Genomic DNA, 227,875 nt, shown 5'->3' with positions numbered 1-227,875 from the left:
TCCCAGGGTCACCTAGTTAGCTGGCCCTTTCTCCCAACGATCCACTTATCGACCGAGATTTACTCTCTTTTTAATTTTATGGCCGAGAGCACAGACAAACCGGGAACGGGCCGGCACGCAAAACGCATTGCCACCGTGCTTGTCACCCAGCCCAAGCCGACGAACGACGTCAATCCTTACTTTGCCATCGCGGACAAGTACGGCATCAAAGTTGATTTTCGGGAGTTCATTCAGGTTGATCCGGTTTCCTATAAAGACTTCCGTAAGGAGAAGGTCAACATCTCGGAGCACACGGCGATTATTTTTACGAGCCGCAATGCTGTTGACCACTTCTTCCGCATCTGCCAAGAAGCCAAGCTGGAAATGCCGGCTGAGATGAAGTATTTCTGTATTTCAGAGCAGACCGCTAACTACCTGCAGAAGTATATTGTGCTGCGTAAACGGAAGCTGTTTGTTGGTCAACGAACAGCGGCCGATCTGTTTGAAGTTATCAAAAAGCATAAAACGGAGAAATTCCTTTACCCGTGCTCTGATATCCGCAAAGATGATATCCCGGAGTTCATGCGAGCCAATAATCTCAAGTTCACGGAAGCGGTTATCTATCATACTGTGGCCAGTGATCTGTCGGATCTCACCGATGTGAAATACGACTGCATTGCTTTTTTTAGTCCTTCTGGCATTAGCTCACTATTCATCAATTTTCCTGACTTCCAGCAGAATGGAACGCGGATAGCTGCTTTTGGCCCTACTACGGCTAAGGCAGTCCGGGACGCTGGTTTAGAGCTGGATATCGAGGCTCCTCACCCTAATGCTCCATCCATGACGGGAGCAATTGAGGCTTATATCCGCTATCATCACGGGGCTGATGCCACCCGGGACAAGAAACCCAATGGTAAGCAAAACGCCTGATTGTAGCAATGGGCCCTTCAGCCGCAAAAGGCTGTACATTAGGGCTTAGAGAGAGTGTTTGTTGCAGATGCTTTTTTCCATACATTTGGATACACTTGCGTTTCCCACCCTACCGGGCTGCACACTCTATATCAATCGCTTTTATGAAGGGGACGTTATCTGCCATTCTGTTAGTATTGGTCGCTGCCGGCTCGGCAGCTGCTCAGCAACAGCCCCAGTTCAGTCACTATGGCTTCAATGGAATGTACCTCAACCCCGCTTACGCGGGCATTAAAGGTCAGGGCGATGTTACCCTCATAGGGCGTTATCAGTACGCCGGCTACGGCGCTTCTTTCGATACCGGCGGCTCGCCTAAAACAGTGGTAATATCTGGTTCCGTACCCCTAGCGGCTATTGGCGGGGGACTAGGGTTTCACATTTTTCAGGACGAAATAGCTGTTCTGAAGACGACAAATCTGCAACTCTCTTATTCCAAGCATATTAAAGTTGGTGCCGGTAAGCTAGGCCTGGGAGTACAGGGGGTAATGAATCGTTTTGGTGAGGGCAGCCACCGGGCGCTTGACCCTAACGACCCGAAAGTACCGGTGCCAAGTTCGGACACTAAGTTCGACATTGGCGGAGGAGCATGGTATGAATCAGACAAGCTGTATGCCGGCTTGAGCGTCAACAATCTGCTGCGCTCAGAATACACTTTTAAAAGTGAGTCTATCGGCACCCCTAGTACGGCCCGCATCCTGGCTGAAAACCACGCTTACTTCACTGCGGGCTATAATATTGAGGCCTCTTCTGCACTGATTGTTACGCCCACCGTGATAGCCAAGCTGGTATTGCCCGGCAAATTTGGCGACAGCAATAAGATAAGCTTAAAGAACAACTCCTATGAGGTAGGGGCCCGGGCCACCTTGAACGATAAGTTTTGGGGCGGTGTAGGGTATCGCTACGATGAATCATTTACCGGTATGCTAGGCATGAGTTTTGCAAAAGATAATGCTTTACGGTTTGGTTATGCTTTGGACCTTATTGCATTTAACCAAGCTGCCCGTGCACCTAGCTCGCACGAGATTATGCTCTCCTACCGCTTGCCAAAACCAGGGCTTGCCATTCGTCCAGCTATCCGCACACCCCGGTATAGCTTCTGATTTTACCCTTGGCGCGGAATGTTTCGACGCCCTGATTACGTGCCGGCTGGATTTGTGGGGTTCATGTACTAAGCAGTCGCCTTTCTTCGTTCAACCGGGAACTCGTCTCATTCGTAGACAGTTGGGCGGTATTGAACGATAGGTTTGCGGACGAACGTAAGATTCACTAGATTTGCAGGCCCATCAAATTGTAATCTTCGGGTATCGCCGCCCGAACAGTCTTTTTCTCTTGACATGAACAAGTTACTCGTATTGCCTCTCTTCGCTCTTTCGGCGCTGTTCCTGGGAGGCTGTGGTTTTGGAAAAGGACCTCAGGGCGACCTGGTTGGGGCGCAGGACCGCCCCGAGTTTAATCCGCAGGAAGTTCCTTATGGAATGGTTCCCTGCCCAGGCGGGACCTTCCACATGGGCCAGACGGATCAGGATATTTCGGCCTCAATGGTCAACATGAACAAGCAGGTGACCATCGCCGGCTTCTACATGGACGAAACCGAAATCACCAACAATGAATACCGCCAGTTTATGAATGCCATCCGGCAGGATTCGATTGATGTCCTCGGCGAAGAGTACGTCATGACGGAGCTGTATCCGGATACCACGGTGTGGGTTAGAGACTTTACTTATCATATGGGCGACCCGCTGATGGAGTATTACTACACCCATCCGGCTTTCGATGACTATCCAGTGGTTGGCGTGGATTGGTTTGCGGCCAAGTATTTCTGCAACTGGCGCACCAAAAACAAGAATGGCGCCAATGAGGAAGCCGGCTTGGCGCCCACCCCAAACTTCCGCTTGCCTTCCGAGGCAGAGTGGGAATATGCTGCCCGCGGTGGTCGAAATCTGGCTACTTATCCTTGGGGCGGCCCTTACCTGCGTAACTCAAAAGGCTGCATGCTGGCGAACTTCAAGCCGGGCCGGGGCGACTACGCCAGTGATGGCTACGCATATACCGCTCCGGTTGGCGCATTCTTCCCCAACGACTTTGGCCTGTATGACATGTCCGGTAACGTATCGGAATGGTGCGATGATGCTTACATGGAGGCTTCGGTGCCGGTAGTGTGGGACATGAACCCAACCAACCCAGATGATAACGAGCCACGCAAAGTAGTACGCGGTGGTTCGTGGAAAGATATTTCCTACTTTCTGGAAACCGGTTCCCGCAATTTTGAATACCAGGATTCCGCCCGGTCCTACATCGGCTTCCGTACGGCTATGATCCAAATTGGCGAGGGTACCAATACCGCCCTTAATTAGGGGAGCCTAGCTTCAGTTTCCTTATTAATTCCTTGCTTCTTCCTCTTCCAATTCAATTCTTTCAATTCAAGTAAAATGGCAGCAAAAGGCGGTAGCTTCCTGTATGACGTGCTTATGCCCAAGGTCTATGGCATGGGTGCAGCAGTCGTAATCGTAGGGGCATTGTTCAAGATTCAGCACTGGGATTATGCTAGTGAGATGCTTATCGTCGGTCTTGGTACCGAAGCTATCATCTTTTTTCTAAGCGCGTTTCAGCCAAGTCCTAAAGAAACAGATTGGTCTCTGGTTTATCCGGAATTGAATGAAGGCTACGACCCTTCACTGGGCAACAATAGCTTAGCCGCCAACAACAGCCAGGGCCTGACCCGTAAGCTGGACGACATGCTGAAGGATGCCAACGTGACTCCGGAAGCAATTGCTTCGTTGGGCCAGGGCCTGAACCGCCTGACCACTACCACCCAGCAGCTTTCGTCGCTGGGCGATGCTACCAACGCTACGGAGGAGTACACCACCAAAGTTCGTTCGGCTGCTCAGTCGCTGGAGCGGATTAACGAAGCATACGCGCAGACCGCCCAGGCTATCGGGGCCATGTCTGATGCTACGGCTGATGCCCGCGAGTACCATCTGCAGGTGCAGAACGTGACCAAAAACTTGGGTGCGCTGAATGCAGTGTACGAAATGGAATTGCAGGATGCCAACACGCACCTGAAGTCCATGAACAAGTTCTACGGTACGCTGAGCCAGGCTATGGAAAACCTGACCGAAGCAGGCAAGGAAACCGACCAGTTCAAGCAGGAGGTAACGCAGCTGACCAGCAACTTAGGTTCGCTCAACCGCGTGTACGGCAATATGCTGAACGCCATGCGCGCTACCAGCTAGAGCTGGGGGCAAGTGCACGGAACGTTTCTGTCCAATAATTTTATCGACTAGGAAAGAATACCATGGCGGGAGGAAAAGAGACTCCACGGCAAAAAATGATCGGCATGATGTACCTGGTACTGACGGCCCTTCTTGCCCTACAAGTAAATTCAGCGATTCTGCTCAAATTCAAGTTCCTCGACGACAGCCTTTCCTCTATCAACGATAAGGTTTCAAAGTCGAATGATGGAACAGTAAAGGGCATTCAGGCGCAGGTTGAGAAAAATCGCAACCAGGCCTCTGATCTTGTCGTGCTGAAGCAAAGCGAGGAAATCCGCAAGACCACCCAGGAGGTGATTGCTTATCTGGGCACGGTGCGCGAAAAACTTATGGTTGCCACGGAGAACAAAGGCAAGAACGAGTTTAAAAACATGAGTGCCGAAGATAAGGTAGCAACTACCATGTTGGGCGGTAAGCGTGATGGGGCAGCTTATGAGATGAAGAATAAGCTGAACACTTATTCAACCTACATCCAAAAGTTCGTTCCGGGAGCCGCTCCTTTAGCGCTTGACGCCAAGGAAGACCCCATGGTAGTAGATAAGGAGCAACGCAACAAGAATTTTGCGGAGCTTAACTTTGAAAACACTCCGGTAGTAGCTGCTTTGGCTACTTTGGCCCAGAAGGAAGCCGAAGTGCTCAAGTACGAGGCTGATGCTTTGGCCGCGCAGTCGGCTAAAGTGGGCGGTAACATCATTGTCTTCGATAAAGTAGGCGCTTTCGCCAGTGCGGAGTCGAATACAGTAGCCGCTGGCACAAAGTATAAAGCCGAGCTGTTCCTGACGGCCTCCGCTACCGGGTTGAAGCCGACCATGACGTTGAATGGTGGTCCTTTATCAGTAGGTCCGGATGGCAAAGGCAAAGTAGAATTCACGGCCCGCCCGGGTTCTTTCGATGCTGCCGGCAACGCCAAGGCGCAGTGGACCGGCACCATCCGCTTCAAGCAGAACGGCCGCGATACCACCTTCAAAGTAACTACGCCTTACACGGTGACTAAACCAGTGATGCAGATTCAGTCGGCATCGGTGCAGGCGCTTTACTTCAAGTGCGGCAACAAGCTCAGCGTACAGGTCCCGGCTTTGGGGGCCCAGTACAAGCCTAGCTTTGGGGCTTCCGGGGCTTCAGTTATCCAGGGTTCCAAGCTGGGTGACGTAACCCTGGTGCCGAATTCGCGGGAGGTTACGCTGAACGTAAGCAGTGGTGGTAACGCCATCGGCTCGCAGACTTTCCAGGTTCGTCCGATTCCCAAGCCCGAGATTCAGTGCTGGGTTGGGGGCCGTCCGGCCAACGAAAAGCAGGGTACGCCGATTACGGCCGTGCGGAACATGAGCCTGAAGGCTATTCCGGATGCGGGCTTCGCGACCTTCCTGCCCGACGATGCCCGCTACCGCGTTACGCGTTACGAAATCACGCTGGTCCGCGGCAAGCGTCCGGCTATGCCAACGAGAACCATCAACGGTCCGGAGGCCAACTTGAGCGACGTTGTAAACTCGGGCCGTGAAGGTGACCGGCTGTACATTGAAGTGAAAGAAGTAAAGCGTCTGAACTTCCAGGATCAGCAGGAAGAAGTAAAAGTGTCGAAGCAGTTCAATATTCCGCTTATCTAAGCGTTACGCTGCTGAACTAACCGGTGCGCCTTTTTGATTACTAGGGTATGAAAAATTTCCTTTCCTTCGCCGCCTTCACGGCTGGTCTGCTGCTGTCGGTGTCGGCTTCAGCTCAGGAACAAGCTACTACCGCGAGCAGCAACGGCTCGTACCGTCCGATTCCAAATTCGGACATTATGTTCCGCAAGACCATCTGGCGGGCAGTGGATCTGCGCGAGAAGCAGAACAAGCCGATGTTCTCCGAAGGCAAGGAAATCAGCCGGGTAATTCTTGATGCGGTAAAGCGCGGGGAGCTGCAGGCCTACAAAAATGACTCGCTTACTACGACTTACACGCCAAGTGAAGTATCGGCTAATATGTCGTATGCCGAAGCCAGCGCGGGTCTGAGCGAAGAGGAAAAGGCTGCGGGCTTTAGTGATGATGCCGCTGGTGACGACTGGGGGGCTCCTAAAAAGACCGTCAAAGGCAAGAAGGTAGCGGCGGCGCCTAAAAAGCCGGTCGCGCCCCCAAGCTATGAGTATCGTCCCAAAGACATCTATCAGATGGAGTTGAAGGAAGATATGATCTTCGACAAGAAACGGTCGAGAATGTATCATGACATCAAAGCCGTTACGCTGCTGGTTCCTTCGACGCTGGGTGCAAACACCGCCGGCATTGAAAAGACCATCGGGTGCTTCAAGTACAGCGACCTGGTGCGGGTGTTCCGGGCCAATCCGGATAAAGCCATCTGGTTCAACTCCCAGAATGACGCCCAGCACAAGAACCTCGCTGATGCTTTCGAGCTGTGGCTGTTCAATTCGTATATCGTAAAGGTTTCCAACCCGAACGACTCCCGTCTGGACGAAATCTACGGTGGTCAGCAGCAGGGTATTCTGGCTTCGCAGCAGGCCGCTTCCGACCTGATTGAGTACGAGTATAACCTCTGGAGCTTCTAAACCACGGATTCGCCCGGATTTTTCGGATTACGCGGATGTTGTAGTTGCCTGCCAAGTACCTAAAAAGCCCCTGCCATTGCGGTAGGGGCTTTTTGCTGGCCTGTAAATTCCCGGCTTACTCGACGGACGGGCTGGCTGTCGTTTCTTGCTGGCTGAAGTAATCGAGCAGGATACGCGCTTTGGCCTTGCCCACTTCTCCGATAAGCTGGGCCTCAGTAAGCTCCCTTATCTTTTTCACGGATTTGAACTTGGAAAGCAGCTTGTCGGCCGTAACGGGGCCGAGGCCTTTGACGTCGGTCAGCTCGGTTTTGAGCGTGGCCGCGTCGCGGCGGCTGCGGTGGAAGGTGATGCCGAAGCGGTGAACCTCGTCGCGCATGCGCTGGAACAGGCGGAGTGATTCACTCTTCTTGTCGATGTAGAGCGGCAACGGGTCGTTGGGCACGTAGATTTCTTCCAGCCGCTTGGCAATGCCGATGATGGCCATCTGGCCCCACAGGTTCAGATCCTTGATAGCCTTAACCGCCATGCTCAGCTGACCTTTGCCACCGTCGACAATAATGAGCTGGGGCAACGACGCGCCTTCGTCTACCAGCCGCCGGTAGCGGCGCGTGACCACCTCGTACATCGAGTCGAAGTCGTTGGGGCCGACCACGGTTTTGATGTGGTAGTGGCGGTAGTCCCGCTTGCTGGGCTTGGCGTTGCGGAAGCACACCATGGCGGCCACGGGGTTGTCGCCCTGGAAGTTGGAGTTGTCGAAGCACTCGATATGCTTAGGCAGCTCCGTCAGGCGCAAATCACGCTTGATGCCTTCCATGATGCGCACCTCGTTCACATCTTTGGACCGGTCGTTCATGCTTTCCTTTTCCTTGCGCAGGTACAGCACGTTTTTGATGGAAAGCTCCAGCAGCTTGCGCTTATCGCCAATCTGCGGCACCACGACCGTGACGCCCGGCAGCGGCAGCTCTAACCCTTCGGTGTTCACCAGGATTTCCCGGGACTGACTCTCGAACTCCGTCCGCATCTGCATAATCATCGGCGTCAGAATCTCAACGTCGGTTTCGTCGAGCTTCTTCTGGACCTCGATGGACTGCGTGAGAATGATGGAGCCGCTCATCACCTTCAGGTAGGTGATGAAGGCGCTTTTCTCATTGGAGGCAATGCTGAATACGTCGATGTTAGACAGCGTGGCATTCACCACCGTGGACTTGGCCTGGAAATCGTCGAGCCGGTCGAGCTTCTGCTTGAGGCTGTGGGCCAGCTCATACTGCTGATCCTGGGCCGCGGCCATCATCCGTTCCCGGAAGTAGGCTTTGGGTACGGTGAGGTTGCCGCTGAGAATGTTGCGGATCTGCAGGATGTACTGATTGTAGGTTTCCTCCTCCTGGTGCCCTTCGCAGGGCCCTTTGCAGTTGCCCAGGTGATACTCCAGGCACACCTTGAACTTACCGGCCGCCACATTCTCGGGGGTGAGGTTGTAGGTGCAGGTGCGGAGCGGATACAGGGCCCGGATCAGCTCGAGCACGATGTTCATGGCCGTCAGGTTGGCGTAGGGGCCGTAGTAGCGCGAGCCGTCGTTGAGCTTGTTGCGCGTGGGCAGCAGGCGCGGAAACCGCTCGTTGGTGATGCACAGGTACGGGTAGGTCTTGCCGTCTTTCAGCAGGATATTGTACTTGGGCTGGTGCTGCTTGATGAGGTTATTCTCGAGCAGGAACGCATCAGACTCACTGTCGACAATGGTGAATTCGATGCGCCGGATGTTCCTGACCAGCTGCTGGGTTTTCTTGTTGTGGTCCTGCTTGGTGAAGTAGCTGCTCACCCGCTTGCGGATATCAATAGCCTTCCCGACGTAGATAATGCCTTCGTCGTCGAAGAACTTATAGATGCCAGGCTGGTGGGGCAGCTGGCGGATTTGCTCTTGTAGCTGGGCATTGGCTGCCATAAATCGCTGATTTACGCTGATTGAAGTGATTCCGCTGATTGGATTTAGGCCACAAAACAGCCCGAAAGCAGGTCATTGGTAGAAGCCTGCGGAAATACGCAGAAAGAAAGCGCGCAGGTACGCGGAGGGTAAAGTACGACGCTTAAGACAACAAAAAACGTGGCCGGTTAGTCCCGGCCACGTCCTTCAAAAATCAGTGAAATCAATCTGATCAGCGGAAATCAGCGATTCAGAAATGCGGCCGGCTAGTCCCGGCCCCGTCCTTCAAAAATCAGTGACATCACCCTAATCAGCGGAAATCAGCGATTTAGATATCCTGATCATCCAGATCCGGCAGCTCTGCCTGGTTCAGCTTCTGGTCGTAGGGAATCGTGTCGCGCTGACCGCCGTAGTAGCGGCTGCAGTCGACTTCTATGCTCAGTGGCTGAGTTGGTTTGGGGAAGGGCGCGGTACTGATGCCGATGCTTTTGTCGGCGTACACTTTGCGCATGAAGACGCCGTAGATGGGCAAGGCCATGCGGGCGCCCTGGCCGTAAGCCCCGGTGCGGAAGTGAATGCTGCGGTCTTCGCCGCCCACCCACATGCCGCACACCAGATCGGGGGTGATGCCCATGAACCAGGCGTCGGAGTAGTTGCTGGTGGTGCCGGTTTTGGCGCCGATTTCATACGGAAACTTGAAGCCGGTTTTCAGGATCACCGACGTGCCGCCGGGTTCGGTGGTAGACGCCTGCAGCATATAGGTCATGAGGTAGGCGGTTTCTTCGCTCAGGGCCTCGCGGGTCTGGGGCACGAATTCCCGGAGCACGTTGCCGTTCTTATCCTCGATGCGCGTCACCATCATCGGGGCCGTCCAGACGCCCTTGTTCACGAAAGTGCCGTAGGCTCCGCACAACTCGTACATGCTCACGTCGCTGGAGCCAAAGCCGACGGCCGGTACGGCTTCGATAGGGGAGGTGATGCCGAGGCGCTTGGCGTAGGAAACCACGGTTTCGGGGCCAATCTTCTGCACCACCCACGCCGTGATGGAGTTCATGGAGCGGGCCAGGGCCTGGCGCAGCGTGAAGGTGCGGCCGGTGAAGCTCCCTTCGAAGTTGCGGGGGGTGTACGACGCCCGGCCCGCTACCGCCGGGAAGGTCGTGGCCACGTCGGGGCGCTGGTAGCAGGGCGAATAGCCCTGGTCGATGGCGGCCGTGTAGACGATAGGCTTGAAGGTGGAGCCGGGCTGACGCTTACCCTGCTTCACGTGGTCGTACTTGAAGTACTTGTAGTTGGTGCCGCCCACCCAGGCCTTAATCTGGCCGTTGAGCGGATTCATGGCCATGAAGCCCGCCTGCAGGTAGCGCTTGTAGTAAGCCAGTGAATCGAGGGGCGACATCAGTACTTCCTTCTCGCCTTTCCACGAGAAAACCGTCATCTTATACTTCTTGCGCAGATAGAAGTTGATGGAGTCCTTATTGCCGTCGAAGCGGTTATTCAGCGACTTGTAGCGTTCCGTGCGCCGGATGGAGGTGGCAATGAAATTGGGAATGACTTTGCCGTTCTCGTCGCGCCAGGGCTGCTGCCCTTTCCAATGAGCATCGAACCACTTCTGCTGGAGCTTCATGTGCTCAGCCACGGCCGATTCAGCGTATTTCTGCATCCGCGAGTCAATCGTGGTGTAGATTTTCAGGCCGTCGGCGTAGAGGTCGTGGTCGGTTTCCCGGGCCCATTCCTTCAGCATCTTGCTCACCTCGACCCGGAAGTAGGGGGCAATGCCTTCGTTCTGATTCTCCACGCTGTAGTCGAGCTTAATCGGCTTGATCGTATCGGCCCGCAGAGCCGCCTCATCGAGGTAGCCGTACTTGTTCATCTGCAGCAGCACCCAGTTGCGGCGCAGGCGGGAGCGGGCCGGGTTGAAGCGGGGGCTGAACCGCGAAGGCGCGTTGAGGACGCCCACCAGCGTGGCGGCTTCAGCCACGGTCAGCTGCTTCGGCTTCTTGTTGAAGAAGGTTTTGGAAGCCGTGTTGATACCGAAGGCGTTGGAGCCGTAGTCGTTGGTGTTGAGATACATGCGCAGGATTTCGCGCTTGGTGTAGTTGCGCTCCAGCCGCACGGCCAGAATCCACTCCTTGGTTTTCGTGACGAGCATCCGTACGCCGGGCACGTCGTTCAGGGTGCCGTCGTTCAGGTCGCCGCGGGTGCGGAACAGCACTTTGGCCAGCTGCTGGGTGAGCGTGGAGCCACCACCACTGCTGCCCCCCGTGAGCAGTCCGGCGGCTACCCGGCCCGTGGCCTTGGCGTCGATGCCGGAATGCTGCTCGAACCGGGAATCCTCGGTGGCAATCAGGGCATCAACCAAATGCTGGGGCAGGTCTTCGTACTCGGCCGGGGTACGGTTTTCGTGGAAGTACTTGCCCATGAGCGCTCCATCGGTGGAATAGATTTCCGAGGCCAGCTCACTCTTGGGGTTTTCGAGGGTTTTGAGGTTGGGCATCCGCCCGAAAAGCCCCAGGAAGTTGACACTAACGGCCAGCACGTACAGCACGAAGCCCAGTACTCCGGCGCCGAAAAGCACCCACAGCGTGCGGATGAAAGCCGTGAAGCGGCCCGGTCGCTGAGGTTTACGGGACGATACTTTGTTCTTGGTGGCAGGGTAAGCCATGGATTCAATTCTGAATTCTGAATTCTGAACTCTGAATTATGGCTTGAACTGAGCCCGCAGCACAGAACAATTCATAATTCAGAATTCACAATTCAGAATTATTTAGAGTAGGTCTTTTGGTAGAAGCGCTGATACTCCTCCACATCCTTGCTTTGAAGCAACAGGGGGAGGTTGTCAATACCAATTATCAGCGTTTGGTAACCCGCGCCCCGCAGACGACTGAGCGGCGACTGGGGGCCGCGCAGCTTCAGAGCATAGCTCTGCGCCACCTTCGCGCCCGGCAAAGACTGCACCACGACCAGCTCCAGGCTGTCGGTCAGCCCGGACTGCTGAACCTGCAGATTGCTGGCCTTGAAGAACCGACCGTTGTAAGCAGTCAGCAAGGCGGGCAGATCCTTGAGGGGCGCTGCTCCTTTGGGGAAGGCAAGTACCACGGCGTGCCCGGCAGTCAGATTGGTGGAGTACGCGGTACCCCGCTTAACCGGCTCCAGGGGCACCGGATCCGGTACTGCCGGGCTTGTCCCGGTTGCCGGGGTGGGGGCGGGAGGCGTTGGAGCTGCTGGCGCAGGCGGGACCACGGTTTTACCCGCCCCGGGGCCGGCCCCGGCAGCTTTAGGAGCCAGCGTAGCCCCCCGCCGCACCGGCGTAGCCGGAACGGGAGCCGCCGGGAGCTGGGCGGCCGGCGTTAAAGCCAGGGGTGCCGGGGCTACCAGGCTGGCCGGCGACTCGTGCTCACCGTAGAAAATGCGCATCCGGTTGTCAACCTCACCAGGGCGAAAAATGGACACCACGGGCTTATCGGTCGACGCCAGCGCCCCGGTAATCTGGCCTTCCTCGTAGCGCTTATAGCTGCCCAGCAAAGCCTGGGCCTGACTCCGCAGCGGGCTTTCGGGGTAGTCCTGCTGGAATTTGTCTACCGCCGCCCGCGCCGCCACGGGTGGCTGGGTGCGGATGATAAGCAAGGTGCTCAGAAACGAAGTCCGGTCGGTCAAATCATTCACCGGGTACTGCTGCCTGGCCCGGGCCAGCACCGCCCGGGCTTTGGTGAATTCCTGCTTCTTGTAGAACGTGAAAGCCGAATCCAGCCGGATGCTCACCTGGGCGTTGGCCACTGAGGTGCGCCGGAGGTATTCCGGGTCGGCCACCAGCCGCGCATACGATGAGTTCGGGTATTCCTGGCGCAGCTTCCGGGCGTAGGCTTCTCCTTTCGGGTCGTTTTGCTCCTTGTAGAGCAGGTACAGGCTGTAGTAGGTTTCGGGGGAATAAACCCCGGCCGGGAAGCGCGCCACGAGCTTCTCGTACGTTTCGGTGGCCCGCGCCGACTCCCGCAGCTGCTGGTTATAAATGGCGCCCAAGGCAAACAGTGCCTCTTCTACCTGCTTCTCCGACGCCTTCAGCTGGGGCTCGGTCAGCGGCAGATTCCGGCGGTAGCCGGCAACCAGGCCCCGTACCTGAGCCGCCGGATCAGCCGCGGCCGCGCCGGCCCCGGCACTACCACCGGGCGGGTTGACGCTGGTGCTGCCCGCGCCGGCAATGGAAACCGGGACGTTGCCCCCCTGGCTTGTAACGGCGGAAGCACTGGCCTGGCTCGTGATGCGCCAGTTGTCCTGCAGCTGCCGGTCGCCCCATTTCCGGATAAAGTCGCCCCGGGCCGCGGCCAGCGACGTCGGGTTGTCGAAATACCAGAGCGCCCCGGTGCTGCTGTTGGCAGCCGCCAGCGGATCGAAGTTAGCCGTGCCAAAAGCGGAAGTAGCGTTGTTGCTGGCCGTTTCCAGCTGCTGGGCCTGCCGGGCCGCGAGGGTAGCCTGCCGCTCAACTTCCTTCCGGCGGGCTACCAGCTCCGCCGTAGCATATTCGGTCAGGCGGCTGCGCAGCGCCACCGTATCCAGCCGGACCAGGGCCTGGAGGCTATCCTGAGTATCGATGGTGGTAAGCTGCTTGGCGAAATCCTTCAGCACCAGGCTGCGCTCCGCAGTAGCGGCGTACTCCGGGGCTTCCCGGGGCATATTCTGCACGGTGCTGTCGTAGTAAGCCGCGGCCAGCCGGTATTTCTGCAGGTTCTCGTAGTAGATGCGGCCGGCCAGCAGGTAGGTGTACGACTTCTGCGCCTTGTTGGTAGTCGTAACCCGGGCCGACTGCCGCAGCAGCGCCAGTGAGTTGTCGTAGCGCTGCTGCCGATAGGCGAGCCGCGCCATCTCGTAGTAGATCTTGTCGCGGTACTCTTTGTTTTTGGTGTCTTTCAGCAGCTTGGCAAAATACTTATCCAGCCGGGCTTTGTCGGTAGTGTTCAGGTCCGAAACCTGGCCCAGCATCAGCTTGGCGAAGAAATCCAGCTCGTAAGGCGGGTTATGCTTCAGAATCTGGTTGAGCTGGGCATAGGCTTCCTTATCCTGATTGGTAGCCTGATACAGCTGCGCCAGAATGTAGCGGGTGCGCGACAGCTCGTTCTTGGGCGTGATATAAGGCAGGGCCCGGGTCAGATTCTCGATGGCCTTGGGCTGGTCACCGGTTTGGAGGTAATACTCCGCGCGGGTCAGGAAAAGCTCGCGGGCATTCTGCCCGGTGCCCTGCTCCTTGTCGAGCAGATCCGACACGGCGGCCGCGTTTTCCAGCTCTTTGGTGGCCAGAAACGTGCGCATCAGCCAGATGAGGGCCTCGTGCTTGGCGTTCGGGTCTTTGCTGGTGGTGTTTACGTACTTAAACGTCTTGCCCGCATCCTCAAACTCCTTCTTATAGTAGCGCGCCTGACCGATGAGCAGGTAGCTGTTGTCGGTCCATTCACTACCCGGGCGGTGCTGAATCGGCAGCGAAGCCTTCTTGATGATGTCGTCGAGGTCGGCCGTTACGCGGGCCACGGTGGCATCGTCCAGGGTGGGGAAGAGGGGCAGCACGCGGTTGTAGTCGTTCACGCGGGCCGCATACAGGGTAGCTTCGGTGGCCGCCAGCTTCTCGCGGGCCAGAAAGAAGCCATTGTCGCGGGCGACTATATTCTCGTAGCCATGCCCGATGATGGACTTTCGCTCCGAAGAGCAGGCCCCGACCACAACTGCCAGGAGCAGCCCGGCCGGTAGGGAAAGCAGGCGGAAAAGCGGATACTTCGTCAAGGCAGAATAATAGTCAGGCTCCCAAGTTGCAAACTTCAAACGCGGGCGTACCGTGGTTTCGTTCGTTCCGGCGGCGCGGGCGTTCTACAACGTAGCACGTTGGGTAAAATTACAGTTTTTCCCCGCCCCGTCCGGCGCAGGCGGTAAGCGGCCCGGTAAACGGTGCCCGTTACCAGGCCGGTTTTCCCCGGGCCCAACCGGCTTCTTTCCCCGAAAGCGGAGGGCAAGCGTAGGCTACTGCGCCGAAAATCAATACTTTCGCACCCCCAAACTGCCCAATGCCATGTCTGCCGACGTTCCGCCACCCAATAAGTCCGACGATGCCGACCGGATGCGGGCCTTTGCCAGGTACTCCGGGCTGGGCTTTCAGATGCTGGCCATCATTGGCCTCTGCACCTGGGGCGGGCTGAAGCTGGACGAGTATTTCCAGACCGAAAACCCCTGGTACACCATCGGGCTGATGGTGTCTGGGCTGGTGGCCGCCACGTATCAGGTCATTCGGTCACTTTCCCGTAACGAATAATAACAGCGCAGTGCTTTTCCTTCGCAACTTCTTTTTCTTCTGTCTGCTCGTCTGGGCGGTGATGTACGGTCTGCAGCAGCAGTTTGGCGCAGCCGTTATCCACCCGCTGGCGTACTCCGTGCTGGGCTTCTTCGCCGGGCTCACCGCCATTACCTATTGGCTGACCGCCCGGCTGTTGAAAGCCAACCCCGATGGGTTCATGGTCGCCTTTTTCGGGGGCATGGTCGTGCGGCTGCTGTTGTCGGTAGGGTTGGTGCTGGTCTACCTGTATAAAGGCGGCGCGAAGGAAGGCCCCGGCACCTGGACCTTCCTGGGAAGCTTCTTCCTGTTGTATTTCTTATTTGCCGGGTTTGAAATCTGGAGCATCCTGAGTAACTTGCGCCCGTTTTCAAAACCGGGTGAAAGCCCCGAATAAGGGTTTTGCGGGCAAAATTCTAATCCCCACTGAATGAAGCGTTTACTGATAGCTCTCTTTTGCATTCTTTCGCTTCCTGCGTTTGCCGCCGAGCCGACGGCCACGCAGGCCGAAGCAACCGACAAGGAAGCCTTCAGCCCCGGAGAGATGATCCTCCACCACATCAGCGACTCGCACGAATGGCACTTCGCCACCTTCGGCGACGAAGAGCACGGCAGCCACCTCACCATTCCGCTGCCCGTTATTGCCTACCAGCCGGCCCAGGGCCTGAGCGTTTTCTCGTCTTCTAACCTGGCCCACGGCCAGGCTTACAATGGCCTGAAGCTGGAGCATGAGCACCTGATGGCCGAAGACGGCGGCAAGGTATACGACTTCTCGATTACCAAGAACGTGGCTTCGCTGCTGCTGAGCGCCGCGATTCTGCTGCTCGTGTTTACGGCCGTAGCCCGCGGCTACCGCACCAACCACGGCCGGGCTCCCCGCGGCATCCAGTCGTTCTTCGAGCCGATCATCACGTTCATCCGCGATGAAGTAGCCAAGAAGTCCATCGGGCCGAAGTACGAGCGCTACATGCCGTACCTGCTCACCGTCTTCTTCTTTATCTGGTTCAACAACCTGCTGGGTCTGATGCCGGGTGCGGCCAACCTCACCGGCAACATTGCCGTGACGATGACGCTGGCCCTGCTGACGTTGATCATCACCCTGGCCAGCTCCAATAAGAACTACTGGGCCCACATCTTCGCTACGCCCGGCGTGCCCAAGCCGCTGCTGATCATCATGATTCCGGTAGAGCTGATCGGCGTGGTGGTGAAGCCCTTCTCGCTTATGATCCGACTGTTTGCCAACATCACGGCCGGTCACATCGTAGTGCTGAGCTTTATCAGCCTGATCTTCATCTTCAAAAGTATCTTCATCAGCCCCGTGACGCTGGCCTTCGGCCTGTTCATCAACGTGCTGGAACTGCTGGTGGCCATTCTGCAGGCTTACATCTTCACCCTGCTCACCGCCATGTACATCGGCGGCGCGGTAGAAGACCACCACGATGCCGACTACCAGATGGGCGGCGGCGACGGAGCCGACGATGCCCACGTAGCCCGCGCTGCTCACTAAGCTTTTCTTCCCCCGATTTTTTCGTTTTTCACTTCCCTCTAATTTTTGTTGTATGCTTCTTTCTCTGTTGTTGCAGGTTGCGAATTCTGTTGGTCTGGCTGTAATGGGTGCCGGTATTGGTGCTGGTCTGGTGGCTTTGGGCGTTGGCCTGGGCATCGGCCGTATCGGTGGTAGCGCTATGGAGGCCATCGGCCGCCAGCCAGAAGCTTCCGGCAAAATTCAAACCGCTATGCTGATCGTAGCGGCTCTGATCGAAGGTCTGGGCTTGTTCGCGGTCGTAGTCTGCCTGCTGATTTCGTTTAACCTCTAGAGCTAGGGGCACTGCCTGAGCAGCCCGCTGCGCGTCGCTTCGGCGCACGGCGCGGCGGGCTGACTTGGCTTTTTTGGGTTGCTGGAGGGGCGCGTACGCCGCCTTTCTTTCTCCTCGATATCCACCCTCCTACCTGAGTATATGGAACTGATAACCCCCAATATTGGCCTGATCTTCTGGCAGCTGGTGATTTTCCTCATCGTGCTGTTCCTGCTGGCCAAGTTTGCCTGGAAACCTATTCTCAGCTCCCTCAAAGAGCGTGAGGATTCCATCGAAAGCGCCCTGCGCATGGCCGACCAGGCTAAGCTGGACATGCAGGAGCTGAAAGCCGGCAACGAAAAGCTGCTGACCGAAGCCCGCATAGAGCGCGACAAGATGATGCAGGAAGCTTCCCAGATGGCCAACCAGCTTATTGAGATGGCCAAAAATAAAGCCACCGAAGAAGGCAGCCGCCTGATCATGCAGGCCCGCGAAGCCATTCAGAACGAAAAGAATGCCGCGCTGACCGAGGTGAAAAACACGGCCGCCAAGCTTTCCATCGACATTGCCGAGCGCATCCTGCGCCGGGAGCTGGCTGATACCAACTCCCAACAGCAGCTCGTCGATTCGTATCTGAAGGAAGTAAAATTGAACTAGTTGTTATCAGTTGCCAGTTGCCGGTTGCCAGTTGCCAGTTGATTTGTAATCAGCAGTTACTTGGAGTCTGGCAACTGGCAACTGGCAACTCGCAACTGAAAACCAATGTCTGAACAACGAGTTGCCTCCCGCTATGCCAAGTCCCTGCTGGATCTGGCCGAGGAGCGTGGGACGCTGGAGCAAGTGAAGGAAGACATGGACCTGTTCCGCAAAACGCTGGACCAGAACCGTGACCTGCGCCTGCTGTTGCGCAACCCCATCGTGAAGCACGATAAAAAGCTGGCTATTCTCAAGGCAATCTTTAGTGGTAAAGTGTCGGAGCTGACGGAGAAGTTTTTCTCCATCGTGACCCAGCACAACCGCGAAAATACCCTGGAATGGGTAGCTACCGAGTTTCAGAGCCAGTACGATTTACGGCGGGGCATGCAGGTCGCCCAGGTGACTACCGCCACCCCGCTCGCTCCCGAGCTGCGCGAAGAACTCAACAAAGTGGTGCGCCGCCAGTCGGGCCTCGAGAACGTAACCCTGCACGAATCGGTTGATGAGTCGCTCATCGGCGGCTTCATCCTGCGCGTGGGCGACCGTCAGCTCGACGAATCGGTGCGCAACAGCTTGCGCAAGCTGCGCAACACCTTCAAAGAGAACCCCTACCAACCCCATCTATAAACAATACCATGGCAGACGTACGTCCGGATGAAGTATCCGCCATCCTGCGGGAGCAGCTGTCCAACTTTAAGACCGAAGCCGAACTCGAAGAGGTTGGTACGGTACTTCAGGTTGGCGACGGTGTAGCCCGCATCTACGGTCTGGGCAATGCCCAGGCGGGGGAGCTGATTGAATTTGAAAATGGCCTGCAGGCCCTGGTGCTGAACCTGGAGGAAGACAACGTAGGGGCCGTAATGCTCGGTGACTACAGCGAAATCCGCGAGGGCGCCACGGTGAAGCGGACCAACAAGATTGCTTCCATCAAAGTCGGCGAAGGCATTATTGGCCGCGTGGTCAACACGCTCGGTCAGCCCATCGACGGCCGCGGCCCGATTGCCGGCGACACCTACGAGATGCCCCTGGAGCGCAAAGCCCCCGGTGTAATCTTCCGCCAGCCGGTAACCGAGCCCATGCAGACCGGTATCAAGGCTATCGACGCCATGATTCCAATCGGCCGGGGCCAGCGTGAGCTGATCATCGGCGACCGTCAGACGGGTAAGTCGACGGTAGCGCTTGACGCTATTCTGAACCAGCGCGAGTTCTTCGAGCGCGGCGAGCCGGTTTTCTGCATCTACGTAGCCGTAGGCCAGAAAGCCTCCACCGTAGCCCAGATCGTGCAGTCGCTGACCAAGGGCGGCGCCATGGATTACACGGTAGTTGTGGCCGCCACCGCCGGCGACCCGGCTCCGATGCAGTTCTTTGCTCCCTTCACCGGTGCCGCCATCGGCGAATTCTTCCGCGATACGGGTCGTCCCGCTCTCGTCGTCTACGACGACTTGTCGAAGCAGGCCGTGGCCTACCGCGAGGTGTCGCTGCTGCTGCGTCGTCCTCCCGGACGTGAGGCTTACCCTGGCGACGTTTTCTACCTGCACAGCCGTCTGTTGGAGCGGGCCGCGAAGATCAACGCGTCCGATACGATTGCGGCCGACATGAACGATTTGCCCGACAGCATTCGGCACATGGTGAAAGGCGGTGGCTCGCTGACGGCGCTGCCGATTATCGAAACCCAGGCCGGGGACGTTTCGGCGTACATCCCAACCAACGTAATTTCGATTACCGACGGGCAGATCTTCCTTGAAACCAACCTCTTTAACTCCGGTGTGCGTCCCGCTATCAACGTGGGTATCTCGGTATCGCGCGTGGGGGGCAACGCCCAGATCAAGTCGATGAAGAAAGTGGCCGGTACGCTGAAGCTCGACCAGGCCCAGTTCCGCGAGCTGGAAGCCTTCGCCAAGTTCGGCTCCGACCTCGACGCCTCGACCAAGCTCACCATTGAGCGCGGCCGTCGCAACCTCGAAATCCTGAAGCAGCCCCAGTTCTCGCCCGTGAAGGTGGAAGACCAGGTCGCCATCATCTACGCCTCCACCAACGGTCTGCTCGACCTGGTGCCGGTGAACAAGGTGCGGGAGTTCGAAACCGAGTTCCGCCAGGTGATGCAGTCGCGCCACCCCGAGGTGCTCAAGTCGCTGAAAGCCGGTAAGCTCGACGACGAGATTACGGGTGCCATCCGTCAGGTCGCCAAAGATCTGTCGGCGGTATACGCCAACAAGTAATTAATAATTAAGAATTAGTAATTAAGAATTGAGGGTTGCGGTCCGGCTGGTTTTCGTCCGACGGCAATTTTTAATTCTTAATTATTAATTACTAATTCCCAACGGAATGGCAAGCTTAAAAGAAGTCCGCAACCGCATTGTATCGGTGCAGAGTACGCAGCAGATCACCAAGGCCATGAAGATGGTGGCGGCGGCCAAGCTGCGGCGCGCCCAGGACAACATCATGCGCATGCGTCCCTACGCCCAGCGGCTCAACAGCATTCTGAGCAACCTGACCGCGCAGGTAGGGGAGGAGATGGAGAGTGATTACACCGCTCAGCGCGAAGTGCGCCGCGTGCTGATCATTGCCATTACTTCCGACCGCGGCCTGGCGGGGGCTTTCAACAGCAACATCTTCAAGGCGGTGAATGCTTTGATTGCCCAGCGCTACGCCGCTCAGGCAGCCGCCGGCAACCTTACGGTGCTGGCTATCGGTAAGCGTGCCCACGAGTATTTCTCGAAGCGCGGTCCGATTCTGGGCAACTACACCCACGTATTCGGGCAGCTGTCGTTTGAAACCGTGCGCGAAGCGGCGGAGCAGGCGATGGAAGGTTTCCGGACCGGCCAGTACGACGAGGTGACCATGGTCTACAACGAGTTCAAGAACGTGGCCACCCAGGTGGTGCAAACCGAGCAGCTGTTGCCCTTGGTACCCGCCGCCGCGCCCGCGACGAGTACGGCTACGTCGAATGTGGACTATATCTTTGAGCCCTCGAAAGAGGAAATCGTGCAGACCCTGATTCCGCAGTCGCTGAAGGTGCAGCTTTACAAGGCCGTACTGGAAAGCAACGCTTCGGAGCACGGGGCCCGCATGACGGCCATGGACAAAGCCACCGAAAATGCCGGGGAGCTGCTCAAGTCGCTCAAGCTAACCTACAACCGCACGCGTCAGGCGGCCATCACCACCGAGATTCTCGAAATCGTGGGTGGGGCCGAGGCCCTGGCCGCCAGCCGGTAGAGGAAGTTTTAGAAGTATGAGAAGGCCCGTCTCCGCCAGGAGGCGGGCCTTTTTTAATGAGCCTTCGGGACCACTGAGTATTATGCCGTGCTTTGCATCATGGGCTGCTTTCCTCTATTCGCTGCCCTGCAGCTCTACTTATCAAACTCCTTACCTCTTATGATGATCCATTCTGTACTCCTGAATTATTGGCCTGGCCGTAAGCCGTGCGCCCGGCGTCTGGGGCCGCTGCTGCTCCTGTGGCTGCTCGGGGCCGCCGCCCACGCCCAGGCACCGACCTGGCAGGCGGCCGTGAGCATGAGCCAGAGCGGCCTTGACTACTCCGCCGTTAAGGCCACGGCTACCGATGCCGGCGGCAATGTGTACCTGGCCGGGCATTTCACGGGTACTGTCAGCTTCGGCACCCTGGCGCTGACCAGCGTCGGCAGCGAAGACATTTTCGTAGCCAAATGGAACCCGGTTGCCAACATCTTCGTGTGGGCGCAGCGGGCCGGCGGGTCGGGCTACGATGCAGTGGGGGCGCTGGTCGTAAGCGGCACGAGCGTGTACGTGGCGGGCAGATTTAGTGGGGCCACCGCCGAATTTGGCGCCAGCACCCTTACCAACACCAGCCCCAACAGCTCCGATGCCTTTGTGGTGAAGCTGGAGGATCAGGGCTTCCGCAGCAGCTTTGTGTGGGCCCAAAGCGCCGGGGGCGCCAACAGCGAATCCGTGACGGCCATGGCCGTGAGTGGAAGTAACCTGTACGTGACAGGGAGCTTCGACAGCACTGGCGCCAAGTTTGGCACCACCTCCCTGTCGCCCGTCGGTGGCGTCTATTCGGACCTGTTCGTGGCCAAGCTGACCGATGCGGGCAGCAGCGGCCGCTTCGCGTGGGCTGAGCGGGCCGGCGGCATCGGGCAGGAGTTGGCCCGGTCCGTGGCCGTGCACGGCACCAGCGTATTCGTGGCCGGGGAATACCGCAGCCCGACGGCGGCCTTTGGCAGCACTACCCTGATCAACAGCAGCGCCAACAACAACGATACCGACGTGTTTGTGACCAAGCTTACCGATGCCGGCAGCAGCGCCGGCTTCACGTGGACCCGGAGTGCCGGCGGCCGGGGCCAGGACGGGGCCACTGCCATTGCCGTAGACGGTACGAGCGTGTACGTAGCCGGCTCCTTCAATAGCGCCCAGGCGGGCTTTGGCGGCCTTACGCTGACCAACGCCGGTTTCGGCTACAATGCCTTTGTGGTCAAGCTTACGGATGCCGGCTCCGCCGCCGGCTTTACCTGGGCGCAGCCCGTGGGCAATGGCCAGCACCCCGCAGTGGCCCAGGCCCTGGCCGTTACCGGCACGGGACTGTACGTGGCCGGCAACTTCTGGGGGTCCACCAGGTTCGGCCCGACTACGCTGCCCGGGCTGGGCAGCGCCGACGTGTTCGTCGCCAAGCTGCTCGACGCCGGCAGCACGGGGAGCTTCGCCTGGGCCCGGCAGGGCGGGGGCTGGGACCACGACTACGCCTACACCCTGACGGTGAGTGGATCAAACGTGTACGTGGGCGGGGAGTACTACAGCCCCACGGCGGATTTCGGCACGCAGACCATTGCCAATCCGACGCGCCACACCGCCTTTTTAGCCTACCTGGATGAGTTGAGCCCGCTCGCCGCCGGCCCGCCGGCAGGGTGGCAAGGAGTGAGCCTGTTTCCCAACCCGGCCCGAGGCCGCACCACCCTGCGGCTGCCGCCTGTAGCAGGTGAACTCACCGCCACGCTCACGGTGCTGGACAACCTGGGCCGCTTGGTACGCACCCAGCCGGTAAGCTGGCCCGCCGCGGGCACTACGGCGGCCGTGGAGCTGACGGGGCTCCCGCCGGGGCTGTATCAGCTACGGGTGTACGCCGGCAGCCGGCAGGTGAGCCGTCGGCTGGTCGTGGAGTAGAAGGGTGAAATTCACATAGGCCCGCTTCCACAAGGAGGCGGGCCTTTTTTGGGTAGAGAGGCGACCCTTCGCGTCTCGGCTTTAAACGATGACAGCCGGGCATAAAGACGCGTATTCGCGTCTCCATCGTTGGACGACAATCGTCCGGACGGCGCGGCCAAGTGAGACGCGAATCCGCGTCTCAACAATCGTTCAGCCGGGGTGCTACCGAAGCTTGCTGTAGGCCCGCCGGGCCAGCTCTTTGCTCGGCTGCGGAATTTCGGGCGCCTGCGCCAGCAACTCCCGCAGTCGCTCGGGCGTCAGGTCGGTGAAATCCTTGATGACCAGCAGCGGGGCCTGGAAGTCGGCGGGCTTGAGCGAGGAGGCCACGGCTACTACGCGCATACCGGCCCGGTAGGCGGCCTGCTCCCCCAGCACGGCATCCTCAAACACGAGGCAGTGCTCGGGCGGCACGCCCAGCTTCCGGGCGGCGGCGGCGAAGGTGTCGCCGTGCGGCTTGCCCTGGGCCACGTCGTCTTTGCCGATGATGACGTCGAAGTACTGCCGCAGCCCGAGGTGGTCGAGGATGTAGGAGATGGTTTCCGCGCCGGAGCCGGTGCCCAGGGCCAGGCGGAACCCGGCCGCCCGGGCGGCTTGCAGAAACGCGGTGAGGCCGGCGGTTTCGCGGCGGTGCTTCCAGTAGAGCGTGCGGTACAGGAATTCGCGCTGGGTGGCGTACTCCTCCAGCTTCTTCTTCGGGACGGGGCTCGTGAAAACGGTTTTGAGAATGTTCGAGGCCGGCATCCCGTTCAGGCGCCGGAGCAGCCGGGCCGCGTTGGTGGTCAGGCCCAGGTCGCGGAACAGCAGCTGAAAGGCCCGGGCCTGGTAGCGGGTATTGTCGATGACGACGCCGTCAAGGTCGAAGATCAGGGCGTGGGGGAAGGGCGGTGTGGACATAGGAGGGAAGAATTAAACAGCCCGTCATGCCGAGCATGTGGCGCATCGAGCCAGGGGCCGAGGCATCTCGCGTGCTGATGGTGAGTCGCCAACCCTATTACGTCTGTCATCCTGAGCAAAGCGAAGGACCTTCCTCTTCCGGCCCTGTAAAGCTTTTTTCAACGAGTCAACCCAATGCCGTTGCAGGGTGGGACGCCGCTCAATTAACAGGGTTGTGAGCTAAAGCAGGAAGGTCCTTCGTTTTACTCAGGATGACAGACGATTTTAAAGGAGTAGCCTCAAAATGGCAGTCCGCGAGATGATTCGGCGGTGCCTCTGCATGACGTGCTGTAAGCGTCAGGGTTGCCGCCCCGGCTATTTTAGCTGCCGGCACCCTAATTCCGGACGCGGGCTGTTACCTTTGCAGTCGCCCTGGGAAGTATTGCTTTTGCAAGCAGAGAACCAAGGGTAGAAAGCCAGTTCTCCTCAGCTGAGGAGGAAAACTGGTTTTTTAGCTTTGGTGAGGCAGTATCCTGTCTGTTCCTGACCTTAATGTCGCTACTGATTTGAAGAAGAGCCTGTTCCTGCTGCTGGCCGCCGCGCTGGCCGCGCCCGTTTTTGGGCAGAAGAAAGCCGCGCCGCTGAGCCGCCCCAGGCTGGTGGTGGGCATCGTGGTAGACCAGATGCGCTACGACTACCTCTACCGCTACTGGAATAAGTATGGCACCGGTGGTTTCCGGCGGCTGCTGGGCGAAGGCTTCAGCTACGAAAACACCCACTACAACTTCGTGCCCACCTACACCGGGCCGGGCCACGCCAGCATTTACACCGGCACCACTCCGTCGATGCACGGCATCGTAGGCAACAACTGGTTTGTGCGCGAAGAAGGTAAGGGCACCTACGTGACGGAGGACAAAACCGTGCAGGCCGTGGGCGGTACGGCCGCGGCGGGGCAGATGTCGCCGCGCCATATGCTCACCACTACCATCACCGACGAGCTGCGGCTGGCCTCAAACTTCCAGAGCAAGGTAATCGGGGTGTGCATCAAGGACCGGGGCTCTATTCTGCCCGCCGGCCACGCCGCCAACGCCGCCTACTGGTACGACGGCTCCAACGGCGCCTTCATCAGCAGCACCTACTACCAGCCCGCCCTGCCCGAGTGGGTGACGCGCTTCAACGGCGAGCAGCGCGCCGCCCGCTACCTCGACCAGCCCTGGGAAACGCTGCTGCCCATCGGCCAGTACACCGAAAGCACGGCCGACGACGTGCCCTGGGAAGCTACGTTCAAGGGCGAGGCCCAGCCGGTATTCCCCCACAACCTGCCCGCCCTGAGCGCCGGGGCCCCGGCGGCCGTGCAGGGCGCGCTGAAAGCCGAGGGCGAAAAGGCTCCCGTGGCCACGCCCCGCAACCTGGACCTGATCCGGTCCACGCCCTTCGGCAACTCCCTCACCCTCGACTTTGCCCTCGAAGCCGTGCGGGCCGAGCAGCTGGGCCAGCGCGGCCAGACCGACTTCCTGGCCCTGAGCTTTTCCTCCACCGACTACATAGGCCACCAGTTCGGCACCACGGCCATCGAAACCGAGGACACTTACCTGCGCCTCGACCAGGATATTGCCCGCCTGCTGACTTACCTCGACAAAACCGTGGGCAAGGGCCAGACGCTGGTGTTCCTGTCGGCCGACCACGGCGCGGCCAGCTCCCCGAACTTTATGCGCGAGCACAAGCTGCCCGCCGGCTCGGTGGGCCCGGCCCTGATGCGCGACTCTATTCAGCAGGCGCTGACGAAGCGGCACGGTCCCGGCCAGTGGGTGCTGGCCTACGAGAATCAGCAGGTATACCTCAACCGCCCCCTCATTGCCCGGCAGAAGCTGAATCTGCGCACGGTGCAGGATGAGGTGGTGGACATTGCCGTGGCCCTCAGCGGCGTGAACCGCGCCATCGCGGCCGACGATCTGCAGAAGTCGCACTGGGAAAGCGGGATGCTGATGTACCTGGAAAACGGCTTCTTCCCCAACCGCAGCGGCGACGTGATGGTGGTGCTGCAGCCCGGCTGGCTCGAATCGTACACGTATCCGGTGAGTAAGGGCACCACCCACGGCTCTTTGAACAACTACGACACCCACGTGCCCCTCCTTTTCTGGGGTTGGCACGTAAAGCACGGCGAATCCAGCGTGGTGGCCAAAATTACGGATGTGGCCGCCACCCTGGCGCGCCTGCTCCACCTGCAGGAACCCAACGGCTGCACCGGCACGCCGCTGCTGGAAGTGCTCAAATAGCTGGTTTTTGGGTATTGGTTTTTTGTTTTTGGAGCAGACGCGACAGTGTCTGGCCTCTGATTCCCAAAAAACCAATACCCAAAAACCAAAAACCAAAAACCAACTCAAATAACGAATAATGGCTCATTTTAACCCCTGGCACGATGTAGAGCGCGGCGAAAACGCTCCGGCCATCGTCAATGGCATCATCGAAATTCCCAAAGGCAGCAAAGGCAAGTACGAGCTGGATAAGGACAGCGGCATGCTCAAGCTGGACCGCGTGCTGTTCTCGGCCGTGCACTACCCGGCCGCCTACGGCTTCATCCCCCAGACCTACTGCGACGACAAAGATCCACTCGATATTCTCGTTATCTGCTCCGTCGACATCGTGCCCATGTGCCTGGTCGATGCCAAGGTAATCGGGGTGATGCAGATGATTGACGGCGACGAGGAAGACGATAAAATCATTGCCGTGGCCGCCAACGACATTTCGGTGAACCACTACAACGACATCTCCGACCTGCCCCCGCACACGCTGCTGGAAATGCGCCGCTTTTTCGAAGACTACAAAGCCCTGGAGCACAAGCAGGTGACCGTGGAGCAGTTCCTGGGCCGCGAAGATGCCTACCGGATCATCGAGGACAGCATCACGCTCTATCACGAGACGTTCGCGAAGGATGCCGACGGCGCTACCGTGACCGTGGAAAGCCTGAAAGCGTAAGTGAACGATGTCGAGACGCGACACTTCGCATCCCGGCGTTGAACGGTGCCGGGGGAACGGCGCGAACGAGGAGACGCGAAGTAGCACGTCTCTACCTCGTTATGATAACCTTAAAACCCTGAAACCAGCTTGGTTTCGGGGTTTTTTCGTCAGGCCGAACCGGCCGGGTCGGATACAACCACGACCCCGGAGAAATGGAGCTGCCGGCGCTGATGCTGGGCCGGTACCTGACCTCGGGGCATTTTGGGGAAGCCACCTTTGAGAACTGGTAAAGCAAGTTCCTGTCCATCGTGACCATAGTGGGGCTGTCCGTTTTCCTGCGGCAGCAGGGCTCGCCCCAGTCCAAGCCCGTGAATGCGCCCCACGCCGAAACCGGCAAATAGGCCCGGGGCCTTACCTTCGTCCACCGGCGCTCCTCGTCCTCGTGGCCCGCTGCCTGCCGTTCGGAACCATGCGCGAGTTTAGCGACCAGCCGCCGTTGGCTACTTCTTTTCTGCCTCCCGTGTTTCGGCGCGGGCTCGATGCCGTGCTCTACAGCAGCCTGCTGGTAGCGGCGGCGGCCACGGGCCTGACCTGGGCGACCTTTCTGTTCTGGCAGGACCAGATTCCGGTCCGTCTCGGCGCTTTGGTGTTCACGGCTACGCTGTTTCTCTACAACATCGACAGCGTGCTGCCCTACAAACACCGGCAGCAGGCCGTGCTGTCGGCGCGTAAGCGGTGGATGCTGCGGCACCGGCGGGCCTTATTGCTGCTGGCCCTGAGTAGCCTGGCCGGGGCGCTGGGGCTGTTCTGGGCGGATGGCTGGCAGCCGCTGACGTTGTTTCTCGCGCACCTGACCGCCATATCCCTGCTCTATTCCACTCCGGTAGTGCGCCGGCACGGCCGCTGGTGGGCGCTGCGCGACCTGCCCCTGCTCAAGATTTTCCTGATTGCCTACGTCTGGTCGGCCGTCACGGTGTGGGTGCCGGCGCTGCACCTGGGCAAAGCACTCCGCGAGCCGGCAGTAGGGGTACTGTTTGCCCGGCGGTTTTTCTTTATCCTGAACCTGGCGCTGATCTTCGACATCCGCGACTTTACCAAGGACCGACTCAGTGGTACCCGCACGTTTCCGGGCCTGTTCGGACTGCGGGCCACGAAGTGGCTGGGGCTGGCTTTTCTCGTGGTTTCGGCCCTGCTGCTGCCGCCGGGCGTGTCGGCACCCCACGTGCTGGTGCTCACGGTGCCCACGCTGCTGGCGGGCGTCATCATCTGGTTCGCCGAGGAAACCCGGCCCGACTACTACTTCGCCCTGCTGGCCGACGGGCTGATGCTGGTGCAGTTCCTGGTGGCGTATTGGGTTGCGTAAGCCAGCGGCTAGCAGAAGCACGGCTGGCAGAAGTCTGAAGCCGCCACCGGCGGCGCGACTTCCCGCCCCAGGCCCGCGGCAAGTCTCCAGACTTGCGGAACCGGGGCTGTTGCGTCAGCTGTCAAAAGTCGCGCCGCCGGTGGCGGCTTCAGACCCCAGGCCCGCGGCAAGTCTCCCGACTGGCGGAATATCCCCCGCAATTTCTTATCCGGCATCCAGTAGTCGGCAGCTAGACCGGCTTCTGTTCAGCTGCGCTTCAGCGGCCGTCAGTCTGGAGACTGACCTCGTGTTCGAGGCGGGAAGTCGCGCCGCCGGTGGCGGCTTCAGACTTCTGCCAGTGCGCTACCTGTCAGCCGCTGTAGCTGCCGCTAGAATGTTTCGGGCGCGGTCAGCTCCTGAAAAGCGGGGCCCAGGTAATCAATAAGGTCGCCGGCCACCAGACTGGCTTCCCCGGTTTTCTGGGCGGCCAGGTCGCCGGCGCGGCCGTGGGCGTACATGCCCAGCAGGGCCGCATCGAGGGGCGACAGGTGCTGGGCCCGCAGGGCGGTGAGGACGCCGGTGAGCACGTCGCCGCTGCCGCCGGTGGCCATGCCGGGGTTGCCGGTGGGGTTGAAGTAAAGCGCCCCGACCGGCGTGCCCAGGCAGGAGTAGGCTCCTTTCAGAATCACGTAGCACCTATGTTTTTGGCAGAAGGCGCGCAGCAGCTCCAGGCGATGGTAGTCGTCGCGGGCGGGGCCGGCGAGGCGCTCGAACTCTTTGGGGTGGGGCGTCAGCAGCGAGTCGGGGGGGAGCAGGGCCAGCAACCCGGGGTTGGCGCCCAGCAGGTTCAGCGCGTCGGCGTCCAGCACCAGCGGCACCTTTGCTTCGCGCAACAGCTTTGCCAGCATCTGCTTCGTTGCTGCTTCCTGGCCCAGGCCGGGGCCGATGCCAATAGCGGAATAAGACTTCAAATCGGGCAGCTCCGTCACGAAATCGGCGGTCGGGTCGGCGAGGACCATGGCCTCCGGCGCGGCGGTTTGCAAAATGGCGTAGCCTATGGCCGGCCCGCGCACCGTGAGCAGGCCCACTCCGCTGCGCAGGCAGGCGCGGGCCGCCAGCACGGCCGCGCCTGTTTTTCCGACGCTACCGGCCAGCAGCAGCGCATGGCCATAGGTACCCTTATGGGCGAAGGTGGCCCGGCGCGGCAGCTTACCGGCCAGCAGCGGGGCGTCTACGAGGTGCATTTCGCTGGCCACCTGCGCCATGAAATGCGGACTGAGCCCAATGGGCAGCACGTGCCAGCGGCCCACGAAGCCGACGTTCTGCGGCAGCAGAAAAGCCAGCTTGGGCCGCTCAAAGCTAACCGTGTGCCGGGCCCGCACCACCGGGCTGCCCGCCGGCTGGGACGCATCGGCCAGCAATCCGGAAGGAATATCCAGCGCAATGACCCGCGCCCGGGCCTGATTGAGGTGCTGCACTACCGCCGCGGCGGCGTCCGTCAGCGGGCGGGTCAGGCCCGTGCCAAACAGGGCATCGACTACCAGGGCCCCGGGCACAATAACGGGTAGCGCCGCCGGGTCTAATTCCGTCACCGGCAAGAGGGGCAAACGCTGGCGGTTCAGGCTGAAATCAGCGGAGTATTTGGCGGCGACCAGGCTATATACGCGCACCAGGTAGCCGCGCTGGTGCAGCAACCGGGCGGCCGCCAGCCCGTCGCCGCCATTGTTGCCGGGGCCGCAGAACACCAGGATTCCGCCGGCTTCGGTCGGGGTCTGGCGGGCCGTAAGCCAGTCGGTGAAGGCGGTGGCGGCGCGCTCCATCAGCGCGGCCGAGGTGATGCCCTGTTCCTGGAGGGTGGCCAGGTCGGCCTGGCGGGTCTGGGCGGCGGTGAGAAGCTTCATAGCGGAAGGATACTGGGACAGGCAGGAATACCTGGTTTGGCCGCACTTCCAACGGGAGGGGCAGGTGGGAGACAATAAAAATTGGGTTTTTGGGGTCCCGTTAGGCGCTCTTTGTTCTTACCACTTGCGCTTACTGATGTCCGGAAAGATACTTTTTCTACCCGGCTCCTTGTGCTGGGTACCAACCCAAAGCCCGAACCGGCAGCCCTGGTCAGCAACGACGTGTCGGTGGATGCGATGGTGTACCACCCGCGCACCACGTACCGGGGCGGCCGCCCGGACTGGGTGTTCAGCCCCGGCCGCCGACCCGTAGCCGTGGCCAGGCCGGCATCCGTGGGCTACCCGTGCCTGATTCTGGCCTATGCCGCCGCGGAGGACCTGACCCGGGCCGTGCCCGTGGATGTAGTGGAGCTACAAAGCCCGCAGGACCAGAAGGCGCTGGCGCTGCCCAGGGGCAACTATACCGTGGTGGCGAAAGACCACACCGGCAATACCCGGACGTGGACGGTGAAAAACTAGCCCGCCGCGGGGAGCGGACCGGCAGTTCCTAAAACTTCCCGTCGGGCCCCCGCGTTTGCAAGGGAACCCCTGACTTTAAACCCCAACTATATGCAAACCTGGAACGACGTAATCCGGCTGGCTAACCACGGCAGCCCGGCCCCCGAGCGGCGGGTGGAAAAAACCGATGCCGAGTGGAAAGCCCAGCTCACGGCCGAGCAGTACCACGTTACGCGGCAGCACGGTACCGAGCGGGCCTTCACGGGCGAGTACTGCGAGGCGCACGAAGCCGGCCTCTACGCCTGCGTGTGCTGCGGCACCCCGCTTTACGACTCGCGCACCAAGTTCGAGAGTGGTACGGGCTGGCCCAGCTTCACCCAGCCGGTGCAGGACAACGCCATCCGGTACAAGAAAGACGTCAGCTTCGGCATGACCCGGGTGGAAGCGCTGTGCAACACCTGCGACGCCCACCAGGGCCACGTCTTCCCCGACGGTCCGGCCCCAAGCGGGCTGCGGCTGTGCATCAACTCGGCCGCCGTGAAGCTGGTGGCGGAAGCCAAGGAAACCGTTTATTAGACTGGCCGGGGCAGGTAGCTGCTTGTCCCGATAAGTATTTGAGCGGCGGCCGGACCTGTTCCGGCCGCCGTTTTTATGCCCGGATTACCCACCCGTTTCGTGGCGTCCTGGGTTAAGCGCGGCTAAGCCGCTCCCTTCGACCCGGCGGCCGGCTCTTCGGATCTGAGAATTCTCGCTTACCTGCTTTTATGAAACACTTTACCCTGAAATACTTTACGCTATTGGCTTGCTGGTTCAGCTTGCTGACGCTCCCGGTTCAGGCCCAAACCAATATGCAAACCCCGCAGCCCCTCAGCTCGCTGGAAACTGTTGGCATCCCGCGGCCGGAAACGCTGGTGCCGATGGGCCGGCGCGCGGCTACCGTGGCCCAGCTGCAGCAGCGTCTGCGGCAACGCTACATAGCCGGTACTAACAGCTGGCAGAATGAAACCCGCCATGTATACTCCCAGTACGGCACCTTCAACCTGTATGGCTTCCTAAGGAGCGAACTGTGGATTGATGCCGCGTGGCGGGGGTTCAGTGAAAATCTTCGGCACTACAACGCCAGCGCGCAACTCGTGTCCGATACGCTTTTGGTGCTTGCCCGGCCACCGGCCGAGCAGCGTGTTTGGGCGTACGGCTATACGTATACCAATAGTCGGTTGACCCAAGTCAACGGGTTCTTTAATCAAGGTAATCCAACCTGGCACCTAAGCCAACGGACAACCCTGAGCTATAACGCTGCCGGGCAGTTGACACAATTCCTGGCGGTAAGCATTTCGCAGAGCGGGGTATCTGAACTGTATGAACAGGCTTTCTACACCTATAACAGCCAGGGGCAGCTGGAAATCTTCGATTATCAGCGGGTAGATGCCACTGGTGCCTGGCAGCCCGGCAGCAAAATATTTTACACCTACAATCCGCAGGGCAACGTTCAGCAAACCCGCAGTCAGCATATTGCCACTAGCAGCGGCCTGCTTCAGAATTTCCAACGGGAGACCTACCAGTACGCCGCGGCCGGGAAGCTGGCTACAAAGCAGATTGAGGAATGGAACGGCAGCGCCTGGCGTACCTGGGGGCAGAACCTGTACACCTATGACGCGCAGGGCAACGTGCTGTCAGACTACGGGCAGGACTGGACCGGCACCAGCTTCCAGGATGGCTACCGCGACCTGTATACCTACGCCCAGATAACCAGTGTGCGGCCAACGGCCACTCCCCGGGTTGCTTTGACGGTGTCGCCCAATCCGGTGCAGGGCCAGGCCGTGCTGCACTATGAGCTGCCGGCCTCGGCTACCGCGGGAACAGTTGATATCCTGGATGCTACCGGGCGCTGGGTAGCTACAGCGAAATTGCTGGCTGGTCGCGCCCCGGAAATACGCTTGCCTACCACCGCGTTGCCGCCCGGACTTTAGATGGTGCGCCTGCGGGCCGGTAAGCTGACGGGGCAGACCCGCCTGGTGATTCCGTAAGCCGGTAAACGCTAAAGCAGCTTTCGAGTCAGTGTACAGAAAGATTGTAGGGGCGGGGCTGGCCCCCGCCCGCCTTTCGCGCCGCGGCAACGATGGTCGGGCAACGACGGCCGGGGGCCAGCCCCGCCCCTACCTGTTTAAACCGGTACACCGGCTTGTAAACAGCTACTAATCCGGTCAAACCGCCGTCGACCCTGGGCCGGCGGCAGTTTTTGCTGGGGCGGTTGCCGAAAAACTGCCGACTTTCGCACCCCCGCCCGCGGCGGTGCGTTTTAGGCTTTGAGCCTGCCGCCTGGTTCTGCCCCGGCCGGCCTTTTCGTAAATTTGCTGGCTTTCCTGTTCCACCCTTACTTCCCACCCGTCATGTCTTTGCTCTTCACTGATTTTGCTTCGTGGCAGGCCCACTGCGCCGCCACCGGCGAGCCGCTTTACCAGCCCGTGCTGGACTACGAAATCGAGCAGAAAGGCCGCACCGAAGCCGAAATCTGGACCGGCCTGCAGCGCGCCTACGACGTGATGCGCGACGCCGTGCACACCGGCCTGACCGAGGACATGACCTCCCGCTCGGGCATGATAAACAACGGGGCCAAGAAGATTGCGGCCTCGCCCATCACGGTTTTGTCGCCGGAGTTCAAAAGCCTGATTGTGCGGGCGCTGGGCGCCAAGGAGGTCAACTCGTGCATGGGCCGGGTGGTGGCCGCGCCCACGGCCGGGGCCTCGGGCATCCTGCCCGGCGTGCTGGTCACGCTCCAGGACTTACATAAGCTCGACGACCACAAGATTCTGGAAGGGCTGTTGGTAGCGGCCGGTATTGCCCTCATCATCGAGCAGAATGCTTCCCTGGCCGGGGCCGTAGGCGGCTGCCAGGCCGAAACCGGCAGCGCGGCCGCCATGGGCTCGGGCGCCATCGTGTACTGCCTGGGCGGCGACGTGGACCTGACCTTCGCGGCGGTGGCCATTACCATTCAGTGCATGCTGGGCCTGATCTGCGACCCGGTGGCGGGACTGGTGGAAGTGCCCTGCGTGGTGCGCAACGCTTCGGCCGCCGCTATTGCCTTCAGCTCGGCCCAGATTGCCATTGCCGGCGTCAACCCCGTCATTCCCGTGGATCAGTGCGTGGCGGCGCTGGGCGAAGTAGGGCAAAGCATGGAAACCCGCTACAAGGAAACCGCCCTCGGTGGCCTGGCCAACACCACCCGCGGCCGCGAAATCGAGAAGATGGTGCTGGTGCAGGACGTGAACATCCTGCCCGACGAAGACTAGCGGCTGCGCCTTCCGTTTATAGGTCACTTGTAACGCGCAGCTGCACTTCGCAGCGCATTGCTGACGGTGGCTTCGCAATCGGGCAGCCAGTCGCGAAGTACAACTTCGCGTTACCCCGGGCTACTGGGTCCGGCGGTTGTTGCCGATGGCCTTCAGATCCGGCGACATGGTGAGCTTGGCCAGGTACTGAATGGCATTGGCATAGCGGGCGCGCAACGCCTGATACTCGTCCCAGGCGGCTGCCCGCTCCTCTTTCAGGAGTACGCCGGCCTGCTCCAGCTGGTCGTGGGTCTGAAAAAAGTCCCGGCGCGTGGGGTCCTCCACCGGGTCCGCCTCAGTTATCAGATTGTTAGGCTCCGCGTGGGCGCGGTCCTCAAAATAGCGGCTGATACGGTTGATGGCAATGCAGCCGGCTTTAAAGCACAGCTCCATCTGCTGGTCGCGCGGCTGCTCCACGGAGCTGATGACGACGGCGGCGGCGTCGAGGATGATGCTGGCGGCCGTAACCCAGGAGCGCCCCGGCTGCGGGGAGCGAAAAAACGACAGGATCGGCAGGGAGGTGTGCGTTTCCTCAATTTCCACGAACCACTCTTCCCACTGTTCCCACTGGGGGCCGTCGTCGGCCAGGGAGCCGGTGCGGTTCAGCCAGATGATAAGCTCGGTGGCGGTGTGGTTGGTGCCGCAGCGCAGCTCCAGCCGGGCCACCACCAGCTCGCGCCGGGTGAAGGCCTGGTACATGGTAGGCAGGTAGGAAATCAGCAGCGTAATCAGCAGCAGCCCAAACGTGGCTTCCGAATAGGAGGCAATGCTCCCGGGCAAAGTAGCCGCCTTCACCGACCCCAGCGTGAGCACCGAGTTGCTGCTCAGAACGTAGCTGGTGACCAGGCTGCCCTCGCCCAGGGCCCACAGAATGCCGGTGTAGCCAATGGACAACAGGATAAGCCACACTACGGGCAGCATAACGAGCCCTATCGGCGCGTACATCGACATGACCCGGTCGCGCTGAGCGTAGGTTTTTTTGGAAGCGGCCAGCGCGCTGAACAGGTGCCGGATGCCCATAAACACCCAGTTATTGATCAGCACCGACTCGTTGCGGGGGAGCACGAACGAGCGGATGGCGGCCAGAACGGTGCTGAACACCAGAAATACGCCGACCCCAAAGGCCAGCACGCGCAATAATACGTCGAGCATAGGGGCAAGCTGATTCGCTGGCAGAATGCCCGGCGTCGTCTTTTAACTGCAATCCGACGGAATGGTTGGCATGCCGGCCACCGGCCACCTCCCTCAAATCACCCCTGCTGGCGGTCGTTGGCCGGGCTATCGGCCGCCAGCGAGTAGTGCAGCCGTTGCCGGCGGTCGGCCACTACGGCGGTGTAACGGGCCTGTAGCGCCGGGGGCAAAAACGACCGGTCAATCAGGCCCTGGATTTTAGCCTCGTGCTGCCCGATGTCGGCCAGCAGCTTTTTCACCCGGGAAAGGGGCAGCCCCAGGCGGCGGCCCAGTTCCCGGAAGTCGTCGTAAGCCAGAAAGGCGTTGGCCGCGAAGCTGGGGGTTTCGTGGTCATCTGCGAATAAGTCCAGCGCCAAGCCGTTGCCGTCATTCACATGCAAGGCCGTATTGAGCAGGTCGTAAGCAGGGGTGAGCTGGTATTCTCCGTTGGGTAACCGGTAGCGCGAAAAATTCTTCATGTGCGCATCGCCGTTTGAGATAAGGTAATTGAACAGCGTTAGCCGGAAAAACTCATCCAAAGCTAAGGGTACAGTTGTAACGGCGCGTTTGATTATATCACTTATATACTCGTGGCTGGTTTCATACTTGAAATTTACTCCATGAGTAGCTTTGCTACGATTATCGGCTTGGGCAAAGTCTTCCTGGGCAAGCCGCCCGGCTGCCGTTACATCAAACCGGCGCGTAATGTAAGCGCCGGTTTGGGTGTCGGCGAAGTGCAGATAGGCATTGGCTGCTGTGCGCAGCCCGAAAATCTGATGGGCAATCTGCATAGTCAGATGCTCGTTGGCGGGCACGGCTTCTGGGTGCTTGATGTCGAAACCACGCGGCGGCGGCTTCAGAATAAATTCCAGCGGCCCACGCGCGCCACTAATTTCCAGCTGGTTATTGCTCAGCAGCAACGAGACTTTGAACTGCACGCCGGAAATCGAAATGCGCTTAATTGTTTCGACCGTGGCCTGCTCGGGCTGATGGGGAACATCATTCAGGGAGAACGATAAAACCGGCGCTACTTTGCCGCCCTCAAACAGCAACACCCGGCACTTGGCGCAAAACTGCGGTTTGGTGGATTTCGTTTCCCGCAGACATCCCGGGCACTTACTCATGATTTGGCAATTCTCGCACCGTTACAGCCCCTATCGTCTGGGTATGGGCCGTGAGCAGCAGGCGGGAAAAATCGTCTTCTGCATCCAACCGGAGCTGCCGGGTCTGCAATGATTTATTGCTGCCTTCAGCTAGCAAACCAGCGAAGAAGGGAAACAGAAAGTTAGCAACGTAGGTCTGGCGCGTTTTAGGTAGACTCAGGCTAATAGCCGGTGCGGTGGACCGGAAATAATTGTCGTCGTAACGAAACGTGTATTTCGTGGCCTCTTGGGTTAGCAGGCCGATGCGCTGCCCGTTATCCAGCACTTCAGCTCGTCTTGTTTTCATATAGTGGTACGCGTGCCGATGGTGAATTCCAGTCCCAACACATACAGCACCCGCAATACCGCCTGAATTCCGGCATTAGTCTGGCCAGCTTCCAGCTGTTTCAGACTACGTATTGATACTTCAGCTAACTCAGCAACCTGGGTTTGGGTCATGCCAAGCTCATAGCGCCGAATAGCGAGAGTTGCCCCAAGCACTTCGGAAGATCTGATAGTCAACGGTAGTGAGTCTGTTTTGCTCATGTATAAAGTGCGATATAATGCACTAATAGGATCTTTGGCGTCTTTAACATGAAGTAAATATACCTATTGTATTGTAAGGGGCAGTATAGTGCCCCTCAATACTTGCGCCCATAAAGTAGCTACTCCCGCGCCTTCCACAGCTGCCGGAACGACTTTGAGGCCGTTTGCAGCGCGTCGCGGCGTTTGCTCCAGCCCACTTCGCCCAGCAGGCGGCTGAGCACCCAGTTTTTGCCCGCCACCGGCGCTGCATCCCACATCCAGCGGTGCTTCATGCTATACTGCCACACCCCCACCGCCAGGCGCTCCTCCTTCTCTGTGAAACCTTCCTGCACGGCCTGCTGACGGTTTTTGAGCAGCAGGTTGTGAATGTTGATCTTCACCGGGCACACCGACGTGCAGGCTCCGCACAACGACGACGCGTAGCTCAGATGCTTGTTGTCGGCCATGCCGCTCAGGTGGGGCGAAATCACCGAGCCGATGGGGCCCGAGTACGTCGTTTCATAAGTGTGGCCCCCGATGTTCTTGTACACCGGGCACACGTTCAGGCAGGCCCCGCAACGGATGCAGTGCAGGGCTTCGCGCTTGTCGGGCTGGGCCAGCAGGGTAGTGCGGCCGTTGTCGAGCAGCACCACGTACATTTCGTCGGGACCGTCTTTTTCCAGGGGCTGGCGCGGGCCGGTGTAGATGGTGTTGTAGACCGTGACCTGCTGGCCGGTGCCGCTGGTGCTGAGCAAAGGCCAGAACAGATCCAGGTCCTGGACGCTGGGAATCACCTTTTCGATGCCCACGATGGCAATGTGGGTTTGGGGGAACGTAGCCGACAGGCGGGCGTTGCCCTCGTTTTCGGTCACGGCTACCCCGCCGATGTCGGCCAGCAGGAAGTTGCCGCCCGTGATGCCGACTTCCGCCGTCGTGTACTTGCCGCGCAGCAGGTGGCGGGCTGTGAGCACCAGCTCCTGGGCGTCGTCGGTGGGCTTGATGTGGAGGTGCTTGACGAAGATGGCGCTAATGTCCTGCTTGCTCAGGTGCATGGCCGGCGTCACGATATGGTAGGGCCGCTCGCCGTTGAGCTGCACGATGAACTCGCCCAGGTCCGTCTCCACCGATTCGATGCCGTTTTTGCCGAGGTATTCGTTCAGGTGGATTTCCTCGGTGGTCATGCTCTTGGCCTTCACCACGGTGCGGGCGTGCTTGCGCTGCATGATTTTGCCGATTTCCGCCAGGGCCTCCTGGGTGTCGCGGGCCCAGATCACCTTGCCGCCGCGGGCCGTGAAGTTGCGCTCAAACTCCAGCAGGTACTTGTCCAGCTCGTTGACGGCTTTGGCCTTCAAGTAGGAGGCCCGCTCCCGCGCCAGCTCGTGGTCGTGGTACCAGCCCAGGCCGGTCTGCACGGCCACGTTGTACTTACCGATGTTGAAGCGAATCTTGCGCCGATGCTCCAGGTCAAAGGCTTTGGAATCGGAATCGGTCAGGAACTGGGCGGCTTTGGTCGTCATGGCAGTAGGAGGTTAGCGGCGCGAAAGAACAACAAAAATAAAGGCGGGAAGGCCGGCCGCAGGTTAACTTACTTTGCCGGCCTTCCCGCCCTGGTTGTTTTCGCCTGGCGTATCGCTAGGGCTTGGTCGCGTCCAGCGCCACGCGGTTATCGCGGTTCGCCAGTTCCCAGGCGGTGTGGAAAATCAGCCGGGTACGCTTTTCCAGGGGCTCAAACTCAATCTTGTCCACGTCGTCGGTGGCCTTATGGTAGTCGGCGTGCAAGCCGCTGGTGAAAAAGGCGACCGGGATTTTGTGCTTGGCAAAGTTGTAGTGGTCGGAGCGGTAGTAGAGCTGCTCGGGGTCGTCGTCGGCGTTGTAGGCGTAGTCGAGGGTGAGGTGCCCATACTTGGTGTTGGCGGCTTCGTTGATGGTGTGCAGCTCCCAGGAAAGCTTGTCAGAGCCCACCACGTACACGAAATCAGGCTTGCCGGCGTGGGTTTTGTCGGTGCGGCCCACCATGTCGATGTTCAGATTAGCCACGGTCGTGGCCAGCGGCAGCACCGGATGGCCGGTGTAGTACTGCGAGCCAAACAGGCCTTCCTCTTCGCCCGTCGTCAGCAGAAACAGGATGCTGCGGCGGGGGCCGTGGCCGTCTTTTTTGGCCTGGGAAAATGCCTGGGCAATTTCCAGCACGGCCGTCGTGCCCGAGCCATCGTCATCGGCTCCGTTGTAGATCGTGTCGTGCTTCACGCCCAGGTGGTCGTAGTGGGCCGACACGACCAGTACTTCGGCCTTCCTGTCGGTGCCTTCCAGGAAGCCCAGCACGTTCTCAGTGGTGAGCTTTTCCTGGCGCTGGGGGAGAAAAACGGTAAAAGCGGGGGGGTGAAAGGTTACCGGCACCGGCCCTTTCTTCTTGCCAATCGCGCCCACGTAGCCCCGCAGGTTCGCCTCCGTCGTGCCCGCCAGCTGCTGCCCCAGCTCCGGCGAAACCAGGTACACGCCAATGCCCGAGGGCGCTTCTTCCCGTTCCGGGTCGGCGACTTCCGCGCCGGGGTCGGAGAGGGCAAAAGCGGGCTCACTCAGGGCCGGGGCCAGCCGGGCGGCCTGAGCCTGAAAATCGGGCGTGGAGCCGAAGGTGAGGAAGAAAATGCTGCGCGCCCCTTTCTGTTTGGCCGTCATGATTTTCTTCACGCCCGATTCCCACTCGCCGCCTTCTTTGGTCCCCGTCAGCAGGTTGCGGCCCCGGGCGTCCTGGGGTTCGCCCATCAGCACCAGCACATCCTTGCCTTGCACGTCCAGCCCCGTGTAGTCGGAGTAGTTGGCCTGATCGATACCAAACCCGGCGAAGACGGGCTGGCCGACGGTTGCGGCCGGGAAAGGCGACAGGAGGGGGCCGTAGCTGAAGAAATCGTGCAGCCAGGTGTACTTCTGCCCGTTCACCTGCAGATAGCCGCCTGCCACGGCCGTGCCCCGCTCCACCTGGAAGGGCTGCTGGTAGGGGTTGTCGCTGCCCCGTACCGGACCCTGTAATCCCAGCGCGGCCATTTGCTTGGTCAGGTAGTCGGCGGCCAACTTCTGCCCGGCCTGCCCCGTTTCACGACCCTGAAATTCGTCCGAAGCCAGGGTAGTAAGATGCCGCCGCAGATCGGCTTGCTGAATGGTTGCCGCGTAGGTAGCGGCCGGGTCGGCGGGGGCTGCTGGCGCCGGGGCCCGGGAAGCCGTGCTGGCTTTGGCGGCCACTCTGACCGATGCCTGCTGGGCCTGGACTGCAATAGAGCCGAACAAAGCCAGCAGGCTACCCAGAATACGATGTTTCATAGCGGAAGGCAGGAGCTGATGGAAACGGGCTAAAACGCTGACGCCCGGCATGGAGGTAATCTAACGGAACGCAGCCGAAAAGGGGGGTACATCCGGTGGGCAAGCAAAAGGCGCGAAGCCCGGCCGGGAGTATTCCCGGCGGACTTCGCGCCTCAAGGGCTGGGGTTTTTTTCCTCCGTAGCGAGTCCGGAGACTTGCCGCGGGCGTTCGGCGGCAAGTCACGCCTGCGGCTTCAGACTTCCGCCAGCAACTTTCCGCCTTCCGCCAGCAAACGCCCGCGACCAGCTGACTACTTTTTGTTGGAATCCACCACGATGCGGTTGTCGCGGTTGGCCAGCTCCCAGGCGGTGTAGAACACCAGCCGGGCCCGCTTTTCCATCTGCGGAAACTCGATTTTCGACACTTCATCACCCGCGCCGTGGTAGTCGTCGTGCACGCCGTTGAAGTAGAAGGCCACCGGAATGTTGTGCTTGGCGAAGTTGTAGTGGTCGGAGCGGTAGTAGAAGCGGTTCGGGTCCTCGGGGTCGTTGAAGCGGTAGTCGAGGCCGATGTTGGTGTACTTCGTGTTGGCCGCTTCGTTGATGCCGTGCAGCTCCGACGAGAGCTTGTCCGAGCCGATAACGTAGATGTAGTCGCCCTTGCCTTCGTGGTCCTTGTCGGTGCGGCCCACCATGTCGATGTTGAGGTCGGCGATGGTGGCTTCGAGGGGAAACACCGGATGATCGGTGTAGTACTCCGAGCCCAGCAGGCCCTTTTCCTCGCCCGTCACGGTCAGAAACAGGATGCTGCGGCGCGGACCGTGGCCCTCCTTCTTGGCCTGGGCAAACGCCTGCGCCAGCTCCAGAACCGATACCGTACCCGAGCCGTCGTCGTCGGCGCCGTTGTTGACCTCGCCGTCGATGATGCCGATGTGGTCGTAGTGGGCCGACACGACCAGCACCTCGGCCTTTTTGTCGGAGCCTTCCAGAAAGCCCATCACGTTTTCGGTGGTGAAGCTCTCCTTTTTCTTGGGGGCCTTAATGGCTACGGCGGCGGGCTTGAAGGCCGCGGCGGGCTTTGAGGTTTTGCCTACGGTCTCCTTGTACTTGGTCAGACCAGCGGCGGTGGTGCCCAGCATGCGGGCCCCCAGTGCCGGCGATACGTAGAAAGCCAGCCGGCTGGGCTCCTTGCTGTCGGCAAAGCGCATGCTGGGCCGGCCGATGTAGGGAGCCATACGGGCGCTGGTCTTCTCGAAGTTAGCGGCGTCGGGGCTCACGAAGAACACGGTGCGGGCGCCCTGCTCGGCCGCCTTGGCTGTTTTGGCGCGCACGTCGGTGCCCCATTTGGTAGGCTTGCCGTCCTTGCTGAGCAGGGGTTTCCCGGCAGCGTCGGTCGGCTCGCCGAGCAGGATGATAATGTCTTTACCCTTCACGTCCTGGCCGGCGTAATCGGAGTAGCCGTCCTGCTCGATACCGTAGCCCACGAACACGGGCTTGATGGTGGTTTCGGTCTGGAAAGGGGACGTGCCGCTACCGTAGAAGTCGGTGAGCCACTGGTAGGTCTGGCCACCTGCTTTTATCGTGGCATCGCCGGCCCAGGTGCTGCGCTCCATGGTGAAGTGCTGCACGTAGGGGTTGTCGGAGTTCGGCACCGGCCCGGTCAGGCCTAGGTCAGCAAACTGCTTGGCCAGGTAGTCGGCGGCCATTTTCTGGCCCTTTTCACCGGTTTCGCGGCCCTCGTAGGCGTCCGACGCCAGGATGGTGAGGTGCTTCCGCAGATCGTCCTGGGTGATGGTGCTGCCGTAGTTGGCAGCCCAGTCCAGCTCGATAGGCGCTTGTTTGGTTGGCTGGGGCGCAGACTCAGTAGCCGCAGGGGCGGCGCTCGACTTCTCCGTCCTGCCGCGCTTGACTTTGATTTTGGTTTTCTCGGGCGCCTGCTGGGCCACTGCTGAAGTAGCGCAGGTAGCGGCCAGCAACAGCGCGTAAAACGTGTTTTTCTGCATGAGGTAAAAGTAGGTGGGGGGAGGAATGCCGATAAAGACGCGCGTCGCGCCAAAAGCTGCACGCACCAATTTCCTGGCGCGCAGAGCTGCCGTCAGGATTGGATAATCAATACGGTGGCGTAGGCGGCCACGCCTTCCTTCCGCCCCACGAAGCCCAGCTTTTCGGTAGTGGTGGCCTTGATGGAAATATCGTCGGCCGGAATGCCCATCACCCCGGCCAGCACGCGCTGCATCTCGGCAATGTGGGGGTTTACTTTAGGGGCTTCCAGGCAGATGGTCGAGTCGATGTTGGCGATGGTGTAGTTCCGCTCGCGGAGCAGGCCCATCACCTCGGCCAGCAGGCGCTTGCTGTCGATGCCCTTGTACTGCGGGTCGGTATCGGGGAAGTGGAAGCCGATGTCGCGCAGGTTGGCCGCGCCCAGCAGCGCGTCGCAGATAACGTGAATGAGCACATCAGCATCGGAATGGCCGAGGGCGCCGTGGGTGTGCGGCAGTTGGATGCCGCCGAGCCAGAAGGGGAGGCCCTCGCGGAGCTGATGCACGTCGTAGCCGAAGCCAACGCGGATTTTCATACGATCAGGAAGAAATGGTAGCAGACAGGAATGGCCGCCAAGGTACAACGAAGCGCCGGCACTGGACTCTGATGAGAGTTGGCAGCACTGCAGCACTGGCGGAAGTCTGAAGCCGGACGCAGTCCGGCGTGACTTCCCGCCCCGAGCCCGCAGTCAGTCTCCAGACTGACGAAAGCGCACAGCCCCTGCAGGAAAGAGCCGCGGCGGTTTCCGCAAGTCTGGAGACTTGCCCCGTTTGTTCGACGGCAAGTCACGCCTGCGGCTTCAGACTGGCGTCAGACTGGCGTCAGGGCGGCCGCCTGCGGCTTCAGACTGGCGTCAGGGCCACGCCAGTTCCGATCCGCAAAAAATAGTGGTTCGCTAATAAAGTAACGGGCGGAGTTGCGCGTCAACCCAGGCAGGCCGCCAACCGATCCGGGAATACTCAGCAAAAAGTTAATGGAAACTTTGGAGTCGTTAAAAGTTTCCGTTGTATCTTTGGCCCGCAATCATGGAAATAAAGGATCGGATTTTACTGGCGGCCATCGGGCTATTCACGCGCAACGGCATCCGGAGCGTGTCGATGGACGACATTGCCACGCAGCTGGGCATCTCCAAAAAGACGCTCTACAAATGGTTCGAGAACAAGGACCAGATTGTACACGGCGTGATGCAGCAGCACCTGAGCCAGACCCAGGGCGAGTGCGACGCCCTGGTGGGGCAGTCCGATTCGGCGGTGGGCGAGCTGTTCAGAATGGTGGACTGGACGAAAAGCCAGTTTGCCGACATGCACCCCAGCATCTTTCACGACCTGCAGAAGTACCACCCCGTTTCCTGGCAGCTCTGGCTCGGGCACAAAAACCAGTACATCCTGGCCCAGATCGTGGACAACCTGCGCCGGGGCATGGCGGAAGGCCTCTACCGCGCCGACCTCGACGTGGACGTGCTGGCCCGCCTGCGCCTGGCCGAGATTGAGCTGGCCTTCGACCCGCAGGTTTTCCCGCCCAAGCAGTTCGACCCCCAGCGGGTGGCCGTGGTGACGCTGGAGCACTTCATGCTGGGCGTGGCCACCCTCAAAGGCCACAAGCTGATCAATAAATACCGCCACGTGACGGAAGAGGAATAACTGCTTCGATACCCCAAGACGACACTCTGCTTTGTTACTTATGAAGAACACTCTCCGCGTTTTGCTGCTGGCCGCCGGGCCGGGCCTGCTGGCCCCCGCCGGGGCCGTGCTGGCGCAGATGCCCGCCCCGCGCCCGGTTCTGGCCAGCCCCTCCGCCAACGGCCCGCTGGCGCTGTCGTTGTCGCAGGCCATCGACTACGCCGTGAAGAACAAGCCCACGCTGCTGGCCACGCGCCTGGGTGAGCAGACGGCCAAGGCCAAGGTGGGCGAAATCCGCTCCGCGGGCCTGCCCCAGGTGAACGTCGCCGCCAACCTGGCCAACAACTTCAAGCTGCAGCAAAGCCTGGTGAGCTTCCCGGTGCAGCAAACAGTGCTCACCTCGTCCGACGTGAATGCGGCGACTTCCGGGGAGCGGCAGGTGCTGACCACGCAGTCGTTGGCGCTGCCGCCCCAGCCTTTCGCGTTCGGGCTGCAGCACGTGGGCAATGCCAGTGCTTCGGTTTCGCAGCTGCTGTTCGACGGCTCGTACCTGATCGGGCTGAAGGCGGCCAAGGTGTACGAGGCGCTGGCCACGAAGCAAACCCAGCAGGCCGAAATCGAGGTGGTGGAACAGGTGAGCAAGGCGTACTACAGTACGCTGGTGGCCCGCGCCCGTCTGAGTCTGCTGGCCCGCAACGTGCAGCGCCTCGACACCGTGCTCTACCAGACCAACGCCGTGTTCAAGGCCGGTTTTGCCGAGAAGATCGACGTGGACCGCCTGCGCGTGCAGCTCAACAACCTGAAGGTAGAGCAGCAGAAAGCGCAGCGCCTGACCGAGCTGAGCGTGGCGCTGCTGAAGTTTCAGATGGGAATTCCGCAGCAGCAATACGTGCAGCTGACCGACTCGCTCGGCGCGGCCGTGGTCGATGCCGGCGCGTTGCGGCTCCGCCTGGGCGGGGCCAATCAGGCTACCGGCGGCGGCGTCACCGGCCTGGGGGCCGTGCCGACAGCTCCCGTTCCGGTGGGTACTACGCCCGACCAGAGCCGGCAGGACCAGCAGACGGCCCTGGCCGGGGCCCGCCCGGGCCAGGCCGCCGCGACGTTCAACTACAACAACCGCATTGAGTTTTCGGCTTTGGAAAGCCAGCAGGCCCTGGCGGGCCTCGACCTGGCCAACCGCCGCGCCGGCGCTTATCCGCGGCTGCTGGCTACGGCGGCCTATGGTTTTTTGGGCTCCAGCAACCGGTTTGGGGAGCTGTTTGCCTTCCGCGGGCCTGACTCGCGCAGCAGCGGCGGCTTTCCCGATCAGAACTGGTTTGGCTTCGGCAACGTGGGCCTGAGCCTGCAGGTGCCGGTATTCGACGGCTTCCGCCGCCGCTACCAGGTGCAGCAGGCCCGCCTGGCCCAGCAAACCGTAGAGCGGGGTTTTGAAACCCTGCGCCAGAGCATTGACCTGCAGGATGCGCAAAGCCGGGCCAGCCTCGTCAACGCCCTCGACGTGCTCGACAACCAGAAAGCCAACCTCGACCTGGCCGCCGACGTGGCCCGCGTGTCGCGCATCAAGTTTCAGGAAGGTGTAGGCTCAAACCTGGAAGTGGTATCGGCCGAAACCGATCTGCGCGAAGCCCAGACCAACTACTACGCCGCCATCTACGACGTGCTGGTCGCTAAAGTCGACCGCGACAAAGCCACGGGTGAACTCTATAGCCAAGTCAAAAAATGAGGAGCTAGGAGTTAGGAGCGAGAAGTCAGGAGCCACCAAAGCGCTTTCCCGACTTCCGGCTCCGGCTCCGGCCTTCTGAATCCCAGCTTCTAACTCCTTCCAATGAAATACGCTACTTCCACTTCCACCGCAATTCTGGCCCTGGCGCTGCTGGCGGCCTGCGGGCAGAAAGACCCCAAGGCCGAGTTGGCCGAGCTGAAAGCGGAACAAGCCGCCAGTCAGGCCCGCATTGCCGAGCTGGAAACCCAGTCCGGGGCTAAAACCGGCGCAGCTAAGGCCGCCGAAGCTGCCGCCAAGGCCGTGGCCGTGTCGGTGATTAACGTAGCGCCCGAAAGCTTTAAGAGCTACCTCGAGGTGCAGGGCCGCGTCGACTTCGACCAGAACGCCACCGTAGCCGCCCGCTCCGCGGGTACCATTACCTCGATCCGGGTGCAGCGCGGCGACCGGGTGCGCAAAGGGCAGGTCCTGGCGACCATCGATGGCAGCATCCTCGACGCCGGCATTGCCGAGCTGCGCACCCGCATGGATCTGGCGCGGGTGATTTACGAAAAGCAGGACCGGCTCTGGAAGCAGGAAATCGGCACCGAGATTCAGTACCTGCAGGCGAAGAACAACTACCAGGCTCTGCAGCGCAACCTGACCACCCTGAACCGTCAGCGCGAGCTCTACAGCGTGGTGTCGCCTTTCAGTGGTACCGTAGACGAGGTGCTGCCCAAGCAGGGCGAGGTAACGGCTCCCGGGGCGCCCATCGTGCGCCTGACGGGCGGCTCGGGCGGCAAGATTCTGGCCGACATCTCCGAAGCCTACGCCAGCCGCATCAAAGCCGGCGACCGGGCACTGGTGAGTTTGCCGGACCTGGGCCAGGAGGAAATTCCGGCTACCGTGCGCACCGTGAGCCGCACCATCAACCAGACCAGCCGCACCTTTATTGCCGAGGTGCGCCTGAGTGGCAGCAAAAGCGTGCAGCTCAGCCCCAACATGGTGGCTACGGTCCGCATTCAGAACTACGACCGCCCGAACGCCACGGTGCTGCCCGTAGACCTGGTGCAGAAGGACGAACAGAACTCCTACGTGCTGGTTGTGGAGCAGAAAGGGGGCCAGAAGGTCGCCGCGAAGCGCATCATCCAAACCGGCAATACCTACAACGGCCGGGTGGAAATCACCCAGGGCCTGAAGACCAACGACCAGGTGATTTCGGCCGGCTATCAGAATCTGAACGAGGGCCAGGTGGTTAGTCTGTAGTCGCCTCACCCCCTAGCCCCCTCTCCGAATAGGAGAGGGGGGACTAGTTCTAGCTCTAGTCTGCTACAAAAGCCTGTCCACTGCTTTTCACTATCAGCCAAGCCTCCTAACAGCCCTAAACTCATATTAGCTCTATGCCAGAGCTGGAACTGGTTCCCCCTCTCCTTTTTGGAGAGGGGGCTAGGGGGTGAGGCGAACGGCAGGCAAACCGCACTACATCATGCAGGACGTCGAAAAAGAATTTAAACCGACCAGCTGGTCCATCGACAACAAGACCAGCATCTACATCCTTACGCTCATCATCGCCATTGCCGGCACGTTCACCTACCTGAAGCTGCAGAAGGAGAACTTCCCCGACATCGTGGTGCCGCGCATTATTGTGGCCACCATCTACCCGGGTATTTCGCCGGCCGATATGGAGAACCTCGTCACGCGTCAGATCGAGAAAGAGCTGAAAAGCGTGAACGGGGTGAAGAAAATCAACTCCACTTCCAACCAGGACTACTCGGTGATTGATGTCGAGTTCAACACCAACGTGGAGGTGCAGTACGCCAAGCAGCTGGTGAAGGACGCCGTGGATAAGGCCCGCAATGAGCTGCCCAATGACCTGCCTTCGCCGCCCAGCGTGCAGGAAGTGAGCTTCTCGGAGTTCCCCATCATGACTATCAACCTGTCGGGCAACCTGTCGACCACCCAGCTCAAGAAGTTCGCCGACGATTTCCAGGACAAGATTGAGGCCCTGCCCGAAATCAGCCGGGTCGATATCGTGGGTGCGCTCGATCAGCAGGTGAACGTGGATGTGGACCTGTATAAGCTGCAGGCCGCGCGCCTGAGCTTCAACGACGTGAGCCGGGCCATTCAGAGCGAGAACCTCACCATTTCGGGGGGCTCGGTGGAAGTAGGCAGCCAGAAGCGCGCCGTGCGCGTGGCCGGGCAGTACGCCAAGGCCACCGACATTGCCGACATCCAGCTCAAGAACATGAACGGGGCCGCCATTCGCCTCGGCGACATTGCCGCGGTGACCGACGGCTTCAAGGACCGCGAATCCTATGCCCGCCTCGACGGCAAGCCTTCCATTGCGCTGAACGTGATTAAGCGCTCGGGCGAAAACCTGATCGACGCGTCCGACAAGATTCAGGAAATCGTGAAGACCACCCAGCCCACGCTGCCCGGCGAGCTGAAAATCACCCTCACCGGCGATACGTCCAACGACACCCGCGTCACGCTGCACGACCTGATCAACACCATCGTCATCGGCTTTATTCTGGTGACGCTGATTCTGATGTTCTTCATGGGGACTACCAACGCGCTGTTCGTGGCCCTGTCGGTACCGCTGTCGATGTTCCTGGCCTTCCTGTTTATGCCCACGCTGGGCTTTTCGCTGAACATGATCGTGCTCTTCAGCTTCCTGCTGGCTTTGGGTATTGTGGTCGACGACGCCATTGTGGTGATTGAAAACACCCACCGCATCCTGCACGACCACCCCGAGCTGAGCACGGCCCAGGCCGCCAAGTTCGCGGCCGGCGAGGTATTCGTGCCCGTGCTGGCCGGTACGCTCACCACGGTGGCGCCGTTTATTCCGCTGGCCTTCTGGCCCGGCATCATCGGCGAGTTTATGTTCTACCTGCCCATCACGCTCATCGTCACGCTGCTCTCGTCGCTGGTAATTGCCTTCATCATCAACCCGGTGTTTGCGGTGAGCTTTATGGACCGGGAAGAGCACAACAGCCCCGAGGAGCTGCGCAAGCCGCGCTGGACGCCGGGCTTCCGCCGCGTGCTGTTCATTCTGCTCGGCATTGCCGCCGCGGGCTACGCCTTTGGCTCACTGTTCGTCGGCAACCTGTTTCTGTTCCTGGCGTTGTTCGCTACGCTCGACCAGTTCGTGCTCTACCGCCTGATTGCCGGCTTCCAGACCAAGGTGCTGCCGCGCTTCCAGAATGCGTATGCCAATGTGGTAAGCTGGGCCGTGCACGGTACCAAGTGGCGGCAGGTCGGCATCATGACCGGCATGTTTGCCCTGCTCATCTTCGGCTTCGTGGCCGTAGCCATTCGCAAGCCGCAGGTGGAGTTCTTCCCCCAGGGCGACCCTAAGTTTATCTACACCTACCTGCGCATGCCGGTCGGCACCAAGGTCGCCATCACCGACTCTATCACCCGCGTGCTGGAGCAGCGCATCAACACCGTTATCGGCCGCAACAACCCCGACGTGGAATCCATTATCGCCAACGTCGGCATCGGGGCCGATGATCCGCAGGACGCGGCCCGCACGGCCCAGTCGCACCTGGGTAAGGTGTCGGTGGCCTTCAAGGAGTTCAGCGAGCGGACCGGCCCGTTGACGAACACCTACAAGGACAAGATCCGCGAGGCCGTAAAAGGCATTCCCGGGGCGGAGGTAGCCGTAGATCAGGAGCAGAACGGCCCGCCCCAGGGCAAGGCTGTGGCCATTGAGGTGAGCGGCGACGATTACCAGCAGCTGGCCAGGCTCTCGAAGAAAGTGGAGCGCTACGTCGATTCGCTGCAAATCGCGGGCATCGAAGACCTGCGGACCGACCTGGTGGACCGCAACCCCGAAATTGCCGTCAACATCGACCGGGCCCGGGCCAACCGCGAAGGGCTGAGCACGGCCCAGATCGGGCTGGAAGTGCGGACGGCCATCTTCGGCTCGGAAGCCAGTAAGTTTAAAACCCCCGACGACGAGTACCCGATTCAGGTGCGCTACGCCCAGCCTTACCGCGACGACGTGGACGCCATCATGAACTCGCGGCTCACCTTCCGCGATGGGTCGGGGCAGATGCGGCAGGTACCCATCTCGTCGGTGGCCAGCGTGGAGTACGGCAACACCTTCGGCGGCATCAAGCGCCAGGACCTGAAAAAGGTTATCACCGTGTCCTCGAACGTGCTCAGCGGCTTCACGGCGCCTGATGTAGTCGCCCAGATCGACCAGGCGCTGAAGGCCTATCCGACGCCGCCCGGCTACTCCATCAAGATGGGGGGTGCTTCGGAAGACCAGCAGGAAACCCAGGACTTTCTCGGCGTGGCCGGCCTGCTCAGCATCGGCCTGATCTTCATGATCCTGGTCACGCAGTTCAACTCCGTGAGCAAGACCATCATCATCCTCACCGAAATCCTCTTCTCCGTGACGGGCGTGTGCCTCGGCCTGGCCGCTACGGGCATGAAGATAAGTATTGTGATGACCGGCGTAGGGGTAGTGGCGCTGGCGGGTATCGTCGTTAAAAATGGTATCCTGCTCGTGGAATTCACCGACATGCTGCGCTCTCAGGGCGTGCCGTTGCGCGAGGCCCTCGTGCAGGCCGGCCGCACCCGCCTCAATCCCGTGATTCTGACGGCTACGGCCGCCATCCTGGGCCTGATTCCGCTGGCCATCGGCCTCAACATCGACTTCTACACCCTGTTTGAGAGCTTCGATGCCAACTTCTTCGTCGGGGGCGAGTCGGTGGTATTCTGGGGGCCGCTGGCCTGGACCATCATCTTCGGCCTGGCCTTCGCTACGCTTATCACCTTGGTGGTGGTGCCGGTAATGTACCTGATCAACGAGCTGGTCCGCGAAAAAATCACCGGCCGCCCGGCCGATCAACCCTTATCGACGAACCACGTGCCCGCTGACGCGGAGGAAAAACGGGCTGCCATGCCACCGGTGCTGGCCGAGTTCTGATTTTTTCCCGGCGGCTTGCAACCATCCGGCCCGACAATAGCCTCATCTGCCCGAACGGGCACAGGAGCGAGTCAGGACCCGGGTACGCGCCACAATTTCTTTTTCATTTCTGTCGTTTCCTTGTATGATTTCCTCAACGACTTCCGCCCCTAAATCCATTGCGCAGCAAGTTGTGCGTATTATCAGCAAGCGCAAGGCCATCAAGCCGGCCCGCCTGCGTGCCGGTAGCAGCCTGAGCCGCGAGTTCGGCTTCGATACCCTCGACGTGGTAGACATCATTCTGGAGCTGGAGCGCAGCTTCCATATCACTATTCCCGACGAAGTGCCGTTGAGCACGGTAGGGGATTTTGTAAACTATGTTTCTACGCATACCCCCGAGGCGGTTCACATTCAGGCCGCGTAGTACCACCATCCTGATCTGAAAACACCAAAAGGCCCGCAACGAAAGTTGCGGGCCTTTTTATATGCGTCTGAAGCGGAAGCTTAGCGAACGTTGCCGCCGGTATCGGCCGCGCCGTCGTGGCGGGCGCGGCTGCTGTCGGTGGTGTTGGCGGCCACATCAGCGTGGGGCTTCACGTCGGTGTTAGGGGCCGGATCGGTGCTGCTGGTGCGGCTGGGGTTCGGGTTGCTGCTGTTGGGCGAAACAATACCCGAATCGGTGTCCGACAATGGTTTCGCCGTCGCGGGCAGGTCGGTGGTGCTTGCGTGCTTGGCCGACTCCGTGGTTTCGGTGGCTTCGGGCCTGGCTATGGGGTTGGCCGCGGCCGGGGCCGTGGTTTTGGCGCTGCTGCCTGGGCTGCTGCCGGCCGGGGAAGCTGCCGGGGCATCGGCCGGGTCAGGGCTGCTGACTACCGTGACGTGCGTCTTTTCCCACTCCGCGAATTTTTCCAGCTCATCTTTTACCGTAGAGGAGAACCAGGCGACCAGCGCAATATCGTCGAGCAGGCCCAGCACCGGAATGAAGTCCGAAATCAGGTCGATGGGGCTCAGGAAATAGAGTACGACGGCAATGGCCGCCAGAATAGTGGGGGTTGGCAGCCCGGTGTACTCGCCCGCCACCGACGAGCGAATCAGGCGGAACAGCGTCTGCATGGTCTCCCAGGCTTCGTGCGCCAGACTGCCGACGTCCTTCTTGTCGCTGGCTTTCTGGTAAGCGTCCGTCAGCAGCTGCTTGAGGCGGGTCGGCTTCTTGATGTACTCTTCCGCGCGGCCGAGAAATTTTTTGAATATAACCGAGGCGGCTATATTCTCACCTTTAGGGTTTTGGGTATCCATAGGTAGGAAAGGAATTGAAATGGTAAGCCCGGACGCCCGGACGATAAGGCCGCGGGCTGCCTGTGCTATACTGTTTCGGCGTAAAATGGTTTTACCCTATACTTCTACGGCCCGGACGCAAAAAAGCCCCATCCGCTGGAATGAGGCTTCCCGTAAATAAAGGTCGGCGGCCGGTTAGTTGGCTTCAACGCGCCCGGCGGCGTAGAAGTTGCGGTGATAGTAGGGTTGGTTCAGCGAGCTGACCATCACGCCCCCGTTGCAGGCCGAATGAGCAAACTTGCCATCCTGCAGATAGATGCCAACGTGGTAGATGGGCTGGCCCGGACCACGGCGGAAGAATACCAGGTCGCCGCTGTGCATTTCGGTTTTGGCTACGTGCTTCACGTTCTGGAACATGGAGCGGGAGCTGCGCTGCAGCGTGATACCATACACTTCCTTGAACACGCGGGTTACGAAGCCGGAGCAGTCGGTGCCTTTTTTGGAATTGTTGCCGTAGCTGTAGGGAGTGCCGATCCAGTCGGTCACGGTACGAAGCAGGTTCTGATCCTCGGTGAAGGCGAGCTTGAGGCCGAGGGTCTGCGAGTAGTAGTGGTAAGCCAGCGAATCGCGGGTCGTGGGCATGGTGGCGGGCTTGTCTTCGTCACCGCTGAAGGCGGCGAGGAACGAAGCCTCAGCGACTACGGGAGTCGCGGTTTGGAAAGCAGGGAAAGCGGCAGGAGTATGCTCAAAGAAAAAAGAGAGGGCCAGCGAGGAAGCGGTGAGGCAATACAGAAGGCTGTTTTTCATTGTCCGTCGTAGGGTGGCAGAATCGGTTTCCGGGGTCGGCCGGAGGGCCGGAGCGTACTGAATTAGTCGATAGGTTGACGTTACCCTGGGTGCAAAAAAAGACTGCGTACCAGCAGTGAATCAGGCTGAAAAAAGATGGATTCTTCCCCGGCCGTTGATCAAAGCTAAGTCCGGTAGCGCGAAGAGTCCTAATTTTACCCCCCAAAGAGGCTAAAATTCTTTCTATAAGTCAAAACAATGGTAGAAAATTTACGGTCAAGCTTGCAACCACTCCCGGATCAGTGTCGTATATGGCCAGCTTGTTTCCCGCGCTTATGAAGCCGCCCCGGATCATCGAAAATTCTCCTCTGGCCCGCCTGGCCCGGCTTAAGCTGCAGGCCGGCAGCGTAGCTATGGTGCTGGGCAACAGCATTCACCTGAGCGGGGCTACCCGGGAGCAGTTTCTGCGCGACCCGCACTGGGTGGCCCACGAGATGGAACACATCCGCCAGTTTGAGCAGCATGGTTACCTGGGCTTCCTGACCCGGTACCTGCTGGGCTGGGTCCGGCACGGCTATTATAACATTCCGTTTGAGGTAGCCGCCCGCGAAGCCGCGGAGCGGGACGCCCTGCTTTACGCTCCCGATGGCGTGCTGCCCGACCCCGGCCTGCGCCATCCTACGCCCAAGGCGAAGTAGCAGCGCTACCGGTCACTATAAGCCAAGCATGGCAGTCTGTCCGGAGGGTTGCCCGAATTATGGGCACCCCGGAGCGTATGCCATTGCAATGGCCGGAGTGGCGCGGCCGGAAGCGCGGAATGGCTCCCGGCCGCGCTTCCGGCCGGCGGGCTTACAGCGCCGCCAGCCGCCCGCCATCTACGGCGAGGGTAGAGCCGTTGATGAAATTGGCTTCGGCCGAGGCCAGAAAGCAGATGGCTGCCGCCAGGTCCTCAGGGGTGCCCACCTGGCCGGTGATTTTTTCCTTGCCGCTCTTCACGTTCGGGTTGCCCCAGAGCATGGGGGTATCCACGGCCCCGGGCGCGACGGCATTGATGCGGGCCTGGGTGTAGGGAATTTCAAGGCTCAGCCCGCGTACGAAGGCTTCCATCGCGCCTTTACTGGCGGCGTAGGAAACCACGTTGGGCGTGGTCTGGTGGGCGTGGACCGAGCTGACCGTGACGATGGCCCCGCCTTTCATATGCGGCAGGCACAACTGGCAGAGCCGGAAAAATGCCCGCACGTTCACCGTCATCAGCAAGTCCCACTCCTTGGGGTCGAGCTTGAGAATGGGCTCATACGTCATCATGGCCGCGTTGTTGATGAGCACGTCGAGACGCTGCCACTTTTCCAGCGTGCGGGCTACGGCCTGCCGCAGCTGGGCATCCTTGCCCACGTCGGTCCGGATAAACAGCGCTTCGCCGCCCGCGGCCTTTATCTCCCGCACCACTTCGCGCCCTTTCTTTATATTGCGACCCATCACCACCACGCGGCCCCCTTCGCGGCCCAGGCGCACGGCTACTGCCCGGCCAATACCCGACGTAGCCCCCGTGACGAGGCACACTTTATCCTGAAAACGCTGGCTCATAGCTGCATAGAAATGGCGAAAAAAACAGTTGCCGCTTCCCGGTTCCGGAAGCGGCAACTGCAGTGGGTCTACAACAACGCACCCCGGCTTTAGTTAGGCGACTCGAACAGCTTGCGCATCCCGGCCGCTACCACCCCATCGGGAATTACGTTGCTCAGCATCGCCTGTACTTTGTTGGTAACGCCCGAAATGACCCGCATCTCGCCCTTCATCAGGGCTTCGTAGCCATCCCGGGCCACGTCTTTGGGGTCGGCCAGGTCGCCCTGAGCGGCGCGGGTGTCCTCGGCTCCGGCCCGCTCGAAGAAGTTGGTATCAGTGGCGCCGGGGCAGAGCGTGGTAACGGTGACGCCGAAATCCTGCAGCTCGTTGTACAGCGCCTCGGAAAAGCTCAGCACAAACGACTTGGTAGCCGAGTACACGGCCATATTCGGCGACGGCGTGTAGGCGGCCGTGGAGCCCAGCTGCAGAATCCGGCCTTTGCCGCGCTGCACCATATCCCGGCCAAACAAGGCCGTCATCTCCACTAAGGCCAGAATGTTGGTCTGAATCACGGCTACGTTGCGGGCCACGTCGGAATCGAGAAAGGGGCCATACTCGCCGAATCCGGCGTCGTTGACCAGAATATCGACCTGCATTCCCTTCGCTTTTACTGCTTCGTAAACGTGCCGGGCCCCGTCGGGCTGGCTCAGGTCCTGGGTAATCAGCGTGGCGTCGAGATGATGCACGGTGCGCAGATGGTCAGCGAACTTACGCAGACCATCGGCATCCTGATCTACCAGAATCAGCTGGTAGTGGTCTTTGGCAAACAGATGAGCCAGCTCCTGGCCGATACCGCTGGCGGCCCCCGTAATCAGGGCAACAGAAAGATTTGGATCCTGGGACATAGCGAGGGTTGGGGAAGGATGATGAACGTGAGGTCTGCTCTATCGTACTAGCCCGCCGCCGTAAATGTTGCGCCGGGGTTTACGTAAAAAATCATACTCATTCGTAACCCCAGCCTATTGCTTTACGAATAGGGGAGACACCCGGCAGATTTGCCGTGGTCTTTCTCTTTGTCTTACTAACCACGTATTTGCCATGGAAAACAAGCCAAACCAGCCCACTTCGGGGGCCAGCTCTTCGCAATCTACTGGTCCCAATAAAACCTCGTCGGCTTCCAATCCCCAGGCTGGCAGCACCGCTCAGCCAAGCCAGACCGACCGCACCAAATCGCCTTCTTCCGCCTCGGCTAATCCTCAGGCCGCTACCGATACTTCCGCTGATTCCGCAACCCGCACCAGTGGTTCAACCCAACGCAATCCGGACCAGTCGCAGGACCGCACGGCCCAGGGCTCGAAGGATGCAAGCGGCAACCAGCTCCAGTCCTGGATGAACGTGTCGTCGTGGCTTGATGGAGCCAACCAGATTCCCCAGTCGGTAAAAGAGCTCGGCACCAAGGCTACGGACCAGTTCAATAAGCTGAGCCCAACGCAAAAAGTAATTGGTGGGGCCCTGCTGGTCAGCGGCCTGAGCTGGCTGGCTCTGCGGTCGAAAAACCAACCCAAGAGCAGTAAGCCCGAGTATCGCGCCAAAACGGACTACCGCAGCAGCCGCCCGTACGGAGCCGGCGTAACCAGCGACCAGCAATTCCAGGGCCCATACGGCGATGCCCCCACGCGGGGCATTTCCGACAGCTCGGCCAGGTCGTCGGCCGATTCCCGCAACGCCAGCTCCGACCCGGGCTCCCGCAGTGGGAGCAGCCGTACCGATTCAGCGGGCATTTCCGGCTACGGGGAAGATGACTACAGCGGCAGCCTGTAAGGCTTGCCTTTGGTAAACGAAAAGACCGACTGCTGACAGCAGTCGGTCTTTTCGTTTACCAAAGGCAAGCCGCTGATCTGCCCTGGCCCGGGAAGCGCGGCGGGTACGACTTTTGATCGGAGGTCACGCTTTGCCGGTCGGGGTCAGCTTATGCCCGCTCTTATTTGGTGGGCTGCCAGGTGAAGCTCAGCCCCATGCCGCCCGCGGCTCCGGGCTGCCACATGGGCGAGAAGCTGGTCCCCTCCGGCAGGCGGGGCTTGCGGCCCCAGCGGTTGCGGTGCGACAGGTAAGCCAGGTGGGCCGACAGAATACCAATACCCGCGCCGGCAAATACATCCGACTGCCAGTGCTTGGTATTGATCATGCGCAGTGCCGCCACACTCGTAGCAATAGTATAGGCCCCGACTCCGTACCATTGGCTTTTATCCCGGAACTCGGTGTGTACGATGCTGGCGGCCAGAAAGGCCTGGGCCGTGTGACCCGAGGGAAACGAAAGGTTATCGGAGCCGTCAGGACGGGTTTCGCGGGTCAGGTGTTTTACGGCATACACCGTAGAGAGCATCAGAAGCTCGCTTTTTAGAATTACCAGGCCCATATTGAGCCGGTCGTCGCGCGACTCAACGCCCGCCAGTGCCACGGCCCCCAGCTCGAGGTAGGGAGCAATAATCAGGAAGTTGTCGATTTTGGTGCGGTAGGTTGGAAACAGGCGGTGGATGTCGCGGTTGGCGTTCTGATTGGTGTAGAACCCGCCGCCATCAAACGTATAAGCGCCATACCCGATCAATAGGGCCGGCACGATGCTGGCCCGCACCAGCTTGCCTTTGTACCAGGGTTTGGACGCTGCCGGCGCAAGCTGAACGGGTTTCTCAAACTTGTGCAGCGTGTCGGCGGGAGCTACCACCTGGGCCGTAGCCGGGGAGAAAGAGGTGGTCCAAAGCGTCACCGCCGCCAGAAAAGAAAGAAAAGAAGTACGCATCGGAAAAGAAGGTAAAGGGCCGTGCTGGTAGACGAGCGGTAAGAATACGCTGTGATTCTGGGGATAACCTGAAGTTGATTTAGAAAAGTGCCGTGCCCAGGGGACCACCAAGCTGTCCAGTAGTTCAATTTTTTGTCGATTGTCATCCTTCATCGGGCGTACGCTTACGAAGGACCTCCCTTACTCTACCCCAAAAAAAACTGAGGGCCTAAAAACGGGGTAGTCCGACCTTTGGGGTTTCAACACTCCCAAACCCATTCCGCCCCGTGAAGCATTACTTCGGTACCAAAATTACCACTCTTTTGCGGCACCTAAAGCGGTTTGGCGAATGGAGTGGCTGCCGGTCCGGCGGCTACCCGCCGTCGGGCCGGTCGTCGCTTGCGCAATGCCGCCTAACCGCTCTACCCGTAGTCCGCAACCTGGCGCGTCAAAAGTTTGTCGCTCAGTTTAGTAGTGTCCTGCGCAAGAGCCGCCACGTGCAGTTTGGCGAAATGGCCCACCACCTGAACGATGTCGTTAAATGGGCGTCCAACGAGACGCGGATGCAGAATTTCTTCCGCGAAACCGACCTCAGCTATTTGATTGGGCAGTGGTCTACTTTAAGATGATATTGCGGTTATGGTTGTCGGTGACAATTTTAATTCGGTCCGCGGGCGTTTTCAGGTCCTTACTGAACGAACAACTTTTGCGCACCAGTACCCCAGTGCAGTGTCCCCCCGATCATCGAGCCCACGTACAGCCAGTGGAGTAAGGGTTGAGTAGCCATTTCAAGCGGGGTAGTTGAATGAAAAAAGCAAATAGTTACCGTACCCTCACTGCGGGTTGGGGCTTTGAGTTATAGCTGCATAGCCTCCAGCGGCTGCGGGCGGCGGCCCATGACGGCAATGTCGTGCACGCCGCGCTGCCCTAGCCCGGCCACGAGGGCTTTGCCAATGCCGACGCTGCCCCCGGTAAGGAGTACCCTCTTCTCCTGCAGGTCCATGGTGTCCTTTTTGCCGTTCTGACCTAACCCCCGGGGCCCGGAGCAAGCAACGGCCCCTGCGCCATACCGAAGCCTACCTTGGCAACTTTTGACGAACCGCCGGACCACTCCACCCCCTCATTCCTTCCTTATATGACTCCCACGCCCATTACCCTGACCGACAAGTTCGCCCAGTTTCAGGACCTCTGGAACCCTCGCATCATCGGCGAGTTGAACGACCAGCACATCAAGATTGCCAAGGTGAACGGCGAATTCATCTGGCACAGCCACGCCGGGGAGGACGAGCTGTTTATGGTGGTGCAGGGCAAGCTGCTGATGGATTTTCGGGACCGCACGGAAGAAGTGCACCCGGGGCAGCTGCTGGTGGTGCCGCGCGGCACCGAGCACCGGCCCCGCACCGAAGCCGAAACCTGGATTCTGATGATAGAGCCCAAAACCACGGTCAACACCGGCAACGTGGCGAGTGAGCGTACGCGCCGGGACCTGGAAGTGCTGTAAGGACCCAGGCGGAGCTGCCCAACGCTTGCTTCCCGTCTGGTCCTGGGCCCGGCTTTTCCTGCCGTATCGCCCGCCCGCCGAACGTTATGGGTCGGGCGAACCGGGCGGCCTGCCATCGCACCACAGAATCCGGCCGGTGCTGGTCGACCGGAACCCGACTCGGCCAGGGGCGTATGCTGCGGGATATCCCGACTTGCAGCCCCACGCCCTATGCCCCACCCGAACCCCGAAAAGCAGCAGCTCCAGCACGAGCGCTACCAGCTGCTGCAGCAGCTCACCGACTGGCTGGAAACGCCCATGCTGGTGCTGGGCTTTGGCTGGCTGCTGCTGCTGGGCGTGGAGCTCCTCTGGGGCCTTACCCCGGCGCTGGAGCTGCTGGGGACCTGCATCTGGGTGATTTTCATCCTGGATTTCCTGGTCAAGTTAATCCTGGCCCCGCGCAAGCTCTCGTTTCTCCAGCAGAATATCATCACGCTGATTTCGCTGCTGGTGCCGGCCCTGCGCCTGTTTCGGCTGGCGCGCGTGTTTCGCGCCGCCCGGGCCGTGCGCGGCCTGCGGCTGGTGAAAGTAGTAGGCTCGCTGAACCGGGGCATGAAGGCGCTGGCCGCCAGCTTCGGGCGGCGCGGCGTGGGCTACGTGCTGGGCCTAACGGGCGTGGTGATGCTGCTGGGGGCGGCCGGCATGTATGCCTTCGAGAAAGACGTGCCCAACGGCCTGCGCACCTACCCCGAAGCCCTGTGGTGGACGGCCATGCTACTCACCAGTCTGGGCAGCGAGTATTGGCCCCGCACCATCGAAGGCCGGGCCCTGTGCTTTCTGCTGGCGCTCTACGGCTTTGCCGTATTTGGTTATTTTACGGCCACGCTGGCCACATTCTTCATGGGCCGCGACGCCGAAAACCCGCAGGCCGAAGTGGCCGGGGCCGCGGCCGTAGCGGCCCTGCACGAGGAAGTGCGCCAACTGCGTGCCGAGCTCCGGCCAACGCCCTGGCCCGCCGACCCCGCGGCCCCGCCCAAGCCGGACTAGCCAGGTTTCACAACGGGCGTAGCTTAACCTTTGCCGGTAGCCGGGGGTATAAACGGCGTTACTCTTTCCGCCTGCCGCCTGCCGCCAGGGCACGGCCGCGTAAACTGGCCTCGGCCGGGCTGCTCCTGCGCCGGGGGGGGGCCGGCGAAGCTCTTCTTTTGTTCCCGCTTACCCCCCCGCTATGGATTTTTCCCTTGCCTGGCAGAAGCTCAACCAGATTGGCCGCGACCTGATGCTGGCCCTGCCCAACATCGTCTTCGGCCTGGTGGTGCTGGTGGGATTTATGCTGCTGGCCCGCGGCGTCCGCGCGCTGGTGCAGCGCGTCACGCGCAGCAAAAAGAACAATCATAATCTCTCCGTGCTCCTGAGCCGCCTGGCCTACGTGGCCATGCTCGTCCTGGGCGTGCTGGTGACGGTCACCATCGTCCTGCCGGGCTTTACGCCCGCGAGTCTGGTCAGCGCGTTGGGCGTGGGCGGCATCGCCATTGGGTTTGCCTTCAAGGATATCTTTCAGAACTTCCTGGCCGGCATCCTGCTCCTGCTCACGGAGCCCTTTAAGATTGGCGACCAGATCAGGTATAAGGACTTCGAGGGTACCGTGGAAGACATCCAGACCCGGGCCACGGCCATCAAAACCTACGACGGCCGGCGCGTCATCATCCCCAACGCCGAGCTGTTCACCAACGCCGTGACCGTGAACACGGCCTACGACAAGCGCCGCCTGCAGTACGACGTGGGCATCGGCTACGGCGACGACATTGCCCGGGCCCGGGAGCTGATGCTCGAAGCCATGCGGGAGGTGGAGGGGGTGCTCAGCGACCCGGCCCCGGAAGCGCTGGTGATGGACCTGGCCGAAAGCTCGGTCAACATCCGGGCCCGGTGGTGGGTCGACCCGCCCCGGCAGGCCGACGTGCTCGACGCCCAGGACAAGGTGCTCGAAGCCATCAAGAACAAGCTTAGCGTGAATGGCATCGACCTACCCTTCCCCACCCGGCAGATCCTGTTTCACGACCAGACCGAAGCCTCCGACGGCAACCGGCGGCAGCAGCGCGAAGGCTGGCCCGCCGGCCCGGGTGACGTGCCCCCGGCCCGGGCGGAGGTGGTTCGTTCCTCATCCTCTCAGCAAGGGGAACCAAGCGCCTAGCCCCCACGCCCCCAGGCCGGCAGCCCCGTTCAGCTCCCGGCTCCCCGCACGTGGCGCCCCTCCAAAGCGGTTTCCAAGTTGGTGTATGCTGTTTTTAGGGGAATTAAAAATGAAGAATTAAAAGTCTGACGGTAGTATTTTTAATTCTAGTCATTCAGCCCCGGCAGCAGCTCCTCCAGCCGCTGGCGCACTTGTTCCCGCTCATAGTCCGTGGGCAGAGTCCGCCGGGCGGCTTCGGCAATCAGGTCGGCTTGCTGACGTAGGGCCTGGCGGCGCTCCGCCGCGTGGGTACGCTGGCCGATGGTAGCCAGGGCGGTGAGCAGGCGCAGGTACACGGCCGCGTTGCCGTCGGCGCTGAGGCGAATCTGGTCAAAGGCGGTGGCCACGTATTTCTCAAACGTCGGACGCACGGCAATGATGCGCACCCGGTCCGGGTCGGCGCGTAAGGGCCCTTCGAAGCGGCGGTCGGCCAGCTGCGCGAGCAAGGCGCCCAGGTGGTCGATGCCGATGATGGCCGTGGTGGTGTCGTTGATGCCCGGCGAGAGAGCCTTCAGGGCAATGTCTACCAGCTGGCGCAGGCCAAAGCCCGCGTCCTGCTCGATGGTGCGCTGGCTGCCCAGGCGAAAGCAGTCGTTGACCTGCGCCGTGAGCTCCTCGCTTAGCGCCCCGGCGGTTCCCTCGTAGCGGGCCACGCTCACCAGCGCCGCGCCGCGGGCTACGAAGCTGCCAATGCCGTGCTCCATGCGCACCACGCCCGCCAGCTGCCGGGCCAGCCGGAGCAGTGCTTCCTCGTCCAGGCTTTGCACGTAGCCGGTGGCCCGGGCCGGCACCGGTCGCCAGCGGAATTCCCCGGCCTGGGTAAGCAGGTCCTGCGCCTGTTCTGGGTCGGCTTCCTCCCCCAGCTGGTTGGGAAACAGCCGGCCGATGGCCGCCTGCGTTTCCTCGGTGGCGTGGCGGATGATGCTGGACGCCTGAATGGCGGTGGCCATGTGGTGGATAAAGAATATCAGCACCCCGATGCTGACCAGGGCCAGCACCAGCCCCATGAGCACGGCCAGGGAAGGAATAAAACGCCCCTCGTCGCCGCCGCGGATGGTGCGCAGCACAATCAGGCAATACACAAAAATGCTGACGAAAAAGCCCAGCACCACCTGGTTGGCCCGGTCGCGCATGAAGTTGCGCAGCACCCGCGAGGTATACTGGCTCGATACCTGCGCCAGCGTGCTCAGGGTCAGGGAGAAAATCAGGGCGGCTACCGTGACCATGGAGCTGCCAATGGCCGTGAGCATGCCCCGGGCGCCGTCCGCGCCCGCGCCGAACAGCAGCGGGTATTCCGCTAGCCAATCGTGGCTCATTCCGGCGTCGAGAAACACCAGGGCGAAGGCCAGCGCAATGGCCCCGGCCACCATTAGCGTGGGTACAAACCACAGGCTGGCGTTGACGTTCTGCCATAGGGCGCGGAGTTGGTTCATGTCTTGGTAGGTACTGCCGGGCTCGGCGTAAAGTTGTGTTTTCTCCGGGCCGGGCCGCGGCGGGTCGGCCTGGGTTGGAACTGTCCGTTCGTCGGCGCGTACGCTGCTTATGCCCGATACTCCTTTGTTTGCTTCCCGGAAATGTTCCTATTGCCAGCAGTGGTCGACGTGGCAGCAGCGCTCCGACGACCGCTGCGAACACTGCGGCGAGCTGCTGGACCCGCAGGCCCACCGAAGCGCCCTGGCCCGCGAAGAAGTCGAGAAACAGCAGACCCCGTCGGTCATACTCATCGGGATCAAGCCGGATGACGGAGCCGTGGTCCGCTTTTTTAAAACCATTATTCGGGGTGGTTAGCTTGCTTTCGCGGCCATTCTGGCGTTTATCGTTTGGGTGGTAACGGTGCTGGTTGGCTGATGCGGGGCTGGCCTGAGTTTCGCCGGCCCTTGTTCGTGGGCGCAGTCCTGCTTTTTGGCGGGCAGCAGTTCCTGCGCTATGTCCTTGCCGTGCCCGGGCCGGCGCTGCTCACGGCCTACCTGGGGGATTTGACCAGTATGCCCATTATCCTGACTCTGGCCCTCTTTGCCCAGCGGCGCCTGGTGGCGCATTCGCGCACCTTCGTCTTCCCCGATTCCTGGCTGCTGCTGGCGTGGCTCTCCGTGGCGGCGTGGTTTGAAGTCCTGCTGTCCGTTTTCTCGGCCCGGGCCGTCGCCGACCCCTTCGACGTAGGGGCGTACGCGCTGGGCACCCTGGCGTTTCGCCACTGGCTCAACCGGGCGGGCGAAGAAACGGGACGGCAATAAGACGGCGAAGCGCGACTAGTGCTCCGCATCGTCCGGGGCCTCACCGGTGCTCAGGCCCAGCTTTTTGACCAGTGGCCCGATGCTCAACCCCTGCACGATGATGCTGAAGATGACTACCACGTAGGTGACGCCCACAATCAGGTCGCGGGGCATGGACTCGGGCAACGACAAGGCCAGGGCCACGGAGATGCCGCCCCGCAGCCCGCCCCAGGTCAGCACCCGCAGCGTCTGCCGGTCGAAGGGATAAAAGCGCCTGAGTAGCACCAGCGGTACCCCCACCGACACCCAGCGGGCCACCAGCGTCAGCACAATGGCCACCAACCCCACCAGCAGGGTGGTGCGGCTGATGTCGAGCACGAGCATCTCCAGGCCGATGAGCACGAAGAGTACCGCGTTGAGAATCTCATCCAGGATTTCCCAGAACTTGTCGAGGTACTCGCGCGTGACGTCCGACATGCCCAGCTGCCGGCCCTTGCTGCCCACAATCAGGCCCGCCACCACAATGGCCAACGGCCCCGAGGTGTGCAGGGTGGTGGCCAGCGCCGTGCCGCCCATCACCAGGGCCAGAGTTATCATCACTTCTACCTGGTAGTTATCGATGGTGCGCAGGGCCCGGTACGCCACGTAGCCCAGCACCGCGCCCAGCCCGATGCCGCCCACCGCTTCTACCAGAAACAGGCGTCCGATAACCGCGGGCGTGGCCTGCCCGGCCCCAAACTGCGCAATCTGAAACAGGCTGATGAACACCACCACGGCAATGCCGTCGTTGAAGAGCGACTCGCCCACAATGCGGATTTCCAATGACTTATCGATGCGGGCCGCCTTGAGAATGCCCAGCACGGCAATCGGGTCGGTGGGGGAGATGAGCACGCCAAACAGCAGGCAATAGATGTAGTCGATGGGCTGCCCGAACAGGGGCAGCAGGTAGTAGAACGCGGTGCCAATCAGGAAGGTAGAGAGCAGAATGCCGACCGTGGCCATGGTCCCGATGGCCAGTCCCTGCCGGCCCAGGGCGCCCACATCCACGTGTAGAGCGCCGGCAAAGAGCAGAAAGCTCAGCATCACCTCCATGAGCACGGCGTGGAAATCGATGCCCCGTACCAGCTGCCCGGCTTTCAGCACCCAGTCCACGCCCAGCTTGCCCAACCCGATGGCCGCCAGCGACGAAACAAGCGCCAGGACCATCAGCCCGATGACGCCCGGCAGCTTCAGCAGCCGGTGGTTGACGTAGCCAAATACGGCGGCTATGACGATGAGCAGGGCCAGGGTGTTGTACAATTCCATCAAGAGGCGGGTAGGGGTGAAATCTGGTAGACGCAAATTCGACGGGCTTGGTTGGAGCTGCGGGGAATGACCTTGCCAGCCTGCCTGGATAAGGCGAACCGGCTTATTTCCCCGCTTATGGGGTCCATCGTGGGCATCGGCTTCGGGGCGGCCACAGTGGAGGTGGACCTGGTGCGGCGGGACCCGAAAAACCTGCTCATCGCGGCCGGCATCAGCCTAGTGGTGTCGACCCTGTACTTCCGGCGCCGCTCACCGACGCGGGCTCCGAGCTGCTGGCCCGCACCCGGCCCACCGCCTGAGACGTGCTCGTTGCCCTGCTAGGCGGGGCGGCCGGCGCCGTGGGCCTCACCCGCCACTCGCGCGGCAACACTATTCCCGGCGTGGCCACGGCCCTGATGCCGCCGCTGTGCACGGCCGGCTACGGGCTGCCCACGGCCCCCATGCTCCTGCGAAAAGTACGGGTTGAGCACCCCTCCATACGCCAGTTAGGTCTGGGCCGTCTGGTTCGACCGGCGGCTGATTCGCTCCGAGCCGATACCACGGTGGTCGTATCCATGCGAACCAGCCGTCCGCTGCCGGCCCAGGAGCGGCAGTGCCTGCGCCAGTGGCTCCCCCTCCGGGCCGGAGGTAAGCGCGCCGTGGAGCTGTTGCTCAATCCGGCACCCGGGAAGTAAACGAGTCCGAACGCAAAAAACCCGGAAAACCCTTTCTGCTACAGGAGAAAGGACTTTCCGGGTTTTTCGGTAGTGTATACGTGAGCCTCTTATTGAGACCCAACCACTACCGCTGGAAACGACGGAAAGAATCTGTTTATCAGTTGTTTAGCCTGTTTGAAGCAGCGGCAAAATTTTCAGAGGGGGCGTAAAAGGGGGCGTCAGCATCTAAAACCCACTTCTGCAGCAGCAGTAAACTACCGGAGTAGAAAACTACGAAGAATTACGCATACCGGGCAACAGCGTGCTTAAAGTGCGCTTTTCTCCGCACCAGCTACGGCTGTTACCCTACGAAACCTCAATCATCGGCCCGCGCAGCTCCACCGAGCCCCGCGCACTGTTATCCAGAAACCGCATGACTTCCTGGTAATTGTGGCCCAGCGCTTCAATGGCTTCCCGCAGCTTCTCATTGGCTGTATCGGGCCGCCCCGGCGCGTTGGTGGAGATAAAGCCCCGTACCATCCACAGTTCCAGCAAATCCGCCACGGGCAGCGCATACACGCCGTACTGTCCCCCATTATCCGAGTGCAGCTCAATGGTGCCGCGCCGGTCAGTGATGGGTGCTACCAGCCGCTTGAGCAGCACGTTTTCAGCCGTTACCAGCACGTAGCTTTCGTGCGGCTTGAGCAGGTCCCAGCGTTCCACGAAGGAGCACACTACCAGGTCATGGTGCTTGTAAGTGGGGGCCATACTGTCCCCCGACACCTCAAAGGCCCGGTAGGTAGAGCCCGTGAAGCCCGGCAGGGCGTAGGGCGTCATGTCCTTCAAAAACCTGGGCTCATTGAATTGCCGCTGGTAGCCCGCCTGGGCCTGCACGGAAACGAGGAGCGTGTTTTCCTTGCCCACCTGGTCCACCGTCACCGCCAGCACCTGACCGCTGGTAACGGCCCGTTGGGGCACCGTGGGCAGCATTGCCGTGATGGCCCCCGGGCCCGGCCCCTCCAGGCCCATGCGCAGCATCGGCCCGCGCCCCATCAGAAGCCAGTCGCCGGAAATCTCCGGGAAGGTGCTCAGCACTTCGACCATCGATTCAAAGCCCGGCTTGATACCACCTGACAAAAACTTATAAAATTTTGAAGCGCTGGAATGCCCTAGTTTCTGGCTTGCCTGATTTACATTCAGCTGATAATGAGTGATAACCTGTTTGAGACGGTCACCCACCTGGTTTGCACTCTCCATGTGTTTCGGAATTTGTGGTAGGTTTTTGACTGGTTTATTCGTTTGTTTATACGAACAGTGTCCGCCTTTACAAGCAAATGTAACAAAATACGAACGAAATGCAAGACAGTACGAAAGCCATTCCCCAGGGTGCCGACTCAGTCCCCACTTTGCGTGACCTCTACGCCCGCCTGGGGCCCCGCAACGGTATTGCGGCCCGCGTAGTCGCCCACCTGGCCGCTGCCGGTACCAGCGTAGCACTGAGCACCGTGTTCAACGTCATCTACGGCCGCTCCAATCACGCTGCCGTTACCGACGCTTTCCTGACGGTCGTAGCTGCTGAGAAGGAGCGCCGGGCCGATGTAGCTGCCCGCACCAGGGCTTTAGCCGCCTGATGCCATGCAGGTAGCTATTCTCGTCCCCGAAACCGAGTGGCGGGCTTTGCTCGACACCGTGAGCCGGCTCGAAGCCGCCCACGCGGCCACCGCCGTTCCCGCACCTCCGCCCGACGACATTCTGACGGTTCCCCAGGCTGCCGCGCTGCTCGGACTCTCCGCCGAGTCCATCCGCCGCGCCCGCCGGGCCGGCCGGCTCAAAGGCGTCCGCCGCAACGAAAAGGAGTGGGGCTTCCCCCGCTCCGCAGTCGAACAGTACCCTCTGCGCTACCACCGGCCCGCGGCCTGAGCTGATGCCCGCCACACTTACGCACGGAGCCCTTTGCAACCGAAGGACAGCGAAGCTAACGGCATCGGCGGCTTCGCCCTGGCTGCCCGTCAGGCAGGCATCGTCACCGCCTGGGCGGTCGAAAAAGACCCGTTCTGTAACGCTGTCTGCCGGCGGCACTTCCCTTATGCCCAACAAACAGTTCCTCGATGTCTACGATGCCCACGACCTCCCACGAGGTGACATTATTTCCGCCGGCTACCCCTGCCAGCCCGAGAGCTGCGCCGGGAAGCGGCACAGCCCGGCGGATGACCGCTGGCTCTGGCCTGAAATACTTCGGATTCTTGCCCAATGCCGGCTCGGCTGGTTCCTTGGTGAGAACGTTGCTGGCCACGTCACGTTGGGCCTCGACGGCGTGCTTCCTGACCTGGAAGCGGCAGGTTATGAGGTCTGGCCGCTTGTGCTTCCGGCTGGTGCCCTCGGTGCCCCGCACCGCCGCGACCGGGTCTGCATTATTGCTCACACCCACCACCGACAGCCGGCACAACCGGAGCAAGCCCTACGCCCAGGGCGGGATACCGCTGGCCCTGGCCGTGCAGCTGCTCCCGACGCCGATAGCCAACGACGCGGCCAACCCCGCGGCCAGCCCCTCGCGGCTGCGCCAGGCCAGGGCCCCCGGCCTGACGGCCGAGATTACGAACCGGCTACAACCGGACAAGCCAGCGGCCCCGACCGCGGAATGGGGTGGGTATTTACTTAGAGCAGTTTTCGAGTCAGTGTACAGCACGATTGTAGGGGCGGGGCTTGCCCCCGCCCCTACACGGTCAACCCTGTCTACCGGCTTGGAAACAGCTGTAGTACCCGACATACCTCAGCTCTTTTTTCAGTTCATCGCCGACTACGAAGCCGGCCGCGTCACCAGCACCACGGAAGCCGGGCACCCATGAATTTCATCCAGCACACCCGCGCCGCCCACGACCAGCTGACCCGGCAGCCGGCTGCCACGCCGATTCACGTCAGCTTGTATTGGGCGCTGTTTTTCGAGTGGAACGCTCACCGCTTCCCCGTGTCGCTGGCTCTGGACCACGAGCAGCTGATGACCGCCGCCCACATCGGCAACCGCAAGACGTACCGCGCCACCCTCTACGACCTCGAAAATTGGGGCCTGCTCACCTACCAGCCCAGCCAGTCGCGCCACCAGCCCAGCCGCTGTTTTCTCGCCGATTTACCGGGGGCAGAACTGCCCCCGGTAACCCCGCCTGCCGAGGGCACAAGTGCCCCACATAAAAACGGGTTTACCGGGACCACAACTGCCCCCGGTAACCACGGCCTACCGGGGCCAGTTGTGCCCCAGGTAAAAGTTTTATCGGGGGCAGAAGTGCCCCAACCACTCCTTATAGGTAATAAACCTTCCACTAAGAGTAAACCTCCTGTAGTAGTAAACGGCGCCGCCGCCACTGCAAAAAAAAAGAAGGGGCCTGCGGCGCTTCCCAACGAAGGGCTTTCAGAGGCGGAAGTTTTCAACCCCGACTTACCCGCCGACGCCCCAGGCGCAGCCCCACAAAAGACGCCGCGAATCAAGCGGGGCGCGCCCAAAAAAAAAGGGGTACACGCCGCGGCAATCCGCGCAGCTGACACCGCCGGCCCCAACGAGCCCCGCCGGCGCGGCCCGCTGCCTGAGCTGCCGTTCAGCCAGTCGGCCATCGCCACGCCGGAGGCCTTCACCGCCGCTTTCGAAGGCACCGATTACGCCCTGGCCGACCTACGCCACTACCACCAGCTGGTCGCCACCTGGCGCGACAAGAAAACCGGCCTGCCGCCCACCCGCAAAGACTGGATAGCCACCGCCCAACGCTTCATGCTCAACGATGCCGCCGACAACCGCCTCAAACTCGCTCCCAACGTCCACCGCCCCGGCACCGATGGCACCGGCCAATCAAACGCCGGAATCCCATCTACTGGCTACCGCAGCAGCCGCTACGACTAGCGCCCTGGCCGCCGAATCCACCGCCGAAACCCGCGCCATGCTGGCCGACATCGGCATCGGCCTCACCAAAGCCCAGGCCCAGGCCGCCCCCAAAATCTTCCAGCTCAACCACCGCATCGGCGAGCGCGAGGTAGTGAAGCTGCTCGTCGTCATCCTCCGTGCTTTCGTCGACTCGCTCCGGGTGAAAGACAAGCCCGAGGCCGGCGACCTCATTGCCCTGGCCGACGACCTGGCCCGCACCTACACCCACGACAGCATCAAGGACATCATCCTGGCCCTGAAAGAAGCCCGCACCAGCGGCCACAACTTCTTCCAGGCCCTCGACGTGAGCACGCTCTACAAGCTGATTGCGGACTACTTCGAGCAGAAGGCCCGCTTCCTGGAAAACCGCCACCTCGACCAGAAAGCCAACGGGGCCAGCCAGCAGGCCACCGACGTGAAGCTGTTGGGCAACGCCGCCCCCAAGATGCTCGAGAACGTGGCCCAGCAGATTCCCGACGACCACCCCAACGCCGAAGGCATCCGCCAGAAGCTCTCTATCACCAACGCCAGGGTCCGCCGCGGCCTCATCACCCCCGAGCAGGCCGAGCAGCAGCGCGCCGAGGCCCGCAAAGCCACCCAACGCAAGGACCGCCCCGATTGGAAGCCTGGCGCCGAGGCCCAGAAAGCCATTGACCAGCGCCACCGCGCCGAAGATGCCCGCCTGTTTGAAAAGTACCGCCCCGCCGCCCTGACATGATTTCACCTAAACACCAGCAACCGAAGGTCAGAACAAGTTTCAATCCGTGTGTTGACCGGATGGCCTCAGGAGGGAACGTGCAAGACCTGTTGCAGAACTGCCTATTAGAGTTTCAATCCGTGTGTTGACCGGATAGCCTCAGGAGGAGATGGCCGCCGTGATGGCCGACTTGGATGCCATTACGTTTCAATCCGTGTGTTGACCGGATAGCCTCAGGAGGGAAACTTCGAAATGAGGCATATCGACCGGATTTTTCGTTTCAATCCGTGTGTTGACCGGATAGCCTCAGGAGGGGCACCAGACGCAATCTTGTACACCGCCGTGTTTTTGTTTCAATCCGTGTGTTGACCGGATAGCCTCAGGAGGCATTTCTCGCCCCGCCCGCCGCATAAGAATATTATGGTTTCAATCCGTGTGTTGACCGGATAGCCTCAGGAGGCGCACCACGGCCGCCGAGGGTGGGGGCTACCTGCTGTTTCAATCCGTGTGTTGACCGGATAGCCTCAGGAGGATGTCCACTTATACCAGTATGCAGCTGCTCTACCTGCCGTTTCAATCCGTGTGTTGACCGGATAGCCTCAGGAGGTGGCTGACTTAACCACCACCACCACCCGCTAATAACAGTTTCAATCCGTGTGTTGACCGGATAGCCTCAGGAGGCTTGAAGCGCATGGCGGTTACGTGTTGCGGATGAGGTGTTTCAATCCGTGTGTTGACCGGATAGCCTCAGGAGGTCGCCACGGCTGGAGCGGGTGCGCAGCTCACGACGGGTTTCAATCCGTGTGTTGACCGGATAGCCTCAGGAGGACGACTGGCTGAAAAGCATCGGGGCCTTCAGCTGCTTGTTTCAATCCGTGTGTTGACCGGATAGCCTCAGGAGGCCTGCAACTCGCGCTGTTTGAGTTGCACCTGCAGTGGTTTCAATCCGTGTGTTGACCGGATAGCCTCAGGAGGTTGAAACGCATCCGGTCAACGTTCAGGCTGCGGCCAGGTTTCAATCCGTGTGTTGACCGGATAGCCTCAGGAGGGCTGAACAGCCGCCGGAACTGCCCGTTGGATTGCGTGTTTCAATCCGTGTGTTGACCGGATAGCCTCAGGAGGCTGGAAAGCCTACGCACAAGTGTAATTCCCCCAATCTGTTTCAATCCGTGTGTTGACCGGATAGCCTCAGGAGGCGGGCTGAAATTTCGGTGCTCTACATTACTGAGAAGGTTTCAATCCGTGTGTTGACCGGATAGCCTCAGGAGGGGGTGGAACTCGACCGCGGCCCGCATCCCGAGGCAGTTTCAATCCGTGTGTTGACCGGATAGCCTCAGGAGGCCTTCCTTTCACAGGCGCATGTGCATAACTGAACCCGTTTCAATCCGTGTGTTGACCGGATAGCCTCAGGAGGGTTGACCTCGACCTACTGGCCGCTATCCCCTACGAGTTTCAATCCGTGTGTTGACCGGATAGCCTCAGGAGGTGAGCGTACGCCAGCTGCGGGCGCACCTTATCCGCGTTTCAATCCGTGTGTTGACCGGATAGCCTCAGGAGGACAACCGGAAAGCCGGGATTGTGGCCCCTGCTAACGGTTTCAATCCGTGTGTTGACCGGATAGCCTCAGGAGGCCACACGCAAAAACCCTGACCAATTCCGGCTAGAGCTAGTTTCAATCCGTGTGTTGACCGGATAGCCTCAGGAGGCAGCATCTGTCCGGCATCACCTACCGCTTGGTGGAGTTTCAATCCGTGTGTTGACCGGATAGCCTCAGGAGGCTATTACCAGGCCAACGGCCAATCGTTGTGCAGCTACGTTTCAATCCGTGTGTTGACCGGATAGCCTCAGGAGGCTTTGTCGGCGGCAGCCTGGCCAGCCTGCTTTGGCGTTTCAATCCGTGTGTTGACCGGATAGCCTCAGGAGGTCTGCGGAGTCAACCACACCAACCGGTCCGTGATGGTCGGTTTCAATCCGTGTGTTGACCGGATAGCCTCAGGAGGAGGCGAGTGATTAGGCTTCCTCGCCCATCGTTGGCGCGTTTCAATCCGTGTGTTGACCGGATAGCCTCAGGAGGGCTTTCCACCGGCACCCACTTGGCCGGCAGCGTGTCGCGTTTCAATCCGTGTGTTGACCGGATAGCCTCAGGAGGAGAAGTGCTGGCGGAATGCGGACCTGTCGGATGCAGGGTGTTTCAATCCGTGTGTTGACCGGATAGCCTCAGGAGGTGTCCGCTTTCCGGCTGATATACCACCATCCCGGAAAAAGTTTCAATCCGTGTGTTGACCGGATAGCCTCAGGAGGCATGGGGTGCTAACAGGACAGATTACACTGTAAACGGTTTCAATCCGTGTGTTGACCGGATAGCCTCAGGAGGGTGGCCACGCTGGGAGAATTGAACGTAATCATTGGCGGTTTCAATCCGTGTGTTGACCGGATAGCCTCAGGAGGCCTATGTTGCCCAACGCTGGGAACTCTCACCACTAGGGTTTCAATCCGTGTGTTGACCGGATAGCCTCAGGAGGGTATAGCCGAAGGCTGCGACTTCGTTAGGGGCAGGCAGGGTTTCAATCCGTGTGTTGACCGGATAGCCTCAGGAGGACTTGCCTACGCTCAGGCTGCCCAGCTCGCGGATATGTTTCAATCCGTGTGTTGACCGGATAGCCTCAGGAGGGTACCAGAACCAGGGGCCTCCCGGCGTGCTCTACGAGTTTCAATCCGTGTGTTGACCGGATAGCCTCAGGAGGCTTCGATGTGCAGCTGCAGCGCCCGGACGGCTCAATGTTTCAATCCGTGTGTTGACCGGATAGCCTCAGGAGGTCCTGTTTCCAGCCATCGAACGCTATCGGCTGCCCTTGTTTCAATCCGTGTGTTGACCGGATAGCCTCAGGAGGGAAAGGCCGGGCAGGTGACGGACACGGGCCTGCTCAGTTTCAATCCGTGTGTTGACCGGATAGCCTCAGGAGGCTACGACCCGGCCACGCGCACGGCCATCATGATCCGGTTTCAATCCGTGTGTTGACCGGATAGCCTCAGGAGGTCCGGCTCGCTCTTCTCCAGCTCGTCGAGCTGCACCAGTTTCAATCCGTGTGTTGACCGGATAGCCTCAGGAGGTCTTGAATATTTCCATGGTCCGGCTGCCTGAGCTACGTTTCAATCCGTGTGTTGACCGGATAGCCTCAGGAGGCTGGAATGCCGAAACCCAGACCCTGCACTTTTACTTGTTTCAATCCGTGTGTTGACCGGATAGCCTCAGGAGGTCGGCACCCTACCTTTTCCCAGCACGCTACCCTCCTCGTTTCAATCCGTGTGTTGACCGGATAGCCTCAGGAGGTTTGCGCCCCTCCAGGGCGGCACGGCGCATAAACTCGGGTTTCAATCCGTGTGTTGACCGGATAGCCTCAGGAGGCCATGAAGCCGCTGCTGGATGCCCACGAGCAGGCCATGTTTCAATCCGTGTGTTGACCGGATAGCCTCAGGAGGAATGGCCCCGGCCGGGTAGGCCGGGGCTGGTTTCAGTTTCAATCCGTGTGTTGACCGGATAGCCTCAGGAGGCGAACCGGCCCGCTACCCAGCGGGCCGGTTTCGGCAGGTTTCAATCCGTGTGTTGACCGGATAGCCTCAGGAGGAGTGTGTCCCGCATGCACGAGAACACTCTGTGGTAGGTTTCAATCCGTGTGTTGACCGGATAGCCTCAGGAGGGCCAGCAGCGCCCCCCGCTTCGCCGAAGGCGACGTGTAGTTTCAATCCGTGTGTTGACCGGATAGCCTCAGGAGGGGTCGTAGTGCTCTTCCCAGAGCAGGCGTAGTACGGGTTTCAATCCGTGTGTTGACCGGATAGCCTCAGGAGGGGGGTTCTTCACGCCGTCCCAAACGGTGTTGTTGTTGTTTCAATCCGTGTGTTGACCGGATAGCCTCAGGAGGCGTGCATGGCCCATTGTCCCCGGCGTAGGGCGGCTAGTTTCAATCCGTGTGTTGACCGGATAGCCTCAGGAGGAATGCCTCGCCATCGCCGGTCAGCAGCCAGTTAACGCGTTTCAATCCGTGTGTTGACCGGATAGCCTCAGGAGGCACCGCATTTTTTGGCATGGAAAAGTATCCGATCTAGTTTCAATCCGTGTGTTGACCGGATAGCCTCAGGAGGCGTAATGGAAACGTATTCAGCCCTCAATAACTACTAGTTTCAATCCGTGTGTTGACCGGATAGCCTCAGGAGGTGCGCACCCCGGCTTCGAGGTGGTAGGCCCCTTCGGTTTCAATCCGTGTGTTGACCGGATAGCCTCAGGAGGATGACACCAGCCGAATACAAGGCCCTCACGACCCGGTTTCAATCCGTGTGTTGACCGGATAGCCTCAGGAGGCGTCGGGCGCGGGCTTCCGCTGGTGCACAGGCTTAATGTTTCAATCCGTGTGTTGACCGGATAGCCTCAGGAGGTTGCGCTGGTCGTGGTGCTGCTGCTGGCCTTGCTGACGGTTTCAATCCGTGTGTTGACCGGATAGCCTCAGGAGGCGTTGGTAGTGGGACGGGGGCGGGGGAGAATAGAAGGTTTCAATCCGTGTGTTGACCGGATAGCCTCAGGAGGCCCGCACAAAACCGGGGGTCTATGCCCAATGTTACAGTTTCAATCCGTGTGTTGACCGGATAGCCTCAGGAGGCATCGCCGGCGACTACGACCAGAAGGCGCTGTACCTGTTTCAATCCGTGTGTTGACCGGATAGCCTCAGGAGGGGCGCCGCCAAAGCACTTGCCCCTGGTGGCGGCAGGTTTCAATCCGTGTGTTGACCGGATAGCCTCAGGAGGGCTGAAACAGGAGGCCCAGGTACGCAGCGAGATTTTGTTTCAATCCGTGTGTTGACCGGATAGCCTCAGGAGGTTCCCACCCGAGCAGGCCGCCGCCCCCACCCTGGAGTTTCAATCCGTGTGTTGACCGGATAGCCTCAGGAGGCGATTACGGCCGGGTCGTTTAGTAGCCGGTTCGGCAGTTTCAATCCGTGTGTTGACCGGATAGCCTCAGGAGGATTGGACTCTGCTCGATATTATCCTGCTGTGTCTGAGGTTTCAATCCGTGTGTTGACCGGATAGCCTCAGGAGGGATTCTTTTGCGTTGTAGAGCGCCTTCTTGGGCTGGTTTCAATCCGTGTGTTGACCGGATAGCCTCAGGAGGAATCTTTTCGTAGGGTATCGTTTCGCCGGTTCCCAGTTTCAATCCGTGTGTTGACCGGATAGCCTCAGGAGGGTGCATGGCCCACTGGCCACGACGTAGGGCGGCTAGTTTCAATCCGTGTGTTGACCGGATAGCCTCAGGAGGCTTTCAGGTGTCCGACCTGGTTGACCCGGCCAGGATAGTTTCAATCCGTGTGTTGACCGGATAGCCTCAGGAGGCTGGATTGCCAACAACCAGGCAGGGGCTGCGAAGCTTTTGTTTCAATCCGTGTGTTGACCGGATAGCCTCAGGAGGCGGAAACGCGGAACTAAGGCTAGTGCCGTGAATAGGTTTCAATCCGTGTGTTGACCGGATAGCCTCAGGAGGAAGATGAAGCCGCTGCGCATCATTGCCGGTGACCTGGTTTCAATCCGTGTGTTGACCGGATAGCCTCAGGAGGGTAGCGCCGTGGCAGGGGTGCCGGTGGGAGTGCATGTTTCAATCCGTGTGTTGACCGGATAGCCTCAGGAGGTTCGAGGCCCTGGGAGAGGCCAGCGATGCCGGCGAGTTTCAATCCGTGTGTTGACCGGATAGCCTCAGGAGGGATTGCTGAGGAGGTGCTGAAAACGCAGGGCGTGAGGTTTCAATCCGTGTGTTGACCGGATAGCCTCAGGAGGATTCGCTACAAGGAAGGTAACGGAATCAACCGCTTCAAGTTTCAATCCGTGTGTTGACCGGATAGCCTCAGGAGGGTTGTCAAGATTATCGAGATTATCAAGATGGTCTTGATGTTTCAATCCGTGTGTTGACCGGATAGCCTCAGGAGGCGTGACGCTCTTAGCGGTATGGATGCTACGCGTTTGGTTTCAATCCGTGTGTTGACCGGATAGCCTCAGGAGGATTGCGACAAGTAGAGTTCAGCAGCGAGCTTGTTATGTTTCAATCCGTGTGTTGACCGGATAGCCTCAGGAGGAACGAACGTATTTGCCCGTTCGGCTTGCTATCTGAATGTTTCAATCCGTGTGTTGACCGGATAGCCTCAGGAGGCAGTGTTGTCAGAACACCCACTAGCAGGCCATGTCATGTTTCAATCCGTGTGTTGACCGGATAGCCTCAGGAGGTTCGCGGGAGTAATACCCCATTGCTACGCCGTCAGGTTTCAATCCGTGTGTTGACCGGATAGCCTCAGGAGGCTGGCCTTGCTGCTGCGGGGGTCGTACTTGCCCTGCATGTTTCAATCCGTGTGTTGACCGGATAGCCTCAGGAGGCCCGGCTGCTCCAGCGCCGCCTGGAGCGCGAGCTGGGTTTCAATCCGTGTGTTGACCGGATAGCCTCAGGAGGTAATGTAGCGTGAATCCAGCATTAGGTGAGCGGCTGTTTCAATCCGTGTGTTGACCGGATAGCCTCAGGAGGCAGTCAGGCGCACCCCGTTCAGGTACACATTGCAGAGTTTCAATCCGTGTGTTGACCGGATAGCCTCAGGAGGGTCGGATGGACAGCGGGGCTTTCGGAAGCTGCGGATGTTTCAATCCGTGTGTTGACCGGATAGCCTCAGGAGGGATTTTCGGGCATAGGCTGCGGGTTATTTATCTGCTGTTTCAATCCGTGTGTTGACCGGATAGCCTCAGGAGGTCCCTGTGCTCATGGCGTACCCGGCGCGATTCAGCAGTTTCAATCCGTGTGTTGACCGGATAGCCTCAGGAGGGTTAGGCGGCCGTCCACGTCGTCAGCAGCCAGGCGGGTTTCAATCCGTGTGTTGACCGGATAGCCTCAGGAGGCTTTTCCATCGTGACGCCGCCCCGGGGTAACTCCAGTTTCAATCCGTGTGTTGACCGGATAGCCTCAGGAGGGTCCGCTGCCTCATTAAGCATGGCAATGGCGGCCACCAGTTTCAATCCGTGTGTTGACCGGATAGCCTCAGGAGGGCTGGCTGATATCATGGGCGACTTAAAGCGATAACGAGTTTCAATCCGTGTGTTGACCGGATAGCCTCAGGAGGCGTAGGCTCTAAGCCAATATTCTCGCAGTAGTCTAGTTTCAATCCGTGTGTTGACCGGATAGCCTCAGGAGGCATTCAGGACGAGGGCACCAGCCTGGGCACGGCTGCGTTTCAATCCGTGTGTTGACCGGATAGCCTCAGGAGGCCCCGACCAAGACCGCGCCCACGCCCGCTCCAAGTTTCAATCCGTGTGTTGACCGGATAGCCTCAGGAGGGCGCAGGAAGGTTTTCCCGCCGGAGAGCGATACTAGTTTCAATCCGTGTGTTGACCGGATAGCCTCAGGAGGCCAGGATAAAGGAGGAGCAGCCGCCGGGGCGGTTCTCGAGTTTCAATCCGTGTGTTGACCGGATAGCCTCAGGAGGATTGCAGCGACTGATTTACAGTAATCGGATTATAGTGGTTTCAATCCGTGTGTTGACCGGATAGCCTCAGGAGGCCACTTGGACGGCGTAATGAAGCACCCCGGCAAGTTGTTTCAATCCGTGTGTTGACCGGATAGCCTCAGGAGGGAAGCTGGTCGATACGAGTAAGGCATTTAATGTCGGGTTTCAATCCGTGTGTTGACCGGATAGCCTCAGGAGGAATCTACCGTCTGCTTGCTGGATGCGCCGGTATAGTGGTTTCAATCCGTGTGTTGACCGGATAGCCTCAGGAGGCCTCCCCGGTCGCGCTGATCATTTTTAGCATGGCGTGTTTCAATCCGTGTGTTGACCGGATAGCCTCAGGAGGTGCCCTGCCGTTGTGGTGCCTTCCCGTCCGTTGGGAGTTTCAATCCGTGTGTTGACCGGATAGCCTCAGGAGGATAGGCATGGGCAGGGCGTTTCTACAAGGTAACGAGTTTCAATCCGTGTGTTGACCGGATAGCCTCAGGAGGCCGTATTTTTAGGCAAATAACTCAAATACAGATATATAAGCTGTATTTGAGCAAAGGTAAAAGTATTAGAAATGTACGTCAAAGAGCTAAAAGGAAGGGGGTTTTATGAATTTTCCGGATAAGCAAAAGTCTGAAGAAGAGTAGATTACCCCCTTTTTCGGTCATGTAGAAAATAAATTCCCAACCGGACCAACTCGGGCAGCCCTACCGGATGCACATTTTCCGGTACGTGCAAGTTACGCAGCGGCTCTTATAGCGCGTGGCTTTTGGGAATACATTTCCCTCAATTACTTCCAGCACCGCGTCCGCGACCCGTTTTACATCCTCCACATTAGCTGGGCCGATGGGCACTTCCACCACCTTATTCTGGCTGCGGGTGTATACCAGGTATCCCCGCGTCACTCGCTCCCCATAATTCTCCTCAATCAGCCAGGCGTAGCAATAGAGCTGGGTCTGGTACGTCTGGTACACCGCATCCTTCCACTCCGCAAACTTGTAGTCGAGCGGTGCCAGTGTGCCATCTGCTAAGCGCAGAATCTCATCTACCCGGCCGCGTAGCACCTCATTGGTCAGGTACTGGTCCAGGTACTTCTCCCGCACCCCCAGCCGCCGCCGCAGGTAGTCTTTGTTCTGTTCAAGCTTCTGGTCGTGCAGATGCCGCCCCCGCATCACTTTGTAATCCTTCTGCTCATACTGCGGCACTCGCAGCACATACTCAAAGTAGGTGAAGCGGGGACAATATAGGTGTTCGATCAGGTGGGAAGGTGTCAGTGACATAGCAGATATAGCCGCTCCGAAAGCTGCCGGCAGGTAACCGGACGTTTAAAAAAACAATGACCGTACTTCATCCGATACCAGGTCTTTATTGAACGCCTGGCCCAGCAGCACCGTCTGTTGCAGCTCACTCTTGTTCATAGGGAACACATACACTTTATCCCGCTCCTCATCTATCAGCTCGGCCAGCTGCAGCTGGAGCGTGTCTTTCTGCGCCGACGTGAGCGTACCCAGAAAACATGAAAACTGCACCCGATACAGCCCCGCCAGCTTGCAGAGCTTGGCCGCTTTGGTGCGGGCCCGGTCATTCTCAACATCATACAACACCCAGATAATCATGGCAGGTCTACACTAAGTATATCAGTAGGCGCGATAGTCCGTCCCAGCAGCGCATTGGCAAAGTGGTGAGCATCATACTGCAGCGCCACGCCCCGCAGCAGATTGCGGCCCCGGTGCCGGACACTCTCGCCATCCAGAAACCGGCCGAAAGCCTCGATCAACAGAGCCTTGCCTTCGGCATTCAGCGTCACGCCACCCGTCAGCGGATCGGCGTGGGCCTTGTTCACCTTTTTAGCCGAAAACAGCCGAAATACCGTCTCGTCGGCCCAGGCCCGATAGGGCTCAATGAAGTCAAATACCATGCTCAGCTGGTTGTAGTCGTCACGGTGCATAAAACCCAGGTACGGGTCCACTCCCGCTACAATCAGCGCCTTCTCCACCCGGCTGTACAAGATGCCGTAGGCGTAGTTCAGAAAGGCATTGAAGGCGTCCGCCGCCGGCCGCCGGCTGCGCCCGCTGAACTGGTAGTCGCGGGGCAGCACGTAGCTCAGCGTCTCAAAGTACAGCCGGCCCGCGGTGCCCTCCAGCCCGCGCAACGTGTCCGCCACCTCCGCCACCGTGGGTGCCTCCAGCGTCTGCACCGTTAAGCTCAGGGCTTCCAGTCGGGTGATCTTGTCGTTCAGGAAATCAGCATGCTGCGTCCGGTGCTTTTTCAGGTCCTTCACCAGGGCAAGCTGATTGCCCAGCTTGGTCAGCAGCCAGGCTTTCACCCAGCGCAGCCCCTCGGCTCCCATACTGGCCGTCAGCTGGGCCTTTCGAATCTTGGTGGTGCTGCCCAGCTTGCTGTGCCACACCCGCCCGATGGGGCTCCCATCGTGCTCCACAAACAGCAGGTCCACGCTGTGCATCATCGCCAGCCGGATGGCATCCGTGCTCAGCGCCGACCCGGTCGCCAGCACGATACCCGTCAGCTTATGGGCCGCGTAGTGGTGGCGCTCCACCTCGCCCTGCTCGTTCTTCTTCCGAATCTCAAACAGCTCGTCCTTCACGTGCACGTACGTGCCGTAGGTATTGATGTGCAGATGCATGACAGTGAGGTAAAAGCGTTAATCCACCCGCCGCACGGCGCCGAACCCCCGCGCCACCGACTTACCCAGGCCCACCCCATCCGGCAGCGCTATGTTGGCCACAAACTCCCCCATAAAGCCCAGCATTGATTGATTTTTAAACTGCGTCACCACTGGCTCCCCCGGCAGCAGGTGCACCAGCAGCAGCGGCATGTCCGAGGCATACGCCCCTACCGCTTTTAGTAGCGCCAGCATATTGTTCGTCAGGATGCGCGTCAGCTGGGCCTGCTGCTCCGCCGCACTCTGCGTCTGGTACTGCCGGTGGTTGTCCTGGTTCAGCGGCATCCACAGCGTCTCAAACCGGTAGCGCCGCAGCCCCGCCACCGGCCCAATGGCCTCCGTCCGGTGCTCGATGTGCTTGGCCTGCACCGGGTAGTGCCGCCCATCAATATCCAGCTCCCGGATGCGCAGAAACAGCTCCACCAGCAGTGCGGCCCCTTCGCCCAATCCCACCAGCGTGGGCGTACCGTCCAGCACCTTGTACTGCACCAGCGGATACTGCTGCCGGAAAGTGCCGTCCTCGTAGTGGTTGTGCAGCAGGGGAGAGTGCTCCCGGAACAACTCCCCAAAGTAGCCGCGCAGCTTGTGCGCGTCGCGCACCCGCAGCCGGATTTCGGGCAGGGTGATGGTGGTCAGGGCAGCGGTGTCAGAGCGCAATATGCTGGTTTTCGGGCTCGGCGTCGCGGCGGAAACCGGTAACGGGGTGGTAGTAGTCGGATAGCTCATCGTGATTTACTAGGTAGAGCCCTTCGCAGAGCTGGTTATGGTTGCCGCCTTGTTCCAGGGCCTGCATGCGAGGCAGGTAGGAGGGTACTGAGATGATGCGCTGGTTGAAGTCACGCTTGAAACGCTCAAATTCCCCTTGGCTGATTCGGTTGCGTAGCAGCAGTTGAAACTGGGCCTTCACTTCGGTGGCTCGCTCATCTAATTCAATGAATACGCTGCGGCTCATGCCGTTGTCCTCAATGATGCGAAAGGCCGAAATGGGCTTCTGATCGTCATCCCGGTTATCGTAGTTCAGCGCCTTAATGCTGGCGAAAATTTTCTTCGCCTCCTCAAAGCCACTCACTTCCGCCGTCGCCGCGAAGTAGCGGCCTACCAGATCCAGGTATTCCGGCTCCGGAATCGGCCGCTGGCCCTGTTCCGACAACTCATCCAGCGCCCGCCGGGCCTGCTGGGTAGTGATGGCATCATAGATTTTGTGGCAGTCCCCGAAGTCCATCACATAGAGCGGGGAAAGAGCCCGCTTCGGGTCGTTTTCGCGGTTGATGCGGCCCGCAACCTGCACCAGCGAGTCCACCGGCCCCAGGTCCCGAAAGCCCATGTCAAAGTCTAGGTCTACGCCGGCTTCCACCACCTGCGTAGCCACCAGCACGGGCTTGCGCCCTGCCCGCAAATCGGCCTTGATCTGCTGAATGACCTGCAAACGGCTGACCGGTACTACGTTCGTCGACAGGTAATAGAGGGGCGTATCCAACTGCTCATCCGCCACATAATCCCGAATCACCTCAAACACCCGCACCGAACGCCGCACGAGGTTGCATACGACCAGTCCCGAGCGTTCCGGCTGCCAGTAGCGGCTGAACACCGATTCCAGAAACTCCTGCTCATCGGCCAGGGGCGTGTGCAGCAACGACACCAGTTGGGTGCGCCGGAACGTGGCAAACACCTGCGTGTATTCGGGCAGTAGCTCCTGCACGGCCGGCTCCGGCTCGCCTTCCTTCTTGAGAATAATGCGGTAGGCCAGCTCAAAAGTCAGGGGGCGAGTGGCCGTCATCAGCAGCACCCGGCTGTTGAGGTATTTAGCCAGAAAATGCAATACGGCCCCCACCAGTGGCAGCTGGCCCAGCCGCAGGGTCTGCACCTCATCCAGAATAATGATGCTGCCGGCGAAATGATGAAACTTGAGCAGAAGCTTGTTGCGGTGACCAATCAGGGTCTGCAGCAGCTGCACGAAGGAGGTAATCACCACGTCGCCCTGCCAGGTATCCACCAGCATCCGCTTCTGGTTGTACGCTTCGTTTTCTTCCTGCCCATCCGCGCCCCGCCGGTGCTTAAGCTGCTCCAGCGCATCGGCATACTGATAGTGCGCCAGCACTTTCGTGCCCAGCGTAGCTTCGTACTCGGCTACGGCCTGCTCAATGATGTTGATGAAAGGCAGGCTGTAGATGATCTGCGGCTGGTGGCCTTCCTTCTCCTGAATCTTTTCTCGCAGCCGCAGGGCAAAGTCCAGCGCCGTGAGCGTCTTGCCGATGCCGGTAGGCGCGGTGAGCGTAAACAGCCGCTGAGCGTGAATGGCTGGATCGTCGAGCGCACTCAGCACCCGCCCCCGCACCCAGCTCCGCAGCTCGTTCTGGGTCAGATGGCTCAGGTCGGCGGCCGGCTCCCAGCGGGCCACGCCCAGCCGCTGCTCCACGGCCAGCGCCGGCAGCGGCTTCCGCACGTAAGGCACCGTGTTGGAGGCGTCCAGCTTATCGGCCTCAATCAGCAGCGAAAAAGTATAGTTCAGCAGGAAATACCACTTCGGGCTTTGTGGCCCACTGGTTTCCCGCAGATACTGGCTGATGAGCCGCTGAAATGGCTTCTTCTCCGGAAACCGCACGAATTCCTCCAGTTGACCCATGCCGCCATCCTGCAGGGCAGTCGCCAGCTCCGGGCGCAGGCTTTCCAGCTGCTGCGCGAAAACCGAGTCATTGCCGGCTTCTTCCGTTACCAGCTGCTTAAATTCCGCAAAGTCACTCAGACTTTTGTGGTGATGCACCACCACATAGCACGCCAGCAGCCCCAGCCACTCCCGGCCCTCGCTCCGGTACCAGTCATACAGGGCGTAAGCCCCGAATTTGGCGTGTTGCTTAAGCAGCTGCTCGAAAGGGCCGTTGTCGAGCAGGTAGTGCTGAAAGTGGGGCGTATACTTGCCCAGATCGTGGAGCTGGCACACCCGCTCCACCAACTCGGCCAGGGCCTCGGCTTCTGGAAATCCGTGGTGACGGAAATACGCCTGCCGGGCCTTATCCGTCACACCGTCTACGTGTCGTCGGAGCAGCTTACTGCCTACCCGCTGGCCCTGCTGCTGCTCACTGTGCGAATAGTAACTCATTCCAGAAACAGCAGGCGCTGCGTTTCATTGCCGTCCCCAATTTCCACGTACTCGCCCCGCAGCCGGGCCCGCAGGGGCTGGCCATCGGTGCTGAACAGCACCCGGTTCATGGCGCGCAGCTCCCGCTGCCCGTCGCCCACGAAGTCGGCCGGCAGCAGCTCTTCCTCCAGCGACAGACTGCCGCCATCCTCCCGCGTAACGGGTAGGGTCACTACCCGCTCCGTAGGCACCGTAGAATGGAAGTCCTGTACTTCGTCGCTACTGCCGGTCCGGGCCTGCTCGTGTAGCTGCCCGTCCAGGAGGCTGGCCGTGAAGTTGGCCGTACCCAGCGAGAGGGCGAAGTGCGGGCCGCTACCGCCCAGCACGCGCTCCACCAGCTGCCCAAATACCACTTCTCCGGTGGCAGTGGGCGTCACGTACACGCGGTAGCGCACTGTATCCCGGGCTAGGTCGTAACCGCTTATCACCTCAAAAGGCAGCTGAATGTGACCCTTGGAGCCATCCAGGTCCCGGGAGCTTTCAACCTTCAGGAAGTTCAGGCGGTGAAAGCTTTTCTTGATAGGCGTGCATAGCCCCACGCCTAGGCGTAGGTGCTCACTGGCCAGGGCTTCATAGTAACTGTCGCGCGGGAAGCCCAGAATAGCCGCCAGCACCCCCATGAGCGTCGTCCGGGGCGGGACGCTAAAGCTCATGGCGGTGTTGTTGGCGTAATACTTCCGAAAGTGGGCCATTTTCCCGACGAGGTCAAACGTCAGGACCTGCATTAGCGACGGGGTTTGGGATTGGTGAAAGTCACGCCCGGTCCCGTGCGCACGATAACGTAGTCCACGGCTTCGCTGGCCTCAATGGCCTGCGTCAGGGCAGTCGTATCCAGCGTCAGGTCTTCCAGCCGACGTACGGCTTTCTCATCGGCTGTGATGGCCGTGGCCCGCACGTAGCTGCGCAGGTCCCCCAGCTGCCCGTTAGACGAGCCGTCTTTGTACACTACCTCCACGTACAGCTTCGGATACTGGTTGAGCTTGGAGCGGGTAGGCAGCGCCGGGATGCTTTCCCACAAGGCCTTGCGAAATAGCTCCATGTCCTCTTCCGTCAGCCCCGACGTTTGGGCGGCGTAGCGGTTGGCACTGCCGTTGAACGCCAGTAGGCTGTAATGCACCCGGTAGTCCTTACCAAACGTGCCATTGTCGTCGTTCATGGTGGAGGCAATAGTGCTCGAATCCATCAGCTTCACCCGGTTCAGCGAGTAGCCCCAGTTCAGTTGCACCGGCCCGGTATAGGCCCGGTTGAAACCTTTCACTGCGAAGGCGCTGCCAAATAGTCGAATATCCACGAACTGCTGCTTTACCATCTGCGCCAGCAGGTACAAATTGAGAGGCCTGTATTCAGCCTCTTTCTTCTTGTTCTGGAGCTCTTCAAACACCTTTTCTGGCGTTTTCTCAGCATCTATTACCTGCTGCAGTTGCGCCCGCAGTTCAGGTTTTTCAGCAAATGTGCTATCCAGTTTAGAGCTATCAGCTATTAACCTAGTAATCACAGCTGCTAGCTTAGAATCGGGGCTCACTTTCGCGCCTTCCTCTCCATCCACGAAAATCTCGTGGCCCATCATTTTAAGGTAATCCCGCACGTAGCGTTTCACCCGTGTATCGGTTACCAGATTGGTATCAGTGTCATAGTCCATCCGGGGCTTGTTCTCCTGGTCCGGGTCGCCGTTGGGGTTGCACTGGGTGGCTTCGTAGAGAAACAGAAAGTCGGAATTGCGTTGCAGTAAAGACATAGGAAAGAAGGGAGAAGTTGAGAATGGTGATGAGATTGTTATTTCGTGGAAAAAGTATAACCTGACAGGATAAAGAATAATGATTCTTCTGGCGTCATTTTCCAATCGTTTACTTCTTCAAAGTATCGGTGAAAATCAGCAAAAAGAGGTTCCATAAAACGATGTAGATTAAACTGACGAGACTTGTCAGCCAAGTCGTTGCGTAACCGAATAATTGCAGGTTTGTCCATGCCAGAGTAATTGAGCTTATTGAGTACTGGCTTAGATTCGTATTTTTTCTTTAGCTGCTCATAAGCCACCACGGCCAGGGCTCGTCCCAAATAAAAAAGAGCTTTTTGAGCAGGGGTGTAGCGCGTACGCTGAAAGAAACTCTCGACTTTTTGTTTGTACTCCGAGATTTCTTGTAGCGGCTCCGACGCTTCGGTTTCGGATGGCACTGTTTGGGTTTCGTCCATAGGTGATAAAAGCTGAAATTGAGTGAGAATCTGGAAAAGGGCGAGGTACTGGTACACGGCGTTCCGGGCCGCGTAGTCGAAGGCCTGCGCCCCCGACAGCGTATCGTTCTGGTTGTTGTCGTACACGTTGCCGTAAGCCGGGTAGCGCCGGTAGCGGTGGCACAGAATCAACTCCCGGAAATGCTCAAACAGGCGCCGCCGAACTACCGGCCGCCGCTCCAGAATCTGCTTAAACAAGAGCAGGGCGGCATTACGTTTTTCCTTGTCTTTGCGCACGGGTACCAGCCCGTACACCGAGTACAGGTTGAAATACATCTGTCCCATCACCTTTCCCCAAGGCAGCTCCGGCGCTTGTCTCCAAGTTGTATCCAGCCGCTGGAAGGCCAGTGCCAATTCCGAGAAGTAGGTCTGGCTGACATCTTCAATCAGGTTAATGGTCTTGAAGAAATTGCCATCTGACTCGAAGCCTAGAAAGGTAATCCAATAGAGGTCGGTGTCTTCTTCCAACTCATCGGTCAGCGCATCTACCTTCTTGTATTGAAATAGCAGGTCGGCTTTCCTGCTCAGGCGCGGTAGCTTACTCTCTATGGCTGCTGGGTCGGTGCTGAGTAACTTTGGTAACAGACAGTGGTCAATACCGGCAATGCGGACCTTATAGCGTTCCAGCAGCATCTTTGAGCCTCGCTCCAATAGCTGCTGCGCCGCGCCGCTGACCTGATAGTTACCGGCAAAGTCGCTTTTAGCAAAATTGGGCGCATAGTGCAGCGTAGTCGTTACGAACATCTTGTTCAGGCTGTACCGCTCCCGAATGTCCAGCTCGCCTACATCTTCTTGGTGCATGCCGGTAGCATAGCATAGCTGGGAACCACCCACCCCCGCGGCAGCTTCCGGCTGAAAACGTGCCGCCACAAACTCCGCGTAGCCCGGCACCGCGTCCATCTCGCCGTCGCGCACCCGTACGAAGGGCCTGAACTCCGGCCAGCCCAGCTCCGCACACTTCACGGTAGCATACACCAGTACCACTCGGTCCATAGTCCGTAGTGTGCACCCGCTGCTAAGCTTTTTCAGGCTGACATCTCCCTTCTCATCCATTGCCAAGGCTTCAAAGGCCGTTCGTAACGGCAGGATGCGGCGTAGGGCTTCGGCTAGCGCACTGGTTTCGGGTTGCCGCGCTTTGGCTAGCTCTCCCAGCAGTTCGCCTTTCTGCGCCGCCGCGTTTTTGCCGAAGAATGTCTTGGTGAACTGCCCCATATTCTTGCGGCCATCCACGCACACGTACACGGAGGGGTTGTTGCCGCCACCTACCGCTAGGTTGAACCACTCCCGTGGACTGTCTTCGTGATGCTCCCGCAGGTCGCCCACGCTCACCGTGCCCGCATCCAGGTCAAACTGCACCGGCAAACAGTAGTTGGTGATTTGGGTAACGACCTCTTTTTTTTGAATGCTGGTTTCCACCGCCGGAAACTTGAGCAGGTCGTCCCAGGCCCCCCGGTTCTGGCTGCCCTGTTGGCCGAGCTTTAATAAGGTCTGAAGCATTGGTATCGTGTAGAGGTTAAAACAAATCTAGGTTGGGTGCTGTGACAGGTTGTGTCCCTGTCTATGATTACCACCGCGCCTGCCCCACCTTCTCCCGCAGAAACGCCCGAAACGCCGCCGGCTCCACCACCTGCACCTCCGTCGGCAGCCCCAGCACAAACCGCCCGATGCCCAGGTAGCTGCGCACTTCGCCCCGGAATGCGTAGCGCAGATCCGTCGGGCCCGCTCCTGCCACGGGCAGCACGAAGGAGCGCGCCGCCGGATACTCTTCCACCAGCAGGCGATAAGCCCGTGCCGTCAGGCGCAGCTCCACCAGCTCCGGCACCGTGCCCGAGAGCCCGAACACGTCCAGCTGTTCCTCGGTAACGGCGTGGGAGCAGGGCGTGGCCAGTAGCTCCACATCCTCTATCCGGCGGGTCTTGTAGGTGCGGGTCTGGCCGGTGGCCACATCCACGGCGTTCAGCTGCGCATAGCTGTCGGTGAAGCCCAGCGGCTCCACCTCCCGGTCGCGCACCGTGCCCGAGTGCGACGACTGATAGCGCAGCAGCCGCACCCGGCACCGCTGTCGTAGCGCCTCCGCCAGCCGCTGCACCACCCGCGCCTGGTGCATATCCAGCAGCTCATCCGCCAGCGGCACCAGCTCGGATGTCTGGTAGAGCTTACGGCTCAGACTCTCTCGCAGGGGCGTATGCTCGTCTAGGCCCGTCAGCGCCTGCCGTAGTACGTGGGTTTCCTCCGCCGAAAAGTAGGCTGGGGCATCGGGTTCCGACTCAAACAGATACCGGCGTCCGTGTTCGTCCTCGTCAATATGGTAGCCTACCTCCTCCAGCAGCTCCAGGTAGCGGCGGATGGTGCGCGGATGGCAGTCCAGCAGCTGGGCCAGCTGCGCCAGCGTGTGCTGCCGTTGTTTCAATAACCGGATCAGGGTGAATACCCGCAACAATTTTGCTTGCTCTATCATAATGGCAGGTAGCGGAATAAAGTAGCATAACGAGTTTCAAATCTAGCTGTCTGTTCGCAGCTTATAGCTACGCGGTATCATAATTGTACCCGTCTTACGCCCCGGCCCCCTCAGCGCCGCCGTCACCGCCTCCGGCCTTCGCACCAGCTCCTCATTACTCGGAAAAAACGGCCGCAGCTCACTCGGCAGCGTATCGGCATACGTGTACGTAGCCACCCCAATCGGCTTATTCACGTCGCGCAGGGCAAACTCCACCACCGTGCGCTGCTTGCTCTGGCAAATGATGATGCCAATGCTCGGCTGCTCGTGCGGCTTGCGCACCGTCTGGTTAAGCAGCGAAAGGTAGAAGTTCATCTTGCCCGCGTACTCCGGCCAAAACTCATCAATCTTCAGCTCCACCGCCACCAGACATTGCAGCTCGCGGTGAAAGAGCAGCAAATCCACGAAATACTCGTTGCCTTCCAGCTCCTGCCGGTACTGGTTGCCAGTGAATGTGAAGTCGCCGCCCATCTCGCTCAGAAAGCGCCGCACGTTGCCCAGCAAGGCCTGCTCCAGCTCGTATTCCGAGTGCGCCGCCCCGAGTTCCAGAAAATCAAACAGGTACTCGTCCTTCATCGCCAGCGCCCCCGGTACCTGGTGCGCCGCCGGCAGCGTATCGGCAAAGTTGCGCTGCGCCGTCATCGTTTTCTGGTACGCCTGCGCCTTGAGCTGATGCAGCAACACGGCCTTGGTCCAGGTGTGGCGGCGGGTCTGCACCGTGTAAAACAGTCGCTCGTGCGGGTCTTTGCACTTGCTTAAATCAGCAGGTGCTTGGCCCCGCTGGTTTCTCCAACCAGTGGTTGGAGAACTTCACTCGCGCTGTATTCCAGGTGAAACTGCCGCATATACCACAGGTTCTGCACCGAAAACCCACTCATCCCCACAAACTCCGTTTGCAGGTCGCGAGCTAGAGTTTCGACAATGCTTTTGCCCCAGCCGTACTGCTGCTGGCGCTCGGCAATCAACTGGCCCAGGTCCCAGTACAGCTGCATCTGCTCCCGGTTCACCTGCTGCAAGGCCCGGTACTGCGCCGCCCGCACCCGCTGCATAACATCAATTAGAGCAGTTCTCAAGTTGATGTACCAGTCGGTCGGCTCTCTATTTTGGAGCGGGGCTGGGGGTAAAGTTGCCAATTGCGCCGTGTACACAAATCTGTGCCCGCTCAACACATAAGCAGCAGCAGCAGCTTCATAATCGAATCTTTCGTTAAAGGTAGACGGGACGCAGCCTCGCATAAAAAGCACTGTTAAGAGCTATTCTGTCTACTTTTACTATCTTGTCTACATATAACAGACACATGGAAAAAGATAGACAGCCCACCGCCGCGCGGGTTCTGCTCACCCGGGTAAAAACCGCCCTCAAAGCCGTGCTGGGAAAACGGCTGGCTATCCAAATAGCCGCTGATGAGCAAAAGCAGCCCACGCTGACGGTAGGCAGGCAGGCCGTCTTTACCGTGGAGGTGAAAGAGACAGTTCTCAAAACCGTCACGCCGTTGTTGGCCTTGTGGCCCCACCCGGCCGCGCACCCCTGGGTGCTGGTCACCACCTACGTATCCGACGAGATGGGGCGACAGCTGCGCCAGCACGGCCTGTGCTACGCCGATGCCGCCGGCAACGCCTGGCTCCAGCACCCGGAAGCCGACTTATACATCCTGGTGCAGGGCCAGCCCCGCCCCCGCAAAGCGGCCACCGCTACCACGGCCGGCCGGGCGTTCCGCAAAAGCGGCCTGCGCGTGCTCTTCCACCTGCTCACCCAGCCCGACCTGGTCCGGCAGCCCTACCGCACCATTGCCACCCGCACCGACACGCCCGTGGCCACCGTGGGCCAGGTTATGCTCGACCTCATCCAGCAGGGCTTCCTGCTCGACGAAGAGCCGCGCCAGCTGCTGCGCCGCCCGGAGCTGACCCAGCGCTGGGTAGCCGGCTACGGCGACACCCTCCGGCCTCACCTCCCCACCCAGCGCTACCGCTGGCTCGCTGCCGACCAAGCTGCCGGCGGCTGGCAAAACCAGCCCCTGGGGGCCGCTACCCACTGGGGTGGGGAGCCCGCCGCCGCCCTGCTGCTCGACGGCTTCCTGCGGCCCGAGTTCTTCACCCTCTACAGCACCGCCACCCGCCCGGCCCTCATGCGCCAGCTGCGGCTGGTGCCCGACCCCACCGGCAGCGTGGAAGTCCTCGAACCCTTCGACCAGCGCCTGAATTTCCACCACCCCACCAGCCCGTGCGTGCCCCCGCTGCTGGTGTATGCCGACCTGCTCCTGAGCGGCGACGCCCGCAACCGCGAAGTCGCCCAAAAACTCTATGCTCGATATCTCCAGCATCCCGCCTGAGCGGCGCTTCCCCTCGGGCCTCGACCGGGTCCTGCCCGCCCTCACCCGGGGCCTGCACCACCTCGGCCTCGACTTCTTCCTGGTCGGGGCCGTCGCCCGCGACCTGTGGCTGGATGCGGCCCTCGGGTCCGCCCCGCGCCGCCGTACTACCGACGTGGACCTGGCCGTGCTCATTGCCCACGAAGCCGAGTACGACCAGCTACGTGCCTGGCTGGTCGCGCACGAGCAATTCACCGTCCCCGCCAGCAGCGCCTTCTGCCTGATTCACGAACCCACCGGCATCCAGGTAGACCTGATGCCTTTCGGCGGCATCGCCGATGCGGACGGGCGTGTCCAGGTCGCCGGCCAGGGTCTGAGCCGCATTTCGGTCGTCGGCCTGGCCGAAGTGCTGGCTTCCGCCGAACCCGTCAGAGTAAATGAGCAGATTACCTGGCAGGCCGTAACTCTGCCGGGGCTGGTAGCCCTGAAGCTACTGGCCTGGGACGACCGCCCGGAGCAGCGCGGTAAAGACGGTACCGACCTGCGCCTCATTCTGCAGCACTATCACGCCCTTATCGAAGCCGACATCATCGAGCGCCACTACGAGCTGCTGGTTGCCCTGGAAGCCACGGAAGATGAGGTCATGCGCATGGTCGGTATCCGCGTGCTGGGGCAGGAGCTGCAAACCCTCGTCGTCGTGTCGCCCCCGCTACGAAACCGCCTGCACGCCATTCTCACCCAGGAAATCCAGCTGGCCACCGCCAGCCGTCTGGCCCTGGCCATGTCCCAGCGCATCAGCCCCGCCGACCAGACCGCCCCCACCGTCACCCGAAGCCAAAAGTGGCTCCAAGCGCTGGTAACCGGCCTGGAAGATGCGCCGCCGCAATAAAACGCGTTGAGTAAAACCAAAACAGATAGGCTGTCATGCGGACGAAGGAAGCCTCTTGCTGCTCATGTTGAGTATGCCAAAAGCGCCACTATTGTCGGGCGTATGGCAGCCACCTACCACACCAAACCAAGCGGGCCCCACGGTCCGCTTTTTTTTATGCCCTGTCCATTTCTCCCAAACCCCCAGCCAGATACCCATAAGTACCCAAGTACCCAACAAGAATTAGTTTGACCTATTTGGAACGTCATGCTGAGCTTGTCGAAGCATCTCTAGCGAGTCGTTAAACGATTGGTTTAGTGTGCGGTAGAGATGCTTCGACAAGCTCAGTATGACGTGCTTTTTAATGCAAAACGATTTTCGCCACCTACTTAACCGTCATCATCGATAGCTAATAAAATTGGCTATTAGCAGAAGTCAAATCAAATAACTAACATTATTAGTAAATCTGTGGTTACTTGCACCTCCATCACCCATACTCCCTCTACTATGGCCACCGTCGAAATCCTGCAAATTATCCAGGAGCCCATCTGGATAATTGAGTGCGAAACGCCCATCCCCGCCGGCTTTCCCAGCCCCGCCGACGACTACCGCGGCCCCCGCGTCGACCTCAGCGCCTTGCTGCTGCCGCACCCCGACTGCACCTACATGGCCCGCGTCAAAGGCTCCAGCATGGACGGGGCCCCCTCTCATATTGTCGACGGCGCCCTCATCACCGTCGACTGCTCCATCAAGCCCGAACCCGGCCACATCGTCGTAGCCGCCATTCACGGCGAATTCACCGTCAAGCGCCTCGAAAAACGCGGCTCCACCTTCTGGCTGGTCCCCGACAACCCCGCCTACCAGTCCACCGACATCAGCCTGCTCGGCGACGGCTTCGAGGTGTGGGGCGTCGTAACCCACGCCGTGACCGAATTCATCAACGGTAAGCTTAAGGAGCATGTTCGCACTCGTCGACTGCAATAATTTCTACGTCAGCTGCGAGCGGGCCTTCCAGCCCGCCCTCATCGGCGTGCCCGTAGTAATCCTCAGCAACAACGACGCCTGCATCATCTCCCGCTCCGCCGAGGCCAAAGCCCTCGGCATCAGAATGGGCGAACCATTCTTCCAGGCCCGCTCCCTCATCGACCAGCACCAGGTGCGGGTGTTCAGCAGCAACTACGCCCTCTACGGCGACATGAGCAGCCGCGTGATGAACTACCTGACCGACGTGGCCCCCGAAGTCGAAGTGTATTCCATTGATGAGGCCTTTCTGGGCTTGCATGGTATGGAGCGCTACCACGGCCCCCTTGAGGCCTATGCCCGGGAAGTTCGCGCCCAGGTGCGCCAACGTACCCACATTCCTACCTGCGTAGGTATTGCGCCTACCAAGACTTTAGCCAAGCTTGCCAACCGGGTTGCCAAAAAAGACCCTGCGCTGGATGGTGTATTAGCCCTCGACACCCCCGAACGCCGCCAGTGGGCCCTTAATCAGGTAGCCGTTGAAGACGTGTGGGGCATCGGCCGCCAGTACGCCACCAGGCTGCACGCCCTGGGTCTCACCACCGCCGCCAGCCTGGCCAGCTGCTCTGAGGCCTGGGCCCGCCGCCACCTCGGCGGCGTAGTCGGGGCCCGCCTGGTGCGCGAGCTGCAAGGCTTTCCCTGCCACCAGTTGGCTCCTGGCGAAGATGGCCGCCTGAGCCGAAAAAGCATCGCCTGTACCCGCACCTTCGGCCGGCCCTTGTCCGCTTTTCCCGATCTGCTCGGGGCTGTCACGGCCTTTGCTTCCCGCGCCGCCGAGAAGCTGCGCCGGCAGGGTTCCGTGGCCCACGTGCTCACCGTTTTCATCAGTCAGAGCCGCTTTGGCTCCGGGCCGCCCCCGCACACCCGTTCCGCCCAGATTACCCTGCCCACCGCCACCAGCAACACTCTGGAGCTGGTCCGTCATGCCCACGCCATCCTCGACCGCCTCTGGCAGCCCGGCACCATCTATCAAAAAGCCGGCGTCGTCCTCGATGGCTTCGAGGGGACCGGCCAGCCCCAGCTAAGCCTGTTTGAAAAGGCTCCCGCAGTCACCCGCCCGCAGTCCGCGGCCCTCATGCAGCGCCTCGACCAGCTCAACGCCCGCTATGGCCGCGCCACCGTCCAGGTAGCCACCGCCCTCACCTCCACTCCCAACCAACCCGCCCCCTGGCAAGGCCAGCAGCAACGCCGCACCCCCGCCTTCACTACCTCATGGGACGAGCTATGGGAGATAGGGTAGAGGGCAGCGAAACTTAGTCGCAGAACTTATTTCTAGTATAATGTCCAAATTTGCAATTCCTGATTGATTGACAAATTGGGCTACTTCTTAACCGTGTAACAAAAATAATATGAGCAACCCCAAAAATGATTCGAGCGACCTGAGAGTGAACAATGTTAAAATGTTCTTGGATGGATACCTCTCTAAAATTGCCGAAAAATTTAATGTTAGCAGGTCTGAAGCTTTTGAAATATTCTCGATAGCTTCAGTTCTTGATAAGCCATTTGGTGAAGTTAGAGACTGCGTAATCGTAAAGAGGAAACAGGATGGAGGAATAGACGGAGTCTATTTTGAGGATTATAACGGGGAGTATACAATGCATCTGTTTCAATGCAAGGATTCACCATCATTGAAGCAGAACGATATAGAAAAATTCAAGTCAGATTGCAGTTCAATATTTGTCAGTGGCAGCAAACTTGATAAGCCAAATTTGTTGGATTTAAAAGAGAAGATACTTGAATACAAAAATTTACTTAACAAGGGAAAGATTGTTGATATAAAGCAATATTTTCTTTATAATGGTCATAACAAAGATTCGAAATACATGGCAAATGAGAGTACTTTCAATGCATTTAATATCAAGGGTGAATTTGAAGTAATTGATGCAGATGATTTGTATGCAAGAGTAAGTTCCTTGATAAAATCTCAAAATAGACGCAATAAGGTCGAGTACGTTTTTAATCCCCAAAACTCAAATATTACATCTCAAAAAGACAATCAAGGTCTGATTAGCTTCTCTAAATACGAAGTTAAAGCAGCTATTTTTAGACTAGATGCTATAGAGCTATGCGAAATGCTTGAAAAAGAAAAACAAGTCAATGGAACAATTGAAAAAATGTTTTCTGAAAACATACGGTGGTTTCTTGGAAAAAAGAACTTAACCAATGAAAAAATTGCAGAAACTCTTCGTGGAGATAAAAGCTATTATTTCCCTTTTTTAAATAATGGTATCACCATTATTTGCGATGAGTTTAGGCTTCCACAAAATGCGCAGATGGGGAAATATATTATTCCTGTGGTAAATCCTGTTATTGTTAATGGTCTACAAACTTCATATATAATATATCAGCAATATCTTGATGATAAGGATAGCTTAGCTGATGTTTCCGTTACTATAAGATTATATCAAACGGGTGACCCTGATTTGGTTGAGCAAATTACAGATGCTACAAATACGCAGAGTGCTATTAGTTTTAAAGATAAAATAAGTAATAAGCATTTTAATGTTTATGCTAAAGAGGTATTTGATCATAAATCCATAGGATACATCTCGAAAAGGGGGGAGGTATTTACAAATTTAGTAAGTATTAACGCTGGTAAAACGGTTAGAAGTGACTTTGTTCTCAAGTTGTGGTATGCTTCGTTCTATGAGGAGCCATACATTGCTTGCTTTCAAGAGCAAGTTGCTTTTAAAGATATTTATCAAGCATCGGTAGATAGTAAGAATTATTTAAATTCCGTATTTAATGGTGATATAAACTCTCCATTGTATAGTCAGATGTTTTTTGCATACAGTATATACGATGTGTACCAAAATGAATATAGAAAGACAATTGGAGCAGGTGATAAAGAGGATAGGGTTGATAATTTTAGGATATTATCGACGATAGAAGATGGCTTTATAGTCTATATGGTATATAAGTTGCTAGCGGAATACTTGGAAGACGTCAGTATTGATGATATTGTGCAGGCACTTGACGACGTAGCTGATATCGTGAAAAGCGGTGATGATTCTTTTGTAAAAGACAAGGAATCGTACTTGAACGCATATATACATGCCGATTATGAGGACGATATATACCGACGTATGATTTCTGAAATTATGAGTTTTAAGAATAGAAAGAAAAAGCTTGAAGCTATTTATTCTATAAAGGTTAACCTTGATAAGATAGTGCTCTAGGAACCTTAGTGCAATCTTATGTTTGCTGCGTAATTGCGCTGGAGTGGCACCAAGACGGAGTTTGCCATTCTGTTAGTTTCGACCGCAATTCAATTAGATAATTGCCAGTGACTGCCAGTTTGCAGGTAGCCTCAGCCTCTATGCTGCCTGCCCCCAGAGCAAAAAAATGAAACCTACTACCATCCATTGTCGCACTGCAATCTAGAAGCAGCCTATCGACCAGATTTTGCTAATGTCCAAAGTCTTTTCTAAGAGGGGTATTAGACAGCAATCTGCCATGACTAAACGAAACGAGCGGACCATATGGCCCGCTCGTTTTGGTTTACACCCTACTACACCTCAAAATGCGGCCGGTCCTTAAACCCCGGCCAGTCCCCGCCCCAATGCACCCGCGCATCGGCCGCCTTCATCAGCCGCGCAAACTTGCTCAGCAGCAGCCCCGACCACGATACCGACCCATCCGCCAGCAGAAACGCCACGTCCAGGGCCCGGCTCGGAGAAAAGTTGTGCTTCGACTCCCCGCCCCGCTTATAGGTTACAATTGGGCCTGGCTTGCTGCGTCCCTGCTGATACAGATCCTCCTGCCGCTCCGGCGACCGGTAGCACTCCGTAATAACCGGCAACCCCAGCAGCCGTAGCACCGGGTCACCCTGCCACCGGGCCAGGGCCTGCGCATACGCCGCGCCCAGACTCGAAACCGCCTGCGCCAGCCGGTCCGCCTGACCGAGCTGGCCCAACTCCTCGCCACCACCGCCCCGCTGGCCGACCTGCGCGACCTCGTGCCCGCCGTGCGCCAGCTCTTCCCCGAACCGGCCTATGAAGTCGGCTGCGGCGGCGCCCACATTTGGCTGCACCGCGCCGACGAGCCCCAGCGCTTTGCCTGCGTCCTCGACCGCCATCAGTAAATCCTTTTGCCGCCATCAAACGCCCCGCCTCATGTTTACCAACGTCCAGCACCACCCCGACCTGACCCAGGCCCAGCACCGCGCCCTGCCCCAGGTTTCCAATACTGACCTGAGCAACCTCAAAAACGAGCTGTTGGGCCTCACCCGCCAGCTCAACCCCGTGGCCCTGGCCTATGGCTCCCATTTCCATACCGCCGTGCTGGAGTCCCCGCACTACGCCCGCACCGACGAGCGCGGCATCAAGTGGGCCGACCTGGAGCAGCTGGCCCGCCAGGTGCGCCGACAGCGGTATTGCCGCGACCTGCTCTATCGGGGCCAGGCCGAACAATCCTACACCGCTACCCACACCGCCACCGGGGCAGGGGTGAAGCTGCGCCCCGACCTGTTGGTGCGCAGCCGCGCCGGCCGCCAGCTCACGCTCATCGACTTCAAAACCACCAGCAGCCCTGACCTTGTCCACTTCCTGACTACCATCGAGAAGTACGACTACGACCGCCAAGCTGCTCTATACCTGGACGTACTCGGGGCCACGCGCTTCCTCATCATTGGCGTACAAAAGAAGGCCCCGCACGAAGTATGGCGCGTCGAGCTAACGGCCACGCCCGGCCTCATCGAGCAGGGCCGCAAGAAGTACGGCACCCTTCTCCGGCATTTCGCTGCCCGCGCCGCCGTGGCCGCTGCCAGCCGCCCAGCCCCGCAAACCTGTTCTGCCCTCGCCACGTGAAATTCCCCGCGCACCTCGACGCGGCCACCCGTAAGCGCATCCGGGCCGAGGTGCGGGGCATCGGCCAGCCTATTCAGTTGGTGCGCGACCATCCCAAGCCCCCGAAAGTCCCCGTCCAACCCAAACCCCAGCGCACCAACGGCCCGAAACCAGTGGCCCCGCCGCCCACGCCCGCCCAGAACCAATAGCCTCTTCCATGCAAAAAAGGCCGGCCCCTCAACAGTAGGGGCCGGCCTTTCCGGTTCGTAGTACCAGCCGAATGTAAGTCCGCGCCCCGGCCGCGAAGGTGCGGGGTGGGCAAGGCTGCCAGGTGGCAAACGGGCCAGCAGCAATTCCAGCCCTCGTTGTAGGCAGTGCTTTTCGTGGTGGGCCACGCCGCCGGCCTTCCCTCAGCGGTTCACGAAGCGCACTTCCCAGCGTCCGTGCTGGTGGCGCAGCCCCGATACCGACGCGAAGTCGATGACCAGCTGAAAGGCCTGCGCCAGCGGCAGCCCCAGCGCGTGGCACAGCAGGCTGCGCACCGCCCCGGCGTGCGTCACCAGCGCCACCGGCCCGGCCGCGGGCGTGGCCAGCAGCTCGGCCAGCAGCGCGCCCGTGCGCTCGTGCAGGTGTGCAAACGTCTCCCCGCCGGGTGGGGCCTGCGCCACGAAATCCGCCATCCAGGGGTCCAGCTCGGCTGCGGGCAGCTCCGCCCACGGACGGTTTTCCCAGGTGCCGAAATGCAGCTCGCGGAGCCGGGCATCTTCCTCCACGGCCGTTGCCGGCCAGAGTGTTTCGGCCAGGCGGCGGCAGCGGGCCGCGGGGCTGCTGAGCACGCGCCAGGCGGATGCATCGGGTGGGAGAGCTACGGGCAGCTTGGCCCGCAGCCGCGTGGCTTCGGCCGCGAAGGTATCGGCCAGCGGCACGTCGGAGTGGCCGTAGCACAGGCCAGTGGCGGCGACGGCCGTGTGGCGGATTAAATAAAGCTCCATGCTGACAAGACTAGAATGAACAAGTACACCGCTACTTCGGCCACCTGCTGAATGGCCCCCAGGCAGTCGCCGGTGTAGCCCCCAATCCAGCGCTGGAAGTAGCGGGCCAGGTACCATTTCACGGCCGCCAGGGGCAACACCACTGCCAGCAGGGCCGGCCGCCGCATCCAGGCGGCGTATAGCAGCAGCGGCAGCGCCCCCAGCAGCAGCCCGGTGGCCAGCTCCGCCCGGCCCAGCTTCTTGGCCACGGGCTTGGCTTTGCTGTCCTCGTTGTCGCGGGCGTAGTCGTGGCTGAAAATGCACGTCAGGGCCGTGGTCCGGCTCAGCGGGTGGGCCAGCAGCAGCGCCGGCCCCACCAGGGTTGGCGGCAGCCCGCGCAAGGCCAGAAACTTGAGGGCCAGCAGCAGCCCCAGCCCGGCCGCCCCGTAGGTGCCCAGGCGGCTGTCTTTCATGATGTCCAGGATTTTCGACTTGGTCCAGCCGCCGCCGAACCCGTCGCACACGTCGGCAAAGCCGTCTTCGTGAAACGCTCCGGTCAACAGCACGCTGGCGACCATGCTCAGCAGCAGGGCCACGTCGTCGTTGCGAAACAGCAGCTGCGCCCCCGCGTACACGGCCGCCGCCACCGCGCCCGCCAGCCAGCCGATGACCGGGAAATACACCGTTGCCTTGTTGAGCAATTCCTCCGAATGGTCGACCCAGGCCGGGCAGGGCAGGCGGGTGTAGAACATGACGGCCGTCAGGAAAATATGTATTTGGCGGCGCATTTGGTTAATGAGCAATGAAGAATGAAGAATGAGGAATTGGGTTGGTTACTGGTCGGCTTCGGCCGGCGAGACGCCGGCGCTTTCAAACGAAGCCATTTCAGTGAAAAAGGCCACGGCCGCCTGCACCAGCGGGTAGACCAGGGCGCTGCCCGTGCCCTCGCCCAGGCGCAGGTCCAGGCGCAGCAATGGCTGCACGCCCAGCACCCGCAGCAGGTGCGGGTGCCCCCCCTCGGCCGACTCGTGGCTGAACACGCAGTACGGCAGCACGGCCGGGGCCAGCCGCCAGGCCACCAGCAGCGCCGCCGAGCCAATGAAGCCGTCGATGAGCAGCACCATGCCCAGTTCGGCGGCCCGGAGCAGGGCCCCGCACAGCTGCGCGATTTCAAAGCCGCCGAACGTGGCCAGCACCGTCAGCGCATCGGTGCCATCCACGGTGGCCACGGTGGGGTGGGCGGCTACGGCGGCGGCCAGCACCGCCTGCTTGCGGGCCAGCCCGGCTTCGTCGAGGCCGGTGCCCCGGCCCACGCAGCTGGCCAGCGGCACGCCGCCGAGCAGGTGCAGCAGCACGGCCGCGCTGCTGGTGTTGCCGATGCCCATTTCACCGAAGCCAACGACGTTGCAGCCGGCGCGGTGGATGTCGTCCACGAGGGCCGCGCCGAGCGCCAGCGCCTGCCGGCACTCGGCCGCCGTCATGGCCGGCGCGTGGCGGAAGTTGCGGGTGCCCTCAGCTATTTTCTGGTTGAGCACGGCCGGCACGTCGGCGAAGGAGCCGCGTACGCCGGCATCCACCACGCGCAGCGTGAGGCCGTGCAGGCGGCAGAATACGTTGATGGCTGCCCCGCCCGCCGCGAAGTTGCGCACCATCTGGTGGGTCACGTCGGCGGGGTAGGCACTCACGCCCTCGGCCGCGATGCCGTGGTCGGCGGCAAACACCAGCACGTGGGGCTGGCGCAGGGTCGGCGTCAGGGTTTGCTGGATGAGCGCCACCTGCCGGGCCAGGGCTTCGAGCTGGCCCAGCGCGCCCAGCGGCTTGGTCTTGGCGTCGATTTTGGCCTGAATGGCCCCGGCCAGCGCCTCATCGGGCGGGCGCGGCGTCGGAATCCGGAACCCGCTCATCTAGGCGCGGACCAGGCGCGGCCGGGCCAGTACCGCCGGAAAGCGCCACTGCGCCAGCTCCAGCCCGCCAAACAGCACGGTGCAGTAGAAGAAGTTGCTCAGCAGCGAATGAGTGAAAAACGGCAGGCCGGCCGCGTAGCAGGCCGCCAGTCCCGTTCCCGTCTGCGGGTACGTGGCCGAGCCCAGCCACACGCCGAAGTTGGTAATCAGAAAGAACAGCACCGCCGCGCCCAGGCCGGCCCCGGCCACCCGCAGCCCCGACACGCGCCCGTGCAGCCCCGCGTGGGCCAGCAGCGCCAGCAGCGCGTAGGTACCGTACTGCCAGTAGAAGCCCGAATAAAACAGTTGCACGTGGCCCAGGTACTGGTAGTTCAGCACCAGGTCGCTCAGCCACACGCCCAGCAGGGGCACCGCCACGGCCCAGCGCCGCCGCGCGAAGTAAGCGCCCCCAAACAGGGCCAGCGAATCGAGGGGAGCAAAGTTGGGCAGATGGGGCCAGTGGGGCAACGCCACCCGGCCCAGCACGGCCAGCAGCACAAACAACAATAGCACCCAGGGGCGCGGCGTCAACAGGTTTTTCATGAAACGACAAAAAAAGTGAAGTGGTCAGTAATAAAGTGGGGGAGTAGCTCAGGCGGTTGGTTCGGGGGCGGCGGGCCCCGCGGCTACCGGCCGGATGGGCACCGGCCAGCGGTGCTCATCGACGGCCACGAGGGTGAACAGGCCCGTGACGGCCAGTTGCCGGTCCTCGGAGTATGTCTGCTCCACAAACAACTCGACGCGCACCTGCAGGCTGGTGGTGCCCACCCGCACCACGTTGCCAATCAGCTCGACCAACGTGCCGCCGGGAAGGGGATGGGTGAAATCCACTTTGTCAGACGACACTGTCACCATTTTCAGCCGCGAAAAGCGCGTGGCCGTGATGAAGGCCACCTCGTCCATCATATGCAGCGTAGTGCCCCCAAACAGGGTGTCGTAGTGGTTGGTGGTGTTAGGAAAGCCGGCTTTGAAAATGCGCGTTTCGGCGCGGGCAAGCTGGGGGGCGGGCGTTATCATCGGGTGGCGGGCACGGGCAAACGGACAAGGCAATACACTGCCGGGCGGCGCTCATGCCGTCCGGGCCACGCCCGCTGTCCCCCTGCTGGTTGCTCTCGTTGGTCAGCCCACTCCCACCTCGGCCACGCGGCGGCAGCCACGGGCGGAGCACGAAGGGGCCACACCTGATAAGAGCCCCAAAGCGCGGGGGGCAGCATCAGCCAGCGGAAGGCAGGTCTCCTGACTTGTAACCGGGGTTCCGCCTTCTCGCCCAAGTCGGGCAATGGCTGCGTGGAACTCCGCTGCCGACCCCGGAGGGCGGGCGGTTATTTACAGTAGCGCGTCTGTCCGGGAGTTGCACCCGGTTCCCTTTTCATCCCGGCCGGAGCCGGAAACCTTCCGTTGTTGGAAACGGGCAAATGGCCCGTCCCGCGTAACGGCAGCCAATGTACGGGTTTTCCACCCGCCATTACGGCCCTCCGGCTCCTGGTCCGTCGTATGCGCCAGGCCGTTTCAGCCCGCGTAAGTGCAGCCCACGCCGCTGCCCGCGCCCGCGCCGCCGGGATTCAGCGGCTGTGTCGTCCACGAGGGCACGAAACTGCTCCACGTACTGAATGCTATGCAGTCCTACACCGCCATCCATACCGCCACCGGGGCAGGGGTCAAGCTGCGCCCTGATTTATTGGTGCGCAGCCACGCCGGCCGCCAGCTCACGCTCATCGACTTTAAAACCACCAGCAGCCCCGACCGCGCCCACTTCCTGACCACCATCGAAAAGTGCGATTACGACCGCCAGGCCGCCCTTTACCTTGACGTGCTTGGGGCCACCCGCTTCCTCATCGTAGGCGTACAGAAGAGGGCACCTTACGAAGTGTGGCGGGTTGAGCTGACGGCCACGCCCGGCCTCATTGAGCAGGGCCGTAAGAAGTACCAGCGCCTACTACGCGCCCACGCTACAACCCCATCGGCTGGCTGCTTCGCTCCATTAGAAACGGGCACTACAAAGAATCATATCGTACCCACCGCCACCTACCGGGTGTAGGTCATGCGGTGCGCCACGCGGCCTTGCTTATCGTAGTAGACCCACTCGCCAATAGGCCGTTTCCAGTGCAGGTATTGTCCTTTGGACTTCACGCGGCCATTTTCATAGAAAAACGTAACCGGACCTTCTACCCGATTTGCCCGATAAGTGCCCTGGCATTCCTTGTGGCCTTCGGGGTCGAAGTCTATCCAATACCCGTTGCCCAGGCCGTCCTGATACTGCTGAATGGTCTGGTACTGGCCGTTGGCGTAGCGGCCGTAGAGCAAACCAGAGTAGGGGCGGGTGGTGCCCCGCTCGAAGTACCGGTTGCCTTCGGGGGCCGGGCGCTGGTACGTCTGGCTCATGGCCACCAGTTTCTGGCGGGTGGTATCAGGTGGCGTCTGCCGGGTGGCGAGGCCGGGCAGCGTGGCCAGCCCGGTCAGTAGGAGGAAGGATTTCATGGTTGGAGGAGTAAGTAGGCCGTTTCCAGGTAGTAAATGCTGTACACCCGTTCCCCCGCCGGGTCCAGTTCGCCCCCCCGGTCGCTGCTGAAGAAGAAGTGCTTGCCGTCGGGCGAAAAGCGCGGGCAGATGTCGTTGTGCTCGGAGTTGATGACCGGCCCCAGGTTCCGGGCGCTGCCCCACTGCCCGTTCACTTTGCGGCAGTAATAGATGTCCTCCCGGCCCAGGCCGTCGGCGCGGTCGTAGGAGGCAAAAAACAGCAGGTTGCCATCGGGCGACAGGCAGGGGCTGCTGTCGGTGCCCCGGTGATTGGGAGGCGCGGGCAGTTCCTGGGGCGGGCCAAAACGGCCATCCGGTTGCCGCGGGGCCACGTACAGATTGGCATCGGCGCCCGTGCGGCTGCCCGACCAGTAGTAGAGGTTGCCGGCGGCGTCGGTGACCGGGCCCGCTTCGTAGTGCTTCGGCCAGGCCTCGCCGGGCCGCTGGACGAAGTTGACGGGGCCGGATACGGGCCGCGGCGCCCCCCAGCGGCCCGCCTTTTTGTCCATCACCCACAAGTTCATGTCGGTGGAGCCCGGGCGTTTGGCCTGGCCCGGGAGCGGGCGCATGGAGGCAAAGTAGAACCGCTGGCCATCCGGCGTGATGAAGGCCCCCTCGTCGGGACCGGTAGAAAACGCCGCGGGCCGGGGCTCACTCCAGCCGGTGGGCGTCCGCACCGCCCGGTAGATGCGCTGGGCCGTGGTACCCGCCAGCCGCCGGGTGAAGTAGAGCGTGTTGCCGTCCGGCTCGAAGGTGATGTCCCATTCCTGGTGCGCGGCGGTGGCAACAAGTCCGGGCTCGAACAGCACGGGCTCGTTGAGCACCCGTTGGTCGCGCTGATAGTAGAGCGCGGCAAGCGGCGTCCCGTCCGGGGCAAAGGTGCGGACGTAGCCGTGCCGCTGCCCGCGCACGTAGGGGCTTTCCGTGGCCACCTGCCCGTTCGGGTGGTAGCGGAGAGCCAAGCCCACCAGCACGTCCTGCTCATACACTTCCGCCGACTTGCGCCCGCCCGTCGGGTAGAAGTATTCCCACGTCCCGTGCCCCTTGCCCTGTAGCCAGGCGGCCCGGTAGCGGAGGGCACCCGTCGGGTACCATTCCAGCCACGTCCCGGAGGCTTGCCCGTTCACCAGCTCTTTCCAGACGCGGAGCTTCCCATCCGGGTAGGTCGCTTGCTCAACGCCCGTAAACGTGCGCAGCGAATCCTGGCCGGGCACGTAGCGGCGGGGGGCGGGCCGCAGCTGCGCGCTGGCCACGTGCGCGCCGCACACCAGGGCGGCACAGAAAACGGTTGAAGGAATCATCGGGGGCGGAGCGAGTGCAGCCCCAATACTAGTCCCTCCGGGCAGCTATTCCCGATAAAATCCGACGAAGCCGCCGGACAGCCGACGAAACCGTTCGGCGGGCTTGCCCGACGCCCGAACGGCGCGCTCAGCGGCTCCCGCTACAGCACCAGCCGCTGCAGCTGGCTTTGGTACGAGTCGCTCACTTTCACTTGGGCTTGGTTGTCGAGCACTACGTAGCCGCGGCGGCCGACCCGCACCAGCTCCCGCGCGTGGGCCAGGTTGACCAGGTAGGAGCGGTGCACCCGGCAGAACAGCGCCGGGTCCAGCTTCTGGGCCAGCTCCGAGATGCCACTGAGGGCCAGCAGCTGCTCGGCCTGCAGGTAGACTTTGCAATAATCCCCGTACGCTTCCACGTAGCGGATGGCGTGCGCGTCCACCACCACGCGCCGGGTGCCCTTGTGCAGAATCACGCGCGGGGCGTAGGGCGCGCCGGCCTGTAGCAGGCGCTGGGCCAGCGCTTCCACGCGGGCATCGTCGTGGGCCACGCGGGCCAGGGCCTGCTGAAACCGGGCGCGGCCGTAGGGCTTCAGCAAATAATCCAGGGCGTGAAACTCGAAGGCCTGGATGGCGTGCGCGTCGTAGGCCGTCGAGAACACCACTTGCGGCAGCTGCTCCAGCCGGGCCAGCACCTCGAAGCCCGAACAGCCCGGCAGCTGAATGTCCAGGAACACCAGGTCAGGTCGCAGGGCGTGAATGGCCCGGACGGCCTCGGGGCCGTCGCGGGCTTCCCCCACCAGCTCGTAGCCGGGCTCCTGGCCCACGTACTGGCGCAGCAGCTGCCGGGCGTCCGGCTCATCATCCACCAGCAGGACCCGTTTCATAAGCTTACAAGCTGAAGTGGGCCCGGACCCCTCGGGGCTCGTTCGGGGTGAGGTGCAGCGTCGCATTGCAGAGTTTTTCCAGCCGCAGCTGCGTGTTGCGCAAGCCCAGGCCCGGGCGGAATCCCTCTTCCGACAACCCCACGCCCGTATCGGCGACGGTGAACAGCAGCCGGCCCGCCACCAGCTGCACCGACAAGTGAATGGCGCAGGCGCCCACGTGGGGCGTCACGCCGTGTTGCACGGCGTTTTCCACTAACGGCTGCAGCAGCATGGGCGGCATCTGGCGCGTCAGCACGGCCTCGTCCACGGCAAATGACACGCGCAGCCGGTCCTGAAACCGGCGCTGCACCAGCCCCAGGTACTTGGTCAGGAAGCTGATTTCTTCCGCCACGGTCACCCACTCCTGCTGGGCCACGGCGTTCTGGTAGCGAAACAGGTCCGATAAATCAATAATCAACTCCCGGGCCCGCTCGTTGGCCGGCTCGATGGCCGCGTTGATGCTGTTGAAGGTGTTGTGAATAAAGTGCGGATTAAGCTGTGCCTTCAGCGCCGCCAGCTGGCTGCGCGTGAGGGCGTCGCGCAGCTCCGCTTGCGCCTGCAGGGCCTGCTTGTACTTGCGCACGTGCACCAGCAGCAGAATAAGTCCCAGCTGCACCCCGTAGAAGAGCGCCGAGACGTAGTAGGCGTAGGCCCCCAGCTTGCCCCCAAACAGCACACTCCAGCCCAGCCGCGCTTTAAGCTGCGCGCTCCCCAGCCCGGTAACGGCCACAAATACCACCCCCAGGAGTCCATAGGCCAGCAGCTGCCGGCCCAGGCCGAGGGCGTGCAGCCGGGTCCCGACCAGGTAGCCGATGGGAAGCGCGCACAGAAACCGCAGCAGAAAGTCGAGGCCGGAGCTGGCCATCAACTCGCGGGGGTCCAGGTAGGCCGGTTGGCCGGTCCCCGACGTTTCCCAGCCTCCCCACAGCAGCCATACCGTGGTGCGGTCCAGCAAGGCCGCCAGCAGGTAGAACAGGCCCAGCCACGCCACATCCCGGCGGGTAAAGGAAATGGAGGCGTCGGTCGTTAGGCGAAGCATAGCAACTTAAAATACGGAAATCACCCAGCAGTAGCAGGGTTTGGCTCGCCACTCAAGTACCGCCCCACCGCCCCGATAAGAGGGCAGCCTAATGATAGACGCCAAATTGCTGTCTGCAAGATAGCAGGGTTAACCCGCTGTCTTAAAGAAAAGTGTATTGCAAAAAAAGCCGGCTCCTAAGTGGAGCCGGCTTCTTATCTAGCCAAGTGGGCGTAGATTATTCGTTCACAGCGGCGGCCGCTGGCACGTTTTCCAGTACCTGCGGCACCGATTCCACGACAGTTGCTGCTAGTGGCGGCTGAACCACAATTGGCGTCCCCGCCACCAACTCCCCAAACAGCGGGTTAGCCGGCAACTCCCGCCCGCCGTTCCCATCCGGCACCTGGTTGAAGAGCACCACTTCCTCGCCGGGCGTACTCTGCGCCAGATGGTCTTCCAGCACTTCCTGCCCGCTATTGGCATGCAGCGCCTGCGTGAGCAGCGTGTAGGTGCTCACGTCCACATTGTAAATCTGGTTGAGCGCGTTCATCTGCATGGCCGCGTCCTCGGCCGCGCCGATGGCATCCGACAGGAGCTTGGTATAGCGCCGGGCCTTCTGGTCGGCTTTCGCCCGCAGGCGGATGGCGCGCTTCATGCGCCGCTTAAATTGGGTCTGATAAGCAGTAAGTGCCATGATGTTGCGGAATGAAAGATGAGAAATGAAGAATGAGGAATCAGTAATGGTTGCCCCGGCCACGCCAGCAGCAATTCTTCATTCTTAATTCCTCATTCTCAATTGCCGCCAGGCCTAGGCCACGTACTCAATGGCCAGCGGGTTAGTGCTGTTGTTATTGAGGGCGTAGAACTTACCGTTAATCTGCTGGTAGAAGTTGATGCCCACCACACCCACCACCAGCGAAGCGGCAGCCGGAGCCGCCGGGAAGCTGGCCACCACCGCCTGGTTGACCAGCGGCGCACTGTTGAGGGGCAGAATACCCAGCGGAGCGGCCACCACGGCGTTGGTGTAGGTCAGCGTCTCCATATCCAGCTCCGAGGCGGCAAACACCACCTCAAAGTGTGTAGCGCCCTGCGGAGCGGCAATACCATTGCCGGGATTCAGGGCCGGAATGCTCATCGTCACGTCCGCCCCGGCCCCCGTCACCTCGTAGGGGAAGTACATCGTCTGGCCGATGCCCGAAGCCTCGTTGAAGTCGAAACCCAACAGGGGAGCCGAGTTAGAAGCATCAAACACCCGCTGGCCCCGGTCGTTCGTATCGTCGAGGCCACGCGGCTGTCACTGGCCGCGGCAATGGCCACGCGTAGCGAGTCGCGGAGCAGTTTGCCGTACTTGGCCGACAAGCCGAATTCAGCCGCGTTTTCGCGGGTTCGGGCCAGGCTCGGGGCGCTGGCAAAAGCCGCTTTGTTGCTTTGCGGCTTCTGCGAAATGGTGCCGTTCTTGTTGAACACCAGGCCACCTACGGTGCCCTGAATGCCGATAATACCAGTCTGACGTGCCATCGTAAAAGGTCGTTGTTAGAGGCTGTGAATTCGTTTTCGTCGTTGGCTGCTTGCGCTTACGCGACCTTGCTACCAGGTGCAGCCCACCCCGTAACGCCGCTGGTTTTTGTAGTTGAGTTTGTGCCGTTGGCTTACCGGCGGGCATCACCGCCCGCTCTCTGGCCGGCAGCTCCTGCGCCCGCCCCGTGCAGCCCCGCGGGGCCAGTTGGGCCACGCCGACCACTGGCGCGTCGCCACCCGTAAGCAGGAGCCGCACCCGCGGAGTCATTCGGGTAAACCGTAAAAGTTTCATGCCCCGAACCTAATCCCCCTTGGAGCAGGTTGTATATTTGCCTAGCCAACTATACCCCAGAAGTACCCACTATGTCCCAGGTTTGCATCTACCCCAAGGAAGCGGCAGCCATCACCGGCAACGGGTACCAGGCCGGCAAGCGCCTGTTGCAGCGCATCCGGGTGCAGCTCGGCAAGCCCGCCCGCGCCCTGGTTTCCATCCAGGAATTTTGCGCCTACACCCACCTGCCCGAGCAGGAAGTACGCGCCGCCCTCAACGCCAGGTAAGCCGTCGCTAGACCATAGCGAGACCGTAGCGGAAGCCTATCGGGAGCCTATCCGCTATTGTCTCGTCCTTGTCTCGTCTTGTCTCGTCCGGCTATAGCTATGCAGGTGGAAGGAATAATCCGGTTAGCTAGTGCAGCCATATCCTAGGCCACCCAGCCAAAAGCGTAGGAGAATAGGCAGCTTGGTTCCGCCCTTTGCGCACACGGATGGCTTATGTCGTCGGGCCTAGCCTCCGAGACCACCCGTGTCACCACGAGGCTGGTGGTCAATCGTACTGGCGGGCTTGTTAGTGCCCAGGAACCAGATAAATCCTAAGTAGCCCACGCGGGTTTCGTACTTGGTTCGAAAGTCGGCCGTCAGGTCGGTGGCCTTGAGCTGGGTGTACTGCCGGCGGGTATTAAAAAGGTCGCTCACGCGCAGGGTGAGGGCCGCCCGGTCGTGGAGCAGGCGCTGGCGCAAGGCCACATCAACCCCGTACACGGCCAGCAAGCGCCCCTGCGGCACCACCAGTGGGGCGCGGTAGTCGCCGCTGAGTTGCACAGCCAGCGTTTTGGTCGGGCTTAAGATGTTGAGTAAATAGGCCGTGCCGGTGAAGTTGGCACGGGTCCCGTCGTTGGTGTAGCTGGCCACCTGGTTGCGGTAGAACGAGCCGTTGGCAATGAGTTTCCACCACGGGGTCACGGGCTGCGTCAGCGAGAGTTCCAGCCCGTAGCCGGCCGTACGGCCAACGTTGGCGTAGCTGGTACGGGCAATGAAATCGGGCTGGCCGCTGCGGCGGGTCGCCAGGGTATCAATCGTGCGCAGGCTCTGAATGGACTGGCTGGCGAAGCGTCCGAACAGGGTCGCGCTGAGCGTCGTGGCTTGCCACGCTACCTGGTGCCCCAGCTCTGCAGCGTGAACATACTCGGGGCGCAGAGCGGGGCTGCCCACCACGTAGTTGCGGGCATCAGAGTAGATGGGCAAGGCAATGATTTGCAGAAAATTGGGCCGGTTCAGGCGGCGCGAATAGCTGAGTTGGAGGCGCTGGTCATGGGGCAGCGTGCGCGCTACTGTGGCCGAAGGAAACAAATTGAAAAGGCGTTGGCGGGCCGAGCCGCTAGGCAGTACCAGGGCCTGGAGCCCTGTAAATTCAGCCCGCAGACCCGCCTGGTAGTCCCACGGGCCGGCTTTCTGCTGATACGTGCCGTAGGCTTGCGGAATCACCTGTTGGTAGTGGTAGCGGTACGAGCCGGCTTCCTGTCGAATGAATTCTGCGCCGGCCACCGGCTGCACCGAGTAGGCGGCCGTGCCGGGCGTCACCATCAGGTCGGTTTTCACGCCCGCTCCCCAGCGGCGCTTCTCGTTCAACGGATGCACATAATCCACCTGCGTCGAGGGCATCTGAATGGTTACGTCGAGCAGCTGCTGGCGGGCGTTCCGCGGGTAGCTGCCCGGCCCATCCAGCACGCGCTGCTGGGTCGTCACCGTGCCACCATCCAAGATGTAAGTGGCGCTGGCTGTCAGCTCACGGCCTGGGTGGGCGGCCCAGGTGCGCCGGTAACTGCCCGAAATACGCGCATTGTAGAGGTTTTCTGCCTGCGTAGTCTGATTTTGGAGGTTGATGACGGGGTCGGAGCCGTGGGTGAGCAGGGTCGTGAAATCCTGGGTGGTGCGGTAGTCGTTTTTGTAAAATTCGGTCGTCAGCGTCAGGCGCTGCTGGTCGCCGGGAGCGTAGTCAACGCCCAAACGTATTCCCTCGTTGGCTTGGTGGCGCGTGTTGCGGCCAGTCTGGTGGGTGCCGGCAGTGCGGCCGCCCACGGTGGCAACCTGCCGCAAGGCCGTGCTGCCGCAGAACTGATTATTCAGCCCGTCGGCATTGCCAAAGAAGGTAAATTTGCCGGCCCGGCGGCTGAGGCTGAGAGAGGCGCTGTACTTGTCGCGGGTACCCCCGGTGGCCATCGCCTCCCCGTTCCAGCTGTCCGGGCGTTGCTTTTTCTGCACCAGGTTGATGATGCCGCCCGCGCCCTGGGCCGAATACTGAGCCCCCGGGTTGGTGATGACCTCAATGGTTTCGAGGCGGCTGGCGGGCAGCTGGTCGAGGCGCAGGCTGCTGGGCGCGGGCTGGCCGTCGAGGTAAAGCGTGACGCCCGAACTGCCCCGCAGGCTAACTTGCCCGTTCTCGTCCACGGCCACGGAGGGTATTTTCTGGAGTACATCTGCGGCCGTACCGCCCGCGCTGTTCAAGTCCTGGCCCACATTGATGACCTTCTTGTCCAGGTCGTTGACCATAACCGCCCTTTCGCCCTGCACCACTACGCTGCCGAGTTGCACGGCCGCCGGGGCCACCAGCCACGCGCCCAGGCGGGCCGCTGGGGTGGCCCCGCTCAGCGTGGCGAGCCGGCGGGCGGGACGGTAGCCCAGGGCCTCCGTCCGCAGCCGGTAATTGCCCAGCGCGACGTTAGCCAGCGTAAAGGTGCCATTTTCGGCCGTCTGGGTATTTCCTGCCAGGGTCGAATCCGGCAGCCGCAGCAGCAAGACGTTGGCAAAGGGGAGCGGTTGGCGCGTGCTTTGGTCCAGCAGTGTGCCGGATACTTCTCCTGGGGTCTGGGCAGACAGCGTACCGGGCACCAAGCCAACGGCTATCAGCACGAGCCACCGAAGCCAAAAGCCCCCGATGCTCGCAGCCGTTAAGAGTCTGTGCATCTGACACCGCAATTTAGATACGCATTTCCTGGTTTTATGTGTAAGTAATTGATTTGCAAAGTTAATTGCAATGTAAGGTACCAGGCAATGCCTGGTAAATAGAGCTGAGAATACCGGCTGATTCATAAGATTTGGAGTTAAAATGACAGAAAAAGAAGGTGCGGCGGGGGCAATAGGGGCCTGTGTCCAGCCGCTACGGTTGCGGTTGGAGGCGATGAGAAGAGTCGCTGGAAACGGCGTTGCGCGGGCTTACTTCGTTTGGCGGCGCAGGAAAAGGTAGTAGGCCAGAAACCCCAGGGCAATGCTGAAAATCAAAATGATAACGGAGTGAAGACCCCAGGGGAGGTACCAACTGCTTATCGTGAGTCCCCCGCCAATGCTGAGAAGCAGCGCGACCCACTTCACAACCTTGTTTTGCTCATCCTGCGGGCCGGGCAGCAGGCGTTCCACAATGCTTTCCGAAGTGGCAGCTACCACTATCTGCTTTTTCAGCAGGTAGTTTAATACCAGCTTTATGGCTGCTAATACAAAGTTGCAAAGAAGGAACAGGCCGAATACGGGCAGAAAAACACTTTTTGCGATATACTGAAAGGTGCTGTAGTCAGGGGTCAGTACCGGGGTACTTTGAGCCTGGGCTCCCCAGGCTGTCAGGCAGAAAAGTAGTAGCAAGAAACCTTTCATAAGTCAGGCAGTGGGGGCGGTACCGGATGAGACCGGCCACCGTCGTTCGTGTTGCAAAAAAGAATTACAAAAGGGAGAGGTGCCTCATTTGCTGGCGATGCCGGGCCAGCAGCTCCAGGCATTGCCCGGCCATAATAAAGCCAGCCACTGCCCCGAGCCCGGTCCCCAGTTCGGTAGACAAGCCCTGGAAAATCTGCATCAGTACGCCTCCGAATAGGGTTAAGAACGCGGTAACGACCCCCAGCACCAGGACGGCCACCGCGCTCAGGGCCCAGGGAAAAGAAGGTTTGGCCCTGGGCAGCTGCGCCAGGACGGTGGCTGCCAGGTCGAAGTCAAAAGCTGGCTTCGGCAGGCGGGCCGCCGCCGTAAATAGTTGCTGGTAAGTGGCGACTCGGCCCTGGCACAGGCGGCAGCTGTGCAGATGAGCCGCCTGGGGGGCTGGCAGCAGGGGAGCGAATTCCGCGGCCTGTTGGAGGTTGCGTTCGGAGAGATGGAGCCTGGTCATAAGTCGTCGCGTTGGTAGGTAGCCAGTAGGAGTTGCTTCAACAGTTTCCGCGCCCGAAAGAGGTAGTTTTTTACGGTTCCGTCCGGCAAGGAGGTTATCTGGGCAATTTCCTCGTAGCTCAATTCCTGCTGGTGGTACAAGGAAATCAGGGTGCGGTAGAGCGGGGGCAACTGCTCGATGGCCGTGTCCAGTATGCCGGCCAGGTCTTGGCCAAAAAGGGCCGTTTCGGGGTCGTAGTCCGCACCGGCCCCCGGCGCAGGCGGGGCCCGGCGGCCCTCTTCCGATGGGGCATCCGGCCCGCGTTCCGAGGGGTCCAGCAACACCAATTGTTTCTTCTCCAGGTAATGCAGGCACGTGTTATAGGTGATTTGGCCGACCCACGTGGAGAATTTTGCCTGAAACTTAAACCCGGTTAAATTCTTAAAAACCTTCAGGTACACGTCCTGCGCGATATCCGGTCGGTCGGCGGGATGCCGAATCATTTTGAATACCATCTGTGTCACCAGCCCTTCCGTGCGTTGCACGAGGTGCCCGAAAGCCGCGGTATTTCCCCCCAGCACCTGCGCCACAAGCTGCTGGTCGGTCGGGGGGGAGGTGGGCAGGTTGCTCATCTAGGCATGAGACCGGTCAGCCGGAATGATGTTGCACCAGGGCATTTATCGGCCGCGGTCTGAAAGGACAGTTCAGCCGAAAGGTACCCAGCCGATTGATTATAGGCACCGGATTTCCTGACGTACTATATTCTCCGTTTTCTAGAGCGTGTGGACACTTAGCCAAAAGGGCCTTTGAAGCCATCGAAACAGTCATGCTGAGCTTGTCGAAGCATCTCTACCGGACGTTTTGCCGCAAAAAAGCGGTAGAGATGCTTCGACAAGCTCAGCATGACCGCCTTTTTCGTTAAGTGTCCACACGCTCTAAGAGGGTTCCCCATAGAATCTGGGCATCTGGATTTATTATCAGGCCGCCAGCGGCTCCACCGCGCAGATAGTACCCGGCAGCACCGGCGTAGCGACATCCGCGGCTTGCCCGGCGGCCGGCGCGTCCCAGATCCGCTGCATGGTATGGTGCTGAAAGTCCTCGATAATCTTGGCGTAAATCAGCGTGGTCTGAATCTTCTTGTGTCCCAGAATTTTCTGCAGCACCTCCACCGGCATTCCGCGCAGCAGGCTCTGCGTGGCAAAGGTGTGCCGGGCCGTATGCACGGTCACCAGCTCGCATTGCGGCACGGCGGAGCGCACCAGCCCGCCGCCCTCGGTGCTCACCAAATCCACGGCCCGCGTCAGCCCGGCCAGCTTCGCTATCCGCTTCAGGTAGCGGTTCATCACCTGGTTGGCCGTCACCGGCAGCAGCCGCGTCCGCTGCCCGGCGTATTTGTCGATGATGGTGGAGGCCGCTGCCGTCAGGAAGATGCTGACCCCCGCCCGCGTCTTGCTTTGCACCAGCCGCAGCACCCGCCCGCCGTTCCACTCGTGCAGATTTCCCGGATGCAGCGCCGCCACGTCCGAATACCGCAGCCCGGTATAGCAGCAGAACAGGAACACGTCCCGCACCGGTATCAGCGAGGCAGGCAGCATCACCGTGGCCAGGGCCTCCAGGTCCACCGCCGACAAATACAGCTTGGGCGAGTCCGAAGGCTTGGCCACCAGCTTGCGCAGCTCAATACTGACCGGCACACCCCGCTCATCCCGCAGAAAGCGCAGAAACGATTTCAGATCCTTGATAGCCGTATAAATCGAATTGGGGGCCAGCTTCCGCACCGTGCGCAGGTACATCAGCAGCCGGTCGTGGGTTTCCAGGTCATAAGTCGCCGGATTTAGCACGGCCCCGCGGTGCTCCTCAAACCCCCTGAACAGGTTACGGGCTACGATGTGCTGCCGCAACGTCTCCCGGGCGTAGCCCCGCGCCCGCAGAGCGTCCCGGTACTGCTCGTAGACCACCGCCACCGACTGTGCGGCGGCCACCGCGGGCACAACTCCGGCCGGTACCGGCCGCAGCGCTGCCTGCAGTCCGGCAACCGTGGGCGTTTCCCCCGCTGCCCGCACCTTCCGCCACCAGTCACCAACCTGCTGCGCCCGCAAGGCCAAAAAATCATTGGCGGCCTCAGCCCCCTCAAATCCCCTGCGAAACCGTTGCCGGTCTGCGTTCCATTCGGCGGGCCTGCACTTTTCTCCCGTTGCGCATTTGAGCCGTAGCCCATCGAAATAAGCCACCAGATGGACCGGGCAGCGGCCTTTGCCGTCTTGCTTGTCGGTGCGGAGCACGAATTGAGTAGTCATACCAGAGGGGGCGTAAAAGGGGGCGTTACTCGTGTAGTAAATCGCCTTTCTCGTGCATTAAAACCCGACTGGCCCTAACGCAAAAAACCCGGAAAACCCTTTCTGCTACAGGAGAAAGGACTTTCCGGGTTTTTCGGTAGTGTATACGTGAGCCTCTTATTGGACTCGAACCAACGACCTGCTCATTACGAATGAGCTGCTCTACCAGCTGAGCTAAAGAGGCATTTCCGCGGCGGCGTATCCGACAGGGGCAGCAAAGATAGGCAGATGAGGAAACAACGCGCAACCTCGCCCGGATTTTTTTTGAGAGCCCCCGGTAAAAGTGGGCCGGACCCAAACTTTTATGGGCCGCCTTTCGGTCGGTTCGTCTGCTTTCCGGCATCTTTGCGACCAGATATGATGAAACAGCTCCGCAAACTTCTGGTCCGCACGCTCGGCTTCGAGCGCTACATCCGCTTCGTGAGCCGCGTGTACCTGCGGCTGGTGGGGGCGGGCTGGGGCCGGGAAAAGTATCCGGAGCTGTTTTTCCTGCAGCGCATCATCAAGCCCGGCTTTATCTGCCTCGATATCGGGGCCAACCTGGGCTACTACTCGGTGGCGTTGTCGCGGCTGGCCGGGCCCAGCGGCAAGGTGCTGGCCGTGGAGCCGATTCCGCAGTTTCAGGCCATCTGGCAGGACAACGTAAAGCTCAGCGGCGTCAGCAACCTGACCCTGCTGCCCTACGCCCTGGGCAGTAAGAACCAGCTGGTGCAGATGGGCACCCCGGAGCGCGACGGCCTGCTGCACCACGGCATGACCAAGGTAGCCGCCAGCAGCACCACCGAAACCTACGCCCGCACCTACGAGGTGCCCATGCGGGTGCCCGACGAGCTGCTGGCCGAGCTGCCCCGTCTCGATTTCGTGAAGTGCGACGTGGAAGGCTTCGAGTCGGTCGTGTTCGCAAACATGCAGGCCACGCTGCGCCGCTTCCGGCCGCTGATTCAGACCGAGCTCAACGGCCTCGACAACCGCCGGGCGGTGGTAGCTTTGCTGGCTGGCCTGGGCTACAAACCATTTGTCCTGTCGGCGCGTTTCGAGTTAGAGTCCTGCACCCCGGCCCAGCTGGAAAGCCACGTCACGGCTGACTTTTACTTTCAACCCACCAACCCGGCTGCTTAAGCGGCTTCCCAATGGTCACGTTTGTTATCACCCTCCTCCTCATCGCTTTCGTCGTGCGCTACGTGCTGCCGGCGGTACTGCGCTTTTTCGTAGCCAGCTTCGTGCAAAAGCAGGCCCGCAAGTATACCGAGCAGTTCGGGGGCACTCCATTTGAAGCGCCTTTCAACGCGCCGACGGCCTCCCGGCAGCCGGAGGGAGAGGTGCACGTCGACTTTATTCCGCCGAAAGAAAAGCCCCGTAAGCCCCGGGAATTTAAGGGTGGCGAGTATGTGGATTTTGAAGAAGTGAAATAGAGTAGTGTAAAAACTAAAAAGGTCTTCCGCGAGCAGCGGAAGACCTTTTTTTATGCCAGCCCAAGCACCAAAGTTGATGCGGGGGAGCCTCACAGCCCGATGCCAATCCGCACGCCGGTGCCCGGCTTTTGTCCTGCCTGCAGGGCGGTGTACACGTCGGCCCGGAGTACGCCGAAGATGTGCTCGATGCCCGCGCCCAGCTCCACGTAATGACCCGCCCGGGGCGTGTAGAGGTAGTTGAACGAGGCTACTTCCTGCCACTTCAGCCGGCGCAGCAGCGGGACTTTATTCAGCAGAAAGCCGTTGAAATGCTGGTTGTAGTGCGCTTCCACGTAGCGGCTGCGGGTACTGAAACGGTAGTAGTCCAGGAGCTGAAACTGAGCGAAGTTGCCGGTCAGCAGGGTGCGGTTGCCGGAAAAATGCCGGTAGTCCATAAACGACAGCGTCGGGCGGCCCAGGAAGCGGCCCGTAGCCACGTTGTAGGTGCCCGTGCCCAGCAGGCCCATCGTAATAGTCTGGTTGATGCCCACCGCTACCAGCGAATAGCGCACGTCGGAGCCCAACAGGTCGGGCACGCCCTGGCGGTAAGCGGCGCGGAACGTGGGATTTTTAGAGCTCAGGTTGAACTTGCCGTCGGGACGGGTGATGTAGCGCTGGCCGGGGCGGAACGAGGCATTCAGCTCGAACGTAAGCGCCTGATTGCGGCCGAAGCCAGGGTCGGGGGTTTCGTCGTTGCGCGGCGTATTGGGCGTGAAGACGCGGCCCGGCACGTCGCGCAGCAGCTTGCGGGTGGCGTTTTGCAGCTCCCGCCGGTCGTCGTAGCCCAGCCCGCCGCGCAGGGTGAGCCCGTTGAGAACTTCGCGCTGGTAGCCCACGTCGGCGCCGGTGCGGCGGTAGTATTTGGCCAGGTTGCGGTTGTCGAGCAGCGTGTAGACCGAGTTGATGAAGGGCGTCAGCTGGGTGTTGCGGTCGAAGTTCTCGATGGTCTGGCCCACGTTCAGAGTCACCCGGGCCAGGCGCACCGGGTCGTGCTGCCAGACTGCGGCCAGGTGAGGGCTGAGCAGCTGGTTGGCAAAGCCGTAGCGCAGGGTGGGCGTGAGGCTGTAGAAGCGCCGGTCGTCGGTTTCCTGGGTGTAGGTAGTAAAGGCATTCACCACCGTGCCTTCCACCGTGTTGTACTGCAGGATGTTGAACACCGGGGCCACGTACAGGCGCCGCTGCCGGAAGGTGTTGGAATGCGTGTAGCCCAGCAGCAGCATCTCCTTGGGGTCGGGCTGGTTGCGCACCCGGTCCAGCGAATCCTGGTAGGGCCGCGACTTGCGGATGACCTCGGTGCTGTCTTTCACCTGGTAATCCTTTTGCTCCTCGTCGGTGAGCGGAATCGGCCGCACTTCGGCCCAGTAGCTGGAATCCCGCTCATTGGCGCTTTTATCGACCAGCTGCACTTCGCCCCTGGGCACCCGCTCGACGGGCTGCCCGGTCAGTGAATCTACCGTGGCCCGCTTCACCCGCTGGCGCACCTGCCTGGCCAGGCCGCTGAAGGCCGGCTTCTGCCGCCGGACTTCGGCCACGGTTTCGCGCCCCACCGGCGCGGGCGTGGCCACCGAAGCGGCCGGCACCGGGGCCGTGGCCACCGGCCGGTTGGGGTAGGTCGGCGTCACTTGGTAGTTCGACAGAATGGCCGTGATGTAGCCGTTGCCCTTGAAGCCGAACTTCTCGAAGCCCAGCGTAATCTTCTGGGACTGCATCACCCACACGTCCGACGGGCCGGGGGCCGGAGCAAACTGCTGCTCAATGTGAATACGGTCCACGAACTTGAGCTGGGCATCGGCCGTGAGGTCCAGCGACACGGAGTGCAGGCGCCAGGTGCCGTCGACGAGGTAGATGTGGCCGGAGGAGAATACCGGGTCGTTGCGGCGGCGGGCCGTCACCCGGATTTTATGAATCGTGAGGCTGCCCTGGCGGGTGCTGCCTTCGAGCGCATACTTATAAAACAGCAGGGCGTTGGCGGCAATCGGCGACACGAAGCCGCGCTCCGAGAAGCCGTTTTTGAGCAGGTTATTGTAGAAGTTCAGCCCCTTGCCCGAGTTGGCCGAGTTGAAGCTGATGCCTTTGGCGTCGCCGCTGATGCGGGAGGAAATCATCCGCTCCCGAATCACGTCGGGCTGGCGGAAGGTCATTTCCGATACCGACTCGGAGAGGTAGAAGATGCCCGGCTTCACGTCGGGCCCGATTTTTATGATGCCCAGCACCCGGCCCGGCACGTCGATCAGGCGGCCCAGCGCCTTGATGTAGCTGCGGGCTTTGAAGGTGGCTACTTCCCGCTGGTGGTAGGGCCGCCAGTTGATGGCCTGCTGCACGAGGGCGTAAGCCGGGTCGCGGTCGGAGCCCCGCACGATGACCTCGCCCAGCTTGTAGTTCTCCGGGGTCAGCGTCACGTCGAGCACGGTGGCCGAGTCGCCGCCCGCGATGCGCACGGCCTCCATGCGCGGCCGGTAGCCCACGTACTGGAACACCAGCTCGTAGCGGCCGGGGGCGAGGCGCAGCTGATAGTCGCCCTGCTCGTTGGAGGCCGTGCTGGTCGCCGAGCCGCGCACGGCAATGTTGGCAAAGGGCAGGGCCGCGCCCTGCGGATCGGTAATATGGCCGCGGACGATGCCCGCGTGGGTTTCGGTGCCAAGCAGGAAGAGGAAGCAGAGTAGCAGATAACGCAGCATAGAACGACAGGTCACGGACGTTGTGAAGGTAGATAGAATCCGGAGGGAAAGGTTGCCTGGCGTCCCTATATCTATGACTTCAGCCTTCAGGCTACCACTTCTTCGGTGGGCGCTACGGGTACGGCCCGGGCCTGCCGCGAAGTATACCAGGTGTTGAGCACCACGCCCACCAGCACCAGGACCATCCCCAGGTAGGAGCCGGGCCGGAAGGTTTCGCCGAAAAATACCAGCCCCAGGCCCAGTGCGTACACGATGCCGATGTAGTTGAGGTTGGCCACGCTGGACAGCTTCTCGGCTTGGTAGGCCTTGGTCATGCACACCTGCGCCCCTTGCGTAAGCAGGCCCGTCAGAAGGAGCCAGAGCCAGTCGAGACCCTGGGGCGGTACCCAGTGGAACAGGCAGTAGACGCCGGCAATGGGCAGGGCCACCATGGGGAAGTAGAACACGACCACCAAGGGATCTTCCTTGCCCCTAAGCCGACGAATGGAGTTGTAGGAGAAGCCCGAAAAAACCGCCGAAACCACCCCGATGGCCAGATACAGCGGATCCACGCGGGTATCTACCCCTTCTACCACCAGCACCCCGGCGAAGGACAGCAGGAAGAACACCCACTGCCAGGGCTGCACTTTCTCCCGCACGATAAAAATACCCAGCACGGCCGTGAAGATGGGCGCCAGGTACTGGATGGTAACGGCCGTAGCCAGCGGCATTTTTTGCAGGGTGAAGAAATACAGAATCAGGGCCAGCGCCCCGGTCGTGCCCCGGGCAATCAGGAAAAAGTGGTTGGTGCCCCAGGGCCGGATGTTCAGGGCCCGCAGCGTGACGTAGCTGATAACCACCGACAGCACGGAGCGGAACAGAATAATTTCCAAAGCCGGCAGGTGGGGCAGCAGCTTCACGCACACGTTCATCAGGGCGAAGAACAAGGTGCTCAACAGCATGTAGCGGGCGCCGCGGGTCAGGGACATCAGAACGGGAGCAGGAGGGAAGGAAAGCGTAAAGGTCGGCCGCGGGGCACCCTGCATCCTAACCAGAATGCCGGGTGGTGGTTTTGTCCGGGAGGCCGTAGCTTGCCGAACGTCGGGCGGTTGCCGGGTGTTAGCCGAAAACAGCCTTTTACCTGCCGTCAGCCTTATCTTGTTTATGGACCAGCCCAAGCGAAAATTCTACACCCCTTCGGAAGCCTTACCCAAAATTGCTGCCTTCTGCGCTTATCAGGAGCGGAATCAGAAGGAAGTCGAATCCAAGCTGCGCGAGTACGGGCTCAATGAGGATGAGGCCGGCGAAATCATCATCCGGCTGAGCCGGGAAAAAATGCTCGATGAGGAGCGCTACGCCCAGGCCTTCGTGCGGGGTAAGGTTCGCATCAAGAAGTGGGGCCGCCGCCGTATCACCCAGGAGCTGAAGCAGAAGGGTATTTCCGACTACTGCATCAAAGCCGGGATGAAGGAAATCGACGGCGACGAGTACTACCAGAACCTGGTCGACGTGCTGGAGAAGCGCGACCGGGTGGAAAAGGAGCGCAACCAGCGCCTGCGCCGTCAGAAGCTGATTATGTTTATGACCGTGAAAGGCTACGAAAACGACCTGATCCGCATGGCCCTGGATGACCTGGGCAAGGAAGCGGAAGAAAGCGAGGATTAGCGCCGGCCGGGTAGCTGGGGCGGAGCCATCTGCTGGGTGAGCACCACGCGGCGGCCGGTCATGGTTTCGAGCATGGGGCGCAGGATCTTCTCGGCGTTCTGCTCGGTCTGGGCCAGAATGCCCGATTGCAGGGCCGCCGTGCGCACGTTCCTCTCCGCGTACTTATAGCCGGCGTCTACCAGCTCCGCGTCCTGAAAAAAGCCGTTCTCGACGCTGTACACCCGGCTTTGGCTGTGGTCGACCTGCCAGGTGCACAGCTCGGCGGGCGGCAGGGCAATGCGCACCACCGAGTCGCCTTCGAACACCACATCCTGCGCTTTCACCTTGCGCAGGTCAAGGCAGCCCACGGCGTCGCCGGCCACGATGAGGGCCACTTTAGCGTCGGGCAGAAAGCGGTAAGTGCTTTTCTTGTATTCCACCACGTCCTTGAAATGGTAGCGGACCAGCTCCAGCCGCCCCAGGGCTTCCACCTTTTGCAGCACCGTATTGTGCGTCACCGTGATGCGGGGTTCCGGGTTGAGCGGGTTGTCGAACAGCGCGGGCTGTACTTTCTGCCAGAGAAACCAGCCCAAGCCTACCAGAAACAGCAGGGGCAACAGACGGCGAAGCAAACGGGCAAGCGGCATGGGCGAAGACAAGGGGGAGTTAGGCTAAATACGGCTCAGCTTCGGGGGTGGCTGCTTTGACTGCTCAAAGCTGCTCAGAGCTGCTCATGGCCACGTCGGCCACCAGGGGCTGCGCGCCCCGAACCGCTGCCGGAAACCCGCCCACCCCTGCAGGCCACCAGTGTGCACGGCTACCACCGTGCTGCCGCGCCGGAAGTGGCTTTGGCCAATCAGATCCAGGATTCCAAACAGCAGCTTGCCGGTGTAAATCGGGTCGAGCAACACGTTGTGCCGGGTCTGGAATGCGTGGATGAAGGTGAGCAGCTCCGGGGAGAATTTGGCGTAGCCCCCGAAGTGGTAGTCCGTCTGCAGGCTCCAGTTGTCATAGATCCGGCCTCCGTCGGCCTGAGTCAGCGTGTTAATTTCGTTGGTCAGAAAGCCCCCGTTTTTCAGGGCCGCCACGCCAATGGCCGTCCGCTGCCCGTTCAGGCCGGTGAGTAAACCGGCCAGCGTGCCGCCCGTGCCGCAGGCTACGCCCACGGCGTCGAAGTCCGTCAGGGCCGCCAGCTCGGTTATCAGCTCCGCGCAGCCGGGCAGGGCCAGGGCGTTGGTGCCGCCTTCGGGCAGCACGTAGGCCGGGCCGGTCCGGGTCAGGAGCTCAGCCAGAAAAGCGGGCTCGGGCTGGCGGCGGTAGGCCGTCCGGTCGAGGTAGCGCAGGGTCATGCCGTCGGCCGTAGCCCGGGCCAGGGTGGGGTTCAGGGGCCGCGTTTCTTCGCCGCGCACCAGCCCGATGGTGCGGAAACCGTGTCGGCGGCCGGCGGCGGCTACGGCGGCCAGGTGATTGGAAAAGGCGCCGCCGAAAGTCAGCAGCGTGTCGTGGCCCTGCTGGCGGGCGGCCTGCAGGTTGTATTTGAGCTTGCGCCACTTGTTGCCCGGCAGCTCCGGGTGGGTTAGGTCGTCGCGGAGTAGCAGCAGGCGCACGCCGTGCCGGGTGGCAACAGGCTCGACCAGCTCCTGCAGCAGCGGTAGTGATTGGGGCGTGTCTTGTTCGTCGGTCATCCTTCGTCGGTCATCCTTCGTCTGGCGTGCGCAAAGTGAAAGACCTTCCTCTTCGCCAGTACAAAGTTCATCTAAATGAGCCAAGCCCTTCACCGGGGCGCGGTAAAGGGCTTGGTGGGTTGAATGACGCCTGACAGCGCGAAAAGAGGAAGGTCCTTCACTCCGCTGCGCTGCACTCAGGATGACAAGGCAATAAAAAAACTAAGCCACCAGTTGCGCCTCGGCCACTACTTCCGGCCGGCGCTTCACGGCGTACACTACCGCGCCCAGCATGGCCACAATCAGCAGGATGGACGAAATAAGCGAAACCGTGTTGCCGATGGCGTATTCCTTGGGCTCAAACCTGAACTCGATGGTGTGGGTGCCGGCCGGAACGGGCAGGGCCCGCAGCACGTAGTTGGCCCGCAGGTGCGGTACCAGCTTGCCGTCGATGTAGGCATTCCAGCCATCCTGGTAGTAGATTTCGGAGAAGACCACAAAGCCCTCCTGGACGGCCCTGGCGCTGTATTTCAGCGCGTCGGGCGAGTAGCTGGTGAGGGTGATGGTGGAGCCGGCGGCGTTGTAGGCCGTTTTGGTCAGGGGGAATTTCGAGGCGTCCACTACGGCGTCGGTGGCGGGATTCAGGGTGCTGAGGGCGGCCATTTCCTGGTCCGGGTTCTGCACTTTCTGCACGGTGCTCACAAACCAGGCATTGCCCAGGGCGCCGGGGTTACGGCGTACTTCCTGCTTCGGATCCTGCGGAATGATGTAGCGGGTGTTGAGCATATTAAGCACCTGCATGTTGTTCTGCGAAATCTGGCGCTCAATCAGGTCGAGGTAGCGGTGCAGCTTGGCCCCGTGGTAGCCGCCGATGCTCTTGTGGAAGTAGGAGGTGTTGGCTTCACTGAATGGGTCGCCCTGCAGGCTCAGCACCCGGTAGCTGAGCGTGTCGGTGGCGGGTTTGCCGCTGCGCAGCTCCAAGGCTTCCACCTGGCGGATCTGCTGGTCGGCCAGACTGGGGACGAACTGCTGGGCGATGGTTTCGCGCTGGAAGTTGTTGTCGTTGAGGTAGCGCTTATCTACCGACCACAGATCCACCAAGGTCAGCACGCCTACCAGGGCCGCCGCCATCGTTACCGACAGCTTGCGTTGCAGGTAGAAGTAGATTACCCCGCCGGCCAGCAGCACGAACACGATGGAACGCAGGATGTCGGAGCGCATCAGGCTGGCGCGGTCGGCGCGGATGGCATCCACCGGGAAACCCTGCTGCTGCATCTGCGCGTCGATGGGCGAGGCGAAGTCGGCCCCCAGCCCGGCCAGGAAAGCCAGCACGCAGATGCCCACCGTGATGCCCACGGCATAGAGCAGCTTCCGCTTGGTGTCCGCTGTTTCGGCCGTGTCCACCGTCTGGCCCGCCAGGGCCGCCAGCCCCGGATGGGTGCTGGCCCCTGCCACTGGCGTAGTTGCCGGCTTAGGGCGGAGCACCCGGGCCAGGGCCAGCACGGCCAGCAGCGGCATGGCCAGCTGGGCAATGACCAGGGCCATGCTCACCGAGCGAAACTTGTTGTAGCCGGGAAAGTAGTTGAAAATGAGTAGGTTGAACGACTCGAAGTTCTTGCCCCAGGCCAGCACGATAGACAGCAGCGTGCCCACCAGCAGCCAGGTGCGGGTGCGCGGATCAGCTACGAACAAGCCCAGCACAAACAGCAGACACACCACCGCGCCCACGTACACCGGCCCGCTCACGATGGGCTGATTGCCCCAGTACGTAGGCATGTTCTGGAGGTAGTCCCGCATCTGCGCCGGTGGCACGCCCAGCCCTGCAAGGGCTTTGGCGGTAGCCGAATTCTCGCTCAGCTTACCCGAGGAGGCGCCGCCGAAGTAGTTGGGAATCAGCAGCGTGATGGTTTCGCCAATGCCGTAGCTCCAGTGAAAAGCGTAGTCCGGGTCGTGGCCGTCCGCGTCGGTGGAGGGGGCCGGCTGCCCCGGCTGGGCCGGCAGCGGCTGCAGCTCCGACTTGCCCCGGTTGGAATATTTGCTGTACTCGGCCGTCACATACAGGCGACCAAAGCTCACGCCCACCGCCAGCACGGCCGCGGCCAGCAGCAACGTGGTACGGCTCAGGAAATCCTTGAGCCGGTTTTCGCGCACGGCCGCTACCAGCTCCACGATGCCGAAGATGGCCACCAGCAGCATCAGGTAGTAAGTAATCTGCAAATGGTTGGAGCGCACGTTCATGGTCAGGCCCAGCGCAAACAGCGCCGCGCCCAGCCAGCGGTTGCGGCGGAACGTGACCAGCAGCCCACCCAGCACCAGCGGCGCGTAAGCCAGGGCCAGCGACTTGGTGTTGTGCCCGGCGGCCAGAATAGCGAGGTTGTAGCTGGTGAAGCCCAGCGCCACCGCGCCTACCACCGCAATAAGCGGCCGTATTCCCAAGGCGATGAACAGCACGTAGCCGCAGAGCAGCGCCAGAAACATATTGGCCACCACCGCCGGCAGGTTCAGCGTGAACAGCTGGTGCAGGTAGATGGACAGGTCGCCGGTGAAGTGGGTGCTGATGAGGTAAGTCGGCATTCCGCCGAACATGGAGTTGGTCCAGAGGGCTTCCTTGCCGGTTTCAGCCCGGTATACCTGGGCTTCGTGGGCTCCGCCGTTGAACTGCACCACGTCGTGCTGGGCCAGCGTTTGGTGGTCGAAGACGATGGGGGAGAAGTAAACCGCGGCCAGGGCCACGAAGAACACAACGGCCAGCAGGTGGGGCAGCACCCGGCGCCAGAGCGGCACCGACGAGGAAGAAACGAGAGTCATCAGGCGAAAAAAGAGTCGGAAAATGAGCCCGAAGGTAGCCGTTTTCCGTGGTACGACGAAGCTGCAGAAAGCAGTACTGGCGGAAGTCTGAAGCCGCCACCGGCGGCGCGACTTCCAGCCGGCCGCATTCCGCAAGTCTCCCGACTTGCGGAATGCGACCTGTTCAACTGTTGTCAGTCCGGAGACTGACCTCGTACCGTGGCTGGAAGTCGCGCTGCCTTCGGCGGCTTCAGACTTTCGCCAGCTGCCGGCTGCCTTGCGCCAGCCGCCACCCCAAACCACCCTACCTTAGCCCCGGTTTTTCCCGGTATCATGCTGCTCTTCTCCGACCTGCCCGCCATTCTCGGGGGCTCCCTGCTCCAGCTTCCCGCCACCCCGGCCCGCGTACAGCACCTGCTGCTCGACAGCCGCCGCGTGGGCCAGCCCGCCGGCTCGCTTTTTTTTGCCCTGCGCGGCCCCCAGCACAACGGACACCGCTACCTGCCGGAGCTGTATGCCAAAGCAGTGCGCCTGTTTATAATAGCCGCCGAGGCTGAAATTCCGGGCGGCGTGGCGGCTTTTCCGGAAGCCGGGTTCCTGCTGGTCGAAGACAGCCTGGTGGCCCTCCAGACCCTGGCGGCCCACCACCGGCAGCAGTTTCGCCTGCCGGTATTCGGCATCACGGGCTCCAATGGCAAAACCATCGTGAAGGAGTGGCTGGCCCAGCTGCTGAGCCCCGATGAGCTGGTAGCCAAAAGTCCGCGCAGCTACAATTCGCAGGTGGGCGTACCGCTGAGTGTCTGGCAGCTGACCCCGACGCATACGCTGGGGGTTTTTGAGGCCGGTATTTCGGAGCGGGGCGAAATGGCCCGGCTGGCCCGCGTCATTCAGCCGACGCTGGGTATTTTCACCACGTTGGGGACGGCCCACGACGCGGGGTTTTCCTCCCCCGGGGAAAAAGCCGGGGAGAAGATGCAGCTCTTTACCCAGGTCGATACCCTTTTCTACTGCCGCGACCACGCCGCCGTCCACGCCGCCGCCCGCGCCCTGCTCCCGGCTCAGCGGCTCTTCACCTGGAGCCGCCAGCATCCCCACGAAGCCAACGTGGCCGTGACGGTGCTGGAGGCGCTGGCCGACCGCACCCTGGTGCGCGTCGGGCTGAACCGGCCTTTGCCCCAGGAGCATACCTTCAGCATTCCTTTTGCCGATGAGCCATCGGTGGAAAACGCCCTGCACTGCCTCACGGTGCTGCTGTGGCGGCAGGTGGCGGCCCCCGAAATCCAGCGCCGCCTCGACCGGCTCCAGCCCGTGGCCATGCGCCTGGAAATGAAGCAGGCCCTCAACGACTGCTACGTGCTCGACGACACCTACAACAACGACCTCGCCGGCCTCACCCTGGCGCTCGACGCTCTGGCCCGTCAGCCCCGCCGGGGCCGCCGCACCCTGATTCTGTCCGACGTGCTCGAATCGGGCCTGCCCGCCGCCGACCTGTATGCCCGCGTGGCCGCCCTGCTGCCGGCCCACGGCGTGGAGCGCGTTATTGGCATCGGTCCCGAAATCAGTCAGCACCAGGCGGCTTTCGGAGTTGCCGCCCGGGCGTTTTTCGCCGATACCGAAGCGTTCCTGGGCGAGTTTCAGGCCGACGGGTTCCAGCACGAAACCATTCTGGTGAAGGGCGCCCGGCGCTATGGTTTTGAGCGGATTGTGACGGCGTTTCAGCAGAAGATCCACGGCACGGTGCTGGAAGTGAACCTCGACGCGCTGGTCCACAACCTGAACTACTACCGCGCCCGCCTCCAGCCCGGCACCCGCCTCATGGTCATGGTGAAAGCCTTCGCCTACGGCAGCGGCTCGTACGAAGTCGCCAACCTGCTCCAGTTTCACCGCGCCGACTACCTGGCCGTGGCCTACGCCGACGAGGGCGTGGAGCTGCGTCAGCACGGCATCAGCCTGCCCATCATGGTGATGAACCCGTCGCCGGATTCCTTTCAGAAGCTGCGGCAGTACCACCTGGAACCCCAAATCTACTCCTTCGAGCTACTGCGCGACTATCTGCGGGCGGCCGGGGAGCAGCCGTTACCCGCCATTCACCTCAAGCTCGATACCGGGATGCGCCGCCTGGGCTTTGCCGAGGAAGACCTGCCCGGGCTATGTGACCTGCTGCGCGAAAATGCGGCCTACCTGCGCGTAGCCAGCGCCCTGACTCACCTGGCCGGGGCCGACGAAGAGCAGCACAACGACTTTTCCCGTCGCCAGCTGGCCGCCTTCCAGCGCATGACGCCCCAGCTGGAAGCGGCCCTGGGCTACTCCGTTCTCAAGCACGCCCTCAACTCCGCCGGCATCGTTCGCTTCCCCGAGGCCCACTTCGACATGGTGCGCCTCGGCATCGGGCTCTATGGGGTAGAAGCCAGCGGTCAGGAGCCGGACGCCCTGCGCCCGGTCAGCAGCCTGCGGACCACCATTTCCCAGATCAAAACCCTGGCTCCCGGCGAAACGGTGGGCTACGGCCGCCGTGGGGTAGCCACCGACTACGTGCGGCGGATTGCCACCCTGGCCATTGGCTACGCCGACGGCTACGACCGGCGCTTCGGCAACGGGGCCGGGGAAGTCGTGATTCGCGGCCAGCGGGTGCCTATCGTCGGCAATGTGTGCATGGATATGTGCATGGCCGACGTAACGGCGGTGCCCGCGGCCCGGGCCGGCGACCTGGCGGTGGTGTTCGGCGAAGCCATGCCGCTGCTGACGTTATCGGGTAGAATTGGCACTATTCCGTATGAGCTGCTGACCAACGTAAGTGAGCGGGTGAAACGGGTATTTTTTGCGGAGTAGCCAACCCAGTGAATTAAGCGGGGACGAGCACCTAAGTGCTTGCTGGTTAGCGGTGAAATCAGCTGGGAGAACCATAATCAGTCAGGGTTTTAGCAATATTGTTTTATGAAATTATACAGTTCCAATGATTTCAGGTGAAGCGGATGATTCACCTTACCTTGTGAGTAAAGTTGCCCCTGAATAGGAGGTACGTACGGCTTGTTTTAGCTGCTTTTTACGCTGCCTACTGTTCCAATTCCAGCCACTATGAAAACAGGACTACGCCTCTTGCTGAGGTATTGCTGGCTGCCCTTGCTGCTGACCGGGGCCGGTGCTTTCGGCGCCCCGGCTGGCCCCAAGCTCGACGGCATCTGGAAAGGACCGCTGAAAATGCCGGGGGGAGAGCTGGAAGTCGTGTTTAGGCTGATTGGCCTGGCGGATGGCTCTTACTTTGCCACCATGGACGTACCCAAGCAAAAGGTAAGTCGCATGGCGGTGAAAGTGGAAATGCGCGGCGACACTGTTGTGCTGGTCGCCCAGGAGGCGGGCAGCCGCTTCACGGGGCAATTGGGGCCCGATGGCAAGCAGGTGATTGGGACCTGGCACCAGCCTGGCCTGGATACTCCGCTGACCCTCACCTTCACGCCCGCGCCGGTAAATCCGGTGACGGCCAAAATCCGCCTGACGCCGCCCTATCGGGAGGATGAGGTAACGTTTATTAACCCCGTCGCCAGCCTGCGGCTGAGTGGGATGCTGACTATTCCGGCCGGAGTAGGGCCCTTTCCCGCCGTGGTGCTGGTCTCGGATGCCGGGGCTCATGACCGTGACGCTACCGTGGGCGACTATCGCCTGCTCGGAGCCCTGGCCGACTACCTTACCCGCCGCGGTATTGCGGTGCTGCGCTTCGATGACCGCGGTATTGCCGGTTCGGCCGGCGACTTCAACCTGACGACCACGGAAGGCCTGGTTACGGATGTACAGGCCGGAATTGCTTTTCTGCGGGCGCGGCCGGAAATTGATTTTTCGCACGTGGGCGTACTCGGGCACGGCGAAGGCGGCAACGTGGCGCTGCTTACCGCCGCCAAGCCCGCTCCACCGGCCTTTGTGGTAGCGCTGGCCGCTGCCGGCCTGCCGGGCAGCATGATGGCGGTGCAGCAGCACGCGGCCTTGCTGCGCTCCCAGGGCATGGCTACGGCGCAGGTGGAAGCGGCTACCAAACAGCAGCAGGCTATGCTCGACGTCATTCAGCAAACCCCGGATGCGTCGCAGGCTCAAACCATGGTGGCGGATATGCTCCGGCAGAGCAACCCCAGGCTGGATGCCGCCACCGTGCAGGCCCGGGCCGCGGATCTGACGTCGGTTCACTACCGCCATTTTCTGAAGTATAACCCCATCGAGCCGTTAACCAGCGTAAAATGCCCGGTATTGCTGCTCACGGGTACCGCCGATATGGAAGTGGAGGCCGAAACTAATCTTGGCGCGCTGGCGAAAGCCCTGCATAATTCCCGGGATCTGACCAGTAAGAAGTTGGCGGGGGTGAACCACCTGTTCCAGCCGGCTCCGGCCGAATGGCCCCTGATCGGAGGGGAGTCACGTCCTAATTTTTCGCCGGCGGCGGAAGAGACAATCCGGGTCTGGATTATGAGCCGCTCGCTGAAGTAAGCGGGCTCCGGCTTTTAAACCTCCCGATAAACTGTGCGTACAGAGGCCTACTTATTCCGCCCTCTTTCCCACAACCATGAAAAAACAACTGCTTTCCGTCGTCGCGCTGGTCGCCCTGCTTTCTGCCTGCGACAACCTGAACAACCCCGAAACCAAAGACCAGCCCCAGGAAGCCACCCAGGATACTGCCGTGGTTTACCGCGATGGTGAAACGGCCGCCGGTGCCGTCGACAGTACCTGGGACATGACCAAGGCCCAGCTGGCCGACGTGAAATACCCCGAGGTGAGCACGACGGAAGTGACCGTGCGCGGCAACAGCGAATACAGCGTGTACGGCCTCGAAGAAACGGTGCTGTTCGATACCGATAAAGCCGAAATCAAGCCGGGAGCCAGTAAGGCCCTGGAGCAGGTTGCGGCTTCCATTGGGCAGCGCTACGCCACCGGTCCCGTCCGGATCATGGGCTTCGCCGATGCCCGGGGCGACAAAAGCTATAACAAGGAGCTCAGCGAGCAGCGGGCCGAAGCCGTGAAAACCTGGCTGGCCCAGAACGGGAAGATCGATGCGGGCCGCGTGAGTGTGGAGCCGATGGGCGAAAGCCAGCCGGTAGCTTCCAACGCCACCGCCGCAGGACGTCAGCAAAACCGCCGCGTGGAAATTGCCGTGCGTACCAAGTAAGCCCCGATCTACCCCTTAGACCTGTTCCCGAACAAGAAACGGATGAAAATTTTCGCTGCTTTCGGCAATCAGAAAGTCTTTTCTAGCTGAGAACCTGTTTAGGGTTTCGGTTTTTTCGTCGTTTGTCATCCTTCATCTGGCGTACGCTTGCGAAGGACCTTCTCACGACGGCTCATTTGGGCCTAATTTCAAGTGGTACGGACGTGATAAGGTCCTTCGCTCCGCTCAGGATGACAGCTTTTTCGAAACCCTAAACAGCCTCCCTTGCTGCCAATAGCTGCTTAGGCCCAAAACAATGTTGCCACCGGGTTGGCAGGGCAATGGAAGGGTCCGCTAAAGATGCCCGGCGGCAGCCTGGAAGTCATGGTCAGCGTGACGGAACTGGCCACCGGAAAGCAGTTTGCCGTGCTGGATGTACCCCTGCAAAAAGTCAACCGGATGCCGATGACGGTCGAAACGAGAGGGGATACCGTGGTGTTCTACGCGGCGGCCGCGGACAGCCGTTTTGTGGGCTTGGTTGGCCGCGACGGCAAGCTGTTGCAGGGAACCTGGCAACAGCCCGGTTCTGAAGCCCCCATGGCCCTGACGCTGATACCACCCCCGGCTGCGCTACCGAAGAACTTTACGTTTCCCCCGCCTTACCGCGTCGATGAAGTCGCTTTCTCTAATCAGCAGGCCAGTATTCGCCTGGCCGGTACGTTGACAATTCCCGCGGGCCCGGGCCCTTTTCCCGCTGTGCTACTGCTTTCCGATACCGGCCCCCAGGACCGCGACGGCACCCTGGATCAGTATCGGATGTTCGGGTCGCTGGCTGATTATCTGACCTGGCGGGGTATTGCCGTGCTGCGCTACGACGACCGGGGCGTAGGATAGTCGCAGGGGGCCACGCCTTTGGCGACCACTGCCGACCGCGTAAAAGATGCCCAGGCCGGGATGAACTTCCTGCGCACCCGCTCTGAAATTGCCGTCACCGGCATTGGACTGATTGGTCATGGGGAGGGCGGCAACGTAGCCGCGCTGGCGGCGGCGGAGCCTCTGCCCCCGGCTTTCATTGTGCTGCTGGCCGCGTATGGTATCCCGGGACAGCAGGTCCTGGTGCAGTAGCAAGCCAACACCATGCGCTCGGCAGGAATGGCGAGTGCCCAAATCGAGGAGGTAATCAAGCGGCAGAAAGCTATTCTGGAAGTAATCAGTCAGACCGCTGACAACGCGCAGGCCAGGCCATTGTCGCCAACATGCTGAAGCAGAATAATTCATCGATGGATAATGCTACCGCTTTAGCTAGTGCGGCTGAGCTGACGACGCCGTGGTATCGGTACTTTGTCGGCTTCAATCCGCAGCCGGAGCTGGCGAAAGTGCGTTGTCCGGTGCTGGCGCTTAATGGGACGAAAGACCTGCAGGCGGCGGCTGAGGTAAACCTGCCCGCTTTAGATAAGGCGCTTAAAGGCAACCGTAACGTAACCGTCGGCAAGCTGGCCGACGTGAACCACCTGTTTCAGGCTGATCCTTCCGAATGGCCGCTGGTAGATGGGCAGCAGCCGCCGATCTTCTCGCCCGTAGCGCAGGATGTTATTTGCGAATGGATTGTGAAGCATACCCAACCTGAAAAGTAAGGTACTCTACGGCTGCTTTGAATAAGCAGCAACCAGTCGTAAAAGAGGCCCGTGCTACACCTAGCACGGGCCTCTTTTACGACTGGTTGGGGGGCTCTGCCGACTTCCCGCTCACCCAGGATCTAGTCTTTGATCATGTCTACTTCGGCCTTGATCATGGCGTTGTAGCGCATTCCGTTGTTGACGAGCGTAATCAGGCTCCAGCCTTTGCCCAGCGAATATGACCAGGTACGGCTTTCCTTGAACTCAAACGTAGGGCGCATAATCTGCCCGTAAGGAGTGTAGGTATCCATGAAATTGGTGGTGTAGAACTTATCACCGCTCACAATCCATTCCATAGCCACATAAAAGCCTTCGGCCGGGGCTTCAATATTATAAGGAGTCAGATCAACGGTGTACCAGGCTCCTCCGCCGGGGGCTGATACCACCACGTTCTCGGTCAGCAGGTCCGTGTTGGGCGAGTTGTAGTTGCCATCGGCCTTGTAGAGCCGTACGCGGAACGGCTCGCGGGGAAAGCCATTTTCGCCGATATAAAACGAGGCCGAGCGGATGTTGCCGAGCTTTTTGTTCTTGTCGTTTTTCACGTAGAAGGCATACTGCTGACCGGGCATGCCCTGAATCATACCCTCACCGGGGGTACTGGTCTTCGAGCCCAACGACAGGTCTTTCACCTTGCCGCCGATTACTTTCACGTCGCCCAGTTCGATTACCCGCTTGGGTACTTCAATGATGAGGTCGGTGAGGTTACCCCCTTTCTTGATGGCTACCGCTTTGCGGAAGTAGCCCAGCGCCAACACCAGCAGCGAGTCCTGATCGTTCTTCTCGGGCATAACCATTTGGAAGAACCCGTATTCATTGGTCAGGGCCCCGGTTTGCTCTTCTTTTAGCTGAATAGAAGCAAACGGAATCGGTTCCTTGGTTTTCGAATCCACAATACGTCCGGAGAGCTTGTTGTTCTCTTGGGCGAAGCTCAAAACTGGAAACAACACCACGAGGGTGAGCAGGACAAGTACGCGTTTGAACATAGTTAGGCAGATTATTATACCCCAAAATTACAATCAAATAAGGTGATTTTTGCAAGTCCTCCCCGAATATTTATAATTGTGCAATTGCAAAGCAGAATAATTAAAAACCAGCCGGTTAGCCCCCTGAATTACCCAGGGGACATAGCTGTTCGGGTTGGCCGAAAACTAAAACGGTTGTACCTTTGTTTGAACAGAATCTAAATAACCGCCTCCGCCTGTGTCCAATCGTTCCGCCCAATCCACGCCCACTGCGCCCCGCAGCGTGAAAGATCTTCGCCTCGGCGAAAGTGGGACGATCTGCTGCCTCCAGGATCCGGAAATGGCGCTGAAGCTGTTGGAAATGGGCTGCATTCCCGGCACGCAGGTACGCCTCAACAGCCGGGCTCCGTTGGGCTGCCCCATCACGCTGGTGCTCGGCAACGAAGACTACACCCTGTCGCTGCGCGTAAGCGAGGCGGCCACTATTCTTTTGAAGGCTTAGCCGCTGCCGTATGGCCCGCGTCGCCCAGATCACCGCCCCCGCCGGTACGGCTGCTTCCGCAGTAGCCCTCGAAACCCTGGGCGACTTTCCGCCGCACGGCTCCCGCTCCCTGACGCGCATCGCCCTGATTGGTAACCCCAACTCGGGTAAATCGTCGCTGTTTAATCAGCTGACGGGCCTGAACCAGAAAGTGGGCAACTTCCCCGGCGTGACGGTAGACCGCAAAACCGGCATCAGTCAGCTTACGCCCCAGCACCGCGCCGAAATCATTGACCTGCCCGGCACCTACTCGCTCTATCCGAAGAGTCTGGATGAAAAGGTGATTACCGACCTGCTCTACGACCGGGCCGCCGAGCAGTTTCCCGATTTTGTAGTGGTGACGGTGGACGCCTCCAATCTGCGGCGCAATCTGCTGCTGTTCACCCAGCTGGCCGATCTGGGCCTGCCCACGGTGCTGGCGCTGAACATGACGGACGTGGCCGAGCAGCACGGCGTCCGGATTGACCTCGCCGCGCTGCAGCAGGAGCTGGGGGTGCCGGTTATTCCGATGAATGCCCGCAAGGGAATTGGGGTAACGGCCCTCAAAATTGTAATAGCCCAGCAGCTCAGCGCCGCCACGGTAAGTTTCTACGAGCCCGAAGCGGCACTGGTGCCCATGCTCCGGCAGATTCGCCACTACTTTAACCTGCACAACGACTACCTGGCGCTGCACTACGCCCACCAGTTCCGGCAGATCAACTTCCTGACGGCCGACGAGCGGACCTACATCGGCGAGCTGGTAGCCCGGTACGATTTTCAGGCTACGCCGCAGCAGGCCCAGGAAACCATTGCCCGCTATGCCCGCATCAACGACATTCTGCTGAATGCCGTGACGGTGACGCGCACCGAAAAGAACGAGCCCCACAGCAACCGCCTCGACAAGGTGCTCACCCATAAGGTGTGGGGTTACCTGATTTTCTTTGGGGTGCTGTTTCTGATGTTTCAGGCCGTATTTGCCTGGGCCAGCTACCCCATGGAGCTGATTGACCAGGGCGTGGCCTGGATCAACAGCCTGATTCAAACCAATTTCGACGGCCCGCTGATCAGCCTGCTCACGGAGGGAATTCTGGCCGGGCTGGGCGGGGTGCTGATCTTCATTCCGCAGATTGCCCTGCTCTTCGCCTTCATTGCGGTGCTGGAAGAAACCGGCTACATGGCCCGCGTCACGTTCATGATGGACCGCATCATGCGCAAGTTCGGGCTGAACGGCAAAAGCGTGGTGCCGCTGATTTCGGGCGTAGCCTGCGCCGTGCCGGCCATCATGAGCGCGCGCACCATCGAAAACTGGAAGGACCGCATCATCACCATCTTCGTCACGCCGCTGATGTCGTGCTCGGCCCGGATTCCGGTCTACACCGTGCTCATCGGGCTGGTGGTGCCCGACGAGCCGGTGCTGGTCATCTTCAACCTGCGCGGCATTGCCCTGATGGGGCTGTATCTGCTGGGCTTCTTCGCGGCCATTTTCTCGGCCCTGGCCCTGAAGCTGCTGCTGCGCACCCGGGAGCGGAGCTACTTCATCATGGAGTTTCCGGTGTACCGCTGGCCGCGCTGGAAAAACGTGGGCATCACCATCGTGGAGAAGGTAAAAACCTTCGTGTTTCAGGCCGGCAAGGTCATTGTCGCTATTTCCGTCATTCTGTGGGTGCTGGCATCGTATGGGCCGGGGCAGGCGCTGGAAAAGGCCGAAACCGCAGCCCGCGCCTCGGCCGCGCAGCAGCAGCTCAGCAAGGCCGAAACGGAAACCCGGGTAGCTTCCGAGAAGCTGGAAAACTCCTACGCCGGCCTGTTTGGCCGCACGCTGGAGCCCGCCATCCGCCCGCTGGGCTTCGACTGGAAAATCGGTATTGCCCTTATCACGTCGTTTGCTGCCCGGGAAGTCTTCGTGGGTACCATTTCCACCATCTACAGCGTGGGGCAGGACGCCGACATGCGCACGGTGCAGCAGAAGCTGGCCGCCGAAAAGGACGAATTCGGTCGGCCATTCTTCACGCCCGCCCGGGCCTTTTCTCTGCTGGTCTTCTACGTATTCGCCATGCAGTGCATGAGCACTCTGGCCGTGGTCTACCGCGAAACCAAGGGCTGGAAGTGGCCGATCCTCCAGCTGGTATACATGACCGGCCTGGCCTACGTGTCGTCGCTGATCGTGTATCAGGTGTTTAAGTGATTGGTTTTTGGTTGTTCGTTTTTGGTTTTTGGCTATCGTTCTTGAGCCAAAAACCAAAAACGAACAACCAAAAACGAACAACCTACCGCCCAATCAAAAACACGGCGGGCTGCTTGTGGATCTGGGGGAGCCTGCCTTTCCAGCCGGCTACGGTGTCGGTGCGCACGAATTCGTCGGGGGCGGTGAGGTTGGCGGCGATGCAGAGCCGGGTGCCGGGCTGCAGGTGAATCAGCAGATCTTCCAGCAGCGGCATGTTGCGGTAGGGCGTCTCGATGAACAGTTGGGTCTGATGCTGGGTGAGGGCCAGCCGCTCCAGGTTTTTGATGGCGCCGGCCCGCTGGGCCCGCTCAATGGGCAGGTAGCCGTGAAAGGCAAAGCTCTGCCCGTTCATGCCCGAAGCCATCAGCGCCAGCAGCAAGGATGATGGCCCCACCAATGGGACTACCCTGATGCCCTGCCGGTGGGCCAGCCGGGCTACTTCCGCGCCGGGGTCAGCCACGCCGGGGCAGCCGGCTTCGGAAATAACGCCCGCATCCTGCCCGGCCGCTACCCGCTGCAGTGCCGCGCTGATTTCGGCTTCCGTCGAGTCCTTGTCGATGACAGTGATGCTCAGGTTCTCAATCACCTGCTGCGGAGCCACGGTCTTGATGAAGCGCCGGGCCGTGCGGGCATTCTCGACCAGAAAAAAGGAGAGGGCCGCCACCCGCGCCGCCACCTGGGCCGGCAGCACCTGCGCCGCAGTGTCCTCGGCCAGCACCGTGGGAATAAGATAAAGGGTGCCCTTCATGGATTGGCAAGTGTTGAATTGAAAAATGTCTGTCATCCTGAGCAAAGCGAAGGACCTTTCCCGCAATGGTAATTACTTCGGCAACGAAGCAGTAGAGGTCCTTCGCTTTGCTCAGGATGACAATACCATGGCATGCGAAAAGCTACTGCCGCATTCTGCAGGGCATATCAATTAACCCATGAAGGCTGCTACCAGCGCGTACACTTCGTCGGGCTTTTCGGCGTGGAGCCAGTGGCCGGCATCGACTACCGTCTCGACCTGGGAGTTGGGAAACAGCGCCGGAATGCCGTAGAGCTTATCCTCGGGGCTGATGTAGTCGGACTTGCCGCCGCGCACGAACAGGGCGGGCTTCAGGAACGGCTGCGGGGCGGTTATTTCGGCCCCGATGGCGGGCATGTGGGCCGTGAGGGTCGTCAGATTCTGCCGCCAGGCAAACGAGTTGTCTTCTTTACGGTAGAGATTCTTAAGCAGGAACTGCCGCACGCCCAGGTTGGAAATGAATCGGGCCAGGGCGTCGTCGGCTTCCTGCCGGGTTTGCAGGGTGGCGAGGGGCACGGCATTCAGGCCGGCCAGAATATCATCCTGGTGGGTCATGTCGGAGAGGCGGGGCGCGATATCCAGCACGACGAGCCGGGTCAGGCGGTTGGGGTGGTCGAGGGCGAAGCGCATGGCTACCTTGCCGCCCATGCTGTGACCCAGCAGCGTCACGTCCTGCAGCCCCAGCTGGTCGAACAGCCCCAGCACGTCCTGACTCATCAGGTCGTAGGAATGCTCGGCGGTGTGGGGGGAGCGGCCGTGGTTGCGCAGGTCCACCACGATAACGCGGTGCGTTTCGGCCCAGCGCTTGGCCAGCGTCTGCCAGTTGTCGGAAGTGCCGAAGAGGCCGTGGAGGATAACCAGCGGTGTACCCTGGCCCAGTTCGCGGAAGTGTAGTTGCATAGCGGCACAAAGGTGGGAAGAAGCCGGCACACCAGGCGGGGTACCGCCGCGGCCTGCCCGCTGTGCCTCCCGGTTTACAGAAAGCAGAACCAGCGCTGCTTCGGCTCGACGTTGGCATTGCGCAGAAACTCCGCGACGGGCATCAGGTTGGTCAGCAGCGCCGTCAGGGTAATCGTCCGGCCGTCGCGCAGGTGCAGCCGCAGGAAGTGGTAGTTGCTCCAGAACAGCCGGGGCGATACGCAGGTAACCCACTCCACCCGCACCAGGTCGCTTTTGGCGAAAGGCACCCGCACCTGGTTTTCGTATACTTCCAGCACGTTCTGCTTGGGCTCGAACACCAGCGCCGTGTGCACATTGCGGACGTAGTACTGCGCGTGCAGCCCCAGCGCTGGTGCCGCGAAACCCAGTACTACCGCGGCCACCGCCGTCAGCAAGACCAGCTCGTAGCCGGAGAGCGGGCCGAAGAAAAAGAAGGACGCCAGAAACGGCAGCCCCACGCCCAGGCACAGCAGCGGCCAGAACAGCAGGTAGAACTGCCGCACGAACGTGGGCCGGTATACCCGGCTGGCCCTGGTGAAAAAGCCGGTGACGACCCGCAGTCCGAAAATGAGCAGCAGCACGACCCCGCTGATTTCCAGCAGGGGCCGCAGCAAAGCAAGCATCTTCACCTAGCGTACCTGAATCCAGACCTCGCCGGCCGTGTGCGGCCGCAGCGTGCCAAAAGGCTCCAGCGTCAGCCCGTACTGCTCAAAAACGGCCCGCACCTCGTCGCGGCCCGTCGGATCGACGCAGACCAGCAAACCGCCGGACGTCTGCGGGTCGCAGAGCCAGGTGCGCTGCTCGTCGGTTACCGGCCCGATCTTGTGGCCGTAGCTGTCCCAGTTGCGCACCGTGCCGCCGGGCACGGACTTCTGGAGGCGGTATTCCTCGGCTTCGGCCAGCAGCGGTACTTTGCTGAACTCCACGTCGGCCGTCAGGTTGCTGCCTTCGCACACTTCCGAAAGATGACCCAGCAGGCCGAAGCCCGTCACGTCGGTCATGGCGCGCACGGCCGCCAGCTTACCCAGGTCGTAGCCGATCTTGTTGAGCTGCATCATGCTGTGCGGGGCCAGCTGCTCGTGCTCGGGGCGCAGAATACCGCGTTTCTGGGCCGTGGTCAGCATCCCCACGCCCAGGGGCTTGGTCAGGTACAGCTCGCAGCCGGACGTGGCGGTGTCGTTTTGCTTGAGGTTTTTGATGTCGAGCATGCCGGTGACGGCCAGCCCGAAGATGGGCTCGGGCGAGTCGATGCTGTGGCCGCCGGCCAAGGGGATGCCGGCTTCGGCGCAGATGCTGCGGCTGCCTTCGAGCACCCGGCGGGCCACTTCGGGCGGCAGCTTATCGATGGGCCAGCCCAATACGGCAATGGCCATCAGGGGCCGGCCGCCCATGGCGTACACGTCGGAAATAGCGTTGGCCGAGGCAATGCGGCCGAAGTCATACGCGTCATCGACGATGGGCATGAAGAAGTCGGTGGTGCTGATCAGGGCCTGGCCGCCGCCGATGTCGTACACGGCCGCGTCGTCGCGGCTGCCGTTGCCGACCAGCAGCTTCTCGTCGTGAATCTGCGGGATGGTGGTGTGCAGAATCTGGTCGAGCACCTTGGGCGCGATTTTGCAGCCGCAGCCCGCGCCGTGGCTGTATTGGGTGAGGCGGTATTCGGTGGTGGACGTTTCGTTGGTAGGCATCAGGGTAAAAAAGAGCAGTTAAGGAAAGCTACGGTTGCCAGCAAGCATACGGCCCGGTGGTCTGGTCGCTGCCGGCAAAGCCGAAAGTAAAGGCCTAGTCAGCCTAATAGAGCTTAGGCGCCATGCGCAACTGAGTTTTGGACTGGCGTCCGGGCCAGCTCCACCAGGCCTGCTTCGGCTACGGCGGCTTGCACCAGCCCGGCATTTACTGCCGGGTCGCAGGTATCGGAAGGCACCCGGATGATGCGGCTGTTGACCTTATTGTCGAGCCCGAAGCCGTAGGTTTTGTCGTAGTAGGTGAGGGCAATGTCGACCATCTGCTCCATGTCGCCGGTTTCGATGGCGGCCAGGGCGTCTTTGGTGGCCAGGCCACCCAGCCGCTTGCTGATGCGCTGAATGGCTTCGGCCAGCTGCTGCGGGTCTTCCTTGCCATACTCGGCCGCCAGCTTGCGGGTGCGCACGGCCCGCGGAATGTCGAGTACCACGAGTGGGGCGTGGCGCATGGTTTCAAAAAACGGCTTGGGAATGGTGATGCGCCCGATGCTCAGGCTTTCGTCTTCCAGCCAGGGCACTACACTCGTCGGCAGTGCGTCCAGCGCCAGCGCCAGGTTGTTCTCGAACTGCTCCGGCGTGGGCTGGGGCGGTAGCCCGATAGCTCCAAAGGAGGAACCCTTATGATTGGCCAGTCCTTCCAGATCCACGATGGTTTCGCCCTGCCGGGCCAGCTCGTGCAGCACGTCGGTTTTGCCGGAGCCGGTGAGGCCGCCCAGAATCAGCATGGGGCGGGGTTCGGTGAACTGCGCCAGGGCCCAGCGCCGGTAGTCCTTGTAGCCCTTATCGAGCAGGTGCACCCGGAAGCCGGCCAGCTCCAGCAGCCAGAGTACCGCCCCGCTGCGCATGCCCCCGCGCCAGCAGTGCAGCCGCACTTCCTTGCCCGGGGCCAGCTTCTGGGCGTGCTTCACCATCCTGCTCATCTTGGGCCCGAAAAACTCCAGCCCGATGTGCACCGCGCGGTCCTGGCTTACCTGCTTGTAGGCCGTGCCGATGCGGGCCCGCTCCTCGTCGGTAAACAGCGGCAAGCTCAGCGCCCCCGGAATATGCCCCTGGATGTACTCAATCGGGGCCCGCACGTCCAGGATGGGCGCATTGGCAGGGCCTTGCAGAAAATCAGCGAGCGGGAGACGGGGCATGGACTTTAATTAGTAATGAATAATTAAGAATTAGTAATTGTCAGGCCTTGTCAGTTACCAGATGCGGCAAGACAATTCTTCATTACTAATTCTTAATTACTAATTGGCGCATCAACGCAGCTGGCGCTTGTACAGCTGCACCGTGTTTTCGAGGCCCAGGTACAGCGCGTCACAGACCAGGGCGTGACCAATACTAACTTCGGCCAGACCGGGTAAGTTTTGTTTGAGGTAAGCCAGGTTTTCCAGGTCGAGGTCGTGGCCGGCGTTGAGGCCCAGGCCCAGCTGCTGTGCCAGGACGGCGGCCGCCTGGTAGGGAGCAATGGCGGCGGCGGGGTCGGTGGGGTAGCGGCGGGCATACTCCTCGGTGTACAGCTCGATACGGTCGGCGCCGGTGCCCACGGCGGCTTTCACCATGGCCGGGTTGGGGTCGAGGAAGATGCTGACGCGGCAGCCAATGGCCTTCAGCTCGGTTACGATGCCCCGCAGATACGCCTGGTGGGTGATGGTGTCCCAGCCGGCGGTGGAGGTAATGGCATCGGGAGCATCGGGCACCAGCGTTACCTGCTCGGGCCGTACTTCATGCACCAGGGCCAGGAACCCGGGCGTCGGATTCCCCTCCACGTTCAGCTCGGTGCTGATGGCTTTACGCAGGTCGCGCACGTCCTGAAAGCGGATATGACGCTCGTCGGGGCGGGGATGCACGGTGATTCCCTCGGCCCCAAACCGCTCACAGTCAAGGGCGGTCTGCACCACGTTGGGCCGGTTGTGGCCGCGCGCATTCCGCAGCGTAGCTATTTTATTTATGTTTACGCTCAGTTTCGTCATGGTATAGGGCGAACTTTAGGACCTCAACCGGCCGTACCGGGGCAAAGTTACGTTCCTGCGGCTTAGCAGGTCGGCCCAATCCTGGGTGGCCCCGGCATTCATTCATTCTGTTACTCACGCTCCTTCTTATGGCTCTGAAAGAAACCATCGACGCCGATATCAAAAAAGCCATGCTGGCCAAGGACAAAGTGCGTCTGCTCACACTACGCAGCATCAAGGCCCAGATCCTGCTGGCCGAAACGGCCGAAGGTGCCCACGGGGCCGCCCTCACCACCGACGCGGAAATAAAGCTGCTGACCAAGGCCGCCAAGCAGCGCCGCGAAGCCGCCGAAACCTACCAGAAGCAGTTCCGCTCCGACCTGGAGGAAACGGAGCTGGCCGAGCTGGCCATCATTGAAGAATACCTGCCCCAGCAGATGTCGGAGGCTGATATCGTGGAGCGCATCGTGCTCATCATTCAGCAGGTGGGCGCCACCGGTCCTTCCGATCTGGGCAAGGTAATGGGCGTTGCCGCCCGCGAGCTGGCCGGCCAGGCCGATGGTCGGGTCATCTCCCAGGTCGTCAGCAACCTGCTCAACAATACGAACGTCTAGCGTCAGTTGCCAGTTGCCAGTTTGTGCTGGCAACTGGCAACACGCAACTGGCAACACGCAACTGGCAACACGCAACTGGTAACTGGCAACTGATAACTGGCAACTGACGCTATGTCCGGCTTCGACATCCTGCTTTTGCTGCCGTTGGGGGTGGGGGCCGTGAAAGGCTTCCGCCGCGGGCTGGTGCTGGAAGTGGCTTCCCTGCTGGCTTTCGTGCTGGGGGCAATCGGGGGACTGGCCCTGCTTAATGATGCTATTCCCCTGGTGCGCCACTACGTCGGCGACGCCTTTGGGGCGCTGCCGCTGGTGTCGTTTCTGCTGGTATTCGTGGGCATCACCTGGGGCGTGCATCTGCTGGGTGGGGTGGTAAAGAGTGCCGTGCATCTCACCCCGCTGGGCATGCTCGACCACCTGCTGGGCGGGGCGGCCGGGGCCCTGAAGTGGATTCTGGGCCTCAGCCTGCTGCTGCACGGCGTGGGACTGGCGGGGCTGAAGCTGCTTTCTCCGCAGCTGGTCGCCGATTCGCAGGTGCTGCCGCTGGTACAGCAGGCCACGCCGGTAGCGCTGGAAGTCGTGGCCTTCGTGATGCCGTTCGCCGGAACTCTGCTCGACAAGCTGCGCGGGGTTTTTTAGGTCCGGGCCAACCTTTCTGCGGCCTTCACCGAGTTCCTCCCAACCAAACGCCGCCCCCGGGTATCTGGTAAGTAGCCCATGCAAGTACTGCTGCTCGACAACTTCGACTCATTCACCTACAATCTGCTCGACTACCTGGGGCAGCTGGGCGTCCGCGCGCACGTAATCCGCAACGATGTGCCGCTGACCGCAATCCGGCAGCTGGCTTTCGACGCGGTGGTACTGTCGCCCGGCCCCGGTACGCCGGGCGGGGCGGGTATTATGATGGCGGTGATTGAAGCTTACCACCGGCGGCTGCCGATGCTGGGCGTATGTCTGGGCCACCAGGCTTTGGGCGGGTTTTTCGGGGCCCGGCTCAGTCGGGCCGCGCGGCCCATGCACGGGAAGGTATCCACCATCAGCTGTGCCATCGAAGACCCGCTGTTCGCCGGGCTGCCGCCGCGTATGCCGGTTACCCGCTACCATTCACTGGTGCTCAACGACTTGCCGCCGGGGCTGGCGCCGCTGGCCTTTACCACCGACGAACCGGGCGAACTGATGGCCTTTCGCCACCGTACGCTTCCTCTGTACGGCGTCCAGTTTCACCCCGAAGCCCTGCTAACCACCCATGGTTTAGCTTTGCTGGGCAATTGGGTCAAGAGTTGTATCATTGCAAAGGACGGTCAGCCGATACCGGCCTGAGCCGTCAGCCCCGAGAAGATGGAACTGCAGATAAAGGAACGAAACGGATTCAACTACGTCGACGAAGGTGCCGGTGAGGTGCTGCTGCTGCTGCACGGCCTGTTCGGGGCCCTCAGCAACTGGGAAGACGTCGTGCGCGAATTCAGCCCCGACTACCGCGTTATCATTCCCCTGCTGCCCATCTACGACATGCCGCTGACCAAAGCGGGGGTGCCGGGGCTGATGAACTACGTCGAGGATTTTCTGGTCGCTATCCAGCAGACGGAGCCGGTTACGCTGCTGGGCAATTCCCTCGGGGGCCACGTGGCGCTGGTGTACGCGCTGCACAATCCGGCGCGCGTGCGGCGGCTGGTGCTCACCGGCAGCAGTGGTCTGTTCGAAGACTCGATGGGCGGCTCTTTTCCCAAGCGCGGCAACTATGCTTTCGTCCAGGAGCGGGTAGGGTACACTTTCTACGACCCCACGCTGGCCACGAAAGACCTCGTGGACGAAGTCTTCGACGTGACGAACTCCAATGCCAAGTGTCTGCGCATTATCAGCATTGCCCGTTCGGCCCAGCGGCATAACCTGAGCAAAGACCTCACCCGCATCAGCGTACCCACGCTGCTGGTCTGGGGGCTGAATGACACCATTACGCCGCCACCGGTAGCGCACGAGTTTCACCGGCTGATTGCGGGCTCCGAGCTGCGCTTCCTGGATCATTGCGGCCACGCGCCCATGATGGAGCGGCCCCGGGAGTTCAACGCTTACCTGCGGCAGTTTCTGCACCGAACTACCCGGCAGCCCGCCCCCGTGGCGGCTTAGCAGCCGTTGGGCCGCGCTGCTGAACAAAGCCCCCGCCCGGCCGCTTTCATCGTTTCGGACGCAGTTTCTTTTCGCCTTTCCGCTTTTTCTTGCCGATGCACTCGATGATTGCCGAAGACCTGCTCAACAAGATGATTCCACCGCTGAAGGTTTCTGACCCAGCCTCGAAAGCCGCGAAGTGGCTGGAAGAATTCCACGTGGGCCAGCTTCCCGTGCTCGAAAACCGGCAGTACCGCGGCCTGATAACCGAGGCTGATCTGCTCGACTATGAGAATTCCGACCTACCCCTGACCAGCGTGGCGTTCGGGTTTGCCGACGTGCACGTACAGCGCGACCAGCACTTCTACAACATCATGGAGCTGGCCATCCAGAACAAGCTTCAGCTTGTGCCCGTGCTCGATGATCAGCGGGAATACCTGGGGGTGGTGACGGTAGGTGATACGCTGGCGGCTTTCGGTCAGCTGCCCATTGCCGCCGGGCAGGGCGGTATTCTGGTTATGTCGATGGCGGAGCGGGATTATTCCCTGACCCAGATCAGCCGTTACGTCGAGGAAAACAACGCCAAGATTCTCAGTGCCCACGTAGCCCAGGATGAGCACGATCCGTACAAGATCCGGCTTACCCTGAAGCTCAATACGGCTGATCTGGCGCGCATTACGGCCACCCTGGAGCGGTTTGGCTACGTTATCACGGCCCAGTTCAGCGGCGCTGGCGAGGTAAGCGACAGTGAGCATGACCGTTTTGACGCCCTGCTCAAATACCTGAGCCTGTAGGAGGGAATTCTGAAGTATGAATTATGAATTGAAGATTGTTTTTCCGGCGGGTGTGCTCAGCAAGAGTTGGAGAATCATGTCGTTCGTCAACTCAGCATTGAAAATTATATTGCCGGCAGGCCAGCACGGTAGTGAAGCAGGTCTGAGCAGGTCCGGCAACTCAGCATTCAGAATTCAACAGTCAGAATTCCAGTAGTGCTTGCCTGTCTGCTTTCTCTGCTGCTGGGCTGGTTACCCTCTTCCCCTCGTTCTGCCGCCGCTATGCCTGACACTGTCCGCCGGGCCGCCCCGGATAGTCTCGTTCGCGTTCAGTGTCCCGAGTATGCTGTGGTGCGCGTGGCCACCATCCTGTTCGTCGGCCATGAAGTCACCAAAGAGCAGATTCTGCGGGCCGAGCTGGATTTCCACGAAGGCGACCGTCTTCCGACGGATCAGCTGGCCCGGCGCCTGGAGGCCAACCGTCGCCGCCTCTTCAACCTGCAGCTTTTCCACCGGGTCCTGATCGAAACTGTGTGCCGGGATGGCGAAATCACGGTGCTGTTCAGTCTGCAGGAGCGTTGGTACACGTTTCCGGTGCCTATTTTCTCCCTCGCCGACCGCAACTTCCGCTCCTGGCTCGACCGTCCCGATAAGTGGCAGCGCGTCGACTATGGCCTGCATGTGGTGCGCAGAAACTTGCGGGGGCGTAACGAAGACCTTACCGGCAATCTGCAGCTGGGCTTCAACCGCAAATACGAGCTGTTTTATGAAGCTCCCGGCTACGGTCGGCGGCGGCGGGTGGGCGTTGGATTTGGCGTTTCTTACTACCGCAGCCACGCCCTGGATTACACCACCGGGCAGGACCGGCTGGTCGCTTTTCGCGACGATACCGGCTTTCCTATTGAGCGACGCTACCTGACGGCCGGGTTGCGCTGGCGTCATACGGTGCAGCGGCGCACGGCTTTGGATGTGGCTTACCACCGACAGCAGGTTTCCGATTCGGTTCTGCGTCGTAACCCGGCCTATTACCTAGGGCGCACCCGGCGGGAGTTTCTGGACGTAACGCTGAGTGCCAGCCTCAATCAGCGCAACACGTTTGCCTATCCGCTCACCGGGCGCTTCGTGCAGGCGGTGCTCACGCACCGGGTTTTCCTTACCCCTGGCACGCCCGACATTACCACTGCTCGTGCCCGGTATGCCCAGTATTTTGCCTTGGGGCGCGGATTTTATTATAATTTCAACCTACAGGGCCAGCTGCGCTTTGCCGAGCGGGTAGCCTACGCCGACAACCGGGCCCTGGGCTACGACAACCTCGTGCGAGGCTACGACCCCTACGTTGTGGATGGCCGCCACTACGGTCTGGCTCAGCAGAGCGTTTCTTACCGGCTTTTCGATCTGGGCCAGCTCAAGCTCGACGCCATCCGCAACCCCAAAATCAATACTATCCCGCTGGTGCTTTATTTAAATACCTTTGTCGATGCCGGTTATGTAGCATCCCGGTCCGTGCTGGTCTCCAACCGGCTTCCCAACCAGCTGCTGCGTTCCGCCGGTATCGGACTACATCTGGTGACGTTCTACGATCGGGTATTCACCATGGAGTACACCCGTAATGGCCGCGGGCAGGACGGCTTCTTTTTCCGTAGTGAGTTTCCCATCTGACCGGTCATGCCCGACAGGCAGATTATGCTTTTGTTATGAAAATTGCCATTCTGGGGAAGCCCTTCGACGAAGAAACCCTGCCGTTCGTACAGGCCCTGCTCGACAATCTGGTAGCCCGCCGCACCGAAATTCTTATCGTCGAGTCGTTCCGGACCTACCTTGACAACCGCCTGACTTTGCCCGATGGCATCGGTACTTTTCGCCGGGGCGACTCGCTTCGCGGGGTACAATTCGTGCTCAGTATTGGCGGCGATGGTACCCTGCTCGATACCGTAACCTACGTTGGCAGCCTGCAAATCCCGATTCTGGGTATCAACACCGGCCGCCTGGGCTTCCTGGCCACTATTACGCCCGACCATATTCCCCAAGCCCTTGATGCCCTGTTCAAAGGCCATTTCGTTATTGAGGAACGCAGCCTGATCCGCGTCGATACTGACCCCGAAGTTTTTGAGGGTATCAACTTTGGCCTCAATGAGTTCTCGATTCTGAAGCGCGATACTTCATCCATGATTGTCGTGCATACGTACATCGACGGCGAATACCTGAACTCCTACTGGGCCGATGGTCTCATTGTAGCTACTCCCACCGGCTCAACTGGCTACTCGCTAAGTTGTGGCGGACCCGTAATGCTGCCTCAGACCAACAATTTCATCATTGCTCCCGTATGTCCGCACAACCTGAACGTCCGGCCACTGATTGTCTCTGACCGCAGCGTGATTTCCTTCGAGATTGAGGGCCGAAGCAACAATTTTCTGCTCTCACTCGATTCGCGGGCGGTGCCAGTCGATGCCGGAATTCAGATTGCCGTGCGGCGGGAAACGTTCGCTGCCCGTCTGGTCAAGCTAAACCACGTTAACTTTCTGAGTACCTTGCGCAGTAAACTCAATTGGGGTCTTGACCGACGTAACTCAGCCGGGCTACCACTCTAAAAAAATCGAGAATTTCTGCTATTCCTTTTTTAAGTTCTCGGCAACCCCTACTTTTGTTGCTGACTGCGACCATGTCCTGACAGATCTACCGCGTTCCTCCACTTTGCCTATCCATAAACTTCGCTCACTATGAAGCAATTCTTCACCTACACCTTGACTCTGGCGCTGGCGCTTGCGCTGGTCTCTACTGAGGCGAGTGCGCAGCAGTTCAGCAAGCGGAAGCAGTACAACACGGTGGGCGTAAGCCTGAATGCCATGAACTACTTCGGCGACATCGTGCCGAAAGCCAGCATTCCCAGCCTGCGCTTTGCTGCTACCCGCCCGAACATTGGCGTGAATTTCTCCCACCGCTTTGCTCCCCGCGTTTCGGCTCGCGTCGCTCTGGCTTATGGTCGTATTACCGGCGAAGACAGCAAGGCTGCGGATAAAACCGATGGCGATGCCCGCTTCCGCTACCATCGCAACATGAACTTCCGGAACGATATCGTGGAGCTTTCTGCCGTTGGGGTGTTCGATCTGATTGCTAACCGCAACAACTATATCAAGCGTCCGGACTTCGTGCCGTACGTATTTGCCGGGGTTGCTGTGTTTCACCACAATCCTAAAGGACTTATCGGCAACAATGCGCCCTCTGGTTTGGATAAGGGGTCGTATGTTAAGCTGCAGTCGCTGGAAACGGAAGGTGTTTCCTACAACCTGACGCAGGTTTCGTTGCCTTTTGGTGGCGGGGTTCGCTACAAGCTGAATCGCAGCTTCGACATTGGCCTGGAAATCGGCTGGCGCAAAACCTTTACCGACTATCTGGATGATGTGAGCCAGACGTATCTGAGCGATACTGAGCTGGGCGCAACCAACAGTGCCAAGTATTACTTCGGCAAAGGCATCACTCGCACGGATGATATCACTCCCAGCACTCCTTACACCAACTTCAACGCTGCTGGCTCAATGCGGGGCAAGGGCAATGAAAAGGATTGGTACATCGTTACGGGGGTAAACCTGAATTACATTCTGGCGCCCAGCGTTAAGAGCCCAAAATTCCGCTAGTCGGCCCTTGCTGGCTGTCTGGTTTCACTTTCAGCTAGTCTAATGACGAATTCGTTTCCCTTTAAAACACTCCTTGTTTGCCTGGTGCAAGCAGGGAGTGTTTTTTTTGCCGCTGTGGGCCAGGCCCAGTCTACCAGCGAAGTAGGTATCGGTATTGGCGGGCTGGTTTACAAAGGTGATTTGGCCCCGAGCTACCAGTTTAAAAATAACCGACCCGCCCTAACCGCGTTTTATCGGCGCGATATTTCGGCCCCAATCACGTTGCGTGGGGCAGTTACCGGTGGGTTGCTCCGTGCTGACGACGCGAATGTAAAAGACTCAAATGGGCGTACGGCCCCGCTCTCCGCAGCTCGGCAGGCTAATATGAAGGGGCGTTTAGTGGAGGTATCCGGTGCTCTGGAATACAATTTCTTCGACTTCCACAATCGGAAGGAGAAGATTCACTTCACGCCTTACGTGATGGTCGGCCTGGCTGGATTCTATGCCAATACTACCACCCAGAGTGTGGGAGACGGTGGAGCAGCCTTCAACAAGCGCGGTGGCATGCTGGGTATTGCTGTTCCGGCTGGTTTTGGACTGAAACTGGCCCTGTCCCGGCATTGGAACTTAGGATTGGAAGCTGGGGCCCGCAAAACGTTTACCGATGAGCTGGATCACGCCAGTCTCCAAACGCCGGTGCTCGTGAACCGTCATGATCAGGACTGGTATTTCTACAATGGCATAAGCGTATCCTATACGTTCTATAAGATTCACTGCCCGGATGCTTATAAAGAAAATAGCCAGCTATTGAGGTAGTAGCCAGCGGTAGCAGGTCTTAATGCAACCATTTGCGTACCTTGCGGCCTCTTTTACGCAAAAAGCCCCGATGGCCGCCCGGTCCGAAATAGACTCCCAGAATTTACCTGCTCACGTCGCCGTTATCATGGACGGTAATGGCCGGTGGGCTAAGCAGAAAGGTGGCCTGCGCATCTTCGGCCACCAGAATGCCATAACGGCGGTTCGGGATACAGTGGAGGCGGCGGCGGAAGTAGGAGTGCAGTATCTGACGCTCTATGCCTTTTCGACCGAAAACTGGGCCCGTCCCAAGCACGAAGTAATGGCCCTGATGCAGTTGCTGGTGCATACTATTCGGCAGGAAACCCCGACGCTGCTCAAAAATAGTGTTCGTCTGCAGTCCATTGGGGATATCAGCAGTTTACCCCCTTCCTGCCAGCGCGAGCTGGCCGAATCTGTTGAACTGACTAAAGCCGGTACACGCATGACGCTGGTACTGGCGTTGAGCTACAGCGGGCGCTGGGACCTGACCCAAGCCGCCGGCCGCATTGCGCGGGAGGTAGCCGCGGGTGACCTTCAGCCGGAGCAGGTGAACGAGCAAACTATTGCGCGGTACCTGTCCACGGCGGGGATGCCCGACCCGGAGTTGTTGATTCGTACCAGCGGCGAACAGCGCATCAGCAACTTTTTGCTTTGGCAACTGGCCTACACCGAACTTTATATTACTGATCTGTTGTGGCCGGATTTCCGGCGGGAGCATTTCTATGACGCCATCCATGCCTATCAGCGCCGGGAGCGGCGCTTTGGCAAAACCAGTGAGCAGCTAACCGTTTCGTAAGTTTTCATGATTTCTTTCTCAAATAAGCTTTTTCGGGTTCTTACCTTGCTCATGTTGATGCTTGGTTTGACGGCCGAAGCTACCTGGGCCCAAATTACCCCATCTGCTGCGTCGACAGCGGGTGAACCCCAGCGGTACACATTAGGGGGAATTACCGTCAGTGGGGCCCGCTACTTAGATACGAATACCCTGATTGGGTTAACGGGGCTGAAAATCGGCGATCCAATCACCGTTCCCGGCGAAGAGATTGGCAAAGCCATCCGCCGACTTTGGGAACAAGGCATTCTGGGGGATGTGAGCGTATCTATCGCCCGGACTGAAGGGTCCAGCATCTTTCTGGACTTCAACCTTACGGAGCGGCCTCGCCTGTCGAAATTCGAGTTTACCGGCATCAGCAAAAGCCAGGCAGATGACCTGAAGAACAAAATCAAGCTAATCCGGGGGAAGGTAGTAACCGATGCGCTGTTGAATAGTACCCGCGCCCAGGTCCGGAAATTCTATACCAACAAGGGGTTTCTGGATGCCAAGGCCACCATTACCCAGATGCCGGATTCAAGCCTGTCGAACAGCGTGGTGTTGAATATCAATGTGGACAAAGGCGAGAAAGTCCGTATCCGGGCCATTGAGTTCGAGGGCAATACGGCCTTCTCCGACCGCAAACTCAAGGGGAAGATGAAGAAAACCAAGGAGCGCAAGTCCTACAATATTCTAACGGCGGGCAAATTTCAGAAGACGGAATTTGAGGAAGACAAGAAGAAGCTTATCGACTTTTATAATGGCGAGGGCTACCGCGATGCTGCTGTCGTCTCCGATACGCTGGTGCGGGAAGATGATGGTCTGGCATTGACGATTAAAATGGATGAAGGGCCGAAATATTACTTCCGCCACATCACCTGGAGCGGCAACTACCTTTATGATAACCGCACCTTATCGTCGGTGCTGGGCATCAAGGAAGGCAGTGTGTACAGCAAAGAAACCCTGGATAAACGCCTGAATTACAACCCGACCGGTCAGGACGTGACGTCGCTCTACATGAACGACGGCTACCTGTTCTTCGGCATTGACCCGGTCGAAACGAAAGTGGAAGGCGATTCTATCGACATTGAGATGCGTATCTCAGAAGGCGTACAGGCCCGGATCAAAGAAATCAACATTGCCGGCAACACCAAGACGAGCGACCACGTGCTTCGGCGGGAATTGCAAACGCTGCCCGGCGACAAATTCAACCGCGAGCTGCTGATCCGTTCGCAGCGGCAGATTGCCACCCTGGGCTATTTTGACCCGGAGAAAATTGGGATGAACCCAGTGCCCAACCAGGCTGAGGGTACGGTAGACATCAATTATACGGTGGTCGAAAAACCGTCGGATCAGATCACCCTTTCGGGCGGCTGGGGTGGCTTCGCGGGCTTTATCGGCACGGTGGGTCTGGTATTCAACAACTTCTCCCTGCGCAAAGCCAGTAACTTCCGCAACTGGACGCCCGTGCCCGCCGGAGATGGCCAGCGCCTCGCGCTGAACGTACAGGCCAATGGTACCCAGTACCAGGCCTACTCTTTCTCTTTTACCGAGCCCTGGCTCGGTGGCCGCAAGCCCAACTCCTTATCCGTTAGCCTAAACCGGAGCATTCAGCGCGTTGGCAGCAACTTCGACGCCAACAACGACCAGTCCATTAAGGTAAACAGTGCTACCGTTGGTCTGGGCCGCCGTTTGCGCGTACCGGACGACTATTTCACGCTGAGCAACTCGCTGTCGATTAGCCAGTATGAACTGAACAACTATCCCGGCTTCACGAATTTCAGTAACGGCAACGCCAACAATATCACCTTCAACACTACGTTGTCGCGCAATAGCATCGACAATCCGACGTATACGCGCCGGGGCTCATCGCTGGCGCTGAGCGTTAACCTGACGCCCCCGTATTCGGTATTTAAAGGAGCTCACCCGAACGTGAACGAGTGGATTGAATTCCATAAATGGATGTTTGATGCTTCGTGGTTTACGCCCGTAGTGGGCAAGCTGGTACTGAATACCCGGGCGCACTTTGGTTTCATTGGCACTTACAACTCCAGCCGCCCAATCGGTCCGTTTGAACGCTTCAAACTGGGTGGCTCGGGTCTGGGATTTGGTGGCGCAGCCAACTTCCTGGTCGGCACTGAGTTTGTTGGTCTGCGGGGCTACGAAGATCCGAATACCCCTACTGCTATTCAGAACCCAAATTCGAGCGGCGGCGTTGTCTTCAATAAGTACGTGCTGGAAATGCGTTATCCGGTTTCGCTCAATCCGGCGGCTACGGTCTACGTGCTGGGCTTTGCGGAAGCCGGCAATGCCTTTGACCAGTACAAGCAATACAATCCGTACAAACTTTACCGCTCGGCCGGAGTCGGGGCCCGGATTTTCATGTCGGCGTTCGGTTTGCTTGGCTTCGACTACGGCTACGGCTTCGACAAAGTCGATGTGTATGCTCCGGGGCAGACTGCTCAGCAGAAAGGAATATTTCACTTCATCATTGGGCAGCAGATTCGCTAGTATTCCGGCGGTCAGCCGTCAATTCTCACGTCTCCCTCAAGGGCTATGAAAAAACTGTTCTGCCTGCTGTCGGTAGCCTTGGGCCTGCTCGCCGCGGCTCCCGCCACGCTGGCCCAGAAGTTTGGCTACGTCGATTCGGAGTTCATCATGGGCAAAATGCCGGCCTACGCCCAGGCCCAGCAGGAACTCAATACGCTTTCGGGCACCTGGCAAAAGGAAATTGAAAGCCAGAAGAAGGACCTCGACAAGCTCTACCGCACCTACCAGTCGGAAGAGGTACTGCTGACGGAGCCCATGAAAAAAAAGCGCCAGGACGAAATTCTCAAGAAGGAGCAGGACGTCAAGGCCTATCAAAACAAGATTTTTGGCTATGAAGGCCAGCTGTTCAAGAAACGCCAGGAGCTGACCAAGCCCGTGCAGGATCAGGTATTTGAAGCGGTTGAGAAGGTGGCCAAGAAAAAACAGCTGGGCATTATTTTCGACAAGTCCGGTGATCTGACCATGCTGTATACCAACCCGATTCATGATTACACGGAATTCGTGATGGAGGAACTGGGCTTGGCCTCCGAAGATCAAAACCAACCGGCTCAGAAAGGCGCCGTCCGGACCGTGACCAAACCAACTACCCCCGGGGGAGACCTGGAGCCGGATGAAGCTCCGGCTCCCCGTAAACCCGCCACCCGGCCCGGACAGCGTCCGGCCGCTGGAAAAAAGTAACTTTGCTTCCGCAACTCTAACTCTCTGACTCTTTTCCCTGAATGATTACCATGAACAAATTCCGTCTTGCCCTGATTGCGGCCGTTTTCACTCTTGCGTCCTCTTCTGCGGCCCTGGCGCAAGCTCCGTTGAAAATTGGCTACACCAGCGTAGAATATGTGCTGAGCCAGATGCCAGAAAGTAAGCAGATCGAGTCTGACCTGAAAGCCTATAGCTCGCAGCTCGAAGCCCAGTTGAAAAGCAAGTACAGCGACTACCAGGCTAAAGCGGAAGCCTACCAGAAGGGCGCTTCCACAATGACCGAGGTAGTGCGCGCCGACAAGGAGAAAGAGTTGACCGGTCTGCAGACCTCTATTCAGGAGTTTCAGCGCAGTGCTGACCAGTCGTTGCAGCAGAAGCAGCAGACGCTGCTGAAGCCGGCCCTGGATAAGCTCCAGAAGACGATTGACGTAGTAGCCGAGGAAAATGGCTATACCTACGTGCTGAACTCGGACGGGGCCAGCCCGGTGCTGTTGCACGGCCCGAAGGAAGGCGACATCTCAGACCTGGTGCTGAAGAAAATGGGGGTTACCCCGGGGGCTGCTGCCGCTGCCAAGGTAGCCACTCCCGCCGCCACCGCTACTCCGGTGGTGCCTGCTTCGACCAAGACCAAGACCAAAACCAAAAAATAAGCGCCACGCGCTTTTCCAGTGAGCAAAGCCGGGGCCCTGAGCTCCGGCTTTCTTATTTTACCCTTGTACCCAACTGCCACCCGCATGACGGAAATGGAAGAAGAACAGGATTTGCCCAACCTTGAGCTACCCGAAGAAGAGGGCGAAGGCGACGAGCTTTACGAGCATCACCGCATTGTAGTCGACCGTAAGCAGGAGCTGCTGCGCATCGATAAGTTTCTGCTGCGCCGGCTGGGCCACACGTCCCGTACCAAGATTCAGAATGCTATTGAGGCCGAAGCAGTTCAGGTGAACGAGAAATCGGTCAAGTCGAATTACCGCATCAAGCCCTTCGACGTTATTACCATCACGCTGCCTGAGCCCCCCATCGATTTTCGGGTGCTACCCGAGCCGATGGACCTCGATATCCGCTATGAGGATGAGTCGTTGCTGATGGTGAATAAGCCGGCGGGCTTGGTAGTTCATCCGGCCTTTGGTAACTGGCACGGCACGCTGGTGAATGGCCTGACGCATCACCTGAACCACCTGCCCACGGGACGCAACGGCGAGATCCGGCCGGGCCTCGTACATCGCATCGATAAGGATACCTCCGGGCTGCTGGTCATTGGTAAAACCGAATGGGCCATGACGCATCTGTCTCAGCAGTTTTTTCACCATACCATCGAGCGTACCTATCTGGCGCTGGTCTGGGGTATTCCCAAGGAAAGCCAAGGCGTCATTACGGGCCATATCGGCCGCAGCATCAAAGACCGCAAGGTGCAAGCCGTGTTTCCGGAAGGCGACCAGGGGAAGCACGCCGTGACGCACTACAAAGTACTACAGACTTTCCAGCACGTCTCCCTGGTGCAGTGTAACCTCGAAACGGGCCGTACCCACCAGATCCGGGTCCATATGAAGCATATTGGTCATCCGCTTTTTTCCGATGCTACGTACGGGGGCAATAAAGTGCTTTACGGGCAGCGCACCGGGGCCTACCGCGACTTTGTCGAAAATGCTTTTCGGGTGATGCCCCGCCAGGCATTGCACGCGAAGTCGCTCGGCTTCGTACATCCTCATACCAGCGCTGCAATGCACTTCGAGGTGGAACTGCCTACCGACTTCGCAACCGTGCTGGAGCTATGGGAAAAGTACGCCGCGGCGGGGAAATAGCTAACCCAGATAAACGTAAAAAGCCCCGTTACAACCGTAACGGGGCTTTTTGGTAAAGCGCAGAGCCTTACTTTTTCTTAGCCGGAGCTTTCCTGGCCGGGGCCTTGGCAGCCGCCTTATTCTTGCCGGTTATTTCGTTCACGGCAAGCTTGGCATCCTTGTTACCTGGATCAAGAGCCAGTACCTGCTGGTAGTAAGGCAGAGCCGCGCTCTTATCGCTCTTGGTGAACAAGTAGTACGAGCCGAGGTAGTTGTTCGCCTCAATCAACCCATCCTTGTACTTGGCCGGGTCATTGGCAGTTGCCACTTCAATATACTTCTCGTAGTAGGGCTTAGCCGTACCCTGCTTGGAAGTAGGATCGAGATAGGCATTAACGTGCGCCCGCATCATGTAGCCGGGTACGTAGGTCGGACGGGCCACCAACACTACGTTATAGAGGCTATCAGCCTGGGGATACTGCTTGTTCATCTCGTAAGCCCGGGCCAGCAGCACGTTGTCGGCCAGATCACCGTTGCCGTTTTTGATGCGTAAGCGGTACTCTCTGATAGCGTTGGGGTAATCTTTCTGTGCTACATAAGCCTGGGCGAGGTCTTTGCGCAGGTCAGCATTAGTGGGGTCAGCGGCCAATGCTTTTTCCAGCATTGTAATGCCTTGCCCACCCTTGCCCGATTTCGAAAGCATCTTGGCATAGTAGACGTTGTCTTCCTTCAGAACCTTGCCCGCCGGGGCCAGTTTCATGAATTTGTCCATGGCTACCAAGGCCTCGTCATTCTTCTCGGTTTCGTACAGCGAGTAGGCTCGCAGACGGTTCATGGTCAGGTTAGCGGGGTCACGGGCCAGAACTTTATCGATTTCTACCAGCGCCTCCGAATATTTCTTGGTCAGGAACAGGAACGACGCGTATTTGGCATCGGTATCGGGCGTCTTCTCGGCGCCAGCCATATACTTCTGGAAGCCGGAAAGGGCATCGTCGTACTTGCCTACGTAGAAGTACATCTCAGCCAGGTCGCGCTGGGCCGGAGCATAGCTCGGATCAAGGCTCAGGGTTTTCTCAAACGCCGTCCGGGCATCGTTATAGTTGCGCGACCGGACGTTGAGCTGACCTTTGCGGTAGTAAGCCAGGGCGTCGTTAGGGTTGGCCAGCGAGGCCCGCTCGTAGCTCGACATAGCTTCGCCACCACCGGTTTCCTGCTTGAGGTAGATGTCGCCGCGGGCAATCATCAGGGCCGGATCGTCCTTGCCTTTATTAGCCTTCTGCGCCGCCTCAACGTAGCTTAGGGCCTTGGTGATATCCTTCACGTCCGACTCGGCGTACGCCTGGACTATCATGGTCAGAACCTTGGCGTCTTTGCTCTTAGTGAGCTTGGCCGCATTGTCGAAGTGAATTTCAGCTTCGGCCGTTTTGCCTTGGGCCAGTGCCGCCCGGCCCGCCGAAACCAATGACATGGCATCCTTTGGGTTCAGGGGGACCCGGTTGAAATAATAGGCGGCCGAATCCGGCATGGCGCGCTTCTGATACAAACGGCCTAGCTCAAACGAAGCATCGGCAGCCGAGCCCTGCTTCAGCAAAGCCGTGCGGGCTTCGTTGTAGCGCTCTAATTCAATTGATTTTTGAGCACTTGATGCGTTTTGAGCGAAAGCGGCAGAGCCGGAAACAGACAAGGCAGCGAGGAGCGAGAGCTTCCAGGGCTTGAATTTCATGAGCGAAAGGTTTGGTGAAAAAAGCGGGTGGAAAGTTAAAGGAGAAGGCTAGAGCTTATTGGTGGTGATAATGCGCGTCTGGCCAACGGCAGGGACCAGGCCAGACTTAAGCACAATAAGCTGGCCTTTGTTGCCTGCGGCGAAGGATGCAAAACCGGTGCCAAGACCGGCCCGGGCCTCCCGGCTGATAATATACACATCGCGGCGCAACGGGTAAGTCTTCAGGGCCATATATGCCTGGTAGGGCTGGACGTAGTCGTCGGGCTTCTGAGGATTTGGGCTGGTACTGATACCAACGACGCGCACCTTCTTTAGGAAGCTCTGTACGGCCGCGTCATCCCGGTCACTAATCCAGTTGGCCCCCACAATCCCAATAGCGCTGGGATGTGTAGCAACGTAATCGAGCAGGGCAGGGTTCGATTTGGCCGCAAATACGCGCTGAGTCAACGGAACGCCCCGCGTGACGGAATCCTGCGCGTAGCGGGCCGTGCTGGAACGGCTGGCATCAAAGACTACATTAATCCCGTTGAGCTTCTTTTTTCCGCTCACCTGACTCCAGGTAGAGGTCTTGCCCGTGAAAATGTCGCGCAGCTGAGCCAGCGTCAGCAGCGAATCCGGGTTGCTGGGATGAACGATAATGGCCAGCCCATCGGTGGCCAGCTTGATGGTGGTTGGCACCAGCTTGATGCGGTCAAATTCGGCTTTCTCGGCCGGAGTAAGCTGCCGGGCGACTACAATAACGCGGGCCTTGTTATCGAGCAGGTCCTGGATTACAGCCTGCTCCGGCTTGTAGGCCGCCTGGATTTTAGCCCCCTGGTAAAGCTTCTGAAACGTATCGACCTGTGAGGTTACGATTGGCGCAAAAGTCTCATCGACGCTGATGCTGATCCGGCCGCTGGTTGTCGTATCGGTTTCGGCCGCACCAGGGCCGCCGCTGTTGCAGCCCGGCAGCAGCAAAGCTGCCATTGCCCACGTTGCTATTTTTCCCGCCTTAGTGCTTGTCATCGTGGGTTGGTTTGCGTTTGAAATGCTGGCCGTAGGTCCGGACAAATCTAATGATTCCGTAAAACAAGAAAACAGTGCCCAGAATTCGCCTGGTACCCACCGGCAGGGCAATTATTCCGGAAGCTGCCCAGAGAAAAACTCCCAGACCCATGTAGATGACGGCCATTACCAGCAAAAAGTAAGGCACCAGACGCTGCGGGGATTTGCCCAAACGCTCATCCGTTGTAGGACGGTTTAGCATACCAAAGAAAAAGGGTTAGTAAAGCAACGAATCAAGGCTCTAACGCAAAACCCTGGGGAGATTGTTCGTTTTGATGCCGGGACGGGCAAGGAGTACCAGGAGAACAGGCCACGAAAAAAGCCAGAAATCAGCCGGTAGTTGCTTAACCGGCTGATTTCTGACTTCAACACACCAAGTTTGGCAAATATACTGCTGCTAACGTATTTCAGGCTACGCGAACTACTGATAGCTAAAAGTAATCGGCAGCGTGTAGCGTACCGAAACCGGATGGCTGTTCTGCCGACCGGGAGTCCAGGCGGGCATAGCTTTCACTACGCGCAGGGCTTCTTCATCGGTACCGTAGCCCAGCCCTTTCAGGACCTGCACATCCGAAATTGCCCCACTGGCCTGTACGGTGAAAGCGACAAAGACTTTGCCCGATACCGCGCCAGCTAAGGCCTGCCGGGGATACCGCAAATTGCGCTGCATATACTGCCGTAGCGCCCCAATTCCCCCGGCAAATTCCGGCATCACCTCAACATGCACGAATGGAGCGTTGGCAGGGGGCGTACTGGTAGAGCCTGAATCAAGAGTAGTTGTACCAGCCGACCCGGCCCCGGCATCCGTACCAGAACCAGTGGCAGGACCAGGGCCGCGGAGAGCCCCAGGCTCCATTTCAACCGGGCTCTCGGTGGGTTGAGCCGGCTGAGGTTTTAACAGGTCATCTTTGACAATAGTGGTTGCAATGCTGATGACAGCCGGAGTGATGGTTACTGGTTGCACCCGAACGGGCTCAACTGACCGGGTTGGTTCCAAGATCCTGGTTGGGTCTGGCATCAGATCAATAACTGGTGGCAGTACTACCGGCGCGGGAGCCACAATTACCGCGGGCCACAGCTGTTGGACCACGATAGGAATTCCAACCAGTACCAAGCCCAGCAGCACGGAAATAGTGAGCCCGGTAATCAGATGGCGGTTGTAGATCCGGCGCAATACATACGCGCCGTAAGATTGGTTGCGCCCCTCGAAGACGATGTCGTTGAGCGAAGCGGTAGTTAGTTGCAGGCTGTTCATGGGATAAGGACTATAGGGTGAAAGATGATTGCTGACCCAAACTATCCAAGCCCCATCTCGCACTACTACCCCTTCCCACCTGGCTTTCAGGCGCAAAACGCCCGCTGGTTCCACCATAGTATGCCTGCCCGGGTAGTGCACCACAAAAAAACCTCAAACCAGTCCGAAGACCGATTTGAGGTTTTTTGTGAATTCCAGCACTGGAAAACCAGAAAGCTTAGCGAATAGCGAAGGTTACCGGTACCGTGTAAGAAACGCTTACCGACCGTCCGTTCTGCTTGCCGGGAGCAAACGTTGGGAGCTTCTTGATAACGCGGGCGGCTTCTTCGTCGCAACCTGCGCCAATGCCTTTTTGCACCTTCACATCCGAAACCTGCCCGTCGGGGCCAACTACGAAGGCGATAAATACCTTGCCCTCTACCTGATTGCGCAGGGCCAGAGCGGGGTACTTGATGTTCTGGGCAATGTACCTGAGCAATGCTTCCTGTCCGCCGGGGAATACCGGCATCTGCTCCACGTAGGTATACACCTTGTTCTCAACTACCTCTGCTACCACTTCGTTACCCTTACCTTCCAGACCTTCCAGGTTAGGGTTATCGGTATTACCGACTACCGTGGCCGTAGCCACTACCTTTTCCTGCAGCTCTTCCTGGTCGGGAATTTCTTCCACCTTTTTGATTTCCTCGTCCTTCTTCACTACCGGCGGCGTGAATTTGATGGTGGAGAGCTTTGGTGGCGGCGGTGGTGGTGCCTCCGGTGGGGGCGGGGGCGGTGGGGGTTTGGTTTCGTCCAGCGGCGGAGCCTCCATCAGCTCGTTCACCTTCAGCATCTTGTCATCCTTCTTGATTTCATCACCGCCAAACATCCGCGCAATAAGCGGGAAGCTGACGAAGATGGCGAAGATGGCGACTGCAATGAGAAGGGCCCGCGTAACGTGGCTGCCGTACAAACGCCGGAGAACATACGCTCCGTAGGCCTTGTTGCGGCCTTCAAAAACGATGTCATCGAACGATGCACGCGCCAGTTGCGTGTTATCCATCATTTGCCAGAAGTAGTTATGAGGTCGGTATCCGCCTTCGAGATGTCCACCAGCGCGTACTTTTTCTGGTCGGTGATGTTCATCTCGTCGAGGATATCAACCATGTTTTTGTAATTGGACTTATCGGCCGGCTTAATCAGCACCACCGTTTTGGGGTCCCGGCGCTTACGCTCCAACAAAACTTTACGGATGCCATCGGCCGCGTAGCTGGTCTGCACCAGTTCGGGCGTTGGCTCGCCTTCTTTCAGCAGGCCTTCGTAATAGTAGATTTTGTTGTTTTCATCCATCAGGATGGTGAAAGCATTGGAGGCCGGCAGTTCCTGCGGCGGATCATCTGCTTTCGGCTTCACCGGCATCGTCATCTGCATGACGGTGGGTTTGCTGAACGTGGTGGTCAGCATGAAAAAGGTGAGGAGCAGGAAAGCCAGATCCACCATGGGAGTCATGTCGATTTTGGTCGACATTTTCTTGGCTCTCTTCTTACCGCCTTTTTGACCGCCTTTGTCTTGTTGTTGTACCTCTGACATAGCTCTGCGGGGTTATCGACCAGCTACTGGCTTGGCTTCCAAGTCAGTAATGAGGTTGAAACGGTTAATGTTCTTTTCCTGCAGCAGTTTGATGATTCTCTTCACCGTCGGGACGTCCGCGCTACCATCGCCCTTGATGGCGATATAGGCAGGCTTACCAAACTCTTTACGACTAGCGGCCTGCGCTTCTACCACCCAATCGATAAACTGATTGTTAAGCGAGTCGGCGGGAATGCCGGGCTGCTTGATGTTTTTACGCTGCTCGGTGTCGCGGCTCAGGAAGTCGGGCAGTTGCTGCACCGGAACGCCAAAGCTGGACAGGCCGGAGAAAGTCTTCGCCTGGTCCGCCGTGAAGGTGACACCATATTTGGCTCCGACTCGCGACAACATCGCCAGCTTCGGTTTGGCATCATCCATTCCGAAGAATACGCGCTTATCCTTGTCCACGGCGATGGTAATCACGTGGCTCTCGGGCAGGCGTAGTTCAGAAGTCGATGAGGGCGTGTCCACTACCACTGCTTCCTCGGGAGCAAACTTGGTAGTGAGCATAAAGAACGTCACCAGCAGGAATGCCAGGTCCACCATCGGGGTCATATCCAGCGAAGGGGACGTTCTATGGGGCTTTACTTTGGGCATTGCTGACGTGGTTGATTAGCGATGATTCAGAAACGGGAGAAACTAAGCTGTAGTGCGCTAAAGCGCGACTAAGCGGCGTGCTCTTTTTCGCCGTGCTGAGCCGCGAAGGTCTGAATGATGCTGAAACCAGCCTCGTCGATGCTGTACGTCAGCTCGTCAATTTTGCTGGTGAAGAAGTTGTAGGCCACGATGGCCAGAGCCGACGTCCCGATACCCAGAGCCGTGTTGATCAGCGCTTCCGAGATACCGTTGGCCAGACCTACTGCATCGGGAGCACCGCCTTGAGCCAGCGCGGCGAAGGCCTTGATCATGCCGAATACTGTACCCAACAGGCCCACCAGCGTGGCGACAGAAGCCAGCGTGGAGAGGATAACGAGGTTTTTCTCGAGCATTGGCAGCTCCAGCGCCGTCGATTCTTCGATTTCTTTCTGGATGGCCAGGATCTTCTGGTCTTTCTCCAGGCCCCGCTCGCGGGCCATCTCCTGGTATTTGCCCAGGCCGGCTTTCACCACGTTGGCTACCGAACCCTTCTGCTGGTCGCAGGCGGCAATAGCTCCGGTGATGTCGTTGACGTTCAGCTTCTGGCGGATAGTGCGCACGAAAGTTTCGATGCTCTTGGTGCCTTTGGCCCGACCGATGGTCAGGAAACGCTCAATCGAGAACGTGAACACGAGCAGGAACATGGTGAGCAGCACAGGCACGACCGGGCCACCTTTGAATACGATACCGAGCCAGTTACCGGGCAATGGGTGGTTTGCGCTGTCGCCGCCCTGGAAGTTGCTGCCGTTACCGAATACAAAAAGGTAAACTATAACTGAGACAACAAATGCGAGGGGAATCACGATGGCAGCAAACGCTGACCCACCTTTTGCCTCACCTTGGGGTGCGGCAGGAGCGGCGGGCCGCACGTTCTTGTTCAGGGCATTCTTTTGTTCCATTGTTCCGGAGAATTAGTGGGTTGGTGAAGGGTGAAGTAAGCAGGTAAAAAAGTGAACAACTGCGGGGGGATCCTTGAAGACGGCGGCGGCCCCGCTCACCCGCACGCTCCGTGCCCGAAGGCGGCGGAAATCGTGGGTCTGCTCGTGCGCGGGGCCCTTTGCGAATTCGGGCTATCCTTGACAAACCTAAATAAAAAGCAACGCGCTGCCAAATGAAAAATGCGTTTAAACGCTTTAAAGCGGCTTGCAACTCAAAAAAAGGCTATTTCTGTGGTGGATTTACTGGCTCTGAAGGGGGCGCTTTTTTGGCCCGCTCCCAATAAACATCCATCTGGGCCAGGTCTAAGTCGGCGAGACGATGACCATCGCGGGCCGCCTCGGTTTCCAAAAACTGAAAGCGCTGGATGAATTTTCGGTTGGTTCGTTCCAAAGCCTCTTCGGGGTTGATATTAGCGAAGCGGGCGAAGTTGATCAGGGAAAACAGCAGGTCACCGAACTCGTCTGTCGCTCGCTCCTGATTTAGCCTGACCGGATCGGCGTTGGCGAATTCTTCGCCGAACTCGGCCAGTTCCTCCTGCACTTTTTCCCACACCTGCTCCTGCCGCTCCCAGTCGAAACCCGCTCCCCGGGCCTTTTCCTGGATGCGCATGGCCTTCACCAGCGCGGGTAAAGCAACAGGAACTCCGCCCAGCACGGAAGAATTCCCTTTTTCCCGAAGTTTAAGCTGCTCCCAGTTGCGCTTCACCTCGTCTTCATTGGTTACCACAACATCGCCGTAGATGTGGGGGTGACGAAAGATGAGTTTTTCGCACTGGGCATTCAGTACGTCGGCGATATCGAACTGGTTGGTTTCGGCCGCTATTTTAGCGTAGAAGGTGAGGTGGAGCATCACGTCGCCAAGCTCCTTTTTGACGTCTGGCAGGTCGTCCCGCAGGATGGCGTCGGAGAGTTCGTAGGTTTCCTCGATCGTCAGGTGGCGCAGGCTTTGCATCGTTTGCTGGCGGTCCCAGGGGCATTCCGCCCGCAGGCGGTCCAGGATGTCGAGCAGGCGGCCGAAAGCGGCCAGCTGTTCGGGGCGGCGGTCGGGCGTGAGGGGGGGCAGTTCCATTAGCCAAATATACGGCGCTGGGGCTCTTGTGGCACTCCCGCCGCCCGGGCGATGGTTGTAGCGTGGTTTTTGGCGCTCCGCTAACTCCGGCGTACGGGCCAGCTACGGCGCGGGCGTTAATAGTTTCGTAGGGAAAGCAGGCGGGTTTCTCTACTTTTGCTGACTCAAACCAGACATAGCCTGTGGCACTGATTAAATCGATTTCCGGCATCCGGGGGACCATCGGCGGCGCGGCCGGCGAGGGTCTGACTCCGCTTGATATAGTAAAGTACGCGGCGGCCTTTGGTACCTGGGTACTGAACACAACCCAAAACAACACCATCATTATCGGCCGCGACGCCCGCATTTCGGGCGAGATGGTTAGCAAGCTGGTCGCCGCTACGCTGCAGGGGCTGGGCATCCATGTTATTGACCTCGGCCTGAGCACCACCCCGACCGTAGAAATGGCGGTGCCAGCCAAAAAAGCCGGGGGCGGTATCATCCTGACGGCTTCGCACAACCCCAAGCAGTGGAATGCGCTCAAGCTGCTGAATGATAAGGGGGAGTTCATCTCAGACAAGGATGGCCAGCAGGTGCTGCACCTCGGCGACACGGAAGCCTTCGACTTCGCCCCGGTCACCAAGCTGGGGCAGTATTCAACCGACGACACTTTTTTGCAGCAGCACATCGACGCCATTCTGGCGTTGCCGCTGGTGGACGTGGCGGCCATTAAGGCTAAAAATTTCCGGGTGGTGGTCGATGCGGTGAACTCCTGCGGGGGCTTCGCGGTGCCGATGCTGCTGGCCGCGCTGGGCGTGGAAACCATCGAAAAGCTGTTCTGCGAGCCCACCGGCGACTTCGCCCACAACCCCGAGCCGCTGCCCGAAAACCTGCGTGAAATTGCCAAAACGATGGAAAAAGGCTCTTTCAACCTGGGCATCGTGGTCGACCCCGACGTAGACCGCCTGGCGCTGGTGAACGAGGACGGCTCCATGTTCGGCGAAGAATACACGCTGGTGGCCGTGGCCGACTACGTGCTGCAGCAAAATGGCGGCGGCAACACGGTGAGCAACCTGAGCAGCACCCGGGCCCTGCGCGACGTGACCGAAAAAGCGGGCGGGCAGTACGCGGCGGCGGCGGTAGGCGAGGTGAACGTGGTGACCAAAATGAAGGAAACCAACGCCGTGATTGGCGGCGAAGGCAACGGCGGGATTATCTACCCCGAGCTGCACTACGGTCGCGACTCGCTGGTCGGCATCGCGCTTTTCCTGAGCCACCTGGCCAAAACCGGCCTGACTATGACGCGCCTGCGGGCTTCGTACCCGAGCTACTTCATCTCCAAGAACAAGATTGAGCTGACCCCGGAAATCGACACGGATCTGGTGCTCCGCAAGATGGAGGAACGCTACGCCAAGCAGCCGGTCAATACCATCGACGGGGTAAAGATTGAGTTTGACAAAGAGTGGGTGCACCTGCGCAAGTCGAACACGGAGCCCATTATCCGCATCTATGCCGAGTCGGACTCGAATGCCACGGCCGACCATCTGGCCAACAAGATCATTGCTGATATCAAGGAAATTATTTCCGCCTAGATATCCGGCGCAGGCAGTGCGGGTCGCCGGAATACCGGGGGGCAGCGAGGCCTCAGCAAGTCTGTTTTTGCGCAGTATTTCAAAGGGTTCCGGCAGGCCCGCCGGAATCCTTTATTTTTGTGCCGTGCCGCTTGCGGTGCTTCATTCCCAAACCGCCCGGTATGCTTTCTACCCCCGATTCGCCCGCTTCGGCAGCCGCTCCTACGGCCGCCTACTTCGATAATGCCGCCACCACGCCGCTGGACCCGGAAGTACTGGAGGCGATGCTGCCGTTCATGCGGGAGCACTTTGGCAATCCGAGCAGCATTCATGGCCATGGCCGGAAGGTGCGGGCCGCCATTGAGAATGCGCGCAAAACCATTGCCCACCTGGTGAATGCCTCTCCCGCCGAAATTTCCTTCACCTCGGGCGGCACGGAGGCCGATAACTACGCCGCCTTCGGCAGCATCCGCACCCTGGGCCTGAAGCACGCTGTTACTTCGCCCCTGGAGCATCACGCGGTGCTGCACGCGCTGCAGGCCCTGGAAAAGAGCGGGGAAATCCGGCTGAGCTACGTGCGCCATGATGAGCAAGGTCGTCTGAACATGGCGCATCTGGACGAGCTGCTGGGCGCCCACCCACGCTCCTTCGTGAGCCTGATGCACGCCAACAATGAAATCGGCAACCTCAACGATATCCAGACCATTGGCGACATCTGCCAGCGCCACGATGCCATCTTCCACACCGATACGGTGCAGACGATGGGCCATTACCAGCTCGACTTACAGCAGCTGAAAGTTCATTTCCTGGTGGGCTCGGCCCACAAATTCCACGGCCCGAAAGGGGTAGGCTTCCTGTACCGCCGTTCGGGGGTGCAGGCCGAGCCGTTGATTTATGGTGGGGCGCAGGAGCGGAACGTGCGGGCCGGTACTGAGAATGTGTATGGTATCGTGGGGTTGGCTAAGGCGCTGGAAATTGCCAGCAGTCATATGGCCGACCACCACCGCTACGTGCAGGGATTGAAAGACCGGTTTATTACGCGCCTGACGGCAGAAATTGAAGACGTCGCCTTCAACGGCTGCTCGGCGCTGACTGAGGAGAGCCTGTACACGGTGCTGAACGTGAGCCTGCCGCCGTCGGAGATGAACGAGATGCTGCTTTTCAACCTCGACATCAACCATGTATCGGTGTCGGGCGGCTCGGCCTGCAGCAGCGGGGCCAATGCCGGCTCCCACGTACTGACGGCCCTGGGCTGCGACCCGGGCCGGGGGGCCATCCGCTTCTCGATGAGCAAGTACAACACTGAAGCCGAAGTTGATTTCGCGGTGGAGCAGCTGGCCAGAATGTACCGCAAGGTAACGGCGTAAGCAACGCGGCCGCGCAAACGGGCCGCTCCGTCGCAACCAGCTCAGTCATCGGCTGAACAGTTGCGGCGGAGCGGCCCGTTTGCTGGCGGCATGCCGGCTTACAGCGTCGCGACTTCCTGGGACGGTACCGGTATCACGGGGGCCGAGCCGGGCATGAGCTGCTTCCACAGTCCGGCGTAGGCCCCGCCGTCGTGCAGGAGCTGGGCGTGGGCTCCTTCTTCCTGCACCTGTCCGGCCGCCAGCACCACAATCTTGTCGGCGTGGGCCACGGTGCTCAGGCGGTGGGCAATAATGATGATGGTTTTGCCGGCGGCCCGTAGCTGCAGCAGCGTATCGTGCACATATTGCTCGGCGGCGGCATCCATGGCGGAAGTGGCTTCGTCCAGAATCAGGATTTCGGGGTCACGGTACAGGGCGCGGACCAGAGCCAGCCGCTGTTTCTGCCCGCCCGAGAGGCCGGCGCCCCGCTCACCCAGCGCCGTCGCAAAGCCGTGGGGCAGCTGCTCGACGAACTCCAGCACGCCCAGCTGCCGACACAGGGTGATAACGCGCGCCATATCGGGCTGCGGGTCGCCGATGGTGATGTTGTCGGCAATGGAACCCGAAAACAGGTCAATCTGCTGGGGTACGATGCCCACCACCCGGCGCAGGCTGCCCAAGTGCAGGTGGCGCACGTCGAGCCCGCCGATGGTGATACTACCCGAATCCAGCGGGTACAGGCCCTGCAGCAGCGAGAGCAGGGTAGTTTTGCCGGCCCCGCTTTCGCCCACGATGCCCGTGATGGAGCTGCGCTGTACCCGCAGGCTCAGCCCGCGCAGCACCGGCAGGCCGGGGTGGTAAGCAAACGCGACGTCGTGCAGCACCACGTCGCCGACCAGGGCGGGCGTAAGCTCCGTTTTCTGGTCCTGGCTCTCGGCTTCCAGGTCGATAATCTCGAACATGCGGTCGGCGGCAATCAGCGCGTCCTGTACCGACTTGTTAGCGCCCATCAGGGCCGTGGCGGGGCCGGTGAAGTAGCCCACAATGGCGTAGAAGGACAACAGCTCGCCGGGCGTGAGCTCGTGGGCAAGTACGAAGTAGGAACCCACCCACAGCAGCCCGATGCGGAACAGCTGCGACACGAACTCGGTAGCGGCGTTGCTCAGGATGCCCTGCCGCCCGGAGACAGCCACCGCCCGCATCAGACCCATAAAGCGGGCTTCGGTTCGCTCACTGGCAAAGCTTTCCATGCCCAGCCGCTTTACCGTTCCCATGCCCGTTACCGACTCCACCAGCTGGGCATCCAGCTCGGCAGTCTGCTCCATCAGGCGGCGCTGGGAGCGGCGGTTCAGGCGGTTCTGCACCCAGTAGATGCCCGCGTACAGGGGTAGGATGATGGACATCAGCGCGGCCAGCTTCCAGTAGTAGGTAAACATGAGCCCGAACGACAGCACCACGATGAACAGGTTCACCAGCAGGTTCAGGGCCGTTTCATTCACGAAAGCCCGGATTTTGATGCCGCTGTCGAGGCGGGAAATGATTTCACCGACCCGCATCGAATCGAAAAACGTCTGGGGCAGGCGTAGCAGGTGGTTGTAGTAGCCCAGGGTGAGGCGGGCATCGATCTGCTGCCCGGTCTGGAGCGCAAACAGGCTTTTCATGGTGCCCAGAAACACCTGGAAGAACAGCAGCACCACCATGCCCAGGCCCAGCAGATTCAGCAGGTTGCGGTTGCCGTCCACCAGCACGTGGTCCACGATTTTCTGCACGAAGATCGACATGGCCAGGCCCAGTACCGTGTACAGCACCGAGCCCACCAGGGCCTGGGTGATGATGGACCCGTGGGGCTGCACCAGCTCCCAGAACCGCCCCAGCACCGATTTTTTGTGGTTGCCGGGCTCGAAGGAGGTATCGGGGCGCAGCAGTAGCAGCTCCCCGGTCCAGTAGTGGGGAAAGTCAGCGCGGCGCAGATGGTGGCGCTTGCCGTCCGCGGGGTCGAGGTAGGTGACGCGCCGTTTGCCCACGCGGTAGAGAACGACGTAGCGGGTCACGGAATCTGCCGGGTCGAGCACGATGGGCGCAATGGCGGGCAGGGGTACGCCGGCCAGATGCTCCAGGTCGCTCTGCACCCCGCGGGCTTCCAGGCCCAGCTTGGCGGCGGCCTGCAGCATCTGGGGCATATCGGTGCCGTGGGCCGTGACGGGCGTGTGCTGTCGGACGCGGGCCAGCGGCAGCAGCAAACCAAAGTGTGCTGCTACCGAGGCCAGGCAGGCTGCGCCGCAGTCGGTCGCGTCGCGTTGGCGGATGGAAGTACTCAGACTCATGCGGATAGAATAAGGCCCCCGGCCGGAACCGGGCGGTAGGAGCGGGTCGGTAAAAGGAAGAGCAGAAAGTTACCCGACGCCGTTCTGGTTAGGGTTTAGCCAGTTGTCGGCTTTGTCGAAGAGCAGCTGCCAGAGGCTGCGGCGGGCCAGCAGGAACCGTGCGTGCACCCTCATGCTCTTGCGCAGTGTGCCGCGGTAGCCGTTGCCGAGCTGCAGAAACGGGCGGCTCAGGCGGCAGCGTACCTTGAAAACGGGTTCCTGCTCGATCAGCACGAAGTCGCGCGACACGTCGGTGACCTGGCCTTCCACCAGGCCCCACTGGTTGTAGTCGAAGGCATCGACCTGGAAGCGGGCCGGCATACCCACGCGCACAAAGCCAATGTCCTTCGGCGACACGTAGCATTCGGCCAGCAGGTCGCCGTCGGGGGAGAGGGTGCCCAGCAGCTCCCCGCTCTGCACGGTGCTGCCTACGTACTTGCCCGCCAGCTGCTGCACGGTACCCGTGACGGGGGCCCGCAGACAGTAGAGGCGGCGCTCCAGGCGGAGCTGCTGCTGCTGGCCGCGCAGCTCGGCCAGGGCGGCGCGGTGCGCGGCCAGGTCGGCCTGCCACTGGCTGCGCTGGGTTTCGGTGAGCACCCGGGCCTCGTCGAGCCGCTTGCGGTGGGCAAAGAGCTTGTCTTCCAGCTCCACGCGGGCAATTACCTTGTCGTGAAACAGGGCCTGGCTGGTGGCCACGTCGCGGGCACTTTTCTGGAGCTGGTTGTCGAGCTGCTGCTGCTGGGTGCGGTACTGCGCGGCCTGCTGCCCGCAAAGCGGGGTGCGCAGGCCCCCGGCCGGGGGCGTCAGGTGCTGCACCAGCCACGTCAGGTCCTGGGCGAAGGCGGCGTGCTCGGCCTGCTGGCGCGCATTCACCGCCTGCTGGGCCTGCATTGCCCCCGACTGCAGTACCAACAGCGTGTCGCCGGCCTGCACCTGCTGATTTTCGCGCACCAGCAGCCGCGTGATGGTGCCCCCTACCAGTGAGCGGACTTCGGTTTTCTCAGACAGGGGCCGCAGCATCCCCGGGGCCTGCGCCGACACGTTGACGTGTACGAAGGGCAGAGCAAGCAACAGGGTAATGATGCCCAGCATTGCCGCCGCGTATACTGCCTTGCTGCGGTAAGAAAGCGTGGCCAGGTGGTTGTAGCGAGTGGGGTCGAACTGAGGGTAGGAGTTGGCCATAGAGGCAGATAAACGGTGGCAACCCGCAGATAGCAGGGTAGGGGCAGAACATAATTTTACGAGCTGGCAGGCGCTGGAAAGCTGGTGCGAATATTAACCCGCGGCAATGGCAGACTACCTTATTGTTACTAAATCGTTATTAAAACGATTTGCAAGAGTCGTGCAAGATAATGGGATTGATATTCATTAAGCAAAGCATTGATACTTCATAGTACAATAAATAAATGGCAGGATTCAAGCAGGAGCTAGGCCAGCCAGCCCGGCCCCGGATAAACAGCTACCCCAACTCCGGTGGGGTGCGGGCTCTGACTGCCCGTAAATGGATTGCGGGCTGGGAAACTCCATCAGTATAATCCGCTTGAAATCACTGGCGCGGCAGCTGGCGATACCTACCAACTCGTGCGGAATGCGTAGTATTCTTCCATCCTAAGCCGTCGACGCCGACGGCAGCTTCGCTAAAACCAATCTGTTCGCATGGCCGAAATTAACATCCAGCGCAAAAAATCTTCCCCCAGCCCCTGGCTGCTCGTACTGCTGGCGCTGGCAGTACTGGGCCTTATTGCCTACTACTTTCTGCGTTCCGATACCGGCGCGCCGGTGGCCCCGGCTACGCCGGCTACCAGTACCAGTACCCCCGTTTCCGAAGCGGAGACTGAAGCTATTGCCCGCGCCACCCCGCCGCCCGCCGACGGCTCCGGCCGTGCCGCCATAGCCGACATGGCTGCCGAAGAAGCGCCCGCTACCGCCGATGAGCTAACCAGTTTCGCGACTGCCGAAGCTACGGCCCCGGACTACGGCCGGCGGGGCCTGCGCCTGCTCAGTGCCACCCTAGCGGATCTGGCCGACCGCTCCGACCTGCGCGACCCGGCGGTCAGCGAGAAGCGCAACGACCTGACCAGCGCCATCAGCCGGCTCGACGAAGCCAATGCCAGTCTGAAACCCGGCCTGATAGCCGTTACGGCCCTGATGCAGGCTATGCAGCAAAAAGCGTATCCTGACCTGGAAGAACCGGTAAGTGAGCTGACGGAGCAGGCCCGCCAGCTGTCGGGACGCCAGACCGCCGCCGATCAGGCGCCGCTGCAAGCCTTTTTTACCAAGGCCGCGGCAGTGGTGCGCGCCATCAGCGAGCCCGCTGCCTAAGTTCCTCAGTCAGATAAGATAGAACCGCAATTACCCGCCTTACATGGAAACTACCGCTATACCCCCGGCCGACGGCCTGCATCTGCGCCGTTTGCGCGACCTGACCGAGTTTGAAGTGGCCGACCGGAGCTCCGACGTGCGGGGCTGGTCGGTACGCGGCGGCGACGGCAAAAAATTCGGCGAAGTCTTCGAGCTGATTGTCGACGCCCAGGCCCTGAAGGTGCGCTACCTCGACATCGAGCTTGATTCGGCGCTGCAGGTGAACGAGCACGAGCGGCATATCCTGCTGCCCATCGGCGTGGCCGCGTTGGATGAGGAAGGCGACAATGTTTTCGTGACGTCGCTGACCAAAGAATCGGTGCTGGACTATCCGCCCTACATCGAAATCCAGATTACCCGGGAGTATGAGGAGGCCATGCTTCGCTCGTTACAATTGCCCTTGCCCGAGGCCGGTGCCGGCAGCTTCTATGATCAGGATCCGTACAATGAGCAGCGCTTTTACCAATCGCGCCGTGCCGGTGAGCTGAATGCCGTCCGGCGTCGGGACTACCCCGGTGAGGGGAGCTAGCGTCGTTTCACGCGCCATGTCGGCCAGCTAGTATGCCCTGGTTGATGGCTTCCGGCGGGCCCAGTGATGGGGCTGCCGGAAGCCAGGGCGTCCGTTAGTTGCGCTTTAGCATCTCCGTCACGGCCTGGACCCACTGCGGGTGGGAGTTCAGCGAGGGCACCAGCTGCCAATGCTCTCCGCCATGCTCCTCAAACAGCTCCTTGAACTCGGCGCCAACCTCGATGGTCGTTTCCAGGCAGTCGGCGACGAAAGCGGGACTGAACGCCAGCACATTTTTGATTCCTTTGGCCGGAAAATCCTTCAGGGCAATATCCGTGTAGGGCTTCAGCCACGGGTCGCGACCCAGCCGGCTCTGGAAGGAAACCGTGTACTGCTCGGGTGTGAGACCAAGGCCGGCGGCCACCAGACGGGATGTCTCGAAACACTGGGCACGGTAGCAGTAGCGGTTGTTTTCGTTGTAGGTGTCGCAGCAGCTGCCCAGCTTGCAGTAGCCGTTGTGGCTGCCCTTGAGGATGTGCCGCTCCGGAATGCCGTGGTAGCTGAATACGATGTGGTCGTACTGGTGCCGGGCCATTTCTTCCTTGCCCAGTGCCACGATAGTACCGATAAATCCGGGGTCGTCGGTGAAGGTGCTGATAAAGCTGATGCTGGGCACCACCCACCACTTACTCACGATTTCCATCACTTTCTCCTGTACCGAGCCCGTGCTGGCCGCCGCGTACTGCGGAAACAGCGGCAGCACGATAATCCGCTCCACGGCCGCGTCGCGCAGCTCCTGCAGCGCCTTCTCGACGCCGGGGTTCTGGTAACGCATCCCGAAAGCCACCACGTACTCCGGCCCGAGCTGCTCCTGCACTTTAGTCTGCAGGTCCAGGCCGTGGTAGAGCAGCGGTGACCCACGTTCGGTCCAGAGCTGCTGGTAGATTTTGGCCGATTTGGGCGCGCGGAGCGGAACTACGATTCCCTGAAACAGCGGATACCGCACGGCCGCCGGAATGTCAATTACGCGGCCATCGGTCAGAAATTCGTTCAGGTAGCGGCGCACGTCGCTGGTCTGGGGCGAGTCGGGCGTGCCGAGGTTGACGAGCAATACGCCGATACGGCGGCGGGAGGAAGCAGGAGCAGGCATAGAAAATGAAGAGTCGACCGTGAAAGACAAAGGTAGCGCCCTAGTGTTTGCGGCGAGGCGGGCATTTTGCAGACTAAAAGTGAAAAGCCCCCTTGGGTACCGGCCGGTTACGGGGCGTCCGGCCCAACGACTTGACTTGTAATCATCTATTTATCAGCCCATGCTGCCTAACCGGGCATAAAGCCGTACCTTTGCGCCCTGATTAGCAAACCCCCCTCTATCGTGACCCCCGACCCTAAACCGCACCGTGCCGGCTTTGTGAGCATCATCGGCAAGCCCAACGTGGGCAAGTCGACGCTGATGAACGCCCTGATGGGTGAGCGGCTCAGCATCGTGACCAGCAAGGCCCAGACCACGCGGCACCGCATTCTGGGCATTCTTAACGGCGACGACTTCCAGCTGGTGTACTCCGACACGCCCGGCATCATTCAGCCCAAGTACGAGCTGCACAACGCCATGATGTCGTTCGTGTACTCGTCCCTGGAAGACGCCGACGTGGTGCTGTTCGTAACGGACATCTACGAAAAGCACGATGAGGAGCCGGTGGTAGAGCGGCTGCGCAAGATGGTGGACACGCCGATTCTGCTGCTGGTCAACAAAATCGACCAGGCCGACCAGGCCGTAGTGGAAGCCAAGGTGGACTACTGGCGCGAGCAGCTACCCAACGCGGCCCGGGTGCTGCCCATTTCGGCCCTCGAAAAGTTTGGCACCGGCGAGCTGCTGGACCTGATTCTGGGTTACCTGCCCGAGCATCCGGCCTACTACCCCAAGGACGAGATGACCGACAAGCCGGAGCGCTTCTTCGCCGCCGAGATGGTCCGGGAGAAGATCTTCAAACTGTATAAGAAGGAGGTTCCCTACAGCTGCGAGGTCGAAATCGAGGAGTTCAAGGAAGAGGAAACCATCATCCACGTCCGGGCCATCATCTACGTGGAGCGGGCCAGCCAGAAAGGCATCATCATCGGCCAGAAGGGCGCCGCGCTGAAGAAAGTCGGCATCTGGGCCCGGGAAGAAATGGAGAAGTTCTTCAACAAGCAGGTCTTCCTTGAAACCTACGTCAAAGTCAACGAAAACTGGCGCACCGACCCCAAGGCGCTGAATAAGTTCGGCTATAAGCAGTAGCTCAATGAGCAATTAATAATGAACAATGAACAATGTCGTTCAGCGACGTCTGAACAATTGCTCATTATTAATTGCTCATTGTTCATTGATTTTCCGACCTCACCCTCACTTAACTACTCCGGGCACTGCCAAACTTGGTCGGGCTGGCGGCTGGAGTCGACAACATGAAGAATACCATTGCCATTGTGGGGCGCCCGAACGTGGGCAAATCCACCCTTTTTAACCGCTTGGTTGGCCAGCGCAAGGCCATCATGGACAACCAGAGCGGCGTCACCCGCGACCGGCACTACGGCTACGGCGACTGGATCGGCAAGCACTTCACCGTGATTGACACCGGCGGCTACGTGCACGGCTCCGACGACGTGTTTGAGGAAAGCATCCGCCGCCAGGTGAAGCTCGCCATCGACGAGGCCGACGTGGTTTTGTTCATGGTTGACGTGGACGCGGGCATGCACGGCCTCGATGAGGAGTTTGCCAACGTACTGCGCCGCTACCAGGGCAAAAAGCCGATTTATATCGTAGCCAACAAGGCCGACACCAACGCCCGCGCCCACGCGGCCGGCGAGTTCTACGCTTTGGGCGTCGGCGACGGCGACATCTTCACGATTTCCTCCCAGAGCGGCTCCGGCACCGGCGACCTGCTCGATGCCGTGGTATCGCACTTCGAAGATCCGTGGGAAGAAACCGAGGATGAGGGCCTGCCCAAGATTGCCGTGGTCGGCCGCCCCAACGTGGGTAAGTCCAGCCTCGTGAATTTGCTGCTGGGCGAGGAGCGCACCATCGTGACCGAAATTGCCGGCACCACCCGCGACGCTATCAAAACGCGCTACAACGCCTTCGGCAACGAGTTCATCCTGATCGACACGGCTGGTCTGCGTCGTAAGACCAAGGTGAAAGAGGACATCGAATTCTATTCCGTGCTCCGCTCGATCCGGGCCATGGAAGAGTCCGACGTCTGCATCGTGATGCTCGACGCCACCCGCGGCATTGAGGCCCAGGACGTGAACATCATCGCCCTGGCCGACAAGAACCGCAAGGGCATCGTGATTCTGGTGAACAAGTGGGATCTGGTGGAGGACAAGGAAACCAACTCGACCAAGAAAATCGAGGAGCAGATTCTGGAGAAGATTGCGCCCATTGCTTATCCGCCCATCATCTTCACCTCGGTGCTCACCAAGCAGCGCGTGCACAAGGCCATCGAAACGGCCATTCAGGTGTACGAGAACAAGACCAAGAAAATCCCGACCTCGCAGCTCAACGAAATCATGCTGCGCGCCATTGAGGAGCACCAGCCGCCGTCGGTGAAGGGCAAGATGGTACGCATCAAGTACGTGACGCAATTGCCGACCCACAACCCGGTGTTTGCTTTCTTCTGCAACCTACCCCAGTACGTGCGCGACTCCTACGTGCGTTACCTCGAAAACCGCCTGCGCGACAACTTCGGCTTCGAGGGCGTCCCGATTGGCGTCATCTTCCGCAAGAAATAATCACCCTACCGGCGGGCAGCCTGAGCTGGGCCAAATTTTTTTTGCGGCCCCGGGTTACCTTCTGTTGAGGTTGGTATCAAGTCCTGAATTTCGCGGCAAGCTGCCTGATTCACTCCCAATTGATTTTTCATTTCCCCCAACAAACCCTTATCATGAAAAAAGTTCTTTTCCTCGCCCTGGCTGCTGTTTCTTTGTCGTTCACTTCTTGCGAGAGCAAGAAAGAGGAGAACATGGAGCAGGCTGCTGAGAACGTAGAAGCTAACGGCGAAGCTCAGGCTGACGCTATGGAAGCTGCTGGCAACGAGGCTGGTGCTGACTCGGTAGAAAACGCTACCGAAGTTAAAGCTGACGCTATGGAAGATGCTGCTGACAAGATGCCAGCTGCTACCGAGACTCCCGCTCAGGAAGTTAAGTAGTTTGCCAGCCTTTCAGGCGCACAAAAAAGAGCCTCTCCGTCCAGGAGAGGCTCTTTTTTGTGCGAGGATACGAACGATGGAGAGAGGCCTACTTGCGTCTCCCGCGTGCTACGTTGGCTACTGGTTGTTCAATGGGCGACGCAAGTATCATCTTTACCTTGTTCGTATAAATGCTAACCCAGGCGGTGGCCGATGATTTTATCCACGGCCTTGAACAGCTTGCGGGGCTCGTAGGTGCGCCACGGTAGCTCGTCGAGCTGGCCGCCGAAGTTCACGTAGTTATCCACGTTGTACTGGCGCATTTCGCGAATCACGTGCTCGGCGAAGTTGACGCCCGCAACCCAGCCGTCTTCCACGTCCTCGAACCACTCTTCGTAGTACGAATCGTCGGAGCCGTGGAAGTTGAACACGTTTTCGCCCACCAGAATAAACTTACGGATGCCTTCGTGCACCATCACGTCCACGATGTTGCGCTTGAGCCGCATCACGTCGTTTTCGATGGCGTCGTTCCATTCCCCGATCAGCTCAATGATACCGATGCCTTCGTCGTAATCCACGAACAGGATTTTCAGGAACAGCGTCTCAGAGTCAAGGCTGTCCCACTGCGGATGGATGTAGTAGCCGTAGATGGTGTTGGTGAAGGTCTCAAGGCTGTTTTCAGCTTCGAAGAGCGGGGAGCGGGGGTCTTCGGAAGCGGAGTACTGGTCAATCCAGTTGTAGTGCGGCTCAATGGTATGCACGGTAGGACGCGGCTAAGGGTAAACGGATAAGGAAGCAACAACCGACAGCGGAAAAAGCTCCGGGATAGAGAGGGAGGGATGGTCCTTGTCGTGCCCGGTCTACACCCTACTACGCTGATGGGAGTGGGGCGGGCGGTAGCAAATTCCTTTTTCGGGTACTTTTATGGGCGGGCGGCGGGGCCGGCCCCTGACTACGGATAGATGCATTCAGATACAGACGAAGGAGCGGCCGGGCAGGTCCGCAAGCGGGAGCGGCTCACGGGCGCGGCCGCGGCAACGGTGGTGCGCCTGCTGCCACTGCTGGAGCTGGTGGAGCGCATCCGGCCGCATGTAGAAAACGACTCGGTGTTCAGTTCGCGGCGCGGGAAAATCAGAGCCCAGCTCGTGCTGGCCCAGGAACTGCTGCACGCCGACCACCCCAGGCGGGAGACACTAATTCAGGTGTTTAAAACGATGGCAGAGTTCGTGCTTGAAGAATCCCGGGAGGTCAGCAAGGATGAGGGTAAAGAATCGGCGAAGCGGTTCGTACTGGTGGCGCTCAAAACCGCCCCCGACCTGATTCGAGCCGCGCATACGGCTGGCCTGTTCTCGTAGCCAGTTACAGGTTGGCTCGTCCAGAAGTGCCGCTACGCCGGTACGGAGGGTTCACGGGCCGCTATAGCAGCTTCGCGAACGGTGAGTGTCCCGGTCCGGCGGCTTTTTCAGCCGTCGGGCCGGTTGCCGTTCGCTAACGCTGTTCAGGCGGCATGGCGCAAGCGACGACCGGCCCGACGGCTGGTAGCCGCCGGGCCGGCAGCCACCCCGTTCACAAAACCGCTGTAAAGATGCTGCCCCCCTTGACGCAAACCGGCCTGGCCCCGACCGCCAGGGGCCACCTGGCGGCCAAGACTACGAAGCGGCGCCTGCTACATTAGTCGCTGAAGGGCTGCGGGAGCAACGGTCCGGGGTTACTTCCGTGCCTCAATGGCCGCCCGTACCGACCCGTGCTGCTTCAGCAGCGACGCCGCTTCGTCCTGCTCAATGCCCAGCTCGTCCATGATCATCTTTTCGCCCCGGTCCACGAGCTTGAGGTTGGAGAGCTGCATGTCCACCATCTTGTTGCCTTTCACCTTGCCCAGCCGGATCATGGTAGCCGTGGTGAGCATGTTGAGCACCAGCTTTTGGGCTGTGCCGGCCTTCAGGCGCGTACTGCCCGTCACGAATTCCGGCCCCGTAACCACTTCCACCGGATAGTCAGCCACGGCGGCCACGGCCGAATCGGGGTTGCACACGATGCAGCCGGTAGCAATGCCATGACGACGAGCCAAAGCCATACCCCCCACCACGTAGGGCGTGCGGCCCGAAGCGGCAATGCCCACGAGGATGTCATCGGCAGTAATAGTATAGGCCGCCAAGTCGCGCCAGGCCTGCTGCGGGTCGTCTTCGGCATTTTCCACCGCCTTGCGAATGGCGGAGTCGCCCCCGGCGATGATGCCGACCACCAACCCGGCCGGTACGCCAAACGTGGGCGGGCATTCCGAGGCATCCAGGATGCCCAGTCGTCCGCTCGTACCGGCGCCGATGTAGAACAGCCGCCCCCCGCGCTGCAACCGCACCACCGTGGCTTCGACCAGCGCCTCAATCTGCGGCAACGCCCGGGCCACCACCTGCGGCACCGTCTGGTCCACGCTGTTGATGCCGGCCAGCAGCTCGCGGGTAGAAAGGGTTTCGAGGTGGTTGAAGAGGGAGGGGCTTTCGGTGGACACGGGTGGGGAGTGGTGAGGTGTGGTGTTGACGCTCATCTATATGGATAATTATAACGGAGCTGTCATCCTGAGCTTGCGAAGAACCTTCCTCTTTTAGCAGCAGCAAGCGCCTTTTAATGCTGGCTCTGATTGAGGCGTTGCAAAGAGATTTCAGGGTATCAGAGGCCGGTCCTTCGCAAGCTCAGGATGACAGGTGATTCTTGGGTACTACGCTTTTCTAATTACTTCAGACGGCCTACAGCGTGGAACTTGTCGAAAACGTGCTCGGTATGAGGCGCATCTTTCTGCAGCTCCCGGGTCAGGTCCTGGCCGGCCCAGTGCTCGTAATGGTTGCCGCGCCGCCACAGCCGCGAGCTGGTGACATCGTAAATCACGCCCTGGTAGCCCACCCAGATTTCGTCCCGGTCCTGCCCGTTGCGCAGCGCCAGCTGGGCCCGCGTGTATTCGGGTAATTCAGTTGTGAGTTGGGAGTTGCCCGTTGCCAGAATCATAGGAAGGAAAATTTTAAAAAAAAGACCCCAAAAAGCCTTTCCATGACAGTAAGACGAACTGGCAACCGGCAACCGGCAACTGGCAACCGGCAACTGGCAACTGGCAACTGGCAACAGGCAACTCATCCCAGCAGCGCCTGGGTCAGAATCCAACGGTTGGGTAGGTCACCCTGGGCGGCCCGGAAGTAGTCTTCGTAGCTGCACGGCACGATGCGCTTGATGTCGCTGTTAGCCATGCTTTCCACTTCCAGCCACCATTTTTCCGTGCGCTTGGCCTTGTAGAATACCAGCTTGGCCGGGGAGCCGGGCAGGCCCACGGCGTACCGGATAAAGCGGCGGCTCTGGAAGTCGGTTTCGCCCCGGCGGTGGTAGTAGCCTTCCACAAAATACCAGAGCATGGTGGCCAGCGTACTGGCGGCCAGGCCCTGCACGTCGTAGTCCGGGCGGTAGCCGTAGAGGCCGAAGGAGCTGAGCTGGTCGTTATGCCCGGCGTACCAGGCCAACTTGGCGGCTTCCTCGTTGGTGAGCCCAAAGGGGTTGGCGGGAGAATAGGCGGGGGCATCGTTCCAGCGCAGCGCCGCCACGTCGAAGCTCACGAAATCGGCCTGGCGCAACAAGGGCTCCGCCTGGCGGATATCGTCGCGCACCTGCCCCAGCCGGAGGGTTTCGAAGTGCAGCTTTTCCAGCGCCGCCAGCACGTCGGCCGCTACCAGATACTGCTGGTGGGCCAGCTGGGCGAAGTTGAACAGGAAGCTGGGCTCGTGCATCAGAATGCGCCGCAGGTGGGCCGCTTCGGGTGCGGCCGTGTCGTGCTCGGCCATATCGACGTGCGAATCGACGGTGGCAAAGCTCACGGGGCGGTCCAGGTTTTCGTAGGCCAGAAACTGCCCGTAGTCGAGGTCGTGGCTGCCGCCGAGCAGAATCGGCACCGTGTTGTGCTCCAGCAGCGTGCCGATGATTTCGCGCAGCCGCAGGTAAGTGTCTTCCAGCGTGAGACCAGGCCGCAGATTACCCAAATCGACCAAACGAACAGAGCCGGAGCCCTTCTGCAGCTGGTAAAAGCGGCGGCGCACTTCGTCGGCGCCGTGCGTGGCCGGCGCTCCGGCAGCACTACCGCGCCACTCATCCAGCCCGATGAGGGCCAGATCGGCGGCGCGCCAGTCCGGGAAGGTTTCCTGGAAGCGCGTGGCGTAATTCGCCAGCGTAGTAGAAGCCGCCGAAGCGGCCGTAAGCTCCTCGCGGAGCGGATCAAAGAAGATGGCCAGATTCATCGGGCGCGGAAAGAGCAGGTCAACAAAACTACGCAAAAGCGGCCACCCCTCCGCGGGTTCTGCCGTTGGGAGAAAAGGCCACCTGCCGCATAAATAGGGTTTGCGGCAAAAAATCTATTTATTTAAGCAGCCTTTTCCGGCCGGTCTGCGCAATATTATCCAGCACCTGAGCTGCTGATCCGCCCTATCTGCGTCTGCCTTTCCGCTTTTCCCACCCTCTGTATTTTTCTGAACATGGAAGTTCGTCGTTCGTTTGACATCCTGGCCCACCAGCTGGCTACCACGCCCCAAGCCGATTGTCTGGCGGCCAAAATCAATGGAACCTGGCAAAAAATAAGTACCCAGCAAGTGCAGGAAACGGCTAATCAGGTCAGCCTGGGCCTGCTGGCGCTGGGAATTCAGAAAAACGACAAGGTCGCCCTCATTTCCATGAACCGGCCCGAATGGATGTTCGCTGACTTCGGTATCGCCCAGATCGGGGCTACCAGCGTGCCGATGTATCCCAGTATCACGGTCGAGGACTACAAGTACATCTTCCAGGATGCCGGGGTGAAAGCCGTATTCGTGGCCGATAAGGCGCTCTACACCAAAGTGAAAGAAGCTACCGCCGACCTGGCCGAGGTGAAACACGTCTTCACCTTCGACAAGGTAGAAGGTGCCCGCCACTTCAGCGAGCTGCTCGACATGGGTAAAAAAGGCGACTCGGCCACGCTGGAGCCGCTCAAAGCCGCCGTGCAGCCCGATGATCTGTTCACCATCATCTACACCAGCGGCACCACTGGCAGCCCCAAGGGCGTCATGCTCAGCCACAACAACATCCTGAGCAACTGCCGCAACTCCCAGCGCTTCGTCCCTGTCACGGCCACCGACAAAGCCCTGAGCTTCCTGCCGCTCTGCCACATCTTCGAGCGGATGGTTACCTACCTCTACATGTTCAACGGAGTAAGCATCTACTACGCCGAGAGCATGGAAGTCATTGCCGACAACCTGCGCGAGGTGAAGCCTGAAATCTTCACCACCGTACCGCGCCTGCTGGAGAAAGTGTACGACAAGATCGTGGCCAAGGGCCACGCCCTGGAAGGCGCGAAAAAGGGTCTGTTTTTCTGGGCCCTGGATCTGGGGTTGAAGTATGACAACCAGAAAAGCCACGGCTTCCTGTATAACGCGCAGCTGGCGCTGGCCAACAAGCTCATCTTTAATAAGTGGCGCGAAGCCCTGGGCGGCAACCTGCGCTGCATTGTGAGTGGGGGCGGCGCGCTGCAGCCCCGGCTGGCGCGGGTGTTCTGGGCCGCCGGCATCCGGGTGATGGAAGGCTATGGCCTCACCGAAACCTCCCCCGTGATTGCCGTGGGCGGTTTCGAGCCCGAAAACAACATGATTGGCACCGTCGGCCCCGTCATCGACAACACCCAGGTGAAAATCGCCGCCGACGGCGAGATTCTGACCAAGTCGGAGTCGGTGATGAAAGGCTACTACAACCAGCCCGAGCTGACGGCCAAGGAGTTTGATGCCGACGGCTGGTTCCACACCGGCGACATCGGCGAGCTGGTGGAAGGGAAATTCCTGAAGATCACCGACCGCAAAAAGGAGATGTTCAAAACTTCCGGCGGCAAGTACATTGCCCCGCAGGTGATTGAGGGCAAGCTCAAGGAGTCGCCGCTGGTGGAGCAGGCCATGGTGGTCGGCGCCGACCAGAAGTTCCCGTCTGCCCTGGTCATCCCCAACTTCGACGACCTGAAAGGCTGGTGCAAGCGCAATGGCGTCGACAGCAACTGCTCGAACGAGGAGCTGATCAAAAAGGAAAAAGTGGTGGGGATGTACGAAGACCTGGTGAAGAAGTACAACCAGAGCTTCGCCCAGTGGGAGCAGGTGAAGAAGATTGCCCTGCTGCCCAGCCTCTGGACTGTGGAAACCGGCGAGATGACGCCCACCATGAAGGTGAAGCGCAAGATTATCAGCGAGAATAACAAGGCTGTTATCGAAGGCCTGTACCACCACGACGACCGGCGGTAGAACCAGCCGGTACCGGCCGAAAAAAGGTTTGGGGCCACGGGATATTCTCTCCGTGGCCCCAAACCTTTTTCTCCCGAACTAGTATGCAAGCATAACATATTATTTGTATGTTTACCGGACTTCTATTGCCGCTATGACTCCCGAAGAAACCGTCGATTACAACATTAAAGTAGCCTGGCATGCCATTTCGCGCATGTACAATACCCAGGCCGCCAAGCACGACATCACGACGAGCATTGGCTTTGTGCTGTTGAATATAGACCAGGAAAACGGAACGCCGGCCACCAAAATCGCGCCGCTGCTAGGCCTTGAAACCCGCTCGCTCACCCGCATTCTGCGCAGCATGGAGGAAAAGGGCCTCATCTACAAGCAGGCCGATACCCAGGATAAGCGCTCGGTGCGCATCTTCCTGACCGAGGATGGCCTGCAGAAAAAGGAAACATCCCGCCAGACCGTGCGCCACTTCAACCTGCTGGTGCGCGACAAAATCCCGCAGAGCGAGCTGACCGTATTCTTCAAAGTAGTCGGCCAGATCACCGGCATGATCGAGGGCAAAACCCTTTTCGAGACGTTCAAGCCAAAGCCTCTGCGTTCCGAACCGTCCGCGGCCTAGCCTTAATGGGGTAGGCCGCTTTTGGTGGGGCTGCTTTCATTCGTGCGCTACTTATGGGCCGTCGTAAACTCGTCATGACGCGCCCTTTGGCCGGCGTTGCCACTTCAGAATCTTTCATTTCTCACCCCTCATTCCCTAAGAATGAATCGTAACATCAAAAAAGTAGCCGTGCTGGGCTCCGGTGTGATGGGCTCGCGCATCGCGTGCCACTTCGCCAACATCGGCGTGCAGGTGCTGCTGCTCGACATTGCCCCCAAAGAGCTGCTGCCCGCCGAGGAAGCGAAAGGATTGAAGCTCGACAACCCGGCGGTGAAAAACCGCATCGTGAATGCCTCGCTGCAGGCAGCCGTGGCGGCCAATCCGTCGCCGCTGTACCGCAAGCCGGATGCCGCGCGCATCAAAACCGGCAACTTCGACGACAACCTCCAGGAAATTGCCGGCTGCGACTGGACGATTGAGGTGGTGGTGGAGCGGCTCGACATCAAAAAGAGCTTGTTTGAGCGGGTGGAGCAGTTCCGCAAGCCCGGTACGCTGATTACCTCCAACACCAGCGGCATTCCGATTCATCTGATGACGGAAGGCCGCTCCGACGATTTCAGGAAATACTTCTGCGGCACGCACTTCTTCAACCCGCCGCGCTACCTGAAGCTGCTCGAAATCATTCCGACGCCGCACACGGATCAGGCGGTGGTTGATTTTCTGATGCACTACGGCGACTTGTACCTGGGCAAAACCACGGTGCTGGCCAAGGACACGCCGGCCTTCATTGCCAACCGGGTGGGCGTTTTCGCCATTCTCGACGTGCTGCAGGTGATGACCAGGCTCGGCCTCACGGTGGAGGAAGTAGACAAACTGACCGGCCCGGTTATCGGCCACGCCAAGTCGGCCACCTTCCGCACCTCCGACGTGGTGGGCCTCGATACGCTTATGAACGTGGCCAACGGCCTGGCCCAGGGCCTGCCCAACGACGAAGCCAAAGACGTGTTCCAGCTGCCCGACTTCCTCAAAAAGATGGGCGAGAACAAGTGGCTCGGCGACAAAACCGGCCAGGGCTTCTACAAGAAAGTGAAGGGCGAAGGCGGCAAGTCCGAAATCCAGGCCCTCGATCTGAACACGCTGGAATACAAGCCCGGCGCCAAGGTGAAGTTTGCCACCCTGGAAGCCACCAAGCCCATTGAGAAGCTGGCCGACCGCTTTAAAGTGCTGGCCGCGGGCAAAGACAAAGCCGGCGACTTTTACCGCAAGACCTTCGCCGGCCTGTTTGCCTACGTGAGCAACCGCATTCCGGAAATCACCGACTCGCTCTACAAGATTGACGACGCCCTGCGGGCCGGCTTTGGCTGGGAGCTGGGCCCGTTTGAAACCTGGGACGCCCTGGGCGTGCAGAAAGGCCTGGAAATAGCCCAGGCTGAAGGCAAGACCGTGGCCCCGTGGGTGCAGGAAATGCTGGCCGCCGGCCACACCACCTTCTACCAGGTGAGCGAGCAGGGCGCCAAGCAGTTCTACGATATCGACTCGAAGTCTTACCAGGCCATTCCGGGCGTGGAGAACTTCATCATTCTCGACAACCTGCGCGCTACCGGCAAGGTGGTGTGGAAAAATGCCGGGGCTTCGGTACTCGACCTGGGCGACGGTATTCTGAACGTGGAATTCCACTCCAAGATGAACGCGCTGGGCTCCGACGTTATTCAGGGTCTGCTCAAGGGCGTGGAAATTGCCGAAAAGGATTTCCGCGGTCTGGTGGTCGGCAACGATGGCCCGAACTTCTCGGCCGGGGCCAACCTGGGCCTGGTGTACATGTTCGCGCTGGATCAGGAGTACGACGAGCTGAACCTGATGATTTCGCAGTTCCAGCAGGCCATGATGCGGATGCGCTACAGCAGCATCCCGGTGGTCAGCGCCCCGCACGGCCTCACGCTGGGCGGCGGCTGCGAGCTGAACCTGCACGCCGACCGCGTGGTGGCGGCGGCCGAAACCTACATGGGCCTGGTGGAATTCGGCGTGGGCCTGATTCCGGGCGGCGGTGGCACCAAGGAAATGACCCTGCGCACTGCGGCCCGCTACGAGGACGGCGAGCCGGAGTACAACCTGATCCGCAACACGTTCATGACCATCAGCACCGCCAAGGTGTCGACCTCCGCCGCTGAAGCCTTCGACCTGGGCTTTATGCGCCGCGGCGACGAAATCGTGGTGAACAGCAACCGCGTGCTGGCCCAGGCCAAAGCCGCGGCCATTGAGCTGGCCGAAGACGGCTACACCCAGCCGATCCAGAAAACCAATATCAAGGTGCACGGCAAAGGCGCGTTGGGCATGTTCATGACCGGCGTTTCGGCCATGAAGGAAGGCCGCTACATCTCCGACCACGACGTGAAGATTGCCAACAAGCTGGCCTACATCATGTGCGGCGGCGACCTGAGCAGCCCCACCGAAGTAAGCGAGCAGTACCTGCTCGACCTGGAGCGCGAAGCCTTCCTGAGCCTGACCGGCGAGCGGAAAACGCTGGAGCGGATTCAGAGCATTCTGACCACCGGCAAGCCGTTGCGCAACTAGTATTGAGTAGTTGGTATTGAGTATTGAGACTTTCGCGCCATGCACCAGTACAAAGAACTAAAGGTATGGCAGAAGGCAATGAGCATCACGAAACTCACCTACCGGCTTTGCGCAGGCTTTCCGGACAATGAACGGTTTGGCTTGGTTTCACAGATGCGGCGGGCAGCGGTTTCAATGCCTTCTAACATTGCGGAGGGTGCTGGCCGGAATTCGAAGCTTGAATTCCGGCAGTTTCTGGCAATTGCCAATGGTTCGGCTTACGAACTGGAAACACAGTTGCTACTCGCCAATTCGTTTGGCTATATCTCGGTCGAAAGTCTCAATACTATTTCCATAGAACTCAATGAATTGCAGAAAATGCTATTTGGTTTACAGAAGTCTCTGACCGAAAAGGAGTAGCTCTAGAACTTCATCTAACTACTCACGTCTCACTACTCAATACTCAAAATAATGAACGCATATATCGTAGCCGGTTACCGCACGGCCGTGGGCAAGGCCAACCGTGGCGGTTTCCGCTTCACTCGTCCCGATGACCTCGCCGCCGACGTCATCAAGCACCTGGTGGCCTCGGTGCCCGCGCTGGACCCTACCCGCATCGACGACGTTATCGTCGGCAATGCCGTGCCGGAAGCCGAACAGGGCCTGCAGATGGGCCGTTTGATTTCGTTGCTGGCCTTGCCGATGAACGTGTCGGGTCTGATTGTGAACCGCTACTGCGGCTCGGGCGTCGAAACCATTGCCATGGCCGCCGGTAAGATTGCCGCCGGCATGGCCGACTGTATCGTAGCCGGTGGTACTGAAAGCATGAGTTTGGTGCCTACTGTAGGCTGGAAAACCGTGCCCAACTACAAGCTGGCCAAGGAGCACCCCGACTACTACCTCGGCATGGGCCTCACTGCCGAAGCCGTGGCCCAGGACTACAAAATCAGCCGCGAAGACCAGGATCTGTTTTCCTACAACTCCCACCAGAAAGCCATCAAAGCCATTCAGGCGGGCAAGTTCAAGGAGCAGATTGTGCCCGTGACGGTGGAGGAAACCTACCTCGATCAGGCCACCGGCAAAAAGAAAACCCGCTCCTACGTCGTTGATACCGACGAAGGTCCCCGCGCCGATACGTCGCTGGAAGCGCTGGGCAAGCTGCGCCCGGTTTTCGCGGCCAACGGCTCGGTTACGGCCGGCAACTCGTCGCAGACTTCCGACGGCGCCGCCTTCGTCATCGTCATGTCGGAGCGGATGGTGAAGGAGCTGAACCTGGAGCCTATTGCCCGCATGGTCACTTACGCCACCGAGGGCATCGACCCGCGCATCATGGGCATGGGCCCGATCAAAGCCATTCCGAAAGCGCTGAAGCAGGCCGGCATGAAGCTGGGCGACATTGACCTGTTCGAGCTGAACGAAGCCTTTGCGTCCCAGTCGCTGGCCGTGATGCGCGAGCTGGACATGGACCAGAGCAAGGTGAACGTGAACGGCGGCGCCATTGCCCTCGGCCACCCGCTGGGCTGCTCGGGTGCTAAGCTCAGCATCCAGCTCTTCCACGAGCTGCGGGCGCAGGGCAAGAAGTACGGCATGGTAACCGCCTGCGTAGGCGGCGGCCAGGGCGTGGCCGGTATCTACGAGCTGCTGAAGTAAGGTGACGCAAAGTTTCACTTCGCGACCGGCAGCACAATTCCGTTTAACGATTTGGCTGCGAGTCGCGAAGTGAAACTTCGCGTTGCATCAAAACCCCGCGCAACCGGGGTTTTCTTTTCGCAAAGTACTCGGCAAGCATAACATAAATTTGTATCTTTCGGTACTTAACCTTACCGCCTCCAGCGGTGTTAATACTCGGCAAGCCGAACAGTTTGCCCCTTCTTTCGACTTCAAAAACCAACCTCAAAAACTCCCTCAGTCATGGAAGTAATCAACAAGCTTGTAAAAGGCGGCGAGTTCATCATCAAGGACACCGACGCCCAGGATGTGTTCACGCCCGCCGACTTCTCGGAGGAGCAGAACATGATGCACCAGACCGCGCTGGACTTCGTGGATAAGGAAGTGCATCCGCTGCTGGACCGCCTCGATAACCACGAGGAAGGCCTGATGCGCGGCCTGATGGAAAAAGCCGGTCAGCTGGGCTTGTTTGGCGTGAGCATGCCCGAGCAGTTCGGCGGCCTGGATATGGACTTCACCACTTCGCTCCGCGTGACCGAAGGCGTGGGGGGCGGCCACTCGTTTCCGGTAGCCTTCGCGGCCCACACTGGCATTGCCATGCTGCCCATTCTGTACTTCGGCAACGACGAGCAGAAAGCCAAGTATCTGCCCGGCCTCACCAACGGCGAGCTGATGGGCGCCTACTGCCTCACCGAGCCCGGCTCCGGTTCCGACGCCCTCGGCGCCAAGACCAAAGCCATGCCGACGGAAGACGGCGGCTACGTGCTGAACGGCCAGAAAATGTGGATTACCAACGGCGGCTTCGCCGACGTGTTCATCGTGTTTGCCCAGGTGGATGGTGATAAGTTCACCGGCTTCATCGTGGAGCGCGACACGCCCGGCCTGAGCCTGGGCAATGAGGAGCACAAGATGGGCATCAAGGGTTCCTCGACCCGCCAGGTATTCCTCTCCGACGTGAAAGTAGGCAAGGAAGCCGTGCTGGGCGAAATCGGCAAGGGCCACCTGATTGCCTTCAATATTCTGAACATCGGCCGCATCAAGCTGGCCGCGGCCTGCCTGGGCGCTACCAAAATGGCGGCCACACTGAGCGTGAAATACGCCAACGAGCGGGTGCAGTTCAAGATGCCGATTGCCAAGTTCGGTGCCATCAAGTACAAGCTGGCCCAGCAGACCATCCGCATCTACGCCGTGGAGTCGGCTATCTACCGTGCCGGGATGGACATTGCCCGCATGGAGCAGGAGCTGCTCAGCCAGGGGCAGAGCCACAACGAAGCTTTGCTGGGCGCCGCCCGCGAGTTTGCCGTGGAGTGCGCCATTCTGAAAGTGGAAGGCTCCGAAGTGCTCGACTACGTGGTGGATGAAGGCGTGCAGATCTACGGCGGCTACGGCTTCTCGGCCGACTACCCGATGGACCGTGCCTACCGGGATTCGCGCATCAACCGCATCTTCGAGGGCACGAACGAAATCAACCGCATGCTGGCCGTCGACATGATCCTGAAGAAGGCCATGAAAGGCGAGCTGGACCTGATGGGCCCGGCCCAGGCCGTGCAGGCCGAGCTGATGGCCATTCCGGACTTCAACACCGAAGAGGAAACCGGCCTGTTCGCCGCCGAGAAAAAGACTATTGGCAAGCTCAAGAAGGCCATCCTGCTGGTAGCCGGCACGGCCGTGCAGAAGTACATGAACTCGCTGGCCAAAGAGCAGGAAGTGCTGATGAACATTGCCGACATGGCCATCAAGGTGTACACGGCCGAAAGCACCGTGCTGCGCGTGGAGAAGGAAGCTGCCGCCCAGGGTGAAGAAGCCGTTTCGACCCAAATCGACATTGCCCGCGTGTACCTCTACGACACGGTGGACCTCGTGAACAAAGCCGGTAAGGATGCTCTGGCCTCCATGACCGAAGGCGATGAGCAGAAGCTGCTGGCCATGGGCCTGAAGCGCTTCACCAAAGCCGACCTGTACAACGCCAAGGAAGCCCGTCGTCGCATTGCCGACAAGCAGATTGCCGCCAACGAGTACGTGTATTAATCTGAACCACGGATTCGTCCGGATTTTTCGGATTGGTCGGATTTTGTAGTCGGCTGCTGGCAGGCCGCCGTTCCGCTCTCCGACCAGTTCTGAAATTCTGAGTAAGCAGCAAGCCGCTCCCGAAACCGGGGGCGGCTTGCTGCTTTTGGAAGGAGTAGGATGGGCAACGGCCCGACAAATGGCCGGCAGCCCCAGGCCAGACTACCTGGGCCGGTCGGTCGGGCTTTTACACGCAACGCCGGAACCTTGCCGGCCGTTTGCATAGGAATACTCCACTTCCTAACTCCCACCAGATATGACCAATACCAACGAGCAGGTAAAGGGCAAGGACTTTTACGAGAGCGTGCTGCAGTTTTACGACCGCGCGGCGAGCTTCTCCAAGCTGGATCCTGGCATTATTGCCCAGATCCGGGCCTGCAACAGCATCTACAAGGTGAATTTCCCGGTGGAGGTAGATGGCCACGTGCAGGTGTTCGAAGGCATCCGGGTGCAGCACAGTCACCACAAACTGCCCAGCAAGGGTGGCATCCGCTACAGCGTGTATGTCGATGAGGAGGAAGTCATGGCCCTGGCTACGCTCATGACTTTCAAGTGCGCCCTCGTGGATGTGCCCTTCGGCGGGGCTAAGGGCGGGGTGAAAATAAACCCGCGCACCACGTCCGTGCAAACGCTGGAGCGCGTGACGCGCCGCTACGCCAGTGAGCTGATCAAGAAGAACCTTATCGGGCCAGGGATGGATGTGCCGGCCCCCGACTACGGCACCGGCAGCCGCGAAATGGCCTGGATTGCGGACACCTACATGACCTTCAAATACGGCGACACGAATGCCCTGGGCTGCGTAACCGGCAAGCCGGTGGGCCAGGGCGGTATTCGGGGGCGGACCGAGGCGACGGGTCTGGGGGTGTTCTACGGCCTGCGCGAGCTGCTGCTCGATGAGCCCATGGTGCAGAAAACCGGCCTGACGCCTGGTATCCGAGGCAAGCGTATCATTGTGCAGGGCCTGGGCAACGTAGGCTACTACGCCGCCCACTTCTGTCAGGCCGCCGGAGCCATTATTACCGGTATTGCGGAGCGCGAAGGAGGTATTTTCAATGCCAATGGCCTCGATGTCGCGGCCGTGTTCAAGCACCGGGAGGAAACGGGTTCCGTGCTGGGCTTCGAAGGCGCTCAGGATGTAACCAACTCCCTGGATCTGCTCGAATATGAGTGCGACGTGCTCCTGCCGGCCGCTCTGGAAAATCAGATTCATGAGGGCAACGCCGCTAACATCAAGGCCAGAATTATTGCCGAAGGTGCCAACGGGCCGACAACTCAGAGCGCCGAGAAAATCCTGGTGGCGCGGGGCATCGTCATTCTGCCCGACCTGTACCTGAACGCCGGTGGCGTAACGGTATCCTACTTTGAGTGGCTGAAAAATTTGTCTAATGTGCGCTTCGGCCGTATGGGCAAGCGGGCCGAGGAAAATGCCATGCGCCGCCTGGTGGAAACTATTGAGCGCACGACCGGGAAAACCGTCACGCCCGAAGAACGGCTGCTGATTGTGCACGGGGCCGATGAAATAGACCTTGTCCGCTCCGGGCTGGAGGATACCATGATTGTCGCCTACCAGTCTATTCGCAAAGTGATGAACGAGGTAGAAGGTATCGACGATCTGCGTACGGCCGCTTTCTATTCCGCCATTGAAAAAGTTGGCGTGAGCTACCAGTCGCTGGGCATCTTCCCGTAATCGGCCGGAGTGTAAGTGCCGATATAGCAAGGCCGCTCCTGAGCTCAGGAGCGGCCTTGCTGGTAGTGGTCAACTGCCCGCAAAATCCGGGTAATCCGAAAAATCCGGGCGAATTCGTGGTTCACATTACTTCACTACAATCTTGTTCAGCATCAGGGCGGCAGATTTCCTGCTGGGCCGGCTCACACCGATAATGGTCCTGGCATCGAGCCAGCCGGTAAAGTCTTTGACGTAGGCGGAATTTTGGTCGCTGGCTACGGTGAGGCCAAGACCCTTAGGAGGCTGCACGACGCCGGTTTGGGCATTCACGCGGCGCAGATACAGATCTGATTTACCCGCCAGCTTTTCCTGGGTCAGGATCTGGATGTCGGGGCCGAAAACGGCGGCGCGGTAGCCGATGCCGGTAAAAGATTCCGCCGCCGGCGCTACCTGATCTTTGGCAATGATGCTGTGCCAGGCCGGGCTCAGGAACTCGTTGTAGCCGAACAGGTGCAGTTCCCGGGCATGGGCCGGCGACTCGTCGCCACCTTCTTCGTACTTCTTCTCGGCTACCACTACCAGCTGTTTCTCGCTGGTGAGCAGCAGGTCAGCGATGTACACGTCTTCCAGCCGTTTGGAGCTGGCCTGGCCTGCTTTATTTACTTCGGCCAGATACTCGGGCGTGAAGCGGAATTCCGGCGCGAACTTCAGGTCGCCTTGGTCCGTGAAGTCAAACTTCACCACTTTGAGGCTGTGGTAGAGCCCACTCAACCGCTCATTGCAGATGGCCGCGGCGTACAGCATATTGTCGGGCTGCAGCGTGAACCGGGAGTCGAAGACCGTCACGGCCTTACCCCCGAACGTGCCGCCCACGGCCACCGACATCACCTTGATATCCGGATTGTCGTTGCGGTAGCGGCGTACGGTCAGCTTCTTCATCTGGTCGCTGACGAGAGTCACATACTGCGTGCCGTCGTTGCCCACGTACACGGTAGGGGAGAAGAAGTCGCCGAGGTCGTGAAAATCGTAGGTGCGGTCCTTGATTTTGCTGAGCTTCTGATCATACACCGTGGCGCTGATGGCCTTGATTTGGACCTCGCGGGTGAGGTAGCGGTAGGCTACCAGCCTGGTGCCATCGGGCGAAATGGCCACGCTGGGGCGCCGGTCGCGGGCCGAGGCCTCGACCAGCTTCTTCATGGCACCTTTCTGGCCATTGCGCAGGTCAATAGCCAGCGCCGATAAATTCTGGCTGGCCTCATCCTTGTGGTGGATGATCACCCAGACCTGCTCCGGGCTCCGATTAAAAGCTTCAATACTCTCGCCTGCCATTACCGGTACTGCTGCCGTCCAGAGTTGCCTGAGGTCAGCATCGTAGCGTTCTACCGCGTATTGCGTAGCCGATTTATGGGCCAGAATTACGAAGCCTCTATTCTCCAACGACAGGGTTTTACGGGTGACCCGCTGGTTGTAGCGGTCTTCAGTCGGCTCGGGCAGATAGCTGAACGGAACCGATTTCACCTTCTGCGCCTGTACCATGTTTGCGCCCGTAAGCAGGCCGGCCACCAACAGACTGGTTGTAAGTAGATTCGTAAGGCGCACGGAAAAAGCTAGTTAAGTTGGAAAATGAACAAAGTCTGAAAAATGTCCTCCCCAAAGGTATCCATTCCCTTCTGCCAAGCGTACATGATGCGCTTCCCAAAGACAACCGGTTCGCGGGTAACGATTTGTTCATGCTTCCTTAACGCTTGGGAGGCCGTGTTTGCCCCGCCGATCTGTTTCCTTTGTCGGGCGAAGAGAATGCAAAGCCTGCTTTATGTATTGTATAATCTAAATACATTATATAATATAGCTGCCGGTTTGGTGGGTCGATAGGCAGCGGGCTGCTAATACTGACGCTCTGCTGTTGCCCGGATTAGAATTCTCTGCTTTTGACTGCTGAATACACTTCTGGCCCCAATTTTGCGCTAGCCCGCGCCGCTCACTATTTAGCCTGCTGCTATGAAATCTTACCTACGCTTCTTCATTCTTTTTGCTCTTATCATCGTTGGTCGAATGGTTAAGCAACCTGCTCCCGCCACGGCCGCGAAGGCTGTACCACCGGCGAACCAGACCCAAAACGCTTCCTTTTTTGTCAGGCAGGCCAATCTGGAACGGCTTTCTACCGTCAGTGGTAGTGGCAGCCGTCTTTGGCAAGCTACCGCACCCAGTACCCGAACCGCGGTTTCTTTAGAATAATCCCGACAGGCGACTTCCTTCAAGTCGTCTTTTTTGTGCCCGGGACCAAGCTTTAGCTGATCCGGCTCCAGTTGACCGCCGTAGCGGGTAAAGAAGCAATATGGCGGCGGATATTCAGATTTTCAGGGTTGGCCAACCCCGGATCTGCATTGATCAATTGCTGCGCCGCCGCCCGTGACTCGGTCAGGATGCGGCCATCTTTCGCCAAATCAGCAATCAGCAGGTCCAATACGCCACTCTGCTGGGTGCCCATCAGGTCGCCGGGACCTCGTAGCTTCAGGTCGATGTCGGCAATTTCAAACCCATTGTTGGTGCGGACCATGGTTTCGAGCCGGGTGCGGCTGTCCTTGCTCAGTTTATAGCCCGTCATCAGGATGCAGTAGCTCTGCTCAGCCCCCCGGCCCACGCGGCCGCGCAGCTGGTGAAGCTGGGAAAGGCCGAATCGCTCGGCGCTTTCAATAATCATCACGGAAGCATTCGGCACGTTCACGCCTACCTCAATCACGGTGGTAGCCACCATAATCTGGGTCTCGCGGTTCACGAAGCGCTGCATCTCAAAGTCCTTCTGCTCCGCCTTCATGCGGCCGTGCACGATGCTGATCTGAAACTCCGGGAAGGCGCGGGCTACGCTTTCGTAGCCGTCGGTGAGGTCTTTGTAATCCATCGTTTCCGACTCCTCAATGAGGGGGTAGACGATATACACCTGCCGGCCCAGGGTTACCTGGTCGCGCACGAACTGAAATACTTTCAGCCGGTTGGCATCGTAGCGGTGAACGGTTACGATGGGTTTACGGCCGGCCGGCAGCTCGTCGATAACGGACACGTCCAAATCGCCATAGAGCGTCATGGCCAGGGTCCGCGGAATGGGCGTGGCCGTCATCACCAGCACGTGCGGAATCACGTTGGGGTTTTTTTGCCACAGCTTGGAGCGCTGGGCTACCCCAAACCGGTGTTGCTCATCCATGATGGTCAGGCCCAGATTGCGGAACTGCACCACATCTTCGAGCAGGGCGTGGGTGCCCACCAGCATATGCATCTCGCCGCTACGAAGCTGCTCGTGCAACACGCGGCGGTCGGCAGTGCGGGTGCTGCCGGTGAGCTTACCCAGCTTCAGTCCCAGCAGATCGGCATACGCTTTCAGGCCGACGTAGTGTTGGTCGGCCAGAATTTCGGTCGGGGCCATCAGGCAGCTTTGGGCCCCGTTGTCGGCCGCCATAAGCATGCTGATGAAGGCCACGATAGTTTTGCCCGAGCCCACGTCGCCCTGCAGTAAGCGGTTCATCTGCTGGCCCGTGCAAAAATCCTTGTAGATGTCGTGAATGACCCGCTTCTGGGCCCCGGTAAGGTCGAAGGGCAGGACGTTTTTGTAGAAATGAATCAGGGTGGGTACTTCCCGGAAAAACTGGCCCGCCAACGTGATTTTGCGTTGGTCGCGCTGCCGCAGCAGCTTGAGCTGAACGTAAAAAAGCTCTTCGAACTTCAGCCGAAACCGCGCGGCCTGCAGTAGCTCGGGCGTCTGGGGGAAGTGGATTTGCTGGTACGCTTCGGCCTTACTCATTAGCCCGTAATGTTGAATCAACGCTGGTGACAGCGACTCCTGGACGTGGGGCAGGGCAGTCTTGAGTAAATCGAAAACCAGGCGCGCAATAGCTTTGCTATCGATGCGGTGGTAGTTCTTGAGCTTTTCGGTAGTGTTATATACCGGCTGCAAAAAGCTTTGACCGGGTTTGGCCTCCGTCACCTCTTCCAGTTCCGGGTGGGCCATCTGGGGCTTGCCGTTGAAGATGGTGGGCTTGCCAAAGACGATGTACTCCTGGTGGTTTTTGATAATGCTTTGCAACCACTTCACCCCCTTAAACCACACCAGTTCCAGCTCCGCGCTGCCATCGGATACCTTGGCTACCATGCGCTGCTTGGGGCCCTCACCCACTACTTCCCGGTTGCGCAGAATGCCTTTTACCTGCACGTACGGCAGCTCTTCGTGCAAATCAACGATACTGTAGAACTGCGTACGGTCGAGGTAGCGGAAGGGGTAGCGCTGGATGAGGTCGCCGTAGGTGAAGATATTCAACTCCTTTTGCAGCAGCGTCGCCCGCTGCGACCCTACCCCGCGCAGGTTCTCGATTTTAGTGTGGAAAAAGCTCATTCAAAAGCAGCTGGCAGGCGTCGGTTGGCTTTTAGCCTTTGGGTAGAAACAGGCGGTTGAGAATACGGCCGCTACTGATACTTCAGCGTATTCAAGAGCTGCACAATATCCTTCTTTACATAGTCGATAACCGGAGCGAGCGAGTCGTTGGCCGTGGCCGTAGGAAAGTACAGCGCCCCGCGGAAGAAGTGCCGGGTGCTATCGGTGGTGTAAAACTGAAACTGACTTGGTACTTCTCCCGACAGCTCAAACACCGCCACCTGCATCCCGTTTGGCGTCTTAATGATGCTTTCATCAATAGCCGTGGCCTTGATCTGGTGCTTGCTGGTGAGTTTACGGGCGTCTTCCATTAGCTTGCCGAACCGCTTCGGGTCCTGCTTCACCTCCAGGTACGTTATCTGCACGTTGGCATGGAGCTGGGGATAAATTACGTTGATCCAGTGCGGTTGCGCCAGATACGACGAGTCGCGCCGGATTTTGGCGTAGCGGGAATACTGGAAGGTGTAGGGATGACCTGACGCCAGCTGCTGATAGGCGTGGGGCGGCAGATCGATGCGGTTATAGCCCTTGGGCTTGGGCGTGAAGTCGGTCGGCGACGAGCAGCTGGTCGACAGGAGCCAGGACCCCAGGATCACTCCCAGGCCGCGTAAAAGTTGAAGAGCAGGCATTAGTGAGCAATGCGGGTTGAGAGGTCAAAGGTAGCCGGAATTGGGCAGCGGTAGTGCGGACCCGTTTCGCGTTAAGCCAGGCTTGAATCCGGCATCGCGCCGTTTTGCCTGCGTCTGACAGGAACTTGCCCTGCTCGTCGCGGAGCGGATTTCCGCGCTACGCGTCACAACGAAAAAGGCCCCGGCTTGGTGCCTTGTCCTTACCCACCTCTTTACCCATCTTCGCAACGGTAGCACAAAGGCCCTTTTTGCCGGCTAGCACCGCTTTGCCCACGGTAAAACAGCAGGATAAACCCCGAAAAAAGCCCTCCTGGCCACATGGTCAGGAGGGCTTTTGAAGTTTGGGTAAGGACAAGGGCTTGGTGTCGGGGCCTTTCGGAAAGCAAAAACGGGGAAGGGCTTTAAAACGGGAGCTGGTCAATTTCCGGCTCCTGGCGGAAGGTTTGGGCTTCGGCTGGCTGGTGATTCTGCGTTTGGGCCCCTTCGCCGTGCGGCCGGCTACCCAGCATGGTGATTTCGTCGGCGACGATTTCGGTAATGTAACGCGTCTGATTATCCTTATCCTGGTATTGACGGGTCCGGATTTTGCCTTCCACGTAAATCTGGTGGCCTTTTTTGAGGTATTTCTCCGCGACTTCAGCCAGCCCGCGCCAGGCCGTGATATTGTGCCACTCGGTGCGCTCCACGCGGGTGCCACTTTTATCCTTGTAGTAGTCGTTGGTAGCCAGGGTGAAGTTGGCCACACTCGAACCACTCTCCAGATGACGAACTTCGGGGTCCTTGCCTAAGTGGCCTACCAGGATAACTTTGTTGATGCCTGCCATGGTCTGATTGGTAAGGGGTTAGGGGAAATAGATAAGGAAGTTTTTCTTCTATTAAAAATAGCCAATGCTTCCGGGTTATCCAAATTATTTAGTTTTTATTTCCACGGTTTGTCAAGAAAATTAGCAATCAGCACGGGCTTAGGTAAGTTGTTGGTTTCTGACGGGGTAAACGCCGCCAGATCAGCAGCTTGGGCCAAAGAAACTGGCAGGGGCTGCTGTAGCCATAAGGAATGGAAGCGCGCCTCTACCTTCTGATGACTCAGGACATGGCGCAACGCCTGCACTGGTTCTTCGGCCCGGTTGGTAGCTAACTGGCCGCCCAATGCTTCTACTGCGTCCACCAAAGCTACGGCGGGCAGTTCAGCCGCATCCGTTTCGGTGAGGGCAAAGTCGTAAAGGCCCTGCCAGATGTCTTTGGGACCCCGCTTCTTCATGTATACCGTGTCGCCGTAGCGTAGCACGAGGTAATGAAAGTAGCGGGTACGGCTGGCCTTGGCCTTGCTTTTCACGGGCAATTCCTGCACCATCCCGTGCTGAAAGGCAAAGCATTGGTGCTGCATGGGACAGAACAGGCAGTCCGGCTTCCTGGGCGGGCACTGAATGGCCCCAAACTCCATAATCGCCTGATTAAACTCGGCCGGAGCCGTGGCCGGAATCAGGGTGTCGGCTAAGGCCTGAAATTCCTTGCGGGTGGCGGGCGCAGCAATATCGGAGGCGATGCCGAACACCCGGGCCAGCACCCGGTACACGTTGCCATCGAGCACCGCGACTTTCTCGCCGAAAGCAAAGGAGGCAATGGCCGCCGCCGTGTACTGGCCTACGCCCCGAAGCTTGAGCAGCTCGGCATAAGCGCCAGGAAATACCCCACCGTATTCGCGCACCACCTGCTGGGCCGTGTGGTGCATGTTGCGGGCCCGGGAATAGTAGCCCAGGCCCTGCCAGTGGCGCAGGACTTCATCTTCCGGGGCGGCGGCCAGGTCGTGCACCGTGGGATAGGTAGTGACGAAATCCAGGTAGTAGGGCATTCCCTGCTTGACGCGGGTCTGCTGCAGAATGACTTCCGATAGCCAGATGGCGTACGGGTCGCGGGTATGGCGCCAGGGCAGGTCGCGGCGGTGGCGCGGGTACCATTCCAAGAGGGCCGGGGTAAAGTAAGCGGCGGCAGGTAGCGGAGTTGGCAAAGACAAGGGCTTGAAAGATAGCGCTTTGGGAATGTAAGGGCGACCCAAAGGGAATGTGGGAAAAGTATTGCAAAACCAAAAAGTACGGGTACCTTTGTGGCCCCAATTCGCAAACAACAGCTTACCGGGCAAGGGCTTACGTCTTGAGTTGGGGCGTTTTTGCCCAGTACCCATTTTTCACACCTAGTACACTTACCAGCGTGACTAAAGCAGAAGTAATCGCCGAAATCGCCGACAAGACCGGCATTGAGAAAGCAGACGTCTCGGCTACCGTTGAAGCCTTTTTCAAAGTGGTGAAGGATTCGATGGCCGACGGCAACAATATCTACGTGCGTGGCTTCGGGAGCTTCGTCAACAAGAAACGAGCTAAAAAAGTCGCCCGCAACATCTCGAAAAATACGTCGATCATCATCGACGAGCACTTTATTCCGAGCTTTAAGCCGTCGAAAACGTTCATCGGTAAAATCAAGAACAGCAAGAAGATTAAAGAGATGGCTCAGGCCTAAACTCCTTTCTTCGTAACATTGCGGCGCGCCGCCGGGTATCCGTCTTCGGAACCCGGCGGCCTGCTTTTTCCCTATGGCAACTCGCACCTCCTCCCAGCAGCTTATTCTTGTGGTCGTCGCTCTCGCGGTGGTGGCCGGACTGTATTTTCTGCCCAAGGGGATTGTGAAGCCCAAGGAAGGCAAAGCCGAGATGAGCGAGCAGGCCGCGCGTACGGCCAACCGGGACAATGGTGCCGCGGCTCCTTCCACGGCTTCCGTGAATGGGACTGCCCCAGCCGGGGCCACTGCTGAACAGCCGCACTTGACTATTGCACCCGCCCAACGCAAGGAAATCGACGCCCTGCTGGCCAAGTACTCGGCCGAGCGGGACCCGATTGCCAGGCTGCGGGTAGCGTCCGATCTGGCCGACCAGTACAAGGCGGTGGAGAAATTCGACAGCGCCGGCTACTATTACGAGCAGCTGGCCCTCGCCCGGCCGGGTGAGCAAACCTGGAAACGGGCGGCAGACTCGTATTTTGAGGCGTTCAGCTTCGCGGCTACGGAGGAACGGCAGAAAATGCTGGCCACCAAAACCCGCGAGCTGTACGAAAAGGTGTTGAAGAACAACCCTGAGAACCTCGATGCCAAAACGAATCTGGGCATGGCGTACATGGCCGGCGACAACCCCGTGAAAGGCGTTACGTTGCTACGCGAAGTTCTCGTAGCTGACCCGCGCAACGAAAACGCCCTGTATAACCTGGGCCTGCTTTCAATTCAAAGCAACCAGTACGATAAGGCCGCGGAGCGTTTCCGGGAGCTGACGAAAGTCAACCCCGACAACATCAACGGCCAGTTTTACCTCGGCGTCTCCTTAGCCAAGAACGGGGCGAAGGAAGAAGCCAAGGCGGCTTTCCTGAAAGCCAAAAGCTTAAGCCCAGACCCGGCGCTATCCGCGTCGGTGGATGAGCAGCTAGCACAGTTGAAGTAAGTAACCTTTTTTACAAACCCTAACCACCTCATCATGCCCTGCGGTAAAAAGAGAAAGCGTCATAAGATTGCCACTCACAAGCGGAAGAAGCGTCTGCGCAAGAACCGTCACAAGAAGAAGTAAGCCTCCCGGGGTTTGCTGTCGGCCGTAGCATCCGCTGCGTCCGTCTATCTCTCACGTAGTATTTCGAGAGTGGCTAGTTGTTCGCTTTCCCCGTGGCTCAGAAGGGAAGCTGGTGCTCAGGCATCGGCTTCCCTTTGCGGGTTTCGGGGCCGGCAACTTGCCGCTGGCGCCATACTCATTTAACCCAACTGACCCTTTGAGTAACGAATTAGTCATTAATTCTACTCAGGACGGAGAACGGATTGCCCTGCTTCAGGATAAGCGGCTCATCGAATACCATTTCGACCGCAACGACACCAACTATTCGGTTGGTGACATTTTCCTGGGGACGGTCAAGAAAGTTATGCCCGGTCTGAACGCCGCGTTCATTGACATCGGGTATCAAAAGGACGCGTTTCTGCACTACGGCGACCTGGGAGAGCAATTTCCCTCGTTGGTGAAGTGGATGAAAGGCGTACAATCGCAGAAAACCACCGTGGGTGCGCTCAAGAGCTTTCAGTTCGAAGGGCCACTCGACAAAGTCGGCAAGGCCGCCGACGTATTTAAGAAGGGGCAGCAGCTGCTGGTCCAGATTGTGAAGGAGCCGATATCAACCAAGGGGCCGCGTCTGTCCATGGATATTTCCATGGCTGGACGGTATCTGGTGCTGGTACCGTTTTCCAACACCATCAGCGTATCCAAGAAGATTGTCAGCAAGACGGAGCGGGAGCGGCTGAAACGCCTGATTGCCTCCATTAAGCCCGACAACTTCGGCGTGATTATCCGCACCGTGGCCGAAGGCCGCGAGGTGGCCGACCTCGACAAGGATATGCAAAGCATGACGGCCAGCTGGGACACGCTCTTCAAAACCCTGCGCACGGCCAAGCCGAACGACAAGGTACTGGGCGAGCTGGGCCGCTCCAGCTCTATGTTGCGCGACTTACTCAACGAAAGCTTCGACTCCATTACGGTGGATGCGGCGCCGATGTACGAGGAAATGCGCAGCTACCTCCAGAAGATTGCGCCCGATAAGCTCGGTCTGCTCAAGCTCCACACCGGCAAGGTGAAGGTGTTTGAGCACGTCGGTTTGGAAAAGCAGCTCAAAACGCTGTTTGGCAAAACCGTGACCGTGCCCGGCGGCGGCTACCTTGTCATTGAGCACACCGAGGCGTTGCACGTCATCGATGTGAACTCGGGCAACAAGAGCAACCAGGAAAGTGATCAGGAGGCTACGGCGCTCATGATCAACATGCTGGCGGCCAAAGAGGTAGCCCGGCAGCTCCGTCTGCGCGACATGGGCGGCATCATCGTGGTCGATTTTATCGACATGAAAAGTGCCGAGAGTCGCAAGAAGGTGGAAGATGCCGTGCGCGACATTATGAAGCACGACAAAGCGCGCTTCACCATATTGCCCATCACCAAATTTGGGCTGCTGCAGATTACGCGGCAGCGCGTACGTCCCGCCGAGAACATCATCACCGGCGAGGTGTGCCCCACCTGCGGTGGAACGGGCAAGATTTCGGCCTCTATCCTCGTAACGGACGAAATCGACAACAGCATTGAAGACCTGCTGGTGACCCAGAACCAGTCGGGCATTTCGCTGTACGTGCACCCCTTCCTGCACGCTTATTACACCAAGGGATTGGTGTCGAAGCAGATGAAGTGGTATCTCAAGTATTACAAGTGGGTGAAGGTGATGAAGGATACGTCCTTGGGCCTCACCGACTACCGCATCGAGGATGAGCGGGGCGAGGAAATCGAATTGCATTCCCCCGCCGCCGCCATGAGCCGCCTCCAGGACCGGGAGGTGGAAGAGTTAACGGATTAATGATCAACGGTTTTTTCTGCGAAAAGCCCTCCTGATACGAAGAAAGCCCCCGTCGCTCGGAATGAGCGGCGGGGGCTTTTTCTTTCTAAAGTGCGAATGGGGGTAAGGTGAGGAATGGGCTAAGTAGGCGCTTTTACGTTTAGCCCATTCATCACCTTACCCCCGTTAGCACATTAAAATTTGATGCCTAAGTCGAGCGCAATTTCGTTGTTCTTGATGCTGACGTCCTTGATGCCACGGGTCTTGTCGAAATACTTATCGATGTTGACCAGGCCGCGGTGGTAGGAGAGGCCGCCGAATACCTTCGTGCTCTGCCCCAGCTGGTACTCCACGCCGGCGCCTACCAAAGCGGCGGCATCGGGGAGGATGAAACGCTTAACGGCTTCGGTTTCCTGGTTGTTGGCGGGGTCGGTGGAACGCTTTTCGCCATCGAGCCGGCCTCCGATAAGCGCCCCGGCGGAACCACCAATCTGGAAGTACAGCTTGGTATCGGTAGCAATATCGTTGGTGAACAGCTTGACGCTGACGGGTACTTCCAGGTACTGCAGGCCGATTTTCTGGGTGCGCGTCACCGGAGTGGCGTTGGTCGGGCTGGTGATATCGGTGTAAGAAACAGACCCGCCCTTGCCGGTAAGCCACAGGCCGGTGCTGAAGGCGTAGTTCTGCCCGAAAAAGTAATCGACGACCAGGCCCCCGCCGAGGCTGAGCTTACTTTTCTCATTCTGGAAACTGGACCCCGATGGGGAGTCCGCCCGCAGGTAGGTAACCGAAGGCGAAAGCTTAAGCCCTATTTCAACCTGGGCCGAGGCGGCCCCGGCGGAAGCGCCCAGCAGCAGCAGGGCGAGAAACGATTTTTTCATAGAAAACAGGAAGAGGAAGTTGAGCTTTAGACGAAAGCCCGCCACTTGGCGTTTCGATTTAGGCTATTTTCGCCCAAATATAGAAGTGTGACTTACAACACCGTCCCCATGCGCCTTTTTCTGACTGTCGTATTCGGCTCCTTTCTACTGGGCAGCAGCTGCACCAAGGATGCCAAGTGCGAGTTGAACCCCGAGGTAGCTCGTGTAGAAGCCGCCGTGCAGATTGAGCGACTGGAGCAGCCGTTTTTTCAGATCAAAAGCCTGGGCGATGCGCAGCGGTTTGTCGGCCGGCACCCGCTGTTTGCCAATCAGTTTTTGCAGCGCCGGCAATATCCGTCCGATGAAGTGCTGGCGCAGGCGCTGCTTAAGCTGGCTACCAACGCGGGGTTGCAAAAGCTGAGCCGGGAAGCCGAAGCCGGGTTCAAGGATACGGATGCCCTGCAAAGTCAGCTCCGCCAGATGTTTCAGCACGTGCGCTACTATTTCCCGGGCTTCCGGGTGCCGCCGGTGAAAACCTTCGTCAGCGGCCTGAGCCAGGATTTGTTCGTCAACGACAGCCTGATGGTCCTGAGCCTCGATTTCTTCGTGGGTCCCCGAGCCAGTTACCGCCCCAACGTGCCCGACTACATCCTGCGTCGCTACACGCCGGCGCATCTGCTGCCCACGGCCGCCCTGACCGTCAGCAGCAAGTACAACCAGCAGGAGCTCACCAACCAGACTATGCTGAGCGAGATGGTGCAGTTTGGCAAGTCGCTCTACTTCGCCGAAAAGATTCTGCCCTGCACCGCCGATACGCTACTCATCGGCTTTACGGGGCCGGAGCTGGCGGGCGTTCAGTTCAACGAGGGTAAGATCTGGGGCCACTTCATTGAGAAGAGCCTGATTTATACGACCACTCCTTTCACTATTCAGAAGTATATGGGCGAGCGGCCCAACGTGCCGGAAATCGGCCAGACCTGCCCCGGGCGGGTAGGCGCCTGGGTGGGCTGGCAAATCGTGCGCAAGTACATGGCGCAGCATCCCAACGTGACCCTGGCCCAGCTCATGGCCGAAAAAAATCCCCAGCGCATCCTGAACGAGTCGCACTACCGTCCCAAGCGCTGACGCGCTCAATTAAAAATTGAGAATTGAGAATTGCTCAACACCATTGGCCCTGGCCAGTCTGAGCGAAGGAGAATTCTTAATTCTTAATTTCTAATTCTTAATTAATCCCCCGTGCACATTGCCGTTTTCAGCCAGTACCATACCAACCCCGACTGCCCGGCCACCAGCCGGCATTATTCGTTGCTGGCCCACCTGGCCCGCACGCACCGGGTTACGCTGATTACGACCCGCACCTGGGAAACGCAGCGGCTGACGCACCAATATCCGTGGCTGCCGGCCGGGGTGGAAATGCGGGCCGCCGAGGTGCCCTACCATAACAAGATGGGCACGGCGCGGCGGGTGCTGGCCTTCGGACAATATGCTGCCTATGCCGTCCGGGAAGGCCTGCGCCTGGAGCGTCCCGATGTTATCTGGGGTATTTCCACGCCCCTGACGGCCGCCTGGGCCGCGGCGCAGGTAGCGCGGCAGCGCCGGGTGCCCTGGGTGTTTGAGGCGCAGGATCTGTGGCCCTCATTCCCCATTGCCATGGGGGCCGTGCCGACGCGCTTTGCTCAGAACCGTCTGTTCGCCCTGGAGAAAAGCCTGTACCAAAGTGCCCGGCACATTCTGCCCCTCTCGCCCGATATGACCAGCTACATCGAAGGGTTGGGCATTGCATCAGCTAAGATCACCACGGTGCTGAATGGTACCGACCTCGACCTGGCAGCGCTGGCAACGGACGAGGCCGTAGAAGCCCTGCGGCGGCAACACAACCTGGCAGGTCGGCAAGTTGTGCTGTACGCCGGCACTTTCGGCCGGGCCAATGATATTCCCACGCTGGTGGCCGCTGCCGAGCAGCTCGCCCGGCGGCGGCCGGAGGTAGTCTGGCTATTTATGGGCCTGGGGTTCTACGAGCCATTGGTACGAGCGGCCGCCGGGCGCTGCGCCAACATCCGGCTGGTGCCGCCGCAGCCGCGCCACGCCGTATTCGCCTGGTTTCGGCTGGCGGATATCTCGGTGGTATCCTTCCTGAATCTGCCCGTGCTGGATGCTAACTCGCCCGCCAAGCTCTACGATAGCCTGGCCGTGGGGACGCCCGTTATCGTCACCAATCAGGGCTGGACCAGAAAGCTGGTGGAGCAGCACGGCTGCGGCTGGTATTCGCCGGCCGGGGATGCTGCCGCGCTTGGGACCCAACTACAGGTGCTGCTGAGCCAGCCGGACAAGCTGCGGGCGGCGGGCGCAAATGGGCGGCGGGTAGCTGCTGAACAGTTTGACCGGCAGCAGATTGCCGCGACGGTGCAGCGGGTGTTGGAAGCCGCAGTAAGCTGAAAGGGTGTTATGTGCTGGCTATAACTGCTTATGTACTAAGTTGTGCTTTCCGGTAAAATAGTTGCGCCCGGATTATCGGCAATACGCGTATTCCCGGCTTTCAGGGCGGGTAGATCAAAATGCTGCGCGTAGTATTTACAGCAGTCTTTGAGCGGGCAGATGCCGCATCTGGGCTGCCGGGCTACGCAAACGTAGCGGCCATGCAGAATAAGCCAGTGGTGAGCCTTGGGAATAAGGGCCTCGGGTATGTAGCGCACCAGCTCCTTTTCTACGGCCAGCGGCGTAGTCGCCTTTAAGCTGGCCAGACCGATGCGGTGCGACACGCGGAAAACGTGCGTATCGACGGCCATGGTAGGCTGGTTGTAGATGACGGAAAGGATGACGTTGGCCGTTTTGCGGCCTACGCCGGGTAAACGCTGGAGCTCGTCCAGCGTGCTGGGTACTTCGGAGCCGAACTCGGCTACCAGGATCCGGCCCAGGCCCGCCAGGTGTTTGGCCTTGTTGTTTGGGTAGGAGATGCTGCGGATGAACGGGAAAATATCGTCGGCGGTAGCGGCGGCCAGATGCTCGGGGGTGGGGAACCGGGCCAGCAAGGCCGGCATAGTCTGGTTGACGCGCTTATCGGTGCACTGGGCGCTGAGCACCACGGCCACGATCAGCTCGTACGGATTTCCGTAGTGCAGCTCCGTTTCCGGCGCGGGAAAGTGGGTGGTGAAATAGGCCAGGAAGTAGCGGAACCGCTCGGGCTTGCGCATAAAAAAGAGGGAAAGAGTAACGGAGCGGATGAGGAGGCAAAGATGCCGGTTCGGCCGGTCTTTCGCACTCTATCGGCCCATTTACTCTTTCCCTCCGCGGCTAGCCCGCACGCAGGAAAGTGCGGGAGTACTGTAGTATTGAATCGGTCGTTTTCTGCCGGGGCTGGCGTTGCAGGCCGTCGAGGCAGCGCTGGGCCAGCAGCAGGTCGGCGCAGATGGTGGCCAACTCAGCATCGTGAAGCAGGGCGTGCTCTACTTCGTGGTGCTCCTCAGCCGGCAACTCGTTGTACACGTACCGCAGGAGCTTCTCGTGGGTAAAGGTTTTGATCATAGAAAACGGGTTGTGCGGCCATCTTCTTCCGCAGGTTAATCAGGGCGTAGCGCATACGTCCCAAGGCAGTGTTAATACTGACCCCCGTTGCGTCGGCAATTTCCTGGAAGCTCATGTCGCCGTAATGTCGCATCACAAGCACCTCTTTTTGCGCCGCCGGCAGGTCCTGAATCAGTTCGCGAAGACGGGCGTAGGTTTCTTCCCGGGTGATAGATACATCCGCCCCCTCTTCTGCCAGTGACAACGAGTTAAAAGCGTGACTTGTTGTATCCAGGGCTAAAAGAGGGCTGCGTTTTTCGCGGCGGAAAAAATCGATGGCCAGATTGTGGGCGATGCGGCAGATCCAGGACGAAAATTTCCCTTCCTCGTTGTAGCGCCCGCTCTTCATGGTATGAATAGCCTTGATAAAGGTATCCTGCAGCAAGTCGTCGGCGACGTCTTCATCGCGCACAATCAGCATGATCGTGGTGAAAACACGGCTTTTATGCCGGTCGAGCAACGAGGCAAAGGCATCTTCCTTGCCGGCAATATAAAGCGAAATCAGAGCGGAGTCGCTCGGCTGCAGGGTTTCCATAAAGACTACTTAATTGAAGGGAAGTAGAGCTTTAGGCCATAGAGTGCAGTTGCCGATGAATGTTAAGAATCCGCGAAGGAAGGAGGTCGATTGGAATAATCAAATGTAGAGAACTGGATTACCAAACACAACGGGCCCGATACCAAAAAGGAAAAAAACTTCTGCTTTTTTGAAACCTAGTATCGAATAAGGTGAATACTGCTTTTTCTATGGTGTTGCCATTCGCTTAAATACGCTTGTCGTTGACTTTACCACCCAAGTTGGCGGGGCATAAAAAAAGCCCGCCGGGGCGGGCTTCTCCTCCAACATAAGCGGGCCTCAGCGCTTCAGCTGGGAGTCGATTTCCTGCAGCTGCGCATCAATGACGGTCATATTGGTATTGTCCCCGGCCGCTGTGCTCGCTCGTTGGGCCAGCTTGTCGGCTAATTGCTGCAGCAAAGCCAGCCGACGCTCGGTCCGCAGCAGCTCCAGCGTGAGCCGGGCCGGTACGGGGCCGGCGTCGGGCATCGCCACGCGCGTTTCGGTGTAGCCCGTCACCTGCCGGGACCGCTGCTCAATTGCGGGAGCCGACATCATATCGTCCGTGAAGCCGACGATCTGGCCCTGCAGGTTAACGGCTTTCCCCTCTTCCAGAATGCGGCGGGTGCCGTCGCGCTCCACCATGATGCCATCGGGCCGCACGACGAGGCCATTATCCAGTTTAAAGGGGGCGGAGAGCCGGCTGGACTGCCCAGCCTGCAGGCGCATGATAACGCCGCCTTTGCGGTAAACGCCATCTTTCAGGGCCGCGGGGCGGGCCGGAGCCGGGGGCGTAGTCTGAGCGAACGTGACGACGGCGGGGAGCAGGCAGACGCCTGCTACACCGCAGGCAAAGAGGAAGGAACGCATCAGCAGCAGAGTTAGGGGACATATGCGGTAGCCGTACCGGGCTATCCGCTGTACGTACTGACGCGGTTAAGCTTCGCAGGGTTACGCCGCCCCGTCGTGACGCTGGCGGCGCAGGAGCCATTCGGCGGCATTGCCTTCGTCGCTGAACAGCCGGACGTGGCAGGCGGCACTGGATACCAGCGGAGCCCCGTTTTCCTGATCGACTGCGCTCAAATGGCCCGGCGACATCAGAAAGGCTATATAGGTCCGGCCACCCAGCAACGGGCCCAGCCGCGGCAGAAACGCTTCGAGCACCCAATGAGTGCAGTCCTCGCTGATTGGGCCGCGGCGGCGCAGGTCGAGCAGCCAGTAGCGGGACCGGTGGGTGGTGGCAGCACTCAGCGTGGCTTCGTAGCCCTGCCGGATTTCGGGCTCACTCGCCGGCCGGAGCCAGCGCCCCAGCAACGTGCCGACATCGGGCCGGAAAGTCAGCTCCATGAAATCAGTAGCGGAGGTCGGGGACGTGGGCATCGGGATGAGCTACGAGCGGAAAGTACTAAAAAACAGGTCTCGTCCGCTCCGCTACTCGGGCTGTTCCAGCCACGCCAGCGCCTGGTGGCGGTCCGTGAAATAGGCCAGGGACAGCAGCTCACTTTCCGTCGTCATGGTGCCGTCCGGCGACTCGGGCAGCAAGGCATCGTAGAGGGCCGGGAGCAGCAGGCAGGCCAGCCGCGGGCCGGAACCGGCAAGAAGCTTCGGCAATCGGGGAATGAACTCCCGGGATACCCATTTTTCATCTTCCCAATCAGCCCGGTTGCGTTGGCGCACGTCGAACAGCAGGCGACGGATCGGATGCCGGGCTACGTAGGTCAGAACCCGGCGGTAAGTGGCCCGCAGCGCCGCCGAGGAAACGGGGCCCAGCCAGATGACTTCCAAAAGCTGCTTTTCGGGGTGGAAGAGCAGGGTTGCCGGCTCGGATAGTGCAGCCATTCGGGAAGTGGAAAGCAGCGTGGATGAATGCTACGGGGGAATAGCGGAGTCAGTAAAGCTAGTAAAAATGGCCCGGCGCGGCAAGCCTGATTATGCGGTCCGGCGCGGGGTTTGCCCTACCTTTGGCCCCCTTACCCCCGGCTTGTGTTTCTATGTCTGCAGCTGATTCCGCTTCCGTCCGTCACGACCCCTACGCCGCGCTGCGGGTACCCGATTTCCGCAGGCTGATTTCGGCCCGGGTTAGCATGGTAGTCGCCACCCAGATTCAGGGCGCCGTGGTAAGCTGGCAGATTCTGAAGCTCACCGGCGACCCACTGGCGCTGGGATTGATCGGGCTGGCCGAGGCCATTCCCAGCATCGCCGTGTCGTTGTACGCCGGCCACGTAGCCGATTCGGTGCGGCGCAAGAACATCATCGTGGCCGCCGTGGCCGTGCTGCTGGGGTGTTCCGCAGCGCTGTGGTGGCTGTCGGGGCCGTGGGGGCGGCCCTTGCTGGAGAAGTCGGCACTCTACACGCTGCCGCTGTACGCCGTCATCTTTGTGAGCGGCATTGCCCGGGGCTTCCTGGGGCCCGCGCTGTTTTCGTTTATGCCCCAGCTGCTGCCCGACCGGCAGCGGCTTTCCAACGCCATTACCTGGAACAGCACCACCTGGCAGGCCTCCTCCGTTATCGGGCCCGCTATCGGGGGCCTGATCATCGGCTTTGCGGGGCGGGAACACCCGGAAACTGGTATTTCTACCGCCTATGCCGTGGATGCAGTGCTGATGTGCGTGGCCCTGGGCATGTTCATCTCCATTGCCGGCCGGCCCCTGCCCGAGCGGGAAGGCGAGAAACCGGGCCTGAAGGAAAGCCTGCTTACGGGCGTGCAGTTCATCTTCAGCAACCAGCTGGTGCTGGCGGCGCTGTCGCTCGACTTGTTCGCGGTGCTGTTTGGCGGCGCGGTGGCGCTGCTGCCCATCTTCGCCGATACCATTCTGAAAGTAGGGGCCCAGGGCTACGGCTACCTGCGCGCCGCGCCGGCCGTGGGCTCGGTGCTGATGGCCGTGGCGCTGACTTACTTCCCGCTCTGGCACCACGCGGGCCGCAAGCTGCTATGGGCCGTGGCCGGCTTTGGCGCCGCTACCATTGCCTTTGCCCTGTCCAGCAACTTCTGGCTGTCGTTGTTTCTGTTGTTTCTGACGGGCGTGTTCGACTCCGTATCCGTGATTGTGCGCTCCACGCTCATCCACACCTTCACCCCGGAATACATGAAGGGGCGCGTGTCAGCCGTCAACAATATCTTCATCGGCTCCAGCAACGAAATCGGCGCCTTCGAGTCGGGGGTGGTGGCGCGGTGGCTGGGGGTGGTGCCGTCGGTGGTGTTTGGCGGCCTGATGACGCTGGGCGTGGTAGGCATCACGGCCTGGAAAGCCGATAAGCTGCGGACCCTGGATCTGACCCCGAAGCAAGCTGAGCCGGCCACATAAATAGGCGTAAGGCAGGAGCTGCAACGCTATATAGTTAGGACTTACGCGAAACCCCTCCTGGTGCCATTTCACGCAGTGTTTCGCAGTGTTGAACCGCAGTGTTTCGCAGGGTTTAACGTCCTCGCACTGCGAAACACTGCGGTTTAACACTGCGAAACACTGCGAGAAAGCATTTTGCGTAAGTTCTAATAGTGTAGATTTGGCCCGGAATTATGCCAAAATAAGGTAGCTAAGGCCCCGCTGCCACCCCGCGCTATGGCTGTTTCCTCTTTCGAAGCTGCCCCCGAAGCCCGGCTCGCCCACCTGCGGGCCACGGATGCCGGGGCCTTCCTGGAAGGGCTGTTCCGGGAATTCTACCGCCCGCTGGGCAACGTGATTCAGCGCGTAGTAGAGGACCGGGAAGCTACCGGGGACTTGCTCCAGGATGTGTTCCTGCGGGTCTGGAACACCCGCGAGACGCTGACCAGCAGCACCACCTACGGCGCCTACCTGTACCGGGCCGCCCTGAACGCGTTGTATGAGCAGGAAGCCCAGGCCCCCCCTCGAAGCGGCGCTGGCGCTGCTGCCCCAGTGCCCGGTGGTGTTTACCATGAGCCGCTACGAGGAGCTGAGTTACCAGCAGATTGCCGACCCGCCGGAGATTTCGCCGAAGACCGTGGAAAACCAGATGGGGAAGGCCCTGCGCATCATGCGCAAACAGCTCAGCGGGCCCCGTGCGGAATAGGTATCTGCTGCTGTTTTAAGCGGCTGGCAGGTCGGGCGTGGTGCCACGACTTTTTTGTCGTGGCACCACTATCGTTGAACGCCAATCGGCCCGAAACGAGAGTAGTGTCGCCGGTGTCTTGCCTTCCCGCTGGCGGGAAAATCATTGTTCAACGATAGTGGTACCACGACGGAAAAAGTCGTGGCACCACGCGTTGCGGCAGCCCCATGAAATAAATGTTGCGGCAGCGTAGGGGGTAGGTGGCAGGCAACGAAGCTGTTTAGTAATTCGATTTTTTGTCGATTGTCATCCTTCGCAAGCGGACGCCAGATGAAGGATGACAGACTTGTTGAATTACTGAACAGCTTCGGCGTTAAAAGAGGAAGGAACGAAACGGGTGACCAGGCAGACGCGCCCTACATCGGCAACCTGCTCGTATGCTGCCTTCCAGCTTCCAGCTCCTCAAACCGGGTTTCCGTAATGCCCCGCGTAACAGCAGGAGTTAATTGAACCTGTTTAACTGCGTCCCCGCTTCGGAACCACCGATTTCACCGGGGTGGGTGCTACGCGCTTCACCGTAATCGGGACGACCTGGGGCTTGATGATAACCACCTGCTGGGCAATCCAGCCGTGCATGATTTTCAGGGCTTCGGGCGAGAATACCGGCTTCGGCTGGCCCTCGAATACCGGCCACTTAGCAGGATCGGACTGGAAGAGGTGGTTGACGCCCGGCAGCTTCTGCACGGTTACTTTGCGGTTGCCGCTGGCTTTGAGGGCCCGGTTCAGGGCCGAAAGATTTTTGCCGGCCGTCACCTGCAAATCAGCCGCCCCGTTCAGGGCCAGCACGGGGCACTTCACGCCCGTCATACTGCTCTGCGGATTGAAGTCAACAAAGTAGCGGTACCAGGGAGTAGTAAGCTGCATGGCGCGGGCCCGGGCCATATCGGGGTCGATGTTGGCATTGCTCTGGCGCAGCAGCACACCCACCTTGGCGCGGGCCAGGGCGTTGTCCGGGGTCTGGCGCACCACCTCTACCAGGCGGTCCTCCATCTTCAGCGCGGCGTCTACCTGCGCCGGGTTGGCGCCGATCAAACGCATAATTTCTACCTGCTGCCGCCGCAGTACCTCCTGGCCCGACAGGCCGTAGCCGGCCAGGGAAACCACGTAGTCGGGCCCTTTGGGCAGGCGGGCGGCCAGCAGGGCAATATTGGCGCCTTCGCCGTGCCCGACGATGCCGACCTGTTTTTTATCAACCCGATAATGGGCCCGCAGATAGCCCATTGCCGCCTGGGCGTCGGTCACGAGGTCGGCGGTGGTAGCTGAGGAATACGTGCCGGTTGATTTGCCCAGGCCCCGGTCGTCGTAGCGCAGTACGGCAAGGCCGTGGCGGGTGAGGTAGTCGGCCAACTGTCCGAACAGACGATATTCCTCCTGTTCAGCGTCGCGGTCCTGGGGGCCGGAGTCGGAGACCAGCACTACCGCCGGAAACGGGCCATTGCCCTGGGGCATGGTCAGGGTGGCTCCGAGGCGCAGCTTGGCCACTTTATTGGGCACAATCACGTCGTCCTGGCGGTAGGGAGGGGCTACTTTAAACCTGGGGGCGGTGGTTACGGCCGTGTTGGTGCGGGTGAGCACCAGGGGGCCGGTGAGGCCGGGCTGCTGCCAGGTGCCGTTCAGCGTACCGGTGTCGGGGGTGAGCTTACCGGTGAAGCGGCTGCCGGCCTGCTCAATGCGCAGGGCTACCTCGTTGCCCTTCATTTCCACTTCCACCGGCATCCGGCTGATTTTCTGCTGGGGCACATCCAGCGCCGCGTAGAAGGAGCCGTTGGTGAGCGGGACGATGGTGATAACCAACCCCAGGCTGCCACCGGGAACCTGCAGCTGCCCTTTCCATTGCCCGCCCAGCACCGAGCTCCCCCCGCCGGCCCGACTGGCTGAGCTTAGGAGTGAAAAGCACAGAACCAAGATCGACAGAAGAGCAGCGGATACATGTTTCTTCATAAAACAACAGTAGATTCTGCTTTAGTGCAGCGTGGTAAACGGAATGAATCTAAAAGTACCAAAAATGCCGGAGCATTGCAGATTAACGTCGGCGGTATAATTTCGGTCCGGGGTTTCAGGGGACTAGGGTCAGCTTTGACCATCTCTGTTTACGAAGAAGCCAAGTGGCAGCAAGCTGTTTTCAGGGGACCAGGGTCAGCTTTGGCCGGGTCAAATCGGACAGTCTCGTTTCCGCGCAATCAGCGGGGGCCTTCGGGGAGGAATTCCCCGCGCCCGGCTTCCGCGCCGGATGCCAAAGTCCTACCTTCGCGGGTCCAAAAGCCACTGCTGAAACCTTCCCGGCCGTAAGCAGTGTTTACTACCCCTATGGCCTCAGAATCTTTGCAAGTAGCCGCCCCCGCGGCCGACCCGATTGATCAGCTCGACCCGCGGCACTTCATTCTCATCAAGAATGCGCGGGTGCACAACCTCAAAAACCTCAGCGTGGCCCTGCCGCGCAACAAGTTTATCGTCGTCACCGGCTTGTCGGGGTCGGGCAAGTCCAGTCTGGCCTTCGATACGCTCTACGCCGAGGGGCAGCGCATGTACGTGGAAAGCCTGAGCTCCTACGCCCGCCAGTTTCTGGGTCGGATGGACAAGCCTGACGTGGACTACATCCGCGGTATTTCGCCGGCTATTGCCATCGAGCAGAAGGTCAGCATCAAGAACAACCGCTCCACGGTGGGCACCAGCACCGAGATTTACGACTACCTCAAGCTGCTGTTTGCGCGGGTGGGCCGCACGTTTTCGCCCGTCAGCGGCGTGCCGGTGCGCAAGGATACCGTGGCCGACGTGGTGGACTTCCTGTTTGCGCTGCCCGATGGCTCCAAGGTCACGATTCTGGCTCCCCTGCTGCCGTCGGAAGATGGCCGCCCGATGAGCAAGGAGCTGGATCTGCTGCTGCAGAAAGGCTACAGCCGAGTAGTGGTCAACGGCGATGAAACCGCCTTCATTGAGGACCTGATTGGCGAAGGCCAGCCCGAGGTGAAAGGCGACGTGTACATCATGATTGACCGCACCGTCATCCGTACCGGCGACGAGGACCTGATGTTCCGCCTGGCCGACTCGGTGCAAACCGCGTTTTTCGAGGGCCACGGGGCGTTAGTTGCCAGTTATCAGTTACCCGTTGCCAGTGAAAACAGCCAGTCGGACGACCTGGCAACCGGCAACCGGCAACCGGCAACTGAAAAAATGTTCTCCGACAAATTCGAGCTGGACGGGGTGGTGTTCGAGGAGCCCAACGTGAACTTCTTCAGCTTCAACAACCCCTACGGGGCCTGCCAGACCTGCGAAGGGTTCGGCTCGGTGCTGGGCATTGATGAGGACCTCGTGATTCCCGACAAAAGCCTGACGGTGTATGAAGGGGCCATTGCGCCCTGGCGCACCGACAAGCAGAGTGAGTGGCTCAAGCCCCTGCTCAAAAACGGCATCCGCTTCGACTTCCCCATTCACCGTCCTTACAGCGAGCTGACCGAAGCCGAGCGGAATCTGCTCTGGAAGGGCAACAAGTTTTTCGAGGGCCTCGACGAGTACTTTAAGTGGGTGGCCACCCAGAGCCACAAAATTCAGTACCGGGTGCTGCAAAGCCGCTACCGGGGCCGCACCACCTGCCCCGACTGCCGCGGCACCCGCCTGCGCAAAGATGCCCAGTACGTCAAAATCGACGGGCAGAGCATCACCGACATCGTGCTGCTGCCGGTGAGCAAGGCGTTGGAATACTTTGCGGCCCTGAACCTGAATGAGCACGACGCCAAGATTGCCGAGCGCCTGAGCACCGAAATTACCAACCGCCTGGGCTACCTGGATCGGGTGGGCCTGGGCTACCTGACCCTGAACCGGCTGAGCAGCACGCTCTCGGGCGGCGAAAGCCAGCGCATTTCGCTGGCTACGTCCCTGGGCTCGGCGCTGGTGGGCTCGATGTACATTCTCGATGAGCCCAGCATTGGCCTGCACCCCAAAGATGCCGAGCAGCTCATTGGCGTGCTGCGCTCGTTGCAGAAGCTGGGCAATACCGTGATTGTGGTGGAGCACGAGGAAAAGATGATGGAGCAGGCCGACCAGATTATCGACATCGGGCCCGAAGCCGGCTCGGGCGGCGGCCACCTCATGTTCCAGGGCACCTACGATGAGCTGCTGAAGGACACCACTACCTATACCGGCCAGTACCTGAGCGGCAAAATGCAGGTGAAAGTACCCACCAGCCGGCGTCCGTGGCGCAACGCGCTGGAAGTGCTGGGTGCCCGCGAAAACAACCTTAAAAACGTCAGCGTGAAAGTGCCCCTGGGCGTGATGACGGTGGTGACGGGCGTATCGGGCTCGGGCAAATCGACGCTGGTGAAGCGCATTCTGGCCCCGGCCGTGGCCAAGCAGCTCGGCGGCGGCGCGGGCGAAGCCACCGGCAAGTTCGACCGCCTGATGGGCGTGCAGGGCCAGGTGAGCCACGTTGAATTCGTGGACCAGAACCCCATCGGCAAGAGCAGCCGCTCGAACCCGGTGACTTACGTGAAGGCCTACGACGCTATTCGCACGCTGTTTTCGGAGCAGCCTTTGGCCAAAGCCCGGGGCCTGAAACCGTCGCACTTCTCCTTCAACATCGAGGGCGGACGCTGCGAGGTGTGCCAGGGCGAAGGCCAGGTGAAGATTGAGATGCAGTTCATGGCCGACATCTACCTGACCTGCGAAAGCTGCGGCGGCCGCAAGTTCAAGCAGGATATTCTGGACGTCAAATTCCAGGACATGGGCATCGACGACGTGCTGAACATGACCGTGGCCGACGCGGTAGACTTTTTCAAGGCCCAGCCCAAAGTAGCCGAGCGCCTCCGGCCGCTCGACGACGTGGGGCTGGGCTACATCCGGCTGGGGCAGTCGGCCAACACGCTTTCCGGCGGCGAGGCCCAACGGGTGAAGCTGGCCTCGTTCCTGACCAAAGGGGCCACGCTCCAGCAGGACAAGATCCTGTTCATCTTCGACGAGCCCAGCACCGGCTTGCACTTCCACGACATCAACAAGCTGCTCACGGCCCTGAACGCGCTGATTGAGCAGGGCAACTCGGTGCTCATCATCGAGCACAACATGGACATCATCAAGTGTGCCGACTGGCTGATTGACCTCGGCCCCGAAGGCGGCATCAACGGCGGCCACCTGCTGTTCGAGGGTACGCCGGAGGAAATGATGAAGCTGAAAAAGACCAACCACACGGCCCGGTTCCTGGCCGAGAAGCTATAGGACCACTCAAGCGTATTGACCGTAAAGCCCGGGAGCCGCCACTACCAGGCGGCTCCTTTTTTATCCCTGCCATGATTTTGGGTGCCGAAGAACAATTCCGGGTGGGCGTGCCCGAGCCGGGTGCGGAAAACTTCCTGCTAAGCAGCGTAGCCGCCACCAACGAGTTTCAGGTGATGTTTGAGGACGATGGCACCACGGGCTACCTCTACGCCCTGCGCGAAGCGGCGGAACTTGTGCTGCTCGACGCCCTGCACATCTACAACGTGGCGGACGTGACGGACCGGGAAACACCGGTAACAGCGCAGATTTTCTGGGACGAAGCGCAAACCACGGCCGTGCTGCTTGTTGGCGGCTACTGCCACGCCCTGTATGACTTTCAGCGGCAGGTCGGGTTTTGCCGCACGGCTTTTCCGCCCGCGAAAAACGGTCAGCCGGGCTCACGCGAGCTGACGGATGAGCTGGTGGAGAAATACTTTGCTGCTTAGGAATTTCGCAACCAAAAATAGGCTTGTTTTGCCCGTATGGAAACTACTGCTCCTGCATCCTCGGCTACCCCATCGGCTTACTTCTGGCGCTGGCTGGCCGCCCTCACGGTTATCGGCAACATTGCCCTGAACTACTGGGCCAACACGCACCCCTTCAATGGCCAGACCATGGGCACGGTGTCGGCCAAATATCCGACCCTGCTGACCCCGGCCGGCTATGCTTTCAGCATCTGGGGACTGATCTTCCTGGCGTTGACGGCTTACGTGATCTGGCAGCTGCTGCCGGCCCAGCGCGACAACCCCCTGCCTGATGCCGTGGCCCAGCCGCTTACGCTGGCCAGTGTGGCCACGGCGGCCTGGGTGCTGCTGTTTGCCTACGAGCTGGTTGAAGTGAGCGTGCTGGTGATGCTCCTGATTCTGGCCTCGCTTATCGTGGGGTTTGGGCGGGTGCGCCGTTTCGTGCGGGCGGGCCGTACGCCGCGCTGGACCATCGTGCCGTTTGCGCTGTACCTGGGCTGGATTTCGGTAGCCTCGGTTATCAACCTCACCATTGGGCTGCGGGAGCTGGGCTGGCAGCCGGCCGCCAACGTTTCGGTGTTGCTGACGCTGGTGCTGCTGGCCGTGGTAGTGGCGCTGGGCCTTATTATCAGCGGCGCTTTTCATAGCGTGGTGTACCCGCTGGTGGTGGCCTGGGCCCTGGTGGCCATCTGGGTGGCGCAGCGCGGCGGGGCTTACCCGGAGCTGGCGTGGGCGGCCCTGGTCGGGGCGGTTATTGCGGTGTTGGGCGGGGTAGCCCTGGGGTTGCGCAAGCCCCGGCCGGTGGTGGCGGAGTGAGGCCCGCGCGGGTACGGCGCTTGGGGTAATTGTCGTTTCTTTGTGGCCCTTCCTCTATTCTCCCATCAACCCTTCTTTATGCGCAAGAACCTCGTCGCCGGCAACTGGAAAATGAACCTGACCTACCAGGACGGCCTCGCCCTGGTATCCGAAATCACCCACATGGTCGCCGACGAAGTGAGCGGCGCCAACGTGGAAGTCGTGATTTGTCCGCCGTTTCCGCTGTTGCATTCCGTGGGCAGGCTGCTGACGGAAGGCGGCCGGATTCACCTCGGCGCGCAGAACTGCCACCAGCAGGACAGCGGAGCCTTCACCGGCGAAGTGTCGGCCAGGCTGCTGCAATCGGTGGGCGTGGAGTACGTGATTCTGGGCCACTCCGAGCGGCGGCAGTATTTCCACGAGGACGATGCGCTGCTGAGCCAGAAGCTGAAAGCTGTGCTGGCCGCCGGTCTGAAGCCCATTTTTTGCGTGGGTGAAACCCTCGAAACCCGCGAAGCCGGTGAGACTTTCTCCCACCTCGGGAAGCAACTTAAAGACGGCCTGTTTCACCTCTCCAACGAGGAGTTTGACCAGGTAACCATTGCTTACGAGCCCATCTGGGCCATCGGCACCGGCAAAACGGCCACCAGCGCCCAGGCCCAAGAAGTCCACGCCTTCATCCGGGAGCAGATTGCCCGCGCCTACGACGCGGAAGCGGCCCAGAACACCACCATTCTGTACGGCGGCTCGGCCAATGCCCAGAATGCCCGTGAGCTGTTCAGCCAGCCCGACGTGGATGGCGGCCTCATCGGCGGCGCCGCCCTCAAGTCGCGCGACTTCACGGAAATCATTAAGTCGTTTTAAGGGTTGGTGCTTATCTAAACCGGGTGTCATGCTGAGCGAAGTCGAAGCATCTCGCGGGGTATCGTGGGATTACCATTCAGAAGTCAGCACGCGGGATGCTTCAACTTCGCTCAGCATGACACTCTGTTCAGCATGACACGAAAAGCAAATTCCTAAACAGCGGGTAAGCACTATGCACTATCTCCTTCTTGCCGGCCTGCTGGCGCTGAATCCGTTTTCGCCGCCGCCCCGGGCCCCGTTCGTGACGGTAGCCCCGGCCGGGTCCGTGGAGCCGTGCCGCATCTATGGGTCAGTATTTCTGGAAACCAACCCGGCCCGACGCGGCTTCTGCTTCGCCACGGTGTATCTGGAGCCCGAGGAAGCCTTTGCCGACGTGCTGGTGTACCGCGAAGACAACAAGCTCTTTGCCGATAAGGCCGGCTTCTGGTACCTGAGCCCCGGGCCCAACTTCGCCGACTACGTGCTGTTCGTCACCGAAAACCGCGCCCTGGCCGACTTCAGCATTACCTATACCGGGGTCCGCTCGTTTGCCGGTTGCCGCAAGCAGTAGCAGGTAGGGATCAAAGCAAGCAAGGGTGCTCCGGCCGCGGCCGGAGCACCCTTGCTTGCTTTTGAAGCCGCGGGCGGCCCGCACCAGTGAACAACGATCAGCCGATGGCCCACGCCGGTGCCGGCCACGGTAACCGGTAGGTGCCGGGAGCCCGGGTCAGCGGGACCGGCAGCGTGGGGCTCGTTAGCCGCTGGCGGTGTCCCAGCGGCCCCGGGCGGTTGAAGATCTGGCCGTCGTGGTGCAGCCGCCGCGCATCGGTAGTGCGCAGGGAAAACTGGTTGCGGCGGGATGGGGGAATGCCTGGCGCGCCGGGGCCGCTACCCGGAATTTTCTGGCGGTTGCGCCGGCGGCGGCGGCGGAACCCGGGGTGGTCGAGCTTGCCGCTGCTTCGTTCCGACGTTCTTCCCTGGCCTGAGAAAGCGCCGGCGGAGCAAACCGGATTCCAGGTTCGGGGATAAAGGTGCCGGCTTCCGTTACCAGCGGCGGCGGGAACCGGCACCGCCCTGCCGGCTGTTGCCGGGAGCCGACGATACCCCAGGTCATTGCTGTTCGCCAGGATTTTCGTGCGAACTTGCAGGCTTACTGGCGGCGGCTTTTAGGGCCTCCTACCCCAAAACTGAAAGCATGGATTTTGTAGAAGTACGCGTGCAGGCCCCCCGCGAATTGGCCGATATCCTGGTAGCCGAGCTGAGCCAGGTCGGCTACGATACCTTCGAAGACAACGACGAGGGCTTCTGCGCCTACATCGGCGAGGGTGATTTCAGCAACGACGCCGTGGCCGAAATCATGAGCCGCTACGAAGGGCAGGGCGAGCTGGGCTACGACCACCGCGTGATTACGCGCCAGAACTGGAATGCCGAGTGGGAAAAGAATTTTCAGCCCCTGATCATTGCCGGGCGGGTGTCGGTGCGGGCCCCGTTCCACCCCCAGCCGGCCGGCGTAGACCATGAAATCGTGATTATGCCGCGCATGTCATTCGGCACCGGCCACCACGAAACCACGGCCCTGATGATCGAGAATCAGCTCGATATCGACCACCAGGGGCAGCGGGTGCTGGATATGGGGTGCGGCACGGGCATTCTGGCCATCATGGCCGTGTACCTCGGGGCCCGCGAAGTGCTGGCCGTGGACGTGGAGCCCTGGACGGTAGAAAACGCGGCCGACAACGCGGCCGAGAATAACTGCACGAATATTGAGTGCCGCCTGGGCGGCGTGGAAGTACTGGAAGGCGAAGCGCCCTTCGATATCATCCTGGCCAACATCAACCGCAACGTATTGCTGGAAGATATGCACGCCTACGCCGCTTTGCTGCCGGTGGGCCGTCCTATTCTGTTCAGCGGCTTCTACCAAGAGGACTTATCCAAGATCGAAGCCGAAGCCAGCAAACACGCATTAGCTTATCAGTCACACCGAACCAAGAATAACTGGGTGTCGGCGATTTTCACGAAATTGTAGCCGGCCCATCAGGCGCCGACGGAAAAAATATGAAGCAAATCGTTTTTGGATGGCTCTGCGCGCTGGCATTAGGACTGAGTACTTCCGCGTGGGCGCAGAAAACTCCCGCCAAGCCGCCCGTTACGGCTCCGGCCGCGCCCGCGCTGCCCAAATTCACGGGTAAGCTGGCCACTGAGCCCGGGCAATTCATCCTCGACGTGCAGTCGATGATGGCGACCACCAACAACGCCGTGGCCCGGGCCAGCGGCACCAGGCTGCAGCAGCTCTGGGCCAGCAACAAGCTCACCGCCACCCAGCAGGGCCGCGTGGTGCTGCTGGCGCAGCAGATGCTGCTGCGCAAGTTCAAGCCCCGGCCCCATTTTGAGGCGCTGTTCAACGCCGTGACGGCGGGGGCCGGGGTGCAGCACTTCACCGATGCGCAGATGGATGAGTTTCTGACCGTGGTGACCAAAACGCTGGAGCGGGAGCCGGTGCGCGACACCGAGAAGTTCCTGCTGACCTCGGCCCAGTTTCTCGAAACGAAATACCTGTACAGCTCGCGCTACAACCGGCTGCGCGTGATTGGCGGCACCTTCAGCTTCGCCTACAACGAAACGGATCTGCCGCAGCCGGTGGCACCCGCCCCGCCCAAGCCGGCGCCGGCCCCGGCGCCGGTGTATACCGGGGCGGCCATCAAAACCCCGGCTACCCCGGCCAAAGCCAAGCCCGCCCCCAAGAAGAAGAGCAGCGGCTGGGATACTGCCGACTTGTGGGGCGACAGTGGCAGCAGCGGCTGGGGCAGCAGCGATGATGGCTGGGGTACGCCCAGGAAAAAACCCGCCGCGAAAGCCCCGGCCAAAACAACCCCCGGCACCAAGGCGGCGGCCCCGGTAGCAGAACCCGAGCCGGAACCCGAGCCTTCCTATTCGGCCTACGATACCTACCTGGCCCCGCCGACCCGGGGCCCCGTGCTGCTGCTCCGGGATGCTGATCTGTTTATGGCCACGGCCGGCGACTCCATCTTTGTGCGCAAGGTGAACGGGGCCGTGGTACCCGGTACCAGCCGCTTCGTGGGGCAGGGCGGGCAATACGTGTGGGCAGTGAAGCAGAATCTGGTAACGGCGGACTTCGCCAACTTCGACTTCGACTTCACCAAAGCCGAAATCACGGCTCAGCCCGTGACGCTGACCTACCCGGCAGTACTGGAAATACCAATCCAGGGCGCGTTTGCCTACAAAAGCCTGAAGAAGAAGCCCGGCGCCGCCGACTCCGGCTACCCCCGCTTTATCTCCCTCACCAACGACGCCCGCGTCAAGAACATCGGCGACAACATCCGCTACTATGGGGGCTTCTCCCTGGCCGGGGCCCGCACACTGAGCGCTTCGCTCGACGGCAGCCTGTCGCGCATCATCGTGGAAATCGATGGCAAGCCCAAGTTCCGGGCCTCGTCCGGGGCTTACGTGCTCGGCGACTCGCTGATTTCGACGGGGCGGGCGGCCGTCACCATTTTCCAGGACAAGAGCGACTCGCTCACCCACCCCGGCGTGAAGCTGAAGTTCTCGAAAGCCCGGCAGGTGCTGCAGCTGGCCCGCGAAGAAGGTCTGTACAAAACCACGCCCTACGCCGACTCTTACCACCAGATGGAAATTCAGACCGAGATGCTGACGTGGCCCCTGCGCACGCCCAACATCCAGTTTTCTATTCTGACGGCCAAAAACCAGGTGACGGCCAACTTCGAGTCGAAGGAATTCTACACCAACACCCGCTACCAGCAGATCAAGTCCATCAACAAGCTGCACCCGCTCCAGATGGTGGTGGGCTACAGCCAGAACAACGGCAACGTGAAAACCTTCACGGTACAGGAGGTGGCGGCCGGCCTGAAGCTCAAGGACGACAACGTGCGCTCGGCCGTGGCCGGGCTGGCCCGCGACGGCTACGTGAAATGGAACCCCCTCACGGAGCAGATTACGCTGCTGCCCAAGTCGCAGCACTACGTGAACTCCTCGCGCGGCAAAAAGGACTACGACCATATTGCCATCAAGTCCTTGTCGCCGAACGGTAAGAATGCTACCCTCAACCTGAACACCAACGACCTGCTCGTGCGCGGCGTCGACCGCTTCAACTTTTCCGACGACTCGGTGACCGTGTTTGTGAAGCCGGACTCCAGCATCATCCGGATTCAGAAAAACCGCGGGGTGCTCTTCAACGGCACCGTGGTGGCCTCGGCTTTTGTTTTCAAAGGCAAGGAATTCAAGTTCGACTACGACGGCTTCTACATCGATCTGGTCAAGATCGACTCGATTATCGTGAAGGGTAAGGGCTCGAAGGGCTCCGTGATGAAGGCCCGCAAGGAATCGGACTTCACTTTGACCAACAAAAACCGCAACTCGGCCGGCCGCCTCTACATCAACGCGCCCAACAATAAGTCGGGCCGTAAGAAAATAGGCGCTTTTCCCTCCTTCGACGCCAGCACCGGCGCTTACGTATTCTTCAACAAGCCCGAAGTACTGGGTGGAGCTTATGATACGGCGGTGTATTTTGATATTCCGCCGTTCCGCATCGACTCCCTCAACAACAAGAACCGCTCGGCCGTGGGCTTCAAGGGTACGTTCGTGTCGGGGGGCATTATGCCCAGCTTCCAGACCAAGCTGGTACTGCAGGACGATGGCTCGCTGGGCTTTGTATACGACGTGCCCAAGGACGGCTTCCCGGTGTACGGCGGCAAAGGCCGGCTGTTCAACAAGGTGAGCATGAGCAACCGCGGCATTCAGGGCGTGGGCTCGATAAAGTACCTGACCGGCGACTTTCTCAGCGACCAGTTTATTTTCTACCGCGATTCGGTGGTAACGGTGGGTAAAACGGCCGCTATTGGCCAGGGGCCCCTGAATGGCGTCGACTTCGCCAAAGTTTCGCTGCTGCCGGGCTACCAGATGAAATGGGCCGTGAAGCAGGACTCGATGTACCTGAGTACGGCCAAAGAGGCTCAGGCCATGAAGTACTACGATGGCACCTACAACTTCCGGGGGACGACTATTCTGACGCCCGGCGGCCTCTACGGCGACGGGCGCATGGATGGGCCGCAGTCGTTTATCCGCTCCCGGCAGTTCGTCTTCAAGCCCACCAGCTATTCGGGTAAGAACTCCACGTTGAGTATCAAGTCGGCGGAAGTCAACAAGCCCGCGCTGACGGCCAACGAGGTGTCCTTCGAGTACAACATCAAGCAGGGGTTTGCGGACTTTTCGCGCGAGGAAGGCCGCAAGGCCAGTATCGACCTGCCGTATACCGACTACAAGACTACCCTCAGCGGCGGGAAGTGGGACTTCAAAAAGAAAATCGTGCAGATGCGCGTGGCCGCCGGGGCCGATTCGTCGCGCTCCTACTTCTACTCCACCAAACCCGAGCAGAAGGGGCTGAAATTCCGGGCCAGCACCGGGCAGTACGACCTGAGCCGCTACCGCCTCGTGGCCGGCGGCGTGCCCTACATTGCGGCCGCCGACAGCTGGATTACTCCCGACAGCAACAAGGTGTACGTGCTGGCCAATGCCCAGATGCGCACCTTCCAGAACGCCGACATCGTGATGGACTCGCTGGCCAAGTACCACCGGCTGTATAAGGGCGAAATCAAGGTGCTGTCGCGCACGGCGTTCAGCGGCAATGCCCTGCATAGCTACAAAAATGCCGCGGCCGACTCCTTCGCCATCAAGTTCAGCAACTTCGCCGTCGACTCGGCCACCGCGCTGGGGGGGAAGCCTGGCAAGGGTGGCAAAGCGGTGAGCAAGGGGATACTTAAGAAAAAGGACGATGGCCAGCCCTTTGCTCCCGCCACCACCGCCGTGGCCGCTATTCAGGCGGCCGACAAGTTCCACCTGGCCCCGCGTATTGCCTACCGTGGGGCCGTGAACCTGAACTCGCGGAAGCGGGGCTTTACCTTCGATGGGCAGAGCCGGCTGGAATTCAGCAAATCGACCATTTCGGCCGATTGGTTTGCCGTCCAGGACAGCATCGACCCCAAGGCTGTCCGCATCAGACTTACCGAGCCCAAGTCCAGTGACGGGACGCTCATGCTCACGGGCTTGTTTGTGGCCGATGGCTCGATGAAAGTCTACCCGCTGTTCGTGGCCCCCAAGCCCGGCATCACGGATATGAACCTGTTTCAGGTGGATGGCACGTTGAGCTACGATTCTAAAAAAGGCTCTTACACTATTACCCGCAACGATCTGGCCGATCCTAACCTCTACGAGGGCAGTGTGCTGACGCTGAACGACTCGACGGGGGCCATTAATCTGCGCGGTAAGATCAATCTGATCAACTCCAACAAGGACTATACTCTTACTGCCGCCGCCTTGGGCTATGCCAAGCCCGACAGTAGCCTTTACACGCTCGACACGTTCATGACCTTCGATATCAACATGCCCGAAAAGGCAGTCGAGGCGATGGGGACGGACCTGGCTACTAACTCCAAGGGTCTGCCCGAGGCCTTGGTAGGCTCCCAGGCGCAGATGTACAAGATGGGCGAGTTTATTGGCAGCAAAGCCGTGCAGAACTACGCCGACCGCAAGGGCGGCTACGTGGCGCTCCAGAAGGTGTCGACCAAGTTTCTGCACACGCTGGTGCTGAGCCAGGTGAATCTGAAATGGAGCCCCAAACTCAACGCCTGGTATTCAGTAGGGAAAATCGGGCTGGTCAGCGTGGGCAAAAAAGACATCAATGCCCTGATCGACGGCTACATTGAAATCAAGAAGGAGGCGACCGGCGACCTGGTGGAAATATACCTGGAGGCCGAGCCCCAGACCTGGTACCACATTCGCTACTCCAACAACGTGCTGCTGGCCAAGGCCCAGCACGGTGCCTTCGACGAAATCATCGGCTTCAAAGCGAAGGGCGACTACAATACGGCTACCCAGTACGGCTTCTATCTCGGCGACGACCAGGAGAAGGAGAGTTTCACCCGGCACTTCCGCAAGGACTTCCTCAACGACAACACCAAGAAGAAGGCCGTGGCCTCGGGTACCGGCACCGGTGGCAGCAGCGACAGCTTCGACTTTATGGAAGCGGACAAGAAGAAGAAAAAGAAGACCAAGGATGAAGTAGCCGCCGATGCCACTGAGCCCGCGGCTGATGCGCCGGTGGAAGAGACTGGCCGGAAAAAGAAGAAAAAAGACGAGGCCAACGACCCCTTCAGCAACGGCGATGCCGCCGCTACCCCGCCAGCTGCCGACCCCGGCAAAAAGAAGGACGTAGCGCCCGTGGTGCCACCAGCCGCGCCCGCGGTAGCTGATGCGCCGGCTGATCCGAAAGACGCCGCCAAAGACGCCGCCCAGGCTAAAAAGGAAGAGGAGCGCAAGGCCAAGGAAGCGGAGAAGCTCAGGAAAGAAGAGGAAAAGAAAGCCAAGGACGCGGAGAAGAAGAAGAAAAAGAACGAAGACGACCCCTTCGGCGACTCCTGACCGGCCCACCGGTAAATTTCTGCCCAGCCCCGCCCGGTATCCGGCGCGGGGCTGTTTTTTAAGTTGTCGTTCGGGCATGCGGACAACCGCGCTTAAGGCTCCTATCTTTGGCCGCCTCACCCTTTCCGCTTTTTCCCGCATGAACATCCTGCTTATCCTGGTCCTGCTCGGGGCTGCTTACCTGCTCGGTTCCATTCCCACGGCACTATGGGTCGGGCAACGGTTCTTCGGCCTCGATATCCGGGAGCATGGCTCGGGCAACGCGGGGGCTACCAACACCTTCCGGGTGCTGGGTAAAAAGCCCGGCTCGGTGGTGATGGCCATCGACGTATTCAAGGGCTGGGCCGCCACCATGATGGCCACGGTGATGCTGAATCAGGACGCTATCCGGCCCGGCCAGCTGCTGTACTTCCAGCTGGCCTGCGGCGTGCTGGCCGTACTGGGGCATATTTACCCCGTCTTCGCCCAGTTTCGGGGGGGCAAGGGCGTCGCCACGGTCCTGGGCATGATGCTGGCCATTGCCCCGGCTACGGTCGGCGTCGGCATCCTCGTATTTCTGGTGGTGCTGGGGCTGTTCCGCTACGTGTCGCTGGCGTCTATGTCGGCGGGGGTGGCCTTCGCCCTGCTCCAGCTGCTGCCCGCGTTTCGCCCCGACAACTCGCTGCTGCTCTACTTCGGCTTCGTGCTGGCGGCCCTGCTCATCTACACCCACCGGGCCAATATTGGCCGGCTGCGAGCCGGCAACGAAAGCCGGGTGCCGCTGTTTGGGCGGAAGTAGCGGATTAGCTTTCCAGGCTTGCCCCCGCCGTTGCCCGGCTGGGCCGGATGCCCCGCTCCGCCGGAGCGGCTATGCCGCGAGAATCCCGCGCCGGGTGAGGCTGTTCAGGCGGCGCGGACCAAGTCGCCGCCCAGCTGCTCCGAGCGTAGTGGTCACCCGGCACCGCCGGGCAACGACGGCGCGTTGCGCGGTGCTAAACCCGCGCCAGCCGAGGGTTTGGGCCTTTTCAGGGTGCGCTTGCTCAAGCATGATCCAGACGGGATGGTATACAAATTCCAAACCCGGTCTGGGTCCCAATCACCTTCCTCCAGATCTCAGTCGTTCTGCTCGCCGGCCGGTTCCTTCTGCCTGGTCGCCGGATAACGGCGGGGGCGTTTTGTTTGGCGGCGGAGTAGGGTAGGCGGGGTCCGTACCGTAACTTTATTGCCGCTAAGTAGGTGGCGAAAATCGTTTTGCATTAAAAAGCACGTCATGCTGAGCTTGTCGAAGCATCTCTACCGCACACTAAACCAATCGTTTAACGACTAGTTAGAGATGCTTCGACAAGCTCAGCATGACGTTCCAAATAGGTCAAACTAATTCTTGTTGGGTACTTACGGTTAGTGCCCAACCCTATTCGTCTCCTTCTTGCTATAGCTTACGCGTCGAATCTGCCCTACTGCGAATGAAACTAGAACTAAAAAGCTCTCTGGGACGCCCTTACATCACCATTGAGGACGATGCCGCAAACCGCTGGATTACGGTGGACTGGGTCGGCTACCTCACCGCCGACAGCATCAAGGCCGGGGCGCATGCCTATACTACGGCGCTGGCCCAATCCGGCTTCCACTGCGTGCTGAACGATACGCGCAAAGTGCTGGGCCCCTGGGACCATTCCATGGACTGGGTTATCAATGTGTGGGCGCCCAATGCGGCGGCGGCCGGGCTGCGCTACTTCGCCATGATTACCACTCCCGACTCGATGGCGGATGCTTCGGCCGCTACTTTTTATGCGCAGCTGAAGGCTTTTGAAGCCCGCGTGTTTAGCAACGAAACCGATGCCATGGCCGCCTGGCTGCGCACCGTGCGCAACCCAGCGGCAGAAGCCGCGGGCTAGCTTTTTCTGCGCCGGCCGCTTTGCCGGCCGCTCCCGGCTTCTTCCTGTTTTTACCTTCGCATTCCAACCCAACCCCCGCCCGCATGACTTCTTACCTCGAAAGCAACCAGGAACGTTTCCTTAGCGAGCTGCTCGACTGGCTGCGCATTCCCTCCGTCTCAGCCGATCCTAAGTTCCACGGCGACGTGCTTAAGGCCGCCGACTACCTCAAAGCCCGCCTCGAAGAAGTGGGCGTGGAGAACGTGGAGCTCTGCCAGACCGCCGGCAACCCCATCGTGTACGGCGACAAGCTCATCGACCCCAGCCTGCCCACGGTGCTCGTGTATGGCCACTACGACGTGCAGCCCGCCGACCCCTACGAGCTGTGGACCTCGCCGCCTTTCGAGCCCGTGGTCAAAGACGGCAAGATCTACGCCCGCGGGGCCTGCGACGACAAAGGCCAGGTATACATGCACGTGAAGGCCTTCGAGGTGCTGATGCAGGACGGTGGCATGCCCTGCAACGTGAAGTTCATGTTTGAGGGCGAGGAAGAAGTGGGTTCCAGCAACCTGGGCATCTTCGTGAAGGCCAACAAGGAAAAGCTGAAGGCCGACGTGATTCTGATTTCCGATACCGGCATTCTGGCCAACGACGTGCCCAGCATCGAGGTCGGTCTGCGTGGCCTCTCGTACCACGAGGTGGAGGTAACGGGCCCGAACCGCGACCTGCACTCCGGCCTTTACGGCGGCGCGGTAGCCAACCCCATCAACGTGCTCTGCCAGATGATTGCCTCCCTGCACGACGAGAACAACCACATCACCATCCCCGCCTTCTACGACAACGTAGCGGAGCTGAGTGCCGAAGACCGGGCCGAGATGGCCAAAGCCCCGCACTCCGACGACGAGTTCAAGCAGAGCATCGGCCTCACCGACATCTACGGCGAAAAAGGCTACAGCTCGATGGAGCGCACCAGCATCCGCCCCACGCTCGACGTGAACGGCATCTGGGGCGGCTACACCGGCGAGGGAGCCAAAACCGTTATTGCCTCCAAGGCCTACGCCAAAATCTCGATGCGCCTGGTGCCCCACCAGACCGCCGACGAAATCACGGCTTTGTTCCGGCAGCATTTCATCAGCATTGCGCCCAGCGGCGTTACGGTGAAGGTAACGCCCCACCACGGGGGCGAGCCGGTGGTGACGCCCACCGACTCGGTGGCCTACAAAGCCGCGGCCGATGCCATGGAAACTACTTTTGGGACGCGCCCGATTCCCACCCGCGGCGGGGGCTCTATCCCTATCGTAGCCATGTTCAAAAGTGAGCTGGGACTGGATACCGTGTTGCTTGGTTTCGGGCTCGACTCGGATGCCATTCACTCGCCCAATGAGCACTTCGGCGTGTTCAACTTCATGAAAGGCATCGAAACCATCCCGCATTTCTACCGCAACTACGCGGCAGCCATGAAGGCATAGTTTGCCATTGGCAGTCAACAAAAAAGCCTCCGCACCAGCGGGGGTTTTTTTGTTGGCAGATCCGACTTCCCCAAGCCGGGGGCCAGGCCGCTTGTTGCCTGGCGTGCCGGGGTGCCGGGGGGCGGCCCCGGCCCGGCGCTGGTGGGCAGTACGGCCTCGACGCTACCGCCATCGCTACCACACCGACCTGCAGGAAGCCTACGCGAAGGTCTTGCCGGCGTGTGACCACCAGCCCCGGCCCAAGGGCAGCGGCAATACCAGCATCGCTGAAGCAAGCAATTGTTCCCTGCGCCAGCGTTGCCGCGTGCTCGTGCGCAAGTCCTGCTCCTTTGGCAAAAGCCGGACGATGCCTACCGCCCGGAGTAAACTTGTCAGTGATAATTACAACATCACCCTGAAGTAGACCACCAGCAAAGGCTGATTTTTAGCTGTGCTACAGCTTCTGTAATCAGCTTTCGGCGCCTCCGGCCGGCCCACTGCCGGTTCCGACCTGATTTCCATCTCCCGCCTGAATTCCCCCGGCCCTCGTTCATAATAAATTCCTCCCGTACCCGATTGCTGACCAGGAGCGTAGTTGGATTGGCCGGTTTACTCACCCTTGCTGGCTGCAACCAGTCGTCCGCCCCGGAGCAGACGGCTACCACCACTCCAACCATGACTGACTCCACCCAAACTGCCGGGGCTCCCGCGGCTCCGGCTGCCGCCGCCTTCGGCATTACCACCGACGGCACCGCAGTACAGCTCTACACCCTCACCAACGCCCACGGCCTGAAAGTGAGCATCACCACTTTCGGCGGTACCGTGACCAGCCTGCAAGTGCCGGACAAGGCCGGTAAGCTGGGCGACGTCGTGCTGGGCTTCGACAACGTGAGCGGCTACCAGAGCCCCGAGTTCCGCAAGTCCAACCCCTACTTCGGTGCTTTAATCGGGCGCTATGGCAACCGCATCCGGGGGGGCAAATTCACGCTGGATGGCACAGACTACACCCTGGCCACCAACAACGGGCCCAACACCCTGCACGGCGGCACCAAGGGCTACGACCAGGTGATATGGCAGGCGGAACCCGGCACCTCGGCCGCCGGCCAGACGCTGAAGCTGACCTACCTGAGTAAGGACGGCGAAGAGGGCTACCCCGGCAACCTCAGCGTGACGGTAGTGTACACCCTGACCAACGACGACGCGCTGAAGATGGACTACTCCGCCACCACCGATAAGGCCACGCCCGTCAACCTGACCAACCACGCCTACTTCAACCTCAGCGGCGGCGCCGACGTGCTGGGCCACGAGGTGGCCATTCCGGCTGACCGCTACAACGTGGTGGATGCCGGCCTGATTCCGACCGGAGAACTGCGCCCCGTGAAAGGCACCCCGTTTGACTTCCTTACGGCCCGTACCATCGGGGAGCAGATCGGGCAGGTGCCCGGCGGCTACGACCATAACTGGGTACTGAACCAGACCAGCGGGATGCATGCCGCGGCCACCGTGTATGAGCCGACGTCGGGCCGCACCATGGCGGTGATGACGACCGAGCCCGGCCTGCAGTTCTACACCGGCAACTTCCTCGATGGCACCCTGACGGGTAAGGGCGGCACCAGGTACGGCAGGCACGCGGGCTTCTGCCTGGAAACCCAGCACTTCCCCGACTCGCCCAACCAGTCCAGGTTCCCGACCACCATTCTCAAGCCGGGCCAGACGCTACAGTCTACCACGTCTTACCAGTTTGGGGTGCGCCAAGAGGTGCAGTTATAGGATGGCGAAGCCCTGAGCTGGCGTGCTGCCAGCGCCGCCGCCGCCCTGACTTTCCATTCCACTTCATGCACTGCTGGTGGAAGCTCAGGTAAAGACAACGGGCCTCATCCTGCCAGAGGATGCGGCCCGTTGTCTTGGCATGTCGGGAATTGGCTGCCAGCCGCCAATCATCTGGGGCCGTTTTCGGGTCAGGGTACCGCCTTCGGGTAACGCGAAGTTTTCCTTGGCTGGTCGTTGCGGACGGCCGCAGCCAACCCGGGCCGGGCGTCGCGAAGTACAACTTCGCGTTACGGTGTTCACGGTTTGCTGATCTGTGGGCTAAACTGCCGGGGCTGCTTAGTTGCTCGGAATCAGATACCCCAACGACAGCTGAAAGGCGGAGTTGCGGGCATTTTTCAGGTCGCCGTCGAAGTAGGAGCCATCGTCGCTTTTCACGAAGTCGCTGAAGGCGCCGGTGTAGCGCAGGTTCAGGCTCACCCCGTTGTC

Annotated in this window: 205 protein-coding genes, 1 tRNA gene, 3 pseudogenes, 1 CRISPR repeat array and 1 riboswitch (1 of these 211 running past the window's edge); of the genes and pseudogenes, 115 read left to right on the top strand and 94 right to left on the bottom strand. The window is 60.0% G+C overall.

Features of this window, described 5'->3' with window-relative positions:
* Positions 1-78 precede the first annotated feature (78 nt).
* The 6 genes from ABD833_RS06225 (at position 79) to porN (ending at position 6,759) form a co-directional block, all read left to right on the top strand.
* Positions 79-909, top strand: a complete 831-nt coding sequence (locus ABD833_RS06225) for a uroporphyrinogen-III synthase (protein ID WP_345071704.1) — start codon at positions 79-81, stop codon at positions 907-909.
* 143 nt (positions 910-1,052) lie between these two features.
* Positions 1,053-2,048 (top strand): PorP/SprF family type IX secretion system membrane protein, encoded by a 996-nt coding sequence (locus ABD833_RS06220; protein ID WP_345071703.1) that lies wholly within the window; start codon positions 1,053-1,055, stop codon positions 2,046-2,048.
* A 234-nt stretch (positions 2,049-2,282) separates the two neighbouring features.
* The gene (gene porK, locus ABD833_RS06215) at positions 2,283-3,302 is read left to right on the top strand and encodes a T9SS ring complex lipoprotein PorK/GldK (RefSeq protein WP_345071702.1); all 1,020 of its coding nucleotides are present in this window, start codon (positions 2,283-2,285) and stop codon (positions 3,300-3,302) included.
* Between the two features lie 75 nt (positions 3,303-3,377).
* Positions 3,378-4,181, top strand: coding sequence for a type IX secretion system motor protein PorL/GldL (gene porL, locus ABD833_RS06210; RefSeq protein ID WP_345071701.1), 804 nt, complete (start codon positions 3,378-3,380; stop codon positions 4,179-4,181).
* 62 nt (positions 4,182-4,243) lie between these two features.
* A complete protein-coding gene (gene porM, locus ABD833_RS06205) occupies positions 4,244-5,824 on the top strand; it encodes a type IX secretion system motor protein PorM/GldM (protein ID WP_345071700.1) in 1,581 nt (526 codons plus the stop codon).
* 47 nt (positions 5,825-5,871) lie between these two features.
* Positions 5,872-6,759 (top strand): type IX secretion system ring subunit PorN/GldN, encoded by an 888-nt coding sequence (gene porN / locus ABD833_RS06200; protein ID WP_345071699.1) that lies wholly within the window; start codon positions 5,872-5,874, stop codon positions 6,757-6,759.
* A 115-nt stretch (positions 6,760-6,874) separates the two neighbouring features.
* Here the strand turns inward: porN and uvrC are convergent, their stop codons facing one another.
* From uvrC to porW, 3 genes are all read right to left on the bottom strand, one after another.
* Positions 6,875-8,698: an excinuclease ABC subunit UvrC gene (gene uvrC / locus ABD833_RS06195; protein WP_345071698.1), complete on the bottom strand. Its 1,824-nt coding sequence runs from the start codon at positions 8,696-8,698 to the stop codon at positions 6,875-6,877.
* Positions 8,699-9,005: 307 nt separating this feature from the next.
* On the bottom strand, positions 9,006-11,339 hold the full coding sequence (locus tag ABD833_RS06190; protein WP_345071697.1) for a transglycosylase domain-containing protein: 2,334 nt from the start codon (positions 11,337-11,339) through the stop codon (positions 9,006-9,008).
* A gap of 98 nt (positions 11,340-11,437) precedes the next feature.
* A complete protein-coding gene (gene porW / locus ABD833_RS06185; RefSeq protein ID WP_345071696.1) occupies positions 11,438-14,443 on the bottom strand; it encodes a type IX secretion system periplasmic lipoprotein PorW/SprE in 3,006 nt (1,001 codons plus the stop codon).
* Between the two features lie 283 nt (positions 14,444-14,726).
* Here porW and ABD833_RS06180 point away from each other — a divergent pair, with 283 nt between their 5' ends.
* The 9 genes from ABD833_RS06180 (at position 14,727) to ABD833_RS06140 (ending at position 22,612) form a co-directional block, all read left to right on the top strand.
* The gene (locus ABD833_RS06180) at positions 14,727-14,966 is read left to right on the top strand and encodes an AtpZ/AtpI family protein (RefSeq protein WP_345071694.1); all 240 of its coding nucleotides are present in this window, start codon (positions 14,727-14,729) and stop codon (positions 14,964-14,966) included.
* A gap of 10 nt (positions 14,967-14,976) precedes the next feature.
* Entirely contained in the window at positions 14,977-15,381 is a 405-nt protein-coding gene (locus ABD833_RS06175) for a hypothetical protein (RefSeq protein ID WP_345071692.1), read from the top strand.
* Between the two features lie 33 nt (positions 15,382-15,414).
* On the top strand, positions 15,415-16,491 hold the full coding sequence (gene atpB, locus ABD833_RS06170; protein ID WP_345071691.1) for a F0F1 ATP synthase subunit A: 1,077 nt from the start codon (positions 15,415-15,417) through the stop codon (positions 16,489-16,491).
* Between the two features lie 52 nt (positions 16,492-16,543).
* A complete protein-coding gene (gene atpE, locus ABD833_RS06165) occupies positions 16,544-16,801 on the top strand; it encodes an ATP synthase F0 subunit C (protein ID WP_100338570.1) in 258 nt (85 codons plus the stop codon).
* A 141-nt stretch (positions 16,802-16,942) separates the two neighbouring features.
* The gene (locus ABD833_RS06160) at positions 16,943-17,437 is read left to right on the top strand and encodes a F0F1 ATP synthase subunit B (protein WP_345071688.1); all 495 of its coding nucleotides are present in this window, start codon (positions 16,943-16,945) and stop codon (positions 17,435-17,437) included.
* A gap of 105 nt (positions 17,438-17,542) precedes the next feature.
* Positions 17,543-18,103, top strand: coding sequence for an ATP synthase F1 subunit delta (gene atpH / locus ABD833_RS06155; protein WP_345071686.1), 561 nt, complete (start codon positions 17,543-17,545; stop codon positions 18,101-18,103).
* A gap of 8 nt (positions 18,104-18,111) precedes the next feature.
* The gene (gene atpA, locus ABD833_RS06150) at positions 18,112-19,695 is read left to right on the top strand and encodes a F0F1 ATP synthase subunit alpha (protein WP_345071685.1); all 1,584 of its coding nucleotides are present in this window, start codon (positions 18,112-18,114) and stop codon (positions 19,693-19,695) included.
* A 106-nt stretch (positions 19,696-19,801) separates the two neighbouring features.
* Positions 19,802-20,692 (top strand): ATP synthase F1 subunit gamma, encoded by an 891-nt coding sequence (gene atpG / locus ABD833_RS06145; RefSeq protein WP_345071684.1) that lies wholly within the window; start codon positions 19,802-19,804, stop codon positions 20,690-20,692.
* Between the two features lie 159 nt (positions 20,693-20,851).
* Positions 20,852-22,612, top strand: coding sequence for a T9SS type A sorting domain-containing protein (locus ABD833_RS06140; RefSeq protein ID WP_345071682.1), 1,761 nt, complete (start codon positions 20,852-20,854; stop codon positions 22,610-22,612).
* Positions 22,613-22,816: 204 nt separating this feature from the next.
* On the opposite strand, the gene ABD833_RS06135 is transcribed toward ABD833_RS06140, so the two are convergent.
* The gene (locus ABD833_RS06135) at positions 22,817-23,548 is read right to left on the bottom strand and encodes an HAD family hydrolase (protein WP_345071680.1); all 732 of its coding nucleotides are present in this window, start codon (positions 23,546-23,548) and stop codon (positions 22,817-22,819) included.
* Between the two features lie 545 nt (positions 23,549-24,093).
* On the opposite strand from ABD833_RS06135, the gene pafA reads away from it, so the two are divergent.
* The 5 genes and pseudogenes from pafA (at position 24,094) to ABD833_RS06110 (ending at position 27,848) form a co-directional block, all read left to right on the top strand.
* The gene (pafA, locus tag ABD833_RS06130; protein WP_345071679.1) at positions 24,094-25,803 is read left to right on the top strand and encodes an alkaline phosphatase PafA; all 1,710 of its coding nucleotides are present in this window, start codon (positions 24,094-24,096) and stop codon (positions 25,801-25,803) included.
* A 118-nt stretch (positions 25,804-25,921) separates the two neighbouring features.
* Positions 25,922-26,503, top strand: coding sequence for an inorganic diphosphatase (locus ABD833_RS06125; RefSeq protein ID WP_345071678.1), 582 nt, complete (start codon positions 25,922-25,924; stop codon positions 26,501-26,503).
* 170 nt (positions 26,504-26,673) lie between these two features.
* Positions 26,674-26,775: pseudogene (locus ABD833_RS06120) on the top strand (DUF6766 family protein); the annotation flags it as partial.
* Positions 26,776-26,784: 9 nt separating this feature from the next.
* Positions 26,785-26,886 (top strand): DUF6766 family protein, encoded by a 102-nt coding sequence (locus tag ABD833_RS06115; RefSeq protein ID WP_345072001.1) that lies wholly within the window; start codon positions 26,785-26,787, stop codon positions 26,884-26,886.
* Between the two features lie 68 nt (positions 26,887-26,954).
* Positions 26,955-27,848 (top strand): UbiA family prenyltransferase, encoded by an 894-nt coding sequence (locus ABD833_RS06110; RefSeq protein ID WP_345071676.1) that lies wholly within the window; start codon positions 26,955-26,957, stop codon positions 27,846-27,848.
* Between the two features lie 368 nt (positions 27,849-28,216).
* Here ABD833_RS06110 and ABD833_RS06105 read toward each other — a convergent pair whose 3' ends face one another.
* A complete protein-coding gene (locus ABD833_RS06105; RefSeq protein ID WP_345071675.1) occupies positions 28,217-29,728 on the bottom strand; it encodes an NAD(P)H-hydrate dehydratase in 1,512 nt (503 codons plus the stop codon).
* Positions 29,729-29,899: 171 nt separating this feature from the next.
* On the opposite strand from ABD833_RS06105, the gene ABD833_RS06100 reads away from it, so the two are divergent.
* The 4 genes from ABD833_RS06100 to sdaAA all read left to right on the top strand — a co-directional run bounded on the left by ABD833_RS06100 (position 29,900) and on the right by sdaAA (position 33,516).
* On the top strand, positions 29,900-30,247 hold the full coding sequence (locus tag ABD833_RS06100; protein ID WP_345071674.1) for a hypothetical protein: 348 nt from the start codon (positions 29,900-29,902) through the stop codon (positions 30,245-30,247).
* A 90-nt stretch (positions 30,248-30,337) separates the two neighbouring features.
* Entirely contained in the window at positions 30,338-30,802 is a 465-nt protein-coding gene (msrB, locus tag ABD833_RS06095; RefSeq protein ID WP_345071673.1) for a peptide-methionine (R)-S-oxide reductase MsrB, read from the top strand.
* Between the two features lie 188 nt (positions 30,803-30,990).
* A complete protein-coding gene (locus tag ABD833_RS06090) occupies positions 30,991-32,196 on the top strand; it encodes a hypothetical protein (RefSeq protein ID WP_345071671.1) in 1,206 nt (401 codons plus the stop codon).
* 420 nt (positions 32,197-32,616) lie between these two features.
* The gene (gene sdaAA / locus ABD833_RS06085; protein ID WP_345071670.1) at positions 32,617-33,516 is read left to right on the top strand and encodes an L-serine ammonia-lyase, iron-sulfur-dependent, subunit alpha; all 900 of its coding nucleotides are present in this window, start codon (positions 32,617-32,619) and stop codon (positions 33,514-33,516) included.
* A gap of 120 nt (positions 33,517-33,636) precedes the next feature.
* Here the strand turns inward: sdaAA and ABD833_RS06080 are convergent, their stop codons facing one another.
* From ABD833_RS06080 to ispF, 8 genes are all read right to left on the bottom strand, one after another.
* The gene (locus ABD833_RS06080) at positions 33,637-34,707 is read right to left on the bottom strand and encodes a hypothetical protein (protein ID WP_345071669.1); all 1,071 of its coding nucleotides are present in this window, start codon (positions 34,705-34,707) and stop codon (positions 33,637-33,639) included.
* Positions 34,708-34,805: 98 nt separating this feature from the next.
* Positions 34,806-35,849, bottom strand: a complete 1,044-nt coding sequence (locus ABD833_RS06075) for a type II toxin-antitoxin system HipA family toxin (RefSeq protein WP_345071667.1) — start codon at positions 35,847-35,849, stop codon at positions 34,806-34,808.
* Positions 35,842-36,174: a HipA N-terminal domain-containing protein gene (locus tag ABD833_RS06070; RefSeq protein ID WP_345071665.1), complete on the bottom strand. Its 333-nt coding sequence runs from the start codon at positions 36,172-36,174 to the stop codon at positions 35,842-35,844. Before ABD833_RS06070 ends, ABD833_RS06075 begins: the two co-directional genes overlap by 8 nt.
* Positions 36,171-36,413, bottom strand: a complete 243-nt coding sequence (locus tag ABD833_RS19325) for a helix-turn-helix transcriptional regulator (RefSeq protein ID WP_425553576.1) — start codon at positions 36,411-36,413, stop codon at positions 36,171-36,173. Before ABD833_RS19325 ends, ABD833_RS06070 begins: the two co-directional genes overlap by 4 nt.
* A 119-nt stretch (positions 36,414-36,532) precedes the next feature.
* Complete coding sequence (locus ABD833_RS06065; RefSeq protein ID WP_345071664.1) at positions 36,533-37,909, bottom strand: LutB/LldF family L-lactate oxidation iron-sulfur protein; 1,377 nt, start codon at positions 37,907-37,909, stop codon at positions 36,533-36,535.
* A 115-nt stretch (positions 37,910-38,024) separates the two neighbouring features.
* Complete coding sequence (locus ABD833_RS06060) at positions 38,025-39,707, bottom strand: M28 family peptidase (protein WP_345071663.1); 1,683 nt, start codon at positions 39,705-39,707, stop codon at positions 38,025-38,027.
* Positions 39,708-39,996: 289 nt separating this feature from the next.
* Positions 39,997-41,754 carry a M28 family peptidase gene (locus tag ABD833_RS06055; RefSeq protein ID WP_345071661.1) on the bottom strand — a complete coding sequence of 586 codons (1,758 nt, stop codon included), beginning with the start codon at positions 41,752-41,754 and terminating at the stop codon, positions 39,997-39,999.
* A gap of 26 nt (positions 41,755-41,780) precedes the next feature.
* Positions 41,781-42,260 (bottom strand): 2-C-methyl-D-erythritol 2,4-cyclodiphosphate synthase, encoded by a 480-nt coding sequence (ispF, locus tag ABD833_RS06050; protein WP_345071659.1) that lies wholly within the window; start codon positions 42,258-42,260, stop codon positions 41,781-41,783.
* A 490-nt stretch (positions 42,261-42,750) separates the two neighbouring features.
* Here ispF and ABD833_RS06045 point away from each other — a divergent pair, with 490 nt between their 5' ends.
* From ABD833_RS06045 to ABD833_RS06025, 5 genes are all read left to right on the top strand, one after another.
* Complete coding sequence (locus tag ABD833_RS06045) at positions 42,751-43,365, top strand: TetR/AcrR family transcriptional regulator (protein ID WP_345071657.1); 615 nt, start codon at positions 42,751-42,753, stop codon at positions 43,363-43,365.
* Between the two features lie 40 nt (positions 43,366-43,405).
* Positions 43,406-45,067: a TolC family protein gene (locus tag ABD833_RS06040; protein WP_345071655.1), complete on the top strand. Its 1,662-nt coding sequence runs from the start codon at positions 43,406-43,408 to the stop codon at positions 45,065-45,067.
* A 102-nt stretch (positions 45,068-45,169) separates the two neighbouring features.
* Complete coding sequence (locus tag ABD833_RS06035; RefSeq protein ID WP_345071654.1) at positions 45,170-46,309, top strand: efflux RND transporter periplasmic adaptor subunit; 1,140 nt, start codon at positions 45,170-45,172, stop codon at positions 46,307-46,309.
* 220 nt (positions 46,310-46,529) lie between these two features.
* The gene (locus ABD833_RS06030; RefSeq protein WP_345071653.1) at positions 46,530-49,982 is read left to right on the top strand and encodes an efflux RND transporter permease subunit; all 3,453 of its coding nucleotides are present in this window, start codon (positions 46,530-46,532) and stop codon (positions 49,980-49,982) included.
* A 124-nt stretch (positions 49,983-50,106) separates the two neighbouring features.
* A complete protein-coding gene (locus ABD833_RS06025; RefSeq protein WP_345071651.1) occupies positions 50,107-50,385 on the top strand; it encodes an acyl carrier protein in 279 nt (92 codons plus the stop codon).
* A 518-nt stretch (positions 50,386-50,903) separates the two neighbouring features.
* Here the strand turns inward: ABD833_RS06025 and ABD833_RS19320 are convergent.
* Positions 50,904-51,005 (bottom strand): annotated as a pseudogene (locus ABD833_RS19320) (DUF1232 domain-containing protein); the annotation flags it as partial.
* A gap of 426 nt (positions 51,006-51,431) precedes the next feature.
* Complete coding sequence (locus ABD833_RS06015; protein WP_345071648.1) at positions 51,432-52,043, bottom strand: C40 family peptidase; 612 nt, start codon at positions 52,041-52,043, stop codon at positions 51,432-51,434.
* Positions 52,044-52,357: 314 nt separating this feature from the next.
* Here ABD833_RS06015 and ABD833_RS06010 point away from each other — a divergent pair, with 314 nt between their 5' ends.
* On the top strand, positions 52,358-52,720 hold the full coding sequence (locus ABD833_RS06010) for a hypothetical protein (protein WP_345071647.1): 363 nt from the start codon (positions 52,358-52,360) through the stop codon (positions 52,718-52,720).
* Positions 52,721-52,871: 151 nt separating this feature from the next.
* Here the strand turns inward: ABD833_RS06010 and ABD833_RS06005 are convergent, their stop codons facing one another.
* Positions 52,872-53,606, bottom strand: a complete 735-nt coding sequence (locus ABD833_RS06005; protein WP_345071646.1) for an SDR family NAD(P)-dependent oxidoreductase — start codon at positions 53,604-53,606, stop codon at positions 52,872-52,874.
* 89 nt (positions 53,607-53,695) lie between these two features.
* On the bottom strand, positions 53,696-54,490 hold the full coding sequence (locus ABD833_RS06000; RefSeq protein WP_345071645.1) for an SDR family NAD(P)-dependent oxidoreductase: 795 nt from the start codon (positions 54,488-54,490) through the stop codon (positions 53,696-53,698).
* 193 nt (positions 54,491-54,683) lie between these two features.
* On the opposite strand from ABD833_RS06000, the gene ABD833_RS05995 reads away from it, so the two are divergent.
* On the top strand, positions 54,684-55,406 hold the full coding sequence (locus ABD833_RS05995; RefSeq protein ID WP_345071643.1) for a hypothetical protein: 723 nt from the start codon (positions 54,684-54,686) through the stop codon (positions 55,404-55,406).
* A 160-nt stretch (positions 55,407-55,566) separates the two neighbouring features.
* On the opposite strand, the gene ABD833_RS05990 is transcribed toward ABD833_RS05995, so the two are convergent.
* The gene (locus tag ABD833_RS05990; RefSeq protein WP_345071641.1) at positions 55,567-56,382 is read right to left on the bottom strand and encodes a phosphatase PAP2 family protein; all 816 of its coding nucleotides are present in this window, start codon (positions 56,380-56,382) and stop codon (positions 55,567-55,569) included.
* Between the two features lie 266 nt (positions 56,383-56,648).
* Between ABD833_RS05990 and ABD833_RS05985 the strand changes: the two genes are divergently transcribed.
* Positions 56,649-56,990: a hypothetical protein gene (locus tag ABD833_RS05985; protein ID WP_345071639.1), complete on the top strand. Its 342-nt coding sequence runs from the start codon at positions 56,649-56,651 to the stop codon at positions 56,988-56,990.
* A gap of 227 nt (positions 56,991-57,217) precedes the next feature.
* Here the strand turns inward: ABD833_RS05985 and ABD833_RS05980 are convergent, their stop codons facing one another.
* The gene (locus tag ABD833_RS05980; protein WP_345071637.1) at positions 57,218-57,364 is read right to left on the bottom strand and encodes a hypothetical protein; all 147 of its coding nucleotides are present in this window, start codon (positions 57,362-57,364) and stop codon (positions 57,218-57,220) included.
* A gap of 132 nt (positions 57,365-57,496) precedes the next feature.
* Here ABD833_RS05980 and ABD833_RS05975 point away from each other — a divergent pair, with 132 nt between their 5' ends.
* From ABD833_RS05975 to ABD833_RS05965, 3 genes are all read left to right on the top strand, one after another.
* Positions 57,497-57,862 carry a cupin domain-containing protein gene (locus ABD833_RS05975; protein WP_345071635.1) on the top strand — a complete coding sequence of 122 codons (366 nt, stop codon included), beginning with the start codon at positions 57,497-57,499 and terminating at the stop codon, positions 57,860-57,862.
* A 210-nt stretch (positions 57,863-58,072) separates the two neighbouring features.
* On the top strand, positions 58,073-58,888 hold the full coding sequence (locus ABD833_RS05970; protein WP_345071634.1) for an ion transporter: 816 nt from the start codon (positions 58,073-58,075) through the stop codon (positions 58,886-58,888).
* 181 nt (positions 58,889-59,069) lie between these two features.
* Positions 59,070-60,032 carry a mechanosensitive ion channel family protein gene (locus ABD833_RS05965; protein ID WP_345071632.1) on the top strand — a complete coding sequence of 321 codons (963 nt, stop codon included), beginning with the start codon at positions 59,070-59,072 and terminating at the stop codon, positions 60,030-60,032.
* 146 nt (positions 60,033-60,178) lie between these two features.
* Here ABD833_RS05965 and ABD833_RS05960 read toward each other — a convergent pair whose 3' ends face one another.
* The gene (locus ABD833_RS05960) at positions 60,179-61,504 is read right to left on the bottom strand and encodes a DUF2254 domain-containing protein (protein ID WP_345071631.1); all 1,326 of its coding nucleotides are present in this window, start codon (positions 61,502-61,504) and stop codon (positions 60,179-60,181) included.
* Positions 61,505-61,613: 109 nt separating this feature from the next.
* Here ABD833_RS05960 and ABD833_RS05955 point away from each other — a divergent pair, with 109 nt between their 5' ends.
* Entirely contained in the window at positions 61,614-61,859 is a 246-nt protein-coding gene (locus ABD833_RS05955) for a hypothetical protein (protein ID WP_345071629.1), read from the top strand.
* A gap of 59 nt (positions 61,860-61,918) precedes the next feature.
* On the top strand, positions 61,919-62,305 hold the full coding sequence (locus ABD833_RS05950; RefSeq protein ID WP_345071628.1) for a hypothetical protein: 387 nt from the start codon (positions 61,919-61,921) through the stop codon (positions 62,303-62,305).
* A 15-nt stretch (positions 62,306-62,320) separates the two neighbouring features.
* On the opposite strand, the gene ABD833_RS05945 is transcribed toward ABD833_RS05950, so the two are convergent.
* On the bottom strand, positions 62,321-63,589 hold the full coding sequence (locus tag ABD833_RS05945; RefSeq protein WP_345071627.1) for a cation:proton antiporter: 1,269 nt from the start codon (positions 63,587-63,589) through the stop codon (positions 62,321-62,323).
* A 117-nt stretch (positions 63,590-63,706) separates the two neighbouring features.
* Here ABD833_RS05945 and ABD833_RS05940 point away from each other — a divergent pair, with 117 nt between their 5' ends.
* Together ABD833_RS05940 and ABD833_RS05935 are read left to right on the top strand one after the other, a co-directional pair.
* Complete coding sequence (locus tag ABD833_RS05940; protein ID WP_345071625.1) at positions 63,707-63,910, top strand: hypothetical protein; 204 nt, start codon at positions 63,707-63,709, stop codon at positions 63,908-63,910.
* Entirely contained in the window at positions 63,892-64,263 is a 372-nt protein-coding gene (locus ABD833_RS05935) for a DUF389 domain-containing protein (protein ID WP_345071623.1), read from the top strand. The genes ABD833_RS05940 and ABD833_RS05935 overlap by 19 nt, the downstream gene beginning before the upstream one ends.
* Before the next feature lie 327 nt (positions 64,264-64,590).
* Here ABD833_RS05935 and ABD833_RS05930 read toward each other — a convergent pair whose 3' ends face one another.
* Positions 64,591-65,481: a S24 family peptidase gene (locus tag ABD833_RS05930; protein WP_345071622.1), complete on the bottom strand. Its 891-nt coding sequence runs from the start codon at positions 65,479-65,481 to the stop codon at positions 64,591-64,593.
* A 98-nt stretch (positions 65,482-65,579) separates the two neighbouring features.
* On the opposite strand from ABD833_RS05930, the gene ABD833_RS05925 reads away from it, so the two are divergent.
* The 5 genes from ABD833_RS05925 (at position 65,580) to ABD833_RS05905 (ending at position 68,849) form a co-directional block, all read left to right on the top strand.
* Entirely contained in the window at positions 65,580-65,855 is a 276-nt protein-coding gene (locus ABD833_RS05925; RefSeq protein ID WP_345071621.1) for a hypothetical protein, read from the top strand.
* Positions 65,856-65,859: 4 nt separating this feature from the next.
* Positions 65,860-66,144 (top strand): helix-turn-helix domain-containing protein, encoded by a 285-nt coding sequence (locus ABD833_RS05920; protein ID WP_345071619.1) that lies wholly within the window; start codon positions 65,860-65,862, stop codon positions 66,142-66,144.
* A 4-nt stretch (positions 66,145-66,148) separates the two neighbouring features.
* Positions 66,149-66,883, top strand: coding sequence for a DNA cytosine methyltransferase (locus ABD833_RS19315; protein WP_425553575.1), 735 nt, complete (start codon positions 66,149-66,151; stop codon positions 66,881-66,883).
* A gap of 183 nt (positions 66,884-67,066) precedes the next feature.
* Positions 67,067-68,110, top strand: coding sequence for a hypothetical protein (locus ABD833_RS05910; RefSeq protein ID WP_345071617.1), 1,044 nt, complete (start codon positions 67,067-67,069; stop codon positions 68,108-68,110).
* Positions 68,046-68,849 (top strand): hypothetical protein, encoded by an 804-nt coding sequence (locus tag ABD833_RS05905; protein WP_345071616.1) that lies wholly within the window; start codon positions 68,046-68,048, stop codon positions 68,847-68,849. Before ABD833_RS05910 ends, ABD833_RS05905 begins: the two co-directional genes overlap by 65 nt.
* Positions 68,850-68,885: 36 nt before the next feature.
* Positions 68,886-76,842: a CRISPR direct-repeat array (repeat unit 37 nt; unit sequence GTTTCAATCCGTGTGTTGACCGGATAGCCTCAGGAGG).
* 204 nt (positions 76,843-77,046) lie between these two features.
* Here ABD833_RS05905 and cas4 read toward each other — a convergent pair.
* The 11 genes from cas4 to ABD833_RS05850 form a co-directional block, all read right to left on the bottom strand.
* Positions 77,047-77,619, bottom strand: a complete 573-nt coding sequence (cas4, locus tag ABD833_RS05900; protein ID WP_345071614.1) for a CRISPR-associated protein Cas4 — start codon at positions 77,617-77,619, stop codon at positions 77,047-77,049.
* A 45-nt stretch (positions 77,620-77,664) separates the two neighbouring features.
* The gene (cas2, locus tag ABD833_RS05895; protein ID WP_345071613.1) at positions 77,665-77,955 is read right to left on the bottom strand and encodes a CRISPR-associated endonuclease Cas2; all 291 of its coding nucleotides are present in this window, start codon (positions 77,953-77,955) and stop codon (positions 77,665-77,667) included.
* Positions 77,952-78,983, bottom strand: coding sequence for a CRISPR-associated endonuclease Cas1 (gene cas1 / locus ABD833_RS05890; protein WP_345071612.1), 1,032 nt, complete (start codon positions 78,981-78,983; stop codon positions 77,952-77,954). The genes cas2 and cas1 overlap by 4 nt, the downstream gene beginning before the upstream one ends.
* Before the next feature lie 18 nt (positions 78,984-79,001).
* Positions 79,002-79,679, bottom strand: a complete 678-nt coding sequence (locus tag ABD833_RS05885; protein WP_345071611.1) for a CRISPR-associated endonuclease Cas6 — start codon at positions 79,677-79,679, stop codon at positions 79,002-79,004.
* The gene (gene cas3 / locus ABD833_RS05880; RefSeq protein ID WP_345071610.1) at positions 79,669-82,119 is read right to left on the bottom strand and encodes a CRISPR-associated helicase Cas3'; all 2,451 of its coding nucleotides are present in this window, start codon (positions 82,117-82,119) and stop codon (positions 79,669-79,671) included. Before cas3 ends, ABD833_RS05885 begins: the two co-directional genes overlap by 11 nt.
* Positions 82,116-82,883 carry a CRISPR-associated protein Cas5 gene (gene cas5 / locus ABD833_RS05875; RefSeq protein WP_345071609.1) on the bottom strand — a complete coding sequence of 256 codons (768 nt, stop codon included), beginning with the start codon at positions 82,881-82,883 and terminating at the stop codon, positions 82,116-82,118. The genes cas3 and cas5 overlap by 4 nt, the downstream gene beginning before the upstream one ends.
* Complete coding sequence (gene cas7b, locus ABD833_RS05870; RefSeq protein WP_345071608.1) at positions 82,883-83,893, bottom strand: type I-B CRISPR-associated protein Cas7/Csh2; 1,011 nt, start codon at positions 83,891-83,893, stop codon at positions 82,883-82,885. The genes cas5 and cas7b overlap by 1 nt, the downstream gene beginning before the upstream one ends.
* A gap of 38 nt (positions 83,894-83,931) precedes the next feature.
* Positions 83,932-85,884, bottom strand: a complete 1,953-nt coding sequence (locus ABD833_RS05865; RefSeq protein WP_345071606.1) for a TM1802 family CRISPR-associated protein — start codon at positions 85,882-85,884, stop codon at positions 83,932-83,934.
* Positions 85,885-85,951: 67 nt separating this feature from the next.
* On the bottom strand, positions 85,952-86,845 hold the full coding sequence (locus ABD833_RS05860) for a helix-turn-helix transcriptional regulator (RefSeq protein WP_345071604.1): 894 nt from the start codon (positions 86,843-86,845) through the stop codon (positions 85,952-85,954).
* Positions 86,846-86,887: 42 nt separating this feature from the next.
* On the bottom strand, positions 86,888-87,601 hold the full coding sequence (locus ABD833_RS05855) for a PDDEXK nuclease domain-containing protein (RefSeq protein WP_345071603.1): 714 nt from the start codon (positions 87,599-87,601) through the stop codon (positions 86,888-86,890).
* Between the two features lie 38 nt (positions 87,602-87,639).
* A complete protein-coding gene (locus ABD833_RS05850) occupies positions 87,640-87,957 on the bottom strand; it encodes a DUF1016 N-terminal domain-containing protein (protein ID WP_345071602.1) in 318 nt (105 codons plus the stop codon).
* A 224-nt stretch (positions 87,958-88,181) separates the two neighbouring features.
* Between ABD833_RS05850 and ABD833_RS05845 the strand changes: the two genes are divergently transcribed.
* From ABD833_RS05845 to ABD833_RS05825, 5 genes are all read left to right on the top strand, one after another.
* Positions 88,182-89,213 carry a type IV toxin-antitoxin system AbiEi family antitoxin gene (locus ABD833_RS05845; protein ID WP_345071601.1) on the top strand — a complete coding sequence of 344 codons (1,032 nt, stop codon included), beginning with the start codon at positions 88,182-88,184 and terminating at the stop codon, positions 89,211-89,213.
* Positions 89,185-90,081 (top strand): nucleotidyl transferase AbiEii/AbiGii toxin family protein, encoded by an 897-nt coding sequence (locus tag ABD833_RS05840; protein ID WP_345071600.1) that lies wholly within the window; start codon positions 89,185-89,187, stop codon positions 90,079-90,081. Before ABD833_RS05845 ends, ABD833_RS05840 begins: the two co-directional genes overlap by 29 nt.
* A gap of 447 nt (positions 90,082-90,528) precedes the next feature.
* Complete coding sequence (locus tag ABD833_RS05835; RefSeq protein ID WP_345071598.1) at positions 90,529-91,044, top strand: LexA family protein; 516 nt, start codon at positions 90,529-90,531, stop codon at positions 91,042-91,044.
* Positions 91,019-92,320: a Y-family DNA polymerase gene (locus ABD833_RS05830; protein ID WP_345071596.1), complete on the top strand. Its 1,302-nt coding sequence runs from the start codon at positions 91,019-91,021 to the stop codon at positions 92,318-92,320. The genes ABD833_RS05835 and ABD833_RS05830 overlap by 26 nt, the downstream gene beginning before the upstream one ends.
* 109 nt (positions 92,321-92,429) lie before the next feature.
* Entirely contained in the window at positions 92,430-94,259 is a 1,830-nt protein-coding gene (locus ABD833_RS05825; protein ID WP_345071594.1) for an AIPR family protein, read from the top strand.
* Positions 94,260-94,591: 332 nt separating this feature from the next.
* Here ABD833_RS05825 and ABD833_RS05820 read toward each other — a convergent pair whose 3' ends face one another.
* Positions 94,592-95,158, bottom strand: coding sequence for a M15 family metallopeptidase (locus ABD833_RS05820; protein ID WP_345071593.1), 567 nt, complete (start codon positions 95,156-95,158; stop codon positions 94,592-94,594).
* A gap of 37 nt (positions 95,159-95,195) precedes the next feature.
* On the opposite strand from ABD833_RS05820, the gene ABD833_RS05815 reads away from it, so the two are divergent.
* Positions 95,196-95,888: a PD-(D/E)XK nuclease-like domain-containing protein gene (locus ABD833_RS05815; protein WP_345071592.1), complete on the top strand. Its 693-nt coding sequence runs from the start codon at positions 95,196-95,198 to the stop codon at positions 95,886-95,888.
* Positions 95,885-96,076: a hypothetical protein gene (locus ABD833_RS05810; RefSeq protein ID WP_345071591.1), complete on the top strand. Its 192-nt coding sequence runs from the start codon at positions 95,885-95,887 to the stop codon at positions 96,074-96,076. Before ABD833_RS05815 ends, ABD833_RS05810 begins: the two co-directional genes overlap by 4 nt.
* Before the next feature lie 201 nt (positions 96,077-96,277).
* Here ABD833_RS05810 and cobC read toward each other — a convergent pair whose 3' ends face one another.
* From cobC to ABD833_RS05785, 5 genes are read right to left on the bottom strand one after another with little or no spacing between them, the layout of a single operon-like run.
* Positions 96,278-96,859 carry an alpha-ribazole phosphatase family protein gene (gene cobC, locus ABD833_RS05805; RefSeq protein WP_345071590.1) on the bottom strand — a complete coding sequence of 194 codons (582 nt, stop codon included), beginning with the start codon at positions 96,857-96,859 and terminating at the stop codon, positions 96,278-96,280.
* On the bottom strand, positions 96,844-97,626 hold the full coding sequence (locus ABD833_RS05800) for an adenosylcobinamide-GDP ribazoletransferase (protein ID WP_345071589.1): 783 nt from the start codon (positions 97,624-97,626) through the stop codon (positions 96,844-96,846). Before ABD833_RS05800 ends, cobC begins: the two co-directional genes overlap by 16 nt.
* A gap of 45 nt (positions 97,627-97,671) precedes the next feature.
* Entirely contained in the window at positions 97,672-98,742 is a 1,071-nt protein-coding gene (gene cobT, locus ABD833_RS05795; RefSeq protein WP_345071588.1) for a nicotinate-nucleotide--dimethylbenzimidazole phosphoribosyltransferase, read from the bottom strand.
* Entirely contained in the window at positions 98,743-99,324 is a 582-nt protein-coding gene (locus ABD833_RS05790) for a DUF6580 family putative transport protein (RefSeq protein WP_345071587.1), read from the bottom strand.
* Positions 99,325-99,372: 48 nt separating this feature from the next.
* A complete protein-coding gene (locus ABD833_RS05785) occupies positions 99,373-99,798 on the bottom strand; it encodes an acyl-CoA thioesterase (RefSeq protein ID WP_345071586.1) in 426 nt (141 codons plus the stop codon).
* 192 nt (positions 99,799-99,990) lie between these two features.
* A riboswitch (cobalamin riboswitch) is annotated at positions 99,991-100,192 on the bottom strand.
* A 111-nt stretch (positions 100,193-100,303) separates the two neighbouring features.
* Between ABD833_RS05785 and ABD833_RS05780 the strand changes: the two genes are divergently transcribed.
* Complete coding sequence (locus ABD833_RS05780) at positions 100,304-100,819, top strand: PD-(D/E)XK nuclease family protein (RefSeq protein ID WP_345071585.1); 516 nt, start codon at positions 100,304-100,306, stop codon at positions 100,817-100,819.
* Here the strand turns inward: ABD833_RS05780 and ABD833_RS05775 are convergent.
* The 6 genes from ABD833_RS05775 to ABD833_RS05750 form a co-directional block, all read right to left on the bottom strand.
* On the bottom strand, positions 100,807-101,259 hold the full coding sequence (locus tag ABD833_RS05775; protein WP_345071584.1) for a toxin-antitoxin system YwqK family antitoxin: 453 nt from the start codon (positions 101,257-101,259) through the stop codon (positions 100,807-100,809). The two genes, ABD833_RS05780 and ABD833_RS05775, sit on opposite strands and share 13 nt — an antisense overlap.
* Complete coding sequence (locus tag ABD833_RS05770; protein ID WP_345071583.1) at positions 101,256-102,599, bottom strand: hypothetical protein; 1,344 nt, start codon at positions 102,597-102,599, stop codon at positions 101,256-101,258. The genes ABD833_RS05775 and ABD833_RS05770 overlap by 4 nt, the downstream gene beginning before the upstream one ends.
* 140 nt (positions 102,600-102,739) lie before the next feature.
* Positions 102,740-103,462, bottom strand: coding sequence for a LytR/AlgR family response regulator transcription factor (locus tag ABD833_RS05765; RefSeq protein ID WP_345071581.1), 723 nt, complete (start codon positions 103,460-103,462; stop codon positions 102,740-102,742).
* Positions 103,463-103,466: 4 nt separating this feature from the next.
* Positions 103,467-104,540 (bottom strand): sensor histidine kinase, encoded by a 1,074-nt coding sequence (locus tag ABD833_RS05760; protein WP_345071579.1) that lies wholly within the window; start codon positions 104,538-104,540, stop codon positions 103,467-103,469.
* Between the two features lie 217 nt (positions 104,541-104,757).
* Positions 104,758-105,213, bottom strand: coding sequence for a hypothetical protein (locus tag ABD833_RS05755; protein ID WP_345071578.1), 456 nt, complete (start codon positions 105,211-105,213; stop codon positions 104,758-104,760).
* 114 nt (positions 105,214-105,327) lie between these two features.
* Positions 105,328-105,771 carry a hypothetical protein gene (locus tag ABD833_RS05750; RefSeq protein ID WP_345071576.1) on the bottom strand — a complete coding sequence of 148 codons (444 nt, stop codon included), beginning with the start codon at positions 105,769-105,771 and terminating at the stop codon, positions 105,328-105,330.
* Between the two features lie 629 nt (positions 105,772-106,400).
* Here ABD833_RS05750 and ABD833_RS05745 point away from each other — a divergent pair.
* Complete coding sequence (locus ABD833_RS05745) at positions 106,401-106,595, top strand: hypothetical protein (RefSeq protein WP_345071574.1); 195 nt, start codon at positions 106,401-106,403, stop codon at positions 106,593-106,595.
* A gap of 225 nt (positions 106,596-106,820) precedes the next feature.
* Here ABD833_RS05745 and ABD833_RS05740 read toward each other — a convergent pair whose 3' ends face one another.
* The 6 genes from ABD833_RS05740 to ABD833_RS05715 all read right to left on the bottom strand — a co-directional run bounded on the left by ABD833_RS05740 (position 106,821) and on the right by ABD833_RS05715 (position 112,962).
* Complete coding sequence (locus ABD833_RS05740; RefSeq protein WP_345071573.1) at positions 106,821-109,223, bottom strand: TonB-dependent receptor; 2,403 nt, start codon at positions 109,221-109,223, stop codon at positions 106,821-106,823.
* 303 nt (positions 109,224-109,526) lie between these two features.
* Positions 109,527-109,727: a hypothetical protein gene (locus ABD833_RS05735; protein ID WP_345071571.1), complete on the bottom strand. Its 201-nt coding sequence runs from the start codon at positions 109,725-109,727 to the stop codon at positions 109,527-109,529.
* 295 nt (positions 109,728-110,022) lie between these two features.
* On the bottom strand, positions 110,023-110,463 hold the full coding sequence (locus ABD833_RS05730; protein WP_345071570.1) for a hypothetical protein: 441 nt from the start codon (positions 110,461-110,463) through the stop codon (positions 110,023-110,025).
* Positions 110,460-111,074 (bottom strand): RNA polymerase sigma factor, encoded by a 615-nt coding sequence (locus ABD833_RS05725; RefSeq protein WP_345071569.1) that lies wholly within the window; start codon positions 111,072-111,074, stop codon positions 110,460-110,462. Before ABD833_RS05725 ends, ABD833_RS05730 begins: the two co-directional genes overlap by 4 nt.
* A 345-nt stretch (positions 111,075-111,419) precedes the next feature.
* Positions 111,420-112,739 carry a tyrosine-type recombinase/integrase gene (locus tag ABD833_RS05720; RefSeq protein ID WP_345071568.1) on the bottom strand — a complete coding sequence of 440 codons (1,320 nt, stop codon included), beginning with the start codon at positions 112,737-112,739 and terminating at the stop codon, positions 111,420-111,422.
* A 150-nt stretch (positions 112,740-112,889) separates the two neighbouring features.
* A tRNA-Thr gene (locus ABD833_RS05715) sits at positions 112,890-112,962 on the bottom strand.
* Between the two features lie 173 nt (positions 112,963-113,135).
* Between ABD833_RS05715 and ABD833_RS05710 the strand changes: the two genes are divergently transcribed.
* Together ABD833_RS05710 and ABD833_RS05705 are read left to right on the top strand one after the other, a co-directional pair.
* The gene (locus ABD833_RS05710; RefSeq protein WP_345071567.1) at positions 113,136-113,897 is read left to right on the top strand and encodes an FkbM family methyltransferase; all 762 of its coding nucleotides are present in this window, start codon (positions 113,136-113,138) and stop codon (positions 113,895-113,897) included.
* 11 nt (positions 113,898-113,908) lie between these two features.
* Entirely contained in the window at positions 113,909-114,190 is a 282-nt protein-coding gene (locus tag ABD833_RS05705; protein WP_345071566.1) for a DUF4834 family protein, read from the top strand.
* An 89-nt stretch (positions 114,191-114,279) separates the two neighbouring features.
* On the opposite strand, the gene ABD833_RS05700 is transcribed toward ABD833_RS05705, so the two are convergent.
* Positions 114,280-116,907, bottom strand: coding sequence for a DUF5686 and carboxypeptidase regulatory-like domain-containing protein (locus ABD833_RS05700; RefSeq protein WP_345071564.1), 2,628 nt, complete (start codon positions 116,905-116,907; stop codon positions 114,280-114,282).
* Positions 116,908-116,993: 86 nt separating this feature from the next.
* Entirely contained in the window at positions 116,994-117,875 is an 882-nt protein-coding gene (locus ABD833_RS05695) for a DMT family transporter (protein ID WP_345071563.1), read from the bottom strand.
* A gap of 175 nt (positions 117,876-118,050) precedes the next feature.
* Here ABD833_RS05695 and ABD833_RS05690 point away from each other — a divergent pair, with 175 nt between their 5' ends.
* A complete protein-coding gene (locus ABD833_RS05690; RefSeq protein ID WP_345071562.1) occupies positions 118,051-118,551 on the top strand; it encodes a regulatory protein RecX in 501 nt (166 codons plus the stop codon).
* Here ABD833_RS05690 and ABD833_RS05685 read toward each other — a convergent pair.
* The 3 genes from ABD833_RS05685 to ABD833_RS05675 form a co-directional block, all read right to left on the bottom strand.
* The gene (locus ABD833_RS05685) at positions 118,548-119,177 is read right to left on the bottom strand and encodes a DUF4230 domain-containing protein (protein ID WP_345071560.1); all 630 of its coding nucleotides are present in this window, start codon (positions 119,175-119,177) and stop codon (positions 118,548-118,550) included. The genes ABD833_RS05690 and ABD833_RS05685 overlap by 4 nt on opposite strands.
* An 84-nt stretch (positions 119,178-119,261) precedes the next feature.
* Entirely contained in the window at positions 119,262-120,215 is a 954-nt protein-coding gene (locus ABD833_RS05680; protein WP_345071558.1) for a 1-aminocyclopropane-1-carboxylate deaminase/D-cysteine desulfhydrase, read from the bottom strand.
* A 201-nt stretch (positions 120,216-120,416) separates the two neighbouring features.
* The gene (locus ABD833_RS05675) at positions 120,417-123,002 is read right to left on the bottom strand and encodes a YfhO family protein (RefSeq protein ID WP_345071557.1); all 2,586 of its coding nucleotides are present in this window, start codon (positions 123,000-123,002) and stop codon (positions 120,417-120,419) included.
* A 312-nt stretch (positions 123,003-123,314) separates the two neighbouring features.
* Between ABD833_RS05675 and ABD833_RS05670 the strand changes: the two genes are divergently transcribed.
* The 6 genes from ABD833_RS05670 to ABD833_RS05645 all read left to right on the top strand — a co-directional run bounded on the left by ABD833_RS05670 (position 123,315) and on the right by ABD833_RS05645 (position 129,740).
* Positions 123,315-125,810: a bifunctional UDP-N-acetylmuramoyl-tripeptide:D-alanyl-D-alanine ligase/alanine racemase gene (locus ABD833_RS05670; RefSeq protein WP_345071556.1), complete on the top strand. Its 2,496-nt coding sequence runs from the start codon at positions 123,315-123,317 to the stop codon at positions 125,808-125,810.
* 246 nt (positions 125,811-126,056) lie between these two features.
* Positions 126,057-127,451 carry a serine aminopeptidase domain-containing protein gene (locus ABD833_RS05665; RefSeq protein WP_345071554.1) on the top strand — a complete coding sequence of 465 codons (1,395 nt, stop codon included), beginning with the start codon at positions 126,057-126,059 and terminating at the stop codon, positions 127,449-127,451.
* 76 nt (positions 127,452-127,527) lie between these two features.
* Positions 127,528-128,127, top strand: coding sequence for an OmpA family protein (locus ABD833_RS05660; protein ID WP_345071553.1), 600 nt, complete (start codon positions 127,528-127,530; stop codon positions 128,125-128,127).
* A 339-nt stretch (positions 128,128-128,466) separates the two neighbouring features.
* A complete protein-coding gene (locus tag ABD833_RS05655; protein WP_345071552.1) occupies positions 128,467-129,000 on the top strand; it encodes an alpha/beta hydrolase family protein in 534 nt (177 codons plus the stop codon).
* 18 nt (positions 129,001-129,018) lie between these two features.
* Positions 129,019-129,231: a hypothetical protein gene (locus tag ABD833_RS05650; protein WP_345071551.1), complete on the top strand. Its 213-nt coding sequence runs from the start codon at positions 129,019-129,021 to the stop codon at positions 129,229-129,231.
* Positions 129,232-129,386: 155 nt separating this feature from the next.
* Positions 129,387-129,740, top strand: coding sequence for an alpha/beta fold hydrolase (locus tag ABD833_RS05645; protein WP_345071550.1), 354 nt, complete (start codon positions 129,387-129,389; stop codon positions 129,738-129,740).
* A gap of 122 nt (positions 129,741-129,862) precedes the next feature.
* Here the strand turns inward: ABD833_RS05645 and ABD833_RS05640 are convergent, their stop codons facing one another.
* Complete coding sequence (locus ABD833_RS05640) at positions 129,863-130,765, bottom strand: carboxypeptidase-like regulatory domain-containing protein (protein WP_345071548.1); 903 nt, start codon at positions 130,763-130,765, stop codon at positions 129,863-129,865.
* 217 nt (positions 130,766-130,982) lie between these two features.
* On the opposite strand from ABD833_RS05640, the gene ABD833_RS05635 reads away from it, so the two are divergent.
* Positions 130,983-131,246, top strand: coding sequence for a FeoA family protein (locus tag ABD833_RS05635; protein WP_345071546.1), 264 nt, complete (start codon positions 130,983-130,985; stop codon positions 131,244-131,246).
* Positions 131,247-131,256: 10 nt separating this feature from the next.
* On the top strand, positions 131,257-133,449 hold the full coding sequence (gene feoB, locus ABD833_RS05630; RefSeq protein WP_345071544.1) for a ferrous iron transport protein B: 2,193 nt from the start codon (positions 131,257-131,259) through the stop codon (positions 133,447-133,449).
* A gap of 82 nt (positions 133,450-133,531) precedes the next feature.
* On the opposite strand, the gene ABD833_RS05625 is transcribed toward feoB, so the two are convergent.
* Positions 133,532-134,236, bottom strand: a complete 705-nt coding sequence (locus ABD833_RS05625) for an SAM-dependent methyltransferase (RefSeq protein ID WP_345071543.1) — start codon at positions 134,234-134,236, stop codon at positions 133,532-133,534.
* Positions 134,237-134,261: 25 nt separating this feature from the next.
* Between ABD833_RS05625 and ABD833_RS05620 the strand changes: the two genes are divergently transcribed.
* Positions 134,262-134,411: a hypothetical protein gene (locus ABD833_RS05620; RefSeq protein WP_345071542.1), complete on the top strand. Its 150-nt coding sequence runs from the start codon at positions 134,262-134,264 to the stop codon at positions 134,409-134,411.
* Here ABD833_RS05620 and ABD833_RS05615 read toward each other — a convergent pair.
* The 5 genes from ABD833_RS05615 to ABD833_RS05595 all read right to left on the bottom strand — a co-directional run bounded on the left by ABD833_RS05615 (position 134,408) and on the right by ABD833_RS05595 (position 138,917).
* Entirely contained in the window at positions 134,408-135,175 is a 768-nt protein-coding gene (locus tag ABD833_RS05615; protein ID WP_345071540.1) for an alpha/beta fold hydrolase, read from the bottom strand. The two genes, ABD833_RS05620 and ABD833_RS05615, sit on opposite strands and share 4 nt — an antisense overlap.
* Positions 135,176-135,249: 74 nt before the next feature.
* Entirely contained in the window at positions 135,250-135,837 is a 588-nt protein-coding gene (locus ABD833_RS05610; protein ID WP_345071539.1) for a PH domain-containing protein, read from the bottom strand.
* 6 nt (positions 135,838-135,843) lie between these two features.
* Positions 135,844-136,902 carry a selenide, water dikinase SelD gene (gene selD / locus ABD833_RS05605; protein ID WP_345071537.1) on the bottom strand — a complete coding sequence of 353 codons (1,059 nt, stop codon included), beginning with the start codon at positions 136,900-136,902 and terminating at the stop codon, positions 135,844-135,846.
* Positions 136,903-137,015: 113 nt separating this feature from the next.
* A complete protein-coding gene (gene mnmH / locus ABD833_RS05600; RefSeq protein WP_345071536.1) occupies positions 137,016-138,092 on the bottom strand; it encodes a tRNA 2-selenouridine(34) synthase MnmH in 1,077 nt (358 codons plus the stop codon).
* A 111-nt stretch (positions 138,093-138,203) separates the two neighbouring features.
* On the bottom strand, positions 138,204-138,917 hold the full coding sequence (locus ABD833_RS05595; RefSeq protein ID WP_345071535.1) for a pyridoxine 5'-phosphate synthase: 714 nt from the start codon (positions 138,915-138,917) through the stop codon (positions 138,204-138,206).
* A 128-nt stretch (positions 138,918-139,045) separates the two neighbouring features.
* Here ABD833_RS05595 and ABD833_RS05590 point away from each other — a divergent pair, with 128 nt between their 5' ends.
* The 14 genes from ABD833_RS05590 to ABD833_RS05525 all read left to right on the top strand — a co-directional run bounded on the left by ABD833_RS05590 (position 139,046) and on the right by ABD833_RS05525 (position 152,687).
* Complete coding sequence (locus ABD833_RS05590; protein ID WP_345071534.1) at positions 139,046-139,510, top strand: GatB/YqeY domain-containing protein; 465 nt, start codon at positions 139,046-139,048, stop codon at positions 139,508-139,510.
* Between the two features lie 111 nt (positions 139,511-139,621).
* The gene (locus ABD833_RS05585) at positions 139,622-140,143 is read left to right on the top strand and encodes a CvpA family protein (RefSeq protein ID WP_345071533.1); all 522 of its coding nucleotides are present in this window, start codon (positions 139,622-139,624) and stop codon (positions 140,141-140,143) included.
* A gap of 78 nt (positions 140,144-140,221) precedes the next feature.
* The gene (locus tag ABD833_RS05580; RefSeq protein ID WP_345071532.1) at positions 140,222-140,824 is read left to right on the top strand and encodes an anthranilate synthase component II; all 603 of its coding nucleotides are present in this window, start codon (positions 140,222-140,224) and stop codon (positions 140,822-140,824) included.
* 18 nt (positions 140,825-140,842) lie between these two features.
* The gene (locus tag ABD833_RS05575) at positions 140,843-141,628 is read left to right on the top strand and encodes an alpha/beta fold hydrolase (RefSeq protein WP_345071530.1); all 786 of its coding nucleotides are present in this window, start codon (positions 140,843-140,845) and stop codon (positions 141,626-141,628) included.
* A gap of 95 nt (positions 141,629-141,723) precedes the next feature.
* Positions 141,724-142,401 (top strand): CBS domain-containing protein, encoded by a 678-nt coding sequence (locus tag ABD833_RS05570; protein ID WP_345071529.1) that lies wholly within the window; start codon positions 141,724-141,726, stop codon positions 142,399-142,401.
* 261 nt (positions 142,402-142,662) lie between these two features.
* Positions 142,663-144,039, top strand: coding sequence for a POTRA domain-containing protein (locus tag ABD833_RS05565; RefSeq protein WP_345071528.1), 1,377 nt, complete (start codon positions 142,663-142,665; stop codon positions 144,037-144,039).
* A 35-nt stretch (positions 144,040-144,074) separates the two neighbouring features.
* Positions 144,075-144,968 (top strand): NAD kinase, encoded by an 894-nt coding sequence (locus tag ABD833_RS05560; protein ID WP_345071526.1) that lies wholly within the window; start codon positions 144,075-144,077, stop codon positions 144,966-144,968.
* A gap of 129 nt (positions 144,969-145,097) precedes the next feature.
* On the top strand, positions 145,098-146,012 hold the full coding sequence (locus ABD833_RS05555) for a DUF6089 family protein (RefSeq protein ID WP_345071524.1): 915 nt from the start codon (positions 145,098-145,100) through the stop codon (positions 146,010-146,012).
* Positions 146,013-146,054: 42 nt separating this feature from the next.
* Entirely contained in the window at positions 146,055-146,807 is a 753-nt protein-coding gene (gene porG, locus ABD833_RS05550; protein ID WP_345071523.1) for a type IX secretion system protein PorG, read from the top strand.
* Between the two features lie 70 nt (positions 146,808-146,877).
* Entirely contained in the window at positions 146,878-147,624 is a 747-nt protein-coding gene (uppS, locus tag ABD833_RS05545) for an undecaprenyl pyrophosphate synthase (protein ID WP_345071521.1), read from the top strand.
* A gap of 51 nt (positions 147,625-147,675) precedes the next feature.
* On the top strand, positions 147,676-150,150 hold the full coding sequence (bamA, locus tag ABD833_RS05540; protein ID WP_425553574.1) for an outer membrane protein assembly factor BamA: 2,475 nt from the start codon (positions 147,676-147,678) through the stop codon (positions 150,148-150,150).
* A 45-nt stretch (positions 150,151-150,195) separates the two neighbouring features.
* Complete coding sequence (locus ABD833_RS05535) at positions 150,196-150,867, top strand: OmpH/Skp family outer membrane protein (protein WP_345071518.1); 672 nt, start codon at positions 150,196-150,198, stop codon at positions 150,865-150,867.
* A gap of 50 nt (positions 150,868-150,917) precedes the next feature.
* Positions 150,918-151,538, top strand: a complete 621-nt coding sequence (locus ABD833_RS05530; protein WP_345071517.1) for an OmpH/Skp family outer membrane protein — start codon at positions 150,918-150,920, stop codon at positions 151,536-151,538.
* A gap of 93 nt (positions 151,539-151,631) precedes the next feature.
* Positions 151,632-152,687 carry an RluA family pseudouridine synthase gene (locus ABD833_RS05525; RefSeq protein ID WP_345072000.1) on the top strand — a complete coding sequence of 352 codons (1,056 nt, stop codon included), beginning with the start codon at positions 151,632-151,634 and terminating at the stop codon, positions 152,685-152,687.
* Between the two features lie 67 nt (positions 152,688-152,754).
* On the opposite strand, the gene ABD833_RS05520 is transcribed toward ABD833_RS05525, so the two are convergent.
* The 9 genes from ABD833_RS05520 to mazG all read right to left on the bottom strand — a co-directional run bounded on the left by ABD833_RS05520 (position 152,755) and on the right by mazG (position 160,936).
* A complete protein-coding gene (locus ABD833_RS05520) occupies positions 152,755-154,389 on the bottom strand; it encodes a tetratricopeptide repeat protein (RefSeq protein WP_345071516.1) in 1,635 nt (544 codons plus the stop codon).
* Positions 154,390-154,437: 48 nt separating this feature from the next.
* Complete coding sequence (locus ABD833_RS05515; protein WP_345071514.1) at positions 154,438-155,355, bottom strand: PstS family phosphate ABC transporter substrate-binding protein; 918 nt, start codon at positions 155,353-155,355, stop codon at positions 154,438-154,440.
* Positions 155,356-155,380: 25 nt separating this feature from the next.
* Positions 155,381-155,635, bottom strand: coding sequence for a hypothetical protein (locus ABD833_RS05510; protein WP_345071512.1), 255 nt, complete (start codon positions 155,633-155,635; stop codon positions 155,381-155,383).
* Between the two features lie 219 nt (positions 155,636-155,854).
* Complete coding sequence (locus tag ABD833_RS05505; RefSeq protein WP_345071511.1) at positions 155,855-156,688, bottom strand: energy transducer TonB; 834 nt, start codon at positions 156,686-156,688, stop codon at positions 155,855-155,857.
* Positions 156,689-156,905: 217 nt separating this feature from the next.
* Complete coding sequence (locus tag ABD833_RS05500; protein WP_345071510.1) at positions 156,906-157,730, bottom strand: energy transducer TonB; 825 nt, start codon at positions 157,728-157,730, stop codon at positions 156,906-156,908.
* Positions 157,727-158,254 carry an ExbD/TolR family protein gene (locus ABD833_RS05495; RefSeq protein ID WP_345071509.1) on the bottom strand — a complete coding sequence of 176 codons (528 nt, stop codon included), beginning with the start codon at positions 158,252-158,254 and terminating at the stop codon, positions 157,727-157,729. The genes ABD833_RS05500 and ABD833_RS05495 overlap by 4 nt, the downstream gene beginning before the upstream one ends.
* A 12-nt stretch (positions 158,255-158,266) precedes the next feature.
* Positions 158,267-158,890: an ExbD/TolR family protein gene (locus ABD833_RS05490; protein WP_345071507.1), complete on the bottom strand. Its 624-nt coding sequence runs from the start codon at positions 158,888-158,890 to the stop codon at positions 158,267-158,269.
* Between the two features lie 68 nt (positions 158,891-158,958).
* Positions 158,959-159,828, bottom strand: coding sequence for a MotA/TolQ/ExbB proton channel family protein (locus ABD833_RS05485; RefSeq protein WP_425553572.1), 870 nt, complete (start codon positions 159,826-159,828; stop codon positions 158,959-158,961).
* Between the two features lie 262 nt (positions 159,829-160,090).
* Positions 160,091-160,936 carry a nucleoside triphosphate pyrophosphohydrolase gene (mazG, locus tag ABD833_RS05480; RefSeq protein ID WP_345071505.1) on the bottom strand — a complete coding sequence of 282 codons (846 nt, stop codon included), beginning with the start codon at positions 160,934-160,936 and terminating at the stop codon, positions 160,091-160,093.
* A gap of 182 nt (positions 160,937-161,118) precedes the next feature.
* Between mazG and glmM the strand changes: the two genes are divergently transcribed.
* Positions 161,119-162,507, top strand: a complete 1,389-nt coding sequence (gene glmM, locus ABD833_RS05475) for a phosphoglucosamine mutase (protein ID WP_345071504.1) — start codon at positions 161,119-161,121, stop codon at positions 162,505-162,507.
* 161 nt (positions 162,508-162,668) lie between these two features.
* Complete coding sequence (locus ABD833_RS05470) at positions 162,669-163,853, top strand: cysteine desulfurase family protein (protein WP_345071503.1); 1,185 nt, start codon at positions 162,669-162,671, stop codon at positions 163,851-163,853.
* A gap of 98 nt (positions 163,854-163,951) precedes the next feature.
* On the opposite strand, the gene ABD833_RS05465 is transcribed toward ABD833_RS05470, so the two are convergent.
* Together ABD833_RS05465 and ABD833_RS05460 are read right to left on the bottom strand one after the other, a co-directional pair.
* Positions 163,952-166,156 (bottom strand): peptidase domain-containing ABC transporter, encoded by a 2,205-nt coding sequence (locus ABD833_RS05465; RefSeq protein ID WP_345071502.1) that lies wholly within the window; start codon positions 166,154-166,156, stop codon positions 163,952-163,954.
* A 69-nt stretch (positions 166,157-166,225) separates the two neighbouring features.
* Positions 166,226-167,377 carry an HlyD family secretion protein gene (locus ABD833_RS05460; RefSeq protein ID WP_345071501.1) on the bottom strand — a complete coding sequence of 384 codons (1,152 nt, stop codon included), beginning with the start codon at positions 167,375-167,377 and terminating at the stop codon, positions 166,226-166,228.
* 474 nt (positions 167,378-167,851) lie between these two features.
* Here ABD833_RS05460 and ABD833_RS05455 point away from each other — a divergent pair, with 474 nt between their 5' ends.
* Positions 167,852-168,517, top strand: a complete 666-nt coding sequence (locus tag ABD833_RS05455) for a hypothetical protein (protein WP_345071499.1) — start codon at positions 167,852-167,854, stop codon at positions 168,515-168,517.
* A gap of 43 nt (positions 168,518-168,560) precedes the next feature.
* Positions 168,561-169,085 (top strand): PRC-barrel domain-containing protein, encoded by a 525-nt coding sequence (locus tag ABD833_RS05450; protein ID WP_345071497.1) that lies wholly within the window; start codon positions 168,561-168,563, stop codon positions 169,083-169,085.
* 94 nt (positions 169,086-169,179) lie between these two features.
* On the opposite strand, the gene hemH is transcribed toward ABD833_RS05450, so the two are convergent.
* Positions 169,180-170,214, bottom strand: coding sequence for a ferrochelatase (hemH, locus tag ABD833_RS05445; RefSeq protein WP_345071495.1), 1,035 nt, complete (start codon positions 170,212-170,214; stop codon positions 169,180-169,182).
* 222 nt (positions 170,215-170,436) lie between these two features.
* On the opposite strand from hemH, the gene era reads away from it, so the two are divergent.
* The 3 genes from era (at position 170,437) to ABD833_RS05430 (ending at position 173,239) form a co-directional block, all read left to right on the top strand.
* On the top strand, positions 170,437-171,336 hold the full coding sequence (gene era / locus ABD833_RS05440) for a GTPase Era (RefSeq protein ID WP_345071494.1): 900 nt from the start codon (positions 170,437-170,439) through the stop codon (positions 171,334-171,336).
* A gap of 164 nt (positions 171,337-171,500) precedes the next feature.
* Positions 171,501-172,823: a ribosome biogenesis GTPase Der gene (gene der / locus ABD833_RS05435; protein ID WP_345071493.1), complete on the top strand. Its 1,323-nt coding sequence runs from the start codon at positions 171,501-171,503 to the stop codon at positions 172,821-172,823.
* A 152-nt stretch (positions 172,824-172,975) separates the two neighbouring features.
* Positions 172,976-173,239 (top strand): hypothetical protein, encoded by a 264-nt coding sequence (locus ABD833_RS05430; protein ID WP_345071492.1) that lies wholly within the window; start codon positions 172,976-172,978, stop codon positions 173,237-173,239.
* A gap of 173 nt (positions 173,240-173,412) precedes the next feature.
* Here ABD833_RS05430 and ABD833_RS05425 read toward each other — a convergent pair whose 3' ends face one another.
* Positions 173,413-173,979 (bottom strand): hypothetical protein, encoded by a 567-nt coding sequence (locus ABD833_RS05425; protein ID WP_345071490.1) that lies wholly within the window; start codon positions 173,977-173,979, stop codon positions 173,413-173,415.
* A gap of 201 nt (positions 173,980-174,180) precedes the next feature.
* Here ABD833_RS05425 and ABD833_RS05420 point away from each other — a divergent pair, with 201 nt between their 5' ends.
* Positions 174,181-174,573, top strand: coding sequence for a hypothetical protein (locus tag ABD833_RS05420; RefSeq protein ID WP_345071488.1), 393 nt, complete (start codon positions 174,181-174,183; stop codon positions 174,571-174,573).
* 353 nt (positions 174,574-174,926) lie between these two features.
* On the opposite strand, the gene murQ is transcribed toward ABD833_RS05420, so the two are convergent.
* The 3 genes from murQ to ABD833_RS05405 all read right to left on the bottom strand — a co-directional run bounded on the left by murQ (position 174,927) and on the right by ABD833_RS05405 (position 177,486).
* Positions 174,927-175,760: an N-acetylmuramic acid 6-phosphate etherase gene (gene murQ, locus ABD833_RS05415; protein ID WP_345071487.1), complete on the bottom strand. Its 834-nt coding sequence runs from the start codon at positions 175,758-175,760 to the stop codon at positions 174,927-174,929.
* Between the two features lie 185 nt (positions 175,761-175,945).
* The gene (locus ABD833_RS05410; protein ID WP_345071486.1) at positions 175,946-176,215 is read right to left on the bottom strand and encodes a cytochrome b5 domain-containing protein; all 270 of its coding nucleotides are present in this window, start codon (positions 176,213-176,215) and stop codon (positions 175,946-175,948) included.
* Positions 176,216-176,337: 122 nt separating this feature from the next.
* Positions 176,338-177,486 carry a formimidoylglutamase gene (locus ABD833_RS05405; protein WP_345071485.1) on the bottom strand — a complete coding sequence of 383 codons (1,149 nt, stop codon included), beginning with the start codon at positions 177,484-177,486 and terminating at the stop codon, positions 176,338-176,340.
* Between the two features lie 234 nt (positions 177,487-177,720).
* On the opposite strand from ABD833_RS05405, the gene ABD833_RS05400 reads away from it, so the two are divergent.
* From ABD833_RS05400 to ABD833_RS05370, 7 genes are all read left to right on the top strand, one after another.
* Positions 177,721-179,499: an AMP-dependent synthetase/ligase gene (locus ABD833_RS05400; RefSeq protein ID WP_345071484.1), complete on the top strand. Its 1,779-nt coding sequence runs from the start codon at positions 177,721-177,723 to the stop codon at positions 179,497-179,499.
* A gap of 133 nt (positions 179,500-179,632) precedes the next feature.
* Entirely contained in the window at positions 179,633-180,112 is a 480-nt protein-coding gene (locus ABD833_RS05395; protein ID WP_345071483.1) for a MarR family winged helix-turn-helix transcriptional regulator, read from the top strand.
* A gap of 141 nt (positions 180,113-180,253) precedes the next feature.
* The gene (locus tag ABD833_RS05390) at positions 180,254-182,662 is read left to right on the top strand and encodes a 3-hydroxyacyl-CoA dehydrogenase/enoyl-CoA hydratase family protein (protein ID WP_345071481.1); all 2,409 of its coding nucleotides are present in this window, start codon (positions 180,254-180,256) and stop codon (positions 182,660-182,662) included.
* Positions 182,663-182,701: 39 nt separating this feature from the next.
* A complete protein-coding gene (locus ABD833_RS05385) occupies positions 182,702-183,061 on the top strand; it encodes a four helix bundle protein (RefSeq protein WP_345071480.1) in 360 nt (119 codons plus the stop codon).
* A 51-nt stretch (positions 183,062-183,112) separates the two neighbouring features.
* On the top strand, positions 183,113-184,291 hold the full coding sequence (locus ABD833_RS05380; RefSeq protein WP_345071479.1) for an acetyl-CoA C-acyltransferase: 1,179 nt from the start codon (positions 183,113-183,115) through the stop codon (positions 184,289-184,291).
* A gap of 261 nt (positions 184,292-184,552) precedes the next feature.
* On the top strand, positions 184,553-186,337 hold the full coding sequence (locus tag ABD833_RS05375; RefSeq protein WP_345071478.1) for an acyl-CoA dehydrogenase family protein: 1,785 nt from the start codon (positions 184,553-184,555) through the stop codon (positions 186,335-186,337).
* A 295-nt stretch (positions 186,338-186,632) separates the two neighbouring features.
* A complete protein-coding gene (locus tag ABD833_RS05370) occupies positions 186,633-188,063 on the top strand; it encodes a Glu/Leu/Phe/Val family dehydrogenase (RefSeq protein ID WP_345071477.1) in 1,431 nt (476 codons plus the stop codon).
* Positions 188,064-188,189: 126 nt separating this feature from the next.
* Here the strand turns inward: ABD833_RS05370 and ABD833_RS05365 are convergent, their stop codons facing one another.
* A complete protein-coding gene (locus ABD833_RS05365; protein ID WP_345071476.1) occupies positions 188,190-189,641 on the bottom strand; it encodes a hypothetical protein in 1,452 nt (483 codons plus the stop codon).
* Between the two features lie 399 nt (positions 189,642-190,040).
* Between ABD833_RS05365 and ABD833_RS05360 the strand changes: the two genes are divergently transcribed.
* Positions 190,041-190,277 carry a hypothetical protein gene (locus ABD833_RS05360; protein WP_345071475.1) on the top strand — a complete coding sequence of 79 codons (237 nt, stop codon included), beginning with the start codon at positions 190,041-190,043 and terminating at the stop codon, positions 190,275-190,277.
* 52 nt (positions 190,278-190,329) lie between these two features.
* Here ABD833_RS05360 and recG read toward each other — a convergent pair whose 3' ends face one another.
* The 4 genes from recG to mutY all read right to left on the bottom strand — a co-directional run bounded on the left by recG (position 190,330) and on the right by mutY (position 195,102).
* Positions 190,330-192,423, bottom strand: coding sequence for an ATP-dependent DNA helicase RecG (gene recG, locus ABD833_RS05355; protein WP_345071474.1), 2,094 nt, complete (start codon positions 192,421-192,423; stop codon positions 190,330-190,332).
* Between the two features lie 71 nt (positions 192,424-192,494).
* On the bottom strand, positions 192,495-193,091 hold the full coding sequence (gene gldD, locus ABD833_RS05350; RefSeq protein ID WP_345071473.1) for a gliding motility lipoprotein GldD: 597 nt from the start codon (positions 193,089-193,091) through the stop codon (positions 192,495-192,497).
* Between the two features lie 401 nt (positions 193,092-193,492).
* Complete coding sequence (locus tag ABD833_RS05345) at positions 193,493-193,915, bottom strand: single-stranded DNA-binding protein (protein ID WP_345071472.1); 423 nt, start codon at positions 193,913-193,915, stop codon at positions 193,493-193,495.
* 95 nt (positions 193,916-194,010) lie between these two features.
* Positions 194,011-195,102 carry an A/G-specific adenine glycosylase gene (gene mutY / locus ABD833_RS05340; RefSeq protein ID WP_345071471.1) on the bottom strand — a complete coding sequence of 364 codons (1,092 nt, stop codon included), beginning with the start codon at positions 195,100-195,102 and terminating at the stop codon, positions 194,011-194,013.
* A gap of 194 nt (positions 195,103-195,296) precedes the next feature.
* On the opposite strand from mutY, the gene ABD833_RS05335 reads away from it, so the two are divergent.
* The 3 genes from ABD833_RS05335 (at position 195,297) to ABD833_RS05325 (ending at position 198,499) form a co-directional block, all read left to right on the top strand.
* Complete coding sequence (locus tag ABD833_RS05335; RefSeq protein WP_345071469.1) at positions 195,297-195,602, top strand: HU family DNA-binding protein; 306 nt, start codon at positions 195,297-195,299, stop codon at positions 195,600-195,602.
* Between the two features lie 73 nt (positions 195,603-195,675).
* The gene (locus tag ABD833_RS05330) at positions 195,676-196,569 is read left to right on the top strand and encodes a tetratricopeptide repeat protein (RefSeq protein ID WP_345071467.1); all 894 of its coding nucleotides are present in this window, start codon (positions 195,676-195,678) and stop codon (positions 196,567-196,569) included.
* Between the two features lie 319 nt (positions 196,570-196,888).
* Entirely contained in the window at positions 196,889-198,499 is a 1,611-nt protein-coding gene (locus ABD833_RS05325; RefSeq protein ID WP_345071466.1) for an Rne/Rng family ribonuclease, read from the top strand.
* A gap of 173 nt (positions 198,500-198,672) precedes the next feature.
* Here ABD833_RS05325 and ABD833_RS05320 read toward each other — a convergent pair whose 3' ends face one another.
* Positions 198,673-199,359 (bottom strand): porin family protein, encoded by a 687-nt coding sequence (locus tag ABD833_RS05320; protein ID WP_345071464.1) that lies wholly within the window; start codon positions 199,357-199,359, stop codon positions 198,673-198,675.
* Positions 199,360-199,467: 108 nt separating this feature from the next.
* On the opposite strand from ABD833_RS05320, the gene gldB reads away from it, so the two are divergent.
* Both gldB and ABD833_RS05310 read left to right on the top strand, forming a co-directional pair.
* Complete coding sequence (gene gldB, locus ABD833_RS05315) at positions 199,468-200,463, top strand: gliding motility lipoprotein GldB (RefSeq protein ID WP_345071463.1); 996 nt, start codon at positions 199,468-199,470, stop codon at positions 200,461-200,463.
* 111 nt (positions 200,464-200,574) lie between these two features.
* On the top strand, positions 200,575-201,774 hold the full coding sequence (locus tag ABD833_RS05310; RefSeq protein ID WP_345071462.1) for a glycosyltransferase family 4 protein: 1,200 nt from the start codon (positions 200,575-200,577) through the stop codon (positions 201,772-201,774).
* A 35-nt stretch (positions 201,775-201,809) separates the two neighbouring features.
* Here ABD833_RS05310 and nth read toward each other — a convergent pair whose 3' ends face one another.
* From nth to ABD833_RS05280, 6 genes are all read right to left on the bottom strand, one after another.
* Entirely contained in the window at positions 201,810-202,529 is a 720-nt protein-coding gene (gene nth, locus ABD833_RS05305; RefSeq protein ID WP_345071460.1) for an endonuclease III, read from the bottom strand.
* A gap of 100 nt (positions 202,530-202,629) precedes the next feature.
* On the bottom strand, positions 202,630-202,860 hold the full coding sequence (locus ABD833_RS05300; RefSeq protein ID WP_345071459.1) for a hypothetical protein: 231 nt from the start codon (positions 202,858-202,860) through the stop codon (positions 202,630-202,632).
* Positions 202,799-203,434 (bottom strand): RNA polymerase sigma factor, encoded by a 636-nt coding sequence (locus ABD833_RS05295; protein ID WP_345071458.1) that lies wholly within the window; start codon positions 203,432-203,434, stop codon positions 202,799-202,801. The genes ABD833_RS05300 and ABD833_RS05295 overlap by 62 nt, the downstream gene beginning before the upstream one ends.
* Positions 203,435-203,752: 318 nt before the next feature.
* Positions 203,753-204,322, bottom strand: a complete 570-nt coding sequence (locus ABD833_RS05290) for a DUF6799 domain-containing protein (protein ID WP_345071456.1) — start codon at positions 204,320-204,322, stop codon at positions 203,753-203,755.
* 81 nt (positions 204,323-204,403) lie between these two features.
* Complete coding sequence (locus ABD833_RS05285; protein WP_345071455.1) at positions 204,404-204,832, bottom strand: hypothetical protein; 429 nt, start codon at positions 204,830-204,832, stop codon at positions 204,404-204,406.
* A 51-nt stretch (positions 204,833-204,883) separates the two neighbouring features.
* Positions 204,884-205,291: a hypothetical protein gene (locus ABD833_RS05280; RefSeq protein WP_345071454.1), complete on the bottom strand. Its 408-nt coding sequence runs from the start codon at positions 205,289-205,291 to the stop codon at positions 204,884-204,886.
* Between the two features lie 152 nt (positions 205,292-205,443).
* Between ABD833_RS05280 and ABD833_RS05275 the strand changes: the two genes are divergently transcribed.
* From ABD833_RS05275 to ABD833_RS05270, 3 genes and pseudogenes are all read left to right on the top strand, one after another.
* On the top strand, positions 205,444-206,757 hold the full coding sequence (locus ABD833_RS05275; protein ID WP_345071453.1) for an MFS transporter: 1,314 nt from the start codon (positions 205,444-205,446) through the stop codon (positions 206,755-206,757).
* A 255-nt stretch (positions 206,758-207,012) separates the two neighbouring features.
* Positions 207,013-207,216: pseudogene (locus ABD833_RS19310) on the top strand (RNA polymerase sigma factor); the annotation flags it as partial.
* A gap of 58 nt (positions 207,217-207,274) precedes the next feature.
* On the top strand, positions 207,275-207,481 hold the full coding sequence (locus tag ABD833_RS05270) for a sigma factor-like helix-turn-helix DNA-binding protein (RefSeq protein ID WP_345071452.1): 207 nt from the start codon (positions 207,275-207,277) through the stop codon (positions 207,479-207,481).
* A gap of 495 nt (positions 207,482-207,976) precedes the next feature.
* On the opposite strand, the gene ABD833_RS05265 is transcribed toward ABD833_RS05270, so the two are convergent.
* Positions 207,977-209,461, bottom strand: coding sequence for an alpha/beta hydrolase family protein (locus ABD833_RS05265; protein ID WP_345071451.1), 1,485 nt, complete (start codon positions 209,459-209,461; stop codon positions 207,977-207,979).
* 366 nt (positions 209,462-209,827) lie between these two features.
* Here ABD833_RS05265 and uvrA point away from each other — a divergent pair, with 366 nt between their 5' ends.
* The 5 genes from uvrA (at position 209,828) to ABD833_RS05240 (ending at position 215,437) form a co-directional block, all read left to right on the top strand.
* Positions 209,828-212,725, top strand: coding sequence for an excinuclease ABC subunit UvrA (gene uvrA, locus ABD833_RS05260; protein WP_345071450.1), 2,898 nt, complete (start codon positions 209,828-209,830; stop codon positions 212,723-212,725).
* Positions 212,726-212,796: 71 nt separating this feature from the next.
* Positions 212,797-213,210, top strand: coding sequence for a DUF2251 domain-containing protein (locus ABD833_RS05255; RefSeq protein WP_345071449.1), 414 nt, complete (start codon positions 212,797-212,799; stop codon positions 213,208-213,210).
* Between the two features lie 36 nt (positions 213,211-213,246).
* Positions 213,247-214,044, top strand: coding sequence for a hypothetical protein (locus ABD833_RS05250; protein WP_345071448.1), 798 nt, complete (start codon positions 213,247-213,249; stop codon positions 214,042-214,044).
* A 78-nt stretch (positions 214,045-214,122) separates the two neighbouring features.
* Complete coding sequence (tpiA, locus tag ABD833_RS05245) at positions 214,123-214,887, top strand: triose-phosphate isomerase (protein WP_345071447.1); 765 nt, start codon at positions 214,123-214,125, stop codon at positions 214,885-214,887.
* Between the two features lie 172 nt (positions 214,888-215,059).
* Positions 215,060-215,437 carry a 7(1) septoil knot domain-containing protein gene (locus tag ABD833_RS05240; protein ID WP_345071446.1) on the top strand — a complete coding sequence of 126 codons (378 nt, stop codon included), beginning with the start codon at positions 215,060-215,062 and terminating at the stop codon, positions 215,435-215,437.
* A gap of 97 nt (positions 215,438-215,534) precedes the next feature.
* Here ABD833_RS05240 and ABD833_RS05235 read toward each other — a convergent pair whose 3' ends face one another.
* Positions 215,535-215,936 carry a hypothetical protein gene (locus ABD833_RS05235; RefSeq protein ID WP_345071445.1) on the bottom strand — a complete coding sequence of 134 codons (402 nt, stop codon included), beginning with the start codon at positions 215,934-215,936 and terminating at the stop codon, positions 215,535-215,537.
* A 125-nt stretch (positions 215,937-216,061) separates the two neighbouring features.
* Between ABD833_RS05235 and prmA the strand changes: the two genes are divergently transcribed.
* From prmA to ABD833_RS05200, 7 genes are all read left to right on the top strand, one after another.
* Positions 216,062-216,892, top strand: coding sequence for a 50S ribosomal protein L11 methyltransferase (gene prmA / locus ABD833_RS05230; protein ID WP_345071444.1), 831 nt, complete (start codon positions 216,062-216,064; stop codon positions 216,890-216,892).
* 29 nt (positions 216,893-216,921) lie between these two features.
* Complete coding sequence (locus ABD833_RS05225) at positions 216,922-222,318, top strand: hypothetical protein (protein ID WP_345071443.1); 5,397 nt, start codon at positions 216,922-216,924, stop codon at positions 222,316-222,318.
* 139 nt (positions 222,319-222,457) lie between these two features.
* Positions 222,458-223,096, top strand: a complete 639-nt coding sequence (gene plsY / locus ABD833_RS05220; RefSeq protein WP_345071442.1) for a glycerol-3-phosphate 1-O-acyltransferase PlsY — start codon at positions 222,458-222,460, stop codon at positions 223,094-223,096.
* A gap of 664 nt (positions 223,097-223,760) precedes the next feature.
* Positions 223,761-224,192 (top strand): STAS/SEC14 domain-containing protein, encoded by a 432-nt coding sequence (locus ABD833_RS05215; protein ID WP_345071441.1) that lies wholly within the window; start codon positions 223,761-223,763, stop codon positions 224,190-224,192.
* 83 nt (positions 224,193-224,275) lie between these two features.
* Positions 224,276-225,640 (top strand): dipeptidase, encoded by a 1,365-nt coding sequence (locus ABD833_RS05210; protein ID WP_345071440.1) that lies wholly within the window; start codon positions 224,276-224,278, stop codon positions 225,638-225,640.
* Positions 225,641-225,743: 103 nt separating this feature from the next.
* A complete protein-coding gene (locus ABD833_RS05205; RefSeq protein WP_345071438.1) occupies positions 225,744-226,043 on the top strand; it encodes a hypothetical protein in 300 nt (99 codons plus the stop codon).
* Positions 226,044-226,294: 251 nt separating this feature from the next.
* Positions 226,295-227,389 carry an aldose epimerase family protein gene (locus ABD833_RS05200; RefSeq protein ID WP_345071437.1) on the top strand — a complete coding sequence of 365 codons (1,095 nt, stop codon included), beginning with the start codon at positions 226,295-226,297 and terminating at the stop codon, positions 227,387-227,389.
* Positions 227,390-227,725: 336 nt separating this feature from the next.
* Here the strand turns inward: ABD833_RS05200 and ABD833_RS05195 are convergent, their stop codons facing one another.
* A protein-coding gene (locus ABD833_RS05195; protein ID WP_345071436.1) for a porin family protein crosses the window boundary here: on the bottom strand, positions 227,726-227,875 show its final stretch. The gene runs 549 nt beyond the window's last position; 150 of the gene's 699 nt are visible here — the last part of the coding sequence; its start codon lies off the right edge, out of view; its stop codon occupies positions 227,726-227,728.

It is taken from the genome of Hymenobacter fastidiosus, assembly GCF_039539565.1.
GTDB classification, from domain to species: Bacteria; Bacteroidota; Bacteroidia; order Cytophagales; family Hymenobacteraceae; genus Hymenobacter; species Hymenobacter fastidiosus.
The sequence above is the reverse complement of the archived record's forward strand: the minus strand, read 5'-3'. Positions and strand labels throughout refer to the sequence as shown.

What these genes read in the sequence shown, in the direction of transcription:
- ABD833_RS06225 (WP_345071704.1), top strand. Translation starts at nt 79, where the DNA reads ATGGCCGAGAGCACAGACAAACCGGGAACGGGCCGGCACGCAAAACGC.
- ABD833_RS06220 (WP_345071703.1), top strand. Translation starts at nt 1,053, where the DNA reads ATGAAGGGGACGTTATCTGCCATTCTGTTAGTATTGGTCGCTGCCGGC.
- porK (WP_345071702.1), top strand. Translation starts at nt 2,283, where the DNA reads ATGAACAAGTTACTCGTATTGCCTCTCTTCGCTCTTTCGGCGCTGTTC.
- porL (WP_345071701.1), top strand. Translation starts at nt 3,378, where the DNA reads ATGGCAGCAAAAGGCGGTAGCTTCCTGTATGACGTGCTTATGCCCAAG.
- porM (WP_345071700.1), top strand. Translation starts at nt 4,244, where the DNA reads ATGGCGGGAGGAAAAGAGACTCCACGGCAAAAAATGATCGGCATGATG.
- porN (WP_345071699.1), top strand. Translation starts at nt 5,872, where the DNA reads ATGAAAAATTTCCTTTCCTTCGCCGCCTTCACGGCTGGTCTGCTGCTG.
- uvrC (WP_345071698.1), bottom strand. Translation starts at nt 8,698, where the DNA reads ATGGCAGCCAATGCCCAGCTACAAGAGCAAATCCGCCAGCTGCCCCAC.
- ABD833_RS06190 (WP_345071697.1), bottom strand. Translation starts at nt 11,339, where the DNA reads ATGGCTTACCCTGCCACCAAGAACAAAGTATCGTCCCGTAAACCTCAG.
- ABD833_RS06180 (WP_345071694.1), top strand. Translation starts at nt 14,727, where the DNA reads ATGTCTGCCGACGTTCCGCCACCCAATAAGTCCGACGATGCCGACCGG.
- atpB (WP_345071691.1), top strand. Translation starts at nt 15,415, where the DNA reads ATGAAGCGTTTACTGATAGCTCTCTTTTGCATTCTTTCGCTTCCTGCG.
- atpE (WP_100338570.1), top strand. Translation starts at nt 16,544, where the DNA reads ATGCTTCTTTCTCTGTTGTTGCAGGTTGCGAATTCTGTTGGTCTGGCT.
- ABD833_RS06160 (WP_345071688.1), top strand. Translation starts at nt 16,943, where the DNA reads ATGGAACTGATAACCCCCAATATTGGCCTGATCTTCTGGCAGCTGGTG.
- atpH (WP_345071686.1), top strand. Translation starts at nt 17,543, where the DNA reads ATGTCTGAACAACGAGTTGCCTCCCGCTATGCCAAGTCCCTGCTGGAT.
- atpA (WP_345071685.1), top strand. Translation starts at nt 18,112, where the DNA reads ATGGCAGACGTACGTCCGGATGAAGTATCCGCCATCCTGCGGGAGCAG.
- atpG (WP_345071684.1), top strand. Translation starts at nt 19,802, where the DNA reads ATGGCAAGCTTAAAAGAAGTCCGCAACCGCATTGTATCGGTGCAGAGT.
- ABD833_RS06140 (WP_345071682.1), top strand. Translation starts at nt 20,852, where the DNA reads ATGATGATCCATTCTGTACTCCTGAATTATTGGCCTGGCCGTAAGCCG.
- ABD833_RS06135 (WP_345071680.1), bottom strand. Translation starts at nt 23,548, where the DNA reads ATGTCCACACCGCCCTTCCCCCACGCCCTGATCTTCGACCTTGACGGC.
- ABD833_RS06125 (WP_345071678.1), top strand. Translation starts at nt 25,922, where the DNA reads ATGGCTCATTTTAACCCCTGGCACGATGTAGAGCGCGGCGAAAACGCT.
- ABD833_RS06110 (WP_345071676.1), top strand. Translation starts at nt 26,955, where the DNA reads ATGCGCGAGTTTAGCGACCAGCCGCCGTTGGCTACTTCTTTTCTGCCT.
- ABD833_RS06105 (WP_345071675.1), bottom strand. Translation starts at nt 29,728, where the DNA reads ATGAAGCTTCTCACCGCCGCCCAGACCCGCCAGGCCGACCTGGCCACC.
- msrB (WP_345071673.1), top strand. Translation starts at nt 30,338, where the DNA reads ATGCAAACCTGGAACGACGTAATCCGGCTGGCTAACCACGGCAGCCCG.
- ABD833_RS06090 (WP_345071671.1), top strand. Translation starts at nt 30,991, where the DNA reads ATGAAACACTTTACCCTGAAATACTTTACGCTATTGGCTTGCTGGTTC.
- sdaAA (WP_345071670.1), top strand. Translation starts at nt 32,617, where the DNA reads ATGTCTTTGCTCTTCACTGATTTTGCTTCGTGGCAGGCCCACTGCGCC.
- ABD833_RS06080 (WP_345071669.1), bottom strand. Translation starts at nt 34,707, where the DNA reads ATGCTCGACGTATTATTGCGCGTGCTGGCCTTTGGGGTCGGCGTATTT.
- ABD833_RS06075 (WP_345071667.1), bottom strand. Translation starts at nt 35,849, where the DNA reads ATGAGTAAGTGCCCGGGATGTCTGCGGGAAACGAAATCCACCAAACCG.
- ABD833_RS06070 (WP_345071665.1), bottom strand. Translation starts at nt 36,174, where the DNA reads ATGAAAACAAGACGAGCTGAAGTGCTGGATAACGGGCAGCGCATCGGC.
- ABD833_RS19325 (WP_425553576.1), bottom strand. Translation starts at nt 36,413, where the DNA reads ATGAGCAAAACAGACTCACTACCGTTGACTATCAGATCTTCCGAAGTG.
- ABD833_RS06065 (WP_345071664.1), bottom strand. Translation starts at nt 37,909, where the DNA reads ATGACGACCAAAGCCGCCCAGTTCCTGACCGATTCCGATTCCAAAGCC.
- ABD833_RS06060 (WP_345071663.1), bottom strand. Translation starts at nt 39,707, where the DNA reads ATGAAACATCGTATTCTGGGTAGCCTGCTGGCTTTGTTCGGCTCTATT.
- ispF (WP_345071659.1), bottom strand. Translation starts at nt 42,260, where the DNA reads ATGAAAATCCGCGTTGGCTTCGGCTACGACGTGCATCAGCTCCGCGAG.
- ABD833_RS06045 (WP_345071657.1), top strand. Translation starts at nt 42,751, where the DNA reads ATGGAAATAAAGGATCGGATTTTACTGGCGGCCATCGGGCTATTCACG.
- ABD833_RS06040 (WP_345071655.1), top strand. Translation starts at nt 43,406, where the DNA reads ATGAAGAACACTCTCCGCGTTTTGCTGCTGGCCGCCGGGCCGGGCCTG.
- ABD833_RS06035 (WP_345071654.1), top strand. Translation starts at nt 45,170, where the DNA reads ATGAAATACGCTACTTCCACTTCCACCGCAATTCTGGCCCTGGCGCTG.
- ABD833_RS06030 (WP_345071653.1), top strand. Translation starts at nt 46,530, where the DNA reads ATGCAGGACGTCGAAAAAGAATTTAAACCGACCAGCTGGTCCATCGAC.
- ABD833_RS06025 (WP_345071651.1), top strand. Translation starts at nt 50,107, where the DNA reads ATGATTTCCTCAACGACTTCCGCCCCTAAATCCATTGCGCAGCAAGTT.
- ABD833_RS06015 (WP_345071648.1), bottom strand. Translation starts at nt 52,043, where the DNA reads ATGAAAAACAGCCTTCTGTATTGCCTCACCGCTTCCTCGCTGGCCCTC.
- ABD833_RS06010 (WP_345071647.1), top strand. Translation starts at nt 52,358, where the DNA reads ATGAAGCCGCCCCGGATCATCGAAAATTCTCCTCTGGCCCGCCTGGCC.
- ABD833_RS06005 (WP_345071646.1), bottom strand. Translation starts at nt 53,606, where the DNA reads ATGAGCCAGCGTTTTCAGGATAAAGTGTGCCTCGTCACGGGGGCTACG.
- ABD833_RS06000 (WP_345071645.1), bottom strand. Translation starts at nt 54,490, where the DNA reads ATGTCCCAGGATCCAAATCTTTCTGTTGCCCTGATTACGGGGGCCGCC.
- ABD833_RS05995 (WP_345071643.1), top strand. Translation starts at nt 54,684, where the DNA reads ATGGAAAACAAGCCAAACCAGCCCACTTCGGGGGCCAGCTCTTCGCAA.
- ABD833_RS05990 (WP_345071641.1), bottom strand. Translation starts at nt 56,382, where the DNA reads ATGCGTACTTCTTTTCTTTCTTTTCTGGCGGCGGTGACGCTTTGGACC.
- ABD833_RS05980 (WP_345071637.1), bottom strand. Translation starts at nt 57,364, where the DNA reads ATGGACCTGCAGGAGAAGAGGGTACTCCTTACCGGGGGCAGCGTCGGC.
- ABD833_RS05975 (WP_345071635.1), top strand. Translation starts at nt 57,497, where the DNA reads ATGACTCCCACGCCCATTACCCTGACCGACAAGTTCGCCCAGTTTCAG.
- ABD833_RS05970 (WP_345071634.1), top strand. Translation starts at nt 58,073, where the DNA reads ATGCCCCACCCGAACCCCGAAAAGCAGCAGCTCCAGCACGAGCGCTAC.
- ABD833_RS05965 (WP_345071632.1), top strand. Translation starts at nt 59,070, where the DNA reads ATGGATTTTTCCCTTGCCTGGCAGAAGCTCAACCAGATTGGCCGCGAC.
- ABD833_RS05960 (WP_345071631.1), bottom strand. Translation starts at nt 61,504, where the DNA reads ATGAACCAACTCCGCGCCCTATGGCAGAACGTCAACGCCAGCCTGTGG.
- ABD833_RS05955 (WP_345071629.1), top strand. Translation starts at nt 61,614, where the DNA reads ATGCCCGATACTCCTTTGTTTGCTTCCCGGAAATGTTCCTATTGCCAG.
- ABD833_RS05950 (WP_345071628.1), top strand. Translation starts at nt 61,919, where the DNA reads ATGCGGGGCTGGCCTGAGTTTCGCCGGCCCTTGTTCGTGGGCGCAGTC.
- ABD833_RS05945 (WP_345071627.1), bottom strand. Translation starts at nt 63,589, where the DNA reads ATGGAATTGTACAACACCCTGGCCCTGCTCATCGTCATAGCCGCCGTA.
- ABD833_RS05940 (WP_345071625.1), top strand. Translation starts at nt 63,707, where the DNA reads ATGGGGTCCATCGTGGGCATCGGCTTCGGGGCGGCCACAGTGGAGGTG.
- ABD833_RS05930 (WP_345071622.1), bottom strand. Translation starts at nt 65,481, where the DNA reads ATGGAGAGTGCAAACCAGGTGGGTGACCGTCTCAAACAGGTTATCACT.
- ABD833_RS05925 (WP_345071621.1), top strand. Translation starts at nt 65,580, where the DNA reads ATGCAAGACAGTACGAAAGCCATTCCCCAGGGTGCCGACTCAGTCCCC.
- ABD833_RS05920 (WP_345071619.1), top strand. Translation starts at nt 65,860, where the DNA reads ATGCAGGTAGCTATTCTCGTCCCCGAAACCGAGTGGCGGGCTTTGCTC.
- ABD833_RS19315 (WP_425553575.1), top strand. Translation starts at nt 66,149, where the DNA reads ATGCCCGCCACACTTACGCACGGAGCCCTTTGCAACCGAAGGACAGCG.
- ABD833_RS05910 (WP_345071617.1), top strand. Translation starts at nt 67,067, where the DNA reads ATGAATTTCATCCAGCACACCCGCGCCGCCCACGACCAGCTGACCCGG.
- ABD833_RS05905 (WP_345071616.1), top strand. Translation starts at nt 68,046, where the DNA reads ATGGCACCGGCCAATCAAACGCCGGAATCCCATCTACTGGCTACCGCA.
- cas4 (WP_345071614.1), bottom strand. Translation starts at nt 77,619, where the DNA reads ATGTCACTGACACCTTCCCACCTGATCGAACACCTATATTGTCCCCGC.
- cas2 (WP_345071613.1), bottom strand. Translation starts at nt 77,955, where the DNA reads ATGATTATCTGGGTGTTGTATGATGTTGAGAATGACCGGGCCCGCACC.
- cas1 (WP_345071612.1), bottom strand. Translation starts at nt 78,983, where the DNA reads ATGCATCTGCACATCAATACCTACGGCACGTACGTGCACGTGAAGGAC.
- cas3 (WP_345071610.1), bottom strand. Translation starts at nt 82,119, where the DNA reads ATGAGTTACTATTCGCACAGTGAGCAGCAGCAGGGCCAGCGGGTAGGC.
- cas5 (WP_345071609.1), bottom strand. Translation starts at nt 82,883, where the DNA reads ATGCAGGTCCTGACGTTTGACCTCGTCGGGAAAATGGCCCACTTTCGG.
- cas7b (WP_345071608.1), bottom strand. Translation starts at nt 83,893, where the DNA reads ATGTCTTTACTGCAACGCAATTCCGACTTTCTGTTTCTCTACGAAGCC.
- ABD833_RS05865 (WP_345071606.1), bottom strand. Translation starts at nt 85,884, where the DNA reads ATGCTTCAGACCTTATTAAAGCTCGGCCAACAGGGCAGCCAGAACCGG.
- ABD833_RS05860 (WP_345071604.1), bottom strand. Translation starts at nt 86,845, where the DNA reads ATGATAGAGCAAGCAAAATTGTTGCGGGTATTCACCCTGATCCGGTTA.
- ABD833_RS05845 (WP_345071601.1), top strand. Translation starts at nt 88,182, where the DNA reads ATGGAAAAAGATAGACAGCCCACCGCCGCGCGGGTTCTGCTCACCCGG.
- ABD833_RS05840 (WP_345071600.1), top strand. Translation starts at nt 89,185, where the DNA reads ATGCTCGATATCTCCAGCATCCCGCCTGAGCGGCGCTTCCCCTCGGGC.
- ABD833_RS05830 (WP_345071596.1), top strand. Translation starts at nt 91,019, where the DNA reads ATGTTCGCACTCGTCGACTGCAATAATTTCTACGTCAGCTGCGAGCGG.
- ABD833_RS05825 (WP_345071594.1), top strand. Translation starts at nt 92,430, where the DNA reads ATGAGCAACCCCAAAAATGATTCGAGCGACCTGAGAGTGAACAATGTT.
- ABD833_RS05820 (WP_345071593.1), bottom strand. Translation starts at nt 95,158, where the DNA reads ATGGCGGTCGAGGACGCAGGCAAAGCGCTGGGGCTCGTCGGCGCGGTG.
- ABD833_RS05815 (WP_345071592.1), top strand. Translation starts at nt 95,196, where the DNA reads ATGTTTACCAACGTCCAGCACCACCCCGACCTGACCCAGGCCCAGCAC.
- cobC (WP_345071590.1), bottom strand. Translation starts at nt 96,859, where the DNA reads ATGGAGCTTTATTTAATCCGCCACACGGCCGTCGCCGCCACTGGCCTG.
- ABD833_RS05800 (WP_345071589.1), bottom strand. Translation starts at nt 97,626, where the DNA reads ATGCGCCGCCAAATACATATTTTCCTGACGGCCGTCATGTTCTACACC.
- cobT (WP_345071588.1), bottom strand. Translation starts at nt 98,742, where the DNA reads ATGAGCGGGTTCCGGATTCCGACGCCGCGCCCGCCCGATGAGGCGCTG.
- ABD833_RS05790 (WP_345071587.1), bottom strand. Translation starts at nt 99,324, where the DNA reads ATGAAAAACCTGTTGACGCCGCGCCCCTGGGTGCTATTGTTGTTTGTG.
- ABD833_RS05785 (WP_345071586.1), bottom strand. Translation starts at nt 99,798, where the DNA reads ATGATAACGCCCGCCCCCCAGCTTGCCCGCGCCGAAACGCGCATTTTC.
- ABD833_RS05775 (WP_345071584.1), bottom strand. Translation starts at nt 101,259, where the DNA reads ATGAAATCCTTCCTCCTACTGACCGGGCTGGCCACGCTGCCCGGCCTC.
- ABD833_RS05770 (WP_345071583.1), bottom strand. Translation starts at nt 102,599, where the DNA reads ATGATTCCTTCAACCGTTTTCTGTGCCGCCCTGGTGTGCGGCGCGCAC.
- ABD833_RS05765 (WP_345071581.1), bottom strand. Translation starts at nt 103,462, where the DNA reads ATGAAACGGGTCCTGCTGGTGGATGATGAGCCGGACGCCCGGCAGCTG.
- ABD833_RS05760 (WP_345071579.1), bottom strand. Translation starts at nt 104,540, where the DNA reads ATGCTTCGCCTAACGACCGACGCCTCCATTTCCTTTACCCGCCGGGAT.
- ABD833_RS05755 (WP_345071578.1), bottom strand. Translation starts at nt 105,213, where the DNA reads ATGGCACTTACTGCTTATCAGACCCAATTTAAGCGGCGCATGAAGCGC.
- ABD833_RS05745 (WP_345071574.1), top strand. Translation starts at nt 106,401, where the DNA reads ATGTCCCAGGTTTGCATCTACCCCAAGGAAGCGGCAGCCATCACCGGC.
- ABD833_RS05730 (WP_345071570.1), bottom strand. Translation starts at nt 110,463, where the DNA reads ATGACCAGGCTCCATCTCTCCGAACGCAACCTCCAACAGGCCGCGGAA.
- ABD833_RS05725 (WP_345071569.1), bottom strand. Translation starts at nt 111,074, where the DNA reads ATGAGCAACCTGCCCACCTCCCCCCCGACCGACCAGCAGCTTGTGGCG.
- ABD833_RS05720 (WP_345071568.1), bottom strand. Translation starts at nt 112,739, where the DNA reads ATGACTACTCAATTCGTGCTCCGCACCGACAAGCAAGACGGCAAAGGC.
- ABD833_RS05710 (WP_345071567.1), top strand. Translation starts at nt 113,136, where the DNA reads ATGATGAAACAGCTCCGCAAACTTCTGGTCCGCACGCTCGGCTTCGAG.
- ABD833_RS05705 (WP_345071566.1), top strand. Translation starts at nt 113,909, where the DNA reads ATGGTCACGTTTGTTATCACCCTCCTCCTCATCGCTTTCGTCGTGCGC.
- ABD833_RS05700 (WP_345071564.1), bottom strand. Translation starts at nt 116,907, where the DNA reads ATGCTGCGTTATCTGCTACTCTGCTTCCTCTTCCTGCTTGGCACCGAA.
- ABD833_RS05695 (WP_345071563.1), bottom strand. Translation starts at nt 117,875, where the DNA reads ATGTCCCTGACCCGCGGCGCCCGCTACATGCTGTTGAGCACCTTGTTC.
- ABD833_RS05690 (WP_345071562.1), top strand. Translation starts at nt 118,051, where the DNA reads ATGGACCAGCCCAAGCGAAAATTCTACACCCCTTCGGAAGCCTTACCC.
- ABD833_RS05685 (WP_345071560.1), bottom strand. Translation starts at nt 119,177, where the DNA reads ATGCCGCTTGCCCGTTTGCTTCGCCGTCTGTTGCCCCTGCTGTTTCTG.
- ABD833_RS05680 (WP_345071558.1), bottom strand. Translation starts at nt 120,215, where the DNA reads ATGACCGACGAACAAGACACGCCCCAATCACTACCGCTGCTGCAGGAG.
- ABD833_RS05675 (WP_345071557.1), bottom strand. Translation starts at nt 123,002, where the DNA reads ATGACTCTCGTTTCTTCCTCGTCGGTGCCGCTCTGGCGCCGGGTGCTG.
- ABD833_RS05670 (WP_345071556.1), top strand. Translation starts at nt 123,315, where the DNA reads ATGCTGCTCTTCTCCGACCTGCCCGCCATTCTCGGGGGCTCCCTGCTC.
- ABD833_RS05665 (WP_345071554.1), top strand. Translation starts at nt 126,057, where the DNA reads ATGAAAACAGGACTACGCCTCTTGCTGAGGTATTGCTGGCTGCCCTTG.
- ABD833_RS05660 (WP_345071553.1), top strand. Translation starts at nt 127,528, where the DNA reads ATGAAAAAACAACTGCTTTCCGTCGTCGCGCTGGTCGCCCTGCTTTCT.
- ABD833_RS05655 (WP_345071552.1), top strand. Translation starts at nt 128,467, where the DNA reads ATGCCCGGCGGCAGCCTGGAAGTCATGGTCAGCGTGACGGAACTGGCC.
- ABD833_RS05645 (WP_345071550.1), top strand. Translation starts at nt 129,387, where the DNA reads ATGGATAATGCTACCGCTTTAGCTAGTGCGGCTGAGCTGACGACGCCG.
- ABD833_RS05640 (WP_345071548.1), bottom strand. Translation starts at nt 130,765, where the DNA reads ATGTTCAAACGCGTACTTGTCCTGCTCACCCTCGTGGTGTTGTTTCCA.
- feoB (WP_345071544.1), top strand. Translation starts at nt 131,257, where the DNA reads ATGGCCCGCGTCGCCCAGATCACCGCCCCCGCCGGTACGGCTGCTTCC.
- ABD833_RS05625 (WP_345071543.1), bottom strand. Translation starts at nt 134,236, where the DNA reads ATGAAGGGCACCCTTTATCTTATTCCCACGGTGCTGGCCGAGGACACT.
- ABD833_RS05620 (WP_345071542.1), top strand. Translation starts at nt 134,262, where the DNA reads ATGTCTGTCATCCTGAGCAAAGCGAAGGACCTTTCCCGCAATGGTAAT.
- ABD833_RS05615 (WP_345071540.1), bottom strand. Translation starts at nt 135,175, where the DNA reads ATGCAACTACACTTCCGCGAACTGGGCCAGGGTACACCGCTGGTTATC.
- ABD833_RS05610 (WP_345071539.1), bottom strand. Translation starts at nt 135,837, where the DNA reads ATGCTTGCTTTGCTGCGGCCCCTGCTGGAAATCAGCGGGGTCGTGCTG.
- selD (WP_345071537.1), bottom strand. Translation starts at nt 136,902, where the DNA reads ATGCCTACCAACGAAACGTCCACCACCGAATACCGCCTCACCCAATAC.
- mnmH (WP_345071536.1), bottom strand. Translation starts at nt 138,092, where the DNA reads ATGCCCCGTCTCCCGCTCGCTGATTTTCTGCAAGGCCCTGCCAATGCG.
- ABD833_RS05595 (WP_345071535.1), bottom strand. Translation starts at nt 138,917, where the DNA reads ATGACGAAACTGAGCGTAAACATAAATAAAATAGCTACGCTGCGGAAT.
- ABD833_RS05590 (WP_345071534.1), top strand. Translation starts at nt 139,046, where the DNA reads ATGGCTCTGAAAGAAACCATCGACGCCGATATCAAAAAAGCCATGCTG.
- ABD833_RS05585 (WP_345071533.1), top strand. Translation starts at nt 139,622, where the DNA reads ATGTCCGGCTTCGACATCCTGCTTTTGCTGCCGTTGGGGGTGGGGGCC.
- ABD833_RS05580 (WP_345071532.1), top strand. Translation starts at nt 140,222, where the DNA reads ATGCAAGTACTGCTGCTCGACAACTTCGACTCATTCACCTACAATCTG.
- ABD833_RS05575 (WP_345071530.1), top strand. Translation starts at nt 140,843, where the DNA reads ATGGAACTGCAGATAAAGGAACGAAACGGATTCAACTACGTCGACGAA.
- ABD833_RS05570 (WP_345071529.1), top strand. Translation starts at nt 141,724, where the DNA reads ATGCACTCGATGATTGCCGAAGACCTGCTCAACAAGATGATTCCACCG.
- ABD833_RS05565 (WP_345071528.1), top strand. Translation starts at nt 142,663, where the DNA reads ATGCCTGACACTGTCCGCCGGGCCGCCCCGGATAGTCTCGTTCGCGTT.
- ABD833_RS05560 (WP_345071526.1), top strand. Translation starts at nt 144,075, where the DNA reads ATGAAAATTGCCATTCTGGGGAAGCCCTTCGACGAAGAAACCCTGCCG.
- ABD833_RS05555 (WP_345071524.1), top strand. Translation starts at nt 145,098, where the DNA reads ATGAAGCAATTCTTCACCTACACCTTGACTCTGGCGCTGGCGCTTGCG.
- porG (WP_345071523.1), top strand. Translation starts at nt 146,055, where the DNA reads ATGACGAATTCGTTTCCCTTTAAAACACTCCTTGTTTGCCTGGTGCAA.
- uppS (WP_345071521.1), top strand. Translation starts at nt 146,878, where the DNA reads ATGGCCGCCCGGTCCGAAATAGACTCCCAGAATTTACCTGCTCACGTC.
- bamA (WP_425553574.1), top strand. Translation starts at nt 147,676, where the DNA reads ATGTTGATGCTTGGTTTGACGGCCGAAGCTACCTGGGCCCAAATTACC.
- ABD833_RS05535 (WP_345071518.1), top strand. Translation starts at nt 150,196, where the DNA reads ATGAAAAAACTGTTCTGCCTGCTGTCGGTAGCCTTGGGCCTGCTCGCC.
- ABD833_RS05530 (WP_345071517.1), top strand. Translation starts at nt 150,918, where the DNA reads ATGAACAAATTCCGTCTTGCCCTGATTGCGGCCGTTTTCACTCTTGCG.
- ABD833_RS05525 (WP_345072000.1), top strand. Translation starts at nt 151,632, where the DNA reads ATGGAAGAAGAACAGGATTTGCCCAACCTTGAGCTACCCGAAGAAGAG.
- ABD833_RS05520 (WP_345071516.1), bottom strand. Translation starts at nt 154,389, where the DNA reads ATGAAATTCAAGCCCTGGAAGCTCTCGCTCCTCGCTGCCTTGTCTGTT.
- ABD833_RS05515 (WP_345071514.1), bottom strand. Translation starts at nt 155,355, where the DNA reads ATGGCAGCTTTGCTGCTGCCGGGCTGCAACAGCGGCGGCCCTGGTGCG.
- ABD833_RS05510 (WP_345071512.1), bottom strand. Translation starts at nt 155,635, where the DNA reads ATGCTAAACCGTCCTACAACGGATGAGCGTTTGGGCAAATCCCCGCAG.
- ABD833_RS05505 (WP_345071511.1), bottom strand. Translation starts at nt 156,688, where the DNA reads ATGAACAGCCTGCAACTAACTACCGCTTCGCTCAACGACATCGTCTTC.
- ABD833_RS05500 (WP_345071510.1), bottom strand. Translation starts at nt 157,730, where the DNA reads ATGATGGATAACACGCAACTGGCGCGTGCATCGTTCGATGACATCGTT.
- ABD833_RS05495 (WP_345071509.1), bottom strand. Translation starts at nt 158,254, where the DNA reads ATGTCAGAGGTACAACAACAAGACAAAGGCGGTCAAAAAGGCGGTAAG.
- ABD833_RS05490 (WP_345071507.1), bottom strand. Translation starts at nt 158,890, where the DNA reads ATGCCCAAAGTAAAGCCCCATAGAACGTCCCCTTCGCTGGATATGACC.
- ABD833_RS05485 (WP_425553572.1), bottom strand. Translation starts at nt 159,828, where the DNA reads ATGGAACAAAAGAATGCCCTGAACAAGAACGTGCGGCCCGCCGCTCCT.
- mazG (WP_345071505.1), bottom strand. Translation starts at nt 160,936, where the DNA reads ATGGAACTGCCCCCCCTCACGCCCGACCGCCGCCCCGAACAGCTGGCC.
- ABD833_RS05470 (WP_345071503.1), top strand. Translation starts at nt 162,669, where the DNA reads ATGCTTTCTACCCCCGATTCGCCCGCTTCGGCAGCCGCTCCTACGGCC.
- ABD833_RS05465 (WP_345071502.1), bottom strand. Translation starts at nt 166,156, where the DNA reads ATGAGTCTGAGTACTTCCATCCGCCAACGCGACGCGACCGACTGCGGC.
- ABD833_RS05460 (WP_345071501.1), bottom strand. Translation starts at nt 167,377, where the DNA reads ATGGCCAACTCCTACCCTCAGTTCGACCCCACTCGCTACAACCACCTG.
- ABD833_RS05455 (WP_345071499.1), top strand. Translation starts at nt 167,852, where the DNA reads ATGGCCGAAATTAACATCCAGCGCAAAAAATCTTCCCCCAGCCCCTGG.
- ABD833_RS05450 (WP_345071497.1), top strand. Translation starts at nt 168,561, where the DNA reads ATGGAAACTACCGCTATACCCCCGGCCGACGGCCTGCATCTGCGCCGT.
- hemH (WP_345071495.1), bottom strand. Translation starts at nt 170,214, where the DNA reads ATGCCTGCTCCTGCTTCCTCCCGCCGCCGTATCGGCGTATTGCTCGTC.
- der (WP_345071493.1), top strand. Translation starts at nt 171,501, where the DNA reads ATGAAGAATACCATTGCCATTGTGGGGCGCCCGAACGTGGGCAAATCC.
- ABD833_RS05430 (WP_345071492.1), top strand. Translation starts at nt 172,976, where the DNA reads ATGAAAAAAGTTCTTTTCCTCGCCCTGGCTGCTGTTTCTTTGTCGTTC.
- ABD833_RS05420 (WP_345071488.1), top strand. Translation starts at nt 174,181, where the DNA reads ATGCATTCAGATACAGACGAAGGAGCGGCCGGGCAGGTCCGCAAGCGG.
- murQ (WP_345071487.1), bottom strand. Translation starts at nt 175,760, where the DNA reads ATGAGCGTCAACACCACACCTCACCACTCCCCACCCGTGTCCACCGAA.
- ABD833_RS05410 (WP_345071486.1), bottom strand. Translation starts at nt 176,215, where the DNA reads ATGATTCTGGCAACGGGCAACTCCCAACTCACAACTGAATTACCCGAA.
- ABD833_RS05405 (WP_345071485.1), bottom strand. Translation starts at nt 177,486, where the DNA reads ATGAATCTGGCCATCTTCTTTGATCCGCTCCGCGAGGAGCTTACGGCC.
- ABD833_RS05400 (WP_345071484.1), top strand. Translation starts at nt 177,721, where the DNA reads ATGGAAGTTCGTCGTTCGTTTGACATCCTGGCCCACCAGCTGGCTACC.
- ABD833_RS05395 (WP_345071483.1), top strand. Translation starts at nt 179,633, where the DNA reads ATGACTCCCGAAGAAACCGTCGATTACAACATTAAAGTAGCCTGGCAT.
- ABD833_RS05390 (WP_345071481.1), top strand. Translation starts at nt 180,254, where the DNA reads ATGAATCGTAACATCAAAAAAGTAGCCGTGCTGGGCTCCGGTGTGATG.
- ABD833_RS05385 (WP_345071480.1), top strand. Translation starts at nt 182,702, where the DNA reads ATGCACCAGTACAAAGAACTAAAGGTATGGCAGAAGGCAATGAGCATC.
- ABD833_RS05380 (WP_345071479.1), top strand. Translation starts at nt 183,113, where the DNA reads ATGAACGCATATATCGTAGCCGGTTACCGCACGGCCGTGGGCAAGGCC.
- ABD833_RS05375 (WP_345071478.1), top strand. Translation starts at nt 184,553, where the DNA reads ATGGAAGTAATCAACAAGCTTGTAAAAGGCGGCGAGTTCATCATCAAG.
- ABD833_RS05370 (WP_345071477.1), top strand. Translation starts at nt 186,633, where the DNA reads ATGACCAATACCAACGAGCAGGTAAAGGGCAAGGACTTTTACGAGAGC.
- ABD833_RS05360 (WP_345071475.1), top strand. Translation starts at nt 190,041, where the DNA reads ATGAAATCTTACCTACGCTTCTTCATTCTTTTTGCTCTTATCATCGTT.
- recG (WP_345071474.1), bottom strand. Translation starts at nt 192,423, where the DNA reads ATGAGCTTTTTCCACACTAAAATCGAGAACCTGCGCGGGGTAGGGTCG.
- gldD (WP_345071473.1), bottom strand. Translation starts at nt 193,091, where the DNA reads ATGCCTGCTCTTCAACTTTTACGCGGCCTGGGAGTGATCCTGGGGTCC.
- ABD833_RS05345 (WP_345071472.1), bottom strand. Translation starts at nt 193,915, where the DNA reads ATGGCAGGCATCAACAAAGTTATCCTGGTAGGCCACTTAGGCAAGGAC.
- ABD833_RS05330 (WP_345071467.1), top strand. Translation starts at nt 195,676, where the DNA reads ATGGCAACTCGCACCTCCTCCCAGCAGCTTATTCTTGTGGTCGTCGCT.
- ABD833_RS05320 (WP_345071464.1), bottom strand. Translation starts at nt 199,359, where the DNA reads ATGAAAAAATCGTTTCTCGCCCTGCTGCTGCTGGGCGCTTCCGCCGGG.
- gldB (WP_345071463.1), top strand. Translation starts at nt 199,468, where the DNA reads ATGCGCCTTTTTCTGACTGTCGTATTCGGCTCCTTTCTACTGGGCAGC.
- nth (WP_345071460.1), bottom strand. Translation starts at nt 202,529, where the DNA reads ATGCGCAAGCCCGAGCGGTTCCGCTACTTCCTGGCCTATTTCACCACC.
- ABD833_RS05300 (WP_345071459.1), bottom strand. Translation starts at nt 202,860, where the DNA reads ATGATCAAAACCTTTACCCACGAGAAGCTCCTGCGGTACGTGTACAAC.
- ABD833_RS05295 (WP_345071458.1), bottom strand. Translation starts at nt 203,434, where the DNA reads ATGGAAACCCTGCAGCCGAGCGACTCCGCTCTGATTTCGCTTTATATT.
- ABD833_RS05290 (WP_345071456.1), bottom strand. Translation starts at nt 204,322, where the DNA reads ATGCGTTCCTTCCTCTTTGCCTGCGGTGTAGCAGGCGTCTGCCTGCTC.
- ABD833_RS05285 (WP_345071455.1), bottom strand. Translation starts at nt 204,832, where the DNA reads ATGCCCACGTCCCCGACCTCCGCTACTGATTTCATGGAGCTGACTTTC.
- ABD833_RS05280 (WP_345071454.1), bottom strand. Translation starts at nt 205,291, where the DNA reads ATGGCTGCACTATCCGAGCCGGCAACCCTGCTCTTCCACCCCGAAAAG.
- ABD833_RS05275 (WP_345071453.1), top strand. Translation starts at nt 205,444, where the DNA reads ATGTCTGCAGCTGATTCCGCTTCCGTCCGTCACGACCCCTACGCCGCG.
- ABD833_RS05270 (WP_345071452.1), top strand. Translation starts at nt 207,275, where the DNA reads ATGAGCAGGAAGCCCAGGCCCCCCCTCGAAGCGGCGCTGGCGCTGCTG.
- ABD833_RS05265 (WP_345071451.1), bottom strand. Translation starts at nt 209,461, where the DNA reads ATGAAGAAACATGTATCCGCTGCTCTTCTGTCGATCTTGGTTCTGTGC.
- uvrA (WP_345071450.1), top strand. Translation starts at nt 209,828, where the DNA reads ATGGCCTCAGAATCTTTGCAAGTAGCCGCCCCCGCGGCCGACCCGATT.
- ABD833_RS05255 (WP_345071449.1), top strand. Translation starts at nt 212,797, where the DNA reads ATGATTTTGGGTGCCGAAGAACAATTCCGGGTGGGCGTGCCCGAGCCG.
- ABD833_RS05250 (WP_345071448.1), top strand. Translation starts at nt 213,247, where the DNA reads ATGGAAACTACTGCTCCTGCATCCTCGGCTACCCCATCGGCTTACTTC.
- tpiA (WP_345071447.1), top strand. Translation starts at nt 214,123, where the DNA reads ATGCGCAAGAACCTCGTCGCCGGCAACTGGAAAATGAACCTGACCTAC.
- ABD833_RS05240 (WP_345071446.1), top strand. Translation starts at nt 215,060, where the DNA reads ATGCACTATCTCCTTCTTGCCGGCCTGCTGGCGCTGAATCCGTTTTCG.
- prmA (WP_345071444.1), top strand. Translation starts at nt 216,062, where the DNA reads ATGGATTTTGTAGAAGTACGCGTGCAGGCCCCCCGCGAATTGGCCGAT.
- ABD833_RS05225 (WP_345071443.1), top strand. Translation starts at nt 216,922, where the DNA reads ATGAAGCAAATCGTTTTTGGATGGCTCTGCGCGCTGGCATTAGGACTG.
- plsY (WP_345071442.1), top strand. Translation starts at nt 222,458, where the DNA reads ATGAACATCCTGCTTATCCTGGTCCTGCTCGGGGCTGCTTACCTGCTC.
- ABD833_RS05215 (WP_345071441.1), top strand. Translation starts at nt 223,761, where the DNA reads ATGAAACTAGAACTAAAAAGCTCTCTGGGACGCCCTTACATCACCATT.
- ABD833_RS05210 (WP_345071440.1), top strand. Translation starts at nt 224,276, where the DNA reads ATGACTTCTTACCTCGAAAGCAACCAGGAACGTTTCCTTAGCGAGCTG.
- ABD833_RS05200 (WP_345071437.1), top strand. Translation starts at nt 226,295, where the DNA reads ATGACTGACTCCACCCAAACTGCCGGGGCTCCCGCGGCTCCGGCTGCC.